The following is a 230,686-nucleotide window of genomic DNA, read 5'->3' as shown; positions in this document are numbered from 1 at the left end:
TGCTGGGGTGATTCGTCTGTTCTCAACACATCACCATTGTGCGCCCTCCGTCTTGCCATTCGGCAAACTGTCCCGCATCGCAGACCCGCGGGTCACTCTGCGACCCCTTCTCGCCGAGGCGGTGCGCCCTTCCCCGCCGACGTGTTGCGACCGTCCCCGCCGAGGCGGCCGACCCCTCGCCGGCCGGTCGGCTGCAACCCGCGCAGTCCCGCCGGGCACATGGGGACTTGGGCGGTTTCGGGTGCGCCCTCAGAGGTGAGACGGCAATATCATGATTGGATGGAAGATGCCCGTAATCCCTTCAAGGAGGCGACATGGCCATCAGCAGTGAGCTCGAGCAGCTCCTAGCCCGCTGGATTCCCCGGCAGTCGTGGTTCCCGAAGCTGGCTGCTGACTTCGGAGTCGACCCCGACATCACCCCGATGTCGGTGGCCCGCGCCTTCACCTTCACCGCCGAGGAGCTCGGCGGGTTCTCGGGACTCGTCACGGTCATCTCCGTCGGCGACGGGCCGAACCTGCGCCGCCTCAACATCCCCCTGTCCTTCCGCGGCGCCGAGGACCTCCACCTCCGCCACGCGCTCATCGGCACCGTCGATGACCTCGCGCTCGGCCGTGTCTTCGTCTACGACGGTGCCGCCGATCCCGTCTTCGTCAACCTCCTGGCCGACGCGATCACCAAGCGCAAGGTCTTCGACGGCGGCCAGCTGAGCACGGAGTCACTGCGCCACAGCCGTGACCGTTCCGAACTGCCGACCCGAGGTCGGACCCGGGAGACGGTCCCGGCCCCCGCCTCGGCGACGGTGGGGTCTGAACCTCAGGGATCCGGCGCCGAGGCGGTCCCACCGAAGCCGACGACCGCACCGTCGTCGTCGGAGGTCAAGGACGAGATCGACGTGCCGATCCGCCCGATCGAGGTCGCCGACTCCGGGGCGAACAAGTCGACGGTGATCATCCACGACGAGTACGAACCGGTGGAGCTGAGCTTCTTCCGAGTGCTCGAGAACGGGATGCCGTCGTCGCTGACGATCCCCGTCCTCCTCACCGAGGCGGGATCGCGCAGCGTTCCCGAGGTCATCGGGTGGAGCTCGGGCCGCTGGTACGACATGTTCGAGGTCACGGAGATGGAGGCGCCGATGGCGCTCCTCTCCCAGGCCGACGTCGAGGCCGAACCGGCCTGGCGGGAGGCCGTCGACATCGTCGTCGGCGTCGACTCCGGGTCGATCGGCGGATACAACGCGCATGCCGCGGAGATGGGGCGCCGGATCGGCGAACTCCACTCCGACATGGCTGCCGAGTTCGGCATCGTCGAGGGTGCCGGTGAGCCGACGAAGCAGTTCGTCGACAAGTGGATCGAGCGCATCGACTGGGCGCTCGGTCGGGCCCCGCTCGCCCTCGACTCCCTCGTTCCCGAGCTCAAGCAGCACCGGAACCGGCTGCGCTCGCTCGATTCGATCGGGCGGCTGCAGAAGATCCACGGCGAGCTCACCCTCGACCACGTCGTCAGCTCGCCGAGCGAGGGCTACCAGGTCGTCAAGTTCACCGACTCGTCGAACTCCGATCCGAAGCCGATCGCCCTCGACCTCGTGGCCCTGCTGCGCAGCGTCGACTACGCCGCCGGATTCGCGCGGCTCCAGCGCACCGAGGCACTCAATGCGGAGGACGGCGGGCTCGTCGTCAACGGCTTCGGCAACGACCCGGCCGCGCTGCGGGCCATCTACGATTCGCCCGAGTACCTCTGGGCCTCCCAGGTGCAGAACTCCCTGCTCAGCGGGTACTCGCGGGCACGCGGTGAGAGCATCGGGCTGAACGATCCCGTGTTGCGGGCAGCGCTCATCGACCGGCTCCTCGTCGAGGTCGTCACCGAGCTGCGCAACCGCCCGAACTGGCTGTCCGTGCCGCTCGCGACGCTCACCCTCATCCTCAAGGGCAGGCCGGCGCGCTCGACCGATGACCCCACCGAGGCGGAGCTCAGTGTGCCGGCGACCGATGCCGGTGCGGACGCTGGTTCGTCCTCAGACCCGAGTGCCGACGGTGACGCCGACGTGGCTTCCGACGAATCGCGCGAGGTCGATGCCACCGGCGGTTCCGCCGAGGAGCGAGAGGCCGCCGACGTCGACGAGCCGGCGCCGTCCGACAAAGCTGGTGGGTCTCCGTCAGCGTCGAGCACCGTCGAGTCGGATTCGTCGGGCTCGGGTGCCGCGACGACGGACTCGGAGGCTGCAAAGTCGGACGCGGGCACCGCGAAGTCTGGCTCTGACACTGTGAAGTCGGCGTCGACGGACGGCGCTGAGCCGGCGGACGTGGACTCGGTCGGCTTGGGTTCAGCGCCGGAGAGCGATGATGGTGCTCGCGGCGATGCCGCAGACGACCCGGCTGAGCCGACCGATGGTGTCGACGATTCGAGGACAGGCGGTGCGGCATTCGTCGCCGGCGCCGCCGGGGTCGTCGGTGCGGCCGGAGTCGCCGGTGCGGCAGTTGCGTCCTCGGCCGACGACGAGCGTCCGCGCGATGACGGTGCCGGTTCGTCCGCCGCCACTGCCACCGATGGATCGCGAACGAGAGACGCGAACTCCTCCGATGGAGCTGACTCTGCCGGTGCGGCACCCGCGCAGACGGAGAACCGCGCTGAGGACTCCGCCGCAGCCGACGCCGACGCCGTTGCGCAGCCCGGTGAAGGTTCCGAGACCACGGACCGTGGCGAGCCCGGAGACGTCACCGCCGACGGGGACCCGCAGGTCGTCATGGTCGATGCGGTGTCGACCGAATCGGTCGAACCGCGTCAGGCCGAGATCGCCGAGATGGTGCCCGACGCCGGCGGCTTCGTCGAACCGAGTGTCGAAGCACCGAACGACGTCACCGAGACCGCACCGAAGGCCACCGGACCGACCGCCGCAGACTCGGCCACGGACTCGGGGGAGTCCGGGCGGGACGGCACGACCACCTCGGCGAGGGGAACGACGGTCACGCGCACACTCTTCGTGGGCGAGGCGACGAGCACCGGCGGTGCCGACTCGCCGCGCGGTGACGTGAGGATCACGGGCGGCGCGGTCGTCGAGGACACCTACGTCGACGCGGTGACGACCGAGACGGTCGAGCCGATCAACGACGGGGTGCCCGAGGTCGATCTCGGCGTTCACGACCTCGCCGAAGTCGATGTCGAAGCCCGCGATGAGACGACGACCGGTGAGGACTCCGGGAACGGACTCTCCGATCGCGACACTTCCGACGGCCACGATCCTGATGATGCAACCGAGGCGGTGGACCCTGCACTCTCCCCGGAGAGGGACGCCGATCCTGCGGACCGCGGTGCTGAGCGCTCGGCGGAGTCGGTCACCGACGAGGCACCCCCGCTCCGTGCGGAGGATCCGGGGCCCGTCGCGCCGCCGATGCCCGACGCGCCGCCGATGCCGTCCGAGCCGCCCGAGGTCGCCGCGGCGCCGCTGCCGGACGCTCCGGCAGTCCCCGGCGACGACGCAGCGGACCCCGGTGGCAAGGAGCCCGGTGACGAAGTGCCCGCGGACTCGGCACCTCCGGCCCCGAAGGTCGCCGACGCGCGAGCCCCGGAGGTCGCCGACGCGCGAGCCCCGAAGGTCGCCGATCGGGGTGCCCGGGCAGTCGCTGACGACGAGGAATTCGAGGACGAGGAGGAAGCGGACTTCGTCCCCTCCCGCGTCCCGGCGACCTTCGCGGCACGGGGAGCCACCTCGGCGGATGCGGATTCGACCGGACGCAGTCCGCACGAGCAGCACAAGCACGACGGCGGGCCCGCACGCGAGGTTCCCGGTGAGAAGAGGGACAAGAAGGGCAGGAACAGGCACTGAGGTCAGCCCGCCCGAGCGATTGGCAGTTGCTCGCGGGACTGTGAGAAACTGTTCTGGCTCAGCTCGCGCTGGGCAGGCCGGGTTCGACGGGCGTCGAACCGAGGGAAGCGTGTCCGAGCGGCCGAAGGAGACGGTCTTGAAAACCGTTGTGCGGTAACCCCGTACCGTGGGTTCGAATCCCACCGCTTCCGCCGATGAAATGTGCTGCGACATCGACCGATGCCGCAGCACATTTCCGTTTCCTGACCCGGCGCACTGACCCGGTGCCCTGACCTGGCGCCCTGACCAGATGCCACTGCGCAGGCGATGAGAGGCGCCCTGACCTGGCGCCCTTCCGGAGACGATGAGAGGCAGCACACTCGATGTGCTGAGAAACCTCCCTGATCTCATACTTCCGTGTGAGGCGCTCCGAGGTGATGCGCTGATACCGTGCTGGGGTCACGTCGTTCTGTCCCCGCAGAGCGACTCGACAGCACCCCCCGCGCCGACCCGGCGCACAATCCCCACCCCGCGAGGCAGGGCAACGATGCCGTGCGCCTCCGCGACGCGTCCCACACCGTTCGTGCTAGGAAATTCCTGGTCACTCCACCGAGGCCGCGCCTTTTGCTGGTCGCTGCGCCGAGGCGCACGGGCCGAAATCGCACCGCCCGCCTCGGCGCAGCGACCAGAGAATCACGCGAGCCGCGACCTCAGTCCGCTGCCTTCTCCGCTGCCACAGCGGCCGACTCCGGATCCTCCGGCTCCGACATGTCGGCGTCGGCCTCCGGGTCGTCGAAGCTGCGCACCGTACGCGTGAACCCGCGGGTGAGCACGGCGAGGTAGATGACGCCGATCGCCAGCCAGACGAGACCGCCGATGAGCGCGGTCGCATGGAGGCTCACCCACAGCACTCCGGTGAGGATCGCACCGAGTCCGGGCATGACGACGTATTTGAACGCCGTCCGGACATCGACGACCTGCCGGGTGCGGAACGCATAGTGGGCGATGACCGTGAGGTTGACGAACGTGAACGCGATGAGCGCACCGAAGTTGATGAACGCCGAGATGAGCTCGAGGCTGAACGACATCGCGAAGAGGCACACGGCGCCGACGAGGACGATGTTGAACACCGGAGTGTGCGTGCGCGGATTGATGTAGCCGAAGGCCTTGCGCGGCAGGACGCCGTTGCGGCCCATGACGAGGAGCATGCGCGAGACCGAGGCATGCGAGGCCAGGCCCGAGGCGACGGTCGCGGCGAACGCGGCGGCGACGAAGAAGAGCTGGAAGAACGGGCCGCCCGTGAGCAGGCCGATCTCCGGCAGCGGATCGTCGACGATCGTGAACTGCGAGTTGTCCGGGTAGAGCAGCTGGGTGAAGTACGAGGCGATGAGGAAGATCATCCCGCCGGCGATGACGGTGATCATGATCGCCTTCGGCATGATGTTCACGTGCTTGGCCTCGTTCGTGTACATCGTCACCGCGTCGAAGCCGATGAAGGAGAAGCACACGACCGTGGCTCCGGTGAGCACCGCGCTGAACTCGACGCCGTCATGGACGAAGGGCTCCGGGCTGAACACTGTCCCCGCACCCTCACCGGCATTGAGTTGGGCGATCGCAAGCACGCAGTACGTGACCATGAGGACGAGGGAGAAGACGAGCAGGATCGCGTTGATGTTCGCCGTGCCCCGCATCGAGGACAGGACGATGCCGGTCATGATGACCGTGTACGCGACCACCCACACCCACGGCGGCGCGTCGGGGACCATCGACTCCATGTAGAGCCGGATGATGAGGCAGTTGACCATCGGCAGGAGCAGGTAGTCCATGAGCGAGGTCCAGCCGACGAGGAAGCCGAGCCCCGGCGTCATCGTCTCCCGGGTGTACGTGTACGCCGATCCGGCGGTGGGGAAGATCCGCACCATTTTCCCGTAGCTGATGGCCGTGAAGACCATGACGACGAGAGCGACGAGGTAGGCCGCGGGCACCGCTCCGTTCGTCCCCTCTGAGACGATGCCGAAGGTGTCGAAGACGACCGTCGGCGTCATGTACCCGAGCCCGAGCCCGACGACGGACCACAGCCCCAGGTTCCGTTTGAGCGATCCCGAACCAGCCATATCAATCCTCCCCAATGAGTCTTGCGTCGAAGCGTCGTCCGACAGGGCGCAGGAGTGACCTGCGCCATAGGTGATGGTAGAGCACGACAACTGAAAGCGAAACTTCTGACGCGGAATGAGACGGCAACATCGATGTCTAGATCGGAAATCAACGAAATCCGTTGTCAGAGGGCCGGCATGCGCAGAGTTCAATTTTCATTGTCGAACGATCTTTCAGTTTTCGTGCCAGGGGAGTAGGTTGGATGGAGAACCTCGCCGAGGCTCGATGAGGAGAGAGGGACACCGCCGTATGCCGATCGAAACGCTCAGCCCCCAGCAGTCGCGCGCGTGGAAGGACCGCGTCCTCCCCGCCGTCGAAGAGGTCGCCGAGGGGGTCTGGGCGATTCCGGTCCCCATCCCGAACAATCCGCTCGTCTTCACCTACTGCTACGCGATCGCCGACGGTGCCGGCGTCGCCCTCATCGATCCGGGCTGGGACGGGCGGGACCAGTTCGCAGCCCTCACCTCGGCGCTGGCGGGGATCGGCTTCGCCGTCAGCGACATCCACGGCATCGCCGTCACCCACTACCACCGGGACCACATCGGACTCGTCCCCGCCCTCCTCAAGGCCAACCCCGAGATGTGGCTCGCCATCCACAGCGAGGACCTCCGTGCGGTCAAGCGCTTCGCCTCCCGGGCGGTCGACCTCGGCACCGGCACGGATCCCAACCTCAACATCGCCCGCGCCTACGGGGTGCCCGAAGAGCGGTGGCACGAGGTCGAGAGCCTCCAGGTGAGCAGGCCGGCCAAGGACGGCGACCGCCCGGCCAAGGACGGCGACCGCCCGGCCGGCGACGGCGAGAAGCCCCGGCGGGACCCCTTCGCCCTGCAGATGGCGCACCTGCCCGACTCGATCCTCACCCTCGAGGACGGGGCGACCCTGCCGCTCGAGACCGGGCGGCTCACGGCGATGTGGACACCCGGGCACACCTTCGGTCACACGGCCTTCGTCCGCGAGGACGCGCTCCTCCTCTCCGGCGACCACGTCCTGCCGACGATCACCCCGAACATCGGCCTCGACTCCGCGGCGATCACCCACAGCCTCGGCGACTACCTCGGTTCGCTCGAGAAGCTCGGCGACCTGCCCGCGGACATCGCCGTCCTCCCCGCCCACGGATTCCGGTTCCAGGGCCTGCAGGAGCGCAGCCGCGAACTCGTCGACCACCACCGGCGGCGCCTCGCCGAGATCGAAGCCCGGATGACCGAGACTGACAACCACTCCGTCTACTCGATCGCCCAGGGCCTGCACTGGGCGCGCGGCTTCGACGAACTCCACCACTTCAACCTCTTCGCCGCCCTCGCCGAGACCGCAGCGCACATGCACTACCTCGACCTCGACGTCGGCGTGGACTCGCTCGTTCCGCAGGGGCGCCCATGAGCACCGAGGTCGTCCCCGCCGCGAACGTCCGCCCCGAACTCTTCGTCACCCGGGCCCGCGACCACGTCCAGCGCGGACTCCAGCGCGGCAGGGACCTGCGCACCGGCATCGGGTCGGCGATCGCCGGCTACCAGCGCTACTTCTCCTTCCTCGGCATCGCCGAGGCGGACGTCCGGGCCGCTGCCGGCGACAGTTTCGCCCGCCTCGGCGACTGGGCCCCCGACCAGGCGGCCGAGATCTCCGCCGTCGCCGAAGGGTCGGGGCGGACGACGAACGAGATCATGCAGGTCATCGCCCGCACCGAGATCATGACGCTCGCCAAGGCGGCGCCCACCGAATGCTCGACGCTGAGCCGGACCCGCCCGGGAGCGACGATCTCGGCTCAGACATGGGACTGGCTCGCCGACTTCTCGACCCTGTGGCACCTTGCTGATGTCGGCGCGGTGCCCGGCCAGCTGCGCCATATCGGCATGGCCGAGTACGGGATGCTCGGCAAGATCGGCCTCAGCGAGGTAGGCGTCGGCGTCCACCTCAACATCCTCAAGCACGCAGGCGACCGGCCCGGGGGAGTGCCCGTCCACGCCGTCCTCGCCCAGGTGCTGTCGACGGCGCATGATCTCGCCGAGGCGCTCGAGACGATCCGCTCGGCCCCGACCTCCTCGTCGTCGGTCATCACCGTCGTCACCGCCGAGGCGGCCGTCCAGGTCGAGATCGCAGGGGAGACCAAGCGCGAACTCCGACCCGGCGATCCCCTGCCGGCCGACGCCCCGGCCTCGGCGGGCGACATCGCGGACGAGGGCGTGCTCATGCACACGAACCACTTCCTCCACCCCGATCTCCAGACCGGAGCTCTCGAGCTGCGCGCGGATTCGAGCTCCCGGCCGCGGTATGACCACCTCGCCGCGAAGATCGAGGGCACCACCGCCCCGGAGACGACCGCCGACCTCGTCGCTCTGCTCACGACGGGACCGGGAGATCCTCCGGTCTCGTGCCTCCCGGAACCCGGCGCACTCTATGGCGACCGGTCAGCGACCCTGGCGACGGTGCAGATCGACCCGGGTGCGAAGACGATCGATCTCGCACCCGGGTCACCGGCCGATGGACTGCGCGGCAACCGCCGCTTTCAGCTCTAGCTCTCCGACGCCGTGTCCTTGTCGGCAGGCGCGTCCGTGCCGTCCGACGACGAGCTTGCCCCCGCGGCTTCCTCCTCGCGCATCTCGATGACCGTGTCGAGTCCCTTCGCGATCGCCTCGGAGTCCTCGAGGGCGGCCTGCGCGAGCTTCCACGGAACGAGGTCGAGGTTCTGGTCGCCGATGACGAAACGGATGTAGGGCTGCTTGCTGCGCGGATCGTCGGCTTCGAGGTCGGCGCCGTAGCGCCACTGGCCGAGCCCGATGCGCCGGATCGTCTCGCCGATGAAGCGCATCGCTCCGGCGACGAAGGCGACTTCGTCGTCGGCCATCATCTCGTCTCGGGTGTCGTAGCGGACGGCGAGCTGCTTGCCGAGGCGCACAAGGCTGTCGCGGTCGAGCGCCCACGACTCCGGGTCGGCCTGCTCCTTCGTCCACGCGGCGATGCCGGGCTCGATGGTCCCGATGAAGCGGGAGAGGAACTCGACCTCCTCCTCGGTGGAGTTCTGTCGCGTGAGCATTCCGATCGACAGGCCCGTGCTCGTGCGGCGCTCGGCGTCCCCGAGCTCCTGCTGGGCGCGGTCGAGGACGGCGGTGAAGATCCCGCCCGTGCGCTGGTCGACGGCGGTGAGGACGACGGCGACGAGGGGGATCGGCTCGCCCTCGAGCTGGCCCTGCGCGTTGTCGGGACGGATGAACGGCATCCCGTTGCCCGTCGTCTCATCGTGGTCCCAGGCCCCGCCCACGGAGCGCAGGTACGTCTCGCCGAGGTAGCGGATGAGTCCCTCGACGAACCGGTGGTTCTCGGGGGCGACCACCTCGTCGGGGGTGGCGAACCGGGAGAGCACGAAGTGCTCGATGAGCGGCAGGGACTCGGGGCTGAGATCCTTGCGGAACGGGGCCTGGGTGCCGTCCTCCTGCTCGACGGACTCGGGGAGGTCCGCGAGGACGAACGCGCCGAGGCGGACGTCCATGTTGTTGATGAAGGCCGTGTATTCACGCTGAAGTTCAGTCACGCCCTCCACCTTAGCCGCTGGGTCTCAGGCGCGGGGGCACTCCCGGCCGTCGAAGTCGAGGAAGCGGAGGAGCACCTCGACGATGAGGCTCGGGTCGATGTCGACGGTCTCGTGGAGGTCGAGACCGGCCGCCGACTCGAGGGAGAGGTGGGTGAAGAGCGAGATGAGGATGGTGAGCAGGCTGTCGAGCGGCACCGTCGGCACCGCGTGGACGTTGTCGATCGCGGTCTGGACGAGACGGGCCAGCCGTTCGAGTCGCCGGGCGTCGAGTTCCTGGTAGCGCACGTAGAGCTCGGGCACCCGCAGGCAGTAGAGGGTGATCTCCTGCTCGGCGATCGCATCGGCGGCGGTGAGGAGCTTCTCGGTGAAGATCTCCTCGATGAACTGGGTGAGCAGGGGCCTGATCTCTCCGGCGTCGGTGTCGTCGAGCTGCTCCTTCCACCGCTGGATCGTCGCATCGAGGCGGTCGAGGGTCTCGGCGGTGCGGATCTCGATCGTTGCGAGGACGAGGTCGTCGCGACTGGAGAAATTCGAGTAAAACGCACCGCGGGTGAGCCCGCCGGCCTCGCAGATCTCCTCGATCGATGCGCCCTCGATGCCCTTGACCGCGAACACGGAGACCCCCGCTTCGACGAGGGTGGAACGGGTGCGGCGCCTGCGGTCGCTGAGGTTCTCTGTGTTCATCGCCTGTCTGTCTTCGTCTCTCTGGGTGGGGATGCCTCCCGTCGGGGAGGCCGCATGAAACTGAGCATCCCATGGGAAATCACACGATTCTCTCACAGTGATTTGCGCTGAGCGGGAGGTGTCAACAAGAATACATGACTGTATCCAATACACTTTTGTATCGAGGTTTCCGTGTCGACATTCCTCTACGCTCTCGGCCGCAGAGCGTTCCGTCAGCCGCTGCGCTTCGTCGCACTCTGGCTCGTCATCCTCGGACTCGTCGCCGCGGGAGTCGCCGCCTTCGCCAAGGACTTCGACGACGACTTCACCCTGCCCGGCTCCGAAGCCCAGACCGCGCTCGACGCGATGCGCGCGACCTTCCCCGAAGCCGCCGGCACCTCGGCGTCGGTCATCGTCGTCGCCGCCGACGGGGACTCGGTCGAGGACCAGCCTTACCGCGACGCGATCGAGAAGGCCGTCGACGACCTCGGCGAGCTGCCCCACGTCGACGCTGTGACCTCACCGTTCGACGACATGGTCACGGGCGCGATCAGCGGGGACAAGTCGGCGGCGATGATCTCCGTCCAATACGACGGGACCCTCCAGGAGGTCGGCGGGGAGACCGCCTCGAACGCCCTGACGGCCGCCCTCGACCCCATCCGCGCGGACCTGCCCGGCGCCCAGGTCGAGGCCGGCGGTGAGCTCTTCCAGATCACCGGGGTGCACGTGTCCTGGGTCGAAGGCGTCGGCGTCGTCATCGCCTTCATCGTCCTCCTCCTCACCCTCGGCTCGTTCCGGGCCGCGGGCATGCCGCTCATCACCGCGCTCATCGGCGTCGGCATCTCCGTCCTCCTCGTCGTCGGCTCGACGGCGTTCGGACCGGTGAACTCCTCGTCGATCATGCTCGCCCTCATGCTCGGCCTCGCCGTCGGCATCGACTACGCGCTCTTCATCGTCTCCCGCGCCCGCTCGCTCCTCGCCGAAGGCCTCGAACCCCAGGAGGCTGCGGGACGGGCGACCGCGACCGCCGGATCCGCCGTCGTCTTCGCCGGGCTCACCGTGATGATCGCCCTCCTCGGCCTCTCCCTGGCCGGCATCCCGTTCCTCACCGTCATGGGCATCGGCGCCTCGGGCGCCGTGGCGATTGCCGTGATGATCTCCCTGACGATGGTCCCCGCACTGCTCGGCATCGCGAAGGGGAAGATCACCCCGAAGCCCTCCCGCCGGTACCGGAAGGCCATGGCCCGCGCCGAGGCGGCCGCCGCCTCCGGGGGACCCGATCCCCGCACCGATCCCGCCGTCCTCGCCGAGGCGGGCGAGCCCTATCCGGCCACCCGCACCGACCGGTTCTTCGCCGGCTGGCTGTCCCTGGTGACGAAGGCGCCGATCGTGACGATCGTCCTCATCGTCGGAGGCCTCAGCCTCTTCGCGATCCCCGCCTCCCAGCTCCAGCTCTCCCTGCCCACCGCCGGCAGCCAGGAGGAGGGCAGCCCGGCGCGGACGACGTACGACCTCATCGAGGAGCACTTCGGCCCCGGCTTCAACGGACCGCTGGTGATGACGAGCCAGATCGTCACCTCCGACGACCCGCTCGGCGACGTCGAGGACATCGAGGAGCGCATCGCCGCGGTCCCCGGCGTCGACGAGGTCGTGCTCGCCACACCGAACCGGGATGCGACCTCCGCGCTCTTCCAGATCATCCCGACGACCGCCTCGGACGACCCGGCGACCCTCGACACCGTCAACCGACTCCGGGACCTGAGCACCCAGATCGAGGACGACTACGGCTTCGAGACCGCCGTCACCGGGGCCACGGCCATCCAGATCGACGTCTCCGATCAGCTCGGCAAGGCGCTCGTGCCCTTCGGCATCTTCGTCGTCGGCCTCTCGATCATCCTCCTCACGATCGTCTTCCGCTCGATCGCCGTACCGCTCAAGGCCACAGGCGGGTTCCTCCTCTCGGTCTTCGCCTCCTTCGGTTCGGTCGTCCTCGTCTTCCACGAGGGGTTCCTCGCCGGCCCCCTCGGGATCGACCAGACCGGGCCGGTCATCAGCTTCCTGCCGATCATCCTCATGGGCATCCTCTTCGGCCTCGCGATGGACTACGAGGTCTTCCTCGTCTCCGGGATGCGCGAGGCCTACGTCCACGGGGCGAGTGCGACCGCGGCGATCCGGGCGGGCTTCATGTCCTCGGCCCGCGTCGTCTCCGCCGCCGCCGTCATCATGTTCTCCGTCTTCGCCGCCTTCGTCCCCGCCGGTGAGCCGATCATCAAATCGATCGCGCTGGCGCTCGCCGCAGGCATCTTCGTCGACGCTTTCCTCGTGCGGATGTCGCTCGTGCCCGCGATCATGCAGCTCCTCGGCGACAAGGCGTGGTGGCTGCCGACGTGGCTCGACCGGATCCTTCCCCGCCTCGACGTCGAAGGGGAGGGGCTCGCCCACGAGGTGGCGCTGCGCGACTGGCCCGAACCGAACTCGCCCTACCGGATCTACGGGCGCGGTCTCGGGGTGAGCGCCGGCGGCAGGGGCTTCTCCCACGTCGACCTCGCACTCCTGCCCGGGCAGACGCTCGTCGTCAGCGGCACCGACCGGACCGCGCTGCTCCTCGCGCTCACCGGGCGTGTGCCCCTGAGCGCAGGCGAACTGAAGATCGGATCCCTTGTCCTCCCCGAACACGCGGGCAAGGTCAGGCGCACGGTGCCGTTCTTCGACCTCGGCAGGGTGGGAACACCGGCACCGGGAGCCGGGGAGATCGCCCGACTGCGGGCGAATCCACCGGATCTCCTCGTCATCGACGGCGCTGAGGCGCTCGCCCACAGTCAGGGACGGTACCTCGCCGACGCCCTGCCCGAGCTCACCGCCGACGGCACGGCTCTCGTCCTCGCCCTCCCCGACGGGGACGTGCGGGGCATCCTCGCGCCGAACGCGGACTACCTCCACCTCGATCTCGACGACGCGGCCGTCGGTGCGACGGCCGACGGCGAAGCGACCGCGGTCGACGATCCGGACGACCGCCTCGGCGGGAGCCCCACGGCAGGCGAGGACCGCCTCGGCGAGAGAGGCGATGGACCCGGCGTGCGCGCCGATGACTTCAACAGGGAAGGCGTACAGTCATGAGACTTGAGCGAGCGAACTCGAAGAGGCCCGTGACGTGGGTGTCCTTCGCAGGCCTCGTGCTCATCCCCATCATCGTGGCCGCCGGATTCATCCTTGCCACGTGGAAGAGCAGCGACCGCCTCGAGACGATCGACGCGGCCATCGTCAACAACGACGACGGCGCGGAGGTCGACGGGAAGACCGTGCCCATCGGCCGTGAGCTGACCAGCGGACTCGTCGGCGAGACGGAGAACAACATCCACTGGGTCATCACCGACGAGGAGGACGCGGAGAAGGGACTCGCCGACGGCACGTACGCGGCCCGGCTGACGATCCCCGAAGGGTTCTCCCGGGCGGTCACCTCGGTCTCGGATGCGAAGTCCGCGACGCAGACCCAGCTCGACGTCGACGTCTCCGGGGTCGTCCCGGCCAGCGACCAGCTCATCTCCCGTTCGGTCGCCGAGGTGGCCCGGACGACGTTCAACACGTCGATGACCGAGAACTACCTCGACAACATCTACCTCGGCTTCAACGACATCGGCACGCAGATGCGCAAACTCGGAGATGCCGCGGGCGAACTCGACGACGGAGCCCAGCAGCTCTCATCGGGCACCCGGCAGTCCGCCGACGGAGCCGGTGAACTCGCCGACGGAATGGGCCAGCTCGACGAGTCGGGCGGTGAGCTGAACAAGGGTGCCGGGGACCTCGCGAAGGGCGCGGGCGATCTCGCCGAAGGCACCTCGGGGCTCGCGACCGGCCTCGACACCATGAAGACACAGACGAAGGACCTGCCGGAGAACACGCAGAAGCTCGCCGACGGTGCCGACGAGCTCTCGACCGGAGCCGACGACCTCTCGAAGGGGGCGGGGGACCTCTCCGACGGCGTCGACGAGTACACGACCTCGATCGACGAGATCATCAGGGGACTCTCCGGGTCGGGGGCCGGCGGCTCGGGCTCCGGTGAGGGCGGCCTCGACGACCTCATCGACGGGGCGAAGGACCTCGACAAGGGCGCCCAGGGTGTCGCGGAAGGAGCCGGCGGGCTCTCCGACGGCCTGGGGTCGTACCGAGACGAACTGCAGAAGCGCGCCGACGGTGCCGACCAGCTGGCGCAGTCGAACCCGGGCCTCGACGGTCTTGTCAGCGCGGGAATGATCTCGAGCGGCGAGTCCGACCAGATCCGGGCACAGCTGTGCCCGGCGGGCACCCCCGACGAGGTCTGCGCCGGGATGGAGAAGGCCTACGCACAGGGGCTGCTCAACGGCACCTCGGGTGGGCTGGGCTCAGCCGTCGACGGTCTCGGCTCGACCGACGACGAGCAGTCCCTCCTCGGCGGGGCGGCGTCCCTCAAGGACGGCAGCGCCGAACTCAGCTCGGGAATGAGCGAGTTCGCGAAGGGGCTCGAGAAGGGCCTCGGCGACCTCGCGAAGGGGATGAAGGACATCTCCGACAACGCGCCGAAGCTCCTCGAGGCCTCGAAGGGGCTGCGCGAGGGGGCGTCCGGGGTCGCCGACGGCAATGCCAAGCTCGCCGACGGAGCCTCCGACCTCAGTGACGGCACCCAGCGGCTCGCCGACGGGATGCCCAAGCTCACCGACGGCATCGCCGAGGCCGCTGACGGTGCCGGGAAGCTCGATGACGGTGCCGGGAAGCTCGCCGAGGGCGCCGACCAGTTCGCCGGCGGTGTCGGGAAGTACACGACGGGTGTGTCCCAGGCGGCGACGGGATCGCAGGATCTTGCGGGCGGACTCGACCAGCTCGCCGACGGATCGGAGAAGTACTCCGACGGCGTCGGGGAGTTCTCCGACGGCGTCCAGGACGGTGCCGACGAGGTGCCCTCGTACACGGCCCCGGAACGGGACACGCTCTCAACGGTCGCCGCGGCGAACATCGAGGCACCGGACACGGATTCGGTGACGAACCTGCTCACCGGATCGACGATCGCCCTGCTCATCATGCTCGCCCTCTGGGTCGGCGGACTCGTCACCTACACCGTGCTCAAGCCCATCCCGTCCTCGACGCTGCTGTCGACGCAGTCCTCGGTCCTCGTGTGGCTGCGCGGGCTGGTGCCGGGTGTCGCCGTCGGTCTCGTCCAGGCGCTCGTGCTCGCGATCCTCGCGGTCACCGTCATGGACATCGACGCCATCCAGGGCTTCGACATCGCGGTCCTCACGTTCGTCACCGCGATCGTGTTCATGATCCTCAACTTCGCGCTCGTCGCGTGGCTCGGGGGAGTGGGCAGGTTCCTCTCGGTGATCGCAGTCGTCCTCGCCGTCGCCGGTCGCACGATCGGTGCGGTGCCCGAGTTCTTCACGTTCATCGCCCCGTTGCTGCCGCTGACCCCCGCGATGAACGGGTTCGCAGCGATCGCGGCGGGCACCCCGGGGCTGGCCGCGGCGTATGGTGGGCTGCTTGCGTGGGCGGTCATCGGGCTCGTGGCCTCGCTGCTCGCGATCGTGCGGGCGCGCACGACGAAGCCGGAGGCCGCCCTCGCCATGGCGTAGGCCGGAGCCTGCCACCCGCCCGCTCGATCCAGCCTTCCGTCCGCTCGTTGCAACCACCCGTCCGCTCGATCCACAGTTGGCACGGATTCCGCGTCGCCCGCGACGCGGATTCCCGGCTGCGCGTGGATCGAGAGTGCCGGAGCGATCAGCTTGTTCCAGCAGCGACCGGGTTCGTCGGCCCGGGCCTCAGATGAGGTCGAGGATCGCCTCGGCGGCAGCGTGCGAGTCCGCGAGAGTCGTCGCATCGGAGTCGGGGTTGGCCGCGATCGCAAGACCCCACTGGACCGAGGAGAGCTGGATCGACAGTGCGAAGCGACGCGGATGGGCCGAACCCTCCTCGTCGATCGTGCGGTAGGGGCGCTCCGTGACCGCGAGACCGCTCAGCCGCTTCTCGCGACCGTCGTCCAAGGTCAGGCGGGCCGGGGTGAGCTGACCGCGGTCGACCATCCCGTGGATGAGGACATCGGCGGCGAGAGCGAGGGAGTTCGTCGGGGAGGCGGCATCGATGACGACGCTTCCCGTGATCGTTCCTACCACCCTCGCCGAGGTGACCGCGAAGATCTGCGGGAGAGGATCGTCGTCAGCACCGGAGTCCACCGATGCTGCGGATTCCACCGATGCTGCGGGATCCTGTGCGGTCGAACTCTGCGGGTCCGTCTCCACCGAGTACTCGGGGTTCTCGCCGATGTGCATATCGGGGCCGATGAAGCGGACGACGCCCGCCTCGGCGAGGGCGATGAGTTCGGCGATCCGCCTCGGCGGGGGACCGTCGCAGATTCCGGACACGAAGCCCTCGAACCAGCCGCGGATCTCCATGTCGACGCTCACCGGATCGATGTGGCCAGCGGCGATGAGCTCCTTGAGAAGGAGCCTCGACTGCCAGAGGACCATGAACAGCGCTTTGACCGGGCTGTCCTTGGGGCCGGCGAGCGAGTCGCGCAGGTCGGTGCGGAGGAAGTCGAGCATCCAGTCGTGGAGGGAGTCCGGTTCGCCGGGTTCGCGGCTTGAGAACTCGAGCCCGTCGAGCGGGTCGAGGAGATCGTGGAGCGACATCCGGTGAGCCGGATCGGGGACGAGCTCCTCTTCGATCTCCGCCCAGGCGAAGGCCTCACGCGTGACACGGCCCTGGCGGGAGGAGTCGCTCGCCGACTCGGCCTCCGGGTGGGTCTCCTGCCAGGTGCGGCGGGTCAGGTGGCGGGAGACCGCCTCGGCGATGGCTTCGCGCAGGCGCCCGGGATCGTCGGCGAACGCGTCGGGATCCGTGCGCGCGAGCGTGCGGTAGTAGGCGAAGCGGAGGTCGGCGAGGATGAGCGGCCACAGCTGGTCGTTGAAGCGGGCCCCGGCCCGGCGTTCGCCCTCGAGATCGTCGATGCCGGCGAGGAGGGCGACATTCTCCTTCGTGAAGTACCGCAGCGGCCAAGCCGAGCGCGGATGCTCGTGGCTGATCGGCTTGCTCCGGTAGGGGATGCCGCGCCGGGAGCCGAGGAAGAGGGCGGGTTCCTTCCCGCTCGGGAGGTAGCGGACGGTCCCGGAGGCGGTCGAGGTCGCGGAGTTATCGGACCATGCGTCGGACTCCGCGGCGGACTCCGCGGCGGATGCGCCGGCGTCCGACGTGCCGGCGCCATCTGACGTGCCGGCGTCGACGAAGCTGCCGCCGCGCTCGATCGTCAGCAGCGTCTGGACGTCGAAGTAGTTGAGCCCCATGCCCCGGACGAGGACGCGCGCGTGGGCGGGGATCTCGTCGAGCGGGGCTTCGGCCGGGAGGCTCTGGGGGATGTAGATCCCGCCTGAGCGCTGGGCGAAGGCGGCGAGACGGGCACGCTCCTCGGTCGGAGTGCTGGGGATGTGGCCGACGGCGAGGACGACGGCTGCGGCGATGATCGTCGTTCCGTCCTCGCACCGGATGAGCTGAGGGGGAACCGCCTCGGCGGGGTCACCGGGAAGGTCGACGGCGGGAAGGTCGATGACCGACTCGGCGCGGGTGCGGTGTTCGACGATCTGGATGAAATCGGGGGCGGAGTCGCGGATCCGGGCGTAGGCGTCGCTGAGGTACTCCCCGTAGAGGGTGCGGCTGGGGAACGTCGAATCGACGGGCTCGGTGCCGCCGGATGCGCGGTACCACTCGGCCATCGACGGACCGAACGGAGAGCGGCCGGCCGCATCGGGGGAGGGGACCGCCGCCCCGGTGGAGGAGGCGGACGCCACGGAGGAGCTGTCGGTGGACCCGGGGGTGCGGTCGTCGGGGCGGGCCGCGTCACCGGCATCGATCGCCTCGGCGAGGAAGGAGCAGCTGCCGTCGGGGAAGATCGTCTGTTCGCCGATCGTCGTGTTCATGAGCAGGCTCGTCGGCTGGTCGGTGCGCCAGACGATGCCCGCACCCGGTGGGTACGGGTCGACGAGGTGGATGACGATCGGTCCGCGCGCGGGATCCCAGCCGCGGGCACCGAGGGCGACGAGTCGCTCGAGGACGCTCAGCCCGCGTGGGCCGACCCCGATGATCGCGACGGAGTGGTCGGCGCTCACTCCTGGTCTCCGGCGCCCGGGCCGGGGTAGCCGGGCCAGGGGTCACCGGGCTGGTAGTCCTTGGGGTAGCACTTGCCCTCGGCGTTGGGTTCGCCGGGCACACCCGAGTCATCGGTCGAGGTTCCCGCACCGTCGCCGCTCGGGGCATCGGTGCCGGTCTCGACGTCCTGGCTGTGGTCCTGCTGGCCCTGGTCCTCCGAGGACTCCGAGGACTCTGAAGAGTCACCGGAGTCGGTGGCTCCGTCAGTCTTCGACGGGTCGTTCGTCGGGCGCGGCGATTCGGCGCCGTCGGAGGCACCCTTGATCTCGCCCTGGATCCACTTGTGGAGGACATCGAAGTCGGGGTTGTAGGTGGGGGTGACGTCGTTGTTGATCTGGACCGTCGTCACGTCGCCCTTCTGCATGGCCACGGCGAGTTCGATGAAGGCCGGGATCTCGTTCTGGGGGATCGAGGTCGCGATGTTCTTCGTCGCCGACCCGGCGAGCTTCGGGTAGGCCGCGGCGAGCTCCTGCGGGTCGATCTGCTCGAGCGTCGTCTTGAGCATCCGCTGCTGACGGCACATGCGGTCGTAGTTGTCGCTGCCCTCACGGGAGCGGACGTACCACAGGGCCTTCTTGCCCTTGAGGTTCTGCTGACCGGGGTCGATCCAGCCGAAGACCCGGTTCGGCACTCCGGACATCGACTTGCCGCCGCCCATCGGGATGGGGCGTTCGACGTCGATGTTCACTCCGCCGATGGCGTCGACGACGTCCTCGAACCCGGCCATGTCGACCGAAGCCCAGTAGTCGAGATTGAGGCCGAGTGATCCTTCGACCGCGGCCATCGTCGCCGTCATCCCCGGTTCGAGGCCGTTCGTTTCGCCAACGGCGTCGGGATTCTGCTCGCCCCACTGCCACACGGCGTTGATGAGGTCCTCCGAGGAGTCCCCGGTGGGACGGAACCCGTTGGGCCAGACCTCGGCCTCGGGGCTGCCTTCGGGGAAGATCGGGAACGCGAGGTTGCGCGGCACGGAGATGAGGGCGGCGTTGCCGGTCTTCGTGTCGATCGAGGCGACGAGCATAGTATCCGGGCGGGTGCCCTGACGGTCGTCGCCGTTGTCGCGGCCGATGAGGAAGACGTTGATGTAGGGCTTGTCCTTCCACAGCTCCTTGGCGTCGACCGTCTTTCCAGTGCTCTCGCCGAAGAGGCTCGCGATCGTGTCGCTCTGGACGCGGGCGTAGACGGAGCCGATGCCGAAGGGGATCCCGATGATGAGGACGAGGGAGACGATGAGCACACCGGAGAGGCGGTTCTGCCAGGGCAGGTAGCGATGCCCGCGCCGGAGTCCGAGGTAGGAGAGGACGACGACGATGATCCAGATGAGACCGACGGCGACGGCGGCGAACGCGATGAAGTTGAGCAGGGAGGGGCTCGCGATGATCGTGCCGATCGCGTGGACGGGTCCCTTGATGAGGAGGTAGCCGATGACGAAGAGGATCGTGAGGACGAACCCGCCGAAGACGATGAGGCCGAGCGGACGGAACCGCGTGCGCAGGAGTCCGATGCCCGGAAGCAGGGTGCTCAGCGACGTCCATCCGACAAGGCTGGGGAAGGCCTCGCCGAGGCGGGAGGAATGACGGCGGGTGCGCTCGGGACCGCCGGAGGCGGGCTTGTCACCGTCACCGTTGCCGTTGTTGCCGGAGCTGTAGCCGGAGCCGGAGCTGTTGCCCGGGGCGGGGGAGCCGGCGCTGACGGCGGTTGCCGGTGCTGCCGCTGCGGCTGTCGGAGCCGCCGCCGCGGCTGCGCGCTGCGAGCGGCGACGGCCGGAGTCGGAGTCCCGGGAGGAGCGCTGATCCTGATCTGCGCGGGAATCGTCGGCCCGCGCCGAGGCGGTTCGGGACTCAGGTGCGGAGGAGCGCCCGCGGTCAACGTTGCCGGCGGCTGCGGCGACGCCGGCAGCGCTCGCCCCGCCGGCGGCAGCCGCGCGGAGCATCCTCGCCTCACGGCGGGTGCGGGGTGCGACGGGACGCGGGGTCGGGGCTTTGGACCGGGGCGACTGCTCGTCGGACGAATCGGAGGTGGAGCCGCCTCGGCGAGAGCTGTTGAGGGAGTAGTCCCCGCGGGAATCGGAGCCGGACGGACGCGGAGGCTGGTGGGCGGCAGACGGTGGGGCTGGTTCGGAGGCCCGGCGGGTCGAGTCGGCGCCGCGCGGGGACTGCGGCGGTGCATCGGTGTGGTTCTCGGTCGAGCTGGCGGCGGCCTCGCCGCGGAAGCGGGGGCGGGATGACGCGCGGAGGCGGCGGCCTGCAGATGGAGAATCGGGGTCGCTCCCCTGAGGTCCTCTCTTGTCAGGGGGAAACTCTGGCAAGTTCTTAACTCCTCGTTGCTCATCTCGTGCGCCGCGTGTCGGGCCGTTGACGCCTCGTCTTCGGCGCAGATGTCTCCCGCAATGTCCGTCGTTGGGGGCGTATCGGAGCGCGAACCACGGGTCACATCAGGTCGATTTTACGCCCCTACATTGACGAATGCTGGAATTCGCGCGGATATGCGCCTGCGAAACCGCCCTAACATCAGCAAATGCGACGATCCTCGTACCAGCGACTATGATCAAGCCCACTCTGCCGCAGTGAACTTTGCTCTGGGAGGTTCCTTTCGCATAGGCTGGTCTTCGCAGTGTCAACTGTGGTTTCGGGGCATGCGTCGAGCGTGTCGCCCCGAGGCGAGAATCTGGAGTCGTGGCTGAGCGGCCGAAAGCATCACCCTGCTAAGGTGAAGTCCCTTGAACTGGGGACCGTGGGTTCAAATCCCACCGGCTCCGCGTTTGTGAGAAGCCCCTGCGATCCGTTTGTCTGAGCGGATCGCAGGGGCTTCTGCGTGCCCGGCTGCGGCCGGAGAGCCGACTGTGCACGAGGTCTGTTGGCCTCCCCGTTGTGGTCGAATAACTGAGGGAAAAACGCCCAAACGGCTCAGAATCCTCGGTTCTTCGACCACAAACAGCCGAGGAGTCGGCGGATCCCCTGAATGTCAGTGCCGGAGTCTAGTGTGGTGTGTGCCGGTCGGACCTTGCCGGCGATGACCGGGCGAACCGCCGAGTCCTCGGCGATCCGCACGAGAAGCAAAGGTGCGAAGGAGTGCCCACTATGAGAATTCTTGTCGTCGGAGCAGGCGGTCATGTCGGGCGGGTGGCCGTGGCCGAGTTCGAAGCGCGCGGACACGAGGTCATCTCCGCCTCACGGTCGACGGACCCAGGAGTCGACACGAGTGATCCCGCGTCGATCCAGGGGTTGCTCGACGCGGTCGGCGAGGTCGATGCCATCGTCGTCGCCGCCGGCTCCGTCCCATTCAAACCCGTCACCGACCTCACCCGCGACGACTATCTCTCGGCCCTGACCTCGAAGGTCCTCGGCCAGGTCGAGTTCGTCACCCAGGGCCTCGACCATGTTCGGGACGGCGGATCGATCACGCTGACCAGCGGAGTCCTCAGTCGCGAATCGGTGCCGACCGCGGCAGCGGCCGCGCTGGCCAACGGCGCACTCGAGTCCTTCGTCATGGCCGCTGCCCCGGAGCTGCCGAGGGGGATCCGGATCAATGCCGTCAGCCCCAATGTGCTCGCGAACTCGCCGCACTTCCACGACGCCTTCGCCGGGATGATCCCCGTGACCGATGAGGAGGTGGCCGCGGCCTTCGTGCGTGCCGTCGAGGGCAACGTCACCGGCCGCACCCTGACCGTCTGAGCCCTGTCAGTACGCCTCACCGATTCATCCGGTGCGGCTCCTCACCGATTCATCCGCCACCACAGGAGGGCGACGTGGAGCGCGGTCCTCGACTCGGCGTCGTCGAGGGAGACGCCGAGTCGGTCCTGGAGCTTCGCGAGCCGCGCGTAGAGGGCGGGTCGGGAGAGGAACCCGGCCCGTGCCACCGCTGACTTGTTCCCACCGTGGGCGAGGACGAGCTCGAGGAAGTCGAGCATCTCCTCGTCGTCGGTCTCGAGCAGCGGTCCGAGCTCCCCTTCGGCGAAGCCGCGCAGCCGAGGATCGTCGCCGAGGAGCGCGAGCAGTCCGCGCAGCCGCACGTCGCCGGCGCGGTAGAAGACCTGCTCGCGGACATCGAGGGTGGCGACCACCTCGGCGACCTGAGCGGCTGACTCGAGACGCGACACCGCCGTGAGCAGGGACGAGCTGCTCCGGCCCACCCCCACCGCCCACGTCGTCCCGAGATCGGCGATCTCCTCGAACACGCGGTGCAGAGCCTTCGACTCATCGCCGCGCCCAGGCAGAGCGAGGACGAGCCCGAACGACCCGGACTGCAGTCCCGTCGACAGCGTCGAGACACCGGCTCGGGCGGCAGCGGCAGTCGCCTCCTGGATGAGTGCGCGCTCCCATAGCTGCATCCGCGTCGGATCCGTGCTCGGATCCCGGTCGAGGCGGATGACGGCGGGCACAAGCCGCGACGCGCCAGGCGGTTCGAACCCGAGCGAACGCGCCCGGGCTCTGGCCTGCGCCTCGTCCTCGGCGCCGACATCCATGAGCTCGCGGACGAAACCCGCCTGGGCCTGGAGCAGCAGATCCCGTTCGTCGGTCTCTGCCATGCGGGTGAGCGTGAGCGCTTGTGCCGCCCGTTCGATGATCTGCTCGACATTGGCCGCGCCGGTCGGCAGGCCCGGCACGACGAGGCGGCCCCACCGCCGCGACTGCAGACCGACCGGGATCTGCGGCCAGTCACGTCGGACATACGCGTCGGCCCCGGAGACGAGTGCGACCCAGTTGGCGACGAGCGCCTCTGCTCCCGGACCGGCCTGGGCGAGCACCCGATGGGCGACATCCTCGAGGACGACCGGGGCTCCGAGCAGCTCGGCAGTGCGCGCGACGATCGCACTGACCTCGGCCCGCTCGAGGCTGAGCTGCGTGTAGGTCTCATGGATCTCCCGCGCCCGTTCGAGACGCCCGAGCTGCTCGGCCAGCAGCGAGCGGTGGGCGACCTCGGTGATGCGGACGAACTTGATCCGATGCGTGAGGACGACGACGGGAAGCTCGCGCCCGGACGCCGCATGGCGGACCACCTCGGCGGCCTGCTCATCCGGATCCGAGGCATCGTCGACGAGTTCGACGACGACACCCGCGGCACCAGCCGCCTCGAGCTGATCGAGGAAGACCGTCATTGCGGCAGGGGAGCGGCGGAAGGTCTGCGCGGTCGTAAGGACGAGTTCGCCGCCTTCGAGGAACTGCTCGACGTGTTCGGAATCGGCGATGTGCACCCACCGGATCGGGCGATCGAGGTCGGCCTCCCCGGCCACGACCTCGGGCGCACCGCTGCGGATCTCCTCGAGATCGAGCACCCCGGCGACGGTGAGGCTCGCTGCGGCCTCCGACCTCTCAACGTTCATTGACACAGTGTAATTCTCAAGACGGCAGAACTGACACTCTGACACTGTCGTGCGGCCGGGTGGGCGACGACGATGGGAGCAGAGCACCCCTGTCATCGACGCAGAAGGACACCCCCATGGCCGCCATCTCCCACTGGATCAACGGACGGACCGTTCCCGCCGGACCCGACACCCGCCTCGGCGAGGTGACGAACCCCGCCACCGGAGAGGTCACGGGGGAGGTCGCGCTCGCCGATGCCGCCACCACGGAAGGCGCGATCCGGGCCGCCACCGAGGCGTTCCCCGGCTGGCGCGACACGTCCCTGGCCAAGCGCACGGCGATCCTCTTCGCGTTCCGCGAACTGCTCAACGCCCGCAAGCAGGAGCTCGCCGAGATCATCACCGCCGAACACGGCAAGGTCCTCTCCGACGCCCTCGGCGAGATCGCCCGCGGGCAGGAGGTCGTCGAGTTCGCGTGCGGCATCGCCGGCCTGCTCAAGGGCGGCTTCTCCGAGAACGTCTCGACGACCGTCGACGTCCACTCGCTGCGCCAGCCGCTCGGTGTCTCAGCGATCATCTCGCCCTTCAACTTCCCCGCGATGGTCCCCATGTGGTTCTTCCCCGTCGCGATCGCCGCCGGCAACACCGTCGTCCTCAAGCCCAGCGAGAAGGACCCGAGCGCCGCGAACTGGCTCGCCGCCCTCTGGCAGGAGGCCGGACTGCCCGACGGTGTCTTCAACGTCGTCCACGGCGACAAGGCGGCCGTCGACACGATCCTCACCAGCCCGGACGTCGCCTCGGTGTCCTTCGTCGGCTCCACCCCGATCGCGAAGTACGTCTACGAGACCGGGACCGCCACCGGCAAACGGGTCCAAGCCCTCGGCGGGGCGAAGAACCACATGCTCGTCCTCCCCGACTCCGACCTCGACCTCGCCGCCGATGCCGCCGTCAACGCCGGATACGGCGCCGCGGGGGAGCGGTGCATGGCGATCTCCGTCGTCGTCGCCGTCGAGCAGATCGCCGATGAGCTCGTGGAGAAGATCGCCGAACGCACCCGCACCCTGCGCGTCGGCGACGGCGCGACCGAACCCGATATGGGGCCGCTCATCACCGCCGCCCACCGTGACAAGGTGGCAGGCTACATCGATGCCGGCGCCGAGGCGGGAGCCACCGTCGTCCTCGACGGCCGGGACGATGTCCCCGCCGACGGGTTCTTCCTCAATCCGACGCTCTTCGACCACGTCAGCCCGGACATGTCGATCTACACCGACGAGATCTTCGGACCCGTCCTCTCCGTCGTCCGCGTGCCCGGCTACGACGAAGGCCTCGACCTCATCAACGCCAACCCGTACGGCAACGGCACCGCGATCTTCACCAACGACGGCGGTGCCGCGCGCCGCTTCGAACGCGAGGTCGAGGTCGGCATGGTCGGCGTCAACGTGCCCATCCCCGTCCCCGTCGGCTGGTACTCGTTCGGCGGGTGGAAGAACTCGCTCTTCGGCGACACCCACGCGTACGGCGAGGAGGGCGTGCACTTCTTCACCCGCGGCAAGGTCGTCACCTCCCGCTGGCTCGACCCCAGCCACGGCGGCCTCAACCTCGGCTTCCCGACCCACGACTGACCCACGACTGACCGCCTCGGCGACAAGACAAGGACACGACGATGACGACGACGATCGATCCGACAGGGTCCGCAGCGGACACGGCGGCGCTGGCTGCGAACCAGGAGACTGCGACCACGAACGCCGCAGCCCGCACCGAGGCACCCGGCACCGAGGCGCCCCGCCTCGAGGGACCCACCGAGGAGCAGCTCGCTGCCGGGCGGCGCGCCCACGAGCTCGACCGGGCCCACGTCTTCCATTCGTGGCAGGCACAGGGACCGTTCGCCCCGATGACCGTCGTCGCGGCCGAGGGCTCGTACGTCTGGGACGGCGAGGGTCGGAAGCTCCTCGACTTCTCCTCGCAGCTGGTGAACACGAACATCGGCCACCAGCACCCCGCAGTGGTCGCCGCCATTCAGGAGCAGGCGGGCCGGCTGTGCACGATCGCACCCCAGCACGTCAACGACGCCCGCTCGGAGGCCGCCCGCCTCATCGCCGAGCTCGCCCCCGGCGATCTCGACCACGTGTTCTTCACCAACGGGGGAGCGGATGCGAACGAGCACGCGATCCGCATGGCGCGCCTGCACACGGGCCGGACGAAGGTCCTCTCCGCCTACCGCAGCTACCACGGCGGCACTCAGCTCGCCGTCAACGTCACCGGGGATCCGCGCCGCTTCCCCAACGACTACTCGGCTGAGGGCGTCGTCCACTTCATGCCCGCCTATCAGTACCGTTCGTACTTCGGCTCGACCACCGAGGCGGAGGAGACCGAGCGCGCGCTGCGCCACCTCGAGGACCTCATCGTCCTCGAGGGCCCGGCGAACATCGCGGCCCTCGTCCTCGAGACCGTGCCCGGAACCGCCGGCATCTACGGCCCGCCCGCCGGCTACCTCGCGGGCGTGCGGGAGCTGACCCGGCGCTACGGCATCGTCTACATCGCCGACGAGGTCATGGCCGGGTTCGGCCGGACGGGACGCTGGTTCGCCGTCGCTCGTTGGGACGTCACCCCCGACCTCCTCACCTTCGCCAAGGGTGTGAACTCCGGCTACGTCCCGCTCGGCGGGGTCGCGATCTCGGAGGCGATCTACGAGACCTTCCGCGACCGTGCCTACCCCGGCGGGCTGACGTACTCCGGGCACCCGCTCGCGTGCGCGGCGGCGGTGGCGACGATCGGGGCGATGCGTGAGGAGGGGATGGTCGAGAACGCCGACCGCCTCGGCACCGAGGTGATCGGTCCCGCCCTGCGCGAGCTCGCCGAGCGCCACCCTTCCGTCGGCGACGTCCGGGGGATGGGCTGCTTCTGGGCCGTCGAGCTTGTCCGGACCCGGGAGACGAAGGAGCCGCTCGCCGCCTACGGCGGATCGTCTGAGGAGATGAACGCGGTCATCGCCGCCCTCAAGGCGGGTGGTGTGCTCCCGTTCGCGAACTTCAACCGCATCCACATCGTGCCCCCGCTCAACACCCCCGACGCCGATGTCCGCCGCGGCCTCGAGGCCCTCGATCGGGCGCTGGCCGTCGCCGACGGATACGTGCACTGAATCGGACGCTGGGACCCGGCGGCCGCCTCGGCGGGGTCGTTCCGGCACCGAACGACCGGTGCGCTGGAACCCGGCGGCCGCCTCGGCGGGATGTGAGAGCTGATACATCGTCCCTGCGGCTGCAGGTATTGACCCAGTTCGCAGATGAACGGAAGATGAATGGGGTGACTGCAGGCTGAAGGCTGTGTGAAGCTTCGGCGTCTCACGTTGTAGACTCACACGTGTTTGAGGCCGCTGCCTGGCAGTGCGTTCAATCCCCGGTCCCCGTTGTGTCTACATCCAAGGTCGCTGAGTGGAAATCATCTTCGTCGTCGTGCTCGTCGTCGCACTGGCACTCTTCTTCGACTTCACCAACGGCTTTCACGATACGGCCAACGCGATGGCCACGCCGATCGCCACGGGCGCGATCAAGCCGAGGGCCGCCGTCACCCTCGCCGCGATCCTCAACCTCGTCGGCGCCTTCCTCTCCACCGAGGTGGCGAAGACGATCTCCGGGGGCATCATCCGCGAAGGCGAGGGCGGGGTCCAGATCACTCCGGACTTCATCCTCGCCGGCCTCATCGGCGCGATCATCTGGAACATGGCGACGTGGCGGTTCGGACTGCCGTCGTCGTCCTCGCACGCGCTCTTCGGCGGCCTCATCGGTGCGGCCATCGTCGGTGCGGGCCTGAACTCGGTCGACTTCGGGGTCTTCCTCTCCAAGGTCGTCATCCCGGCGATCGCCGCGCCGCTCATCGCCGGCATCAGCGCCTACCTGTGCACGCGTCTCGCGTACTACATCACCCGCCGCAACGGCGACGGACAGACCGCGCACCGGGCGCCGTTCAAGTACGGGCAGATCTTCAGCTCCTCGCTCGTTGCGCTCGCCCACGGCACGAACGATGCTCAGAAGACGATGGGCGTCATCACCCTCGTCCTCATCTCCGCGAACCTCCAGGCGCAGGGCACCGGCCCGCAGTTCTGGGTCATCGCCACGTGTGCCTTCGCGATCGCCTTCGGCACCTACGTCGGCGGATGGCGGATCATCGACACGCTCGGCACGAAGCTCACCACCGTCAAGCCCGCACAGGGGCTGTCCGCCGAGACCTCGACCGCCGCTGCGATCCTCGCCTCCTCGCACCTCGGCTTCGCCCTGTCGACGACGCAGGTCGCCTCCGGTTCGGTGCTCGGGTCGGGTCTCGGCCGCAAGGGTGCCGACGTCCGGTGGTCGACGGCCGGACGCATCGCCTCGGGCTGGCTGCTGACGATCCCGGCCGCGGGCATCGTCGGTGCGGCCGCGGCCGGTGTCGCCCACCTGGGGCTGTTCGGCGTTCTTATCGACACCGCCGTCGCCGTCGTAGCCGTTCTCTGGATCTACCTCAGCTCCCGCCAGGACAAGACTGCCGAGATCTCGAACTTCGACACCGTCGGCGAGGCCGTCAACATCCGCGGCCGCAAGCGCAAGCTGCGCCAGGATCGCAACCGCAAGCGCGCCGAGGCGCGTCGTGAGGCCCGCACCGAGGCGCAGACGAAGAAGGACGCGGAGAAGAAGAGCCGGAAGTCCCAGGCGCGTCGCACTGCGGCGGCCAACGGGAACGGCGCTGTGAACGGCGCTGTGACGACCGATGCCGTCTCGAAGGGGGCTGTCGCCGGCACGGCGAGGAGCACTGGCTCCGCAACGGACGTCCGGGCGACAGGCACGTCGGCTGCCGACGCATCGAGGCAAGACTCCGATGCTGACAAGGGAGGCGCCAAATGATCGAGTGGAGCTCGTTCGCCATCGTGGCGATTGCGACGTGGTTCTCGTCGCTCGTCGTCATCGGACTGTTCTCGACCGCGGTGCGCATGCGCGCGGTCCACATCGATCAGGTCGCCGAGGGCCACGGCAACCCGCTGCTCAAGGCCGGATACTGGGCCGTCTTCGCACTCTGCGGTGCGCTTGTCCTCTTCGGGGTCTACCTCATCGTCCCCGTCCTCCACGGCGCCTGAGCGCTCCCGCCGCGGACTTCGCCGGGTCGCCTGTCGTCGCTGACATGCGGGCGCTCAGCCTGAGCTCCTCCCGAGACACAGCTCGAACCCCCCGTACCCGCAGTCGCACGCCGCACCCTTAGCGTCACTCCGCACCCGTTGCGCGGCGTCGCACCCGTGGCGCTGCTTCGCACCGGCAGTCGCACGAACAACCTCGAGCACGACACCCCTGCGCCGCAGCGTTACGTCCTACGTTTGCAAGCGTAGGATTTGCAACTCCGAGGAGTGGTGCACGCATGGTGCAGTGTCGCCGTGCTGCCGCGCCGGCCACATCCCACCGTCGGCATCGATTCACACCCCAAGCGACGCTTCGCACCCGCAGCTGAACGAACAACCTCGAGCGCGCCACCCCCTCGCTGGAGCGCTGATTCCTCCCCTTGCACCGGGATGAATTGCCGCTTCGGGGAGGGGGCAACGGGAGGCGGCCCGGCACTGCGGAGGCCGCCCGGCCAAGGCTGCCACCCGACGCCGCCCGGAACCCCCGACCGACGTCGAACACGACGATCCCCCGACCACCTCGGCGGTGATCGGGGGATCGTCGGTGTCAGTGCGACGCCGTGAGGCTCAGCGGTTCACGTGAACCGCTGCCACACATCCGCACCGCTGAGCACTGCACGTGCTCAGCGACTCACGCAGATCAGCACTTCAGGCAAGGCCGAGGCGCTCGCGGAGGCTGTCGACCTCGGCGCGGAGTTCGGCCGGAACCGAATCACCGAGCTCGGCGTACCACTCTTCGATCGAGGCGAGCTCGGTCTCCCACTCCTCGGGCTTGATCGCGAGCGCCTTGCGCAGCTGCTCCGCGGTGAAGTCGAGGCCCTCGGTGTCGAGTGCGCCCTCAGCCGGGGTGAAGCCGAGCGGGGACTCGACAGCGTCGGCGGTGCCGGCGACGCGCTCGAAGACCCACTTGAGGACACGCGAGTTCTCGGAGAACCCGGGCCACAGGAACGAGTTGTCGTCATCGCGACGGAACCAGTTGACGTAGAAGATCTTCGGCAGCTTCGCACCCTCGGTCTGGCCGATGTTGAGCCAGTGCTGGAGGTAGTCGCCGACGTTGTAGCCGATGAACGGACGCATCGCCATGGGGTCACGACGGACGACGCCGACGGCACCGGTGGCTGCCGCGGTGGTCTCCGAGGAGAGCACCGAGCCCATGAACACACCGTGGTTCCAGTCGCGGGTCTCGGTGACCAGCGGCATCGTCGTCTTGCGGCGTCCGCCGAAGAGGATCGCCGAGATCGGTACGCCGTTGGGGTTCTGCCACTCGGGAGCGAGCGTGGGAACGTTGGCGATCGGGGTGCAGAAGCGCGAGTTCGGGTGCGCGGCCGGGGTCTCCGAGTCCGGAGTCCAGTCGTTGCCCCGCCAGTCGGTGAGGTGCGCGGGCTTCTCGTCGGTCTTGCCCTCCCACCACACGTCGCCGTCGTCGGTGAGCGCGACGTTCGTGAAGATGTTGCCGCCGGCCTCGATCGCGTGCATCGCGGTCGGGTTGGTCGAGTAGCCGGTACCCGGCGCGACGCCGAAGAGGCCGAACTCGGGGTTGACGGCGTAGAGTTGGCCGTCCTCGCCGAAGCGCATCCACGCGATGTCGTCACCGAGTGTCTCGGCCTTCCAGCCGGGGATCGTCGGCTCGATCATGGCGAGGTTGGTCTTGCCGCAGGCCGAGGGGAACGCGGCGGCGATGTACTTGACCTGGCCCTCCGGGTTCGTCAGCTTGAGGATGAGCATGTGCTCGGCCAGCCAGCCCTCGTCGTGGGCGATCGCCGAGGCGATGCGCAGTGCGTAGCACTTCTTGCCGAGCAGCGCGTTGCCGCCGTAGCCGGAGCCGAACGACCAGATCGAGCGCTCCTCGGGGAAGTGGGTGATGTACTTCGTCGAGTTGTTCGGCCAAGCGACATCGGCCTCGCCCTCAGCGAGCGGGGCGCCCACCGAGTGGACGCACTCGACGAAGTCCGCGTCCTGCGCATCGATCGCGTCGAGGGCGTACTTGCCCGAGCGAGCCATGATGAGCATCGAGAGCACGACGTAGGGCGAGTCGGTGACCTCGATGCCGAACATCGGCTGATCCGCCTCGGCGAGGCCCATGACGAAGGGGATGACGTACATCGTGCGTCCGCGCATCGAGCCGTCGAAGAGACCGTTGAGGGTCTCCTTCATCTCCGCGGGGGCGACCCAGTTGTTGAGCGCGCCGGCGTCCTTCTCGTCGACCGAGCAGATGTAGGTGCGGTCCTCGACGCGGGCGACGTCCTCGGGATCCGAGGCGGCGTAGTAGGAGTCCTTCGTGCCGGTGAGGCGCACGAGCGTGCCGGCATCGACGAGCTGCTGCGTGATGAGGTCCCGCTGACCCTCGGAGCCGTCGATCCACACGATCTCGTCGGGGGTGGTGAGGGTGGCGATCCGGCTGACGAACGAAAGCACCTTCTCGTTCTTCGTGGGGGCGTTCTTCAGCTGGTCAGCGACGACGTCATGGTCGAGGACTGTCATGAGTGGTCTCCTGGTGTATCGGGGGTTTCGCGACGGATGTCGGAGGGCGGTACATCTCCACGGTAGGGTGGGCGCAATGGTGAAGATCACCGAATATCGCCGCTCGAAGATGTGCATTGGAACACAACCAGGGCACTTGTGACTTATTCTCGTCAAGCACATGCCGTGTTTTTGCAGAAGTGTGACGTGAAGTTTCAGATCGATGATCTGCTTGAAAACTGGATCATCGATTTCCTCGCCGAGGCGGTCAACCGTCCCGTGCGTCCCCTTTGGCAGCCGTCCGGCGGAGCGGATTCCTGCGGTCAGCGCTGAACGTTGCGGCGGAAGTCGCCCGAAACTGTGGCGAAGGGCACTGGTCGGAGATTTGAGGTCGGATCGGCATCGTGTGTATAGTTGATCGAGTTGCAGGGCGGGAGCCCGGTGACGATGCGCCACTAGCTCAACGGATAGAGCATCTGACTACGGATCAGAAGGTTGGGGGTTCGAATCCCTCGTGGCGCACCACGAAAGGCCCCTCACCAGGAGAGATTCCGGTGAGGGGCCTTCGTCATGTCCGCGTCGTCCGCCCCTAGGACCCCACCACTGACTCCGACGCTGATGGGGCCGGCGCATCACTGGCAGAACGCCCGGGGTGATCAGGCTTTGACCGCGAGCACCGGCACCGGCGAGTCGAGGAGCAGCCGCTGACTCACCGAGCCCATGAGGGCCTTGCCGACCCGGGAACGGCGCTTCATGCCGATGACGAGGCGCGCGATGTCGTCGCGTTCCTCGAGTTCGTCGAGGACCGCCTCGGCGGGATCACGATCACCGCGCCCCTGCCGCCCGACGAGCTCGTACGGCACTTCGGAGGCGTCGAGCACGGTCGTGTCGAAATCGGACTGGATACCCAGCGGGACGACGACGAGGTTCGTGTCGAAATGCCGGGCTTCGCCGATCGCGGCCGTGACGGCTGCGTCGGCTGAGGCGTTGTCGGGGACTGCCACCATGATGGCCATGGTCACTCCTTGGATGCTCGGTGGGCTGGGATGTGTCATCGAGGATACTCGGGACCCTCAGCGACCGTACTTCGTGCGGAACTCCTCCTCGAGGTCCTCGAGGGTCTTGTTTCTGGTTTCGGGGACCATGAAGTAGATGAAGATGAGGGCGAGAACTCCGAGGCCGGCGAACATGAAGAACGTGTTCGCGATCCCCATGCCGGCGACGACGCTGGGGAAGAACTGGGCGACGGCGGCATTGGCCATCCACAGCGCGAAGACGCAGATGCCCATCGCGAACGAGCGGATCTTCAGCGGGAAGATCTCAGCGAGCATGAGCCACACGAGCGGCCCGAGCGTGCCCTGCATCGAGAAGACGAAGAGGACGACGAAGACGAGGATCGCGTACGCCTTGAACTGCCCGTCCGGGAGGAACACCGCGGAGAGGCCGATGAGGAGGTGGAAGGTGCTCGTGAGAGTGAACCCGCCGAGCAGCATGACCCGCCGAGGCAGCTTGTTGATGAGCATGATGCCGACGGTGACGCCGAGGACGGAGAAGAGTCCGTTGAAGGTGTTCGCAATGATTGCGGCGTCGGCGGAGAAACCGGCATCGGTGAGCAGCTGGGTGCCGTAGTACATCACCGAGTTGATGCCGGTGAGCTGCTGGGCGATGCCGAGGCCGACACCGATGATGACGAGGCGCAGCACCCACTTCGAGGCGAGGTCGGACAGTCCGCCCGTCTTCGACTTCTCCTCCTCCTCGGCGAGCAGCTCGACCTCCTTCATCTCCGCCTCGGCGCGTTCGGTCGAGCGGACCTGTTTGAGCACCTCGAACGCCTGGTCGTCACGGTGTTTCGAGATCAGCCAGCGCGGGCTCTCGGGGAGGAAGAGCATGCCGATGAGCAGAGCGATCGCTGGCAGCACGGCGACGGCGAGCATGTACCGCCACACGCCCTCGTGCTCTCCCCAGATGTTCAAGATGATCGCGTTGATGACGAAGGCCGCGAACTGACCGACGACGATCATCACCTCGTTGCGGGTCACCAGCGAACCTCGCCGTTCGAAAGGGGCGAGCTCGGCGAGGTAGACCGGTACTGTCGTCGACGCAGCGCCGACGGCGAGACCGAGGAAGAACCGGGCACCGGCGAGGAACTGCCAGTTCGGTGCGAGCGCGCACGCAAGCGTGCCGACGATGAAGAACGTCGCGAGCAGGAGGATGTTCGACCGCCTGCCGAAGGCATCGGAGAGCCGCCCACCGATGACGGCGCCGAAAGCGGCCCCGATCGTGAGGAAGCTGACGACGATCCCCTCGGTGCGCGGGGTGAGCCCGAAGTCCTGGGTGAGCGGCTCGAGGGCACCGTTGACGACGCCGGTGTCGTAGCCGAAGAGCAGACCGCCGAAGGTGGCGACGACGGCGATGATCCCCAACCGGGAGGTGTGCGGACCTTTGGTGTCAGGGGGCAGGTCCACGAGTGACTTCTGTTGACCGCTCATGGCGTTCACTCTCCTTTGAATGACTCAGTGAATGGTGCTGAATGACTCGGTGAATGGTGCGGTTCGGATGTGCGCGGGCGCACGTCGGGTAGGGCGATGTCCGCCAGCCTCAGGCGATGGGTGAGCCTGTGCTCGTTCGGATCGGCGGCCGATGTGTCAGGCGGCCCTGGGGGTTCTCGTCAGTCGGCATCACCTCGATGTCCGGCGACGAGCTCGTCGATCGCCTGCTTCTGGTACCGGCTGACGGTGTCGTTGTTCTCGTTCTCCCCGAAGACGTTGGAGACGATGAGCGCATCCTCCCGGTCGAGGAATCCTGCCGTCCCCAGGGTCGCGAAGAGGGCGTCGAAGTCGACGTCCCCGTCGCCCACCTTGAGGTGCTGGTGCACCCTCGCCGAGGTGGTCGGCGGGTTCGCGATGTACCGCAGCCCGTGTGAGGCCCGGTGGTCGTAGGCGTCGGAGATGTAGACCGCGCGGAGGCGGTCGCCGAGTTCGGGGACGAGCGTGTCAAGGCAGTCGCCGTAGTGGAAGGTGTGCGGGGCGACGTAGACGAAGCCGATGGCGCCCGAATCGAGCCCGCGCAGCACCCGCCACGCCTCGTGGCCGTCCTCGACGAAGTCGTCGGGGTGGGGGTCGAAGTTGAGCCTGAGGCCCTCGCGTTCGACGCGGGGCAGCAGCTCGTCCATCGACCGGTAGAACGATTCCTCGGAGTCCTCAAAGGATTCGGGGCGGCCGCTGAACTCGGTGTTGATCGTGCCCACGCCGAGGTCGACGGCGATGTCGATGACGCGGTCGAAGTTCTTCACCGCAGCCTGCCGTTTCGCCTCATCGGGCCACGCGATCCGCTGCACGGGCAGGAGCGCCGGTACGGTGATGCCGGCGGCGTCGACGCTGCGGGCGAAGCGCTTGATGAGGTCGCGGTCCATCTTCGGGTACCGGAAGTGCGTCGCGAAGTCCGGATGCGGGGTGAGCTGCATGTGCTCGAACCCGAGGTCGGCGGTGGCTGCGGCGAAGTCGAGCAGCCTGTGCGTGTGGTGGAGCGGGGTCGGGTCGTAGGCGATCTTCAACGTCTGCTCCTCACGCGTAGAACGCCGGGGTCGGCGGAACGTCGATCGTGCGCTGACCGCCGCTGCCCAGCGAGGCGACTCCCTCCTGGCAGGCGACGGCGACCCGGTATCCGTCCCACGCTGACGGACCGGTCGTCGTGCCCGCCCGGGAGGCGTCGACCCAGGCTTGGACCTGTGCATCGTAGGCGGTGGCGAACCGGGTGGTGAAGTCGGCGTGCTCGCCCATCGAGAAGCGGCCCGCGTGCCAGGTCTGGAGTCCGGTGGGCTCGCCGATGCGGGCGATGCCGGAGGAGAACACCGCCTCGGTGGACACCTGGTAGCCGAACTGGACGCTGACGTTCATTTCGAGGTCGACGAGGACCCCGTTCTCGAGTTCCATGAGCACGAGGATCGGTTCACGCAGGCACTCAGGCGTGAGCGGATTGCGGCGGGCGAACTTGACCTCGACGGATCTGATCGGCGATCCGGCGAGCCACGGGACGATGTCGAACTCGTGGACGACGGAGTCGGTGATGAGCGATTCCTGCTGGTAGGAGTCGGGGACGACCGCGTTGCGGTGGGCGCACCGGAGCATGAGCAGCTCCCCGGTCTCACCCGATTCGACGAGACCGCGCAGCTGCCGGTATTCGGGGTCGAAGCGGCGCATGAACCCGACCTGGATGAGCCTGCGCCCGCCTGCCTGTTCGGCCTCGAGGACGCGCAGCGAGGATTCGGGGTCGGGAGTGAGCGGCTTCTCGCACAGGGTCGGGATTCCGGCCTCGATCGCCGGCAGGAGCACCGGCTCATGGAGGAAGCCGGGGGTGGCGATGAGCAGACCGTCGACGGCACCCGCATCGAGGGCGTCCTCGACCCGGGTGAAGGCCTGCGCGGCCGGAGCATCGCCGAGCGCCGCCTGGGCCCGGCCCGTGTCGGGTTCAATGACGGCCGAGACGTTCGCTCCGCTGATCGAGCGGGTGATGCGCCGGATGTGGTCGGCGCCCATCATCCCGGCGCCGACGACGCCGATGCGGAAGTCCTGTGCGTTCATGCTCGCTCCTTGCGATTGTGCTCTCGCCGAGGTGGCTGTCGGTGTCGACATGATCGTGTCCTCAGTGGTCGGTGGCGGCGGACGGGGTCGAGGCGAGGATCGTCTGCAGCGTCCGCTCGGCGATGGGGTAGGGGGCGTCGACGCTGCAGCCGAACATGTCCTGTTCGACGATGGCGAAGGTGTTCGGGTCGAGGGCGGCGACGGCCTCGATGATCGGATCGAGCGGCGGGATCCCCTGGTTCGGTTCGACCATGATTCCCTCGGCGACCGCCTCGGCGAAGGGCTGATCTGACTTGAGGACGTCCCAGATCCTCACCGGGTCGACCTGCTTGAGGTGGAGGTAGCCGATCCGGGAGGGATGGTCCTCGATGAGCCGCAGGTTGTCCCCGCCGTAGTAGGAGAAGTGGCCGGTGTCGAGGCAGAGGTTGGTGAAGCGCTCGTCGGTGAGTTCGAGGAACCGTTCGACCTCGGAGTGGGTGCCGACGTGGGAGTCGGCGTGCGAATGGAACTGCTGGTGGAGGCCGTACTCCTCCTCGAGCGCCTTGCCGAGGGCGTCGTGGCCGGCGGCGAGACGCTGCCAGCCCTCCGCGTCGAGGGTGCGGGCTTCGAGGACTTCGCTGGTGGCGTCCGAGCGCCACAGGTCGGGGATGACGACGATGTGCTCGCCGCCGAGGGCCGCAGTGAGCTTCGCGACGCGTTCGACCTGCTCCCAGGCCCGGGCGAACTGGTCGCCCGACTTGTGGAAGCCGGTGAAGACCGTTCCGCCGGAGAGTTTGAGGCCGCGGCTGCCGAGCTCCTCGCCGAGCTGTGCGGGATCGGTGGGAAGGTAGCCGTAGGGTCCGAGTTCGATCCACGTGTACCCGGCCTCGGCGACCTCGTCGAGGAACCGCTGCCAGGGCACCTGGCCGGGATGGTCGGGGAACCACACGCCCCACGAGTCGGGGGCGGTGCCGATGCGCAGCGGTTGCGTTGCCGCCGTCGAGGTGGTCATGGTGGGTGTCCTTCGTGTGCGGTCGGGTGCGGTGGCCTGTGGGCTGGTGTCGAGTGCAGTGCTCACAACAGCGGCCTCTGCTTCTTGACGGCGATCTCGTACTCGTCGCGGGCAGCCTGGGTGTCGCCCATCGTCGAGACCTCGGCGACGGGGACATCCCACCAGCCTTCACCGTCGGGGGCGTAGACGAGAGGATCGGAATGGATGTGGATGAGCGTCGAGGTCTCCGCCTCCCTGGCTGCGGCGACCGCCTCGGCCAGCCGCGTGCTCGCATCCGGTCCCGGGTCGATCTCGACGACGTCGATGCCGTACGACCGGGCGTTGGCGGCGAGATCGACGGGGAGGACCTCGTCGGTGCGGAAGTCGCTCGCCTCGGCGTCGTACTTCCGGTACCACGTGCCGAACCGGGGTGCGCCCACGGTCTCGGAGAGGTGGCCGATCGAGGCGAAGCCGTGGTTCTGGATGAGGACGACGATGAGCTTGAGCCCTTCGGCGACCGCGGTGACGAGTTCCGTGTGGAGCATGAGGTACGACCCGTCGCCGACCATGACGATCGCCTCCCGGTCCTCACCGGCGGCGTCGATCGCGCGGCGGACGCCGAGCCCGCCGGCGATCTCGTAGCCCATGCACGAGAACGCGTACTCGACGTGGTAGCCGAGCGGATCGTTCGTGCGCCAGAGCTTCTGCAGGTCACCGGGTAGGGAACCGGCTGCCTGGATGACGACGTCGCGGGGACCGGCGGCGGTGTTGACCGCCCCGATGACCTCGGCCTGACCGGGCAGCGCGGCATCGGTGGGGGCCGTGGCCTCATCGACGACGGCGATCCAGTCCGTGCGCTCACGGTCGACCCGTGCGCTCAGGTCCTCACTCACCCGGAAATCGCCGAGGTGCTCGTGCAGTCCCCGGATCCCCTCCCTCGCGTCGGCGACGAGGGGGAGGCGACTGCCGTGCTTGAACGCATCGAAGGCGGCGACGTTGAGGTTGACGAAGCGGACCTCCGGGTTCTGGAATACGGTCCGGCTCGCGGTGGTGAAGTCGCTGTAGCGGGTGCCGATGCCGATGACGAGGTCGGCGTCGGCGGCGATCCGGTTCGCTGCGGTCGACCCCGTCGCTCCGATCCCGCCGAGATTGAGGGGGTGATCCCAGTCGAGGACCCCGCCCCCGGCCTGGGTCGTGGCCACGGGGATCCCGGTCGCCTCGGCGAAGGCCCGCAGCTCGTCCTCGGCGTGGGAGTAGAGGACACCGCCTCCGGCGACGATGAGCGGGGTCCGGGACTCGCGGATCGCTGCGACCGCCCGCTCGAGCGGACCGGTCTCCGGCAGGGGCCGGCGCAGGTGCCAGTCGCGTTCGGTGAGGAACTCGGCGGGGACCTCGATGGTCTCGGCCTGGACGTCCTCGGGCAGGGCGATCGTCACCGCCCCGGTCTCGGCGGGGTCGGTGAGCACGCGCATCGCCGTCAGAGCGATCGAGAAGAGCTGCTCGGGCCGGTCGACACGGTCGAAGAACCGGGACAGCGGCCGGAACGCGTCGGTGACCTGCAAGGATGTGTCGTGCGGGTGTTCGAGCTGCTGGAGGACGGGGTCGGCGACGCGAGTGGCGAACGTGTCGGAGGGCAGAAGCAGCGCGGGCATCCGGTTCGATGTCGCCAAGGCCGCCCCGGTGAGCATGTTCGCCGCTCCCGGACCGACCGAGGCCGCCGAGGCGAACGTCGAAAGTCTCCGGTTCATCCGGGCGTAGCCGACGGACTGGTGGACCATCGCCTGTTCGTTCCGCGCCTGGTGGTAAGGCATCGCCCCGGGCTCGTCATGGTGGAGCTGACGCAGCGCCTGACCGATGCCGGCGACATTGCCGTGGCCGAAGATCCCGAAGGTCCCTGCGATCGTGCGCACCCGGGTATCGCCGTCGACCGTGTACTGGCGGGTCAGGAACGTCATCAGCGCCTGCGCGACCGTCATCGTCGTCATCGCCGTTCTCCTCCATCCTCGGTGGTGAACCCGTCGCGTCCGGGTGCGGCGGCGTTTTGAGTGCCTGTGGTGTCCTCATCGCCGGTCGGCTCCGCCGTGTAGGGCAGCCGCGGGTCGAACTCCTCACCCTCCCATTGTTCGCGGACCCAGCCGTGGGCGGGATCGTCGGTGATGAGCCACGCACGGTCGGGGTCGGGGCCCGCCATGACGTTGAGGTAGTAGTTGTCGTAGCCGGGGGCCGCGGCGACGGGGCCGTGGTACCCGTAGGGGACGAGGGCGATGTCGCCGGTGCGCACGATCGCCGAGGTCTCGATCTCCCCGGCCGCCGAGGAGTACGTCGCGAAGAGCGCGAACGGATCGGCCGCAGCCGGGGCGGTCAGACCGCGGGAGACTGCGGATTCGAAGTAGTAGATCTCCTCGAGCCGGGTCTCGGTCCCGGCGATCGCTTCGTCGTGCTTGTGCGGGGGATAGGACGACCAGTTCTCGGCCGGGGTGATGACCTCGCACGCGATGATCTTCACGCAGTCGAGTCCCGCCGGGGTCGCGAAGTTGTGAACCTGTCGGCTCGAGCGCCCGGCCCCGCGCAGCTCGACGGGGACATCGGCCGCAGGCAGGTACTGGACGGGTCGGGTCTCCTCGGTCGGGGCTTCGCACACGGCGATGCGTCCCGAGCCCCTGACCGTCGCGGCGGTGCCGGTGGGCAGGTAGAGGCAGTCGGCAGGACCGTGGAAGACCGAGCGGCGACCGGCGAGGTTCTGCTCCCCGACGATGCCCTCGGGCGCGGAGTACTTCACGGTGAATGTCGGCCCGGACAGGGGCACGAGCACCCGTTCGACCGCCTCGGCGGGGAGGTCGACGGTCGCATCGGCGAGCTCGAGGATCCGCAGGCCGGTGTGCGCCCACCCGGGCAGGGAGGCATCGACGAGGGATTCGCAGGCGCCCGAGCTCAGGGTGTCGCGGCGGTGGAGCCAGTCGTTGATCATGCCGAGGTCCTCTCCGATCCGTGGACGAGTGCGGCCGCCCGGTCGACGGCGGCGCCGACGTCGCCGTCGGCGGGGTAGACGATGGAGCGGCCGATGACGAGGCCGCGGACCCCGGGCAGCGCGAGCGCGGCCTCCCAGCTGCGGAACGTTGCCTCGGGGTCGTCCGAGCGCTCGCCGCCGAGGAGGAGGGTGGGCAGGGTCGTCGCCGCGAGCACTCGGTCCATATCGTCGACGACGGGGATCTTCAGCCATGTGTGCGCCGAGGAGGTGCCGAGGCCCTGGGCGATCCCGATCGAGGTGATGACGGCTTCGGGGGTGAGGATGTTGCGCACCCGATCGTCGGCCCATTCGTTGAGGAAGGGTTCGATCATCACCGGGATGTCCTCGGCTGCACAGTCGTTGACGGCGCGGGCGTTGGCTTCGAGCGCCGATGCGGTCGCCGGGTCACCGAGGTTGATCCGCAGCAGGGTCTTCGCGAGGTCGATGCCGTCGCGGGCCATGCCGGCGGCGGTGTGACCGGTGAAGCGGTCGTCGATCTCGAAGGCCGAGCTGGCGAGGCCGCCGCGGTTCATCGACCCGACGGCGAGCTTGCCTTCGAGGCAGCCGAGGAACGCGAGGTCGTCGAGGACGTCGGGAGTGCCGAGGACGCCGTCGACGCCGGGACGGGAGAGTGCCGTGGCGAGCCGGTTGAGGAGGTCCTCGCGGTCGGCCATGGCCAACCGGTCGTCGCCGACGGCGTTCGCTCCGCGGGCGGGGTGGTCGGCGGCGACGATGAAGAGCTTCGAATCGGCACCGCCGATCGGGCGGCGGGCGCGGGCGGACCACGCGGCGGAGATCGCTGCCGGGTCGTCGAAGCGCGCGTCGCGGAGGCGGGCGAACGCCGCGGGGGAGAGGGTGGGAGTCGGCATCAGCGGTCCTTCGATGTCGAGGCGGCGGGGGTCGAGGGTGAGGTGTGAGCGAGGTCGGCTCCGGCGTTGTCGTTCGCCGAGGCGGTCTGCGTGGTACCGGGGCCACCGACGACGGCGGTCACCTCGGCGGTCGTCGGCATCGCCGTCGAGCACTCCCGACGGGTGGCGACGATGGCACCGGCGACGTTGGCGAAGCGCAGCAGGTACTCGAGATCCCAGCCTTCGAGCAGTCCGAAGCACAGGGCGCCGCCGAAGCCGTCGCCGGCGCCGAGACCGTTGACGACGTCGACGGGATACGGCGGGACCTCGACGCGTTCGTCGACGGTCTTCGCCAGCACGCCCTTGGGTCCCTGCTTGACGATGGCGAGTTCGATGCCGCGCTCGAGCAGGGCGTCGGCGGCGCGGTCGGGGTCGGTCTCGCCGACGGCGATCTCGCACTCCTCCCGGTTGCCGACGGCGACGGTGACGTGGTCGAGGGCTCGGGACACCTCGGCGGTGGCCGTCGCGGGATCGGACCAGAACATCGGGCGGTAGTCGAGGTCGAGGACCGTGTGCTCGGCGCGACCGCGGGCCGCCCAGGCCGCATGGTGGGTCGAACGGCTGGGTTCGACGCTCAGACCCGTGACCGTGGCCCAGAAGATCCGGGCGGTCCGGATCGCGTCGAGGTCGAGATCGGCCTCGGTGAGCGTGAGATCGGGGGCGATCGGGTCGCGGTAGAAGTAGAGGGGGAATTCATCGGGCGGGAAGATCTCGCAGAACGTCACCGGGGTGTTGTGCTCGGTGTCGGTGGCGACGAAACGGTTGTCGACGCCGAGGCGGGTGAGCTCATCGCGGAGGTACCGCCCGAACGGGTCGTCGCCGACGGCGGTGACGATCGCGGAGTTGAGTCCGTAGCGGGCAGCGGCGACGGCGACGTTTGAGGCCGAACCGCCGAGGTATTTGCCGAAGGTCTCGACGCTCTCGAGGCCGACACCGTCCTGGAGCGGGTAGATGTCGACGCCGATGCGCCCGATGCTCACAAGGTCGAACGGGGTGGTGCGCGGGGTCGGCGGAGCGGGAGTCCGGTCGGTCTGCGCGTCGGCCTGCTCGATTCGCGGGTGAGCCGTACCGGTCCGCGGGTGAACCGGCTGCGCGTCAGCCTGCTCGTTCCGCGGGTGATCCTGCGGTGACGGCGAAGGTGTCTGAGTCATGGACGTCGGTTCCCTCCGTGCGGCTGCAGTGCCGCGTGTCTATTTGTCAGGACAAACTATTTGTCATGACAATATCACTCATCGTGCTCTGCGTCACCCCCTTTTTTTGGGGGCGGTTCTGGGGAGTGCTCGCATCCCGGGAGCGGTCGTGAGGCAGCCGCTCGGTTTCGATCCCCCTGGTACGGATCGAACCACCGCGTGCGGATCCACACCGCGCGGTTGCTGCACTCCTCGACGACCACGAGAGTGCCAGCCCCCTCAGCGCCCCCGCCGCTCAGCGCGAGACGAGCGTCGTCTCGAACGAGTAGAGGTCGGGTCGGTAGCAGTGGTCGCCCCATTCGATGATCTGGCCCGAATGGTCGAGCGCGGTCCGGTGCATCGTCAGCAGCGGGGCGCCTGGGGTGATGTCGAGGAGGTCGGCCTCGTCGTCGGCGGCAGCGCGGGCGCCGATCGTCTGATGGGCGACGGAGAAGACGACCCCGCGCTCGCGCAGGGTTTCATAGAGACCGGCGGTGACGAGCTCGGCGGCGGTGATATCGGCGAACGGCTCGGGCAGGACGTTGTGGAGGATCGCGAGCGGCGTCGAGCCGATGAGCCGGAGTCGGCGCAGGTGGAGGGTCGGGGACCCCACCGCCACACCGAGGCGCTCGGCGAATTCCGCGTCCGCCGCCTCGACGCGGTGGCTGAGCACGGTCGTCGCCGGTGCGTTGCCCGACTTCTGCAGGTCCTCGTGGAGGCTCGTGAGATCGACGGCCCGGGCGACGGGGCGTTGGAGGACCTGCGTTCCGACCCCGCGCCGACGCACGAGCAGCCCCTTGTCGACGAGGTCCTGGATCGCCTGCCGGATCGTCGGTCGGGAGAGACCGAGCCGCTCGGCCATCGAGACCTCATTCTCCAGACGGGTGCCCGCGGCGATGTCTCCGGCGGTGATCGCGGCCTCGAGGCGGCGGGCGATCTGGACGTAGAGCGGCGCGGCCCCGGCGGAGCGGTCGAGGGTGCCGAAGAACTCCTCGCTCAGCTCGGTCTCGGGTGCGCGTGCCATGGGGTCCCTGCTTCGTTCCGGTCTCGGTCTGCCCTCGAGCTTACCCGGCGTGATCGCGGGCGGTGAGCAGCACCTCGGCGGCGGTTTCGAGTCCTTCGATCCGCCCCAGCGCCTCGTCCTCGTGTTCGATGTGGACGGCCATGTCGGGGTCGACGGCGGCGAGGGCCGCGACGAACCGATCCCAGAAGTCCTGGTCGTGTCCGCGTCCGAGCGCGACGAAGTCCCAGGCCGAGCCCTCCGGCCATCGGTTGATCGCCGCGCCCCCGCGGATCCGCGTGATCCGGTCCCCGGTGAAGCGCGTGTGCCGGTCGTCGAGGACGCCGTGGACGGCCGCCGCCGGATTGATCCGCACGTCCTTGGCTGCGGCGTGGACGACCCGATCGCCGAGGTGGTCGATCGCGGCGATCGGATCGATCCCTTGCCAGAAGAGGTGGGAGGGGTCCATCTCCGCGCCGATGTTCTCACCCCCGGTGGCGTCGATGAGGCGCTCGAGGGTGGCGGGGTTGAAGACGAGGTTGTGCGGGTGCATCTCGATCGCGATCATCACGCCGCGGTCGGCGGCCCGGCGGTCGAGTTCGCGCCACACGGGCACGGCCCGGGCCCACTGGTCCTCGAGCGTATCGAGGTGCGAGGACTCCCACGGGTTGACGATCCACGTCGGGGTCGCGGCCTCCGCGCGGGCGCCGGGCAGTCCCGACATCGTCACCACCCGGGTCTGACCGAGGCGAGCGGCGACGTCGATGGCGCGTTCGATGTCGGCGAGCGTGGGCGGGCCGATCTCCGGGTTCGGGTCGAGCGGATTGCCGTTGGCGTTGAGGCCCGCCAGGGCGACCCCCGCCTCGGCGAAGGTCGCGAGGTAGTCGTCGCGGGCGGCATCGGAGGTGAGGATGTCGTCGATCGTCGGCATGTGCACGGGAGGGAGGAAGCCGCCGACGTTGATCTCGGCCGCATCGAGGCCGAGATCGCGGATCGCGTTGAGCGCCTCGGGCAGCCCGCGGTCGTGGAGGATGGCCGTGTAGACGCCGAGCCTCATCGGGTGACCTCCTCGGCGACCCCGCCGTTCGCGGCCGAGGCGATGACGGCGTCGCGCACGGCCAGGGCGTGGAGGCCGTCGGCGAAGGTCGCGCACCGCGGGTAGGACTCGGATTCGGGTCGACCGACGACCTCGTCGAGGAAGGCACGGGCCTGGAAGGTGAAGCCGTCGTTCTGACCGATGCCCACGCCTGGGGCGGCCATCGGCACGCCGGTGGCGAAGTAGGGGTGGGCGGGTCCGAGCTGCACGGTCGTCAGTCCGTCGCGGGTGGGATCGCCGGTCGTGTGGCCGAGGGTGATCTCGCCGGGGCGGCGGAAGTCGAAGCCGGCGGATCCGTTCTCGCAGAAGACCTCGATGGCGAAGGTGTTCGGGTGCCCGGCGGCGATGCGCGAGACCTGGAGGGTGCCCGAGCCGGTGCCGAACTCGACGCCGAAGCCTGCGTAGTCGTCGTTGGTCACGGGCTCGTACTCGTCGCTGACTTCGACATGGTCATGACCGGTGACATGGCCGAGGGGAAGCGGGCGTTCGGTGATCGAGGTGTGGAACCGCCCTCCCGAAACCGCGGTGATCGGACCGGCGATGAACTCGACGGAGTCGGTGAGGTGGCTGCCGACGTCGGCGAGTGCCCCGGTGCCGGCACCTCCCTGGTACCGCCAGCTCATCGGCGCGGTCGGCGAGCACGCGTAGTCGGTCCAGTAGTGAGCGTCCACGTGCTGGACGGGCCCGAGAGTGCCGTTCGCGACGAGGTCGGCGATCGCCGCGAGACCCGGGGTGCGGCGGAAGGTGAAGCCGAGACGGGCGATCGTATCCGCGTTCTCGGCGGCGGCGATCATGGCGTCCGCCTCGGGGATCGTATCGGTGAGCGGCTTCTCGCACAGCACGTGCTTGCCGGCGGCGAGGAGCGCCTCGACGATCGGCCTGTGGAGCGAGTTGGCGACGACGACGCTGACGATGTCGATGTCATCGGCGGCGGCGATGTCCTGCCAATCGGTGTCGAAGCGGGAGTAGCCGAAGCGCTCGGCCGTGGTTCGAGCGGCGTCCGGCACGACATCGCAGATCGAGACGAGGTCGATGGTCGGCAGAGTTCCGGTGCCGACGGTCGGGGCGGCCCGCCAGGCGGCGGCATGGGCGCGACCGGCCATGCCGGCTCCGATGACGGCGACGCCGAGTCGTTCGGTCATGACTTCTCCTTCGAAGACTGTGTGGGCACACACCACCCTAGCGAGATATTTGTCATGTCAAAAGAGGATTCACGGAATAATTTGTCACGATATGAATCCCCTCGGCATTGAGACGCGATAGGTCACCCCGTTCACAGGGAATTCCCCGGTGGGAGGTGCAAGCGCCGTTGTATTCTCACGATGGGCACCCGCCCTGCACCCCCGTTGAACCAAGGAAGGTTCCGAAGGAAGCTTCCGTGAAACCGAGGAGTACCGATGTCAGATAAGCCGAGTGTTGTCCTGGTCCACGGATTCTGGGGAGGTGCAGCCCACTGGGCCGACGTCATCGTCGAGCTCAACAAGCGCGGTTACACCGACCTGCATGCGGTGGAGAATCCTCTCACCTCTCTCGCCGACGACGCCGAACGCACCCGCAAGATGGTCGCCCAGATCGATGGCCCGGTCGTCCTCGTGGGCCACTCGTACGGTGGAGCCGTCATCACGGAGATGGGCGATCAGCCCAATGTACTCGGCCTCGTCTACATCGCCGCCTTCGCGCCCGATGCCGGTGAGAGCCCGGGCGGGATCACGCAGGAGATGCCTCCCGAGGCGGCACCCAACCTCGAGCCCGACTCCGACGGCTACCTCTGGGTCAAGCAGGACAAGTTCCACGAGAGCTTCTGCCAGGACCTCGGTGACGAGCAGGCCCTCGTCATGGCCGTCACGCAGAAGGCCCCGCTCGGCTCCACCTTCGAAGACGCAGTCACTGACCCGGCGTGGAAGGCGAAGCCGACCTGGTATCAGGTCTCGACGCAGGACCGGATGATCGCGCCCGACAACGAGCGTCGGATGGCCGAGCGGATGCAGCCGCAGAAGACGATCGAGCTCGACGCGAGCCATGCCTCGCTCGCCTCGCAGCCGAAGGCCGTCGCCGACCTCATCGACGAGGCTGCGGCCGCCGTCACCGCCTGACGCGCTCGCCGCTCGGTGCGGCGGCCGGGCGGCCGTCCACGCGCGGCCGCCTGCCCGGCGCCCGTCTGCCCAGCGCCCGCTAACCCAGCGCCCCGGAGGCGGATCCGGTTCGATATCGCGTCGCGTTTCGAACCAGATCAGCCTCCGGGGCTGTGCTGTCGGGGCGATGTGTCGTCGAAGGTGCGGGGTGCTGCTAAGCGTGCGACGAGCGTCCACTCTGGTGTGCCGAGCGGATCGCGGTCTGCTGATCGGGCGACAGCGGTCTGAGCGCCTCCCGGACCGTCACACCTGAGGCGCGGTGCGCCCGCGGCAGCAGCCACTCGAAGATGAGGTCAGGCCGCTTCTTCGCGGTGTCGCGCAGGACCCAGCCGATCGCCTTGCGAATGAAGAACTCACGCTCCTCGAGCATCGCGTCGGCGAAGCGCGAGAAGCGCTCGAAGTCACCGGCCCCGACGCGCAGTGGCCGCAGGTGGGCCAACAGAGCCGCCCGCCGCACCCAGAAGTCCTCATCGACCGCCCATCTCTCGAGCACTTGATCGAACTGGCCGCTCGCATCGGCGAGAGGACCGGCGAGATCGCCGGCGAGAGGATCCACGAGGGCCCAGGTTCCGGCCTCCCGGATGAAGGCTTCAATGAGATCGGCATCCGCGCCGCTGAGGTGGCCCTTCCCCCGAATGAGCACCATGACCGCCGCCGATCGCCGTTCGTAGATCGGGACCGAGCGCAGTTGCCGCACAGCCGCCGACGGGCGTTCGCCGACCGGTCCGGACCACAGCTCCGTGGCCAGACCGACGACCGCATCGTGGTCGAACTCGGCCGACCGCATCGCGTCCGTGACCACGGCGCGGGTGTCGGGAACGCTCACCCCGTAGTGCGTGAGCGCGCTCTTGAGGTACGCCTTCTCCTTCTCGGCGCGAGTGGGATCCGCGCGGGCACGGAGTTCGGCGTCGATCACCTCGGCGAGGGTTCGGGAATCGGTCACACCTTCCGTGGTCATGGCTTCAGTCTGCATGAGGACAGCGTCCGCGAGGAGGATCGGGTTCGACAAACACGGAGATTTCGAACCCGATCCTCCTCGCGGGCGCGATCACGGAGCGGGCGAACGAATAGCCGGTGCCATCACGGGAGGGGAGCACACGCACCCGACCGATCAGCGCGGATAAGCGGACAAGCCGATCGGCGCAGATAAGCAGACAAGCGGAGGACCCGCCTCGAAATCCGATACCCATTCGAGGGGGTCCTCCGTGTGAGCGTCGTCCGGCAGCAACACCGGTGCCAGGCGACGCCGACGGTCCTCCCACCACAGGCGCAGTCCGTGCCCACGGTCGGCGGACCGCAGATTCTGTGCCGGCGCCCTCAGTCGGTGCCGGTGTCGAACGCGGCCGAGAGGCCCGACCGGTCGGTCGCGGCGTCGACGTCGACGTCGGTGCTCGCGATCTCCTCGGCGCCACCGGCCTCGAGCGATCCGACGAGCTCCGAGGTCGGGCCCGAGACGATGCCCATCGCCGCATACTGCTCGAGGCGGGCACGGGAGTCGGCGATGTCGAGGTTGCGCATCGTCATCTGGCCGATCCGATCCTCCGGGCCGAAGGCGGCGTCGCCGACGCGCTCCATCGACAGCTTCTCCGGGTGGTAGGAGAGGTTGGGGCCCTCGGTGTTGACGATCGTGTAGTCGTCACCGCGGCGCAGGCGCAGCGTCACCTCGCCCGTGATCGCCGAGGCGACCCACCGCTGCATGGATTCGCGGAGCATGAGCGACTGCGGGTCGAGCCACCGTCCCTCGTACATCCGCCGCCCCAGCCGGCGTCCCTCTTCGTGGTAGAGGGCGATCGTGTCCTCGTTGTGGATGGCGTTGAGGAGGCGCTCGTACGTGATGTGGAGCAGAGCCATGCCCGGGGCCTCGTAGATGCCGCGGGACTTCGCCTCGATGATCCGGTTCTCGATCTGGTCGGAGACGCCGAGCCCGTGCCGGCCGCCGATCTCGTTGGCCTTGTAGACGAGTGCCACCGGATCGTCGAAGACCTCGCCGTTGATCGCGATCGGGCGGCCGGCCTCGAAGCGGACGGTGACCTCCTCGGTCTCGACCTCGACGTCGTCGCGCCACGCGGGCACGCCCATGATCGGTTCGACGATGTCGAGACCGGCGTCGAGGAACTCGAGGCTCTTCGCCTCATGCGTCGCACCCCAGATGTTCGCATCCGTGGAATACGCCTTCTCCGCGGAATCGCGGTACGGGTAGCCGTGGGCGACAAGCCATTCGCTCATCTCCTGTCGACCGCCGAGCTCCTCGACGAACGCCGAGTCGAGCCACGGCTTGTAGATCCGCAGCTTCGGGTTGGCCATGAGCCCGTAGCGGTAGAAGCGCTCGATGTCGTTGCCCTTGTAGGTCGAACCGTCGCCCCAGATGTCGACGCCGTCCTCCTTCATCGCGCGCACTAACATCGTGCCCGTCACCGCCCGACCCAGCGGGGTCGTGTTGAAGTAGGTCTTCCCGCCCGAACGGACGTTGAACGCCCCGCACTGGAGGGCGACGAAGCCCTCTTCGACGAGGAGTCTCTTGGCATCGACGAAGCGCGCGATCTCGGCGCCGTACTCCTTGGCCCGAGCGGTCACGCCCTCGAGGTCGGGTTCGTCGTACTGGCCGATGTCCGCGGTGTACGTGCACGGAATCGCGCCCTTGTGACGCATCCACGCGACCGCGCAGGACGTGTCGAGGCCGCCGGAGAAGGCGATCCCGACGTGCTCACCGATGGGCAGGGAGGAGAGAACTTTCGACATGCCCCTCACTGTAGCCCTCCCGAGGGGCCTGTGTCGAATTGTTATGCAGAGGAATGAATTTTTATGTGGAGGCGCCGAGGTGGTCCGCCTGGGTGGTTCGCCGAGGTGGTCCGCCGTGCCGTGTCCGGCCGGCCCTGCGACGGCGGCACAACCGCTCGGTTTCGATCCGCACGGTACGGATCGATCCATGCCATGCGGATCGAAACCGAGCGGTTGCGGCGGTGCGCCCGCGCCGCGTCCCCGCCCCGCTGGGAGGTCAGTCGCGGCGGTGGGCGCGGATCGCCTCGGCGACGGCGATGGCATCACCCTCCGGCGCATCCGACTTCCGGTCGGGACGCGCGATGAAGAGGTAGAGGAACCCGACGGCGAGGACGACGACGAGACCGATGAGGACGACGTAGTCGGCGAAGAACGCCCCCGACTCGCCGGGCCGGGCGAGCAGGATCATCGCGAAGATCCCGTACGCGAGCGCGAGGACGTTGACGACGATTCCCCACGCTCCCAGCGACCACGGACCCGCCGGCTTCCACCCCTTGGCGCGCTGGCGCAGGGAGGCGAGGACGACCATCTGGAAGCTCAGGTAGATGCCGAGGATCGCGAACGAGGTGACCGCGACGAGGATGCCGTCGTTGAACCAGATGAGCACGCAGATGAGCGCGGGCGCGGTGCACGCGACGATGAGGGCGTTGCGGGGGACCTTCGTGCCCTCGGCGACTCGGGACAGCCACCGGTGGCCGGGCATCATCCCGTCGCGGGCGAAGCTGAAGATCAGGCGCGAGGCGGCGGCCTGGAGGCTGAGCACGCACGAGATGAACGCGAGGATCGCGATGAGGAGGAAGAGCTTCGCACCGACCGGTCCGAGGCTGCCTTCGAGGATCGAGGGGATCGGGTCGACGACCTCACCTGCAACGATCTCATCGAGGTTGGGGGCCGCGAGGACGTACCCGCCGAAGGAGAAGAGGGCGGAGACCGCACCGACGACGATCGTCATGATCATCGCTTTGGGAATGCCGCGGGCGGGGTTGGAGACCTCCTCGGCGACGTCGCCGCAGGCCTCGAACCCGTAGAAGAGGAAGAGCCCGGCCACGGCAGCACCCATGAACGCGGCGAGGTAGCTGCCGTCTCCGGCCACACCCATCGCATCGAAGAACACGGAGAACGGGTGCTTGCGCTCGAAGATGAGGAGGAAGAGGCCGAGCCCGATGACGCCGATGAGCTCGGCGAAGAGGCCGATGCGCGCGATCCTGGCCAGCCACTTCGTGCCGCTGAAGTTGATCGCCAGCGCGAGGACGAGGAGTGCGAGCGCGAGGACGAGGGTGACGTTGCGGGTGAGTTTGAAGTCGAAGAGGCTCGCGACGAAGCCCGCCCCGAACTCCGCCACCGAGGTGATGGTGACGATCATCGCGCAGATGTAGACCCATGCTGCCATCCACGCGTACCGCTTGCCCCACAGCCGCCGCGCCCACGGGTAGATCCCGCCGGCGATGGGGAACTGGGAGACGACCTCGCCGAAGACGAGGGCGACGAGCATCTGACCTGCGGCGACGATGACGATCCACCAGATCGACGGTGGGCCGCCGGCCGCGAGGGCGACCGCGAGCAGTGAGTAGACGCCGACGAGCGGGGAGAGGTAGGTGAACCCGAGCGCGAAGTTCGCCCACACGCTCATCGACCGCTCGAAGGAGTCGCTGTAGCCGAGGACGGAGAGATGATCTCCGTCGGAGAGGTGGGCTCCCGACCGTGGGGACTGTGGCGGGCGAGGGGTCTGCGGGGACTGTTCTGTCATTTCGGCACCTTTGCGCGAATCACTGTGGGACCCGCTCATCGTAGCCGACCGGGGAGCTGACCAGGGGCGCGGCTTCGCCTGCGCGTCGGAGGCCTCGGTCATCCGCGCGGGGGAGGACGTCGCCGACGCTCCGCCGTACATTGGAGGCAGAGGTCAGCGAGACGTCACGATGCGAGGAGGATCCGATGAGCGCCCCCGACCCTGCCGCTGAGCGTCCCGTCCCCACGGGGGAATCCACCCCCGCCGAGGCGGTGCCCGGCTCGCGCCTGTCCGCGGAGTCTGCGCCCCCGATCGTGCCCACCCGCGTCCCATGGGTCGAGGTCGGCGTGTTCCTCGTCGTCACCGTCGGTCTCGGCTGGCTCGTCTGCCTGCCGCTGTGGCTCTCGGGCAAGGGACTGAGCGACCTCACGTTCGTCCAGCTCACCGGCCAAGCGCTCATGTTCACTCCGCTGCTCGGCACCATCGCAGCGCTCATCGTCCAACGAAGGCGGGCCCGCGAACCGCTCGCGAGCATTCCCCGCCGCCTCGGCCTCTGGCCCCTCTATCCGGTCGGACGGGTGCTCGGAGGGACCGGCCTGGCGGTACTCGCCACCTACCTCCTCGTCCTTGCGACCTATCTCCTCGCCGGCGCGTTCGGCTGGATGCGACTCGACCTCGTCGGACTCTCCGGATTCTCCGCCCAGCAGCAGGCACTGCCCGGACTCGAGGAGCTCCCGCTGGGCGCAGCGGTGGCCGTCTTCCTCGTCATCGTCGTCGTCAACACCGGGGCGACCGCGCTCTTCGCCTTCGGAGAGGAGGTCGGCTGGCGCGGATGGCTGCTCACCTCGCTGCGGCCGCTCGGCACGTGGCCGGCGTTGCTCCTCATCGGTCTCGTGTGGGGGCTGTGGCACGCGCCGCTCATCCTCCTCGGCTACAACTTCGGCCGTCCCGACCTCACGGGCCTCGCCTTCATGGTCGGCGGCTGCATAGCCATGAGCGTCCTCTTCGGGTGGCTGCGCCTGCGCACCGGGTCCCTGTGGCCGGCCGTCTTCGCCCACGCCGCTCTCAACGCCTCGTCGGGGATGCTGCTCGCTCTCGTCCTCAGCGCCGACTCCCCGACTCCGGACATGGCTCTCGTCACCGTCCTCGGCGTCTCCGGGTGGCTCGTCTCCGCCGTCGTCGTCCTCGTCCTCGTCCTCACCGGGCAGTTCCGGCGGCAGCCGGAGGTCGACGTCAAGCCGCCTCGTCGGAACTCGGCACCCGCCGAGGAATGAATCCGCAGGTCGGCGCGCCTACGAGATTTCCCCGCCAGAGCATTGAGCTCAGTCATTCCTTCCTATAGGTTCAAGCCCCGAACGACCTCGTCGCCGAGGCGGTCGGCACCACCTCGGCGGACACCTCGAACCACCCGACGAAGGAGACGCTCATGGCACTGGGATCATCGCTGCTGCGCACCGTGGGACGCATGGCGACCGCACCGATCTTCATCATCGGCGGCTACGGCGCGCTGACCAAGCCCGGCGGGCGCGTGCAGATGGCCGCGCCGACGCTGGAGAAGATCCGGGAGTACGTGCCGGTGCTCCCCGACGATGACGAACTCCTCGTCCGGATCAATGGCGGCATCCAGCTCGCCGCGGGAACCACCCTGCTGCTCGGCATCAAGCCGCGACTCTCTGCGCTCGCCCTCGCCGGTTCGCTCATCCCGACGACCCTTGCCGGCCACGCGTTCTGGGAGGACGAGGAGCCGGAGGCCTCGGCGCAGAAGATGCAGTTCGCGAAGAACCTCGCCGCCCTCGGCGGACTCCTCGTCATAGTCGGCACCGAGGACACGCGCCACGCCATTGCGAAGGCCGCGGACAAGGCGGCCCGGAAGGCGGAGAAGCGCGGGTTCCGCGAAGGCAAGGACGCTGTCCGAGACGCCCAGCGCAGCTGATCGGGCCGGGGTCGTCCCGATACCGCCGCGATCGCGGGTCCTGCCCTCTCGCCGAGGCGTCCCCTCGCCGAGGCGGACGAACGTCCGTGATCAGTCCCCGAAGCCTCCCGCGGCACAGGGTGGGCGGAGTAGCCTTGTCTGTACCGGATCGAACCGAGCCGACAGGAGCTGACCATGGTCACCTGGCCGCGCGGCATCAGGCGCCTGAGGCACCGCACCGACCGCGAGGTCGTCGTCACTCGAGTCGAGGACTTCAGCGATCGCTACCGGCGCATCCACTTCACCGGTGACGACCTCCTGCACGATCTCACCGACGTCTATCCCACGGCGTGGGTGCGACTGTGGGTTCCCGAGTCTCCGGCCGGTGTCGACGACAGGGCCGGCGATGGGTCCGCGAAGGCAGGTAACGGCGATGCTGCGACCACCGACCACCCGGGTGCCGCACGCGGATCCGGCCGTGTCAGCCGCCGCGACTACACGTTCGTCGACGTCGACATCCGATCCGGGTCGTTCGCCCTCGACCTCGTACTCCCGCACCACCGCACTGCGGGCGAGGCCGTCTTCGGCCCGGCGACGCAGTGGGCACTGGCAGCGCAGCCGGGAACGGTGATCGACGCCTGCGTCACCCCGGACCGCCTCGATCTGCCGAGGGATACGAAGCGCCTCATCCTCCTCGGCGACCTCAGCACCGTGCCGGCGGTGAACTCATGGCTGTCATGGATTCCCGATGAGGTCGAGGCCACGGCGATCATCGAGGACGACGGTGACACGGACGGCATCCCGCAGCGGCAGCGGGCGAACGCGACCTGGACGTGGGTGCGCAGCACCGGATCCCGCGGTCAGGCGCTCGTCGACCATGTGCGCGGCCTCGGGCTCGGCCCCGCGGGTCTCTACGTCTGGGTCGCGGGGGAGCGGGGGCTCGTCTCTGCGGTCCGCCACGGCCTGCGTCGCGAGCTGCCGCTCGACCGGCGGCGGCACTTCTCCCAGGCCTACTGGTCAGACAGACGGTCAGCTCACGTCCCGGCCGGTGAGTCGACGGAATGACAGCCGCCGATCCGACCTTCGTCCATCCTGCTGACATCGTCGTCTTCAACGACATCGACGACCCCGACCTGTGGGTCAAGCCCAGCCCCCGGGCCGAGATCGCCGTCGTCGACCACGACCCGGCATGGGCCGCCCAGTACGAGGCGCTGGCCGTCGCGATCAGAGGTGCGCTCGGGAAGGGAGTCCTCGCGCTCCAGCACATCGGGTCGACCTCGGTGCCGGGTCTGGTCGCGAAACCCGTCATCGACATCGACCTCGTCGTCGCCGACCCCCGTGACGAGGACGCCTACCGGCCGGCGCTCGCCGAGGCGGGCTACGACCTCGTCATCCGCGAACCCGGCTGGTACGAGCACCGGGCCTTCCGCCACCAGGACCCCGACGGCACCCAGCAACTGCCCCTGAGCAACCTCCACGTCTTCGGCCCCCACTGCCCGGAGGTCGCCCGGCACCGCGTCTTCCGTGAGTGGCTGACGGCGAACCCGGAGGATCGGGAACGCTACGTCGAAGCCAAACGCCTCGCCGCAGCGGCGTCGAACGCGAACGCGGAATCGGTGATGGAATACAACGTCCGCAAACAGGCCGTCATCCACGAGATCTATCGGCGAGCCTTCGCCGCCGCCGGGTGGATCTGAGGCTGCCCCGTCCCGATCGGGGCGCCCGCGTCGCAGCGCGGAGCGCCGAGGAGTCGCCCGTCCCTGACCCGCCCCGCCGCAGCGCGGAGCGCCGAGGAGTTCCCCGACCCTGACCCGCCCCGCCGAGGCTGCAAACACTGACCGTTTCTGTCGAGGCTGCCGACCACGACCCCTGCCATCGTCGGTCCGGAGCGACTACGCTCGTTGGATGGCGAAGGCACTTCTCATCGTGGACGTCCAGAACGACTTCACCGAGGGCGGAGCGCTCGCGGTGACCGGCGGCGATGCCGTCGCGACCGGGATCTCCGACTACCTCGGCGAGCATGCCGGGGACTACGACGCGATCATCGCGTCCGCCGACTGGCATGACGGGGAGAACGACAATGGCGGGCACTTCGCGGCGGACCCCGACTTCGTCGACTCGTGGCCGGTCCACTGCGTCGCCGACACCGACGGTGCGGCCTTCGACCCGCTGCTGACGACGAGCCCGATCACCCACACGGTGCGCAAGGGTCAGGGGGTGCCCGCCTACTCCGCGTTCGAAGGGGCGACGGAGACGGGGGACCGCCTCGGCGATCTCCTGCAGAGGCTCGACGTCGCCGAGGTGGACGTCGTCGGCATCGCCACCGACCACTGCGTGCGCGCCACCGTCCTCGACGGTCTCAGCGAGGGCCTTCGCGTGCGCGTCCTCACCGACCTCATCGCCGGCGTCGGCGCCGATTCGAGTGCTCAGGCGCTCACCGAGATGAAGTCCGCCGGCGCCGTCATCGACTGACCTCGGCTCGGTCGGCGCCCCGCGGCCGGCATCGCCTCGGACGCTTCTCAGCAGGCTGAAGCACCTCGTATCCCCGGCGAATCCCCATCGAAAGTTGCAGACGAAGTCTCAACCGACAGGCGATGTGCCCGGTGCCCCTGCCCTGATGAGCTGGAGGCATGAAGAATCTGCTCACTCGCACCGGCACGGTCCTCGTGTCGAAACGCGGCGCCTGGCTCGTCCTCGCCGCCCTCGTCCTCCTCGTCACCGTCCTCTTCGGCCTCCTCTCCGGAGCCGGTGAGGACCGTCCCACGCAGTCCGCCCCGCCGGACTCCGAATCCGCGCGCGCCGAGGCGGTCCTCGATCAGTTCCCCGGCGCGAACGAGCAGTCGGTCATGGTCGTCGCCTCCCGCCCCGGCGGCGGGACGATGAGCGCCGCGGACCGGGACGCGCTCGGCGAGCTGGGGTCCCGCCTCGGCGAGGACGGTGAAGCGGTCGGCGGTCCGATCGTCAGCGACGACGGTGAGGCGGCCCTGCTCATGGTGCCGATCACCGTCGGGCAGACGAACACGGAGACGGCCGAGACGGTCGGCGAGCTGCGGAGGACGATCGCCGCGGATCCCGGTGCGCAGGCGCTCGAGGACACGGGACTGGAGCTGCTCGTCACCGGTGGGCCGGCGATCGGCGCGGACATCGCCTCAGCCTTCGACGGCGCGGACTTCACCCTGCTCATCGTCACGATCGCCATCGTCGCGCTCCTCCTCATCGTCACCTACCGCTCGCCCATCCTCTGGCTGCTGCCGCTCATCGTCATCGGCACCGCCGACGGGCTCGCCGGGCGCGTGACCGCGGCGATCGGCGACGGTCTCGATCTGCAGTTCGACGCCGGCATCATCAGCGTGCTCGTCTTCGGGGCCGGCGCGAACTACGCCCTCCTCCTCATCTCCCGCTACCGCGAGGAGCTCACCCGGCACCCGGATCATCGGTTCGCACTCGCCACGGCATGGCGGCACACGGTGACGACGATCCTCGCATCGAACCTCACCGTCGTCCTCGCACTGCTCAGCCTCGTCCTCGCCGTCATCCCCGGCACCCGCGGACTCGGCATCACCGCTGCCGCCGGCCTCGTCATCGCCGCCGGCGCGGTCCTCCTCGCCCTCCCGCCCGTCCTCGCGATCTGCGGCAGGCGCGTGTTCTGGCCCTTCGTCCCGCGTCCCGCCGACGATGCCGACCCCGCCGAGGCGGCTGACGGAGCCGCTGCCGACCGCGGTGCCGCTGCCTCCCGCGCCTCAGCCGAGGGTGCGACCACGCCGACGTTCTGGCGGGCCATCGCCACCCGGGTAGTCGCCCGCCCGGGGATCCACCTCGGTGTCGGCATCGCCCTCCTCGCGGTCATGGCTGCCGGCTTCATCGGCACGACCGTCGGTCTCGACCAGTCGGAGAAGTTCAGGGTGCAGTCGGAGTCCGCCCAGGGACTCGACGTCCTCGGCGAGCACTTCCCGCCCGGGGAATCCCAGCCGATCTGGATCGTCGCCGACGCGGGCGAGGCCGACGAGGTCGTCGACGCGGTCTCGGGCATCGACGGGGTCGTCCGTGCCGGGACCGTCGACGAGGCGACGGTCGAGGGATACCGGATCGCGAAGATCATGGTCACCGGCGAGTACGAACCCGACAGCCCGGAGGGACTCGCCCTCGTCGAGACGATCCGCTCTCAGGTCCACGCGGTCGACGGCGCGCACGCCGAGGTCGGAGGGGCCGCGGCGACCGAGCTCGACGCCCGTGACGGCAACGCCCGGGACTTCGCGACGATCGCTCCGCTCATCCTCGCCATCAGCTTCCTCGTCCTCCTCGCGATCCTCCGGGCACCGCTGGTCGCCCTCACCCTCCTCGTCGTCAACGTCGCCTCGACGGCGGCGGCGATCGGCCTCGGGTCGGCGCTGAGCAGGGTCCTCTTCGGGCAGGCGGCGATCGACGCGCAGGTGCCGATCCTCGCGTTCCTCTTCCTCGTCGCCCTCGGCATCGACTATTCGATCTTCCTCTCCCACCGGGCGAAGAAGGAGTCGGCGCTCCACGGGTCGAGGCAGGGCATCATCGAAGCCCTCGCCCACACCGGCGGGGTGATCACGAGTGCGGGCATCGTCCTCGCCGGGGTCTTCGCCGCCCTCGGTATGCTCCCGCTCATGGTGCTCGGCCAACTCGGGCTCATCGTCGGCGTCGGCGTCCTCGTCGACACGGTCCTCGTCCGCACCGTCATCGTGCCCGCGATCATCGCGCTCGCCGGTCCCCGGATCTGGTGGCCGGACCGGGCGATCACCGAGTTCGCGCCGGATGCGGGGACGGGAACCCGCGGCGAGGACAGCACCACCGCCCAGCCGGTATCGCGCGCGAACGTCGGCCTCGCGGTCGGTGCCGACGTCGCAGTCGAGGAAGGTTCCGCCCGCACCGGCGGTCCGATCGGGTATGCCCGGTGACAGTCGGGACCCAACCGGGGCGGTCCGCGGCCGCAGCAGAAGACGCGCGGACGCCTGCGGATGCAGGTTCGGCCGCCGCGGCGGTCCGCCCCGACGACTATCCTGACGGTGGGGGAGAAGGAGGAGCAGTGGGCCCACACAAGTGGACGGCGCGGACGATGGAGATCGGTCAGCACGCGATCGCTGTCGTCCTCACCGTGATCTCGAGCCTCCGGGCGATCACTGCGGGAGCCCCGGTTCTCGCAGTGGTTGCGGTCAGTCTCGTCCTCCTCGCCTGGTACGGGTTCGGCGCGGTGCGGGCCGCCCGCAGCGGCTCGGTCGACCTCGCCCGATGGTGGCTGCTCGTCCTCGCCGCGATCTGGCTGCTCATGCTCGTCGTCTCCGCCGAATTCATCTGGGTCGCGTTCCTCCTCTGGCTGCTCGCCGGTCACCTCTTCTCCCTGCCCATCGCCGTCGTCTTCACCGCCGTGACCTACCTCGCGACCGTCGCGGCACCGCTCATCCACCACGGAAGCGTGAGCACTCCCGCGGTCATCGGCTCCCTCATCGGCGCGGTCTTCGCCCTCGGGCTCTCCCGCGGATACATCGAACTCCTCCGGGAGGGACGCCGCCGCGAGGAGCTGCTCCAGTCGCTGGAGGCCGCCCACCGCAGCCTCCTCGACGTCCAGGACGAACTCGCCCTCACCCAGCGTCATGCGGGAGAGATCGAGGAGCGGACCCGGGTGTCTCGGGACATCCACGACACCGTCGCCCAGGAGATCTCCTCGATCCGCCTCATCGCCCACGCCGAGGCGGATCACACGACAGACGCCCATGCCGCGCAGGTGCTGCGACAGGTCGAGGATCTCGCCGCCCAGGGGTCGCGAGATGTCCGTCGGATCATCGCCGCACTCGCCCCGGCCGAACTCGAGGATGCCGCCCTGCCCGCGGCCATCGGCCGCCTGCTCAGCAGGCTCGAGTCCGATACGACGATCCTGGCGGACCTCACCGTCGATGAGTCGTGGCCGGCCCTGCCCGCCGAGGCGGAGGTCGCCCTCCTGCGGACCGCGCAGTCGGCGCTCGCCAACGTCCGTCAGCATGCGCAGGCCACACGCGTGCGTGTGAGCCTGAGCGATCTCGGCGATTCGATCAGAATGGACATCGTCGACGACGGCGTCGGCTTGGCCGACCCACAGACTCGGACGCGGAAGACCGACTCGGGGTTCGGTCTCGACTTCATCGCCTCGCGGATGCGTGAACTCGGGGGCGAGCTCGACATCGAGACCGCCCCGGGAGCGGGCTTCGCGATCTCGGCGACGCTTCCGCGAGGAGGGCGCAGATGACGATCAGGGTCATCCTCGTCGACGACCATCCTGTGGTCCGGGCCGGGCTTCGCGCGGTCATCGACGCTCCCGAGCACATCGAGGTCGTCGGAGAAGCCGGCAGCGGGGAAGAGGCGCTCACCCTCTCCGCGCGGCTGAGCCCTGACGTCGTCGTGTGCGACCTGCGTCTGGGTGAGGGCATGGACGGGATCGCGACGACCACGGCTCTGCGGAACATGCCGAAGCCACCCGCGGTGCTCATCCTCACGACCTTCGACCATGATGCGGAGATCGTCGCAGCCTTGAGCGCCGGCGCGGCGGGCTACCTCCTCAAGGACATCGAACCGGCGGAGATCTCCGTGGCGATCGAGCGCGCGGCCCGGGGCGAGACCTACCTTCCGCCGGAGATCAGCGCGAAGGCGATCGCGCAGATGCGCAATCCCGGTCCGCAGCTCACCCGCCGGGAACGTGAGGTCGTCGCCCTGCTCGCCACCGGGGCCTCGAATGCGCAGATCGCGCAGGAGCTCTTCGTCACCGAAGCGACCGTCAAGAGTCACCTTGTCAACGTCTTCGCCAAGCTCGGCGTCGATTCGCGAGCGCGGGCGATCCGGGTCGCGGAGGACCTCGGTCTCGTGTGACGCAGTCCGTGGGGGCAGGTTGCTCGGGCGTTCGGCCCGTGGCGGCATCCCGGCCGAAGCTGCGCCCGCAGGTGGCACGCACCTCGTCCCAACTACGGTCTGTCATGCCGCCGCGCCCCATGGTCTACCTCCCGAGCCCGTAGTGCTCGGCGAAGGGATCCCAGTCCGGATCGCTGTGGACCTCGAGTTCGACGGTGCGGGCAGCCGTGGTCGCCGCCTCCTCACCGACCAGGCGGGCGACGAGCGCGGCAGTCATGTCCATGCCCGCCGCCACGCCCGACGACGTCCACCGGTCCCGGTCCTCGACCCAGCGGGCGTGCGGCACCCATTCGACGTCCGTCCCCTGCGCCGATGCCCAAGCGAAGGCCCGCTTGTTCGACGTCGCCCGGTACCCCTCGAGCAGCCCGGCCGCTGCGAGCACCGCCGAACCGGTGCACACCGAGGTGACAACGGGGGCCCGCGACGCCCACGCGGCGATGAGGTCGAGGAAGTCGTGGTCGTCGACGAGTTCTCGCGTTCCGCCTCCGCCGGGCACGAGAACGATGTCGGGAACCGACCCCGATGCCAGGGAGTCGGACAGGGAGTCGGTGGCGACCACCTCGGCGCCCTGACTGCTCCGGACCGGTCCCGGGCTCGCCGCGAGGTAGGTGATGGCGAAGCCGTCGGGGACGACGCTGAGCAGTTCGACGGGACCGAAGACGTCGAGGAGTTCGAAGCCCTCGAAGAGGACGATGCCCACGGTGCGCGGTGACGGACTCATGGGCTCATCGTAGAGCCCGGTGGTGACACGAGATCGTCAACGTCGCGTGCCCTGGCCCGCAGGATCCGCCGACGAATGCCCTCGTCGCTCAGCGACCCGTGCGGTCGAGGAGCCGATCGAAGGTCTCGCACAGCGGCCAGAACTGCTCCCACGGCAGCGGCGTGCCCGCCAGCGACGCTTCGAAGAAGCTCAGGTGGGTGAGCCAGCCCGTCGCGTAGGAGTCGATGAGGTCGCCCAGGCCCAGGTGACGCAGAGTGAGCACGCTCGCAGGCTCTTCGTCGCCGCCGTCGGCTGACCGCCCGGAGGTGGACGTGCCGTCGGCTGACGGTCCGGAGGCGGACGTGCCGTCGGCCGACGGGCCCTCCACGCCCTCTCCGCTGAGATCGCCGGCGGCGACCGCCACGGAGATCCGGCTCGTCGGCTCGTCCGGGAACGACCACGTCAGCTCTGCGGAGTGGCCGTCGATCGCAAGGACCTCCGACCGGCACAGGTAGCTGTCGGCATGGTCGACGATGATCTCACCGCCGAGGCGGCTGTCGAAGGTCAGCGGTCGCCCGAGCCACTCGCTGAGAGCGTCGACGTCCTGCAGATGCGCCCACACGGCGTCGGCGCCGGCCGGCAGTCGCCAGCCGATCGTGAGGCAGTCGGCCGAGCGGTCGGGGTCGATCTGGATCACCGGCATCGTGTGTCACTCCTCGCATCGGGTGGAGGGGTCCCCGTGCCACGGGACCCTGTGCCCACGAGACTAGCCGACCTTCCGGCGCGGCCGGCAGAGCCTGAAGGGGCGGCCGGCAGAGCCTGACGGGGTGGACGGCGACCCGATCACATTCGCGTCACCGTTCCGCGGCGAACGGTCCGCAGCCCGATCCGGCTTGTACCCTGAGCGCTATGGACACCGCAGAAGAGTTCGCACCGCTGGTCCTCATGGTCGCCGTCGTCTGCGTCTCACCGCTGCTGGCCAGGCTCACACGCGGATGGGTGCCCGACACGGTGTGGCTCCTCCTCGGCGGTCTCCTCATCGGTCCCTCCGTGCTCGGACTCGCCCACCCGTCCGAGAGCCTCGGCCTCCTCTCGGAGATCGGACTCGGCCTCCTCTTCCTCCTCGCGGGCTTCGAGATCGACCCGCAGGCGATGAAGTCGCGACAGGGCAGGCTCTCGTGGCTGGTCTGGGCTGTGAGCTTCGCGCTCGCCGTCGGCTTCTCCGCACTCTTCGCCGGGGATCTCGGATTCTTCGGCTGGGCGGCCATCGGCCTGGCCCTCACCTCGACTGCCCTGGGCACGCTCCTGCCGATCCTCACCAGCGCGGGGGTCCTGCGCACCCCCGTGGGAGCGGGCACGATGGTCCACGGCGCCGTCGGCGAGCTCGGCCCCGTGCTCGCCATGGCCCTCCTCCTCTCGGGACGCAGCTTCTCCCTCAGCGCCCTCATCCTCGTCGCCTTCGTCGTCATCATGGCACTCACCGTCGTCATCCCCCTCCACCTCGGCAGCCGCATCCCCTCCCTGCAGCGGGCGATGATCGACGGCGCCAGCGGCACCTCCCAACTCGTGCTGCGCACGATCATGCTCGTCCTCATCGCCCTGATGTTCCTCTCGGCCCTCCTCGACCTCGACGTCGTCCTCGGTGCGTTCATGGCCGGCATGCTCGTCAAGCGGATCGCCCCCGCCGAGGCGGTCGAACGTCTCGAGGTCGGCCTCCAGACACTGGGGTTCTCCTTCTTCATCCCCGTCTTCTTCGTCTATTCGGGGATGGGCATCGCCCTGGCCGCCGTCGCCGAACAGCCCCTCACCCTCCTCTGGTTCTTCACAGCGATCCTGCTGCTCAGAGGTCTGCCGCTCATGCTCGGTGAGCGCTTCCTCCGCATCACCCCCGGCGTCAGCGGTCTCAGGGAGCAGGCGCAGGTGGGCCTCTACGGGGCCACGGGACTGCCGATCATCGTCGCCGTGACCTCCCTGGCTGAGAGCTCCGGTCTGCTGACCGCCGACATCGGGTCCCTCCTCGTCCTCGCCGGCGCGTGCACCGTCCTCGTCTTCCCGGCTCTCGCTGCGGTCCTCCGGTCCACCAGGGCGCCGTCGGAGACGAGCCTCGACGAGACGCGGTGAACGGGGAGACACGGGCGAGGGCGCGTGAGCGCTGCGGCGAACCGTCCGCGACGCGGGTCTGAACTTCTCGTGTCGGATGGTTGTAAGTTAAATAACTGATAGGTAACTGCCGCGCGTGTCCTTCCTGGTGACAGCGTTCCGTCTCAGTCGGTGAGGCCGTGGGATTCGCGATCTGAGGCTCCGGAGGCTGTTGCCGTCCATGTCCGGGAGGTAGGCTCGGCGGTGCATGAGACCACAGACGGAGGCAGAGATGGCGGATATGAAGAAGGTACTCCACAGCCTGACTCATAACCCCGCCACCCGACGCATCGGGGCGCTGTCGGGCAACACCAAGGGCATCGACGGCGACGAGAAGTCCGATGCCGAGCGCACGCAGGCCACCGACGCCTCGGCGGGCGAAGGCACGGACCGCGGAGGCAGCGGCGATCGCGGCGGCCAGGGCTCGGACGGCACGGACCGTTCGCACGGCACGGGCCGCCTCGGCGAGGATCCCACCGGCGATGACGCGGCAGGCTCCGGTTCCGGTGCGGCGGGACCCGGCGGACCCGGGAAGCGGCCGCTGCCGCACGTCGGCGAACTCACCTCGGCGAGCGAAGAGGCGATCGTCGACCCGTCCGAGGCGATCCTCGAGAGCATCGACCTCGACTCCTGGAAGTGGCCGGAGTACTTCGCCTTCGCGCTCACCCGGATGGAGGAGATCTTCCCCAGCGCCGGGATCCCGCGCGGCATCGGCTCCGTGTGCGAGTACATCTCGCAGGACAACGACTTCCGGTCGCTGACGATCGATGCGAAGAAGTGGACCGCGGCAGACGACGAAGGCTGGACGACCGTCGGCGACGTCCTCGCCAACACCTTCACCGACGCCTGGCTCGTCACCCGCGGCGGGGTCGCGATCGCCGAGGAGTACGCGTGGCCGATGAAGCCGGCCCGGCGCCACATGCTCTTCTCCGTGAGCAAGTCGATCGTCTCGATCGTCGTCGGCGCGCTCGCCGATGCTGGACTGCTCCGCGTCGACGACCTCGTCACCACCCACGTTCCCGCGCTCGGCAAGAGCGGCTATGCCGGGGCCACGATCCGCGACCTCCTCGATATGCGCTCGGGCGCGAAGTTCTCCGAGGAGTACCTCGAGGACGGCTCGGAGATCCGCAGGCTCTTCGAGGCCGTCGACTTCGCACCCCGGACGCCCACCTCGGCGCTCGGGATCAAGGACTTCCTCACCGGGCTGACGAGCGAACGCGAACACGGGTCCTCCTTCGTCTACCGCAGCTGTGAGACCGACGTGCTCGCCTGGGTGTGCGAGAACGTCGTCGGACGCCCGTTCGCTGTCGTCGCCAGCGAATTCGTGTGGTCGCGCATCGGCGCCGCCCACGCGGCGCAGGTCTGTCAGGACCGATGGGGCGGCTCGATCGCCGACGGCGCCATCAGCACGACCCTGCGCGACCTCGGTCGCTTCGGCGAGATGATCGCCCGCGGCGGGGTCAACGCCGACGGCACCCGCGTCGTCTCCGAGGCCTGGGTCGACGACATCTTCGCAGGCGGTCCTGACTCGGCGCAGGTCTTCGCCGATTCCGCCTCCGGCCAGTCGTATCCCGGCGGGATGTACCGGAGCCAGTTCTGGGTGCCCTCGGCCAGTCGGGACGTCGTCATCGGCATCGGCATCCACGGGCAGATGCTCTACATCGACCGTGCCACGCAGACCGTGGGCGTCAAGCTCTCCTCCGATCCGGAACCCGTGTCCCTGGCCGCCCAGCACGGCACCCTGGCGATGTTCGAAGCCATCACCGAGGCTGTCCCCGCCGAGGTGGTCCCCCCGACCCCATCGGCGCTGCCCGAGAAGGCGGTGACCCCCGGGCCGCTCACCGGCGCCGCCGAGGCGCGGACCGGGACCGTCGGCGCCCCCGGCGCTGCGGGAGCCGGTGTCGCCGGCGCACCGGCCGGTGGAGAGACGGGGAATCCTGCCGGAACCGCGGGGTCGAATCCCGCGATGGGTGCAGGAGCGACCCCTCCGGCAGGGGCAGGGTCGGGAGCCGCCGCACCCGTCGGACTCCACGCCGGGACCGTGGGCAGCGGTCTCGTCGCAGGCGGGGGAATCGGCGTGGCGACCCTGCCGGGAATCGTCCCCGGAAGCTACGCGTACTGACTGCGCGCACGGGCGGAGGCGACCGCAGCCAAACACGCAGCGACGACGGAGACCGAGTTCGCCCCGGCGCGAGCCGTGGCCTCCGGCCCGACCCCTGCCGGGGTTCCCGGCCCGACCCCTGCCGGGGTTCCCGGCCCGACGCCTGTCGGGGTTACGCCGCCAGGCGCAGGTGAGTGCCTAGACTGGAGGGCACGATGACTGCCGACGCACTGCTGCCCTCAGCACGGCGCACCCCGCGCCCGGAACCTCACCGCATCGCCGTGCTCGCGCTCGCGGGGGTCTCGGCGATCGACCTCGGCGTCCCGGTGCAGGTCTTCGGCGCCGAGTCGAACAGCGTCGGCCAGGTGCCCGGGACGGCGACGACCGCCGGAGGCTGGCCCTACTCGGTGACCGTATGCGGGGTCGAGCCCGGAACGGTCACCGGAGCCGACGGACTCTCCTTCGCCGTCGAATCCGGACTCGAGGCGCTCGCCGAGGCCGACACGATCCTCATCCCCGGGGCCTCCTCGGCGGTCGCGGGGGAGGCCCCAGCCGCGGTCATCGGCGGACTCCTCACCGCCTTCGAGCGGGGCGCACGGATCGCCGCATTGTCGACGGGCACCTTCGTCCTTGCGCGCACGGGACTCCTCGACGGCCGTCGGGCGACGACCCACTGGTCGACGGCGCAGGCGCTCGCCCGCCGCTATCCGACGATCGACGTCGACGAGAACGTCCTCTTCATCGACGAAGGTCAGCTGCTCACCTCGGCGGGGGCCGCCTCGGCGATCGACCTCTGTCTCCATCTCATCCGGCGCGACCACGGCGTGGGCCTGTCCAATCAGGTCGCCCGCCGCCTCGTCGCCGCCGCCTATAGAAGTGCCGGGCAGGCACAGTATGTGCCCCGCAGCGTTCCCGAGCCCCTCGGCGACGTCTTCGCCGACACCCGGCAGTGGGCGCTGCAGCACATCGGGGAGGAGCTCACCCTCGGGCAGCTCGCCGCGAACGCCGGAGTCTCGGTGCGCACATTCTCCCGGCGCTTCGTCGAGGACACCGGGTACACGCCGATGCAGTGGGTGCTCCGCGCCCGCGTCGACCTCGCTCGGGAGCTGCTGGAGAACACCGATCTGGGGATCGAACAGATCGCCGACCAGGTGGGGCTCGGCACCGGGGCGAACCTGCGGATGCACTTCCAGCGCATCCTCTCGATCTCCCCGAACGAGTACCGGCACACGTTCTCGGGATGAGACACAGCTTCTCCTGGTGAGAGCAGGTGTGGCCGGAAACTTTCGCTTTGTGGCAATAAGACTGGCGAGAACCTTTCACAGGTTGTCGTGCTGGCCACTGTTGTCGGGTCGTCGCGCTGGGGATCATGGTGATGTACCGGTTATCAGACCTCCCAAGGAGAGACATTGACCCGCATCGCCATCAACGGATTCGGTCGCATCGGTCGCGCCACCCTGCGCGCGCTCAACGAGCGCAACAGCGAGATCGACGTCGTCGCGATCAACGACCTCGGTGACGTCGAGGAGCTCGCGCGTCTCCTCAAGTACGACACCACCCTCGGACGCTTCCCCGGAACCGTCGAGGCCACCGGCGACAGCATCGTCGTCAACGGCCACTCGATCCGCGTCTTCGCCGAGAAGGACCCGGCACAGCTGCCGTGGGGCGACCTCGACATCGACGTCGTCCTCGAGTCCACCGGTCGCTTCACCAAGGCGGACAAAGCCCGGGCACACATCGACGCCGGAGCGAAGAAGGTCCTCGTCAGCGCCCCCTCGAAGGGTGCGGACGTCACCCTGGCCTACGGTGTCAACACCGATGCCTACACCCCCGAGGCGACGATCATCTCCAATGCCTCGTGCACGACGAACGCGCTCGCCCCGCTCGCGAAGGTCCTCGACGACCTCGCCGGAATCGAGCACGGCTTCATGACCACCGTCCACGCCTACACCGGCGACCAGAACCTCCAGGACGGCCCGCACAAGGATCCGCGTCGGGCGCGCGCTGCGGCGGCGAACATCATCCCGACCTCGACCGGCGCGGCGAAGGCCATCGGACTCGTGCTTCCGGGCCTCGACGGCAAGCTCAGCGGCGACGCGATGCGCGTGCCGGTTCCGGTCGGCTCGATCGTCGAGCTCAACACGACGGTCTCCCGCGACGTCACCCGCGACGAAGTGCTCGCCGCCTACCGCGAGGCCGCCGACGGACCGCTCAACGGCATCCTCGACTACGAGGAGGAGCCCGTGGTCTCGTCCGATATCGTCGGGCAGCCCGCCTCGTCGATCTTCGACGCCGAACTCACCCGCGTCGACGGCCGCAACGTCAAGGTCGTCGCCTGGTACGACAACGAGTGGGGCTTCTCCAACCGAGTCGTCGACAACCTCGAACTCATCGGCCGCAGCTGAGGCCGGCGGTTGAGTTCAGCGGCGCCTGAGCTCGAAGCGCACTGCGGGGCGTCCCTCATCGAGAGGGGCGCCCCGCAGTGCATTCACCGGTCGCAGGCGGCGTGCTCGGGGTGTGCCGAACACGCCGCCTGCATGGGCTCAGACGTCGTCGGCGCCGGTCGTCCCGCCTTCGTTCTCCCAGCGCTCGACGGCACGGACCTTGAGCCGATTGAATCGCAGGCGCACGCCGTATCCGCCGTCATCGCCGTCGGGGATGAAGTGGGCGCCGTAGTGCTCGAGAGCGTGGATGAGGCGCCGCTCCTGTTCCGAGGTGAGGTCGTCGCGGCACTTCTCGTAGTCCTTGAGGTCGGCCTTGTCGATCTCCGCCTGCGCGGCGACATCGGCCGCCGAGACCTGGCAGAGGATCCGTGCCGCGCGGGCCAGGGGGCCGTCGATGATCATCTCTTCGCTGTTCATGGCTCAACACTGCCAGACCGGTGTCGCACGTGCCAAAGCGGACTGTCCGTTCCCTCTCGGCGACGATTATTGCGGAACGCCATCGGCATCTCTCGATGATCGCCGTTCGAATCCACCCCGATCATCTCATGTCAGTACCGAGGATTACGCTCGTCGTCACCTCCCGGCCACAAGGGCCGGGGAACCCGCATCGCGAAGGCGATGCCCGACGAAAGGTCAGACCGATGGAGATCACGACCGACGGAGTCGACCGGCTGGTGCGCCGCTGCCGAGCCCTCGTCGCGGACGAGGAGCGCCCGCACCCGATCAGCCACCCCGAGAGTCTCGCGCTGTGCATCATCGATGCGATCTACGCGACCGGCTCCCACCCCACAGCCGTCGCCAATGTCCTCGACCGATACGTGTCGAGGCACGGGTACCGGGACGGGGCGAAAGCGCTGCGGTATTCGATCGCGGCCGCCGGAGGCGCGAAGGCGTGGGCGGAGACCGTCGCCTGCAACCGCAAACCCGCCAACACCCATCCCGGCGCCCCACTCAAGGCCGAGGTCGTCGACCGGGCGACCCGGCTCATGGCCGATCTCGACATCGACACCGTGCCCGATCTGCTCTCGGCGATCGGGGCCGACGTCAGTGAGAACCCGGTCGCCGAGGGATGGACGGCGCTGCCGAGTCAGCACTCGGCGGTGACCTACTTCCACCTCCTCTCCCTCGCCGGCTCCGATCATTTCGAGCCAGATCGGGTCGTTCTCCGGTATCTCGGTGAGACCGTCCGCGCCGGCGCCGACGGTGCCGATGGGTCGCGCACGGTGGAAGCCGTTGCCGACGCCGAGGAGGTGGCCGAGCCGATCGGTGACCATGGCGGCGGCGAGGCTGGAGGTGAGAGGGAGGGCAGAGGCGAGACGGAGACGCTGACCCCGGACGCCGCCCGGGGCCTCATCGACATGGCGGCACCCGTCCTCCGCCTCGATGCCGCGGATGTCGCCAGGCTCGTCTGGCAGGCCGCCCATCGCAGGATCATGCCGGGCGGGATCGGCCGTCAGGACGACGAGGAGCCGGTGCTCAGCGCACGAGCCGGCTGATGGCCGCCGCTGCTACCCCTGGGCCTTCGCCCTGCGGTTCTCCTTGACGAAGGCGAAGACGAAGATGCCGATGATGAAGGCGATCGTGATCCACAGGGCGTACTTGTCGATGACCGCGAGGACGTCGACGGCGGCCCTGCCCAGCTGATAGCCGAGCATCGCCCAGATGAGCGTGAAGATCATGCTGCCGATGAAGTCGGCGATGAGGAAGACCCGCAGTCGCATACCCGTCCACCCGGCGACGATGAAGACGAGGGTCTGCGGGATTCCGGGGCAGCGGGCGATGACGGTCATGAGGAACAGCGCCCAGCTGGGAATGGCCTTGAGCCGTTCGATGCGCTTGAGCTGCCGTTCGTCCTGGGCGAAGAGTCGGAGCACGCCGTCGGCCCAGCGCCTGCCGGCCAGCCAGAACGCCCAGTCGAGTTTGACCATGCCGACGAAGCCGGCCACGATGACGAGCCACAGCGGGAGCTCGCCGACCCGGGCATAGGCGCCCGCGGCGACGATCGCGGTCTTCGCGCCGTTGATGAACTCCTGGAGGACCGGGGCGTTGACGAGCATCCACGGACGCAGCGGAAGGAGGGCGAGGTAGAGGATCGGAACGCCGATGATGACGAAGAGGAGCAGCTTGTCGAGAGGAGCGGCCTTCCCCTTCCACGGCTTCAGCGCCGCCCAGGGGTTCTCCTTCGGCGCCGCGGACCCGTCCGCCGTTGCTTCTGAGCCCGTCGACCCGGCAGCGGGTGCCGTGTGGCCTGTCGAATCCGCGGCGACCGACTCGCCGTTCGCGGCGGGGGCATCGTCGTCGGGGAGGGAGTCGTCGCGGCGGTCGTGTTCGTCGTCGGGGCGGCGTTCCACGCTGATGGGATCTCCTGCGGCTGCGTCGGCGGTGGGCGTTCACAGTATCGCATGCCTGCGTGGACGCCGCTTAAGAAGACTCTCATCGCCGATCGCTCGACATCGACCGCGGCCTTGGGCAGGGTGGAAGGTGTGGGACGACAGTCGAAAGTGATCAGCGCGGTGGTGACCGGGCTGGTCGTCATTCTCGCGGTGCTGGCCTTCGTCCTCGTCCGCGGAACGTCCCACCCCGAACGCCCGGACCTCAGCCCGGTCAAGGTCACCCCCACTGCCACGGTCACGGACGGAACCGGCGATCCGAACGGAACGGGGTCCGCGCAGGGTTCCGGCGCCCCCGACGGCAGCGCTGGTGATTCCAGCGGTTCTCGGGACGGGGGGCAGACACCTGACGGCAGCGGATCGGGGGGTGACGCCTCGGCGAAGGGACGGGGCGAACTCCAGCACTCCTACGAACCGGCACCGAACCCGCCCCGGGAGGTGCCCTCCGACGGCGACGATGACGACGACGGCGCCGGCGACGACGGCGACGATGATGACGACGATGACGGCGGTGACGATGACGACGACTGATCGTCGCATCCGGCTCACCGTCGAGAACCGTCTGACGATCGCGGTCACCCTCCTCTCCGTGCTCGCTCTGACGATCGTCGGCCTCGTCCTCTACTCGGTGGAGTCGAACAACGTCTCCAACCGCCTGTCCGCGTCGATGTCACAGGAGATCGCCGAGATGCGCGCCTTCGCGCAGACCGGCGTCGACCCGGAGACCGGCCAGCCCTTCACCTCGGTCGACCAGATGCTCGGGCAGTTCCTCGCCCAGAACCAGCCTGACGCCCACGAAGCGCTCTTCGCGTTCCTCAGCGACGGGCGCGTCCTCTACCAGGGAGAACCGAACACCCTCATCCGCGGCTCGCGCTCGCTCGAAGACGCCGTCGAAGCCGAATCCGACCAGGGAGGTGAGTTCTCGCTGCGGATCGACGGCAACGAGTACATCGGCTACGTGCTTCCCGTCTCCGCCATCACCTCGGCGCCTGGGGATGCCACCTCAGCGTCGCCGACCCCGCTGGAGCAGCAGGCGGACCGGGGCAGTGACCGAGGCGGGGAGCCGGGAGAGGAGGACGCGCGCGGTGCCTTCGTCGTCGTCACCAACGCATCGGACAGCCGGGCCGACCTCACCCAGGTCATGCAGCTCTACGTCGTCGTCGCCCTGCTCGCTACCCTCATCATCTCCGGTATCTCCTCCGTGCTCGCCCGTCGTCTGCTCTCCCCGGTCACCGAACTGCGACAGACCGCCCAGTCGATCTCCGCCGGTGATCTCAGCAGCCGGATCGAGACCCGCGGCAGCGACGACATCGCCGAACTCGGCCGCACCTTCAACGCGATGCTCGACCGGCTCGAATCCTCGTTCGCGACGCAGCGGCAGTTCCTCGACGACGTCGGCCATGAGCTGCGCACGCCGCTGACCATCCTCAGCGGCCACCTCGAGACGATGAACGCCGCCGACATCGACGACGTCGACGAGACCCGGGCGCTCCTCCTCGACGAGACAGACCGGATGACCCGCCTCGTCGAAGAGCTCCTCGTCCTCGCCCGCTCCCGTCGCCCCGACTTCGTGTGCCCCGGCAGCGTCGACATCCCGGCCCTGCTCCACCATGTCCTCGCGAAGGCGACGGGGCTGGCGTCGCGGGACTGGCAGGTCGACGTCCCCGAGTCGTTCGTCCTCCGTGCCGACCGCCAACGCCTCACCCAGGCGCTGCTCCAGCTCGCCGCGAACGCCGTCAACCACACCGAGGAGGGCGGGACGATCACCTTCGGTGCCACCGAGGATGCGACCCACGTCCACCTGTGGGTACGCGACGACGGCCCAGGAGTCCCGCCGGAGATCGCGACCGACATCTTCGACCGCTTCACCCGCGGATCCACCGAGGGCAGCGGCTTCGGACTCGGACTCTCGATCGTCGGTGCCATCGCCGAAGCCCACGGCGGCACCATCGTCCTCGACCCGACCGAGGTCGGTGCCCAGTTCCGCATGATCCTGCCGAAAGGACACCAGTGAAGAGCATTCTCGTAGTCGAGGACGAGGACCGGATCTCGTCCTTCATCGCCAAGGGCCTCGGGGCCGCCGGGTTCACCACGGAGATCGCCGCTGACGGCATCACCGGCCGCGATCTCGCGATCACCGGTGACTTCGACCTCCTCGTCCTCGACATCGGCCTGCCCAGCCTCGACGGCTTCAGCGTCCTCGAACAGCTGCGCGAACAGCGGCCCTCCCTGCCCGTGCTCGTCCTCACCGCCCGCGACAACGCCGAGGACACGATCTACGCCCTCGAGTCCGGCGCCGTGGACTACATGATCAAGCCCTTCCGCTTCGGTGAGCTGCTCGCGCGGATCCGGCTGCGGCTCAAGGAGACCGTCCAGGAGTCTCCGACGACGGAGCTCACCCGCGGCGACGTGCGCATCGACCTGCTCGGACGTCAGGTCTGGGTCAATGAGCGCATCGTCGACCTCTCGGCGCGCGAGCTCTCCCTCGCCGAGATCCTGCTCAAGAACCGCGGCAGTGTGCTCTCCCGCGAACAGCTGCTCTCCCATGTCTGGGGTTTCGACTTCGACCCCGGATCCAACGTCGTCGACGTCTACGTCGGCTACCTCCGCCGCAAACTCGGCAGCGACTTCGTCACCACCGTCCGCGGATTCGGCTACCGCGTCGACTGAGCGCGACCTGGCGCGCCGACTGTGCGGGCCCCGACAGTCGACCGCCCGCCGCCGACGGCAACCCGCGCGCAGCCGGGGTCGAACACGAACAAGCGATCCTGTCGGATCGGGCGCACATGAGAGTTCTCTCATCCCCGTCTTACCTGGGGCTTAATCTTCGAGGCCAAGCTGAGTGGTATGACAGAGAATCTGAGTATCGCGCTCTTCTCCCACGACTCCCTGGGGCTGGGCCACATCCGCCGCAACCGGGCGCTCGCCTTCGCTCTCGCCGCGCAGCTGCCTGAACTCACCGGTCGACCGGTGAGCGGCCTGCTCATCGCCGGCAGCCCCGAAGCCGCCCGCTTCGACCTGCCGACCGGATGGGATTGGATGATCCTGCCGGGAGTCACCCCCGCGAACGGCGGATATGCTCCCCGCGCGCTCGCCTCGACGATGGAGGGACTGCGCAGCCTGCGATCCGCAGCGATCACCGCTGTCCTCGACCAGCAGCAGCCCGACCTCTTCATCGTCGACCGGCACCCCTTCGGCATCGACGGCGAACTCGCCGAGGCGCTCGACCGCTGCCGCGTCCACGGGACCCGCACGGTCCTCGGGCTCCGGGAGGTCCTCGACGACCCGTCGGTCATCGCCGCCGAGTGGGACCGTGTGGGCGGCCCCGACGCCGTGGCCCGAGCGTTCGACGAGGTGTGGGTCTACGGCGATCCCGAGGTCTACGACCCCCGCGCCACCGGCGAAGTGCCGGCCGAACTGGCTCGCCTCACCCGGATGACCGGATACCTCTCGCTGGCCCGCCGCGAACCCTCGACGCCCGTCCCTGCCGCCGATCCCGCACTCACGGATGCCGCGCCCTTCGTCCTCACCTGCCTCGGCGGGGGCTCCGACGGTGCCGCCCTCGCCGAGCGCGCGATCCTCGCCGCCCCACCCGCAGGCCACCGCCACCTCGTCGTCGTCGGCCCGCAGATGGCGACCGCCGAGGTCGACCGCCTCACCGCCCTCGCCCCCGCCGGCACCTCCGTGGTCCGGCACAGCTCGGACATGCCGGGCCTCATCGCCCGCGCCGAGGCTTTGGTGTGCATGGGCGGATACAACACGATGGCCGAGGTCATGGCGACCCGGACCCCTGTCCTCGTCATCCCGCGCGTCGGACACCGCCAGGAGCAGCCGCGGCGCGCCGCAGCCCTGACCGCCGCCGGTGCCCTTGACTCCGCACCCCTGACCGAGGCGACCCCGGAGTTCCTCCGCGACTGGTTCGGCTCCCGGGCCGGGTCCGAGGTCTCCCGCGATCACATCGACCGCGACGGCCTGCGCCGGGTCCCAGTCCTCGCCGCCGAGCTCCTCTCGGCCGCAGGCACCCTCCCGTTCGCTCCCGCCCGCCCGACCACCCTCACCGAGGAGGCCCGCTGTGCCGTCTGAGACCGTCCCCCGCCAGATCCCGCCTCGGCGGGCCTATGTCCTCAAGATGTATCCCCGGTTCTCCGAGACCTTCATCGTCTCCGAGATCCTCGCCCGCGAGGCGGCGGGGGAGGACATCGTCATCTTCTCCCTGCGCCCGTGCACCGACGCTCGGTTCCACCCGGAGCTCGCCCGGGTCCAGGCCCCGGTCATCCACGTCCCCCGCCCCCCGAGCGCCCACGGATTCTGGCAGCTGTGGCAGGAGGCGGCAGCGGACCCGGTGCTCGCTGACGGGACGGCCGAGAACCTCGGCGACCTCGTCGGACTCGACCACGACGACGCCGCGCAGTCGCTGGCCGTCGCCCGGCTCGCCCGCGAGCACGGTGTCACCCACCTCCACGCGCACTTCGCCTCGGTGGCGACGACCGTGGCCCGCGCCGCATCCCTGCTCGCGGGGATCCCGTACTCGTTCACCACGCACGCGAAGGACATCTTCCACGACAGCGTCGTCACCGCCGACCTCGCCCGCAAGACCGCCGACGCCGACCACGTCGTCGCGATCAGCGACTTCAACCGGGACTACCTGCGCCGGCGCCTCGGACCGGTCCTCGCCGAGCGGATCCACGTCGTGCGCAACGGACTCGAACTCGACCGCTTCCCCTACCGTCCGGGCCGACCTGCAGGCGGGGTCGCGCGACTGCTCGCCGTCGGGCGCCTCGTCGAGAAGAAGGGCTTCACCCACCTCCTCCCCGCCCTCGCACTCCTCCTGGAGTCCGGGCGGGACGTTCGACTCGACCTCGTCGGCACCGGCCCGCTCGAGGCGGAGCTGCACGAGCAGATCACCGAGCTCGGCCTCGCCGACACCGTGACGATGCACGGGGCACTGACCCAGCGGGAGGTCACAGCGATGGTCGATGACCACACCGCCCTCGTCGCGCCGTTCGTCCCCGGCTCCGACGGCAACGTCGACGGTCTGCCCACCGTCCTCCTCGAGGGCATGGCCGCGGGCATCCCCTGCGTGGCCGGCAGCGTCACCGCCGTGCCCGAGATCGTCATCGACGGGCGGACCGGCTGGCTCGTCGACGGCACCGACCCGGATGCCATCGCCTCCGCCGTCGCCGAGGTGATCGACCTGACCGCCCATGATCCGCAGTCCCTGCGCCGGATCACCGATGCCGCGCGCGACCGCGTCGCCGACCTCCACGACTCCCGGCGGCAGGCCCGGGCGCTCGCGGATCTCATCGACCGGCCTGCTGACGATGTCGACCAGCCGGTCGAGGAACTCGAGGTCGCCTCATGAGAATCGCCTACGTCCTCCTCGACCCCGGCATCGGGGTCTTCGGCACCAAGGGTGCCAGCGTCCACGCCCAAGAGGTCATCCGCAGCTTCCGCGCGCTCGGCCACGAGGTCACCGTGTTCTGCACCCGCACCGATGACGCGGTGCCCGCCGACCTCGCCGACCTCGACGTCGTCCGCCTCGAGCTGCCCGCAGGGCTCGAGCGCGGCAGCCGGGAGATCGCCCTCCTGCGGGTCTCCGACCTCCTCGCCGACCTCGTGGCCGGCGAGCACACAGGCATCGACGTCGTCTACGAGCGGTACTCCCTCTTCTCGACGGCCGGGGCGAGGATCAGCGAGCACCTCGGCGTGCCGCTGCTCCTCGAAGTCAACGCCCCGCTCATCGAGGAGCAGCGCACGCACCGCGGACTCATCCACGACGATCATGCGGTCAGGGCCACGGCCGTGAGCTTCGGGCAGGCGGCACGGCTCGTGTGCGTGAGCGAGGCCGTCGCCGAGTGGGTCCACCGCGACTACCCGGGGCTCGACGATGTCGCCGTCGTGCCCAACGGCGTCAACACCGACCGCATCGTCCCCGGCACGCGCGGCCCAGGCGACCAGGCACCCGATGCTCCCGTGCACATCGGCTTCGTCGGCACCCTCAAACCGTGGCACGGCACCGACCGGCTGCTGCGTGCGGCCGCCGGACTGCGCGGGGCCTTCCACCTCGACATCGTCGGCCACGGTCCCGAAGCCGAAACACTCGCACGCCTCGCCGACGACCTCGACCTGGGGGAGCGGGTGACCTTCCACGGGGCCGTCGCCCCCGCCGACGTCCCGGCCCACCTGCGCGGATTCGACATCGCATCCGCCCCCTACCCGGGCGGGCCGAACTACTTCTCCCCGCTCAAGGTCTATGAGTACATGGCCGCGGGCCTGCCCACCGTCGCCTCGGCGGTCGGGGCCCTGCCCGACCTCATCGCCGGCACCGGGACCGGGCTCCTCGTCCCGCCCGACGACCTCGCCGCCCTCACTGAGGCGCTCCAATCGCTCATCGACGACCCCGCCCTGCGCACCCGCATGGGTGAGGCCGCCCGCGCCGAGGCGCTGGCCCGGCACTCGTGGACGAGCCGGTGCCGCGACATCCTCGACCCCGTCCTCCTGGAGACCGCATGACGCCGAGCCCGACCCGCCCCACCCCGAGCGCCCTGCGACGGACGCTGCGGATCATCACCCCGCACCTCGGGCGCCACACGTGGCTGATCATCGCAGGCCTCCTCGCCCTGCTCGCCGACGTCGTCTTCCGCATCCTCGAACCGTGGCCGATCAAGATCGCCGTCGACGCCGTCACCGCAGCCCTCGGGGCGAACATCGACGCGAGCTTCGACCTCGGGACGGGGGTCGCGACGACGCTCGCAGCCGCGGCGATAGGCCTCGCCGTCATCGTCGCCGGACGGGCCGTGACCAACTACGCCTCGACGATCTGCTTCGCCCTCGTCGGCGCGCGGGTCGCCACCCAGCTGCGCACCCGGGTCTTCGACCACATCCAGGCGCTGTCGCTGAAGTACCATTCGCGCGCCTCGATCGGCGACACCTCGCAGCGGCTCGTCGGTGACATCGGCCGCCTCCAGGAGGTCGCCGTCACCGCGGGCCTGCCCCTGCTCGGCAACATCATCACGCTCGGCGTTCTCCTCGTCGTCATGGTCGTCCTCGACCCCGTGCTCAGCGCGATCGTCCTCGCCACCGCCGTCGTCTACGGTGTGCTCTCCCGGGTCTCGACGCCGAAGATCACGACCGCCTCCCGCTCGACCCGTAAGGGGGAGGGTCGCCTCGTTGGGTCCGCCGCCGAGGCGCTCGGAGCGATCCGCGTCGTCCAGGCCTACGGACTCGAACGCACCGTCGCCGCCGACTTCGCCGACGGCAACGAACGCGCCCTGCGGGCCGGGGTGCGTGCCCGCCGCCTCGCCGCCGGCCTCGAACGCTCGACCGATGTCCTCGTCGGCATCTCCCAGGCCCTCGTCCTCGCCTTCGGCAGCTACCAGGTGCTCCGCGGGGCGATGACCCCCGGCGACCTCGTCCTCTTCCTCCTCTACCTCAAGATCGCGATGAAGCCGCTGCGGGACATGGCGAAGTACACCGGACGCATCGCCCGCGCCACCGCGTCGGGGGAGCGGATCGCCGACCTCCTCGACGAACCGATCGAGATCGCCGACCGCCCCGGAGCGGTGGCGATGGGACCGGTGCGCGGCGACGTCGTCTTCGACGGCATCCGCTCCCGCGACGGGCACGGCCGGCCGCTCTTCGACGGCCTCGACCTCCTCATCCCCGCCGGTCAGAGGATCGGGATCCTCGGCGCCTCGGGGGCAGGCAAATCGACCCTGACGAGCTACCTGCTCCGCCTCGCCCAACCCGAGGAGGGACGCATCTACCTCGACGGCTACGACACCGGCAACGTCACCCGCGCCTCCCTGCGCGGCAGCGTCTCCGTCCTCCTCCAGGAGTCCGTCCTCTTCGCGGCGACCGTGCGGGAGAACATCCGGTACGGCCGCCTCGACGCCACCGACGCCGAGGTGGAGGCCGCCGCCCGCGCCGCCCGTGCCGACGAGTTCATCCGTGCCCTTTCCGAGGGCTACGACACCGTGCTCGGCAACCGCGGGGACACGCTCTCCGGCGGGCAGAGGCAGCGTCTGGCGATCGCCAGGGCCCTCGTCCGCTCCGCCCCGGTCGTCGTCTTCGACGAGGCGAGCACCGGGCTCGACCCGCGCACCCGAGCGCAGGTCACCGAGTCCCTGTGGGCGCTCACCGAAGGCCGCACCGGGATCGTCATCACCCACGACGTCGCCATGGTCAGAGGCCTTGACCGGGTCGTGTGGCTCGAGGACGGGCGGATCGTCGAAGACGGCTCTCCCCAGGATCTCGCAGCCGACCCGACGAGCCGCGTTGCCCAGTGGATGAGCGACCAGGCCGAGGACACCGTGAGCGCCGGGGTGTCGCAGGAGCCCGTCGCCGAGGCGGCCCCCGTCGCTGAGGCGGCCGCCGTCGACACTGCTGCCGACGACGCAGCCGCAGACGACGCGTCCCGCACCGCCGTGGGAATGGGAGCCGCCCGATGACGGCAGTCGAGTCGACCGTGACCATTGCGACAGCTCCGACGGCGAACGGTTCTGCCTCCGGAACGACCCCCGACTTCGGTGTGCCCTTCCTCGCCGACCTCCGCTCGCCCGGGGCCCTGAGCGCGCACCTCGGCTTCCCCTTGGAACCCGTGCGGATCCGGATCAAACCCGGCCGCAGCGCGATCGTCGCCTGGCGGCGGCCAGGGGTCGACCACCTCGGAGGGTGGGGGTGGACCGCGGTGATGGCCGATCCCGACAAACTCGCCAACCTCCGTCGGCGTGCGGCGCGGGTGGGGGAGACCGTGCTCGACCACGCGGTGAGCGACACCGGGTTCGTCCTGCTCAGCGGGGGAGTGCGCGCCGATCCGAAGCTCGCCCGGCCCCTCGTCGCGGCTGCGACGACCCTCGACCTCGACGCGTGCACCGTCGTCGGCTGCAACCCCGGCCGTCGGGTGCTGCTGCGCGCTCCCGACCGCGGTGCCGAGTTCGTTCGGATCGGCACCGGCTCGCTCTCTGCCATGGTCGCCGCATCCGAGCAGTGGCTGAGATGGGGCCTGCCGACCCTTCCCGTCCACCGCCTCGGCGAGCAGGAGAGCGCCGTGCGCACGCCATGGTGGGGCACCGGGGACCTCAACGGGAATCCGGATCCCACCCTCGCCGAGGCGGTCGGAGAGTCGATCGCCCACCTCCATGCGCACGGTGCCGGGGAGGTCTCCCCGGCCGAGCGCGGTGCCGAGCCGCTTGCGATGCTCGCCGACGCCGAGCGCGCATTGTCGCGTCTCCTCGGCGAGGACGGACGAGTCGCCGAGCTGACGCGTCGGATCGGCGAGCGGCTCGAATCCGCGGGAGTCCTCCGCGGCAATCGGGCGATCCACGGCGATCTCAGCCCTGACCAGGTGCTCGTCGGCGACGGCGACCCGCGGATCATCGATCTCGACCGGGCCGGGGTCGGACCGACCGGGATGGACCTCGGCCGGTGGACCGCCGCGTGCCGGCTCCGCGAGGACGGACACGGCCCGGGCCTCGAAGCGGGCTTCCTCCGCGGGTACGACCGCGCGGGCGGCTTCACGATGCGCGCCGAGTCAGCCGGGGTCGCGGGTCCGACCGCTGCAGGGGCACTCGAGGCATGGACGGCCTGGGCACTGCTCGTCACCGCGATCGAACCGTGGCGATCGTGCCGCCCGGACTGGCGGGAGCACACCGACCGGCACCTCGTGCTCGCAGAGAAGGCACTCGTTTCGGGAGCCGATCGCGGCAGTCACCGGCCCACCTACGCTGACGCCGACGGTGCCGCCGACGTCGGCACCGACTCCGGCTGCGGCGCGGACTCCGGCTCCGGCACGGACGCCGATTCCGGCACCAGCGCGGGCACCGACGCCGACGGTGCCGCCGACGCCGACTCCGGCCCCAGTGCGGGCGGCCCGATCCCGTCGACAGTGCGCATCGACGGTGCCGAGGCACGGGTGCGGCGGGCGTGGCCGGCGAATAAGCGGAGGATCGCCTTCGAGGCGAACGCTCACGGTGAGCTGCGTGCAGGCTACCTCGACGCAGGTTCGATTCCGCTCGTGCCCGAGGTGACCATGCTCCCTGCAGGGGTCGACCCCGAACTTCCGGGACTCGCCCGTGCTCTCGGGGAAGCGGGTGCGGCCCGGCTCGTCTCGCATCGGCCCGGCCGCCGCGCCGTCGTCGCCCTCGCCGACGGCACCTTCGCCAAGTGCGTGCGCGCCGGCAGGGCTGCGGCCATCCTCGCCGGTCAGGACCGCGCCGCCGCCTTCGCCGCAGGGTTCACCCTCCCCACGGTCCTCGACGCCGACGACTCGACCGTGCGCCTGTCTCGAGTCCCAGGAGTCGACCTCCATGATCCCGCCGGGATCGGGGAGGACTGGGCGCGCGCCTGGACGGCCTGCCTCGACGCGTGGGTTCGGGCCGGCAGTGCGCCCGACGGCGGCTCCTTCGCCCCGGATGCTCCAGAGCACACCGCGGCGGACGAAGCCCGCGTGCTCGAGGACTGGCGCGACCGGGCCGACGACCACCTCGGCGCGCTCACGGCCGGACTCGATCCGCTCCTCGCCGCGGTCATCGGCGAGCTGCGCGGGACCGTTTCCACCTCAGCGGGTGACCACGTCTCCTCTGTGTTCGGCGGTCGCGGGCCCGGGACCTGGGGTCCCCTCCACCGCGACCTCCACGACAAGCAGCTGATGTGGGACGCCGAGGCGGGGCCGGGACTGCTCGACGTCGACACGGCGTGCGCGGGGGAGCGGGAACTTGACCTCGGCAATCTCCGCGCGCACGCCCGCTGGCGGCGCGAGCAGGGGATCTGGACTCAGGACCAGACCGACGTCGTGCTCACGGCGATCGCGGACGCCGCCTCGGCGGGCGGGTGCGACCTGGCGCGGGTGCGGCTCTACGAACGGTCGGCGCTGCTCCGACTCGTCTGTGTCTACGCGTTCCGACCGCAGTGGTCGGGCCGGACGGGAGCGCTCCTCGACGCGGCGGACTGATCGGATGGGGACGGCCCAGGCTCAACTCTGCGTGCTCCGACGGGCGTCTCCCCAGATGTCGACACCCGAATCGACGGCGAAGTCGTCGATCGCGGAGAGCTCGTCGTCGGTGAACGGCGCGGAGTCGAGGGCGGCGACGTTGTTCTCGAGCTGGTCGACGCGGCTCGCGCCGATGACGAGCGAGGAGACCCTGGGATCGCGCAGCGCCCAGGCGAGCGCCATCTGGGCGAGTGACTGGCCGCGGGCGGCGGCGATCTCACCGAGTCCGCGGATCCGGGCGAGGTTGTCCTCGGAGAGGAACCCGTCCTTGAACGACGGAGTGTCCTTGCCGGCCCGCGAGTCCTCGGGCACTCCGCCGAGGTATCTGTCGGTGAGCAGGCCCTGGGCGAGCGGGGAGAACGCGATGACGCCGAGCCCATGCTCGGTGGTGGTGTCGAGGAGACCGTCGTCCTCGATCCAGCGGTTGAGCATCGAGTACGAGGGCTGGTGGATGAGCAGCGGGGTGCCGAGGTCGTCGGCGATCTGAGCGGCGCGGGCGGTGTCGGCGGCCGAATACGAGGAGATGCCTGCGTAGAGGGCGCGCCCCGAGCGCACGGCGGTGTCGAGCGCGCCGATGGTCTCCTCGAGCGGAGTCGAGGCGTCCGGGCGGTGGGAGTAGAAGATGTCGACGTAGTCGAGGCCGAGGCGGGCGAGCGACGCGTCGAGGCTCGAGAGCAGGTACTTCCGGCTGCCGCCGGGTCCGCCGTAGGGGCCGGGGTGCATGGCCCAGCCGGCCTTCGTCGAGATGATGAGCTCATCGCGATAGGGGCCGAGGTCCTCGCGCAGCTGCCGGCCGAAGTTGATCTCGGCCGATCCGGCTGGCGGGCCGTAGTTGTTCGCGAGGTCGAAGTGGGTGATGCCGAGGTCGAAGGCGCGGCGGACCAAGTCGCGCTGGGTCTGGAAGGCGACATCGTCGCCGAAGTTGTGCCACATGCCCAGCGACAGTGCCGGCAGGACGAGACCGGATCGGCCCACTCTGCGGTAGGTCATCGAGTCGTAGCGGTTCTCGGCAGCGGCGTACACGGAGTCTCCCCTCAGCAGGCGAACGGTGGCTTCGTTCAGCTTAGGTCACTGCGGCTGATCAGCCGTGATGCCTGCCTCCGCGGCGAAGTTGCTGATCCGTGCGGCGAGCTTGAGGTCGCGGTCGGTCACCGCACCGGTGTCGTGGCTCGTCAGGGTGATCTCGACGCTCGGGTAGGTGAGCGTGATGTCAGGGTGGTGGTTGGCCGCCTCGGCGGCGGCACCGACCCGGTTGACGAACTCGAGCCCGGTGGCGAAGTCTCCGGTGGCGTAGGTGGCGACGATGGACTCGTCGGCGCCGTGCCAGTCGCTCAGCCCCGCGGCCTCGAGGGCGTCGGTGAGTGTCTGTCCCGTGTATTCAGTCATGTCACCATGCTAGGAACTGGCGTCTCCCACGGGAACCCCTCGCGACGAATGCGTGCGCTCAGCCGCGCGGTTCGCATCCGCATCCAGGCCATCCGCGCGGTTGCGATCCACACGCTGCGGATCGATCCATGCCATGCGGATCGGAACCGAGCGGTTGCTGACCCGGCCGCAATCCCGCCCTCAGTCTGACGTACGGGTGCTTTTCGCGCGGTGGCGGCGCACGGCATCGCGGTTGGCGCACCGGACCGAGCAGTACCGTTGACGGCCGCCGCGCGTGACGTCGACGACGACGTTCGCACACGGGTCGCCCGGAGACAGCCCCGCCGCACACCTGCCGAGACGGTGCATGCCGCGCGTCGTGAGGTGGAGGGCTGTGCCGACGCAGATGACGGCCCGCAGCACGTGGGCCAGCGACTGATCGGCATCACGGTAGTGCAGGTGCCAGCCCTCGTCGTCATGGTCGACGAGCCGCGGGAATGCCGCCGCGCTCGCCATGATCGCGTTGAGCAGCTCCGCGCGGGCTTCCGGGCTCTCGGCATCGACGACGCTCAGCCATTCGTCGATGACGGCGCGAGTGTCGCCGAGGTCGGTCGGCGTCGGCGTGAACCCCATCGTCATCCCGAACTCCCGAGTCCGGGCCTCGATGCCGGCGCGGTCGCCTGGCCAGTCGTTGGTCAGCGAGGCTGCGAGGAGGACGGCGTACTCACCGTAAGGGTTGAGTTGAATAAGACCATTACATCAGGCTGAGGTCATGGACACCAGGACAGAGCAGACGACCACACGGAGCCCGTCCCCGAACGGAGACGCCGACGCTTGCGAACACGGCTGGATGACGGAGTCACGCCACCGGGTCTCGACGGGGACGGTCGCCTACGTCCGGTGTGCACGCTGCGGTCGCCGGCGGGTCGACCACCTCGGCGAGGATGCCCGCGTCCCGACCGCCCTCTCGCGCTCGGTCGGGTGACCGCGCGGTTCGCATCCGCATCCCGGCCATCCGCGCGGTTGCGATCCATATGCTGCGGATCGATCCATGCCATGCGGATCGGAACCGAGCGGTTGCCGACCCGACCGCAACCCCGCCTGCAAGAATTAGACCAGTGGTCTTGAAATCAGATGTGAGCTGTGCCTCAATGGGGAGGTGACGAAATTCCATTCGATCCGCGACCAGCTCCTCGATCGCCTCGAGGGCATGGCCGCCGGGGAGCAGTTCCCGCCCGAGCGCCAGCTCGCCGAGCAGCTCGGGATCTCCCGGATGACTCTGCGCCGCGCGATCGACGAACTCGTCGCCCAGGGCGTCGTGCGCCGGCGCCACGGCGCGGGGGTCTTCGCCCTCGGCCCGAAGTTCGACCAGCCGCTGGCCGCGAGCTCGTTCACCGAGGACATGCTCGCCCGCGGACTCACTCCCGGCTCGCACGTCCTCGGCTTCGACCGCGGCCCGGCCGGGGCGCACATCGCCCGGAAGCTCCACCTCGGCGAGGACGACGAGGTCGTGACGATCCTCCGCCTCCGCCTCGCCGATGCGGAGCCGATCGCCCTCGAGGAGCTCCACATCCCCGCCGCCCGCGTCCCCGGCCTCACCGCCGATGACCTCGAGGACAGCTCGTTCTACGAGCTGCTGGGCACCCGCTTCGGCATCGAGCTCGCCCACAGCGTGCAGACGATCGAACCGACCCTCCTCGACGCCGACGAGTCCGCCCACCTCGCGGCTCCACCGCAGGCTCCGGCGCTCCTCTTCGAGCGGATCTCGCGCAGCGCCGACGACGTTCCCTTCGAGTTCGTCCGTTCGGTCTACCGCGGTGACCGCTACAAGGTCCGCACCGAGCTCACGGTCCCCGTCCGACCGGCCAGCCCCGAAGGCAGCCCCGCAGCCCGCCCCGCAACGCCCGCCGAGGCCCGCCCCGCCGCCCGCCCTGCAACCCCCACCCCCGCAAGCGGTGACCGGGCATGATCATCGCCGGGCTGATGACGGGAACCTCGGCCGACGCCCTCGACGTCGCCCTCGCCGAGTTCGTCCACGACCCGTCCGCGGACGAGCTCGGGGTGCGCCTCCTCGCCGGCGAGGAGATGCCCTTCGACCCTGCCCTGCGCACCGACATCCTCCGCCTCCTCGAACCCGTCGAGCTGCCGCTCTCCCTCGTCAGCGACGTCGATGGTCGCCTCGGCCGGTTCAGCGCCGAGGCGCTCGCCCAGGTGTGCGCGAACGTCGGGGCCGTCCCCGACCTCGTCGTCTCCCACGGCCAGACCGTGCGCCACGACATCGCCGAGGCGCGGGTGACCTCGACCCTCCAACTCGGCCAGCCCGCGTGGATCGCCGAGACCCTCGGCGTCCCCGTCCTCTCCGACGTCCGCTCCCGCGACATCGCCGCCGGCGGGCAGGGAGCCCCGCTCGTCGGGATCCTCGACGCCATGCTGCTCACCGATGCGGATACTCCGACCGCGCTGCTCAACCTCGGCGGGATCGCCAACGTCACCGTCATCGCCCCGGACCAGGACCCGTTCGCCTTCGACACGGGTCCCGCGAACGCCCTCATCGACGTCCTCGCCCGCCGGATCGCCGACGGTGCGCAGTCCTGCGACGTCGACGGGGAGCTCGCCGCCCGCGGAAGGGTCGACGCGGCACTGCTGAGCGACCTCCTCGGCGAACCCTATTACCGGCTGCCCGCCCCGAAGTCGACGGGCAAGGAGCACTTCCATGCCGCTTACCTCGACCGATACCTCGTCGACCATCCTCGGCTGAGCGAAGTCGACGCGATCGCCACGGTCACCGCGCTCACCGCCCGCACCATCGCCGAGGCGGTCCGCCCCCACGGCGTCACCGCGGTCATCGCCTCCGGGGGTGGGACCCGGAACCCGACGCTCATGCGTGCCCTGCGCGCCGAGCTCGGAGAGACGGTCACCCTCGAGACGACGGACGCGGCCCTCGGCCTGCCCGAGGGGTCGAAGGAGGCCGTGCTCATGGCGCTCATCGGCTGGCTGAGCTGGCACGGCCTGCCGTCGACCGAGCCGAGCCTCACGGGCGCAACCCGCCGGACGATCGCCGGGCGGCTGAGTCCGGGGTGGAGGCCCCTGCGCCTGCCCGCGTCCCTGGAGCGCCGGCCCCGCCGGCTGCGAATCCTCGACGGGCCCCCGCACGACCCGCCCCCGGGGAAGCCGGAGAATCCGCCCGACGCGAACCCCACCTGAGCCGACCCCCACCGACGCGAATCCCACCGAAGGAGCACCGACCATGCAGATCATCGACCTCCTGGTGATCGTCGCCTACCTCGTCGCCACCGCCTGGCTCGGCCTCAAGCTGAGCGGGAAGCAGAGCGGACTGAGGGACTACTTCCTCGGCGGACGGGATCTGCCCTGGTGGGCGGTGTGCCTCTCCGTCGTCGCGACCGAGACGAGCGCACTCACCGTCATCGGCATCCCCGTGATGAGCTACCTCGGCGACATCTCCTACCTTCAGCTCGCGCTCGGCTACATCGTCGGGCGCATCATCGTCGCCTTCCTCATGCTTCCCCGCTACTACGACGGCGAGATGATCACCGCCTATGCCTACCTCGGCAAGCGCTTCGGCCAGTCGACGCAGACGACGGCGGGCATCACCTTCCTCTTCACCCGCCTGCTCGCCGACGGCATCCGCGTCCTCGCCGCAGCGATCCCGCTCAAGGTCATCCTCGACGGCCTCGGCGTCCACACGTCCTACTTCGTCATCATCGTCGTCCTCGCGCTCGTGACGATCGCCTACACGTTCATCGGCGGGATCAAGGCCGTCGTCTGGGTCGACGTCGCCCAGATGGTCCTCTACGTCCTCGGCGGGGTCCTCGCGATCGTCGTCATCACCGCGAGCGTCGGCGGAGGATGGCTCGCCGAGGCGGCCGCCGCCGGAAAGCTGCAGATGTTCGTCTTCGAGGGCAACCCGATCAACGCGGCCGGATCGTTCATCCCCTCGTTCGTCGGCGGCGCCGTGTTCGCGATGGCCTCCCACGGTTCCGACCAGATCATCGTCCAGCGGCTCCTGTCGTGCCGGACGAAGGCCGACGCGCAGAAGGCGCTCATCGTCTCCGGCTTCGTCGTCTTCGTCCAGTTCGCGATCTTCCTCGCCGTCGGACTCGCCCTGTGGGCCTACTACGACCAGGCCCTGCCCGCCGACCTCGGGCTCACCCGCGACGACGAGATCTTCCCCCTCTTCATCATCGAGGGCCTCCCGCCGGGGATCTCCGGCCTCCTCCTCGCAGGCATCCTCGCCGCCGCGATGTCGACCCTGTCGTCCTCGCTCTCGGCCCTGTCGTCCTCGACCGTCACCGACGTCTGGGCCCGGTTCAGGCGGACCCCGCTCACCGACGCAGAGGGCCTCAGGGTCGGCCGCTGGGCGACGATCGCATGGGGGATCGCGTTCATCCTCCCGGCCACGGTCTTCGAATCCGACTCCGGCAACATCGTCATCCTCGCCCTCGGCATCGCCGGCATCACCTACGGCGGCCTCCTCGGCGCGTTCGTCTTCGGAATGGTCAACAAGCGCGCGACCGCCGTCGATGCGAACATCGCCTTCGTCCTCGCCATCGCCGTCAACGCGTACTTCTTCATCATGGAGAAGTACGTCACCGGTGAGGTCTGGGTGGCCTGGCAGTGGTACCCGCTCCTCGGCGTCATCGTCATGGTCGTCGTCGGCGGGCTGCTCTCCCTGCGCCACCCGTCTCCCCCTGCCCGCACCCCCGCCGAGGTGGAAGGAAGCCTCCGTCCATGACCGATCAGTCCCAGCCCGCACCGTCAGCCGACGCCCGGCCGCGGCTGTCCCCGACAGAACAGCGCAACCCCCGCAGTGCGGGCCTCGACGACCTCGATGCCCTCGGCGTCCTCCGCCTCCTCAACACCGAGGACCGGGTCGTCATCGACGCCGTCGCAGCCGCCCTGCCGCAGCTCGCGGCCCTCGTCGACACGGCCGCCGAGCGGATGCGCGCGGGTGGGACCGTCCACTACTTCGGGGCGGGGACCTCGGGTCGGCTCGGGGTGCTCGACGCGAGCGAGCTCATGCCGACGTTCAACCTCGAACCCGGCCGCGTCGTCGGGCACATCGCCGGAGGAGAGCCCGCCCTCGTCAACGCCGTCGAGAACGCCGAGGACTCCCTGACCGACGGACGCACCGCGGGTGCCGCGCTGGGGGAGCGGGACGTCGCGATCGGCATCGCGGCAAGCGGGTCGACGCCCTACGTCCGCGGCGCCCTCGAGGCCGCCCGGGCGAACGGCGCGCACACCGTGCTCATCTCGAACAACCCGCACGCCCCTGTCGCCGAGGCGGCCGCCGCCCACATCGTCCTCGACACCGGCCCCGAGGTCGTCACCGGGTCGACCCGGCTCAAGGCCGGCACCGCGCAGAAGCTCGCTCTCAACGGCTTCTCCACCGCCCTCATGGTCGCCCTCGGCCGCACGTGGGAGAACCTCATGGTCTCCGTCGTCGCGACGAACGCGAAGCTGCGCGACCGCACCGTGCGCATCCTCACCGACGCCGCCGACCTCGACGAGGCAGCGGCCCGCGACCTCCTCGCCCGATGCGGCGATGACCTCAAGACGGCGTTGGTCGTCTCCTTCGCCGAGGTGACTCCCGCCGTGGCCGCCGAGCTGCTGAGCACCCATGACGGTTCGGTGCGGGCGGCGATCGCCGCGGCCGGAGGCAGCGACTGATGCGCGACTGTCAGGCCGCCGAACTCGTCCTCGGCATCGACGTCGGCGGCACCGGCTCCCGCGTCGCGCTGGCCGCGGCCGCAGACCGGGACGCGGACCCCGCCGCAGACCGGGACGCGGACCCCGCCGCAGACCGGGACGCGGACCCCGCCGCATACCCGGAGAGCGCCGACGATCCGGCGGCGCACCCGGCGGACGCTGACACGACACGCTCCGACCGCCTCGGCGAACACACCGTCCTGGGCACCCTCACCGGGCCCCGCGTCGAGATCGGACCCGAGGGCAGCGGCGCTCCCATCGTCATCCGGCGGCTCGTCTCCGCGGCACGGCAGGCGTGGCCGGAGCAGTTCCCACGCGTCGTCGGCATCGGGATCGGGGCGACCGGGATCGCCTCCCTCACCGATGATCCCGCGGTGCTCGCGCAGGTCATCGCCGCCGAAGCGGACGCCCCGACCGCGGTGACGATCGATGCCGTCACCGCCCACCTCGGCGCGCTGCGGGGACAGGGCGGGGCGATCGCGGTGCTCGGTACGGGCGCGATCGCCATCGCCCACCCCGGCGCCGACGACCACGGCGTGCTCACCGCCCAGTGGTCGCGGGTCGACGGCTGGGGGCACCTCTTCGGCGACCGCGGGGGCGGGGCGTGGCTGGGACGGCTCGCCCTCGAGGCGGCTCTGCGTGCCCACGACAAGGTTGACGTCCGCGGTGCCGCACTGCTCGCGGCGGCCACCGGTCGGTTCGGGCAGCCGAGCTCGTGGCCGGCGACGTTCTACACGCGCAGCGACCGTGCGGGCCTCCTCGCCGAGTTCGCCGCCGACGTCGCGACTCTGGCCCGCCTCGACGATCCCGTCGCGGTCGACCTCCTCGCCGAGGCGGGACGGGAGGCCGCCCGCAGCGCCGTCGCCGCGGCGACCGCGGCCGGGGCGCAGCGGGTCGCGGTGACCGGTGGGCTCACCCAGGCAGGGGAGGCGCTGCTTGAGGCCTTCCGCGCCGAAGCGCAGCATCGGCGCCCGGACGCCGCCGTCGTCGAGGCGGCGGGCAGTCCCCTCGACGGTGCGCTCGTCCTCGCCGACCATGTCGCCGCCGGCCGGGTGCGAGCCCAGGCCGAAGTGCTCTGGGTGTGAGGACCCCCGAGGTGGTTCCGGAATCAGCGGGGAGGAGCCGAGGTCGCATGCCCTGACAACCGGGCTTGCCGTCTCCAAGTGTTCACCTGGCCTGCACCTGCGGATCAACCCCAGGTCAGAATCCCCCCGCAGGATCAACACTGTGAGAATCAGTGGTGAACCGACCTCCGGGATCGACCGCCTCATGCGCGGCACCGATCTCCCCGTCAGGCCCAGTCTTCCCTCCGCTCTCGTCCGGACCCCTCGGACCCGGACCTCCGCCTCGGCGGACATCGAACTGCCGACCGGTGAGCGCACCCGGGCGTACCGCTTCTTCGAGGCGCTGCCGGCGCTCATCAGCTATACGGCGATCGCACTCGTCTTCGTCCTCCCGTTCCTCGACGCGATGCTCGGCGCGGTCTACGTCCTCACCATCGTCGGCCTCACCTTCGTCCGGGCGATGCGCGGAGCCGTCGACGTCGCCCGCGGGTTCGCCCGCTACCGGCGGGCCGCCCGCGTCGATTGGAGGGCCCGGCTCGTCGACCTCGAGCGGGCGATGGACGGGCGTGCGCCCCTGCCGGTCCCACTCGGCGGATTCCGTGCCGCCGAGCACCTCGCCGAGGTCGCTCGGGTGCGTGCGGATCCCGCTTCGGTGATACGCCCCTCCACGCTCATCCATGCCGTCGTCGTGGCCGCCTACAACGAACCCTTCGAGGTCATCGCCGGAACGATCCGGGCCCTCCTGCACACCTCGACCTCGCCAGGACAGATCGTCGTCTTCTTCGCCTACGAGGAGCGCGGGGGCCCGGCGATGGCGGAGACCGCCCGCCGCCTCGCCGCGGTCTACGGTGACCGGTTCCGGGCGTTCGAACTCGTCCCCCATCCCGCGGGCGTCCCCGGTGAGATCGCCGGCAAGGGCGCGAACATCACGCACGCGGGGCGGGCGCTCGCCGCCTGGGTGCGGGAGGAGGCCATCGACCCGGAGCGGGTCATCGTCACCACCCTCGACTGCGACAACATCCCGCACGAGTCGTACTTCGACTGCGTCGCTTACGAATATGCGATCGCGCCGGACCGGGCCAGGGTCTCGTTCCAGCCGATCAGCCTCTACATCACGAACATCTGGGATGCGCCCGCGCCGTCGCGGGTGGTCGCGAGCGCGAACTGCTTCTGGAACCTCACGACGACGGTGCGGCTCTTCGCGCTGCGCAACTTCGCCTCGCACTCCCAGCCGCTGCCGGCGCTCATCGACATGGGGTTCTGGTCGACGCGGACGATCGTCGAGGACGGCCACCAGTACTGGCGCAGCTGGTGCCACTTCGACGGCGACTATCGGGTCGTGCCCGTCCACGTCCCGATCTTCCAGGACGCCGTGCTCGCCGGCAGCTTCGCGCAGACGATGGTCGCGCAGTTCAAGCAGCTCAGCCGCTGGTCGTACGGCGCGAGCGACGTCCCCTACGTCGGGGTGAGGGTGTTCGCCGGGGACGCCAGATCCCCGTTCTGGCCCGGATTCCTCCGCTTCCTCTCCCTGCTCGAAGGCCACGTCAGCCTCGCGACGATCTCGGTGATCATCGCCGTCGGAGGGTGGATCCCCTTCGTCGTCGCCACGCAGACCGGTCAGGCGACCGAGTTCATCGAGCGGATGCCGATGACCGTCGGTCTCGTCCAACAGCTGGGAATGATCGGGCTCATCGTCTCCGTCGTCGTCTTCCGTGCCCTGCTGCCCCCGCGCCCGGTCCACGTGCCGCCGCTGCGGAGCGTGACGATGTGGCTGCAGTGGCTGCTCTACCCGCTCACCCTTCTCGTCTTCAACTCCGGCACCGCGCTCTATTCGCAGTGGTGCCTGCTCACCGGCCGGTACCGGGAGCGCTTCGACGTCACCGAGAAGGTCTCCGGAGCGGAGCTGCGCCGGACCGCGTAGTCCGGGTGCCGGGGATTCCTCGCCGAGGCGGGGGCCGGGTCCCGATGCCGACATCCCGGTGCCGGCATCCCGGTGCCGGCCCCCGCCGTCACCCTCCCGGTGCTTCGCAGATTATGGGTTTCCTCAGTCGAGTCTCAGGTCTTCACCCCTGTGGGGCGGCGTGAGCGCGGCGTAGTGTCGAAGACATGAACGCGATATTCGACTCCATCCGCAAGATCGGCTTCCGCCGCGGACCCGACCGGATCGTCGGCGGCATCGCCGGGGGACTGGCGAAGGTCACGGGGCTCAACGTCTGGCTCGTGAGGATCCTCGTCCTTCTCTCCTTCCTCCTTCCCGTCGTCGGACTCGGCGCCTACGCCGTCGTCTGGGCGATCACCCCGTGGCAGGACGGGAGCATCCCGCTCCAGCGTGCCCTCGGCGGCGGTCAGCTCGAACGGTAGGCCCGCCTCTGAGAAGCCCACGACTCGCGTGACTGCGACCGGCAGTTCCGGTCACGCGATGAGGCCCCGCGCTCCCTTGTCAGGGAGGGAACGCGGGGCCTCCTGACGTCCGCGCCCGAGCGGCGCACTTCGTCGGCATTGCCCCTGCTCAGCACATCTGCGTAACGCATTCCCAAAAACAGATGTTGGTTTTGCTGTGTTTATGCCCGAATGTGTGAGATTATGAATCCGTGTACGCCGCCGAACGCCAACAGACCATCCTCGCCGCCGCCCGGTCGGCCGGCCGAGTTGAGGTCACCGCCCTCGCTGATCAGCTCAATGTGACAGCAGAGACGATCCGGCGAGATCTCACGGTCCTCGAGCGGCGCGGACTGCTCAAGCGCATGCACGGGGGAGCGATCCCGGCCGAGGCCCTCTCGCTCGAACCGGCGCTCGAGGAGCGCATCGGCCACCGCGCCGCGGAGAAGCGGCGCCTCGCACTGCGCGCCCTCGAGGAGATCCCCGACGGCGGCAGCGTCCTCCTCGACGCGGGCACGAGCACTCTTGCGATCGCCCAGGCCCTTCCCGACGAACTGGCCCTCACCGTCGTCGCCAACAGCCCGATGATCTGCGCGGCCCTCGCCGCGAAACCGGGCATCACACTCCTCCAGCTCGGCGGTCGGGTGCGCGAGCTCACCGGCGCCGCAGTCGGACGGTGGACCACCGAGGCGCTGTCCGAGCTCACCATCGATGTCGGGTTCATCGGCACCAACGGGTTCGACGTCGACCGCGGTCTCACCACGCCTGACGAGTCCGAGGCCGCAACGAAGCGGGCCATGGTCGACGCATGCCGTTCGTCGATCCTCGTCGCGGACTCGAGCAAAGCCGCGCAGGTCCACCTCCATCGCTTCGCAGGCATCGACGCCGTCGACCTCATCATCACTGACACCGACCTCGGCGACCAGAGCGCTGAAGAGCTGCGCGCCGCGGGACCGGAGGTCGTGACCGTATGATCGTCACCCTCACGCCGAACCCCAGTGTCGACCGTGCCGTCACCGTCGACGCGCTGCGCCGCGGCCATGTCCTGCGGGCGCACGCCTCTCGTGTCGACCCGGGCGGCAAAGGCGTCAACGTCGGTCGGGCGCTGTCCGCGATGGGTGCTGACCCTCTCGTCATCGTGCCCTCGGGCGGTCCCGAAGGCGCACTGTTCGAGACGCTGCTCGCCGAGGACGGCACCCCCACGAGGGTCGTCCCCATCGCCGAGAGCATGCGGATGAACATCAGCGTCCTCGAGCCCGGCGGGACGACGACGAAGCTCAACGAAGCCGGCCCCGCACTCACCGCCGCCGACGTCGACAGTCTGCTCGAGACCACGCTCGAGCACGCCACCCCCGGGGTCTGGATCGCCGGCTGCGGCAGCCTCCCGCCCGGAGCGCCCGCCGACCTCTACGCCGCGCTCGTGCGCGAGGCCCAGGCTCGCGGGGCCAGGGTGGCCGTCGACACCTCGGGGGCGCCCTTCGCGGCCGCCGTCGCCGCCGCACCGACGCTCATCAAACCCAACCGCATCGAGCTCGCCGAACTCTGCGGCCGCAGTCTCGACACCCTCGGATCCGTCATCGACACGGCACGGGAGCTCGTGGCAGCGGGCGTCGAGAACGTCGCCGTCAGCCTCGGCCGCGACGGTGCGGTCCTCGTCACCGCCGAGGAGGCCCTCCACGCGACAGCGGTCATCACCGACCCCGTCTCCACCGTCGGAGCCGGCGACTGCATGCTCGCCGGCCTGCTGCTCGGACTCGACCAGGGTGCCGGCGCCGCGAGCGCTCTCAGCCAGGGAGTGGTGTGGGGTGCGGCCGCCGTGCGGCTCGAAGGCACCGCCGTGCCCACCCCTGCCCACCTCGTCGACATCCCGCTGTCGATCACCCGCGAGCCCGAGCTCGCCCTGCCACTGGACGACTGACTCGCCCACCGGGTCACGAAAGGAACCGCCATGCCACTGATCAATGACGAACAGGTGCTGCTCGACCTCGGCGACGCCGACCGGTCCGCGGCGACGCGGAGGCTCGCCGAGTGCCTCGTGGCCACCGGTCGCTGCACCGACCTCGACCTCTTCGTCGCCGACGTCGAGGAACGCGAGGCGAAGACCGCGACCGGCCTGCCGGGAGGCATCGCGATCCCGCACGCCCGCAGCGCCGCGATCACCGAGCCCTCGCTCGTCTTCGGCCGGACCACCGACGGCATCCCGTGGGGTGCCAAGGACGGTCCCGCCCGCCTCGTCTTCCTCATCGCGGCCCCCGCCGACGGCGGGGACGCCCACATGACGGTCCTCCCGCAGCTCGCCCGCGCCCTGATGAAGGAGGACTTCCGTCAGGCGCTGCTCAACGCCTCGACCCCGGCGGAGGTCGTCGCCATCGTCGAGGAGCAGGTCCACCTCGACGATGACGCGTCCGCGACGGCTGCCACGTCGCCGACAGCCCCGGCGTCGGCCGGACCTGCGACAGCTGCCGGACCTGCGACGGCTGCCGGATCCCCGACGACGGACGGTGCCGACACCCCCGCCGAGGCGACCGCCCCGGTTCCCGCCTCATCGCCGTCCACGTCGCCGTCGTCCACCGAGCCGCCGTCCGCGGAAGCGAGGTCCGCCGAGTCGGCCGACCGGACCTTCCGGTTCGTCGGTGTGACCTCGTGTCCGACCGGCATCGCCCACACGTACATGGCCGCGGAGTCCCTCGAGAACGCCGCCCGCGCTGCCGGTCACGAGATCATCGTCGAGACGCAGGGCTCAGCCGGATCGACCCCGCTCACCGCGGCGCAGATCGCCGAGGCGGACGCCGTCATCTTCGCTCACGACGTCGAGGTGAAGGAACGGGCCCGGTTCGCCGGGAAGCCGACCGTCGACGTCGGCGTGAAGAAGGCGATCTCGGAGGCACCCCAGCTCATCGAACGGGCGAGAGAACTCGCCGTGGCCGGACCGCAGGAATCCGACCGTACCGCCGCGGCGGCCGCGGAGTCCCGCACCGAGGACGAATCTGCCCAGAGCCTCGGCTTCGGCACCCGGCTGCGCCAGTGGCTGATGACCGGTGTGTCCTACATGATCCCGTTCGTCGCCGCCGGCGGCATCCTCATCGCCGTGTCCTTCATGCTCGCGCAGATCGCCCTCGGTGAGAGCGGAGCGATCGAGATCGTCAAGTACGGCCTCGTCGGCGACGACCAGTACAACATCGCGCAGAACTTCGACTTCACCAGCCTCACCTCGTGGGCGGCGCTCGCCTACGTCATCGGAGCCGCCTCCTTCGGCTTCCTCGTGCCGATCCTCTCCGGCTACATCGCCTTCGCCATCGCCGACCGGCCCGGCCTCGTCCCGGGCATCGTCGCCGGCTCCGTCGCCGTGACCATGGACGCCGGGTTCCTCGGCGGCATCGTCACCGGTCTGCTCGCCGGGTTCGTCGCCAAATGGATCTCGAGCTGGAAGGTTCACAAGGGGGTCCGCGGCGTCATGCCCGTCGTCGTCATCCCGCTCCTCTCGACGCTCGTCACCGCGGGCCTCTTCATCACCGTGCTCGGCCGCCCGATCGTCGCGCTCATGGACGGCCTCAACGCGGGACTCGGCAGCCTCACCGGCGGCGGTGTGCTCATCCTCGGGCTCATCCTCGGCGCCATGATGGGCTTCGACCTCGGCGGCCCCGTCAACAAGGTCGCCTACGGCTTCGCCACCGCCGGACTCTCGGCGGCAGGCACCGCCATGGATGCCCCGCAGCTGAAGATCATGGCCGCGGTCATGGCGGCCGGCATGGTCGCACCGCTCGCGCTCGCCCTGGCGACGACGGTCGCTCCGAAGCTCTTCTCGGTGCCGGAGAGGGAGAACGGCAAAGCGGCCTGGCTGCTCGGAGCCTCGTTCATCTCCGAAGGCGCCATTCCATTCGCCGCCGCCGACCCGATCCGGATCATCATCGCCTCGACCATCGGGTCGTCGGTGACCGGCGGACTCGTCATGCTCTTCGGCTCGACGCTGCTCGCCCCGCACGGCGGCATCTGGGTGCTCCCGCTCATCGGCCAGCCGCTGCTCTTCGTCCTCGCGCTCGCCGTCGGCGTCGCCATCACGGCCGCACTCGTCGTCCTCCTCAAAGGCCTGGCAGTGCGCAGGCGGACGGCGAAGACCGAGGACACCACCCCGGCACCGGCCCCGGTCGCCGCATAACAGGACATCGCACCACACCCATCCACCGGTCCGCTGCGAAGCGCGCCGACCCCATCCACAAGGAGAGATCATGGCAACCCGATCCGTCACCATCGCCTCAACCGTCGGCCTCCACGCCCGTCCGGCCTCCCTCTTCGTCGAAGCCGTCTCCGAATCCGGTGTCGACGTCGAGATCAGCCGTCCGGGCGACGAGCCCGTCGACGCCGGAAGCATCCTCGGCGTCATGGCGCTCGGTGCCAAACACGGCGAAGAGGTCGTCCTCACTGCCGAGGGCGCCGACGCCGAGGTCGTGCTCGACCGTCTCGTCGAACTCCTGTCCACGGACATGGACGCGCAATGAGCACCGGCAGCCACCTCGGCGAGGCTCGTGCCGAACATCCGGATGCTGTGGTCCTCCACGGACTCGGGGTGAGCCCCGGATCGGCGTACGGCCCGATCGTCCAGGCGGCCGCTCCCGTCGAACCGCCCGCCGACGAACCGGCGGCGGAGGATCCCGCAGCCGCCTCGGAGACGGCGATCGCGAGCTTCATGCACGTCGCCGACACGCTCGATGCGAAGGCGCTGAGCGCGGAGACCACGGCCCGCGACATCCTCAAGGCGACGGCGATGATCGCCCGGGACCGGTCGCTCCACCGTGAGGTGACGAAGCGCCTCAACGCGGGAAGCGGGCCGACCCGGGCCATCGCCGAGGCGATCGAGGAGTTCGCCGCCCGGTTCGAGGCCCTCGGCGGGTACTTCGCCGAACGCGTCACCGATCTGCGCGACGTCGGTGCCCGAGCCATCGCCGAGGTGCTCGGTGAGCCGGCACCCGGACTGCCCACCCTCAACGAACCGAGCGTCGTCGCCGCCGACGACCTCGCGCCGGCCGAGACGGCGACGCTCGATCGCTCGCTCGTGCTCGGGATCGTCACCCGGCACGGTGGGCTGACCAGCCACACCGCGATCCTCGCGGCGCAGATGGGCATCCCTGCCGTCGTGCAGGTCCATGATGCGACGACGATCCCTACGGGCACCCCGGTCTCGATCGACGGTGGCAGCGGGGAGGTTGTCGTCCGACCGGCCCCGGCGGCCGTCGAGGCTCAGCGGGAGCGTCGGGAACGACTCGCGGCAGCCCTCGCCGAGGTGACCGGACCGGGGGAGACCGCCGACGGTCACCGTGTCGCCCTGCTCGCCAACATCGGGGGAGTCGAGGACGCGGAGCTCGCCGGTGCCGAGGACGTTGAGGGCGTTGGCCTCTTCCGCACCGAGTTCGTCTTCCTCTCCGCCGCGGCGGCCCCGACCGTCGAGGAGCAGACGGAGATCTACCGGAAGGTCTTCGCTCCGTTCTCCGGTCGCCGCGTCGTCGTGCGCACTCTCGACGCGGGGGCGGACAAGCCTCTCGCCTTCGCGGATCTCGGGCCCGAGGAGAATCCGGCGCTCGGTCGCCGCGGACTGCGGCTCTCCCAGGCCAGGCCGGATGTGCTCGATGCGCAGCTGCAGGCACTCGCCGCGGCTTCGGCGGAGACGGGAGCCGATGTGCGCGTGATGGCGCCGATGGTCTCCACGGCTGCCGAGGCGCGCTGGTTCGCCGAGCAGGTCCGAGCCGCGGGGCTCGCGACGGCCGGCGTGATGATCGAGGTCCCCGCCGCAGCGCTGCGGGCACGTCAGGTGCTTGAGGCCGTCGACTTCGGCAGCCTCGGCACCAACGACCTTGCCCAGTACACGATGGCGGCGGACCGGATGGAGGGTGAGCTCTCCGAGCTGCTCGACCCATGGCAGCCGGCGGTCCTCGACGTGATCGCAGCGGCGGCGAACGGTGCCAGCCAGGCCGGCAGGCCGCTCGGCGTCTGCGGCGAATCGGCCGGTGACCCGCTGCTCGCGCTCGTCCTCGTCGGGCTCGGGGTCACGAGCCTCTCGATGGCGCCGAGCAAGGTCGGTGCGGTGCGACTGGCTCTGCGCACCCATTCTCAGGCCGATTGCCGTGCTCTTGCCGACGCAGCTCTTGAGGCCGAGTCGCCCGAGGCCGCCCGCGAGGCTGTGCGAGCAGCGGTCGCGCCCGCGCTTGCCGATCTCCTCTGACCGGCAGGGGCCTCAGGAATAGTCCGCGAACACGGTGCGATTTTTCCCATCGAGTGTCACCGTGCCTCCGTGAGGGACGATCCACTGGGGTCGGGTGTGCCCGAAGGGCACTCCGACGCAGACGACTGCCTCCGGATTGTAGCGAGAGATCTGTTCGATCACCGTGTCGCGCTGCTCCTCGCGCAGGCGGGCCCGCTCGTCCTCCGGGGGTACGGGCTGGCCGCCCCGGCTCACCGGTGGGCGGGCGACCAGCACCCCGGCGACTGCAGCGAGCACACCGCGCTCACCGAGTCCGCGAATCAATCGACTCACCGCCAGTGCGGAGGGCAGTTCTTCGCTCGTCTCGAGGAGGAGGATTCCGCCTTCGAGGTCGGCGGTGTCGGGCATCCGCCCGGCCATGGCGATCTGGTCGATGGCCTCGATGCATCCGCCCCAGGTCGTGCCTTCGACGATTCGGCTCGGGCCCGCCCACGTCCACGATTCTGTCGCCTCGCGATCGCCGAATGCCTCGAGAGCACGAGGCTCGTCCCAGGACACACCGTAATCCTCTGACTCGCCTGGGTCTGTCAGTTCGATCCTGCCGCTCTCTAGGAGAGCTGCTCGCAGAGACTGCAGGTGGATGTCGTCGATGCGCGGACCTGGCCCGAGGTGCACCTGTGTCGAACCGCCGTAGAAGCTCGGTACCCCGAGTCCCCAGAGGAAGTTGTGCAGGTTCGTGTTGTCGCTGTAGCCCAGGAACGGCTTGGGATTGCCGGCGATGATTGCGGCGTCGAGATGCGGGATGACCGTCACCTGATCGTCGCCGCCGATGGTCGCCAGCACGCCGCGGATGCTCGGATCGGCGAAAGCCGCATTGACGTCGCGAGCACGCGCTTCGGCACTCGCTCCGAGCTGTCGGGTGGTCGGATACTCGACGGGGACGAGCCCGGTCGCGTCCGCCAGGCGTCGCATCGCCTGCTCGTGCACTGCTTCGAAGACCGCAGGCGCAGCGAATGCGGGTGAGAGGACCGCGACGCGGTCTCCCGGACGGGGTTTGGGCGGCGGTGAGAAGGTGCGCATGCACTGATTAGATCAACGACCGCGGCCCGGCGGCAATTGCGCTTTCGTGGCCCGGAGGCGAAAAGGACCGCCCTACACGCCGACTCCGGCGCGCACTGGTCGGCGGTTCGCCTCGACATCGACCCCGCGCATGCCGAGGAGCACGACGGCGGCGAGGAGGATGATCGCCCCGACGAGGACGTAGATCGCCTGCGGACTCCACCCATTGTCGAGGAGCGCACCGGTGGCGGTCGGCGCGATGATTGCCCCGAACCGCCCGATGCCGATGCCCCAGCCCGATCCGGTCGAGCGCAGCGTCGAGGAGTACGACTGCGGAGTGAGCACATAGAGGCCCGCGATGCAGCCGTTGATGAACATGCCGACGAGCACACCGACGACGAGCACGAGCGCGATCCACTGAGCGGTGAAGATGAAGATCGCCATGAGGATCGCGGCGACCACGGAGAACGCGGTGAGCACTTCCCGAGTCGACCAGCGGCCGGTGAAGAGCCCGAAGGTCACCGACCCGATCGCCCCACCGAGGGTGAGCGCGACGGTGACGATGAGCGACATCGTGTCGTCGAGGCCGGTTTCGTTCATCAGCCTCGGTGTCCACGAGTTCACGAAGTAGAAGCCGAACATGATGATGAAGAATGTCGCCCACACGACGACCGTCACCCGTCGGTTGCGCCTGCTGAACAGCGCGGGGATCCCGGTGTCGGCCTTCGCGGACGCGGGCACCGGCGCAATGACGACTGGCCCCGGGTGCCCGAGACGCCGGGCGATGGCGTCGAGGCGACGCTGCGCATTCGCCGGCTGTCGATTGTAGAGATACGCCGCCGATTCGGGGACGAGCGCGAGGACGAGGATGATGGCGACGATCGTCAGCGCACCGCCGAAGACGAAGACCGAGCGCCAGCCGAAGCTGCTGATGAGCGACACCATGATCATTCCGCCGAAGGCCGCACCCACCCCGTAGCCTGCGGTATAGATGCTGATGACGAGGCCACGCCGCTTGAGCGAGGCGTATTCGGCGCAGATGACGTTGGTCCCCACGAGGATCCCGCCGATGCCGAGCCCCGTGACGACTCTCCAGATGCCGAGCTCCGTCGCCGAGTTGGCAGTGGCTGAGAGGAAGAGCCCTGCGCAGTTGACGACGAGGGCGATGAGCGTCATGTTCCGTCGCCCGATGCGGTCGGCCACCGGACCGAGAATGAGCGCGCCGATGGCCATACCGAGCAGAGCCGCACTCATGACCAGCCCCAGCGCCGTGCCGGAGAGCCCGAATTCCTCACTCACCTGGTTCGAGGAGAAGGCGATCGCGAGGACGTCATAGCCGTCGAGGGCGTTGAGGAACGTGCAGATGGCGACGATCAGCCACTGGTAGGGCGACATGCGGGACGTGTCGATGCGTTCACGTAGATCCACGGTGGTCTCCGAATTCTGCGAGCAAGTGCTCTCGCGTCGTTGCGAAATAGCTATATAGATAGGCAAATTGCAGTGGGGTGAACACTACCAAGCGCGTCATTCTTGGGCAATAGATCTGCAAAGATCGCACAATCTCAAATACCTATGGACATAGGCAAAAATCTCTGCTTTCGTTGGAGGTGAGCCCACAGCAGTGTTCATGGAAGGAACCGCAGATGGTCGAGTCAACGGCAGTCCGCCTCCTCGAGGACTTCTCTCTCGAGATGACGGGCAAGGACGTCGCGAATCTTCAGGAGGCAGCCTCGGCGATCGCTCCGGGCACGCGGATCAACGTCACCTACCTCGGCAACGAGGACCTGCCGATGCGGGTGGCCGCGGCGAAGGCCGTCGGCGAGCTCGGCTTCACCCCGGTTCCCCACATCTCCGCCCGCCGTGTCACCTCGGAACAGGCGCTGCGCGACTTCCTCGCCGCCCTCGCCGAGGTGAATGCCACCGAACGCGTCTTCGTCGTCGGCGGCGATCCCGCGACACCCGAAGGGCCCTACCCGGACTCGCTCTCGATCATCCGCACCGGCATCCTCCAGGAGTACGGGGTCCGCGAGGTCAGCGTCGCCGGCTACCCCGAAGGCCACCCCGACATCGACACCGCGACCCTGTGGGAGCATCTGCGAGCGAAGACCGCCTCGCTGACCGAGCAGGGCCTCGGGCAGGTCGTCATCAGTCAGTTCGCCTTCGATGCCGAACGCGTCAGCGAATGGGTCGCCGAGGTCCGCGATGCCGGTGTCACCGGCGACATCCGTGTGGGCACCCCGGGACCGGCCGGCGTCAAGCGGCTCATCGGCTACGCGAAGCGCTTCGGCGTCGGCACGAGCGCCGGCATCATCAAGAAGTACGGCTTCTCCTTGGCCAACCTCGTCGGCACCGCCGGACCCGACCGCTTCATCACCGAACTCGCCGCGGACACGCAGGTCGGAAGAGACGGCAGGGGCGTGAAGACCCACTTCTACACCTTCGGCGGGCTGAGCGCGACCGCCGAGTGGATCCGCGACTTCTCCCGGGGAGCGTGAGGATGAACGCTCTGGCCGAGAGCCGCCGCGACTTCGCGACGCTCATCGTCACCTGCCCCGATCAGCCGGGACTCGTCTCGCTCATCACCGCGCTCATCGCCCGCAACGGCGGCAACATCGTCTCCCTCGATCAGTACACGACCGACCCTGAGGGCGGCGACTTCTTCCAGCGCGTCGTCTTCCACAGGGAGGGACTCTCCGCCGCTCGCCCGGCGATCGAGGAGGACCTCGCTGCCACCCTCGGCCCGCACGGTGTCAGCTGGCGCCTCGTCGAGGGCTCCGAGCTCAAACGCATGGCGATCCTCGCTTCGAAGTCCGATCACTGCCTTCTCGACCTCCTGTGGCGGCACCAGCGCGGGGAGCTGCCGGTGACGATCCCGCTCGTCATCTCCAACCACACCGACCTCGCCGAGGATGTCTGCCGGTTCGGGATCCCCTACTTCCACGTTCCCTCGCAGGGACCGGACAAGTCCGCCGCCGAGGCGCGGATCCGCGAGCTCCTCGACGGCAACGTCGACCTCGTCGTCCTCGCCCGGTACATGCAGATTCTCTCCGAGGACTTCATCGAGGACGTCGGGGTGCCGATCATCAACATCCACCATTCGTTCCTGCCGGCGTTCATCGGCGCCGGTCCCTACCGCAAGGCCAAGGAGAGGGGAGTCAAACTCATCGGCGCGACCGCTCACTACGTGACGAAGGACCTCGACGAAGGACCGATCATCGAACAGGACGTCACCCGCGTCACCCACACGATGACCGCCGCCGACATGCAGGCCAAAGGCGCCTACGTCGAACGCGAGGTCCTCTCCCGGGCCGTGCGCCTCCACACCGAGGACCGCGTCATCCGCCACGGCAATCAGACGATCGTCTTCACCTGATCATCCCTCGCAGAACCCGACCATCCCCAGCCTGACCCCGCATCCGGTTCCCGCCGGAGACAGCGAAACCACCCACCGGAAGAGAACAGAGAGGTTTGACCACCATGACCGAGAACCTGCAGCAGATCATCGACCGGACCAATCCCGTCGAGCTCCTGCGCAACTCCCAGATCGGCTCCTACATCTACCCTGTCGTCCCCGCCGACTTCACGAACTGGATCAAGGAGCAGCAGGCATGGCGGGACACCGCCGTGCTTTACGACCAGTCGCACCACATGGACAACGTGTTCTTGAGCGGGTCCGACGCCATCAGGCTGATCTCGGACACGGCGATCAACTCGGTCGCGAACTTCGCGGTGAACAAGGCGAAGCAGTACGTGCCGACGACCGCCTCGGGGCACGTCATCGGCGACGGCATCCTCTTCCGCGAAGCCGACGAGGAGTACGTCTACGTCGGTCGCGCCCCGGCGTCGAACTGGCTGCTCTACCACGCCGAGTCCGGCGACTACCCCAACCTCGACATCGAGGTCGATCGCCGTTCCCCGTCGCGGCCCTACGGCCACGCGGTCTCCCGCCGCTACTACCGGTTCCAGATCCAGGGCCCGAACGCGTGGTCGATCATCGAGAAGCTGGGCGGCGGACCGCTCGAGAAGCTTGGGTTCTTCAACATGTCGACGATGACGATCGCCGGCAAGCAGGTGCGCACCCTCCGCCACGGTATGGCCGGGGCACCGGGCCTGGAGATCTGGGGCCCGTATGAGGACCACGACCAGATCCGCGACGCCATCGTCGAGGCGGGCGCCGAGTTCGGACTCCTGCCCGTCGGGTCTCGGGCCTACCCCTCGAACACCCTCGAATCCGGATGGATCCCCTCCCCGCTGCCGGCGATCTACACCGGCGAGGCCGAGCGGGGCTTCCGCGAATGGCTCGGAGCCGACTCCTACGAAGCGACCGGAACCCTCGCCGGATCGTTCGTCTCGGAGAACATCGAGGACTACTACCTCACCCCGTGGGAGCTCGGCTACGGCAGCTTCGTGAAGTTCGACCACGACTTCATCGGCCGAGACGCCCTGGAGAAGATGGACCCGGCCGCTCAGAGGCGCAAGGTCACCCTCGCCTGGAACGCGGAGGACCTCGGCAAGGTGTGGACCTCGCTGCTCAACGTCGATGGGCCGCACTACAAGTTCTTCGACCTGCCGCTGGCGAATTACGGTTCGGCGAACTACGACTCCGTCGTCGACGCCGACGGCAACGTCGTCGGATTCTCGATGTTCACCGGGTACTCGGCGAACGAGAGTCGCGGCCTCTCCCTGGCCACCGTCAACCCCGATGTGCCCGAAGGTGCCGAGCTCACCGTCGTCTGGGGCGAACCCGACGGAGGCACGAAGAAGGCCTCGGTCGAACCGCACGAGCAGACCGAGGTCCGGGCCGTCGTCAGCCCCGTGCCGTACTCGACCGTCGCCCGCGAGACCTACCGCGGCGGATGGCGCACCGGACAGAAGAGCTGAGACCCCGGCGCACCGGCACCCTCGTAGCCGGTCGCAGCTATAGTCTGGAAGGGCTCGGGCACACCGCCCGGGCCCTTCCGTCATGCTCGCCCGGTCATCGGCAGTCGGCGGAAGCCGAACCACAGAACAGGAACCACCCATGAGCCTGCGAAGCGCGATCCTCGCCGTGCTGCGCATCGGTCCGACCTCGGGCTACGAACTGCAGAAGCTCTTCTCCCAGTCCGTCGGCTACGTCTGGCACGCCCCCGACTCCCAGATCTACCCTGAGCTGCGGAAGATGGCCGACCGGGGGCTCATCGTCGCCGAGGAGCAGACCCGCGGGACTGCGGGCACCCGCAAGGTCTACCACGTCACCGACTCCGGTGATGAGGAATTCGTCGACTGGATGAACAGCCCGCTGAAGTACCAGCGGATCCGGGATGCGGCCCACCTGCGGGCCGCATACCTGGAGTCCGCCGACGCCGAGGCGGTCGAGGAGTTCCTCACCAGCCACATCGAGCACTGGCAGAAGGAGCTCGACACCTGGGAGGGCGAGATCGCGAAGATCGACTCCCTCACCTCCCCGATGCTCAACCGTCGTCTCGAGGTCACGGCCGACGAGAAGCGGGAGGCGACGATCGCCTTCAAACGCTACTCGTACGAGGGGCTCGCCGCGCGCGCCCGCGGGGAGATCCGCTGGGCCAGGGAAGGCCTCGCTCTGGCCAAACGGCTGGGAATCACCGACACCGACGACGAGGCGCAGACCCCGTCTACCTGAGGCCGAGCACCCTGATCGCGTTGTCCTTGAGGATGAGCGGAACGGCGTCGGGCTTGACGTCGAGGGCTGCGAAGTCGCTCATCCACCGCTCGGGGGTGATGAGCGGGAAGTCGGAGCCGAAGAGGGTCTTGTCCTTGAGGATCGACCCGATCGCGCGGACCAGCTGCGGCGGGAAGTACTTCGGCGACCACCCGGAGAGGTCGATGAAGACGTTCGCCTTGTGCGTGGCGATCGAGATCGACGCGTCGACCCACGGCACCGAGGGGTGGGCGAGGATCATCGTCAGCTCGGGGAAGTCGGCGGCGACGTCGTCGAGGAGCATCGGGTCCGAGTACCGCAGCCTGATGCCCCGCCCCCCGGGCAGGCCCGCTCCGATCCCGGTCTGTCCGGTGTGGAAGAGCGTGACGAGTCCGTGTTCGGCGCAGGCCTCCCACAGCGGGTAGTGCTCGCGGTCGCTCGGGTCGAAGCCCTGCAGGCTCGGGTGGAACTTCATCCCGCGGACCCCGTAGTCGACGGCGAGCTCGCGGATGCGGGCGAGCGCCTCGGCGGGGCGGAGGGGATCGACCGATCCGAAGGGGATGAGGACATCGTTGTTCCTGGCAGCCTCCTCGGCGATCATCTGACTCGAGACCGGGGGATGCCCGCCGAGCGCCGTCGTCGCGTCGATGGTGAAGACCACCGCAGCCATGTTCCGCTCCCGGTAGTAGGCGGCGAGATCGGCGACGGTGGGGGTGCGGGGGACCGGCGCCCGGAAGTACTCCGCCGAGGCGTCGAGGAGTTCGGCATCGAGCGTCGTGTGCTCGTGGTCGTCGGCTTCGACGTGGGTGTGCACGTCGAGGGCGGTGAGCGCGGCCGTGTCGATCGCGGGTTCGTATCTCATCGCTGTCCTTGTCTCTCGGCTGTCGTATGAGGTCTCTCGGGAGATGTGGGGGCTGCTGTCGTCATGGCTGCCGGGGCGGGGGCGGTCACGGCAGCGATTCGTAGCGCTGGCGGAGAGCAAGGATCTCCCCGATCATCGCATCGCGGTCTCGGGCCATCGCCTCGGTGTCGCGCCCGGCCAGTTCCTCATCGACTCCGGCGATGAGCTTGTCCTTGAGCTCCTCGCCGAGGTGGACCTGCCGCAGATCGTGCATCCACACCTCCTGCGGCGGCCCGAGATGGTCGAGCAGGTGGCGCATCCCGCCGGGCCCGCCCGAGAGGTGCTGGATCGCAAGCGGGCCGAGGATCGCCCAGCGCAGTCCGGGGCCGTACGAGATCGCCGTGTCGATGTCGGACACGGACACGACGCCGCGTTCGACGAGCGAGTACGCCTCCTGCCACAGGGCTGCCTGGAGGCGGTTGACGACGTGACCGGGCAGTTCGGCGCGCACGAGGATCGGCTTCTTCCCGATCGACCGGTAGACCTCGAGTGCTCGCTGCCCTATCTCTGCAGGGGCTTCCGGGTGTGCGACGACCTCGACCAAGGGGATGAGGTGGGCCGGGTTGAACGGGTGACCGACGACGATCCGCTCGGGTGCGGTCGTCGCCTGTGCTGCGATCTCCGTGGGGGCGAACCCGGAGGTCGAGGAGGCGATGAGCGCCGAGGCGGGAGTCGCGGCATCGATCTGGGCGAGCAGGTCCTGTTTGATCTCGAGGCGCTCGGGTCCGTTCTCCTGGACGAAGTCGGCTCCGGCCACCGCCTCGGCGAGCGAAGGGGCGTACCGCAGCCGCTCGAGTGCCTCAGCGAGAGTGTCTCCGTCCGGTGGAGCTGCGGTGTCGTCGGGGACTGAGCCGTCGGCAGGCGGCCCACCGGCGGTCGCCGCCCCAGCGGACAGGGCCGCTGTCACCCGGTCCCGCAGCCGCGCCTCGGCGTCGGGGGCCGGATCGAACGCGGTGACCTCGTGTCCGGCGGCGAGGAACCCTGCCGCCCATGCCGCTCCGATGACTCCGGTGCCGATGATCGCGACTCTCATGCCGAGACTCCTTCCGAACGGGCCTGTGCCCGGGTGCGGGCGTACTCGACGTACTCCTCGAGGGAGCGCGGGTCCTGGAGGGAGCCTGCGCTCGCCACGGACTCCGCTGCCGCGCCCTGGACGATGCGCTTGACCGGGACCTCGAGCTTCTTGCCCGTCCGACCGAGCGGGATGCGGCTGACCGCGACGATCTCGTCGGGGATGTGCCGCGGAGAGAGCCGGGACTTCAGCTCCGTGCGGATCCGGGCGGCCGCCTCGGCGGTGAGGACGATACCGTCCTCTGTCTGGATGAAGAGGACGAGCTCGCCCATCCCGCCGTCGGGGTCCTCGAGGTGGATGACAAGGGAGTCGCGGACACCAGGGGTGGTGTCGAGGACGGAGTAGAAGTCCGCGGTGCCCAACCGCACCCCGCCCCGGTTGAGGGTCGCGTCCGAACGCCCGGTGACGACGACGCCCCCGCCGGAGGAGAACAGCACCCAGTCGCCGTGGCGCCACACTCCGGGGAACGTGTCGAAGTACGCCTGACGGCAGCGTTCGTCGCCGCCTTCGCCCCAGAAGGTCACGGGCATCGACGGCACCGGCTCGGTGATGACGAGTTCCCCGAGCTCATCGCGGACGTCGTTGCCGTCGGCGTCGAAGGCGGTGGCGGCGAAGCCGAGCGAGGTGTCCGACATCATTCCGGCGTAGACGGGGGTGAGTGGGGAGGCCTGGAGGATGCCGGTGCACACATCGGTGCCGCCGGACCCGACGTTGAGGAGGACGCCCGGCCCGAACTGCTCCTGGATCCATTCGTAGCCCTCGGCCGGCAGCGGGGCACCGGCGACCCCGAACTGCTCGACAGCGGAGAGGTCGAACTCCTTGGTCGGGGAGAAGCCCTCCCTCCGGGCGGCCATGATCGCCCCGGGTGCCATCCCCATGAGCGTGGCCTTCGTCCGTGCCGCGATCCGCCACAGCTCCTTCGAATCCGGGAAGTTCGGGTTGCCGTCGATCATGACGATCGCAGACCCGACGACGAGCCCGCCCACGAGCGCATTCCACATCATCCACGCCGTCGTCGAGAACCAGCAGAACGTGCTCCCGGGGCCGAGGTCGAAGTGAAGGCCGTGGTTCTTGAGGGTCTCGAGGAGGATCCCGCCGTGGGAATGGACGATCGCCTTCGGCTTGCCCGTCGTGCCGGAGGAGAAGAGGATGACGAGCGGATGGTCGAAGGGAACCGGGTCGAACTCGAGCTCCGCCGAGGCGGAACCGAGCCCACGGTAGTCGACGACGTCGACCGGCCGGTCGGGGGCCGCGGCGACACGATCGGCGGCGATGAGCTCGCGGGCCGCATCGTCGACGGCGAAGTCGCCGTAGTCGACCGTGACGACGTGGGTGAGAGTGGGCAGTGCCGCGGCGATCTCGGCCACTTCGGCCCTCCGGTCGATCGGCTTCGCCCCGAACCGGTACCCGGGGATCGCGAGGAGCACGGTGGGTTCGATCTGGGCGAAGCGGTCGATGACGGACTGGGTGCCGAACTCCGGGGCGCAGCTCGCCCAGATCGCCCCGATGCTCGCGGTCGCGAGGAAGGCGACGAGGGCTTCGGGCTGGTTCGGCAGGTACCCGACGACCCGGTCGCCGGGACCCACGCCCATCTCAAGGAGGCCGGAACGGACTCGGGCCACTTCGGCGCGCAGCTGTGCGAAGGTGAACGTGACCTCCTCCCGGGTCTGGGACACCGCGGTGACGGCGATGTCGCCTGCCTGCTCAGGGGTGCCGAGGGAGTGCTCGGCGTAGTTGAGGGTGGCGCCGGGGAACCACTGCGCGTGCGGCATGATCCGCTCGCGAAGCACCGTGTCGTACGGGCTGTGGGAGATCACCCCGAAGTAGTCCCAGACGGTCTCCCAGAAGTCCTCGATGTCGGTGACCGACCACGCATGGAGATCGTCCCAGCCGGTGAACGCGCTGCCGCGCCGTTGCCCGGCGAAGCGGAGGAAGTCGCCGATCCGGCTGGTCTCGGTCGCGTCGGCGGGGGTCTCGCGGATGATTCGCGTCATCGTCTGCCCTCTCACTTTCTCACTTTGGGGCCGGTGCCATCGAGGAAGTCGCGCATGAGGGCCTTCGCCTCGGTGCTCGACTGGGCGACGGCGGCCATGAGGGACTCCATCATGTAGCCCTCGTCGCGGCCGGATTCGACGATGCGCGGCAGGGCCTGGGTGATCGCGTAGTTCGTCACCTTGGAGTTCGAGGCGATCGCGGCGGCGAGCTCACGGGCCTTCGCCGCCCCCGCGCCTGCGGGGACCCGGTAGTTGACGAGGCCGATCGTCTCGGCTTCGACGGCGTCGAAGGACCGACCGGTGAGCATCATGTCCTGGACCCGGGTGAGCCCGATGAGGCGGGGGACCCGCACCGAGGCGCCTCCGCCGACGAAGAGGCCTCGCTTGCCTTCGGGCAGGGCGAAGTACGCGGAGTCCTCGGCAACGCGCAGGTGCGCGGCGCTCGCGAGTTCGAGGCCGCCGCCGATGACCGCGCCCTGGACGACGGCGACGACGGGGATCGCGGATTCGGCGATCGCGTTCATCGTCGCATGCCAGCGGCGGGAGTGGTGGAGGCCGGAGACCGCGTCGCGGTCGGTCATCTCAGACAGGTCGAGGCCTGCGCAGAAGTGCTCGCCGGCGGCAGTGAGGACGACCGCGCGGATGCCCTCGGGAGGATCGGTGAAGAACTCGCCGAGGCGGGCGATCGTCGCATCGTCAAGGGCATTGCGTTTCGCGGCGCGATCGAGGGTGAGGATGCCGATCGCGCCGTCGCACTCGAAGGTCAGCGTCTCGCCGAGGTCGAGGGGCGAGGTGGGAGTGGGGAGGGCGGTCTCAGAGGTCATGGTGCGTCCTTGGTCGGTGCAGGGGTGGTTCGGCCTGTGGTGGTTTCGGTGGTGGCCGAGTGGGCGCCGAGCGGGCCGGTGCGGCGCAGGGTCCCCTTGTGGACCTTGCCCGAACCGGTGCGCGGGAGGGAGTCGACGATGTCGAAGTACTTCGGGACCTTGTACTTCGCGAGGCGGGCGAGCAGGAATTCGCGCAGCTCCTCCGGATCCGGGGTCTGCGCCTCGGCGGCGACGATGAAGGCGTGACCGACTTCGCCCCAGCGGTCGTCGTCGGCGGCGACGATCGCCGTCTCGGCGACGGCGGGGTGTTCGAAGAGGACGGACTCCACCTCGGCGGGGTAGACGTTCTCACCGCCGGAGATGAACATGTCCTTGAGCCGGTCGACGATGAAGAGGAACCCGTCCGAATCGAGGTAGCCGATGTCGCCGGTGTGGAACCAGCCGCCGGGGGAGAACGCGGCCTTGGTGGCGGCGGGGTTGTCCCAGTAGCCGGTCATGACGTTGGGACCTCGGACGACGATCTCCCCGGTCTGCCCGGCCTCGCAAGGATTGCCCGACAGGTCGCGGACGGCCACCTCCGTGAAGGGGACCGCACGCCCGGCCGACCCGGGTTTGGCCAGGGCGAAGGAGCCCGGGAGGAAGGTCGCCCCTGGTGAGGTCTCGGTGAGTCCGTACCCCTGGCAGAAGAGGATGTCCCTGTCCTGGAAGGCGTGGATGAGGGCGACGGGGATGGGGGCGCCGCCGGAGTTGACGAACCGCAGCGATGTCAGGTCGGTCGTCTCCCACCTCGGCGAGTGGAGCAGGTCGGCGAACATCGTCGTCACCCCTGCCATCCACGTCAGGCCCTCATCGTCGATCGCGTCGAAGGCCCGGTCAGGATCCCACTTCGCCTCGAGGAGGATCCGAGCCCCGCGCAGGTAGCTTGTGAGCACCTGCTGGTTGAGGCCGATGACGTGGAAGAGCGGTGCGGCGACGAGTGTGGCGTCTGAGGCGGTGAGGTCGGTGTTGAGGAGGAGGTTGAAGGAGTTCCACAGCAGATTCGCATGCGTGAGGACCGCGCCCTTCGGCCGCCCGGTCGTCCCGGAGGTGAAGAGGAGGAGGGCGGGGTCGCTGCCGTCGACCTCGGCGGCGGGGATGATCGGTCCCCTCGCCGAGGCGGGGGCCGGGTCCCAGCGCACCGCCTCGGTGGGGACGTCGACCGTGAGCGCTGTCGCGGTGTCGGTGAGCTCGGGGGCGACGAGCAGGAGGGAGACGTCGGCGTTCGTCAGCTGAAAGTCGAGCTCGGCCGGGGCCAGGCGCCAGTTGAGCGGGATGAAGATCGCGCCGAGGCGCAGGCACGCGAGCAGTGTGACGACCAAGGCTGGGTGGTTGGGTCCGAGGTAGGCGACCCGGTCGCCTCGGCGGATGCCTGCTGCATGGAGTTCGGTGGCGGCAATGAGCGCGCGCTCATGCATGTCCGCGTAGGAGTGGTCGATGCCGGCGAAGCGAATCGCGGTCGTCTCGCCGTAGTCGGTGGCCTGGCGTTCGGAGAGTTTCGCGAGGCTGGGGTGGACGACGGTCACGGCTTCTGTCCTTCCGGGGTGCGCGCGGACGGGTCGGCGGGCGTCGACTGAGGTGGGACTGTCGGGGCTGCCGGGGCGGTCGGTGCAGCCTGCGCGGTGGACGCCGTCGGATCAGCGGGATTCGCCGGGGCGGTGTCTGCGACGACGGCGTCGGCGGCGACCTGCTCGGAGAGGACCCGGGACTTCGTCTCGCCGAGGCGGAGGATGCAGAGGATGCTGACGACGGCCACGGCGGCGATGACGAGGGAGAGCGGCAGGGTCGTCGAGCCGCCGTTGGCGTTCATGATGGCGGCGAAGAGGACGGGGGAGATGCCCGCGCCGAGGCCGGCGAACTGGTAGCCGAGCGAGGCACCGGTGTAGCGGTGCTCGGTGTCGAAGAGCTCGGTGTAGAAGCCGGCCAGGGGACCGTAGATCATCGGGTGGATGACGCCTTGGCCGATGATCATGCCGATGGTGATGAGGACGCCGTTCTTCGTGTCGATGAGCGGGAAGAGCGCGAAGCTCCAGGCGGCGATGAGGATGGCGCCGGAGATGACGAGCGGGCGGCGGCCCACGGCGTCGGAGAGCCTCGACCAGAGGATGATGCCGAAGATCGCGAAGAAGGAGGAGAAGGTCAGGGCGTTGAGGATGGTCTGCTGGTCGACGCCGATCTGGACGCCGTAGGCCACGGAGTACGTGGTGAGCAGGCCCTGGAACATGAACGCGGAGAGGCCCACCCCGATCGAGAGGAGGAGGGTGACCGGCTGCTTGCGCAGGGTCGCGAGGATCGGGATCGATGTGGGGCGTGTGCGTTCCTTGGCACGGAGGAATTCGGGGGATTCGTCGACGGCGGCGCGGACGACGACGCCGACGACGAGGAGGATGATCGAGGCGAGGAACGGCAGGCGCCAGCCCCAGGCGACGAACTGATCGACGCCCATGACCGAGAGGGTGCCGGCGACGACGGCGGCCGAGACGAGTTGTCCGCTGGGGGCACCGGCGCTGGTGAAGCTCGCCCAGAAGCCGCGGTTGGTCGTCGAGTGCTCGGCGGACATGAGGGTCGCCCCGCCCCATTCGCCGCCGATGGCGATGCCCTGGACGACGCGGATGAGGATGAGCAGGAGCGGGGCGACGATGCCGGCCTGGTCGTAGGTGGGCAGGACGCCGATCAGGGTCGAGGCGATGCCGATGGTGAACATGCTGATGACGAGCATGCGTTTGCGGCCGAGCTTGTCGCCGAAGTGGCCGAAGACGATGCCGCCGAGCGGGCGCGCCAGGTAGCCGGTGGCGAACGTCGCGAGGCTCGCGAGCGTGCCGACGAGCGGCGGGAGGTTGGAGAAGAAGACGTCTTTGAAGACGAGGGCGGCGCAGACGGAGTAGAGGAAGAAGTCGTAGTACTCGATGACGCTGCCGAGGTACGCGGACGCTGCGGCCCTCTTGAGCATAGTGGGCGATTTTCTCGAAGCCATGGGATCCTCGCTGATTCTGTGGCTGAAAAGGCGGCAATCCTATGACGTCGCCGGCCTCTTGTGAATACTATGCATTCGGTTGGCGACACTGCAATAGTTTGCAGAATATAGTTTCGTGTCAAGGGAGGAAGGGGTCCGTCGAGGCGATAGTGTGGCGGCATGTCCGTTCATCCGCAGTCGCTCTTCCTCGCGCTCGCCGGTCTGCACATGACCGATGATCCAACGCCCCTGAGCGGGACGTCGATCGTCTTCGTCATGGGGGAGTTGGGCGTCGGCGAAGCGGCCGCACGGTCGGTTCTCCAGCGCAATGCGGCGAAGGGGTTCATCGTTCGGCGCAAGGACGGGCGGAAGACGTTCTACACCGTGAGTGAGCCGGCTCGGGAGATCCTCCTCGGCGGAGGGCGGAAGATGTTCGTCGGTGAGCGGCCGCGGGACTGGGACGGGCGGTGGACGCTCGTGCGCATTCAGGTGCCTGAGTCGAAGCGGGCCCTGCGGCACAGGCTCTCCTCCCGGCTGTCGTGGGCGGGGTTCGGTCGCATCGACGGCGGCACCTGGGTGGCTCCGGCCAAGGTCGATGTCGAGGACATCCTCGGCGAGGAGGCGTGTGAGGTCGCGCCGGTCGTCGTCTATGGGGAGCTGCAGCCGCCGACGACAGATGCGATGCTCGTCGACGCGTTCGACCTCGACGAGCTGGCGGTGGCCTATGAGGCGTTCGGGAAGAAGTGGCGGGCGTGCGCGGTCTCAGGGCTGTCACCGACCGAGGCGCTCGTGCGCAGGGTGGAGCTCCACTTCGACTGGCTGACGCTCACCCGCACTGATCCGCAGCTGCCCCCGGAGCTCTTGCCCGACGATTGGCCGGGTTTCGCCCAGTGGCAGCTCTTCCGAGAGCTCAACGAACGCTTGGGTGAGATCGAGGAGCCGGCGCTCGACCGGTTCTTCGCCGGCGGGCTGGGGTAGCGGCCCGGACCCGGGCGACGTGGTCGTCGTGAGGGTCGGATAGCATTCCTGAGGCGGTGCGGCTCTACACCTGCAGTGGAGCGGGGGCGCCGATCAAGTCGTCCACGGGCCATGGACGACGTAACACTCTTCGAATGGAATCAAGCATGCCCGAAAAGCTCTCCACCGGCGCGAAGGTCGGTCTCGGCTGCGGCGGAGGCGGCTGCCTCACGATCGCCGTCATCGTCATCGCCGCGTTCATCTCAGTCATTGTCGGAGGTGCGCCGGACGAGACTGCAGCAGAGACCGTCTCTGGAGGGCAGGCGACGACGGCACCTGCGAGCCCGGAGTCAACGCCGACGACCGCGGTGCCGACGCCGACGAAGACGGCTGACCCAGGCACGGCCCTGGCCATGCTGGCCGACCTTGAGACGAAAGGCCGGGCACCGAAGACCGGGTACGACGCGGATCTGTTCCGGTGGAGAGCGGACGTCGACCGCAACGGATGCGACACGAGGAATGATGTGCTCAGGCGCGACCTCACGGACATCACACTCAAGCTCGGGTCGAACGGGTGCGCAGTGATCGCGGGGCGGCTCGCTGACCCGTATCTCGGTGAGACCTATGCCTTCGATCGGGACCCGAACAACATCGACATCGATCACGTGGTGGCTCGTTCGAATGCGTGGCAGACGGGAGCGCAGGGCCTCGATGAGACTGAGCTTGAGGAGTTCGGCAACGATCCGCTCAATCTCCTTGCGGTGAGCTCGACGCTCAATCGTCAGAAGGGGGACGGAGATGCGGCGACGTGGCTGCCTCCGCAGAAGAGCTTTCGCTGTGAGTACGTCTCACGACAGATTGCGGTCAAGCACAAGTACGGTCTGTGGGTGGTCAGAGCTGAACGGGACGCGATGACGAGCGTGCTCGAGTCATGCGAGGACGAGCCGGCGTTCACCGAGGATGTGTCGTGGCCCGCTGCAGGCGACGGTGACAACGTCAAGGTCGAATCGACCCCGACGAAGACGAAGAAGCCTGTCGAGAAGCCGGCACCCGCACCGGAGAAGCCAGCAGACGAACCGGAACCGAAACGCGATTCGTTCAGTGGATCTGTGTACTACAAGAACTGCACGGCGGCGCGAGCTGCCGGCGCTGCGCCGGTCCGAGTCGGGGATCCCGGCTATGGTCGCCACCTCGACCGTGACGGCGAAGGCGTCGGGTGTGAATGATTGTTCGCGACTCTCGTAAGAAGGTGACCATTTTATGGAGAACCGGAAGTTCAACCTTCACTCATCATACTTCTGCGACGGCCTTCTTGATTGAAAATATGCATGACCAGCCTTTTGCCGTACATGAAAGCGCTTGATTCACGAGAGTGAAATGGCAAAGCCTGATTGAATTACAGTTCGGTTAACCGCCTGATGTTTCGATCGGGTTCGGGTCCGCCTTCGACCGTGAAACCGCGACTGCGGAGCACTTCAGCGGCCACGTGTAAATTGTCCGTGACTGCCGTGCGCAACTGACGTTCACGCCATCGGGTTCTACCGTTGTTTAGAACCTGCTCCCATCCCACCTTGGTGTCAACGCCCAGCTCGTAGATCATGAACTGTATAACGTCCTCTAGGCATGGTCTAAATCTCGGACCTCCAAGTGGATAGTGGAGTTCTGAGTCGCTCAGAGTTTTTCCCTTGGTCAGTTGCTTATGTCTTGCCTTGGCCTTGTGATACTTTCCACCTTTGAGTAGGGGGCGATGTCAAGGCGTCGAAGCAACATGGGGCTCGCCGGCGAGCAGTCGAGCGAATGCCTCGGTGGGCGTGAGATAGCCCAGTCGGCGGCGGGGTCGATTGTTGATCTCCTCGGCGATGGTGGTGAGGTAGGGCTGGTGATCGGGGATCACCGTGCCCTTGGGCAGATACTCCCGGTAGAGCCGGTTCGTGTTCTCGTTGCTGGGCCTCTGCCAGGGCGAGTGGGGATCGGCGAAGTAGACCGGCATCGCCGTGGCCAGGGAGACCTTCGCGTGCTGGGCCATCTCGCTGCCCTGGTCCCACGCCAACGATGCCTTCATCATCTCGGGCAGGTCGTTGAAAAACTCGATGACCGCGTCAGCGGTTGGCTCGGCGTGTTTCGAGGGCAGGGCCAGCAGCCCGGTGAACCCGCTCATCCGCTCCACCAGCGTCGCCGCGCACGAGGTGCCGTTCTTCCCGATGATCAGGTCACCCTCCCAGTGCCCCGGCACCCGACGCTGGGCGGCGTCCTCACCTCGCTCCGCGATCGGGACCATACCTACGATTGGGCCACCGCGCGTCCGCCCGGTCGTACGTGGTCGGCGCTTGGTCCGCTTGGACTGCAGGAAGATGCCCTTGCGGGCGAGCTCACCCTTCGGGATTGCGTAGATGTACTGGTAGATAGCCTCACCGGAGACGGTTCGGCCGCGTGCGTCAGGAGAGTTCGCCATGCGTTCAACGGTCGGGTCTGTCGCCTCCAGACGCAACCGGCCCGCTATCTCGTTCGGCGTCCAGGACGCGGCCAGGTCGGCGTCCACCCTCGCCTGCAGCACCGGATCCCCCGCGACCTTCCGCTGCTGCGGGCGAGCTCGCCGACGCTGCGCTCTGACGTCTGCGGTCACGGCCTGGTAGCCGCGGGTCTTCGTCGAGTTCCGGTGAAGCTCCCGCGAGATCACCGACGGGCAACGCCCCAGGTGACGGGCGATCCTCCGCACCGACCAGCCCGCTTTCGAGGCCGCCGAGATCTCCGACCTGTCGCTGAACGACAACCCCACCCGCGCCATCTGCACACTCCACCGATCAGACCCCCGCCGACCGGGAGTGTTGCTTCGACGCTATGACACCACCGGGCGGCTCGCAGGTCTTCGCGATTGTGATGGATATTTAAATGCGCGCCCGCGTTCTTGCCTCTAGGCTCCCGGTAATAGTCGTAGTGGAATAATGGTTCATTTGACCCCTCAATGAACACGCCAAACGTCGAAGTGCTTACGGCGATGAACTCTCGCGTGCCGTTCCAGATTAGAAGATAGGTGGCTTCAAGTCTGTAGGTTGGTATGCCATCCACCCTCAAGGAAACTGCAAGCTGATGGCCTGTTCGGAACCCACTGCTTGATTCTGCGGCGTTTCTTTTCGATGGAGATACATACGAATCGTTTACCACAAGATCGCAATTGAGAGATTTCTTAATTGTCGAAACTATCTCATCGAGGAAGACGTTTACCGCTTGATCTAGAGTCCGAAATTCGTCGTCGGGAGGGTCAAAGTCAGTCGCCACTCAGACTCGCTAAAATGTGATACTCCCGGTAGAGAACTCGCTGGCCGGCATCGAGCTTGTAGTTTCCAGCGTTTTCCTCGAGCTCTTCAGGCGTCATGTGTAGCTCTTCCAGGATCGCAGCCTTCCGGGACGCGAGCTCCCCCTCGTTTTCATACATGACAGTCATGACTGTGTCTCCCTCCTTGCGAAGCATTATTTTATCAACCTACTCCTGAACTTACTTGAAGAAGTTTGCCGTACGGCACTGACATCACGAAGCACTTGAGGTTCGCGGACCGCTCGGCATCGCCCTGCGGATTGCAGACCTGAGGACAGTAATGCTTCGGGTGGGTGAGAAGGGTGGTGAGCGTTTCCTCGGGTTTGTCCCGGGCGTCGCTTATGCTGTCATGATCTATCGCGCCAGCGGTCGCCAGAGAGAGAATGGGACGACTTGCGCCCCACCAGAGTTTTCCCTGGTGAGGCGCTTGTTTCAATGGTGGGCCCCGTGGGGATCGAACCCACGACCCGCGGATTAAAAGTCCGCTGCTCTACCAACTGAGCTAGAGGCCCGGTCCCGACAGATCGGCATGGGCAAGCGCCCAGAAGAGGCTGTCGGAGACTCCCCAATACTAGGTCCAGAACGGGGCTTCACTCAAACCCGAGAGGGTGCCCTGCGACCAAATCCGAGAGGGCGCCCCGCGACATCCGCGGGGCGCCCTCTCGACGCGTCATCGGCGACGATGTGTCGCCGTCGTCATCTCAGCGGCCGATCTCCCGCGACCGCTTCGACGAGTCCGTCACGGCCGAGTCCGCGTCGTACTTCGTGGCGTCCTTCTCGACTCCCCCGTCGACGACTTCGCTGTCGACGGAGTCCTTGCCCTTCTTGCCAAGCCCGGTGAGGCTCTTGAGCGTTCCGAGCAGCTTGTTGTCGCTCTTCTCAGCGACGAACTGAGGATCGGTCTCGAGCGGGAACACCGTCGGCGCGGCGCCGAAGGCGGTCTTCGACTCGTCGGCGACCTTCTTCGCCATCTTCGCGTTGACGACACCGCCGATGACCGCGCCGATGCCGAACGGCAGCAGACGACCGAAGAGGGAACCGCCGGCGCGCGCGGCGAACTTGCGGATGAAGGTCTTCCGCAGCTTCCGCAGAAGCATGTCGACGACCGGTGCCGGCAGCTGCTTCGTCAGCGTCGCACCCCAATCGCCGAGGAGGGCGTCGGCTCCCACCTGCTGCTTGCCGAAGCGCTGGACGAGGTTCTTCCCGTCCTTGCCGAGCATGAGCCCGAGGACCAGCGCATTCGCGCGAGCCGGATCGTTGACCGGCAGACCGTGGATCTCCGAGATCGACTGGGCGAAGAGCGCCGTCACCTCGAGGAATCCCGCGGTCTCCGCCGTTGCGAAGCCGAGCGCTGCCATGGTGCCGAGCCCGGGCACTGCCGCGGTCGCACCGACGGCCGCGCCGCCGGTCGTGGTGAGGGCACGGTAGTGCTTGCGGATGATTTCCACGAGCTCCTCGGGCGTCGCATCCGGATTCCGCCTGCGCAGCGAGCGCACGTACGCGAGAGCCACCGGCCGCTGCACCGACAGCAGCTTCGAGAGCACGGACTCGGTACGCGGATTGAGGGTTCCGTCCTCATTGACGGCGAGCTTCGCCGCTCTGTCGAGACCCTTCTGCACCATGGTTTGCTTCGCCACGGGAATTCCTCCTCGTTCACTGTCTTCACAGGGCCGATCGTCGGCCCAGATCCGGGTTCATTTTAGTAGGGCGCGCTGTGATTTTCGTAGGAGCAGCCGAGCATTCGCTGACCGATTCTCGAGACCTGCGAGTTGTGCAGGTCACATTCAACCTATACGATTTCTCCAAAAGCTATACATTCATGCACCTGGGTGCTCCACCCATCAGCTTGTCACACCGTCGTGACGTCCCACATCGAGGTGGGACGGCTTGAGGAGAGTCCATGAAGAAGCGCTTGATCACGATGATCACCGCCGGGGCATCCGCGCTCGTGCTCACCGGCTGCGCGATGTTCCAGCCCGTCGACGTCGATCGCGCCGCCGTCGAGGAGGTCGATCCCGACGCGACGACGATCCGCATCGGCAACGTCTACGAAGCCAGCCACCCCGTCAACTCGTGCGGCCTCGAACCGATGAAGGAGGAGCTCGCCGGCAAGGGCTTCAACGTCCTCGTCTACCCGGCAGCGCAGATCGGCAGCGAAGCCGAGATGGTCGAACAGGTCGCCACCGGCGCCCTCGACTTCGTCAACAGCGGCCCGTCCTTCCTCGGGGCCTGGCATCCCGAGGCCGCCGTCCTCGACGGAGCCTACCTCGCCGAGGACGCCGCCGAACTCCAAGCCGCGACGACCGGCGAGATCATGTCCGGAGTCTTCGACGACATGGCCGCCGAGACCGACCTCCGGGTCGTGAGCAACTTCTACTACGGTGCCCGCCAGGTCACCGCGAACAAGCCGGTCCGCACCCCGGATGACCTCAGGGGCCTGAAGATCCGCACCCCCGACGCACCCCTCTACCTCACGACGCTTTCCATCATGGGGGCCACGGCCACCCCGATGGCTCTGAGCGAGGTCTACTTGGGCCTCCAGCAGAACACGATCGACGCCCAGGAGAACCCGATCCCGACGATCGCCTCGGCGAAGTTCTACGAGGTCCAGGACTATATCAGCATCACCGAGCACATCGTCCAGGGCGTCTACCTCGTCGGCAACGAACGGCTCCTCGAATCGATGGACTCGAGCAAGCGCGACACCCTCCTCGCCGCGATCGACGACGCCCGCGTTCGCGTCGAGGAGTGCACCCTCAAGCAGGAGAAGGAGATTCTCGCCGACTGGAAGGAGACCGGGGAGATCAACGTCGTCGAGGACGTCGACATCCAGGCCTTCCGCGACCTCGTCGCCGAGGAGCTGCCCAAGCGCGTCACCTGGGGTGACACGTACCTGGCGGTGAAGAAGTCCCTCGAAGACGCTCGCTCGGACGCGGGGGAGGAGAACTGATGAACCCCGACACTCCCGGCAGCGACACCATCGCCGACGCCGAGGCGACGCTCGCCTTCGACAAGGACTCCTTCGAACGGCGAAGCGCCCTCTATCGTTGGGCGATCAGCCTCGAGCGCGCGATCGGCATCCTCCTCATGGTCGGCGTCTTCGCCCTCGTCCTCCTCCAAGTCATCACCCGCTACGTCTTCGACAGCCCCCTGTCGTGGACCGAGGAGGTCGCCCGCCTCACCCTCGTGTGGCTGACGTTCCTCGCCGCCGCCTACGTCACCTCCCGCCGCTCCCACATCACAGTCGACCTCATCGCCACGGTCGTCCCCCGGAGAGTCGCCCGGGCCATCGGCACCTTCGCCCGCCTCGTCGTCCTCGCGGTCTCGGCGTTCATGGCCGTCGCCGGAATCATGATGGTCGACATCGTCGCAGCGATCGCCATGCCGGCCTCCGGACTGCCGACCGCCCTGCTCTACCTCGCCGCGACGATCGGCTTCATCCTCATCTTCATCCACACGATCATCGAGTTCGTCATGGTCGCCAAGCACCCCGACGAGAACCCCGACACCGTTGACACCGCAGCTCATATGGAAGGCCTCTGACATGACCCTCATCCTCATGCTGGCCGCCCTCCTCGTCCTCCTCGCCCTGCGCGTGCCCGTCGGCATCGCCCTCCTCGTCCCCTCGATCATCTACATCGCCATCGACCCGTCCTCAAGTCCCGCGCTCGCCGTCCAACAGGCGACCTCCGGCGTCTTCGACTTCGCGATCCTCGCCGTGCCGATGTTCATCCTGCTCGGCAACCTCGCGAACATCTCCGGCGCCACCGACCGCCTCTACGACGCCGCCGTCGCAGCGATCGGCCACGTCCGCGGTTCGCTCGGCTACGTCAACATCCTCACGAGCTTCGGCTTCTCCTGGGTCTCCGGCGCCGCGATCTCCGATGCCGCGGCGATGGGGCGCATCCAGGTGCCCGCGATGATCCGCCGCGGCTACCCTGTCGGCTTCTCCCTCGGCATCACCGGTGCCGCCTCCCTCATCGCGCCGATGATGCCGCCGTCGATCCCCGCGATCATCTACGCCGTGACCGCGGGGGTCTCCGTCGGCGCGCTCTTCGTCGCCGGCGTCGTCCCCGCCGTCCTCCTCGTCGTCCTCCTCAGCATCATGTGCTGGTTCCTCACCCGGAATCGTGAGGATCTCCGCCTGCCCAAGGCATCCCGCGCCACCCGCCTCAAGTCCGGTCTGCGCGCCCTGCCCCCGGTCGGGGCCGCCGTCGTCATCCTCGGCGGCATCCTCTCGGGCATCTTCACCCCCACCGAGGCGAGTGCCGTGGGCGTGGCCTACATCGGCATCCTCGCGATCGTCTACGGCAACTTCACGTGGCCGAAGGTCAAACACGCCCTCGTCACCGCCGTCGAGACGACCGGCGGGATCCTCATCATCGTCGCCGGCGCCGCCCTCTTCGGCTGGGTCCTCGCCCGCGAACAGGCACCCCAGCTCGCCGCCGAGGTGCTCCTGTCCATCACCGACCGCCCCATCGTCTTCCTCATCCTCGTCAACCTCCTCCTGCTCATCATCGGCTGCGTCCTCGAGCCCACCTCGGCGATCCTCATCCTCGTCCCCGTTCTCCTCCCCGTCGCCGAGGTGTTCGGACTCAGCCCCGTCCACTTCGGCATCATGATCATCTTCAACCTCCTCATCGGCTTGCTCACCCCACCCGTGGGCCTCGTCCTCTTCGTCCTCTCCTCGGTGACGAAGTATCCGGTGACGACGGTGATCAAGGGAACCCTGCCGTTCTTCGTCCCGATGCTCGCCACCCTCCTCCTCATCTCCGTCGTCCCCTTCCTCAGCCTGTGGCTGCCCTCCCTCCTCGGCTACGCGGTCTGAGTCCCCGATCCACCCACCGGAAAGGCAGAAGCTCGTGCCCCTCATCACCGACATCACCGTCACCGACGTCCGCTTCCCCACCTCCCTCGAACTCGACGGCTCCGACGCCGTCAACGTCGACCCCGACTACTCGGCCGCGTACGTGGCCGTCCATGCCGGGGACGGTGATGCCGCCGAGGTGGGGCATGGTCTCGTCTTCACCGCCGGACGCGGCAATGAACTCATCGTCGCCGCGATGGAGTCGTACGCTCCTCTGCTCATCGGCCGAGAGCTCGACGATCTCCTCGCCGACCTCGGCGCCGCCTCGGCGCTGCTCGTCCACGACTCCCAGCTGCGCTGGCTCGGCCCCGAGAAGGGGGTGACGCAGATGGCCGCGGGCGGCCTCCTCGGCGCCCTGTGGGATCTCGCCGCCCGGCGCGCGGGCAAGCCGCTGTGGAGGCACCTCGCGGAACTGCCCGCCGAGGATCTCGTCTCCGCCATCGACTTCACCCACCTGCGCAACGCCCTCACCGAGGAGGAAGCACTCGAGATGCTCCGCGCGGGAGAGGACGGCCTCGCCGAGCGCATCGCCGAGATCGAGGCGAGCGGCGTCCCCGCGTACACGACCTCACCGGGGTGGCTCGGCTACAGCGACGAGAAGCTCGTGCGCCTGGCGAAGGAAGCCGTCGCCGAAGGGTTCACGCACATCAAGCTCAAGGTCGGCGGCAGCCTCGAGGACGACCGGCGGCGCCTCGCGCTCGCCCGCGAGGCCGTCGGCCCCGACATCCGCATCGCCATCGACGCCAACCAGAAGTGGGAGACCGGCGAGGCCATCGACTGGGTGAACGCACTCGCCGAATTCGACCCGTACTGGATCGAGGAGCCGACGAGCACCGACGAGATCCTCGGCCACGCGGAGATCCGCCGCGGCGTCGCTCCGATCAAGGTCGCCACCGGCGAGGCCGTCCACAACCGGATCATGGTCAAACAGCTCCTCCAGGCCGAGGCCATCGACATCCTCCAACTCGATTCGACCCGCGTCGCCGGTGTCAACGAGAACCTCGCGATCCTCCTGCTCGCGAAGAAGTTCGGCATCCCCGTCTGCCCGCACGCCGGCGGGGTGGGCCTGTGCGAACTCGTCCAGCACCTCGCGCTCTTCGACGCCGCCCGCGTCGCCGGGCAGACGGACGACCGCGTCGTCGAGTACGTCGACCACCTCCACGAGCACTTCGTCGACCCCGCCGTCGTCGTCGACGGCCGCTACCGCGCGCCCTCGGCACCCGGCACGAGCGCCCGCATGGTCGAGGGGTCCGTGACCGAATGGACCTATCCCGACGGACCCGGATGGCAGCGCGCCGGAGAGCGTGCCGCCGTCGATGCTGCGGGAGCGGAGGACCGACAGCCTGCCGGCTCGACGGAAGGAGCATCGGCATGAGCATCCGCGCAATCCTCCCCGCCGAGGCGACCGGCACCTTCCTCGGTCGCCTCTCCGTCCCGGGCAGGCCCGCCCCGGTCCCCGTCCTCATCACCGGTGACGAGGTCCGCGACGTCTCCGCCGTCGACCCCACGCTCTCAGGCATCCTCGAGACCCCGGACCTGCCTCGGCGCCTCGCCGAATCCGCCGCCCGTCCCGCCGAGTGGAGTGTCGAGGACATCCGTCTGCCCGAGGACGATGCGGGGGAGGACACCCCGGTGCTGCTGGCCCCGATCGACCTCCAGGTCATCAAGGCGTGCGGGGTGACGTTCGCCGGCTCGATGGTCGAACGCCTCATCGAGGAGCGCTGCGACGGCGACCCGGGACGGGCCCAGGCCGTGCGCGACGAACTCGCCTCCGCGGTCACCGCCGATCTCGCCGCCATCGTCCCCGGTTCCGAGCAGGCAGCCCGGCTCAAGGAGGCGCTGCTGGCCAAGGGCTGGTGGTCGCAGTACCTCGAGGTCGGCATCGGCCCCGACCCCGAGGTCTTCACTAAGGGACCCGTGCTCTCGGCCGTGGGCACCGGCGACGCCGTCGGGATCCCCGCGTTCTCCGAATGGAGCAACCCCGAACCCGAACTCGTCCTCGTCGTCGACTCCCACGGTGAGATCCGCGGGGTGACGATGGGCAACGACGTCAACCTCCGCGACGTCGAGGGCCGCAGCGCCCTGCTGCTCGGCATGGCCAAGGACAACAACCGCTCGACGGCGATCGGCCCGCTCATCCGGCTCTTCGACGACACCTTCGACCTCGACGCCGCCCGGGCCCTCGACCTCACGCTCACGGTCACGGGGGATTCGGGCTATGAGCTGCGCGGGGTCAACTCGGTGCGGGCGCTCAGCCGACCCTTCGAGGACCTCGTCGCCGCCGCCCACGGACGCCACCACCAGTATCCGGACGGGTTCGTCCTCTTCACGGGCACCCTCTTCGCCCCGACCGAGGACCGGGGGACGGCCGGCCTCGGGTTCACCCACCACCTCGGCGACCGGGTGACGATCGCCAGCGACCGCCTCGGCGTGCTGGCGAACACGGTCGGAGGGGCGGAGGACCTGCCCACCTGGGACTACGGCATCCGCGCGCTCTTCCGCGACCTCGCGGCAGGACAGCGGTAGTCTCAAGGGCACAGTGGAGAGCATCGACGGGGGCTGCACCCGTTCTGCGGCCGACCGGCGGAGAGGAGACGGAATGCCCGGACGCGACACCGACGCGGACTCGAGCGTCTACGCGCGGATCAAGGCGATGATCCTCGACGGCACAGTGCCGCCGGGGGAGAGGATCACCATCGACCGGATGGCCCGGGAGCTCGGGGTGTCCCAGACCCCGGTGCGGGAGGCGATGCAGCGTCTCGAGGGTGACAAGCTCGTCCGGACCAGGCAGCCGCGTGGCTATGCGACGACCCCGCTGCTCACCCGACGCGACCTCGAGATGATGATCGAGGTCCGCCTCCTCATCGAACCGTGGGCGGCGCGGATGGTCGCCGTCGACCGGGCGTCCAACCCGGGGCGGGAGCTGCTCACCGAAGTCGAGTCGTTCGCCGCCGACCCGGACGGGAGCGACTGGAAGCAGAAGCTGTTCCAGCACGACTCGCGCTTCCACCTCCGCATCCTCGAGGCGACCGGCAACACGTTCCTCCTCGACGCGTATCGGCAGATGCGACCGCACCTCCATCTCTTCCGCCTCTACCCCGGCGATCCGCACGGCATCGACACCTCGCACGAGCACGGCGAGATCGCCCGGGCGATCGCGGAGTGCGATCCCGATGCCGCCGAGGCCGCGATGCGCGAGCACATCCTCCACGCACTCACCCGGTTCTCCGCGAGCACGGAGGGCGGTGCGGGGTCCGACAAGGAGGCGGGGTCCGACGGGGAGGCGGGGTCCGACGGAGGGCCGAGCGACGCCGGCCGGGGTTTCACCGACGCCTTCGCATCGGTGCTCGGGCGCTCGCGGGACACGGACTCCGAGGAGGCGAGCTGATCATGCGCCTCTCCGTCGACTCGCTCCGCACCTTCGCCGCAGACGCCCTGGCCTCGTGCGGTGTCCCGGACACCGATGCCTCGCTCACGGCCCGCTCCCTCGTCCAAGCCGACCAGCGCGGCATCGCCTCGCACGGCCTGCTGCGCCTGCCGCTCTACGTCCGTGCCCTCGAATCCGGCGGCATCGCCCCGAGACCGGAGCTCGCCTTCGTCCGGGACACCGGGGCGACCGCGGTGCTCGACGGCGGCAGCGGACTCGGGCAGGTCGTCATGCAGACCGCCGTCGACTGGTCACTCGACCGCACACGGATGCACGGCGTGAGTGCGATCGCGGTGGAGAACTCGAGTCATTACGGGGCGGGTGCGTTCTGGACCGATCAGCTCGCCGCCGCCGGACTCTTCGCCGTCCTCACCTCGACGACGGGTCCGACCGTCGCCGTCCACGGCGGCAGCGCGAAGGTCATCGGCACGAACCCGCTGACGATGACCGCCCCGAGCGCCGGTGAGGACCCGATGACCCTCGACATGGCGACCTCGGCGGGGGCATTCGGCAAGGTGATCGCCGCCCGCAATGCCGGCAGGCCGATCCCTGCGGGCTGGGCCGTCGACGCCGAGGGCAGGGAGACGACCGACGCGGACGCCGCGGCCGCCGGGTCCCTGCTCGCCTTCGGCGGGCACAAGGGCTCCGGGCTCGCGGTCCTCCTCGAAGCCTTCGCCGGGGGCCTGAGCTCGGCGACCTTCGCGTACGAGACCCAGGACATCTGGGACAACCCCGCCTCGGAGATGAACAACGGGCACCTGCTCATCGCCCTCGACTCCGCCGCCTTCAACGGCCGCACCACCGCCGAGGCGAAGGTGAGCGCCCTGGGAACCGCGATCGGTGCCTCCGGGGACGGGGTGCGGCTGCCCGGGGAGATCGAGTACGCGAACGAGGAGCGCAGCGCCGACGCGCTCGACCTCGAGGATTCGACCGCCGAGGCACTGCTGAGGGTGGCTGACGACCTCGGGCTTCCTCGGCCGCAGTGAGCCTCCGGGCGTGAACCTCGGTGAGAGGAGTGCGCACCCCTTGACCGGCGTTCAGACACGAGGACTACACTGCACACACGATGAATGAGCGCCCGTTCCACCGCCCCGTCCCGCTCGCCGACCTCGAATCGGTGAGCAGCCTGACCGACCCCGTCACCCGGTCGGAGACCTCGCACGCCACGGCGGCCCTCCTCCTCGGCGACGCCCGCGGCAACCGTGACGAAGCCGCGACCAGGCGCTTCGTCGAACTCGCCGACGACATCGGCCTCGAGGTCATCGCCGAGATGTGGTCGGCTGCCCCTGCCGTCTCCGCGCCCGGCGCGCTCTGGCGCCTCTACGCCCTGCGCGAGTGGATCGTCACCTCGCCCCGTGAGGTCGCTGACCTCTTCGACCTCGGACGACGGCGCACGACCGAGGGCATCGGCGTGACCGAGATCCTGGCCGGGGTCGAGAATCCGGTCGGACCCGACGAGGTGGCCCGTGCGATCGACGAGATCCTCGCCGGCGCCTTCCGCGGCGACGTCATCATCGCCCTGCTCCGGGCCGCCGCCTTCGTCGGCATCTGCGCTGCCGGGGCCGACAGCGAGGACACGCGCACCCGCCTGCAGCAGCTCTCGAAGGACCTCGGCGACGCCGCGATGGTCCATCGCAACGAAGGTCTGAGCTGACCCGCGCGACCGTTGCCGAGCACGGGACCTGACCCCCGCCTCGGCGAGGGAGGACAAGGAACCGCACGCCCGCCTCGGCGCGGGCGGACAAGAGCCCTCCCTCCTGTTTCGGCGTAGGCACCGGCCCCGGTCCTGGCTGGGTGGACGCACGGGGCGGACGACCGTCGGCTGTGAGATTTTTCAAGCCGGAGTTCGCCGTACCGGGGTAGACGCACAGTGTGGAAGCGGTATCGTGGAAGACGGCCCTCGTGGCCACCGGACGTTGGATCGCTGAAGCCCCGGGCTCCAACCTCAGCCGCTTCGAGCGGCCTATCGCCGAGAGGCGCTCTCGGTTCAGCGTCCGGTTCACACACTCGACAGAGGAATATCGGCGCGAATTGCACATGCGTCCGGCGGTGTCCGGGCCCCGGGCAGGAGGAAACGCATGCGGCTCAGACGGGTACCGCAGGACACCGTGTTCTACGAGCGGATGTCCGATCTCGTCGGACAGATGCGGCAGTGCAATCTCGTGCTCGCTGAACTCTCGGGCATCGAACTCACCGAACGCCGGCAGGTCGCCGACCGGCTGCGTGAGATCGGCGACCACGCCGATGCGGACATGGGAGCCGTGCTGCGGGCCCTGCGGGAGAACTACATCACCCCCTTCGACCGCTACGACCTCTACCTCCTCTGCCATCACATGCGCGACATCTGCCATCGCCTCCACGGCGTCGGCTACGTCCTCGCTTCCGAAGCCTTCGACCCCCTGCCCTCCGGCGTCCTCGAGACGCTCGCCGTCCTGTCCAACCAGACCGATCACACGGCGCGGATGGTCTCGAAGCTGCCGGGCAAGGTCGACCAGTGGGACTACGTCGACACGATCAACCGGCTCACCCACCAGGTCGAGACCCTCCAGTGGCGGATGTCCGACGCGGTGCCCAACTCGAAGCGCGGACTGACGTACATGGCCGCGGTCTCCCAGCTCGGGCAGGCCTTCGTCCGTGCCGCCCACAGCTTCACCGAACTCGGCAAGGTCGTCGCCTCGATCGCGATCAAGGAATCCTGATCCGTGGAGCTGCTCATGGCGGGAGTCATCGTCGCCGCGGTGCTCTTCGCCGGATCGAACGGGTTCCATGACGCGGCGCTGACCATCGGCAACGCCGTGGTCGGGCGCGCGCTCAGCCCGAAGTGGGCGCTCGGACTCGCCGTCGTCTTCAACTTCATCGGCGCCCTGCTCGGCGAGGGCATCGCGATCGTCGTGGCCAACCAGATCATCAGGTTCGCAGGCATGCCGACGGACGTCATCCTCACCTGCATCATCATCGCCTTCGTCTCCGCGACGGCCTGGAGCCTGTTCACGTACTGGCTCGCGCTGCCGGTGTCGTCGACGCACTGCCTCATCGGCGGCCTCCTCGGGGCGGGCCTCACCCTCGGGTTCACCCTCGACAGCGCCGAGTTCTTCGACTCCGTCATCCTGCCGCTGCTCATCTCGCCGGTGCTCGGATTCCTCCTGGCCTGGTGTCTGACGCTTCTCTTCTCGAAGCTCTTCGCTTCGACCCCGCCGAAGCCGCTCTTCCGCGGGGCGCGGATGGTCGACGCGGTCCTCACCGCCTCGCTCTCCCTCGTCCACGGCATCCAGGATGCGCAGAAGACCGCGGCGCTCGTCATGGTCGCCATCCTCGCCGTCGATACGGTCAAGCACAGCGAACTCGCCGTCGTCGAGATCTCCTGGCCGGTGCGCATCCTCATCGCCCTCGCGCTGGCCGCCGGGACCGGGCTGAGCGGATGGCGGGTCGTGCGCACGCTGTCGGTGCGGATGGCACGCCTCGACCCGGTCAAGACCGCGATCGCCGACGCCACCGCCTCGGTGCTCATGTACGCAGCCGCCCTCGTCATGCGGGTGCCCGTCTCGCTCACCTTCGTCCTCGGGTCGGCGATCCTCGGCACGCAGTACGCGGGCCGGAAGGGCCACCCGCGGGCCCGGTACATCGTCCCGATGGTCGCCGGCTGGCTGCTGACGATCCCCGCCGCGGCGCTGCTCGCCGTGGGCATCGGCCTCGTCGTCCGCGCCGTCGCGGCCTGAGGCAGCTGCGAGCCCCCCTCAACCTCGAGGGGACCACTGCGCGGCGAGGGGACGATTTCTAGCTGGTCCGCTCGCCCCGGAGGAGTCCCCTCGGCGCAGCGGCGCTCTCTGCGAGCACCACCTCGCCGAGGCGGAACCCGGCGTTCTGTGGGGAACCGGGGGCCGCCTCGGCGAGGCTGGGGATGCCGGGGAAGGGGACTGTCAGTCGACCTTGGCCCTGCGGCCGAGGACGACGCCGGCACCGATCATGGTCACGGACAGGACGAAGTGGAGCCAGTTGTCCGCGGTGTTGAGGGGGACGAAGTTGCCCATCGAGTCCATGGGGACGACGAGCCCGTAGATCCACAGCACGGCGTAGACGATGCCGCCGACGATGAGGTACCCCTTCGCGAGGGCACGGGAGCGCAGGGCGAGGAGTCCGACGATGCCGAAGAGCAGGTGGACGATGTTGTGGAGCACCGAGACCTGGAAGATGCCGAGCAGAGCGGCCTCGGAGTGGTGTCCGGCGAACATCAGCGTGTCGTAGTTCTGCGTGATTCCCGGAACGAACCCGAGGATCCCGACGAGGAGGAAGACGGCCCCGAAGATCCCGGCGACGATCTGGACGGCGCTGCGGGTCGAGCGTGCAGTCGCGTGTGCGTGGGAGGCGGTCATGACGATCCCTTTCTGCTTCGGCGTGGTTCGTCTGTCAGAGGGGATTCGGAGCCGGGCGCCGTTCGGATGGGTCGGACTTCCGATGAAGTGTGCACGCCGGTGGTGCCGGTCGCCTCTCCGAGGAGGATCGAGTGCGATCCTGGGCCGGATTTCGGACCGGATCCTCCTCGGGGACCCGAGGCGCACGGAGTTCGAGGCGCGGGTGCGCGCACGGGAAGCGCCGGGAGCGTGGTGCGCGCTCGCAGGAACGCAGGCAAACGCAACGCCGGACCGGGCACGAAGCCCGATCCGGCGTTGCGCGAGACGTGGAGCCGCAGCTCGGGACGGCGGACCGCCCCTACGCTGTGTGCCCGGTGATCACCCGAAGCGGCCGGAGATGTAGTTCTCGGTCTCTTCCTTCGTCGGGTTGGAGAAGATCGTCGAGGTGTCGTCGAACTCGATGAGCTTGCCCGGCTTGCCGGTGCCGGCGATGTTGAAGAACGCGGTCTTGTCGGACACGCGGGCGGCCTGCTGCATGTTGTGCGTGACGATGACGACCGTGTACTTGTCCTTGAGGTCGTTGATGAGGTCCTCGATCGCCAGCGTCGAGATCGGGTCGAGAGCCGAGCACGGCTCGTCCATGAGGATGACCTCGGGCTCGACGGCGATCGCGCGGGCGATGCACAGACGCTGCTGCTGACCGCCGGAGAGCCCCGAACCGGGCAGGTTGAGACGGTCCTTGACCTCGTTCCAGAGGTTCGCGCCCTTGAGGGCACGCTCGGCGAGGTCGTCGGCCTCGGACTTCGGGAGGCGGCGGTTGTTCAGACGCACGCCGGCGAGCACGTTCTCCTTGATGCTCATGGTCGGGAACGGGTTCGCCCGCTGGAAGACCATGCCCACGTCGCGGCGGACGTTGACCGGGTCGACGCCCGCGCCGTAGATGTTGTCTCCGTCCATGAGGACCTCACCCTGGACGCTCGCGCCCGGGATGACCTCGTGCATGCGGTTGAGCGTGCGCAGCACGGTCGACTTGCCGCAGCCGGAGGGACCGATGAACGCGGTGACCGACCGCGGCTTGATGTGCATGTTGACGCCGTCGACGGCCTGGAAGTCGCCGTAGAAGATGTCGAGATCCTTGATGTCGATCTGCTTTGACATGGTGTGTCCTTGTCCTTCGGAGTCAGAGGTGCGGTAGCTGGGAGGGGGCTGCGATCCCCGCCGAGGCGGTGGAGGCGGGGATCATCGTCCGGCCTTGGGTGCGAGGACCTTCGCGATGATGCGGGCCAGGAGGTTGAGCAGCATGACGAGGATGACGAGGACGAGGGCCGCGGCCCACGCACGGTCGGAGCTCGCCAGCGCTGCCTCACCGGGAGAGACCGGCCGCAGCTGCGAATCGTAGATGTAGGTCGGCAGGGTCGACATCCAGCCGGAGAAGAGGTTCCAGTTGAGCGTCTTCGCGAAGCCGGCGGTGACCATGATCGGCGCCGTCTCGCCGATGACGCGGGCGATCGCGATCGTCACACCCGAGAGGATGCCGGAGATCGCGGTCGGGAGGACGATCTTGACGATCGTCTTCCACTTCGGCACGCCGAGGGCGTAGGAGGCTTCGCGCAGATCCATCGGGACGAGGCGGAGGATCTCCTCGGTGTTGCGCACGACGATGGGGATCATGAGCACCGAGAGCGCGACCGCCGCGGTGAAGCCGGTCTTCGCGCTGCCGACCGCGTCGGGCATGACGAGCCCGAGGATCGTCGAGAACAGGGCGAAGGCGAAGAGACCGGCGACGATCGACGGGATGCCCGTCATGACGTCGACGAGGAAGGTGATCGCCTTGCCGAGCTTGTTGTTGCCGGCGTACTCGACGAGGTAGATCGCTGCGAGCACGCCGATCGGGATCGAGATGGCACACGCGGCGAACGTGATGAGCACGGTGCCGACGATCGCGTGATAGAAGCCGCCGGCCAGGGAGGCCTCACCCGCGACGTACTGCTGGTCGAGGACGCCCTTCATGCCGAGCATCGTGCGGGTGAGGAGATCGATGTTGATCGCCGCACCGCCCTTGGACACGGTCAGCCACAGCAGCGAGATGAGAGGGACGCAGGCGAGGACGAAGGTCGAGGTGACGATCGTCGTCGCGATCCGGTCGACGGCCTTGCGTCGGCCCTCGTAGGCGCCGGAGATGACGAGCACCGCGACGAGGTTGATGATGCCCGCGAGGATCGCGGTGATCGCCAGCGAGAAGCCGCCGGTGAAGGCGAAGGTGAGGCCGAACGCGACGAGGATCGAGGCCACGGCGATGATCCACGGAGTCGCCTTGGGCAACTGCTTCGAGGTCAGCGTACGGGTCTTGGTGGTCGCATTGTCAGAGGTCGTCAACATCATCAACTGCCCTTCACCGAGGTCTTGGCAACAATTGCGCGCGCCGCCATGTTCACCAGCAGGGTGATGACGAAGAGGACGAGGCCGATCGAGATGAGCTCGGAGAGCCGGAGTCCGGCCGCCTCTGGGAAGTTCTGCGCGATCTCAGAGGCGATGGTCTGGTTGCCGCTGACGACGAGGGACGCGGTGAGCAGACCGGGGGAGAGGATCATGGCCACCGCCATCGTCTCACCGAGGGCGCGGCCGAGGCCGAGCATGGTCGCCGAGGCGATGCCCGACCTGCCGAAGGGAAGGACGGCGGTGCGGATCATCTCCCAGCGGGTCGCGCCGAGCGCGAGCGCCGCTTCTTCCTGCAGACGCGGGGTCTGGAGGAAGACCTCGCGGGTGAGCGAGGTGATGATCGGCAGGATCATGATCGACAGGACGAGGGAGGCGGTGAGCAGCGTGCGGCCGGTGTTCGAGACACCGCCGTCGGGGTCCGGGGCGAAGATGGGGATCCACCCGAACCACTTCGAGAGCCACAGGTAGAAGCCGGTGAGGTTGCCGGCCAGCGTCAGGCCCCAGAGGCCGTAGACGACGGAGGGGATCGCGGCGAGGAGGTCGATGACGTACCCGAGCGCCGGGGCGAGCCTGCGCGGCGCCATGTGCGTCGTGAACAGGGCGATGCCGAGGGCGAACGGGGTGGCGACGACGAGGGCGATCGCCGAGGAGACGAGCGTGCCGATGATGAGCGGCCAGACGTAGGCGAAGAAGCCGCGGCCGCCGGTGATCGAGCTCGGATCGGAGATCTGCGCCTCGATGGTGTCGCTCGACTGGGCGAGGAGGAAGAGGGCGACACCGGCCAGCGTGAGCAGGATGAGGATCCCTGCGAGAAGGGTCGCGGTGGAGAAGATCCGGTCGCCGGGCCGGACGACCGCCTTCGGCGCCCGACTCGGGCCGGCCTCAGCGCTCGGCTGAGGTGTGCCGGCGGGGCCGGTCTCAGTGGTTTGCGTGCTGGTCGGCACTGGTGCTCCTCAAGTGACGAGTGGGGATCGTGGTGCGGGGATCCTGGGCACCGAAGAGCGGCGTAGCGCGAGCTACGCCGCTCTTCGACTGTACAGTGTTCCAGATCAAAGCGTCAGCTTCAGCCGGAGACCTTGATGGAATCGATGACGGTGTTGATCTGCGAGCGCAGGTCCTCGGAGATCGGGGCGGAACCGGCCGATTCGGCAGCCGAGGCCTGGCCCTCCTCCGAGACGACGTACTTCTCCCAGGCCTTGACCATGTCGACCGTGTTCTGGTCGGCGTACGACGAGCACACGATGTGGTAGGAGACGAGGACGATCGGGTAGGCGCCCGACTCGGTGGTGTCGCGGGCGAGGTCGAAGGCGAGGTCGCCTTCGCCGCGTCCCTCGACCGTGGTCGAGGCGTCGAGGACCTTCGTCGCGGCCTCAGGCGAGAGCTCGACGAACTCGTCGCCGACCTTGACCTTGGCGGTGCCGAGCGAGCCGACGGCCGAGGCGTCGGCGTAGCCGATCGCACCGTTGGTGTCGGTCACGGTCTGGACGACGCCGTCGGTGCCCTGTGCGGCCTCGCCGCCGTAGTTCTTCGGGAAGTTGCCGTCCGGCTCCTCGTCCCAGACGTCGCCCGCGGTCGCCTTGAGGTACTCGGTGAAGTTCTCGGTCGTGCCCGAGTCGTCGGCGCGGTGGACGGCGGTGATCTTGAGATCGGGAAGCTTGGCGTCGGGGTTGTCGGCCGCGATCTTCTCGTCGTTCCAGTTCGTGATCTCGCCCTTGAAGATCCCGGCGATCGTCTGCGGGGAGAGGTTGAGCGAGTCGACGCCTTCGACGTTGAACGCGACGGCGATCGGGGAGATGTAGACGGGGAACTCGTAGGCGCCGTCGGGTCCGCAGACCTCCTTGGCCTTCGCAGCCTCTTCGTCGTCGAGGTAGGCGTCCGAGCCGGCGAACTGCGCGTTGCCGGCGAGGAACTGCTCGCGTCCCGCACCCGAACCGTCAGGCGAGTAGTTGACGGTCACGCCGGAGTTCGCCGAGGTGAAGTCCGCGGTCCAGGCGTCCATGGCGGCCTTCTGCGAGGAGGCGCCGATGCCGGTGAGGGTGCCCTGCAGGTCGCTTTCACCGCCGCCGCTGACGTCCTCGCCGGTGGCGGAGGCTCCGCCGCAGGCCGACAGGGTGAGCGCGCCGACTGCGAGGAGAGCAGCGGAGGGGGCAAGATGCTTCAGCTTCACGAAGTTGCCTTTCTGATTGAGCACACGTTTTCGAGCGATCTCGATCGTTCGCCCTCCACGCTAAGGAGGATGTGTAAAGGCTGGGGTCTCGTTCAGTGAATGGAAGGTGAATGGATGCTGAAGGATTGGGAGACCGCTGAGTGCTCCATCACAGGGGGTGGGGGTTCCGTGAGACGATCGACGCCGAGGCGGGTGTGCCTACGCGTCGATGGGGCGGAACCGTTCGACCTCGACGATGCGGGCGATCGTTCCCGGACGCACGTAGGCGACGAGGATCTCCCCGGGTTTGAGGTAGGGGTCCTCGGTCGGCAGCTTCTCGGCGATGCGCTTCGGGGCGTGGGCGGCGAAGACCTTGAGCACGGTGGGCACCACCGGTCGGTGCGTGCAGAACGCTGTGGGCTTGCCCTTGTCGAGGAGCTTCTCGATGCAGCGGGCGGTCTTGTCGGGGTTCGCCGCCGTCGCCTTCTCACTCAGTGCCGCGACCTTCTTGATCGACTTGCCCGTGGCCGCGGAGAACGGGGCCAGCGTCGCCACGCATCGCTTCCACGGACTCGAGACGAGCTTCTTGACCTCCCACGCCGCGAGCAGACCGGTGAGTGCCATCGCCTGCCGTGTGCCCAGCGCCAGCAGCGGGCGCACATGCTCCGTCTCGTACCACTTCGCCCGCGGGAACGCCTTGCCGTGGCGGACGAGGATGAGCGGCCACGCCCGCAGGGCATCGGTCTCGTCGTACTTCTCGAGCGCGTCGAGCTGGTCCCGGTCGGCGTAGGAGGTCAGCTTCGTCCGCGCCTCGGCGATCGGCAGCCACACGGCCTCGTCGACCTCCCGCGGGTTGTGCGGGGCGAACGTCGCCTCGCCCCTGACCTCGGCGGACCAGTAGAAGACCTTCTTGAGGTTCTTCCCCCCGACCATGTACTCGGCCGTCGGCAGGGGCACGCCGAGGTGGACGTCGAACCCCGTCTCCTCCCTCACCTCGCGGATCGCCGCCTCCGGCAGCGTCTCCCCGGGTTCGACCTTGCCCTTGGGCCACGACCAGTCGTTGTAACGGGGACGGTGGATGAGGGCGACTTCGATGCCCTCGGCCCCGTTGCGCCAGCACACGGCGCCGGCGGCGAGGATGTCGGCGGTGACCCGCGATGACGCCTGTGCGGATGCGACCGTCGAGGGACTCACGCGTCCTCTCCGATCAGACGCCGCTTCCGATGCCGGCGGATGAGCTCGGACTGGTAGTCGGTGAGATCCTCGCCGTCGGGTCCGTGGAGCATCCGCGTCCACGTTCCGTCCCCGGAGAGCTCGAATGCCGAGGTGGTGTCGGCGAACGCGAGGTCGAAGAGTTCGATGATCTCGGCCTTGTGGTTGGGCGCTGAGAGCTCGATGAGGGTCTCGACGCGGCGGTCGAGGTTGCGGTGCATCATATCGGCCGAGCCGATGTAGACGATCGGGTCGCCGTCATTGCCGAAGACGAACGCGCGCGAGTGCTCGAGGAAGCGCCCGAGCACCGAGCGGACCTTGATGTTCTCGCTCAGCCCGGGGATGCCCGGCCGCAGGGCGCAGATGCCGCGGACGAAGACCTCGACCTTCACCCCGGCGCGCGAGGCCCGGTAGAGGGCGTCGATGATGCCCTCGTCGACGATCGAGTTGACCTTGATTCGCACGCAGCCCTCACCGCCCGCCTCGGCGATCGCGATCTCCTTGTCGATGAGTTCGATGAGGCCCGCGCGCACCCGGGTGGGGGCGACGAGAAGGCGCGAGTACTCGGCGCGCGGGGCATAGCCGGAGAGCTGGTTGAACAGCTTCGTGAGGTCGTCGGCGACGGCCTTGTCCTTCGTCAGCAGTCCGAAGTCCTCGTAGAGGCGAGCGGTCTTCGGGTGGTAGTTGCCGGTGCCGACGTGGCAGTAGCGGGCGAGCCCCTCGGCCTCCTGGCGGACGACGAGGGAGAGTTTGGCATGGGTTTTCAGCCCGACGATGCCGTAGACGACGTGGACGCCGGCGCGTTCGAGCTTGCGCGCCCACGTGATGTTGGCCTCCTCGTCGAAGCGGGCCTTGATCTCGACGACGGCGAGGACCTGGATGCCCGACTGCGCGGCGTCGACGAGGGCGTCGATGATCGGGGAGTCCCCGGACGTGCGGTAGAGCGTCTGCTTGATCGCGAGCACGTTCTTGTCGTTTGCCGCCTGCTCGAGGAAGGCCTGGACGCTGGTGGAGAACGAGTCGTAGGGGTGGTGGAGGAGGATGTCGCGGTTCGAGACGGCGGCGAACACGTCGACCTGGTCGCTCGACTCGCGCAGCGAGAGGTCCTTGTTCATCTGCGGGACCATCTTCGGGAAATGGAGGTCGTCGCGGGGGACGTCGGCGATGTCGGCCATGCCCGAGAGGTCGAGCGGCGTCGGCAGCTGGTAGATCTCGGACTCGTCGATCCCGAGTTCGTCCTTGAGCATCTCGCGGACCCGGGGGTGGATGTCCTCAGTGATCTCGACGCGCACGGCCGGGCCGAAGCGCCGGCGCAGCAGCTCCTTCTCGAGCGCTTTGAGGAGGTTCTCCGCGTCGTCCTCCTCGACTTCGAGGTCTTCGTTGCGGGTGACGCGGAACGTCGAGTGGTGGATGACCTCCATGCCGTCGAAGAGGGCGTCGAGGTGGGCGGCGATGATGTCCTCGAGCGCGACGAAGCGGGCGGGGACGTCGCGTCCGGCGGGACGGTCGGTCGCCTCGGCGACGTTGAAGAACCGGGGCAGGCGCGGGGGCACCTTGACCCGGGCGAAGAGCTCCTTGCCCGAGTCGGGATAGCGCAGGAGCACGCCGAGGTTGAGCGAGAGCCCGGAGATGTAGGGGAACGGATGGGCCGGGTCGACGGCGAGCGGGGTGAGGACAGGGAAGACGTGGTCGGTGAAGAACTCGTCGACGCGGGCGCGCTCCCCGCTCGTGAGGTCGTCCATCGAGACCTTCGTGATCGCCTCGGCGTCGAGCTGGGGGCCGATGACGGTCTTGAGCAGCTCCGCGTGGCGGGACATGAGCTCGTGCGCGCGGACGCTGATGGCGTGCACGACCTGCAGCGGCATCCGGCCGGTCACGGTCGGCACGGCGAGACCGGTGTTGATGCGGCGCTTGAGGCCGGCGACGCGAACCATGAAGAACTCGTCGAGGTTGGAGGCGAAGATCGAGAGGAAGCGGACCCGCTCGAGCAGCGGCATCTCCGGGTCGGAGGCGAGGTCGAGGACGCGCTCGTTGAACGCGAGCCAGCTGAGCTCGCGGTCGAGGAATCGGTCGGCGGGATCGGGCAGGTCGAGCTCACGCCCGACTGCGATGACGTCGTACATCGATCACTCCTGAGTGCTGTGGGTCGGGGAAGCCGGCGCGTAGGACACGTGCGCCACCGCGACGTGGAAGCCCAGCCGCTCGTACAAGCCTAGCGCCGCGGCGTTGTCCGACTCGACGTAGAGTTCGATCGCCGTCGCGCCCGCCGCGACCATCCGCCGCATCCCCTCGACGGTCAGTGCCCTGCCCACGCCCCCTGCGTGGGCGCTGGGATCGACTCCGACGACGTAGACCTCGCCGAGGCGGCCGCCGGCACCGTGGTCCGTGAGCTTCGTCTCGTGGAAGCCGATGATCTCGCCGTCACCGTTCGGCTGTAGGCTCTCGCCGTCACTGTTCGGCTGCTGGGTCTCGCCGTCGCGGACGGCGAGGATGACGCTGTCCGGGTCGAAGTCGTCGGCGCCGACGATGGCGTCGATGTCGTCCAGGGTCTGGCTGCCCTGCTCGGGGTGCCAGTCGAAGGCGGCGTTGTTCACCCGCAGCCACCCCGCTTCGTCACCGGGGGCGAACGAGCGCAGGGACACGCCCTCGGGCGCGGTCGCCTCGGGGAGGTCGGCGAGGGTGAGGCCTGAGTCGGTGCGCATCTGATAGAGGACGCGGTCGCGGCCCAGGCCGTGCTTCTGCGCGAGACGGCGGGCGGCGGGGGAGTCGCCGTGCGACCAGCACCATGCCTCGGGCTGCTCGGTGAGGATCGTCTTCAGCAGCGTCTCCCCGAAGCCGTGTCCGCGGTGGTCGGGGTCGATGAGGAACTCGGCGGCGTGCCTCTCGCCCTGGAGGGCGCGGATGCCGAAGCCAATGAGGGTCGGGCTGTCAGTCGAGTCGTCGTCGGCGTAGACGCGCCACACGCTCGAAGCCGTCTGGGCGTCGTGGCTCTCATCCTCACCGCGGGCGATCGCGAGCAGTCCTCCCGAGATCTCGGGCGCCCCGTCGACATCGGCCACTCGGTCGAGGAAGTCCAGCTCCGCCTCGGTGAGGGTGTCGATCGGGGTGCCGGTCACGGCACCGGACGCGGCGATTCTCATGCGCTGATCTCCTCGCTGTCGGGATGGCGGGATGGGGTGCCTGTGGTCGGGGCGGCATCGCTCGAGCCGGCGGTTGGGGAGCCAGCATCGCTCGAGCCGGCGGTGGGCAAGCCGGCATCGCTCGAGTTCGCGGCGGAGGAGCCGGGGTCGCTCTCCTCGTCGTCGTCCTCACCGGCGGTGTCGGGGCTGAACCGGTAGCCGACGTTGCGGACCGTGTGGATCGCGTTCTCGAGGTCCTTGCCGAGCTTCGCCCGCAGGCGCCTGACGTGGACGTCGACGGTGCGGGTACCTCCGTAGTAGTCATCGCCCCACACACCGAGGAGGATCTCGTCGCGGGTGAAGACCCGCTCCGGGTGCATAGCGAAGAACTTGAGCAGCGAGAACTCGCGGTAGGTGAGGTCGAGGGGACGCCCGCCGAGGTCGGCGGTGAACGAGGTCTCGTCGATGCGCAGGGCGCCGGTGACGACGACCATCGGCTCGCCGTGCTCGTTCCGCCCGCTGGGGAGGAGCCCGGGGGCTGAGGCCGCGCCTCGACTGCGCGCAGCACCGGCGGGGTCGCCGGCGGCGCGGAAGCGGTCACGGGCGACGCGGAGCCTCGCCTCCACCTCGGCGGGGCCGGCTGAGCTGAGGATGATGTCGGTGACGTCCCACTTCGCCGAGGCGGTCGCCAGTCCGCCTTCGCTGAGCACGACGATGATCGGCAGGCTGAGGTCGGCGGCGGCGATGACGGTGCCGATCCGCGGGGCGAGCGAGAGGTCGAGGCACGCGTCGACGACGGCGACGTCGGCGGACCCGTCGGCTCCGGGAATCTCCTCGGCGGTGATGCGTTCGACCTGGTGGCCGAGGTATTCGAGGGACTGCGGGGCGAGCGGGGCGGTCCGAGCGGCGGCGGGGCAGATGTGCAGGATCCTCATGCTCTGCATGCCCCCTCATCGACGTGTGTGCGGCCTGAGGGAAAGTATATCGAGGCCGGGGACTCAGGCTCGGCGGTGTTCGGCGAATCGTCGGCCGGGCGCATCGCGGATGTCCGGGCGGCGTTTCGCGAATCGTCGCCGGCAGGGGCGATGAGGCACGATAGATGGGTGATCAGATGGATACGAGTAGCAGTCGCGCTGGCCCTCGCCGTCGCCCTGAGCGGGTCGGTGTACTGGGGCTACACGCTCTTCGTGATCGCGACCGGACTCATCGTCCTGGGCGTCTCATACGGGTGGCCGCGCCTCACCGACTCCCCGCAGCCGCGGGCGACCTCGATCATGCTCGCCCTCTTCGGCCTGGCCGGCCTCTTCGCCGCATGGCGTGACGATTCGGCACCCTACCTCGACTGGCTGCCCGTGCTCGCGGGACTCGGCCTGCTGTGGACCTTCGTCCAGAACCTCACCCGCGGCATCGGTGCCTCGGACGCCGTGGCCAACGTCTCCGCGCAGGTCGCCGGTGTCGTCATCGTGCTCTCGGCGAGCACGTGGGTGGCGGCGGCGACGGTGCCCGGGGACAAGGAGGCGATCGTCGTCGGCCTCGCCGCGATCATCGCCGCTCAGTGCATGACGGCGCTGCCGTGGCCGGCGATCTACACGTCTCCGCTGGCAGTGGCGATGGCGACGGCGGTCGCCGGCATCATGTCCGTGCTCATCCTCGACTCGAGCTTCACGTGGCCGATCGCGCTCATCCTCGGCGCGGTCATGGGTCTCCTCGTCGCCGGCGTCGATCGGATGCTCGGCCTCATCGCCTACGCCCAGTACCAGGCGGCGAACCTCGAGCTGTCCCAGAACATCGAACTCAAGCGCAACGTCGAGAAGGCCCGCAGCTTCGCGGTCCAGCTCGCCCTCGGCGCAACCCCCATCGCCCTCGGCGGCGTCGTCGTCTACGCCCTCGAGCGCATCGCGCTCTAGCAGCCTGGCGGGCGCGCGGTAGCCTCGCGGGCGCGCACCCGCGGCAACGGCAACCGCGAGGCTCGGCACCCGCGGCGGACTCCGGCCGCGCGGTTGCCGCAGGTCCGGGCGCGGACTGTAGACTGAACGGCATGGAAGAAAACCTCGTTCTGCTCGAAATCGTCTTCTCCGGCCTCGTCGGCGTGGCCGCACTCGGTGCCCTGGGTGTGGCGTACAAGGTCGTCAAGTCCCTCATCGTGGTCAATCGCTGATTCCCATGATCGAGATCGACGCATCGGTCAATCCCGAACTCGTCCCCCTCTCCTGGCTCATCGGGTCATGGGAGGGTGTGGGCGTCGTCGGGTACGCCGACACCCCGGAGAAGCAGTTCGGCCAGCGCATCGACTTCGTCGCGCATCCCGGGACCCCGTACCTCCAGTACACCGCGCACGCGTGGCTGCTCACCGAGGACGGCGAACTCGACGAGACGCTCACCCTCGAGACCGGCATCTGGCAGCTCGTGCGCCAGCGAGACGACGGTGACGTCGGCCCCGGCATGCTCATCCCCACCGAGGAGCCCAGCTTCCGGTCGGCCGCCGCGGTCGAGACCCTGCGGACGAACGACGACGCCTTCGAGATCGAAGCCGAGATCGTCCACCCCCACGGCGTCATGGAGCTCTACGCCGGCTACGTCAAGGGACCGCGCATCGACCTCTCGACCGACGTCGTCGCCCGCACGAAGACCGCCAAGGAGTACACGGCGTCGACCCGCATGTACGGGCTCGTCGGCGGCGAGCTGATGTGGGCTTGGGACATGGCCGCCCTCGGCCACGAACTCGCCACCCACTCCTCGGCGAGGCTGAAGAAGCTCAGCTGAGATGACCGGGACCACCGCACCGGACCCCGATGCCCCGACCGGCGCCGAGGCGACCCCGGGCTCTCCCGCGGGTGCGCCGGGGACCCCTGGATCCTCGCCCGCCGAGGCGGCCCCGCCGCGACCGTCGTCCCTGTCCCGACCGCTGAGTTCGTCCGCGGTCTTCGGGACGGGTGACCTCGCGCAGACCCCGATGCACTATGGCGAACCGCTGCGCGAGCAGCGCGCGCTCGCTGAACGCGGGGCGATCGTCGACCTGCCCCACGTCCGCGTGCTCCGCCTCACCGGGGCGGACCGGCTGACGTGGCTGAACTCGATCACGACGCAGAAGATCGACACCCTGGCCCCCGGCGTCTCGACGGAGACGCTCGTCCTCGACCCCAACGGACGCATCGAGGGCTGGCTGCGCCTCATCGACGACGGTGAGGCGCTCTGGGCGCTCAGCGACCTCCGCACCGACGAGACCCTCGATTTCCTCCGCCGTATGGTCTTCATGATGCGCGTCGAGATCGCCGACGTCAGCGAGGACTTCCAGGCCATCGGTGCGATCCGCGTCCTGCCCGAATCCCTGCCCGTCACCCAGCTCTGGTCCGATCCGTGGCCGCACATCGGCTCAGGCTCCGCCTCGTACGCCGAGGTCGACCTCGGTCAGGGCGTCGCCGGCACCGACCACCCCGGCCTCGAGACCCCGTTCGTCATCGGCATCGTCTCCCGCGAGGACCTGAGGGCAGCCTCGGCGAACGACTTCCGGATGGCCGGCTTCGACGCGTGGGAGGCCCTGCGGGTCGCGGCGTGGAGGCCGGGGCGCAATGAGATCGACCACAAGTCCCTCGTCGGCGAGCTCGACCTGCTGCGCACTTCGGTCCACCTCGCGAAGGGCTGCTACCGCGGTCAGGAGGCGGTCGCCCGCGTCCACAACCTCGGTCAGCCGCCTCGGCGCCTCGTCTTCGTCCACCTCGACGGGTCCGGGCACATCCATCCCGATCCCGGCGCCGAGGTGCTCTCCACGGTCCGCGGATCCGACCGTCCCGTCGGCGTCCTCACCTCGGTCGCTCAGCACTTCGAACTCGGCCCGATCGGGCTCGCCGTCATCAAGCGCACCGTCGCCGCCGACGCTCCGCTGAGCGTCGACCTCGGCGAGGGCGGAACCGTGGCGGGGGCGCAGGAGATCATCGTCGCCCCCGAGCGCGGACACGACCGGACCCTGCCCGGACGGAACCGGGACGTCGACATGCGGAATCAGCACCGCTGAGACCCGCCTGACCGGGCGTCCGCGGCGGGAAACGTCCCGATCGGACGGTCGGCCACCTCGGCGAAGGGAGTCCTGCGTGCTCAGGGGACCTGGCGGGACTCCCGGATGACGCTGAGAATGACGTCGTAGTGACGACGGAATCAGTACTTCTGGGCGGCCCTGAATGCGCGTTCTGCCCACCTTACGGACTGAGAATGACAAGAACCGTCGTCACACTCTATTCTTCCCGTTATGACAGCTTTGGAGATTGGCGGCGAAGCTCTGCCGCAGGAACGCAAGATCGTCACCGAGATCCCGGGACCGAAGTCCCGTGAGATCGAGGCGCGACGCTCAAGTGCCGTCGCGACCGGCGTCGGATCGAGCCTGCCGGCCTACATCGTGGCCGCAGGCGGGGGCATCGTCAAGGATGTCGATGGCAACCAGCTCGTCGACCTCGGCTCCGGCATCGCCGTGACCACCGCAGGCAACTCGAACCCCCGCGTCGTCAAGGCCGCGACCGAGCAGCTCGAGGCCTTCACCCACACGTGCTTCATGGTCAATCCGTACGAGAGCTACGTCGAGGTCGCCGAGGCGCTCAACCGGCTCACCCCCGGTGACCACGAGAAGCGGACCGTCCTGCTCAACTCGGGCGCCGAGGCGGTCGAGAACGCCGTGAAGATCGCCCGTGCCCACACCGGCCGGGACGCCGTCGTCGTCTTCGACCACGCGTACCACGGCCGGACGAACCTGACGATGGCGATGACGGCGAAGGCCCACCCGTACAAGGCGGGCTTCGGCCCCTTCGCCGGCGAGGTCTACCGTGCACCGATGTCCTACCCCTTCCGCGACAACGACGCGGCGGGCACGAAGGTCAGCGGTGAGGACGCTGCCAAGCGCGTCATCACGATGATCGAGAAGCAGATCGGGGCCGAGAACGTCGCCGCGATCGTCATCGAGCCGATCCAGGGTGAGGGCGGCTTCATCGTCCCCGCCGAGGGCTTCCTGCCCACGCTTGTCGACTTCGCCCGCGAGAACGGCATCGTCTTCGTCGCCGACGAGGTCCAGGCCGGCTTCGCCCGCACCGGCAAGATGTTCGCCTCGGAGTGGGAGGAGATCGTCCCCGATCTCATCACCACCGCGAAGGGCATCGCCGGCGGTCTGCCCCTCTCGGCTGTCACCGGTCGCGCGGAGATCATGGATTCGGTCGGCCCGGGTCGCCTCGGCGGCACCTACGGCGGCAACCCGACCGCGTGTGCGGCGGCCCTCGGCGCGATCGAAGCGTACGAGAACGACGGACTGCTCGAGCGGGCGACCGAGATCGGCGAGCTCATCACCGATCGCCTCGTCAAGCTCCAGAGCACCTACCCGGAGATCGGGGACATCCGCGGCCGCGGTGCCATGGTGGCCGCTGAATTCGTCAAGCGCGACTCGATCGAGCCCAACCCCGAGCTCGTCAAGGAGCTCGCGGCGTACTGCGCGAAGAACGGCGTCCTCGTCCTCACGACGGGCACCTTCGGCAATGTGCTCCGCTTCCTCCCGCCGCTGACGATCTCCGATGAGCTGCTGGGCGACGCCTTCGACGTCATCGAGGCGGGACTCGCCGAGATCCTCGGCTGAGGTCTCCGGCACAGCCGTACCCCGCACCACCGACGACCCTGTTCGCCACCGCACCCGGATTCCGGGTCGGGGCGGGCAGGGTCGTTCGCGTTCGCATGTGGGGTCATCTGCCTCGGCGGGAGTTGCCCGCGGAGGCCGCGGAGGCGGCGATCGGGCGGGTCCGACGCGGCGACGAACGGGCGCTGCCCGCGAAGGTGGCGGTCGGGCGGATGCGACGCGGCGACGAACGGGCGCTGCCCGCGAAGGCGGCGATCGGGCGGGTCCGACGCGGCGACGGGAGTCCTCCTCACTGCATTCCGGAAGGTCAGGGACGTCGGATCCGGACGGCCGTCGGCGGGACCAGGGGCCCGGAATCGCTGAACCCTGCGCGAAATCGGCGCGGATGGAGGACAATGGTAGTCATGCGTGCGACCACCGTGGACAGACCCGAGGGCCGAGGCTCCGCCGTGTGGCGGTTCCTCCGCGGTCCGCGCTTCGTCGACCTGCCGCTGCGCGCATTCGCTCTCGTCATGGGGCTGACGGCCTTCGTGCCGGGCGCCTTCGAGCTCGACGAACCGCTCTACGTCGCTCTCACCGCGGCCGCCTACGTGCTCATCGTCGTCACGCCGTTCCTTCCCTTGAGCGTCGTCGTCGCCTCGGCGGCCCTCAGCGGGGTCTTCCTCTGGCAGTACCCTGACTTCGAGAACATGTCCACCGAGGCGCTCATCCTCGCCACGGCCGTGCTCTTCAGCTATATGCGCTGGTGGGCGGCCGGTGCAGGGACGCTCGCGCTCCTCGCGTACCAGGTCGCGGCGACGGCGCAGAACGGTCTCGACGGTGGTGTGCCCGGCCTCATCGACCTCGGCTACGGATGGCTGACGACCTGCCTCGTCGGCGTCGCCGCAGGGTTCGTCGAGCGCCGGATCCAGCGCGAGATCACCCGCCGCGAGCAGGCGGCCCGCGAGAACGCGCGGGCGCTCGAGACGATGCGGATGCGCTTCACGAGCGACACCCACGACACGATCTCCCACTCCCTGTGCACCGAGGCGGCGATCATCAGGACCCTCGGCCGGGCGCCCCACGCGCCGGGCGCGGATCGGATGATCACCGAACTCGCTCTTGTCAACGCCGAGGCGACGAAGCGCCTGCGGCAGCTCGTCGCACGCCTGCGCGCGGACGCTCCCGAGAGCGCGCACGTCGAACTCCGCGCCGAGGCACGACTGCTCGTCTCCGCGATCGAGGACGGCACGGCCGCCGGGGGAGTGCAGCTGTCGACGACCGTCGGTGCCCTGCCCGAACATGCCTCTCCCGCGGTCGGCACGCACTTCACCGGCTTCATCCTCGAACTCGCCACCAATGTCATCCGCTACGCGACCCCGGGAACAGCCTCGACGATCGCCGTCGCCGCCGAACAGGCGACGCCGACACGGGTCGTGGTCCGCTACACGAGCGTCAACTCCGCCGACGCCCCGCTCACCGAGGTGCCGCGGTCCCTGAGCACCCGCGCCGAGGCGGTCGGTGGATCCTGCACCGTGAGCGCGGACCCGCAGGGCCGGGTCGTCGTCACCGTCACCCACCCGCTCGAACTCGTCGCCACGGAGATCGACTCCGAGATCGCGACCGAGGCGGTGCCGGTCAGGGACGACTTCGCCGCGGCGTCGCAGGCGACCCCCGGCGAGCTGAGTCCGACCGCGCAGGGCGACAGCGCCTCTGTGGCCGGTGCGGCGCTTCCCGGGACTGTCGGCCATGCCGGGCCGGTCGGTGACGCGGGGCCGGTCGGTGACGCCGGGCCGGCAGGAACCACGGTGCACGCCGGGCACTCCCACCGTCGCCTCGAAGGCCGCAGGGCGTGAACGCTTCCGCCGGGAACGGAGCCGCAGAGACTGGAGCCGCACAGACTGCGGCGTCCACGGAACGACCGGCCGCCTCGGTGCTCATCGTCGATGACGACAAATGGACGACGCGGGCGGTTGCGGCTGCGCTCCGGGACTCCGGGTCGTTCGACGTCCTCGACCCGCAGCATTCCGGTGAGGCGGCGGTCGCGGCCTACGCTGCGCACCGGCCCGACCTCGTGCTCATGGACGTCAACATGCCCCCGGGGATGAGCGGGGTGGATGCGACGCAGGAGATCATCGGGCTCGACCCCTCGGCGACGATCGTCCTCCTCACCACGGTGGCGCCCGGGCCCGGCCTCGCCCGAGCGCTCGAGGCCGGTGCGCTCGCGGCCGTGAGCAAGTCCGCCTCCGATGCGGAGCTCATCCGCGTCGCCGAGGCGGCCCTCGAGGGGGACTCGCCCGAGCTGCTCCGAACGCTCGCTGAGGACATCCTCGTCAGCGGCGACAGCGTTCCCGACGTCCCGGCCAACGCTCCGGCACTCACCGAGGCGGAGCTCACCCTCCTGCGCCAGATCTGCGAAGGACTCGACTACTCGGAGATCGCGGCGCGACAGTTCGTCACCGTCCACACGGTCAAGAGCCATGCCCGGAACCTGCGGATCAAACTCGGGGCGAAGAACCTCGCGCAGGTCGTCATCCGCGCTGTGCAGTTCAAGTTCCACTCCCCGGAATGAGCCGGAGTCTCTGCTTCCTGGCCTGAGCCGGGGCGAGCGGAAACGGTCGCACAACCTCGGCGATCTCATCCTTTCGTGCGATGACACGGACCCCATGTGCACGGCAGAGTGGATGCTCGGGCCGCGATCCGAGCGTGCCCGGAAGCGAGCGGCGGCACGGCCGCCCGAGGCGAGGAGTCGCGAGAATGAACCTGGATGTGTCGATGGGAATTGTGGGTCTGCTCATCTCCCTGGTCTATGTCGCTGTCACGGTGCTCGGGCTGGGGATCCTCGTGGTCGGACTCATCGTCCTCGTCAAGGTCAATCGTCTGCTCACCGTCCGGCTGAGGGAGACGACAGCTGTGCCGGTCGCCGGCGAACCGCCGGTCACGGACCCTGCTGCTTCGCCAGACACTGACAGCGGCATGTCCGCGGAACGACCGATGAAGGCGGGCGACCATCACGCGTAGGACCGTGTTGAGGCGGATCGGCATCGTCGTCGCCGGTGCGGCTGCCACGGTCGTCATCGGCACGTTCGCGTGCGGTCGGGTGCTGTCGTCGTTCGAGTTCCAGGACGTCGTCTACGACAATGTCCCCTCGAAGGTCCGCTGCGCCGACGTGCCGTCTGTCCGGACGGTCGAGCAGGTCCGATCCGAGTTCCCTGCGATCGATGACGCCGAGGTCCTCGTCGTCGAACGCTGTCAGGGCGCCGTCCTCGAGATCCAGTACCCGAGTCACGCCGTGCGGACCGAGGTCGAGGGCTTCCTGCAGAAGACCGGCACCTGGCATCGCGGATCGGGCTGGTGGTGGAAGTCCGTGCCCGTCCAACTGCGCAATGTGTGAGGGAACTGCCATGATGGGAGGGGACGGCACCCTGTCGGGACCAGGCTCCTCGAACGACGACCGTACGAGCGCGAAGGACGGAATGCACGAGAGACGAGGCAGAGGCACGAAGCTCACCGCGAGTCGGGAACGAGCCGTCGCCGCCATCGCAGCCGCACACGAGTCCGCCGCCGTACCCGCACTCACGGACAGTGAGCCGGTGCTCGGACTCATCGACCTCGACCACGTCGCCGAGGCGTTCGCTGAGCTCAGGGCCGCGTTCGACACCGACACGGAGGTCCTCCACGCGGTGGCGTGCAAAGCGGTCCCCCTGCTCCCACTGCTCCGGTACTACGCCGAGAGCGGTGCCGGCTGTGAGGTGGCGAGCCCGGGAGAACTCGAATCGGCGCTCACCGCCGGGTTCGCGCCGAACCGGATCGTCTTCGATTCGCCGGCGAAGACGGAGAGCGAGCTGCGACGCGCACTCAGCTTGGGCGTGTCCATCAACGTCGACAGCTGGGAGGAGCTCGAGCGCCTCGACCGTCTCGTCGACGCGGGCACCGAGTCGGTCATCGGCATCCGCATCAATCCGCAGTCGGGGATCGGTGAGATCGGCGCGATGAGCACGGCGACATCGACGTCGAAGTTCGGCATCGGTCTCGCCGATCCCGGCGCACGTCAGGCGATCGTCGACGCCTACCGTGCCCGTCCATGGCTGACGCAGATCCATGTCCACTCGGGATCGCAGGGCATCGGTCTCGACCAGGCCGCTGAGGGGATCGCCGCGGTCGTCGACCTCGCCCGCGAGATCAACGCGGGCACGGCGGATGCCCGCGCGGCGGATGCCGGCGAGAGCGTCGGGGAGGGCGACCGCCACGGAGACACCGACCCCCGACAGGTCACGCGCATCGACATCGGCGGCGGTCTGCCGGTGAATTTCTTCGGCGACGAGGTGACCCCGACCTTCGCGGACTACCGTGCGGTGATCGAGGCGAGAGTGCCCGAGCTCTTCGACTTCGACATCGTCACCGAGTTCGGTCGCTCGCTGCTGGCGAAGGCCGGCAGCATCCTCACCCGCGTCGAGTACGCGAAGACGACCGGTGGTCGGCGCATCGCCATCACGCATGCGGGCGTCCAGGTGGCCACCCGCACCGCGTATGCCCCCGCCGACTGGCCCGTGCGCATCCTCCCGTTCGCGCCCGACGGAACGCCGAAGCCCACGTCCGTCGGTCACGCCGAAGGGCCCGAACTCGTCCACACCGATGTCGCCGGACCGGCGTGCTTCGCCGGCGACCTCCTCGCCGAGGATCGCCTGCTGCCGCGTCTCGACGCCGGTGACCTCATCGTCGTCCCCGACACCGGGGCGTACTACTTCTCGAATCCGTTCTCCTACAACCTCCTTCCGCGGGTGCCCGTCTACGGGTATCGGACGTCGTCCGAGACCGATGCGAGCGGCTTCGGGTCGGACAACCTCGGCGAGAGGGTCGACTTCTTCCTCATCCGGCGCGGACAGACGATTGCGGAGATCCTCGCCGAGGCAGGAGAACCGAAGATCGAGCCGCTCTGATCCGCTCGGCACCCCTTCACCGCGCGATCCCAGCCGGGCGGAGGTCGACATCGGCGGGCGCCCGGCCGTCCATCGTCTCGCGACCGGTTACTCTGAGGTGATGGTGACGACGGAGAGAGGGCAGGCGCTCGGACATCGGTTCGCCGCGGCGGAAGAAGGGCCGCGGCACACCGTGCGCGAGTGGAACGAACGCCTCGTGCTCGACCGAATCTGGGCCGGCGACCCGCTCGAAGGGCTGTCGACGAACGAGCTCATCTCCCAGACCGGACTCACGCGAGCCACGGTGCTCGCCCAGTGCGACGACCTGAAGCGGCGCGGCCTCATCGTTCAGGGACCGCCCGACAGGCAAAGCGGTGCCGGCCGTCCCGGCAAGCGATTCTTCCCGCGGTCGCGCGACGCCCTCTGCGTCGGGGTCGACGCGGGTCTGAATTCGGCAACTGTGGCCGTGGCCGATGTGACCGGCCGCCGCCTGGGCGGAGCCCGCATCCGCTTCGCCGACGACTTGTCCCGGAGTCGCGCGGTGCAGGTGCGCGCCGCTATCGATGAGGCGCTTGCCGCGGCGGAGGCGGACCACGAGCAGGTGCGGACTGTCTGCTTCGGATTCGCCGCGCCGATCGCCGCCGAGGGGTCGATGGCGATGGAGGACCCGTTCTGGCGTGAAGTCGAAGTCGACCTCAAGGAAGTGCTGCGCGACCTCGATTGGGCGGTCGCGGTCCACAACGACGCCAACCTCGCCGCGATCGCCGAACGCGACGCCGGCACCGTCGATCCCGCCGGCGACTTCGTCGTGCTCCTGGCCGGAGAGCGGTTCGGCGCAGGCATCGTCGACGGAGGGCACCTGCTCACCGGCGCCCGCGGCGGAGCCGGCGAGATGGTCTACCTCGAGCACGTCGAGGGCGTGCGCTCGACCGAAGGGCTGGGTCGGCTCGCTCGGACATGGGCCGAGCAGGCGAATGTCGAACTGTCCGACGACGCACCGCTGCCCCTGGACCCCCACGAACTCATCGCGCAGGCCGCGGAAGGGCGACCGGCGGCGCTGCGCCTCGTCGATGATCTGTCCGACCGACTGGCACGGGTCGTCGCGACACTGTCGAGCCTGCTCAACCCGCAGGTGGTGGTCATCAGTGGGGCCACGGCGCTCGAAGACGAGGTCCTGCTGCAGCGGGCAGAGGAGCGGGTGGGGGACTACGCGCCGATGCCGGTGCGGATCATCCCCTCAGCGCTGGGCACCGACGCCGTGGTGGAGGGAGCCATCGTCGTCGCGCTCGAAGCCGTCCGCGAGACCCTGCGCGCACGACTCGCCGACTGAGTGCCGGACTGCGTTTTCCTCGACGACCTCCTGCTTTCATGGTCCGCTTGCGTGTTCAGAGTTCTCCTGATTGTTCAGTGAGACCCCTTGATTTAATTAATTGAGGAGGTATATTTAAGCGCTATAGAAACAGCACTAAGCATCCGACCATCAGGAGACAACGACGTGTCCCGATCACCGGCCGATCCTCAGCGTGTGAGCGCAACGCGACGCGGCTTCCTCGCCACCGCCGCAGCAGGCACCCTGCTGTCGCTGAGTGGATGCTCCGACGGTTCGACCAGCCGGTCGGACGTCACGCTCTACCAGTCGAAGCCCGAGGCCATCCCCTATTTCCGCGAACTCGTCCGCGTCTTCAACGCCGATGGCACCGGTCCCCGTGCCGTCCACGACACCGCGTCCAACCTCTCTGGGGGCTTCGCCCGCGGGGCGCCGCCCGACCTCGGATGTCTCAACTACAACTTCGAGATGGCGCGCTTCCAGGAGCGCGGAGCGCTCTCGGACCTCTCCGACCTTCCCGAGGCGGCAGCCGTGGCGCCGAGAGTTCAGGACCTCGTCGATCAGTACCCCGTCTACCCCGGGCGAACCAGCGTCATCCCCTATTCCCTCATGGCGGCCTCAGTCCTCTACAACCGTGAACTGTTCGACCGGCATGACGTCGAGGTCCCCGGCACGTGGAGCGAGCTGCTCGACGCGTGCGGGACGTTCCAGGACGCCGGCGTAACGCCGCTCATCAGCACCTACGCCGATGCGTGGACCGTGTCGCAGGGACTCGCCGACTACAGCCTCGGCGGCGGACTCAACGTCGCCGAGTTCTTCGCACTGCTGCGGGAACAGGGCGACGACCTCGGCCCGACCGCCCCGGTGTCCTTCAGCAAGGACTTCTACGATCCGCTGTCGAAGATGCTCGAGCTCGCTTCCTACTCGAATCCGAACGCGGCGAGTCTGGGATACGGCGACGGCAACCTCGCCTTCGCCCGAGGGGAGGGTGCCATGTATCTGCACGGTCCGTGGGCGCTCGGCGAGATCGCCAAGACCGATCCCGACCTCGACATCGGGACCTTCCCGCTGCCGATGACCGAAGACAGGGACGACCTCAGGGTGCGCGTCAACATCGACCTCGCGCTCTGGATACCCGAAGCCGCACAGAACCCGGTCGGGGCACGGGAGCTCGCCTCCTACCTGCTCGACCCCGCGATTCAGGACGCGTACAACGCCGAGAACCTCGGCTTCGGCGTGCGCGACGATGCACCGCCGGTCACCGATGAGCGGCTAGTGGAGATGCAGCCGTTCGTCGACCGCGGTGACTTCTACCAGGGGGTGTCCACAGCCATTCCCCGCACGATCCCGTTCGAGAACTACATGCAGGGCCTCGTGCTCGGCGCTGATCTCGAAGGAGTTCTCACGACCCTCGACAACGACTGGGCCAGACTGGCCCGCCGGTCATGAACCGATCCCAACGATGAGGACCACGATGACCACAGACACCCGGACCGAAGACCGACGCCCAGCGCGCCGTCGCAGACGCGGCCCCGATGCCGTCCACCTCCTCTTCCTGCTGCCCGCGGTGGTCGCCTTCAGCCTGGCGCTCACCGTTCCCGCGGTGATGGGCATCTTCTTCAGCTTCACCGACTCGATCGGCTTCGGGGAGTGGAACTTCGTCGGCTTCACCAACTACGCCGTGCTCTTCAGCGATCCCGCCATCCTCGGTGCGTACGGCTTCACGATCGGCATCGCAGTGGTCACCGTGATCCTCGTCAACGTCATCGCCCTGCTCCTGGCGATCGGCCTGACCTCGCGGATCCGTGCCAAGAATGCGCTGCGGGCGGTGTTCGTCCTGCCGATGGTGCTGTCGGGGATCATCATCGCATTCGTCTTCAACTTCCTCTTCTCCCGCACCGTTCCGGCCGCAGCGTCGGCCTGGGGGATCGGGTTCCTCGAGGAGAGCATCCTCACCGACCCGGACCTCGCATGGGTCTCGATCGTCATCGTCACGGCCTGGCAGGCGGTGCCCTCAGCCATGCTCATCTACATCGCCGGGCTCGTCTCCATCCCCGCGGAGATCTACGAGGCGGCGGCGCTGGACGGCGCGACATCGTGGTCGCGACTGCGCTCGATCACGCTGCCGCTGATGGCCGGATACATCGCCATCAACGTGGTCATCGGGTTCAAGAACTTCCTCAACTCCTACGACGTCATCGTCGGCCTCACCGATGGTGGGCCGGGCACCTCCACCCGGTCTGTGGCGATGATGATCTTCCGCGGCTTCGACAACGGCGACTACGCCTACCAGATGGCGAACTCGGTGGTCTTCTTCCTCATCGCCGTCGGCATCGCCCTCATCCAACTGCGGCTCACCCGCGGAAAGGCCGGCTCCTGATGTCCGCAACCCCGACTGTGATCCCCGGGTCCAGCGCTCCGACCCGACCGCTCAGCCTCGACGCGAACCGCACCAAGGCGGGAACGCGACGCCGGCGTCGTCGGGGGTTCGGTCTCACCCTGCTGCTCGCTGCGTGCTCGCTGACGGTGCTGGTGCCTCTCTATGTCACCGTCTCCATGGCGCTGAAGTCGGGATCCCAAGCGGTCGACGGAGAGGCCTTCGCGCTGCCGGCTCCGCCGAGTCTTGAAGGCATCATCGAGGCCTGGTCGCTGACGAACTTCCCGCGGGCCTTCGCCATCTCCGTGTTCGTCACGACAGTCACCGTCGTGGGAACCATCCTTCTGAGTTCCATGGCGGCGTATGCGATCTCGCGGAACTGGCACCGCCGAGTCTTCCGCTGGTCGTTCTTCTACCTGCTGGCCGCGATGTTCCTGCCCTTCCCGGTCCTCGCGCTGTCCCAGGTGAAGCTGAGCGGCATGGTCGGCCTCGCGAACCCCTTCGGAGTGGCCATCCTCCACATCCTGTTCCAGCTGTCGTTCTCCGTCATGCTCTACACGGCGTTCCTGCGCGGTCTGCCGGAGGAGCTCGAGGAGAGTGCCCGCCTCGACGGGGCGTCGACGGCTCAGGTCTTCTGGCGGATCGTCTTCCCGCTCCTGGCGCCGATGAGCGCGACCGTCGGCATCTTCTCGTTCCTCGCATCGTGGAACGACTTCATGATGCCCTCCCTCATCATCGCCGACCCGAGTCTGCAGACCCTTCCGGTCGTGCAGTCGATCTTCCAGACCCAGTTCAGCAACAACTACCACGTCGCCTTCTCCTCCTACCTCATGGCGATGGCACCGGCGGTCATCGTCTACCTCTTCACTCAGCGCTGGGTGATGTCCGGGGTGACGCAGGGAGCTGTGAAGTGATCAGAACTCGTCGCCCCCGGCCGCCGCCTGCCGAGCGCGGCCCGTCCGGATGCTCCAGCGAGGAGCCCTCCACGATCGCAGCCTGACCCCAGACCCCGTCTCCGGTACGAAAAGGACACGAATCCCACCATGCTCCAGACATCAGAATCGCACGCGCGACCGACCGCGCTCCTCGCCGATAACGACTGGTGGCGGCAGGCCGCCGTCTACCAGATCTACCCGCGCAGCTTCGCCGACTCCGACGCGAACGGCATCGGCGATCTCGTCGGGATCATCGAGAAGGTGCCCTACCTCAGCGCCCTGGGCATCGATGCGGTCTGGCTCAGCCCTTTCTACCCCTCTGCGCTCGCAGACGGCGGATACGACGTCGATGACTATCGCGATGTCGACCCGCGACTCGGCACGCTCGCCGACTTCGATGCCCTCACCGCGGCCCTGCATGAGGCAGGAATCCGCATCATCGTCGACATCGTGCCCAACCACACCTCCGACAGGCACGAATGGTTCAGGGCGGCGCTCGCCGCAGGCAAAGGCTCCCCGGAGCGCGACCGCTACCTATTCAGGGACGGGCGCGGAGAGAACGGTGAGCTGCCCCCGTCCGACTGGACGTCGATCTTCGGGGGATCCGCGTGGGAGCCTGTGGGCGACGGCCAGTGGTATCTTCACAACTTCGCCCCCGAGCAGCCCGACCTCGACTGGAACAGTCCGGACGTGCGCGCGGACTTCCTCGACACCCTGCGATTCTGGGCGGACCGCGGAGTCGACGGCTTCCGCGTGGACGTCGCCCATGGTCTGGCCAAGGACCTCCCGCCGGAAGGGACGCCTCTGCCGACTCAGGCCGAACTCGACGCCCTGCCCCACGACGGACAGCATCCGCTCTGGGACCGAGACGACGTCCACGACATCTATGCGGAATGGCGGCACCTCTTCCGCAGCTACGATCCGCCTCTGATCGGAGTCGCCGAGGCGTGGGTGGACCCCGGCAGGAGGGCTCGCTATGCCGGTGAGGACGGCCTGGGTCAGGCCTTCAGCTTCGATCTGCTGCGCGCGGATTTCGACCCGCAGGTGTTCCGGAGCGTGATCACGTCGAACCTCGAACTGGCGGCCGCTTCGGGATCGTCGACCACCTGGGTGTTCTCCAACCACGACGTCGTCCGCCATGCCACTCGCTACGGTCTGCCGGTCTCCGGGGACAGCGAGCGCATGGGGAAGGAGTGGTTGCTCTCCGGAGGAACCGCCCCCGAGCTCGACGCCGTTCTGGGTCTGCGCAGGGCACGTGCGGCTACGCTGCTGCAGCTCGCCCTTCCGGGTTCGGCATACCTCTATCAGGGCGAGGAGCTGGGACTGCACGAGGTGCCCGATATCGCCGACGACGCACGACAGGACCCGACCTTCTTCCGCAGCCGCGGAGTCGAGCTCGGTCGCGACGGGTGCAGAGTGCCGCTGCCGTGGACGTCCGAGGGCCCCGCCTTCGGCTTTGGATCCGTCTCGCCGCATCTGCCCCAGCCGGGGTGGTTCGCCGATCATTCCGTCGAACGCGAGGAGAGCGATCCGTCCTCGACTCTGTGGCTCTACCGCCATGCGCTGCGACTGCGCAGGGAGCTGACGGGCAGCGAGCAGCTCGACTGGCTCGAACTCGGTGACCAGGTCGTCGGATTCCGTCGGCCGGGCGGCTGGGTCAGCGTGACGAACTTCGGAGCGCAGCCGGTGCCGCTCCCGGACGGCGAGGTTCTGCTCTCGAGCGAAGCGCTGCCCGGCGACGGCACGCTCCCCGGAGCTGTCACCGTGTGGCTGCGGACACCGGAAACCGGCGAGGAGCTGCGGACCTCGGACACCGGCAAGAACACGAGAGCTTGAAGGGCGATCACCATGGCGACAGTGACCTATGACAGTGCGAGCCGGGTCTATCAGCCCGGCAGGAAGCCGGCGGTCGACGGACTCGACCTCCACGTCGAGGACGGCGAGTTCGTCGTCCTGGTCGGTCCCTCCGGCTGTGGGAAGTCGACGAGTCTGCGGATGCTCGCGGGCCTCGAAGAGGTCAGCGACGGGCGGATCCTCATCGGCGACCGGGACATCACCGACGTCCCGCCCAACGAGAGGGACATCGCCATGGTGTTCCAGAACTACGCGCTCTATCCCCACATGAGCGTCGGCGACAACATGGGCTTCGCGCTGAAGATCGCCGGTGTCCCCGCGGCCCAGCGCCGAGCCCGCGTCCGCGATGCCGCGGAGCTGCTCGACCTCGGCGAGTACCTCGACCGGAAGCCCAAGGCGCTCTCGGGCGGACAGCGGCAGAGGGTGGCGATGGGACGGGCTATCGTGCGAGAGCCGAGGGTGTTCCTCATGGATGAGCCGCTGTCGAACCTCGATGCGAAACTGCGCGTGCAGATGCGCTCGCAGATCGCGTCGCTGCAGTCGCGCCTCGGCGTCACCACTGTCTACGTCACCCATGACCAGACGGAGGCGCTGACGATGGGCGACAGGATCGCGGTCCTCAAGGACGGTCACCTGCAGCAGGTCGACTCGCCGTCCGTGATGTACTCGCGACCGGCGAATGTCTTCGTCGCAGGGTTCATCGGCTCACCTGCGATGAATCTCGTGGAAGCGGAGAAGATGGAGTCCGGGGCCGTCTTCGGTGATGCGATCATCCCGGTTCCCAGGACAGCGCTCAGAGCGTCTTCCGGGAACACGATCACGGTGGGGATCCGGCCGGAGGACCTTCGGCTGGGCGAGCACGGCGTGCGGCTGCGGGTGGAACTCGTGGAGGTGCTCGGTGCGGACACGTTCGTCCACGGTCGGCTCGTCGATGCGCCGGAGGCGGAGTTGGTCGTCGTCCGCGTGCCCACGCAGAGTGCTCCCGGTAAAGGCGAGACCGTCCGTGCCCATCCGGACCCCGAGAGGATCCACCTCTTCGATGCGGAAACGGGGATCAGACTCTAGGAGCGCATCCTCCTCTAGGAGCGTGTCTTCGCTGGATGCCCGTCTTCGCTGGGGTGCCACTCCGCTGTCTGCCGCTCGATAGGAAGCTCCGGTTGAGCGTGCATTCTCGCCCACGACGCGGGGCTGGCTAGGAGCATCGCTGATACGGTGGCGGTGATGGAGCAGGGAGAGAACGTCGAACGCGGACCCGTCGATTTGGTCCGCTCCGGCCCTCAGCGTGCGTCCGAGCGAAAACTCGTCGTCTTTGCGCGAGAGCTCCCCGCCTCCGCGGACGGAGTCCTCGTCCACGCCCGTGAAGTCCCCGCCTGGATGTGCGAGCTCCTCGCCGCGCCGGAGGTCGCCGCGCCGCACGTCGCAGTACAGAGAGTCGCCGCTCCTGAGGTCGCTAAGCAGCGCCCTTCCGATCATGCGGGAGCCGAGGCCGCATGAGGAGTCCGTACCTCGACACTGCGCCGCTGGTCCCGGGCGACACCGTGCGTCTCATCGCACCGTCGGGTCCTGCGGATGAGGACTCGCTGCAGCGCGCGATCTCCCGACTCGAAGCCTGGGGTCTCAACGTCGCCCCCGGTGAGCATGTCCGAGCCCGCCACCCGCGGGTGAGCTACCTCGCCGGAACCGACGCTCAGCGCCGCGCCGACCTCGTCGACGCGTGGTGCGACCCGAACACGGATGCGGTCATCGCCCTGCGCGGCGGGTACGGAGCGATGCGGCTCATCGACGGGCTCGACTTCGATCATCTGAGCAGGCACGGGCTTCGCGCAGACGGGCGCCCGAAGCTGCTTGCCGGGTCCTCCGACGTCACCGCCCTCCATCAGGCGTGGGATCACCACCTCGGCGTCGCGTCACTCTTCTGCCCCATGCCCGGGAACAGTCCGTTCCGCGACTCCGCCGTCGTCGCCGACGAGGTGGCCTCGTGGCTCTTCGAGCCCTGGGGCGGTCGCGAACTCGGGTTCCCGGACGGTGATCGCTCCGGCGACGACTCACGTTGGAGATCCAGGACGCTGAGTGTCGATTCGGAGCCCAGAGATCGACACTCCGCGTCCTCAAAGCGCCGACGCCACACGAAGGAACGCCGCTCGGAGCCCCGGGACCCTGCGCCCCCGGTGAGCCGGGCGCGAACGCTCGTGCCGGGCACCGCGATCGGGCGACTCGTCGGCGGCAACCTCAGCCTCGTCGCAGCGGGCCTCGGCAGTCCCGAGCTCTCAGGGGTCCGGGAGCGGCGCGCAGAGCGCGGGCCGCAGATCGCGATGCTCGAGGACGTCGACGAGGAGCTCTACCGGCTCGACAACCTCTTCCTCCAACTCGTGCGCGCAGGCTGGTTCGCCGCGGCGGATGCCGTCGTCCTCGGATCGTGGATCGACTGTGCCCCGGTCGCCGAGGTGGAGGACCTCGTGCTCGACTTCCTCCGAGGAGCCGGGATCCCGATCGTCTCGGAGCTGGGATTCGGGCACGATCCCGATGCCCCGAGCACGCCGCTCGGCGTCGATGTGCGCCTCGAGGCTCCTGCCGGAGAGCGCCCGCGGCTGTGGGTGTGCCCGTGAGTGCCCGACTCGCCTGCCCGTGACTTTCGCCGACCTTCCCCTGTCCCCGACCCTGAAAGCACCACATGATCACTGACGGCTTCCTCTTCATCAGCGTCCTGCTCGCTATCTCGGCGGGCCTCGTCATCGCCGCGCGCAGCGGCCGCTTCCGCATCTTCGCCTACGTCCCCGGCTTCGTCTTCCTCTACATCATCGCGGCCCTTCTCAACACCTTCGGCGTATTCGAGCACACAGAGTCGGTCACCGCGGTCGGGGACGGACTGCGTTCGGCGCTGCTGCCGGCGATGATCCTGCTCCTCCTGTTCAGATGCGACATCCGACAGATCATCCGCCTCGGGCCGAAGCTGCTTCTCACCTTCGTCGTCACCGCGGCGAGCATCATCGCCGGCTTCGTCATCGCCTACCTCATCCTCCGCTCGGCTCTCGACCCCGAGGCGTGGAAGGCGCTCGGTGCGCTCAACGCCTCATGGACGGGCGGATCGGCGAACATGGTTGCCGTCCAGGAGATCCTCCGTGCGCCCGAGGACGTCTTCGGCTACGTCCTCATCGTCGACACCGTCGTCTACTCGTTCTGGCTGCTCCTCATATTCTCATCGGTGAGCATCTCCGACCGCTTCAACCGGTGGACGAAGGCCGATATGTCGAAGCTCTCCGTCGCCGAGGCGGATGCTGAGGAGGAAGGATCGCTGACCCTGCCTGCCCTCTTCGGGCTGCTCGCGTTCTCTCTCCTCGTCTCCGCGCTCGCCGCCCAAGTGGGCGATCTCCTGCCCGAGGTCGGCGCGGTCATCAATGCCTCGACATGGACGATCCTCATCGTCAGCGTCCTCGGGCTCATCATCGGTTCGACGCGGTTCGGCCAGATCCGAGGCTCGAGCGAACTCGCTACGATGATGCTCTACCTCATCATCGGCATCATCGCCGCCGGCTCCGACTTCACCTCGCTCACCCAGGCGCCGCTCTACCTCGTCGCCGGCGTCATCGTCGTCATCGTCCACGCCGCAGTTATGCTCGTATACGCGAAGCTGACGAAGACCGAACTCTTCAGCATCGCCGTCGCGAGCACCGCGAACATCGGCGGAATCGCCTCGGCACCGGTGGTGGCCGGGGCGTTCAACCGGCAGCTCGTGCCCGTCGGCGTGCTCTTCGCACTCATGGGCACGTTCCTCGGAACGTTCCTCGGCCTCGCCTCGGCGCAGATCATGTCGGGTCTCGGATGACGCCGACTCTTAATGAACACCGCGGTTCAGCGTCCTCGCAGTGCCGATCCACGCGGAGCCGGATTTCCGCGTCCGGGGCGACGCGGAAATCCGGCTCCGCGTGGATCGAGCGCCGATTCGACCGTTGACCGCCCCGACACACTTCCACACACCCCTACCCCACGAAAGGACTCCCATGACCGACACAACCTCCCCCGACACAACCCCACCAGCCATCGACGTCTTCGACGGCCACAACGACCTCGCGTGGTGGCTGCGCGAGGAGCGCGACTACAGCGTCGAGGGGCTCAACGACCCGCAGGTCTCGCCGTTCACGACGATGGACCAGCTCCGCGACGGACATGTCGCCGCTCAGTTCTGGTCGGTGTACGTCCACTCGTCCATCACCGGTGCCGAGGCGGTCGTCGCGACCTGGGAGCAGATCGACGCGGTCCGCCGCTTCGTCGCCGTCTACCCGGAACGCCTGATGTTCACCCGCACCGCCGCCGAGGTGGTCGCGGCCCGGGACGCCGGACGCGTCGCCTCGCTCATGGGAGTCGAGGGCGGCCAGCAGATCGACGAGTCCCTCGCCATGCTGCGCTCGTACGCCCGCGCCGGAGCCCGGTATATGACGCTGACCTGGTCGACGACGCATTCGTGGGCGGACTCGGCGACCGACGCGCCCCAGCACGACGGACTGAGTGCGTTCGGGCGTGAGGTCGTGGCCGAGATGAACCGGATCGGCATGATCGTCGACCTCTCCCACGTCGCGCCGAGCGTCATGCACCAGTCCCTCGAGCTGACCACCCTGCCCGTGATCTTCAGCCATTCGTGCGCCCATGCCCTCAACCCGCACCCGCGCAACATCCCCGACGACGTCCTCGACCGGCTGCCCGCGAACGGCGGAGTGGCGATGATGACGTTCGTGCCCTCGTTCCTCTCCCGCGACCGCTGGGACTGGTCGGAGGCGGGGGAGAAGGGCACCGCCCCCGAGGTGACCGTGACTGACGTCGCCGACCACTGCGACTACGTGCGCGAGCGGATCGGCATCGACCACGTCGGCCTCGGCGGTGACATCTGCGGCGTCGACGAGCTGCCGATCGGGCTCGGCGACGCCGGCCAGTACCCGAACCTCTTCGCCGAGCTCTCCCGCCGAGGCTGGTCGGAGTCCGATCTGCGCAAGCTCGGCTTCGACAACGTCATGCGGGTGCTCGAGGCGCACGAGGACGCGTACGTGGACTTCCTCGGCGAGGACTGACCACAGAGACTACCGACGACTCACAGCTGACCCCCTGGGGCCTGCTCATGGCAGTCCTGATGCGACCCCGCCCTCGCCGAGGCGGTGGCACCCCCCCAGCAGAACCCCGCCCTCCCCGAGGCGGCGGAGAATATATCGCCCTCGAACGCCGACAACCTCGCTGATCTGGGGTTGAATGGGTGCATACGCCTGCGTCAGGCGCACGCGTCGGGGGAGGACAACCTCGGCGGGAGGTGCCGACCGAAGACCCGACGAAGCGTCGAACGGTGGGATATGATGCTGGCCGCGCGATCGATCGCGCAGCCGTTCGCCGAGCGGACGGGTGCGGTCGGGACAACGTCGTCGAATCGAGTACGGAGGAATCGTGAGTCAGAGTGAGAACACGACCGTGGAGGGATCCACGGGACAGGGACAGCCGGAGACCCTCAAACGGGTCATGGGGCCGAAGCTGCTCCTGCTCTTCATCGTCGGCGACATCCTCGGCACCGGCGTCTATGCGCTCACCGGCAAGGTCGCCGGTCAGGTCGGCGGCGCCGGGTGGGCACCGGTCATCCTCGCATTCGCGGTCGCGATGATCACCGCGTGCTCGTACATGGAGCTCGTGACGAAGTACCCGCGTGCTGCCGGTGCCGCCCTCTACGCGCACAAGGCGTTCGGGATCCACTTCATCACCTTCCTCGTCGCGTTCGCCGTGCTCAGCTCGGGCATCACCTCGGCGTCGACGGCGTCGAACGTCTTCGCCGCGAACATGGTCGCCGGCTTCGGCTGGGATCTTCCCGGCAGCGGGGTCATGTGGATCGCGCTGGGCTTCCTCGCCATCGTCGCGGCGATCAACCTCCGCGGGGTCGCCGAGAGCGTGTGGTTCAACGTCGTCCTCACCCTCGTCGAGCTCACCGGTCTGCTCCTCGTCATCCTCGTCGGGTTCTTCGCCCTCGGCTCGGGCAGTGCGGACTTCTCCCGCGTCGTCATCTTCGAGACCGCCGATGACAAGAGCGTGTTCCTCGCGATCACGGGTGCCACGGCGCTCGCCTTCTTCTCGATGGTCGGCTTCGAGGACTCGGTGAACATGGTCGAGGAGACCAAGGATCCGCAGATCTTCCCGAAGATCATGCTCACGGGTCTCTCGATCACCGGCATCATCTATGTGCTCGTCTCGATCGTTGCGGTCGCCGCGGTGCCGATCGGCCAGCTCGCCGAGAGTGAGACGCCCCTGCTCGACGTCGTCCGCGCCGGTGCGCCGGGGGTCCCGATCGATGCGATCTTCCCCTTCATGACGATGTTCGCCGTCGCGAACTCCGCGCTCATCAACATGCTCATGGCCAGCCGCCTCCTCTACGGCATGGCGAAGCAGAACGTGCTGCCGCCGGTCTTCGCGAAGGTGCTGAGGAACCGGCGTTCCCCCTGGGTCTCGATCATCTTCACCACGCTCATCGCGTTCGCGCTCATCATCGCGGTGACGACGATCCTGCCTGAATCCGTCACGGCCTCACTGGGCGGAACCACCTCGCTGCTGCTGCTCGCGGTCTTCGCCGTCGTCAACGTCGCGGTGCTCATCCTCCGCCGGCAGACGGTCGACCACAAGCACTTCCGCACGCCGACCGTGCTGCCGTGGATCGGCGTGTTCACGTGTGCGTTCCTCGTCGGTCCGTGGGCCCGCCTCGACGACCTCATCCAGTACCAGATCGCGATCGCGCTCATCGGCATCGGCGTGGTGCTCTGGGCCGTGACGTGGCTATGGAACCGGTCGGTGCGCGGGTCGAGCACCCGCTTCCGCCACCCCGAGGAACTCTCGTGACCGCAAGGGCGGCCGGTGACACCGCGTGGCCGGCCGGTGACGAACGCACCCGCATGAGCCGGGTGCCGAGAGTGAGTCAGTCCCGCCCATACGAAACGGGCGACCGAGATGAGAATGCGAAGGTGAACAGATGACCATCATCGTGGGCTACGTCAACACCCCGGCCGGCCACGCGGCCCTCGACACCGGGATCAGGGAGGCGCAGAAGAGCGACAGCGACATCGTCGTCGTCAACGCCTCGCATCCGCGGAGGGATTCCCACCGCCTCGCCGAGGCTGAGGTCCGTTCCGTGCGCGAACAGCTGTCCCGTGCGGGGGTCAAGGGGGAGGTGCTCACTCCCGGGAGTGAGCTCGATCCCGCTGAGCAGATCCTCGACACCGCCGCCGAGGTGGGGGCCGACCTCATCGTGCTCGGCACCCGGAAGCGGACCCCGGTGGGCAAGTTCCTCCTCGGGTCGACGATCCAGAAGGTCATCCTCGACGCGGAGAGCCCGGTGCTCTGCGTCAAAGCCGCACACTGACATCGGTTGAGGCGGCGCTGACCGGGCGCCGGTTGAGGCAGTGTGGACCGGCGGCGGATCTGGCGGGACGGACCAGCGCCGGATCTGGTGGGGCAGACCGGGGTCGGTTCGGGCGGCGCGTCTGCGCGGTAACGCTGACCGGGCGCCGGTTCCGTCGGCGGCGGCGCGTCGGCGGCGGCGTGAGGTCCGGTCGGTCTCGGCAATTCGTCGTCGAGGCGGGCGCGCCGCGCCGACGGTGAGCGGTTGGGGCGATCGGCCATTGCCACTGGCCTGAACGAGTTCGAGGTCCGGGTTCGACCGGGCGGTGCTGTCGCGTTGGCAGGATGGTCCGGGGCGTCGCGGCTGCCGTGGTGGGTCGTTTCGGGACGTAGCGGAGGTCTCGGTGGGACGGTCGGCGGCGTCGCGGTCGCCGTGGTGGGCTGTCCGGGACGGTCCGGGGCCTCGGCGGGGATCGTGACCGGCCAAGCGCGCCGTCATGGTTCATGAAATCGTCATTGGTCGCAACTCCGTGCGAGTCCGCTCTCGCGCTACCCATCGAGCGGATCGCTGTCCTCGTAACCGCATACATTGCAAGCCCATAGAGGTCGAAGGCCCTCGGCTCGCCGGTGTCTGCGTCCCGGTGGAGCTTGCGGGCCATCCCTGCCGGCAACACAATGAGTCGCCACAGCTGCGATGAGTGCGCAGAGGGGACGTGAGGCGATGTCCGAATGTCCAGGCCACCACCGGCCGGGGTCCGCTCGGCCCGGCGCACAGGTGTGTGCACAGTTGGCAGTATCGCCGCCGTCGAGCGACAACCCCACTTCCGGTCTGTGGAACCGGAGATCTCCTGCCGCGTCGACCTTCGTTGATCGCTCATGTAATGAATTCAAACGGGAGAAAGATTTCTAAAAAAGTCGAACAAATATCTGTACAGATTTGCTGTGTGGGTGTAATATCGATCACACAAGGACGTACTCGGGGATCGGACACGGAGGTCATGACTCTCACCCCAGATCGCAGACGCGACAAGCGGAAGGACCGGCGCACACGGCCCGCTTCTCCGCGCGTGTCCCAGGCTGCGGGTGGCGAGTCCGAGGCGCCCGCGGGATCAGCTCTCGGCCCGACTGCGCTCGAGAACTCGGGTCTCGATCCGTCGGAGCATCCGGTTGTCGGCGCGGGAGACGGTCAGGGGGAGATCGCCTCGGCGAAGGATCCCGCGATGTCGAGCGACCCCATGCCCGACGGTTCCGCCTCCGACGACTCAGCGCCTGCGCCGACACCCAAGCTCAACTGGAAGGCTGCGCCCGACGATGAGGAGGCGCAGGAGGCGTTGAGGCGACGCGCGGCCGAGATCGACGCCGAACAGGAAGCATGGATGCGGCAGAAGCGCGAGGAACGAGAACGCGCAGAGCAGGCCAAACGGGCCGCGGCGGCAGCCGCCGACCCGGAATGGGCGGGCCTGGTTGAGACGCCGTCCGCTCCTGCGGACCCGGACGACAGCTCCTCGCGAGGCATCGGCAAGTGCACCACACGAGACGATGACGAGTGCTCCGCGCGTGACGTCGCAGACGATGGTGATCCGGCCTCCGAACCCGACTACAGGATCACCGACGAGGATCGCGCGTGGTTTGCCGAGGAGAACCGGAAGTCGAGCGAGTTCATCGCTCACAAGCAGAACGATCTCATCGAACGGCAGCGCGGTGTCCTCGGAGGTCTGGGCTCCGGCCCGTCGGATGGTGAGGTGGGCATGGGGTTCGCCAGCGAGCCACCGTGGTTCACTCCGCGCGAGCAGGCGAGCAGAGGATACGGGACGCAGGAGTGGGGTGGCGTCGACCCGGTCGAGGCGGGGTGGCCCGGTGAAGCCAACGTATTCGGACATGATCGCTCGACGGATGACGAAGCCTCCGATGCCGCTGCGGGACTTGAGGGGACCTCGGATGTCGAGGGGGCCTCGGGGCCCGGGAGGGCATCGGGGCCAGCTTCGCTCGGGGAGGGTGGAGACGCTGGGAGCCCCGAGCCCGTGACCGCCGAGGCGAGCGGCATTCCCGTCGATTCCGACTGCGATGCCGCAGACGCCTCTCCGCTTCTCCCAGCGACGGCGTGGGCAGACCTGACGGCAATGGCTCCGGAGATGACGGGAAGCATCGAGAGTCTCCGAACCCTGGTCAATGATCTCGAATCCTTCGAACGGCCGATGGGCCCGGACGAGGCTGTCACCATGCTCGACGGAATCGAAACGCTCAACCGCCTCACCGAGGCGCTCTCCGTCGTCACGCTCTCAGTCTTCGAACGCGTCGGCACCCCGCGCGACTACGGTGCGAAGTCGACCCGTGATCTCGTGAAGAATCGCCTCGGCGTCTCCGCCCGAGAAGCGTCTCGACGGGTCGATCTCGCCGAGCAGCTCGGCAGGAGAGTCACGGTCGCCGGCGAGTCACTCGAACCCGTGCATCCGATCGTTGCCGACGCGCTGCGCACGGGGACTCTCTCGTCCGTGCAGGCAGAGGTCATCATCCGCTTCCTCGGTGAACTCAAGCGAAAGGCCACCGATGACCAGCAGCTCGAAGCGGAACGGATCCTCGTGGAGAAGGCTCCGTTGGTCCACGTCAGGGATATCCGAATCCTCTTCAACGAGATCCTCAAATGGCTTGACCCCGATGGTGAGCTCCCCGACGAGTCGACGCCGAGAGAGGACTTCTGTGTCAACCTCCGCGCGCGCAAGGATGGGACTTGGGACCTCAGGGGACGCCTGGATTCGGTGACCGGTGGCATCATGCACGGCCTGCTCACCTCCCGCATGCAGACCGATGAGGCGATGCAGACCGATGAGGCGATGCAGGCCGGCGATGGATCGCGAACTGGATACGACGCATCAGAGGCAGGAGACTCGCCGGCGAGCGATGACGCGTCACAGAGCGATGACGCATCGGCATGTGATCACGCGAAGAATGCTGACGATGCCCTGGCGCACGGCGCAGCGGGGCAGACTGATGATGTCCTGACGGTAGGTGCGGGGCAGCAGGACGATGCTGTCGTGGACGAAGCCGTCCGTCTCTTCGAAGACGTGCTCCGCGGTGACCGCTACGATGCGATCGACCCGACGCCCGAACTTGCGCCGGTCGGTTCCGCGCCGACCGACGCCGACGGCAACGAGATTCCTGCCGGATACGGCGTCCGCGAGGACGGTACGCCGGTACCCATGGCCTCTGAGCAGCCCAGCGTGCGCAACCGGATCTATGAGAGGTTCTCGACGATCATCGGACGCATCGAAATGGGCCGTGTCGGTGCGGGCGCTCCGTTCGCTCTCGTCGTCACGGCCAAGGCCGAGGACGTCGCCACCGGATGCGGGCAGGCGACGACCGGAGCGGCTGAGAGCTTCCCCATTTCAGCGGCGGTTCGCGACGGCCTCAACGGCGCAGTGTTCTTCCACCTCATGAGCGAGAAGGGTCGGACGGTGAGCGTCCAGACAGAGAACCGGTACGCCAATCGGAACCAACTGACGATCCTCGCCGCGAGAGACCAAGGGTGCACCTTCCCCGGATGCGAGACACCGCCCGGCTGGTGCGACGCCCACCACATCGTGCCCTGGTCCGAGAAGGGCAGAACCGATATCAACAACCTCACTCTGGCCTGCAGTGCGCACCACCATCTCATCGACAAATCCGACTGGCACACGATCATGCTCAGAGACGGGCGACCGGCCTGGGTGCCTCCTGCAACCATCGATCCCGAACGCAGACCGATCCTCCATTCGAGGTTCATCGCCGGCGAGATCGCCGACACGCTCTTCCGTTGAGACCGATCCGGACGTCGAGGGGACAGGTGCGTCCCGAGGCCGAATCCGCCCGGCAGTGACGCAGCTCATGGAATGAACCCTCCCGGAACCCTGTTGCCTTGAGCATGGAGCTTTCTCTTCTCGACCTGGTCCCCGTGCGCGTCGGCCAGACCACGTCCGATGCCTTCGCGGCGTCTCACGAACTTGTCCGCCGGGCCGACGAACTCGGCTACACCCGCTACTGGGTCGCGGAACATCACAACATGCCGTCGATCGCCTCGACGATGCCCGGTGCCGAACTCATGTACCTCGGCCAGGGCACCGAAAACATCCGCCTCGGCTCGGGCGGAGTGATGCTGCCCAACCATGCGCCTCTCGCCGTCGCCGAGCTCTTCGCCCTCCTCTCCGCGATCTACGGTGATCGGATCGATCTGGGAATCGGACGCGCGCCGGGCACGGATCCGATCACATCGGCGGCCATGCGGGGTCACCTCGGCGAGGGGCGGATGGTCGACCGTCAGGGGCAGACCATCGACCCGGTCGAACAGTTCCCTCAGCACGTCATCGACACCCTCTCCCTGATGACGCCGGAAGGCGTCCGCATTCCTCTTCAGGGTGGACGCGAGCATACGCTGCGGGCCACTCCGGCCCCGACCGAAGGGACCCAGCCGCTGCCATGGCTGCTCGGTTCGTCGGGGTATTCGGCTCGGCTGGCAGCTGAGCTCGGCATGCCTTACGTGTTCGCCAATCACTTCGCCGCCGGTGCGACGACGGGGATGAAGATCTACCGCGACAACTTCACGCCCGGCGCCTACGGGGACGAACCGCGCACCTTCGTCACCGCCAATGCCGTCGTCTCTCCCACCGAGGACGAGGCGCGACTGCGCTCCGAGCCCTTCATGCTGCAGATGGCACGGTTGCGCACGGGCGGACAGATGGGACCGCTGCGCTTGGCCGGTGACGACGTCCGCTCGATCATGACCGACCAGGAGCGCATGGTCGCCGAAGAGCTCTCGAAGAACTGGATCATCGGGGACACTCAGCAGGCCAAGGGCCAGCTCGAGGAACTCGCCGACCGATTCGGAGTCGACGAGGTGATGATCCAACCGGTCGCCGGTGCGATGGAAGGCGAAGAGCTGCGTCACGATGCCGCGCGGATCCAGACCATCGACCTGCTGGCCGACGAGTTCCTCCGCTGACGTCCGAGGCGATCACCCGCTGACCCGAGACAATGTCCGGAACAGACAGTAGGATTGTTCGCGTACATCGTTTCGATGCTCACGCGATCGATCGCCATCGGTCGGTTCCGTGGGTCGCGAAACTCATTCGGCGGCTTCCCCCGCGCGGGTGCGACCATTGGTCTCGCTCGCAGACCGAAAGAGAATCTATGCGTACGAGAATTGCTGTTTCGGCGGCGCTCGGGCTCGGACTTGTGTTCGGAGCCGGCGCTCCTGCCATGTCGAGCAACCAGTCTGCTCCTGCCAACGCGTCGACCAACCTGGCTGCGGCGGTCGTTCCGGGCCAGGAACTCGAGCCGATCAGAGACGGAAAGATCGAGAAGGGCGAGACGGCCTACGTCGACGTCACCGTCGCCACGCTGTGGAAGGACTCGAAGGCGCCCCGCAAGGTCGACAAGCCCGCTCTGGGCAAGCCCGTCGACCTCGACAAGTGGAACGAGAACCTCAAGAGCACCGAGGTGCGTCGTGGCCTCACCGGCAAGGCCGAGACCCAGGCCGTCTACGGTTCCGAGGTCACCGTCCTCGAGACCAAGGGCAACTGGGCCAAGGTCGCCGTCACCGACCAGTCCACACCGAAGAACAAGAAGGGCTACCCGGGCTGGCTGCCGACCAAGCAGCTCGTCGAGAACGACCGGTTCGGCAAGCTGAAGAAGGACCAGCCGCGCGCGGTCGTCACCGCTGAGAAGGCCAAGTTCGAGGGCATCGAGTTCACCAAGGACGTCGGCGCGGATCCGAGCTTCAACGTCGAACTGCCCCTCATCGCCCAAGACGTCGAGGACGTCCGTGTCGCACTGCCCGGCGGCGGAGCCGCGTGGATCGACGTCGACGACGTCAACGTCTTCGACATCGGTGAGAAGCCGAAGAAGCCCTCCGGCGACGACCTCGTCAAGACCGCCAAGCAGTTCGACGGCCTCCGCTACCTGTGGGCCGGCGTCTCCGCCTACGGCTTCGACTGCTCCGGCTTCACCTACTCCGTCTACCGGGCGCACGGCATCGACATCCCGCGCGACTCCGGCGACCAGGCCAAGGTCGGCAAGAAGGTCTCGTCGAAGGACCTCAAGCCGGGCGACCTGCTCTTCTTCTCAACGAGCTCGGGCACCGTCCACCACGTGGGCATGTACATCGGCGGAGGGAAGATGATCCACTCGCCGAACGCCTCGAAGACGGTCTACGTGGTCGACTGGAAGGACTGGGACAAGGGCAACGAGTTCTCCGGAGCGCGCCGCATCCTGTGATGCTTATCCGTTCGTTCCCACGCTGAAGCCGGTCGCAGTCGTCCTGCGGCCGGCTTCCGGCATTCGATGGGGGTGATTGTCCGCCGCCGAGGTGGTCCACCGTGAACGTTCTCCGCTGACCGAAATCGCCACGGTGGGTTCACCGCGGAGAGGTGCTACGGCAGTGAGAAAGGACCTGGCCTTCGCCCCGCGCGAAGGCCTGGCTCACTGACATTCCCGGTAGAGGACCGGTCACTTCCACAGACGCACGACCGCACGGCCCGTCGCATCCTTAGTGGTCGGTTTCGGCGACCCTCAGTCGTCCGACGTGCGGCGGGGTACGAGGGTGCTCGTGCTGTTCAGCTCGCGCAGTTCAAAGAGTGCGGAGCCCGAGGATAGCGTGTAATTCATCGTCGACTCGCTCGTGATCGAAGTGTGGGAGGTCGAGCGACGACGCGGTGCGTTCGGCGAGGGTGCGGTACAGCTCGGTGGACGCAAGAAGTGCGCGTGTCGCGTCGTCACCGTCAAGACTGCCCCAGCAGCGTTCGAGCGCGTGCTGGACATCGGTGTCCATCCACTGCCGCATCCGTGTGCCCAGGTATCGGGTGTCGAGTCCCGGACCGTGCCGGGCGAGGTGATCCCATTCGATCATCCGCAGCAGTTCGCCTTTCAGGTCCTGGTCACGAAGTTTCGCTGACCACGGCTCGTCGCGCACGATGGCTTTGGCCTGCATCAGAGCCGCCGCCCACGCCCAGTTCATCGACTCCTCGAACTCCGCGGGCGAGGGTGGCGCAGTGGAGGTCGCATCCAGTGAGGCGGTTGCAGCGCTGTCGTCCTTGTCGAGGAGTACACAGAACGGTCGAGTGTAGCTTCGACCTGCTAGGCGATCTGCGGGAAGCACGGTGAAGTCGATCTTGCCGCCCGCGTAGTAGATCAGGCGTGTGGGGTTGCCGTCACCGTCGTAGAGCCTTTCGACGACGAGCACATCGCCGAGGTCGCTCCACCATGACTCGTCTGTCAAGAGCGCATCAATGTCTGTCGTGAACACCTCGATATCCCGGTCGGAGAGAGGGTGGGCGTCTTGAGCGGCGGCTGATCCCGTCAGCACGAGTGCCCGAACGTCGGTGCGACCCTGCGCCCACCGGACCAAGGATTCACGTGCACGAGAGTAATCCATCCCCCGATTCGCTCATTCCCGTTTAAGGGGCAGTCCCCTTCATCGTGGGGAACCATCGATGGCGGAGTCGCGGCCCTCGTCGGCCGTCGCGGAGCAGGAGAGGTGCGCATCACCGCATCGGGTCGGTCTGGCCGCCCGACTGCGAACTCAGTGCCGCGAGGTCTGGCGGGCCTTGAGGTAGATCGCCCGAGCGAGATCGTCACGACGCTCGATGAGCAGGCGCCGCAGCGCCGCAGGGGCATCAGGATGTTCGGCGAGCCACGCATCGGTCTTCTCGACGACGCGCTCCTCGTCGACCGACCACCGCGGATAGAGGCCGAGCACCAGACGGCGGGCGATCTCGATCGAGTTGTCCGCCCAGAACCCGGCAAGCCGCTCGAAGTACTCATCGACGTACATCTCCGTGATCGGCAGCGCCGAAGGAGCGACGAAGCCGGAGATGATCGCCGAGAGCACATCGTTGCTCAGCGACCCGGTGACGACGGTCTCCCATGCGCGCATCTTGACGATCGGCAGCGGCAGGGCGGCATTGGCGGTCTCGGCGCGCAGGCGTCCCGAGGAGCTCTGATCGAGGTGGGTCTCGCGCGCGATGTCCGTCTGATCCGCCCACCCGAGGCACACGAGCGCAGTCATCGCGTTCCATCGCAGGGCATGGTCATTGATGAGACCACGGAACGGCAGGGAAGCCGCTGCATGCTCGGCGACACCGTCCCGATCAGGATGGGACGCAGTCCCGCCCGATCCGGACCCGCTCGACCCGTCTCCCGAGGCGATCCGGTCTCCTGCGGCTGATCCGTCGTCCTGACCGCTGCGACCACCTGTGCCCGCAGTCGCCTCGTCGACGATCTCGGGGCTCATGCTCTCGATCTCCTCGCCGATCGGCACGGCGAGGACCTGAGTCGCAAACGCCCGACCCATCGCGATCGACGGACTGTCATCGATGCATCGCGCCGTCCGCGACGTCAGCGAGAGCACGAGATTGGCCAGATGCAGCTGCGCATCCGACCCTGACTTCGCCGTCGCCAGCGCATCAAGCGCGGCACCGAGCAGGCCCGAGATCGCGGTCTCGAAGTTCCGCTCCGCCACCCACTGATCGAGACAGAGCAGCGCCGTCTGGCTCAGGCCGGCCATGATCCCCGCATGGCTCTCCTTGCCGAGGCTGCGGGCATAAGCAGTAAGGTACCGTTGCACGGGCAGCAGCCCGTCGCGCACCGCATTGTCGAGCGCCGACCATACGAGGGCCCGTGAGAGCGGGTCGGCGATCCTCGAGACCGAGGTGATCGCCGCCTCCGTCGAAGCCTCATCGAGACGCACCCGCGCATAGTCGTGATCGGCGTAGTTGAGCAGCGCGATCTCACCACGCGTGCGCCCGACGAGCTGCTCCACCTCGGCGGACTCCCCGTCGAAGTCGAACTTCACGCTGTCAATGGGGACGATGTCGCGCCCCGACCGCCCGAGCGTGGCGATCTCCAGAGTGTGCGGGCGCAGCAGACGCGTGCCCTCAGCCGAATCCGACTGTGTGATCGTCGCGCCCGTGATGCTCGCCCGGGGGTCGTGCTGCGGGCCCGACCCGGCCCGACCGGCAGTGTTCGCAGTCGACTCGTTCCGGGACCCGGCCCCCGCCGAGGTGGTGTCGTCCTCGGCGCTCGTCGTCAGAGCGAGCGAGAGCTCGGAGACGCCCGAGGTCCCCAGCCACGCGTCCGCCCAGCCGGCGATATCACGGTCGGGGGCCGCCTCAGCGAGGCAGTCGAGGAAATCGGCGAGTTCCGTGTTGCCGAAGGCGAAGCGCTTGAAGTAGAGCCGGGATCCGGCGAAGAACGCCTCCCGACCGACGTACGCGACGAGCTGCTTGAGCACCGAGGCGCCCTTCGCGTACGTGATGCCGTCAAAGTTGAGCTTCGCGGCCTCGACGTCGGGGATGTCGGCGACGATCGGGTGCGTGGTCGGGTAGAGGTCCTGCATGTACGCCCACGCCTTGCGGCGCAGCGCGAACGTCACCCATCCGTCGGTGAACCGCGTCGCCTCGGCGAGCGCGAGGCCGCCCATGTAGTCGGCGAAGGACTCCTTGAGCCAGAGATCGTCCCACCACTTCATCGTCACGAGATCGCCGAACCACATGTGAGCCATCTCGTGGAGGATGACGTTGGCCCGCGACTCGTACATCGCGTCGGTGACCTTGTCCCGGAAGATGAGGGAATCGGTGAAGGTGACGAGTCCAGGATTCTCCATCGCGCCGAGGTTGTACTCGGGAACGAAGATCTGATCGTACTTGCCCCAGGGGTAGGGGTAGTCGAACTCGGCGCTGAAGAAGTCGAGGCCCGCCTTCGTGATCCCGAGGATGTCGGCCGAGTCGAGATGATCGACGAGACTCGCCCGCGTCCACACGCCGAGGTCGACCGTCTCGCCTGTGACCGGATCCGTCCACGTGTCCGTCGCCCCCTCGTAGGGGCCTGCGGTGATGCACGTGATGTAGCTCGACTGCTTGAGCGTCGGTGCGAAGAAGTGGGTGACGGCCGCGCTGCCGTCCCCGCTCACCGTCTCCCGGCTCGTCTCGACCTGGTTCGACAGCACCTGGAACGACTGTGGGGCGGTGACGCTGAAGACGAACTTCGCCTTGAGGTCGGGCTGGTCGAAGTTCGCGAAGACCCGCCGGGCATCGGTGGGTTCGAACTGCGAGTAGAGGTAGACCTTGCCATCGGCGGGATCGGTGAATCGGTGGAGTCCCTCACCCGAGGTGGAGTACCGGGTCTGCGCCTCGATCGTCAGGGTGTTCTTCCCCTCACGAACGGGGAACGTGACACGGGCACCGTCGAACACCTCGGCGGGGGAGAGGTCCTCCCCGTTGATCTGCACAAGTGAGACAGAGTCGGCGATGATGTCGATGAAGGTCTGGGAGTCGGAGCGAGCCTTGAACTCGACGACGGTGCGGGAGGTGAAGGTGTCGGCATCGGACTCGGCGTTGCTCACATCGATATGGACGGTGTAAGTCTTGACCTTGAGCAGATGCGATCGGCTCTGCGCTTCGTCTCGGGTCAGGTTCGTCGTCATTCTTCAGCCTCCTCGGCGCACAGACTTTAGCATGTCACAATTCCGGTAATCTGAGTACAACGAGCGCGAGAGGGGGCCGGATCGGATGGCGAAGACCCAGGTCAGCGGGTTGATCAAGCGAGGGTTCAACATCGTCGCCCACCGCCTCCGCCTCGGCTTCAGGCGCGTGTGGGCGAACTCCGGACAGCTCATCCAGATCCCCATCGCGGCCACCGCCGCCTACGCGTTCTGCGTCTACATCCTCGGCCACCCCTACCCGTTCCTTGCTGCCGTCGCCGCCGCCGTCGGCATCGGCCCCGTCGCCGATCGCCGCCTGCGCCGCTCGCTTGAGATCGGCATCGGTGCGACCTTCGGGGTGCTCGTCGGCGAGGTGCTCGTCAACATCTACGGCAGCGGCATCTGGCAGCTCGCGCTCACCCTCATCATCGGCCTCGTCATCGGCACGGTGCTCAACTCCGGCGGCATCTTCATCACCCAGATCGCCGTCCAGTCCGTCTACGTCGTCGTCGTGCCCGCCACCGCGACGACCCTGCCGTTCCCGCGCACGCTCGACGCCCTCGTCGGCTCGCTCTTCGCGATCGTCCTCGCCCTCATCATCCCCCGCGATGCCCGCAAGGTCCCGCGCGCACTCGCCGCGAACCTTCTCGACGAGGTCAGCGCCGTGCTCACGATGATGTCGAAGGCCCTGCGCGACGCCGATACCGAACTCGCGATGCGCGCCCTCACCCGAGCCCGCGAGACCCAGGACATCATCGACTCGTGGGGCTCGTCGCTGCAGGTGTCGAAGGAGGCGGCGAAGATCAATGCGCGCGGCCGCCGTCATGCCGCCGAGGTGACCCGGCTCTCCCGTGCCCACACCTACTCCGATCGGGCGATGCGCACGATCCGCGTCATCGCCCGCCGCGTCGTCGGCATCACCGAACTCGGCGTCGAGAAGCCGATCATCGCCGACTACGTCGAATCCCTCGCCGACGGAGCGAAGAAGCTCGAGATCGCGCTGCGTCGGGGAACCGACAGATCGCTCGCCGAGGTGGCCCTGTCCGAAGCCGCGGGCGAACTCGATCCCAGGGCGGAGAAGAGCTGGGACATCCACGACGAATCCCTCGTCCTCCTCCTCCGGCCCGTCGCCGCCGACCTGCTCCAGGCGGCCGGCCTGACGAACGACGCCGCGCACGAACGCCTGCCCTCGCTCGCCGAGGACAAGGCCGACGGTCCGCCGGTCGAATAGGGCTGCGGCTGGGCTGCGGCTGCCGAGCGGCAAAGGGTGGGGCTGGGCTGAGGCTGCCAAGCGGCGAGCGGCGGGGCCGGTCAGCGGCAGGCGGCGGGCCTGGTCAACGGCAAGGGGCGGGGCTGGTCAGCGGCTCTCGACGACGAAGATGCAGTTCGTACCGGGTTCGAGGGCTGTGAAAGAATGCGGCTGATCACCCGGGTGGACGAGGTAGTCACCGGCGGCCAGCTCGAACGACTGGCCGAGCGCTTCGATCCGTGCCGCCCCGCGACCGACGATGACGTGCTCGATCGTGCCCGCCGGATGCGGATGGGAATTGCGTGATTCGCCGGGTTCGGCCTGGATGAAGTAGATGTCGCGGCGTGCCGTGGGCGGGGAAGCCGAGAGCAGGGTGGCGACATAGTTCGCCGTCGTCGACGGCAGGCTCGGCATGTCACGAACGTGGTGGAGGGCGATCTCCTGCTGTGGGGGATCGAGCAGCCGTGAGAGCGGAATGTCGAGAGCCGCGGCGAGGGCCCACATCGTCTCGAGGCTCGGGTTAGCCGTTCCCGCCTCGAGTCCGGACATCGTCGACTTGCCGATGCCGGCTCGGCGCGCGACCTCGGAGAGGGAGAGTCCCGCCCGCTGCCGTTCGCGCTTGACCGCGGCCGCGACCTGGGCCCGCGGGGTCGACGAGTCGGTCGCGGTGCTGTTGTCGTGGACGCGGTTCCCGTGATCTCCGTTGACCTGGTCGACGCTGCTGTCCTCGACGTTGCCCTTGACGGATGGGTCTCTCGTCTCGGGACTGGGGGAGTCGTCTGCCGCCGCGCTCATGCCGTTGCTCCGCTCATACGATCATCTTAGCTGTCGTTCATTATTCCGCACTGCCGTTCCGGTTGACGAACCTCTTACGCGGTGTGCACTATGGTGAACATGAGTTCACCATTCCGCACGATCGGGCGCGTTCTGCCGTCCTCGACCTACCGGGCAGTCGCCATCATCACGGTGACGATCGTCGCCGTCGCGCTCTCGTACGGTGCGATCTCGCAGGTGTCAGGCTTCGCGTGGTGGCAGACGCTCATGCTCGCGGCCTTCGCCCTCGGCGGTGCCGCCGAGTTCACCTTCGTCGGAGTGATCGCCGCCGGGGGAGCGCCGATCCTCGCGGTCCTCGCCGGACTGCTCGTCAATTCGCGCAACTTCGCGTTCGGTGTGGCCGTCGGTCCGTTCTTCCCGCAGGACTGGCGAGCTCTCATCGCTTCGCACTGGATCAACGACGAATCGACGGCAGTGGCACGCACAGGTGGGAACGACCGCCAGCGGTGGCGGGCGTTCCTCCTCATGGGAGTCGCGATCGCGATCATGTGGCCCTCGGGTGCGGTCGTTGGGCAGTGGCTCGGCAGCGTCATCGACGCCGACATGCTCGGCCTCGACGCGGCGTTCCCGATCATCCTCTTCTGCCTCATCCGCGGCGATCTGCGGAACCGCTCGACGCTCTGCCTCACGCTCGCCGGCATCCTCGTCGCAGTCTGCCTCACGCCGATCCTCCCGCTCGGCCTCGGGGCCGTGACCTCGCTGTCCGTCTTCGCCTTCGTCGCCCTCGGCTGGTTCGTCCGCCGAGCGGTGAGGGAGAGGAGGACGCGCAGAACTGTGCCCGGCCACGAGGGGCGCAGAACTGTGCCCGGTTACGAGGGGTGTGGAGCGCCGCCTGACCACGAGATGGCCGTGCCCGCCGAGGTGCGACGGCCGAGAAAGTCCGCCGAGTCGCTGCCACCGACAATGTCTCAGCCACCGACATTTTCGCAGCCGCCGACGATGCCCAAGCCGCCGACAATTTCGCAGCCCCCGACCATGCAGCCCCGTAGCTCGGGTCCGACTGATAGCGAGGCCGCGAAGTGAATCCGACGACCTTTCTCATCGCGCTCGCCGCGCTGAGCATCGGCACCTACGTCATGCGTTTCGCGGGAGTGAAGGTGGGCGCTGCGCTCGCCGTGCGCGGACGGCGTCGGACGCTCGCGACTACCGGAACGACCTCGGGCATGGAAGCCGACATAGCCACCGAAGCGGGCCCGGCGGCCGGAACTACCACGGGCATGGCGGCCGGCGTGGCCACCGAAGCCGGTGCGACCACCGGAACGACCGCGGGCACAGCGGCCGACGTAGCCACCGGAGCCGACGTGGCCACCGAAGCGGGTGCGACGACCGGACCAGCAACGGCAATGCCGACCGAGTCGGAAACGTCAGTCGGAACCGGAGGCCCGACCGCCTCGGCGAGCGATCCCGACGAACCGACCTCGCGGGTCACGGCCTGGATGGACAGGGCCACCGTCGTGCTCATCGGGGCGGTCTTCGCGACGACGGCGGTCTTCGACGGTCAGGCGCTCGCCGACCCGGCGCGCCTCATCGGCGTCGGAGTGGGCGTTCTCGCCGCGGTGGTGCGTGTGCCGATGCTCGTCTGCGTCATCCTCGCGATGGCGGTGTGCGCCGGGATCCGGTGGACGGGCATCCTGTGAGTTGCCCCGGTGCCGGTGTCAGGCCCGATTGCTAGGCTTAAGGGCATGGAACTCATTGCTGACTTTCAGCGCCTGGTCTTTCTCGCCCTCACGGTTGCGGCGTTCATCGTCCAACTCTGGGCGTTCATCGACTCGCTGCGGTACAAGGATGAGAACTACCGTGCGGTGGACAAGCAGTCGAAGAAGTTCTGGGTCATCCTGCTCGCCGTCGGTCTCGCGCTCGCTCTCATCGCGCTCCCGCCGCTGGGCATGAGCATGATCTTCCTCAACCTCCTCGCCCTCGTCGGCGCGATCGTCTACCTCACCGACGTGCGCCCGAAGATCAAGGCCATCGACCCCAGGAATCGGAACCGCTGACCCGGGGATGAGCGAGGATTTCAACTTCCCCGGTGCCGACACCGGGTATATCGCGACGTTCGGCTCCGGCGACCCGCACACCCTCTTCAGTCACGGCTTCGCCGGCGCGATCCGCGACACCCGGCCCTTCGGCACCGGCATCTCCGGCACCAAGCACTTCCTCCACCTCTTCGGCCACGGCGGTCGCCCCTCGCCGGGCCCTGGCTGGGACTATGCCCTCATCGCCGAAGCGCTCGCCGAGGCCCTCACCGCCACCTCGGCGACCAGGGCGCTCGTGGTCTCGATGTCCGCCGGCGGACTCCTGCGCCTGCTCAGCGACGGTCATCCCGTGACCGAGGGCCTCGAGAAGGTCGCCCTCGTCCTCCCCGCCTCGTTCGCCGGTTTCCCCGCCGAGGTGGTTCGCTCCCACACCGCCTACCTCGAGTCCCTGCGCGGCCTCGTCGCCGATGGTGACGTCGAGGGCATCACCGACCTCATGCTCTCCCGTGAGCCTGCCGAGGTGGCCGACCTCCTCCCGGCGCGAGCGTGGACCCGGACGAAGGCCGAGAACCTCGTCACCACGGACATGTCCGACGGGCTCGGACTCGCGCTCGAGATCGCCGTCGACGGGCAGTACCTCGGCGGCGGCCTCGACGCCGCGGCGGAGCGGCTGCGCGACTTCGCCGGCGAGGTCCTCGTCCTCACCCACGAGGACGACCCCGCCCACCCCGCCTTCATCGCCGAGGAGATCGCCGCCGCGATCCCCGGTTCGCGCCTCGAAGTGCTGCCGGCCGGATCGATCCTGTGGCGGGGTCGCCATGAGGTCCGCCGGATCCTCGGCGACTTCTTTGGCTAGACTGACTCCGTGCGCATCTCCGTCCTCTCACTTCACACCTCGCCTGCGGCTCAGCCCGGGCAGGGCGATGCGGGCGGGATGAATGTCTACGTCGACCATACGGTCAGGGCCCTTGCCGCATCAGGACACGAGGTCGACGTCTTCACCGCCGACCCGCACGGCCTCGGCGTCGCCGGCGACGAGCAGGCGCGTTCGGTCACCCTCGCACCCAACCTCCGCCTCCACCGTCTCGACGTCGACGCCGACAGCAAGGACGCGCTCGCGGGCAGGCTCGACGACCTCGCCCGCCTGCTCACAGCCCACCCCGTCTTCACCGCCGCAGACCTCGTGTGGGCCCACTACTGGATCTCCGCCGAGGCGGCCCTGCGTGCCGTGCGCACCCGGGGCGGGCCGCGGCCGACGATCATCGCGAGCATGCACACGATCGGTGCCGTGAAGAACCGGGACTCCGATACCGCCGAGGAATCCCCGCGCCGACTCCGCACCGAGGAGCGCATCGCCGCCGGCGTCGACCTCCTCGTTGCGAACACCCCGGCTGAGCGCCGTGACCTCATCGGCGAGCTCGGTGCTGATCCTGCCTCCGTCGTCGTCGCCCGGCCCGGCGTCGACCATGCCCTCTTCTCACCCGGATCGCGGCGGGCCGCCCGCGCCGAACTGGGACTCGCGGCCGATGAGAACCTCGTCCTCTACGTCGGACGGATGCAGTTCATCAAGGGCACCGACGTCGTCGTCGATGCCCTGGCCTGCCTTCACGAGAACAACCCCGAGCTCTCCGCGCGGACACGGGGCGTCCTCCTCGGCGCGGCCTCCGGATGGGTCGAACCCTCTGCGCGACCGGGCACCCGCGGCGCTGGTCGTGCCGGTGCGGACGGACGCGGGCGGACCGCTCCGGATCGCGAGTGGAACACGCCCTCCGACTTCCACGCCACGCTGTCGGCGGCGATCGCCGCGGAACCGAATGTCGAGGTCAGGCCGCCCGTGCCTGCGGCCGAACTCGTCACCTACTACCGTGCCGCGGACGTCCTCCTCGTGCCCTCGCGCAGCGAGTCCTTCGGGCTCGTCGCCGCCGAGGCGGCCGCTTCCGGTCTGCCGTCGATCGCCGCGGCCGTCGGCGGACTGCCGGAGATCGTCGAGAACGGATATTCGGGACTGCTCATCGCCGACCACAACCCGCGGCACTGGGCGCTCACCCTGGAGAGGCTCCTCGGCGACGCGGAGCTGCGGGCCGAACTCGCCGACCATGCGGCGGCCCGGTCGCAGCGCTTCGACTGGAACCGGACCGTCGCCGCCGTCCTCGACGCCGTCGCCGGGGAACGCGAGGACTCTGCCCGGATCCGCTCGGGAATCGGAGCCGCTTCCCGGGGCATGGCCGGAGACCGCGGCACCCGCGACGCGAGCGACCTCACGGCCCCGGGCGTGTGCGGAGGATGGCGCTGATGAGCGTCGAGCCGGCCGTGCTCATGCAGGGCATCACGGGCTGGGCCGAGGCCAACGACGTCGCCGTCGACAGCCTCGACGACACGTCGATCGCCGTCGTCCTGCCGGGAGAGCGGAAGCTCAAGACGACCGTGTCGATCGTCGTCTCCGCGCGGACGGCGGAGCTCGCGGCCTTCGTCATCCGGCACCCGGACGAGAACGCCGAGGCCTTCAACCGGTGGCTGCTGCGAAAGAACATGAAGCTCGGAGCGGCGTCTTTCGGGATCGACCACCTCGGCGACGTCTATCTGAGGGCCACGGTTCCGGTCGACCGTCTCCTCGACGACCTCGACGCTCTCCTCGGTGAGATCCTCACCGTCGCCGACGAGTCGTTCAACGAACTCCTCCTGCTCGGATTCCTCACGGGCATGAAGAAGGAGTGGGCATGGCGGGTGAGCCGCGGTGAGTCGACCCGGAATCTCGCGGCGTTCGAACATGTCCTCGACAGCCCGGACAATGAGTTCCTCGGCACGATTGGGCCCGAGCGGCCTGAGCCGAGTCCCAACGACCCCGGGGGAGAGGCTGCGCCGACCGGGCACCCGACGACCGACGGCGACCGACGATGATCAAGCGAGTGGATCTGAGCAGGCCGGGCAATGTCGACGAATACATCGCGACCTTCGACTCGGTCGAGCAGCAGGACTTCCTCCGTCACCTGCGCGACCTCAGCCGGGAACACGCCCCGACCGCGGGCGAGGGCCTCAAGTGGGGCAATCCGGCGTACTTCCTCGACACCATCCTCTTCGCGTTCGCCGGGTACCAGCGGCACGCGAACGTCGTCTTCACGCCGAGCACGAAGGACGCCTTCGCCGACAGGCTCACCGACTTCGACACCGGCAAAGGGTCGATCAGACTGCCGTACGACGAGGAGATCCCCGACGCCCTCCTCGCAGATATGATCGCCTACCGTATACGCGAATTCGAGGTCGACGGCGTCAAGTGGATGTGAGTCCGAGGTCGAGTTTGAGTCCCTCGTGACTCGCGGTGTATCCGAGGCGTTCGTAGAAGCGGTGCGCATCGGCCCGGGACCTGTCCGTCGTCAGCTGAGCCAACCGAGCACCGGACTCTCGTCCCCGCTCGTGTGCCTGACCGTGAAGCGCCGATCGGCGATATCGATCGTGTGCGGGGCGATTTCGCCGAATCCCGACCGGGGTGCTTCGTCGCGCTTGGAGTCCGCGCGTCGACGTGGACGGCGGCTCACGCCGACTGCGGCGTGCGGGACTGCTCGGTCGCCTCGGCGGGCGGCTTGCCGTAGGGCAGGCGGGCGAAGATCGAGGCGAGGACGGCACCGGAGACGTTGTGCCACACGCTGAAGACCGCGCCGGGCAGCGCCGCCAGCGGGGAGAAGTAGGTCGTCGCCAGCGTCGAGGCCAGGCCCGAGTTCTGCAGTCCGACCTCGAACGCGAGCGCTCGGCGGGTCGGGGTGTCGAGGCGGCAGGCCGTGGCCACACCGTAGCCGACGCCGAGCCCGAGGAGGTTGTGCGTGATCACGGCGAGGAGGACGAGGATGCCCGCCGAGGCGATCGATCCGGCCGACCCGGCGACGACGATCGCGACGATGTAGGCGATCGCGATCGAGGCGAGCCACGGCAGCACGGGCGCGATCCGATCGACGAGACGTGAGGCGACGAGACGGACGAGGACGCCGACGATGACCGGCACGAGCACCGTCTGACAGATCGAGACGAACATCGACCAGAACGGCACGTCCATGTACGACCCGGCCAGCCACAGCGTGAGCAGGGGAGTGAGGACAGGAGCGAGCAGCGTCGAGAGCGTCGTGATCGACACCGACAGTGCGGTGTCGCCCTTCGCGAGGTACGTGACGACGTTCGACGCGGTGCCGCCGGGGGCGCAGCCGACAAGGATGACGCCGACGGCGATCTCAGGCGGCAGACTGTAGACGGTGACGACGAGGAGGCCGAGCAGCGGCATCGCCACGTATTGGGTGACGACGCCGAGGACGACGACCCACGGGCGCTTCGCGATCCTCGCGAAGTCCGGGAGGGTGAGGGTGAGTCCCATGAAGAACATCACCACGCCGAGGCTCCACGTGATCGTCGGGGCCAGCGGAGTGAACGTGTCCGGGGAGAGGAATCCCGCGATGCCGGCGAGGATGACGAGGACGGGCAGCGCGGTCACCGCGATGATCGAACTGCGCTCGGCCGTCGACTGCGGCTTCGCGGACGGACGGGGGTCGGGGGCTGGCGTGCGATCGGACATATGCGAAGACTACTCCCAGCGTTCCGTCATGCAAGACCCATGTCCGTACTCTGAGCGCCCTTAGGTCGGGCCGTCGCGAGTCCCATCGGTGGCGGGGAGTCGAGGGCGCGGAGCCGGCCGCGGACCGGCGGGCACCCGCGCGGGGTCTCGTGCGAAGATAGGGGCCATGACGCATAACCTCATCCTGCTGCGCCACGGCGAAAGCGAATGGAACCAGAAGAACCTCTTCACGGGCTGGGTCGATGTCACCCTCACCGAGAAGGGCCGTGCCGAGGGCAAGCGCGCCGGCGAGCTGCTGCGCGAAGCCGACCTCATCCCCGACGTCGTCCACACCTCGCGCCTCAAGCGCGCGATCCTCACCGCGAACCTCGCACTCGATGCCGCCGACCTCTCCTGGCTCGACACCCACCGCAGCTGGCGCCTCAACGAACGCCACTACGGAGCGCTGCAGGGCAAGGACAAGAAGGAGATCCGCGACGAGTTCGGCGAAGAGCAGTTCATGACGTGGCGTCGGTCCTTCGACACCCCGCCCCCTGCGCTCTCCGATGCCTCCGAATTCTCCCAGGCCCACGATCCGCGGTACGCCAACCTCGGCGACTCGGTGCCGCGCACCGAATGCCTCGCCGACGTCATCGACCGTCTCCTGCCGTACTGGTACGACGTCCTCGTTCCCGAGCTCGCCGACGGCCGCACCGTCCTCGTCGTCGCCCACGGCAACTCCCTGCGGGCGCTCGTCAAGCACCTCGACGGGATCTCCGACGCCGACATCACCGGGCTGAACATCCCCACCGGCATCCCGCTCCACTACGAGCTCACCGAGGACTTCACGCCTGTCACCCCCGGCGGCACCTACCTCGACCCCGAGGCCGCGAAGGAAGCGATCGGCAAGGTCGCCAACCAGGGCCGCTGAGGCCAGGCAGCTTCAGCCGCACGCCGTCTCGAACTCCCCGGCGATCGCCTGGAGCTCCTCCCGGAGCAGGGCGATCGCCGGGGAGTTCGTCATCGAGCGGCGCCACACGACGTGGATCGACCGGGCGATCGTCGGATCGTCGAGCGGCACCGCGGTGACGTCGGCCGGCAGGTGCGGCCTCCCGAGTCGGGGGACGAGCGCCAGCGCCCGCATCGACCGGCAGAACTCGACCTGGGTGTCGTACTCGACGGCCCAGTACTCGACGCGCGGCTCCGAGCTGAGATCCTCGAAGAGCGCAACGAGCCACCGATGGCACACCGCCCCGCGCGGGGCGGAGACGAAGACCTCGCCGACGAGGTCGGTGCGGGTCACCTCGGCGCGCGAGGCGAGATGGTGGTCGCGGTGCATGACGATGTCGGCCCGGTCGACGGCGATGACCTCCGAGGTCAGGGTCGAGGGCAGGCGGAGGACCGAGCTGTTCCAGTCGAAGATGAGCGCGGCGTCGATCCGCCCCGCCGAGACCATCTCGACGAGCTCATCGGGATCGGACTCGACGTTCGTCACCGTGAGTTCTGGCGCCGCCTCCCGCAGTCTCGGCAGCGCCGGCACGAGGAGACCGCGGATGCCGGTGGAGAACCCGCCGACCGTGATGCGCCCGCGCGGTTCGCCCGAACGCGCCCGCGCCTCGGCCTCGATGCCCTCGAGGTCGTGGAGGATCTGCGCGCCCCGGCTGCTGAGCTCACGGCCCATGGGGGTGAGCGAGATGCCGCGTCCGGAGCGCTCGGTGACCGGGGCGCCGAGGTAGCGCGAGAGCTTCTGGAGCTGATGGCTCACCGCGGCCGGGGTGTAGCCGAGGGAGTCGGCCGTGGCCGTGACGGAGCCGAGCGCGTCGAGGGCGACGAGGGTGCGCAGGGCGACGATGTCGATCATCAAATTACTGTAATGAGTCCGCGTAAGGACTTTCAATGGAAATTTGATCAGCGCGCTGGGATCCTGAGGTCATGCGACCCGTCCACCAGCTCCTCGCGCTTCTCGTCGTCGTCCTCTGGGGCGTCAACTTCGTCTTCATCGACTTCGGACTCCGCGATTGGCCGCCCCTGCTCCTCGTCGCCGCGCGGTTCACCATGGTCGTCATCCCGGCGATCCTCTTCGTGCGCTTCCCCCGCGGCAGCCTCGGGCGCATCCTCCTCATCGGCGTTTTCATGTCCGCCGGACAGTTCGGCCTCCTCTACACCTCGCTCTTCCTCGGCCTGCCGGTGGGCCTGTCCTCGATCATCCTCCAGATCCAAGCCGCCTTCACCGTCGTCGTCGCCGCCCTCGCGCTGCGCGAGACCCCGACCCGCCGACAGGTCATCGGCATCCTCATCGGCCTCACCGGGCTCGCGGTCATCGGGCTCAGCCTCGAGGCCTCGACACCCGTCGCCGCCTTCGTCGTCTGCCTCGCCGCCGCCCTGTCGTGGGCGATCGGCAATGTCATCGCCCGCGGGGTCAAGCCGGGGATCAGCGGACTGCAGATGACCGTGTGGTCGGGTCTCGTCGTCCCCGTGCCGATGCTCGGGCTCTCCCTCCTCATCGACGGGCCCGCCGAGGTGGCCCGCGCCGTCCTGCACCCGACCTGGGGTGTGCTCGCATCCGTCGTCTACACCGCTGGCGTCGCCTCGCTCATCGGGTATGTCATCTGGAACTCCCTGCTCGCGTGCTTCCCCGCCTCGCAGGTCGCCCCGTTCACACTCCTCGTCCCGCCCGTGGGAGTCGGTGCAGCGTGGCTCGTCCTCGGGGATCGGCCCACGGTGCCCGAGCTCATCGGCGGCGGCCTCCTCATCCTCGGAGTCGCCGTGACCACGGGGGCGCTGCGGACGGTCGCGCGGGGCATCGGGCGTGTGGTCCTGCGCCGAGGCGGGAGACCCCGCCGAGGCGAGCGGCCGCGGCGTCGCACGGTCGTGGCCCGCGAGCACCCTGAGACCGCAGGTGCCGGCGCCGAGAGTGAACTCGGAGCAGCGGCCTCAGGACGGAACGGGCAGGAGATCGCGCGGTGAATCTGACCAGAGTGACCTCGACTCGGGCGGACCTGGACGGCCGCACCCGGGAATGGGTCACTCCGGTCGGGGTCGTCCGGGAGGTGAATGACGATCGCCGAGGTGGAGGAACCACCTCGGCGATCGTCGTTGTCAGCGGTGCGAGCCTGCGCTCACGCCCCTGACCGGGACGGTGTGCACGACTGCGAGCCTGCGCTCACTTGCGGGAGAGGTAGGGCTCCCAGTTGCCGGTGAGCAGGTACTCGACCTTCTGCGAGACGGAGACGGCGTGGTCGCCGAAGCGCTCGTAGTAGCGGGAGAGGAGCGTGACGTCGGCGATGTGGCGCGGCGCGAGGTCCTCCGCGGGAGCGTCGGCGAGCTTCGCGAAGACGGAGAGGTGGAGCTCGTCGAGCTCCTCGTCGATCGCGTTGATCGTCGGCACCATCGACAGTCCCGGATTCGACAGGAGGTTGACGGTCGCCTCGGCGATCTTCTCCGCCGCATCGCCCATGCGTGCGAAGGTGCCGGAGAAGTGCTGCGGGATCGCGGACTCGGGGTAGCGGATGCGGACCTGCTGGGCGATGTGGCGGGCGAGGTCGCCCATCCGCTCGAGTGAGGCGCTCATCCGCAGGGCACCGATGACGGCGCGCAGATCGGCGGCGACGGGGGCCTGCAGGGCGAGGATCTCCGCGGCCTGCTGATCGAGAGTGTGCTGCATGGCGTCGATGTCCGCGTCGGCCTCGATGACCCGTTCGGCGAGATCGAGATCGTTGTTCTGCACGGCCTGGTTGGCCAGGCGGATGGAGTCGAGGACCTTGGTGGACATGTCGACGAGCTGGGTGGCCAGTTCGTCGAGCTCATTCCTGAAGACTTCGCGCATTGAGTGCGTTTCCTTAATCTCGTGCGAGGTGAGAGTGCGTGGCGCAGTTCTCGTCGATCGGCCGTGCCCGCGGCCCGGGCGGAATCGCCGCGTGCTCGGGGATCCGGGCAGGCACACTGACCCCAGCTTTCCAGCGCCGTGTGAACGAGACTTGTCGGTTCGGTGAATTCCTCGCCAAAAGGCCTGTCAGCGAGTGAATCCGGTGCGACCGCCGAGCAGACTGCGCCTAAGCTTGGTCACGTGGATCTCTTGATTGTAGCGGTCCTGACCGGCATCGTCGGCCTGGGACTCGGCATAGCGGGCATACTCGCGTTCCGTTTCAGCGAACGCTCCCGCGATGCTGCCGATCTGCATTCCGAAGACGATCTGCCCGAGGGCATCGCCGAGGTGCTCGCCGTCCTCCCGTCCGCTGCGATCGTCCTCGACGCCGGTGACGACGTCGTCAAAGCCTCACCCGCCGCCTACACGTTCGGCCTGGTCAGAGGTCATTCCCTGTCGTCGCCGGAGATGCTCGAGGTCGTCGAACGGGTGCGCGCACGCGGGCTCATCGAGGAGATCGACCTCGAGCAGAAGCGCGAGCTCTCCGACTCGGTCCTCCGCTACCTCCACGCGCGCATCGCTCCGCTGGGCACCGCGTTCATCCTCGTCCTCTGCGACGACCAGACCGAGTCCAAACGCGTCGACGCCGTGCGCCGGGACTTCGTCGCCAACGTCTCCCATGAGCTCAAGACCCCGATCGGGGCGATGGCCCTCCTCGCCGAGGCGGTCACCGACTTCTCCGACGACCCGGCCGCCGTCGAGCGCTTCGGCGGACGCATGCAGCGGGAGTCGAAGCGCCTGACCCAGCTCGTCCAGGAGATCATCGACCTCTCCCGGGTCCAGGACCATGCGGCTCCGTCGACGACGGAGAAGATCTCCGCCGCCGAGGTGGTCGAGGATGCCGCCGACCGTGCCCACACCCGAGCCGAGGCGAAGCGGATCCACATCGAGGTCGCCCCACCGTCGTCCCTCCTCGTCGAGGGCAACTACGAACTCCTCGTCAACGCGGTGCGCAACCTCATCGACAACGCGATCAACTACTCTCCCGACGGCACGCGCGTGGGCGTCGGGGTCGAGCTCGTCGACGAGCGCGTCGAGATCTCGGTGACCGATCAGGGCATCGGCCTTTCCCGGCAGGACACGGAGCGGGTCTTCGAGCGCTTCTACCGCGTCGACCCCGCCCGCTCCCGGATCACCGGCGGCACCGGCCTGGGCCTGAGCATCGTCAAGCACATCGTCGCCACCCACGGCGGTGAGGTGCGCGTGTGGAGCCGACTCGGGAAGGGCTCGACGTTCACGATCGTCCTCCCGCTCGCCGGGACGCAGACCGTCGCCGAGGCGACCTCGTCCGCGCCGGCGGGAGTCCTCCTCGAACACTCCGCGCAGGCCGGGGACGACTCCGGGACTGCGGACGACCGGGTCGACGCTGACCCGGCGGCAGCCTCGGCGCATGACAACGCCGAGGGCGCGGAGGAGAATGGGACTGCCCAGGTTTTGCCCACTGGAAGCGAACAAAGGAAGCTCACGACGTGACTCGAATTCTGCTTGTTGAGGACGAGGATTCGTTCTCGGATCCGCTGTCGTACCTGCTCGGCAAGGAGGGGTACGAGGTGACTGTTGCCGATGACGGACTCAAGGCTCTCGCGGAGTTCGATCGCAATGGTGCCGACCTGGTGCTCCTCGACCTCATGCTCCCCGGTGCCTCGGGCACCGAGGTGTGCCGTGAGCTGCGCGCGAAGTCGAATGTGCCGATCATCATGCTCACCGCCAAGGATTCGGAGATCGACAAGGTTGTGGGGCTTGAGCTCGGCGCCGACGACTATGTGACGAAGCCGTACTCCTCGCGCGAGCTCCTTGCCCGGGTCCGGGCGGTGCTGCGCCGCAACGTCGAGGCCGAGAGCTTCGACGAGTCGATCCTCGAAGCCGGCGGGGTCCGGATCGACGTTGAACGCCACGTCGTGTCCGTGCGCGGCGAAGAGCTGTCGATGCCGCTCAAGGAGTTCGAGCTCCTCGAGATCCTCGTCCGCAACTCCGGGCGCGTGATGACCCGCGGTCAGCTCATCGACCGGATCTGGGGCGAGGACTACGTCGGGGACACGAAGACCCTCGACGTCCACGTCAAGCGCCTGCGCGCGAAGGTCGAGGAGAACCCCTCGGAGCCGCAGCTGCTCACGACCGTCCGCGGACTCGGGTACAAGTTCGAGGCCTGAGGGCAGACAGCGAAGGGGCCGCTCACCATGTGGTGAGCGGCCCCTTCGCTGTGCGCGCGTCAGCCGTCGGCGGACGCGGTGCCCTCTGCAGGAGCGGTGCTCTCGGTGGTCGCGCCCTCGGTGCTCGTGCTTCCCGTGGAAGTCTCCTCGCCGGCGCTGCTGCCGGTGGGCTCGTCGGTCGGCATGTCCGACGGCGACGGCGTCGGGACGTACTCCTCGTAGTAGGGGAGCACATCGGAGAGGACCTGGGTCTGGATCGTCTTCTCCTGGCCGCCGGTGGCCACGGTGATGTCGACGAGGTCGCCGGGCTTGGCCTGGAGGCTGTCGACGATGACCGGTTCGTCCGTCGACGACGCCGGGCTCTCCGGATCCTGGACGAAGGTCTCGCCGGCCGGGACGGTCTCGGTGATGGTCTGCCCGGAGACCTCGACGGAGACCTCGGCAGGAGCATCGCCCTTGTTGACGAGCGTGAAGAACAGCTGGGCCGGGCCCTTGCCGCTCTCATCCATGATGAGCAGGAGACCGCGCACCTCGATGTCGCCGACCGTTCCCCAGGCTCCGTCGCCGCCGTTGTACTGGTACTCGGCGGTCTGGTGAGGCGACAGCAGGCTGGCGCACCCGCTGACCGGGAGGACGAGCGCGATTGCGGCAACTGCGAGAGCCGCGCGGTTGTGCCGTTTCATTGTGCTCCTTGAAGTGGCAATACAAGATCCGTCTGTATACTACCCGGTTTTTGACCTTCCGTAGAACCGGCTGGGAGATCCCGGAGAGGAGGATCACTTGTCCGACGAGCACGCTGCGGACAGTGGGCAAAAAGGCTGAGCCTAGCACGGAGAATCGGCTGCCTGGGCGATTTCTGTGGCGCGCCTCATGGTAAACTGGGATTCCGCGAAAGGGGTTTGAAGAGAATATGAGTTTCCAGGTCGGCGACACTGTTGTCTATCCACATCACGGTGCAGCGACAATCCAAGAAATCAGGCAACGAACCATCAAGGGTGAGGAGAAACTGTATCTCAAGCTCCAGGTCGCGCACGGCGATCTCGTGATCGAGGTTCCCGCTGAGAACTGCGACCTCGTGGGTGTCCGCGACGTCGTCGGAGAAGAGGGTGTCGAGAAGGTCTTCACCGTCCTCCGCGCGGAATTCGTCGAAGAGCCGACCAACTGGTCCCGCCGGTACAAGGCGAACCTCGAGAAGCTCCAGTCCGGTGACGTCATCAAGGTCGCCGAGGTCGTCCGTGACCTCTGGCGCCGTGAGCAGGATCGCGGACTCTCCACCGGTGAGAAGCGCATGCTGTCCAAGGCGCGGCAGATCCTCGTCTCCGAGCTCGCCCTCGCCGAGAAGAAAGAGGAGTCCGAAGCCGAAGCCCTCCTCGACGAAGTGCTCGCGTCCTGAGCACCTGCGTCATCGTCCCGGCCGCAGGGTCGGGAACGCGCTTGGGTCATCCCGAGCCGAAGGCTTTCGTCTCCGTGGACGGGCGCACGCTGCTCGCCCACAGTCTTGAGGCCATCATCTCCTCGGGAGTCGCCACCACCATCGTGGTCGCGGCTCCCGAGGAGTTTCTGCTTCTCGCCCGCGCCGAGATCGACGAGGTCCGCGGGCGGCTTGATGCGGATGACGCGGCGGACAGCGCAGCCGACGTCGAGATCGTCGCCGTCGTCGGCGGTGCCGACCGCGTCGAGTCCGTCGACGCCGGACTGCGTGCCGCCGGTGAGCACGACGTCGTCCTCGTCCACGACGCCGCCCGGGCGCTCACCCCGCCTGATGTCTTCCGTCGGGTCGTCGATGCGGTGTCCTCCGGCGCCGCGGCGGTCGTCCCCGTCCTGCCCATGATCGACACCGTCCGGCGGGCGGAGGCGGTCCACGGTGCCCCCGCAGACGCCGACTTCGAGATCCTGCGCGGTGACCTCGACCGGGGGAGTCTGCGGCGGGTCCAGACGCCGCAGGGGTTCGCCGCCGAGATCCTCCGCAGGGCCCACGATGCCTACCGTGAGGAGGTGCGCACTCAGGGTGCGAACGCTCGTGAGGCCACCGACGATGCGGGGCTCGTCGAGCGCCTCGGCGTCGATGTCGTCGCCGTCGCCGGTGATGAGGAGTCCCTGAAGATCACCTACCCCCTCGACCTCGTCCTCGCCGAGCACATCGCCCGCACACGCGGCCGCTGAACCACTACCCTGGCAGTAGACGACTGCTGTCCGGACAGGGCTCCGTCGTCGAATCAGACCAAGCGAAGACGAAGGGTGAGGCGATGACCATTCCGCGCACGGGGATCGGCGTCGATGTCCACGCGTTCTCCGACGACCCGTCACGCGAGCTCTGGGTGGCTGGACTGCTCTGGCCCGGCGAACGAGGCCTCGAGGGGCACTCGGATTCCGACGTCGCCGCGCACGCGTGCTGCGATGCGCTCTTCTCGGCGGCGGGGATCGGGGATCTCGGGGAGCATTTCGGCGTCGACCGTCCGGAGTTCGCCGGGGCGTCCGGGGTCAGACTCCTCACCGAGGCGGGCCGACTCGTCCGCGAAGCCGGATTCGCGATCGGCAACATCTCCGTCCAGGTCATCGGAAACCGGCCGAAGATCGGCACCCGCCGGGCTGAGGCGCAGGAGGCGCTGTCGCGCGCCGTCGGCGCGGAGGTGTCCGTGTCGGGGACGACGACCGACGGGCTCGGGCTGACCGGTCGCGGCGACGGGGTCGCGGCGATCGCGAATGCGCTGGTTCACCGGCCATGAGGATCCTCTTCCAGGGCGCCGGGGCGATCGGCATCGCCGGTGCCGCGCTGTTCGGCGACCGGCATGAGACCGTCGTCGTCACGCGCACGCCGCTGGAACGACCGCAGGCGGTGTACCCGCTGCGCGTCGGATGGTTCGACGAACTCGCCCAAGATGACGCGTCGGGAGTCGACGCTGCCCGAGACGCCGCATCGACGCGACGGGTGACGATCACCGATTGGGCCGGCATCGAGGAGGCCGGAGGGTTCCGGCTCAAGCCCGGGAGCGACGAAGGCAGTGAGACTGCGGCAGCCGACGGCACAGGGGTCTCCATCACAGAGGCGCGACGGCACTGGCAGCGCGGCAGGAGCCGCAACGCCCGTGACCGGCGCGTCCAGGACTCGTGGGATCTCGTCGTGCTCACGACGCGGCCGGGCGACCTCGATGAGGATGTCGCCGCGGCGGTGCGAGCGGTCGCTCCTCGGTGGGTGGCGATCACGAGCCAGGTCGACGGCGACCTCGAAGTTGCCCGGTCACTCTTCCCCGGCGCCGAGGTCGTCGTCTTCGGTCCCGCATTCCTCTCCGAACGCACGACCTCGCACACCGTGCGGTTCTGGACGCCGCTGGGCGCAACGGCCTTCTTCGTCGCCGGCCCGGCCGAGCCCGTGCGTCGTCTCACCCGTGCGCTCGGGTCACTCGTCCTCCCGGTGCCGCTCGAGGCGCTGCTCGTGCCGCCCGCGGTCTTCACGCCCTTCTTCGCCGAACTGAGCATCGACGGCGGGGAATGGGATGAGCTCCTCACTCATCTCCGTCGTCCGAGCGACGCCGCCGCCGAGGCGGTCCGCGCGGTCACCGGTGTGCCGGTGCCGATTCTGCCCGCCGTGGCGCGGGCCGTCCTCGAGCTCGCCGAGCGGGTGTCGCCGATTCCGATGCGCGAGTACGCCGGACGGCACTTCGCCCGGCACGAGAGGCAGACGCTTGCGATGCTCGACGGCTGGATCGCACGGGCCCCGGAGCATGCGGCGCTGACTGAGATCGCGGACGGTCTGCGAGCGAAACTCGCCTACTGAGCGTACGCGTCGGCCCCCGCCCCGCGCGGATTGCGCGGGACAGGGGCCGGCAGGGACCACCTCGGCGGGTCACACCTCGGCGACGATCCCCTTCGCCTTCTGACGGCGGGTGACGGCCATGCCGATGAAGTAGAGCGCGACGGAGAAGATCAGGGTGCCGATGATCTGGAAGCGCACGGATTCGACGGTGAGGCCGAGGATGATGATGGCGGCGATGCCGGCGAGCGTGAGGTAGGTCAGGCCGGGGAACAGCCACATCTTCAGCGGCAGGGGAGTGCCGGCGGCCTCGGCGCGGCGGCGGAGGATGAGCTGGGAGACCAGGGTGACAACCCAGGTGACGATGAGCGTCGAGCCGACGATGTTGAGGAGGACTCCGAGCACCTCGGCGGCCCAGAAGTAGTTGAGTGCCACGGCGATGAAGCCGAAGACCGAGGTCGCGAGGACGGCGGCCACGGGCACGCCGCGTCGGTTCGTCGTGCCGAGGCCGGCAGGGAGCATCGAGCGGCGCGACATCGAGAACGCCATGCGGGAGGCGCCGTAGATGTTCGCGTTCATCGACGAGAGCAGGGCGATGACGATGACGCCGGCGAGCAGGGAGGCGATGAACGGCAGGCCGGCGGTCTCGAGGACGGCGACGAACGGCGATTCGGCCAGGCGCGGGTCGGTCCAGTCGAGGACGAGGACGATGATCGCCACCGAGCCGATGTAGAGGAAGAGGATGCGCCAGACGATCGTCTTGATCGCCTTGCTTACCGAGCGGCTGGGGTCGGAGGTCTCGGCGGCGGCGACGGCGACGATCTCGATGCCGCCGAAGGCGAAGGCGACGACGAGGAGGCCGGCGGCGACGCCGGGGATGTCGGTGGGCATGAAGCCGTCGGTGAAGATCTCCGCCGGCGGGGTCGCCGGGGTCCAGCCTGCGAGGTAGGCGACGCCGAGGATGACGAAGAGGGCGACGAAGGCGACCTTGATGAGGGAGAACCAGAACTCGAATTCACCGAAGCTGCCCGAGGTCGTGAGGTTGATCGCGGTGAAGACGATCATGATGATGAGCGCGAGCACCCACTGCGGGACCGACGGGATGTAGCTCGCGGCGATCTGCGCGGCTGCGGTCGCCTCGGCGGCGACGACGAGGCACAGCTGCACCCACCACAGGGCACCGACCGCGAAGGCCGCGGCCGGGCCCATCGCCTTGCCGGCGTAGTGGGAGAACGCGCCTGGGTTGGGGTCGGCGGCGACGAGTTCGCCGAGCGCCCGCATGACGAAGATGACGATGAGACCGGCGACGACATAGGAGATGAGCACGGCCGGCCCGGCGGCCTGCACTCCGGCACCCGATCCGACGAAGAGTCCGGCGCCGATCGCTGAACCGAGGCTCATCATCACGAGGTGGCGCGGCTTCATCCCGGCCTTGAGGCCGGGGCCGTCGGGAGTGGGCTGGGGGCTGGCGTTCGCGGAGTCGGCGGTCACTGGCGACTGCGATGTTCGTGGTTCAGGCACCAGAGCAGTCTAACGCCCATGGGGTGACCTCGATCTCAGGAGGTGGTCGGTTCAACATGAGGATGGGATGGTTGTCCCGTCGGTCCCCGTCGAGGAGGATATTCGTCCGTTTGACCCCCGCCGAGGCGGCAGTTCGTCCACGGTCAGGTGGCGGGATGGCCCGGTCGACGGTGGGGTCAGGTCGGCTTGGTTCAACCGGCGGGGCTCAGTCGTCCTGGAGGTAGACGAGCCCGTTGCCGTCGGGGTCGGTGAACGAGAACATCGGCGGCACCCCGGGCCACCGCAGCACCTCGTCGTTGTGGATCGTCACGCCGGCGGCCGAGATCCGTTCGTGAGCCTCCTCGGCGTCCGAGGTCTCGAGGCGGACGGCAACGGGGATCTCACTGCCCTTGGGGATGAGGACGATCGCGACGTCCGATCCCGGCGGGGCCACCTCGACGATGCGGTTGCCGGGCATCGGCTCGCCGTCGTAGCTGACCGAGCACCCGAGGACCTCGGTGTAGAAGCGGGTTGCCTCGTCGAGGTCGCTGACGGGGACGGAGACGCTGATGATTCTGTTCGTCTTGGCCATAGGTTCAGTGTGCGCGTATCGGTGTCGGGTGTACAGGGGTCGACCAGACTCAGATAATCAGTCCGCGAACCGCACCCGATGCCTCACATACTTTTGCCCGCGAAATGGTGGACCCTCGAACACCATGGGGAGTGAACTGTCGATGACGACACGAGCCGAGATCACCACGAAATACGCCAAGACGTACACGAAGGCACCGAAGAAGACCAAGAGCGCCATCCTCAACGAGGTCATTGCTGTGACCGGATGGTCTCGCGATAACGCCCGCCGGCGCCTGACCCAAGCCGCGCACCACCCGCCGGGTCCCGGTCGGCAAGTCGCGAAAGCACCGCGGAAGCCCCGTGCCAGGAAATACTCCTACGACGCGACGAAGACCCTCCAACGCGTGTGGGCAATCTCTGGCGGCCAGTGCGGCAAATACCTTGCGACGGTGATGCGGATCCTCCTCGACCTCCTCGAGGCCCATGGCGAGCTCGTGATCGGCCAAGGACGCTACACCCGCAAGGTCCGTAAGGAACTGTTGACGATGAGCCCCGCAACGATCGACCGATACCTCAAACCTATCCGAGCCAAAGACGCGATAAACGGACACTCCACGACGCAACCGGGAAGTCTGCTGCGCTCAGCGATCACGATCCGTCGGGCAGGTGACGAGGTCGAAGACGAACCCGGCTTCTTCGAAGGTGATACCGTCGCTCACTGCGGGCCCGTCGAGTCCGGAGAATTCGCGCGCACACTCAACCTCACTGACTTCCATACCGGGTGGACATTCACCCGCACCGTGCGCAACAACGCCCACACGAACATCCTGGTAGGCCTCAAGACCGCCGCTCGTGAGATCCCATTCCAGATCACCGGTCTGGATTTCGACAACGGGTCGGAGTTCCTCAACCAGCACGTTATCGAATGGGCCGGATCCAGGGACATCTATTTCACAAGATCGCGGCCGTATAAGAAGAACGATCAAGCCACGATCGATTCGAAGAACAATGTCATGCCCCGGGGAGAATAGAGGCAGGGAGATTGGAAGAAGGAGTTTCTCTCTTGCCAGTGAAATACACCGACGAACTCAGGGCTCGCGCTGTTGAGCTCGTCATCCATGCCCAGGCCGATCCCGACACTGCGAACGGAGCCATCACCCGCGTCGCGAAGGAACTCGGCCTGAGCAAAGAGCCCCTGTGGGTTTGGGTGCGCAAGCACAAGGACTCCGGCAAATCCACGCCGACTGAGTCAGTCGACCTGGAAGCGGAAAACCGCCGGCTGCGGGCTGAGCTGGCCGAAGCGAAACGAGCCAACGAGATCCTGCGCCGGGCCTCGGTTTTCTTCGCGGCGGAGCCAGGCCGCCCATCCAAGTAGTCGTCGCCTTCATCGACGACAATCGTCACGAGTTCGGAGTCGAGCCGATCGTGCGCGCCCTGAAAGGGACTGCTGCACGGATTGCTGTGAGCTCGTATTACGCGAACAAGAAGCGCCCACCCTCGGCCAGAGCCCGTCGGGACCAGGCTCTGGTGGTGGTCATCCGCGATGTCTATGAGGCCAACTATTCCTGCTACGGGGTACGGAAGATGTGGAAGGCGATCAACCGCGGCTACGCCGACCGTTTCGGTGCGGTGGCCCGCTGTACGGTGGAGCGGTTGATGCGCCGGCTGGGCATCGACGGGGTCCGGAGGAAGCGCAAGCGTCCGAAGACGGTCTCGGCCCGGGCTGAGGAGTGTCCGGACGATCTCGTTGAGCGTGAGTTCACAGCACCGGGCCCGAACCGCGTCTGGGTCGCCGACATCACGTACGTCCCGACTCAGGCTGGGTGGGTGTACACGACGTTCATTCTTGATGTGTTCCATCGGGAGATCGTGCGCTGGCAGGTGACGAACCATATGCGGGAGTCTCTGGCCAGAGACGCTTTGACGATGGCGTTGGCGGCGAAGTATCGGGTTGGTGAAGACGTGTCCGGGCTGGTGCATCACAGCGACCGCGGGGTTCAATTCCGGTCGATTCGCTATGGTGAGGCCCTCGCGGAGTCAGAGATCGTCGCGTCTGTGGGATCGCGTGGGGATTCGTACGATGACGCGATGGCTGAGGCACTGAACTCGGTGTAGAAGGCTGAGTTGATCGACCGTAAGGTGTGGTCGGGGTTGATCGAGGTGTTGGCGGAGAAGTCGGCGTGAGTGGCCTGGTACAACGAGTCCAGGTTGCACTCGGCGATCGGTTACCGACCGCCGCTCGAGGTCCATTCTGACTGGGTCAACCAGCCCATGACAGAGGTTGCGGCTGCATAGGAAACCAAGAAAGGGAGCCTCTACGAAACCCGGGGCTTGACAGTGCGCTTCATTAGTACGGAGCTGTCAGAGGTCGAGTCAGGAAACGCTACCGTGTCCTCTACGGCGAAGTCATACAGGGGCGCGTAATACGCGACGTCCGGCAAGACCGCTCACGCCCCGTACTTATGCGGCAGTTCCAGCCACAGGTCGTGGGGCTCTAAGGTCTCACGCATGTGGCGGCGCAGGCCCAGCCAGTCAAGGAAGGTCAGATCGTCGAGTTTCATACCCTCACCGTGCCGGGGTGTAGACGCTGTCTACAGGGGTCTTCCACGTTTGTCGTGCCAATGGTGGGCGATGTCCCTCGTGCGCGCCGGGATCGTGTCAGCAACGATGGAAGCTGAACCCGACAGCAAATATGAGAAAACGCTGAGAATTAAATGATTGATATTTCATTTAGATAAATTAACCCGCGCTGAACCACTGTTGAATTATAGCGAAACGGTTCACCGTCAGGCGCGCTTGTGAACGACACCAGCTGGAATGTTCGATCTAATCCGAAGGCACGATTCGAACACCAGGCAAACTAAGTTGATCACTAAACTAAAATCCAAGACGTCGTTGCTTGTGCAACTATTGAATTGGAGTTGGAAACGTGCCTAGATTTTACTTGTGCGAAATGCACCCCTACACGGAAGCGCCGTGTGGGTAATCAGGAAGAAGGAGAAGCACATGTCTAACCTAATCAGCAAGCTGCCTCCGGCAGTCTCGACTGACTCTTCGAAGATCGTCTCAGAGGTCCAGGCATTCGAGCCCACGGCTGCTCGGTGCTCTTGCACGACCCTCCCGTGCTGCTGCTGCTGCGGCGGCTAACTTCCTAGGTGAACACTAGGCACTTGGCTCTGTGGTAGGCCAAGTGCCTAGTGTTTACCTTGACCCTTGCAAGCGCTAAACTCTCGACACCAGGAGGCGCAAAGCTTGCTTCTTATATCAATAGCGGCCGCTGAGATCCTGTTCTGGGTACTGCTTCTCGCAGGGCTTCTCACACGTTACGCACTTCACTCCCCACGTATTGGGGCAGCACTGTTAGTATTGACGCCAGTAGTCGATCTAGCATTGCTAGCTCTAACCTATGTTGATCTCAGTTCCGGCAGATCGGCGAACTTCATCCATGGCTTGTCGGCTATTTATATTGGCTATTCAGTTGCCTTGGGGCCGACAATCATAAAATCTTTAGACGCTCGCTTGGCCAAACGCTATGGGCAGCAACCTGTAAAGCCCCACAATGAGTCGAAATATCAGGAATCCCTGTCCACGTGGAAACGCGCATTCGTCGCGTCTTCAATTAGTGTACTTCTACTCGGCGTCGGTGTGCTGATTACCGGCGTCGAAGGTTCGTTCTGGCTGATCTACTGGGTGATCGTCGCAGCCTTCATCGTTCCCATGTGGTGGTTCATCGGCCCTCGGCGTGAAAAGAAAAAGCACCCGACTCGTGAGACCTCAGAGGAATTGGCAGAGGAATCGTGACAAATTCGTCAAACCTGGGATGCCTGCAATCGAACACAGAGCGTGCTCGCCAAAACGCGCGGCGGTGGTACAGCGACCCAGCCCTGGTCCCGACCGCCCGGAAACATGATGCAGAAGTCGAGCCTCGCTACTCTAAATTCATCGCCTCTGAAATTTCCGGCTTTGGAACCAGAGCCCCCACGATTATCGACATAGGTTGCGGTGAGGGTCTGCTGGCAAAGACTTTCACCTCTTTTCGGAAGTACATCGGCGTAGACCCCGACTGCGCCGAACTACACACCGAAGCAACTCCCTCGTCAGACAGCGTGGAATTTGTCCGCGCGGGCATAGAGAATCTGCCCTCCACAGTTCCTAGCGCAGACATCGTCGTCTCTTCTCTAAATATTGCACTATGGGACGACCCCTCAGAGCGCTGCGCACAGTTACGAAGGCTGCTCAACCCAGAGGGGCACATCCTTATCGTGGATCTGCTGCGAACTGGGCCTTGCATACAGCACACAGCGGCGGACGAGCTCAACCAGTTCCTCATCGACCAGTACAACGCTTCATTCACGGACGAGGAAGTCGCATCCCTATGCCAGTCCTCGCTTCCCGGCGCTGAAGTCACAACGTACACAGATGAGCGAGACGGGATCGTTCCATTTGCCAGCGACAGCTCGAACTTCGGAAAACTGTTCCTCATCCACTTTCAGGAGGCGTAATTCGTGGCAGTCACCTACCTAGGATCACGACCGCACATCGCGGACATACTGTCCGATCTCAATAGCTCTACTTCCCTCGTGGTAGTAGACGCAGTAACGCTCAATCGCGAAGAGCTAAGCGCTGAATTAAATACAACGGCGAGCGCTGAAGTACGTCTAATGATTCGTCCGGAAGTGGTAACAGAAGTCATTTCAGACGGAGCTGCGGAGTACCTCTCTTGGCTCGATTCGATTGAATCGCAGTTACGTGGATTTGGCGCCGTAAAAGTGCTCCGCCTTCCCCGCGCAGCAGAGGACTGGGAAGAGGATGTGCAACAGGCTCTGGAATTTAATGCATTCTGCTTGGTTGAGCCCGCGCAGGGGATGAGCCTGATCACCAGGGACCGACGTTGCGCGCTGGTACGAGGAGCGGTAGAAACAGCTTCGTCCGACTGTGACGTCCAGGTAGGCGGTAAGCCATCAACTGTGTCTGCAAAATCCGTTGCCCAAGCCTTGAGCGTTGAAGTTGGACAGACCATTCGAGCTGAGAAAGGCAAGCCTGCCGACCTCCTTGACGCCATGGTCACCGCAGGGATGGACCCAGGCTTGAGCGGCCGGATCGTTGCCGCCCAGCAGCTCGTCGTGACCGAATCTTCGGGTGATGAAACCGACGGAGGGGATGCTCTGCAGGATTTTCAAAAGTATGTCGGTGCCCTGAAAAAGCGAGGTAGAAATGGCTGATAAGACGATTTACCAAATCAACCCGGACATTCGAGTTTCCTACGACGGAGACCGCGTAGTCATCGAAGCCGCATCCCATACTTACAGTCTGTCGGATGATGCCCTCTGGCCCTTCATTTCAGAGGTCCTTACAACATCAGAGACGATTACGACACCTGAAGAAGGCAGCGAGTACTCAACAGACGATATTCAACGGCTGGAGTCAGCGTTTGAGGTTCTTACGGAAACGGAAATCCTCGTCCCGTCTGAGCAGACGCCCTGGCCTGATTCAGTCGTATCATTGGCAAACCGGAGCGGAGGCCTTGTCGCTTTCGAAGACATCGCCCAAAGGTTAAAAGCCGCCACCGTCGTCATCGTTAACCCGAATGGTTCGAAGGTAGTCGCCTCCCTGCAGGCGCTGCTGAAGGAATATCCCATCGCTGAATCAACGGTAGTGGCCGATCTGCCGGACAATAGCTCAGCAGATGTCATGCTCGTAGTCGCAGCAGATGAGCATGACCCGCTTCTAGATGAAGCAAATAAAATGGCTCTCACTTCCGACATCCGGGTCTGGGCGCCGGTGACCCCGGCCCGCAGTGGCCGCTTCCGCGTAGGTCCCTGGTTCTACCCGAATCAGTCAGCCTGCTACGAATGTTTGCGCCTCCGCGCCGGCAGTGTTGAGCGGGAGCCCGTCCTAGCGGCTGCGCAAAGAAACGGCCAATCTGCCACACCACGACATGATCGCTTCAGTAGTCAACCGGCTCTGACTTCAATGATGGTGTCCATGTTGGCAGATGCAGTGCTCACTCACGTGGCCCTAGGGACTGCTGACGGTTTAGTTGACTCCGGGGTTTATGCCGCCAGAGCGACGGCCTTGTGGTGAACAAGCTCGTATTCAACCGGAGTCAGTTTACCCAAACGCCGTTGCCGACGCTTCCGGTGGTAGGTCCGCTCGACCCAGTGGACGATCGATGTCCGCAACCTCGCTCGCGTGTCCCAACGGCCCCGGTCGAGGACGTTCTTCTGCAACACAGCGAAGAACGATTCCATCGCCGCATTATCACCAGCAGCGCCGACCCGACCCATCGATCCGACTAGCCCGTAACGCCGTAGAACCTGCTGGAACTTACGAGAGCGAAATTGCGACCCGCGATCCGAGTGAACGACACACCCTGCCACGGCTCGCGGTCCGCCACGACGAGCCACAGCGTCATCAATCGCCGCCACAGCCAGACGAGATTTCATCCTCGAATCGATGGCATAACCGACGATTCTGTTGCTGAACACATCCTTGACCGCGCACATATACAGCTTGCCCTCACTGGTGTGATGCTCGGTGATATCGGTCAGCCACAACTCGTTGACTGCCTTTGCTGTGAAGTCGCGTTCGACGAGGTCATCACACACTGGCGGGCCGGGCTTCTTACCGTGCTTCCGGGCTCGTTTGATCGTGTGGGAGAACAGCTCCTGCTGCGAGCACAGCCGCCACACACGACGTTCAGAGGCGCTGTATCCGCACGCCTGGAGCTCATCAGCGATGAACCGGTGCCCGAACTCAGGATCGTCCGTATGAACGTCGTAGGCGGCATTGATCAAGTGCGCCTCCTCGAGTTCCCGGTCAGAGACAGGTTTCGCGCACCACTTGTAGAAACCCTGCTTGGTAAAGCCGAGTACCCGGCAGGCCACTGCCACCGGCACCCCGGCGGCAGCAAGGTCGAGGACCAGCGGGTACATCATTTTGGGTGATGACCACCGAGCTTCAAGTTCGCTTGCGAGAGATACGCTGCAGCCTCGCGGAGGATCTTGTTCTCCCGCTCGAGTTCCCTGATCCGCTTCAGTGCTGCTGCCTGGGCGCGTGACTCCTCGGGATCACGGGAGGGCTCGAGGCCGTGCTCGCGCAGGCGGGAGTCACGGACCCAGGCCTGGAGAGCTGACTTCGAGATGCCGAGGTCGGCGCAGACCTGCTTCTGGGTCATCCCCTCGCCCAGGAGCTCGAGAGCTGATTGCTTGAACTCATCGGTGTAGATCTTTGGCATGACTTCCATCCTTCCTGGAACTTATCCAGTCGTGAAGTCAACTAAACCCTCAGCAGTCCCGGCGGTACGGGTTCTACTACCGGTACGACACCTACCTGGAGAGACGGGCACTGAACCGGCTATGGCGCCTGGTCTATGATCGGGTGAACTACCTGATGCCCACGATCAAACCCATCGGGTATTCGTCGACGAGGAATTGACGTCGTAAACGTCTCTACGATGCCCCACGGACTCCCTTCGACAGGCTCCTGGCCGCGAATGTGCTGTCCCCGAAGCAGGTGGTGGAGATGAACGCACATCGAGACAGCCTTAACCCAGCGAAGATCGCTGCTGAAATCGCCAGGGTCCAGGACAGGTTGTTGGTGCTCTCAAGGGAGAAGACGGAGCAGCTGTATCTGGCATCGTTCCCGTCGGCATTGCCGGATGTGCGCAAGGGAGTACGGGTCAAGGCCGGGTGATTTTCGCGGGCGTATTGACATGAGGAACTACGGGGGTGAATAAATTCGTAGGCAAATGATGGATATGCGAGTTCGGCAGATTTTACTTAGGATCTATTTCGGTGATTTGATCGTTGACGCGGTCAATTGCGCGTTTCAAATCAGCTCTTCTTTCTAAGAGAAAGTTATTGTTGCTAAGGTGTAATCGTTGTCTTCCAACCTTGGAGCGTTTAACAAGGACCGGCACAAGCGCTAAGGTGAGAATTTGAACCGGGAGGGCAATGAGGTAAGCGTAGCTCGAGCCCCAGGAGCTCGCCGACAAGGCGCCGCAGGCCAACGCTAGTATAATATACAGCGCATTTGCTGAATAGGTTGCGATCCGTCTACCGCCTACCTGTGGAGATTTCATTCTGGTCAGCGTGAAGTAGACGTAAGCCGTGGCGTAAGAGGCAATTAACGCGGCAACCATGTGACGCGCCGTGAATATTAGCCCGGATTCGCGGATCGGTGGGGCTACCGTGAGAATCAATGCTGAGTCAGAAACGAGTACTATGAGCACGCTGAGGAATGCGGCAAGATTGATTATGTTAAATAGAGGAAGTGGCCGATACTCAAGACGCCGATCAATGCCTCTGTTCAAGTTGCCGAGTTCGCGATATAGGCTGTCCCGCCTCGTTTTCAGTACACTGACATCTACGATGGAAATGCTGGCCAGTAAAACGGTGACTGGCGATGTCAAGGCGTCGAAGCAACATGGGGCTCGCCGGCGAGCAGTCGAGCGAATGCCTCGGTGGGCGTGAGATAGCCCAGTCGGCGGCGGGGTCGATTGTTGATCTCCTCGGCGATGGTGGTGAGGTAGGGCTGGTGATCGGGGATCACCGTGCCCTTGGGCAGATACTCCCGGTAGAGCCGGTTCGTGTTCTCGTTGCTGGGCCTCTGCCAGGGCGAGTGGGGATCGGCGAAGTAGACCGGCATCGCCGTGGCCAGGGAGACCTTCGCGTGCTGGGCCATCTCGCTGCCCTGGTCCCACGCCAACGATGCCTTCATCATCTCGGGCAGGTCGTTGAAAAACTCGATGACCGCGTCAGCGGTTGGCTCGGCGTGTTTCGAGGGCAGGGCCAGCAGCCCGGTGAACCCGCTCATCCGCTCCACCAGCGTCGCCGCGCACGAGGTGCCGTTCTTCCCGATGATCAGGTCACCCTCCCAGTGCCCCGGCACCCGACGCTGGGCGGCGTCCTCACCTCGCTCCGCGATCGGGACCATACCTACGATTGGGCCACCGCGCGTCCGCCCGGTCGTACGTGGTCGGCGCTTGGTCCGCTTGGACTGCAGGAAGATGCCCTTGCGGGCGAGCTCACCCTTCGGGATTGCGTAGATGTACTGGTAGATAGCCTCACCGGAGACGGTTCGGCCGCGTGCGTCAGGAGAGTTCGCCATGCGTTCAACGGTCGGGTCTGTCGCCTCCAGACGCAACCGGCCCGCTATCTCGTTCGGCGTCCAGGACGCGGCCAGGTCGGCGTCCACCCTCGCCTGCAGCACCGGATCCCCCGCGACCTTCCGCTGCTGCGGGCGAGCTCGCCGACGCTGCGCTCTGACGTCTGCGGTCACGGCCTGGTAGCCGCGGGTCTTCGTCGAGTTCCGGTGAAGCTCCCGCGAGATCACCGACGGGCAACGCCCCAGGTGACGGGCGATCCTCCGCACCGACCAGCCCGCTTTCGAGGCCGCCGAGATCTCCGACCTGTCGCTGAACGACAACCCCACCCGCGCCATCTGCACACTCCACCGATCAGACCCCCGCCGACCGGGAGTGTTGCTTCGACGCTATGACACCACCACTATCCAGCCGATTGCTGAAACTTCTGGGGCGAATATGGAGATGTTTCCGCCGTCTTCTTCGCGCCAGAAGAACCATCCAAGGCAGAGGAGGAGGTGCGCTGAGAAAAAGGTAGAAATCGTGAGGTTGAAGAACTGAGAAAATTTCCCGATGTATGTTTTGTTTTCTAGGTCAGCGTTGTATCTTGAGCGGTCCATTGCAGCGACGGTCACCGTTGCGGTGAGGCCTGCTGTCATGAGAGCTAGAGATAGACTAATGTAACTCGAGATGTCATCAAAGATCCATCTTGATGCAAATAAATAGATCTGTTCGAGTAGCTGGACGGTCGAGGACGGGCCTGCGGGAAAATTTGTGATTGCTATCAACGTTGATAGCGGGCGATGTCAAGGCGTCGAAGCAACATGGGGCTCGCCGGCGAGCAGTCGAGCGAATGCCTCGGTGGGCGTGAGATAGCCCAGTCGGCGGCGGGGTCGATTGTTGATCTCCTCGGCGATGGTGGTGAGGTAGGGCTGGTGATCGGGGATCACCGTGCCCTTGGGCAGATACTCCCGGTAGAGCCGGTTCGTGTTCTCGTTGCTGGGCCTCTGCCAGGGCGAGTGGGGATCGGCGAAGTAGACCGGCATCGCCGTGGCCAGGGAGACCTTCGCGTGCTGGGCCATCTCGCTGCCCTGGTCCCACGCCAACGATGCCTTCATCATCTCGGGCAGGTCGTTGAAAAACTCGATGACCGCGTCAGCGGTTGGCTCGGCGTGTTTCGAGGGCAGGGCCAGCAGCCCGGTGAACCCGCTCATCCGCTCCACCAGCGTCGCCGCGCACGAGGTGCCGTTCTTCCCGATGATCAGGTCACCCTCCCAGTGCCCCGGCACCCGACGCTGGGCGGCGTCCTCACCTCGCTCCGCGATCGGGACCATACCTACGATTGGGCCACCGCGCGTCCGCCCGGTCGTACGTGGTCGGCGCTTGGTCCGCTTGGACTGCAGGAAGATGCCCTTGCGGGCGAGCTCACCCTTCGGGATTGCGTAGATGTACTGGTAGATAGCCTCACCGGAGACGGTTCGGCCGCGTGCGTCAGGAGAGTTCGCCATGCGTTCAACGGTCGGGTCTGTCGCCTCCAGACGCAACCGGCCCGCTATCTCGTTCGGCGTCCAGGACGCGGCCAGGTCGGCGTCCACCCTCGCCTGCAGCACCGGATCCCCCGCGACCTTCCGCTGCTGCGGGCGAGCTCGCCGACGCTGCGCTCTGACGTCTGCGGTCACGGCCTGGTAGCCGCGGGTCTTCGTCGAGTTCCGGTGAAGCTCCCGCGAGATCACCGACGGGCAACGCCCCAGGTGACGGGCGATCCTCCGCACCGACCAGCCCGCTTTCGAGGCCGCCGAGATCTCCGACCTGTCGCTGAACGACAACCCCACCCGCGCCATCTGCACACTCCACCGATCAGACCCCCGCCGACCGGGAGTGTTGCTTCGACGCTATGACACCACCGCGGTACAAGGCAGCCAAATATGATCGTAATAAATAGTGCGGAGACTGCGCGGTCAAGGATAGAGCCTCTGAATAGTGAAACTCGTGTGTCTACAATACTGCGAGCTGAAGATACTCGACTCTCAGTTCGAAAAAGCTTGCACAAGAATTCCTCTGTTGGGCTCAAATCGAGGATGGCGTCTGGTCGCCGCAATTCACTCATCATTTGCAGATAATATCAAGCGAGATCGTGTAAAAGTGAGATTTCGTCATCAAGAATTTTTCGAGATGTACTCGGCGAATGGTGGGGGATTGACAATTTGGCAACGCTCCCACTTCTTCAATTGGTGCCCGCGCTTGATCCATTCCTCGAGCGACGGCTTCTCGGCCTCGATCGACGTCGAGTCGCCGTGGCCGGTGAGGACGACGGTGGGATCGGGCAGGGTGAAGAGTCGGTCCCTGATCGACTCGATGATCGTCTCGAAGCTCGAGTGCGAACGACCCGTGGCGCCGGGGCCGCCGTTGAAGAGCGTGTCCCCGGAGAAGAGCACGGGACCGACCGCATGGCCGGCACCAGCCGAGGCGGGGATGGGCAGCCCGGTCTCGATGAAGAAGCTCGTCGACCCGGGGGAGTGGACCGGGGTGTGCAGCGCCCGCAGGGTCACGCCGCCGACGGTCCACTCCCGTCCGTCACACCGACTTCGGCGGACGTCTTCTTCCACTGGGCTGCCTGTTCTTCCAACTCCGTGACATACCAGCCCATGCTCTGGGGATCAGCGGGCCTCACTCCGGAGAGGAGCTCGGCAGCCTCAGTACCAGTGACCGGTTGGTAGACGGCTTCATGATCGAAGTCGAAGTCGATCTCACGACCACCGTTGCGGTGCCACAGTCCGGTGTTGGCGGAGTACACGTAGCAGTAGCCTTCGGCGTCGCGGGCCATGAGCCCGTAGCCTGTGCTCTCGGGGCTTGCCTTGATCTTGTAGAGCTGCATCGTTGCCACCGCCTTTCGCTTTCATCGTCTCATCGGGGGCGCCGAGTGTGTGGGTTGCCAACACTTGTTTTCACGAAGTGCGCGTATCGGTGTCGGGTGTACAGGGGTGTGCGCCCATCGGTCGACGGCAAAGACGACGAAGCGCCGCGACGCCGGATCTCGGGCATCGCGGCGCTCGTCGGGCTGAGGCGCTCGATCGCTGCGTCTCAGTGCCCGCGCTTGATCCATTCCTCGAGCGACGGCTTCTCGGCCTCGATCGACGTCGAGTCGCCGTGGCCGGTGAGGACGACGGTGGGATCGGGCAGGGTGAAGAGTCGGTCCCTGATCGACTCGATGATCGTCTCGAAGCTCGAGTGCGAACGACCCGTGGCGCCGGGGCCGCCGTTGAAGAGCGTGTCCCCGGAGAAGAGCACGGGACCGACCGCATGGCCCGCGCCCGCCGAGGCGGGGATGGGCAGCCCGGTCTCGATGAAGAAGCTCGTCGACCCGGGGGAGTGGCCCGGGGTGTGCAGCGCCCGCAGGGTCACCCCTCCGACGGTCCACGTGTCACCGTCGGCGATCTGCCCCTCGGGACGGTAGTCCTCGTACGTCATGTCCCAGAGGACGTAGTCCTCGGGATTGAGGTAGACGGGCGGATTGCCAACCCGTTGCGCGAACTCGCGCACGACGCCGACGTGGTCGTCATGACCATGGGTGAGGAGAACGGCCTTGACCTCTCTCGATCCGACCGCCTCGGCGATGGCATCGACATCATGGGCGGGGTCGATGACGATGACCTCGGTGCCGTCCCCGACGATCCACACGTTGTTGTCGACGTCCCACGTCCCGCCGTCGAGGGAGAACGTTCCTGACGTGACGACATGCTCGATCGCAGCCATCAGAGCACCACCACCGATCGCAGGACCTTGCCTTCGCCCATCTTCTCAAACGCCTCCTCGACGTCGCCGATGCCGATGCGCTCGGTGACGAACTTCTCCAGCGGCAGGCGACCCTGCTCGTAGAGGTCGACGAGCATCGGGAAGTCGCGCTCGGGCAGACAGTCGCCGTACCACGACGACTTGAGCTTCCCACCGCGACCGAAGACGTCGAGCAGCGGCACGCTCAGCTCCATCTCCGGAGTCGGCACGCCGACGAGGACGACGGTGCCGGCGAGGTCGCGGCCGTAGAAGGCCTGCCGCCACGTCTCCGGGCGGCCGACCGCGTCGATGACGACGTCGGCGCCGAAGCCGTTCGTTCGCTCCTGGATCGCGGCGACGACCTCGTCCTCGCTCATGCCGCGGGTGTTGATCGTGTCGGTGGCGCCGAGGTCCTTCGCCCACTCGAGCTTCGCATCGTCGATGTCGAGGGCGATGATCGTCCCGGCCCCGGCCAGGCGCGACCCGGCGATGGCCGCACAGCCCACACCGCCGCAGCCGATGACGGCCACGGACTTCCCGCGCGTGACCTCACCGGTGTTGATGGCCGAGCCGATGCCGGCCATGATCCCGCAGCCGAGGAGTCCGACGACAGCCGGATCCGACTCGTCGACCTTCGTGCACTGTCCCGCGGCGACGAGCGTCTTCTCCGCGAACGATCCGATGCCGAGCGCCGGTGTGAGCTCGGTGCCGTCGGTGAGCGTCATCTTCTGCTCGGCGTTGTGCGTGTTGAAGCAGTACCACGGCTCGCCGCGCTTGCATGCCCGGCATTCGCCGCAGACCGCGCGCCAGTTGAGGATGACGAAATCGCCGACCTCGACGTTCGTCACGCCCTCGCCCACCTCGGCGACGACGCCGGCCGACTCGTGGCCGAGGAGGAACGGGAAGTCATCGGAGATCCCGCCCTCGCGGTAGTGGAAGTCCGTGTGGCAGACGCCGCAGGACTTGACGTCGACGACGACCTCGCCCGGTCCCGGGTCGGGGATGACGATGTCGGTGAGCTCGACCGGCGCACCCTTGCTCCGGGCGATGACGCCCTTGACGGTCTGTGGCATTGCGCCTCCTAGGGATGATCGGCGCAGGTCAGCTGGGTCGCTCCGCTGCGCCGACAGAGAGTTCGGACACGTCCACCCTAACCAGGCGACGAGTCCTCAGCCAGCGTGTCCGGCATCTGTCACGGATCGTCCCGCCGAGGCGGGGGCGCGGTTCCGGTATGTCCTCGCCGAGGCGGGGATGGGGTTCCTGGATGCCCTCGCCGAGGTTGGGGTGGGGTTCCGGACGCACCACCACCTCGGCGGGGTTGGCACCGGGAACAGCGAAGCGGGGCGCCTCCCGAAGGAGACGCCCCGCTCGACTCGTGTGACCGCGAGGGTCAGTCGACGTCCGTGTCCGGGTGCTTGCGCAGATGCACGATCGCAGCTGCCAGCCCGCCCCACACGGTGACCATGGCGATGATCATCATGACGATGGCTGAAGTGCCCATCAGTTCCCTCCTCGGATGGTGTCGTCGGCCGAGTGGCGTCCGGCGGGACGCTTGATCTCCTCGGCCACGGAATCGGCGATCGCCTCATCGGCTTCCTCGATCGTGCGCCTCGGCCACTTGATGAGCGAGAGCACGATCGCCGCGACGATGAGCAGTCCGATCATGCCCCAGCCGAAGACGCCGATGAGCAGCGCCGGGTACTCGCCGTAGCCTTCGGTCGCATAGGTGATGATCTGCGTGATGAGCATGTAGAGAAGCACCAGGGTGGTGACTCCGCCGAGGATGATCATCCAGAACCAGCCCACCTTGAAGCTCGAGATCGCGTTGAGGTGATCCCGGAGCGCGGGCAGCTTGCGCGCGAACCAGCCGACGACGATGAGGCCGACGACGGCCGCACCGACGATTCCGATGTTGTTGGCGAAGGCGTCCATCGTGTCGAGCACGTAGAGCGCGGTGACCGTCGACATGAGCAGGATCGAGATGATCGCCATGCCGCCGCCGACGAGGAGGATCGAGGCCTTGTTGCCGACCCCGAACTTCTCGCGAAGCGCCTGGATCGGCACTTGGACGATCGAGATGAGCGAGGTCAGGCCCGCGAAGACGAGGCACGCGAAGAACGCGAAGCCGAAGAGATTGCCTCCCGGCATCTCGGAGATGAGCGTCGGGAAGGCGACGAACGCCAGGCCGATGCCGCTGGTCGCGACATCGGAGACCGCTGCTCCCGACGCCGAGGCCATGAAGCCGAGAGCGGCGAAGACGCCGATGCCGGCGAGGATCTCGAAACCGGAGTTCGAGAAGGCGACGACGAGGCCCGAACCGGTGAGGTTCGTCTTCCGCTTGAGGTACGACGCGTAGGTGATCATGATGCCGAACGCGATCGAGAGCGAGAAGAAGATCTGACCGTAGGCCGCGATCCACACCTTCGGATCCGCCAGGGCCGCGAAGTCCGGGGTGAAGAGCGCATCGAGACCCGCGGCCGCACCGGGCAGGAACAGCGCGCGGATGACGAGGATGAGGAAGAGGATGATGAGCAGCGGGATGAAGATCTTCGAGAAGCGGGCGATGCCGGCCTGGACGCCGCCGAGGAGCACTCCGAGCGTGATCACCCAGACGATGATGACGAGGATGAGGATGCTCGGCACGAACTCCATGGAGACCCCGGGGTCGCCCATCTTGAGGAAGCTGCCGAAGAAGTAGGTCTCCGCATCGTCGCCCCACGCCTGGTTGAGCGAGAAGATCATGTAGGCGCCCGCCCAGCCGATGATCGCGGCGTAGTAGATGCCGATGACGATGGCGACACCGGTCTGGAACCAGCCGATCGGTTCGGCCACCTTCGTCGCCATGCGGAAGGAGAGCGGAGCGGATCCGCGCGCACGATGGCCCATCGCGTAGTCGAAGAAGAGCAGCGGGATGCCCGCCGTCAGCAGCGCGACGAGGTAGGGGATGATGAAGGCGCCGCCGCCGTTCTCATACGTGACATACGGGAAGCGCCAGATGTTGCCGAGGCCGACTGCCGAACCGATGGCTGCGAAGATGAACGCGCCGCGGGTGGCGAAGACCTCCCTCTGGGATGTGGTGGTTGACATGATGACCTTTCGTTTTCACGCCGCCTCATGGGCATCGGTGCCGCATGCACGCGGATGATTGCCCACCAGCTTACTGGGAGTTGCTTGAGAACAGTGCCCCACATCACGTGTCGTGGGTCACAATTCGGCACCGATCCGAACTCCGTCGTCGAGACAAGGACGATGTCTCTCGGACGCGGGGGTGACGACCCCGGTGACGACGGCGGGAGACGGCGGCACCACCTCGGCGGAATCCGGCGTCTGACCAGGATCACCTCGGCGGAGATGGCCGGTAGACTTGGGCGGGTGACTATCGCTCTGTACAACACCGCCACCCGCCGGACCTCCGAACTGCGGCCCGTCATCGACGGCCACGTGGGGATCTACGTCTGTGGGGCGACCGTGCAGGGCGAACCGCACATCGGGCACCTGCGTTCGGCGTCGGTCTTCGACGTGCTCCGCCGCTGGCTGCTCTACCGCGGCTACAGTGTCACGCTCATCCGCAACGTCACCGACATCGACGACAAGATCCTCTCGAAGTCCGTTGAGGAGGGCAGGCCGTGGTTCGCCCACGCCTTCCTCTATGAACGGGCCTTCACCGCCGCCTACGATGCACTCGACATCATGCCGCCGAGCTACGAGCCGCGCGCGACCGGCCACATCACGGAGATGCACGAGCTCATCGCGCGCCTCATCGACGCCGGCCACGCATACCCTGCGCTCGACGACAGCGGTGACGTCTACTTCTCGACGACCTCATGGCCGGACTACGGGGAGCTGACGAACCAGCGTCTCGAGGACATGGAGCCGGCCGAGGACTCGGACATGCGAGGGAAGAAGGATCCCCGGGACTTCGCGCTGTGGAAGGCCCACAAGCCCGGCGAACCCGAGACGGCCTCGTGGCCGTCCCCGTGGGGTCGCGGCCGACCCGGCTGGCACATCGAGTGCTCGGCGATGTCGACGAAATACTTGGGCCCCCACTTCGACATCCACGGCGGCGGACTCGACCTGCGCTTCCCGCATCACGAGAACGAACTCGCCCAGTCCCGTGCGGCCGGCGATGCGTTCACGAACGTGTGGATGCACTCCGGGCTGCTCAATGTGGGCGGCGACAAGATGTCGAAGTCACTAGGCAACTCGATCTTCGCCTCCGACCTCTTCGCCCAGTTCAGCCCCATCGCCGTCCGGTACTTCCTCACGAGCGCAAGCTACCGCTCCGTCCTCGAGTACTCACCCGAGGCGATGGAGCGCCAGACCGCCTCGCTCGAGCGGCTCTCGAACTTCCTCGACCGGGCCCGGCAGGCCCTCGGCGACGAGGCTCCCGCGCTGCCGAACGTCGAGGCCGCCTACGCCGACCGGAGCGTCGACGTGCCTGAGGATTTCGCGCTCGCCCTCGACGACGACCTCGGCGTGCCCCGTGCGCTCTCCGTCGTCTTCGCCCGGGTCACAGAAGGGGCAAAGCTCCTCGACTCCGGTGCGGACAAGCCGGGTCTGGCCCGGATCGTCGCCGAGGTGGAGCTCATGCTCGACATCCTCGGCGTCAACCCCAGCGCCGAGGTGTGGGGCGGTGCGAACGCGAACGCCCCGGCCGCGGCCGCCCTCGATTCCCTCGTGGCCGAACTCGCGCAGAAGAGGATCGAGGCGAAGGCCGAGAAGGACTTCGCGACCGCCGATGCGATCCGCGACGAACTCTCCGCTGCGGGCATCGCGATCGAGGACACCGCCGACGGCTACCGCTACCATCTCAAGAACAGCTGATCACGCTCGTCCCGGTCGGACCGGGACGGGCAGGACGGCACCGACGAACCAAGAGGACTGACATGGCATCGAACCCACGCTCCGGCGGGTCGAAGAAGAAGGGGCCGCCGAAGGGATCCGGCGGCAAGAACCGACGCGGACTCCAGGGCAAGGGCCCGACCCCCAAGGCCGAGGACCGGGTCTACCACAAGGCGCACAAGGCCGCGCAGGCCAAGCGGGCTGCGAACGCCTCGGCGCAGGCGAAGCGGAAGAAGAAGGAGCTCGGGCCGAACATGGTCGCCGGGCGCAACTCCGTGCTCGAGGCCCTGCGCGAGGACGTGCCGGCAACCGCGCTCTACGTCGCCAGCCGCATCGACTCCGACGACCGGGTCAAGGAGGCGATCTCGCTCGCTGCCGGGCGGGGCATCTCGATGCTCGAGGCCAGTCGCGCCGATCTCGACCGGCTCACCGATGATGCGATCCACCAGGGCATCGCTCTGCAGATCCCGCCGTACGAGTACGCCGACCCCCGCGACCTCCTCGAGTTCGCCGCCGAACGGGCCGAGACCCCGCTCATCGTCGCCCTCGACGGGGTGACTGACCCGCGTAACCTCGGCGCGATCGTCCGCTCCGTCGCGGCCTTCGGCGGTCACGGGGTCATCATCCCCGAACGTCGTGCCGCCTCGATGACGGCTGCCGCATGGAAGACCTCGGCCGGTGCCGCCTCGCGGATCAAGGTCGCCCAGGTCGTCAACCTCGCCCGCGCGATCGACGAGCTCAAGAAGCAGGGCGTCTTCGTCGTCGGACTCGACATGGACGGCGAGGTCGACCTGCCCGAGCTCACATTCAGCCGGGATCCGCTGTGCATCGTCGTCGGCTCCGAGGGCAAGGGGCTCTCCCGCCTCATCGCCGACAAGTGCGACCAGATCGTCTCGATCCCGATCGCCGCGACCACCGAGTCGCTCAACGCCGGCATCGCCGCCGCCGTCAGCCTCTACGAGGTCGCCCGCGCCCGCCGCGACTGAGCGGTCTCAGCCACCGTCCGGGCGCTGGACGCTCGCTCACAGCAACCCCGCCGTCGAGGGGCTGTGCTCCCAGCTGCCTTCCGGACGTTGGGCAACCCGTGTGCTGAGCAACCCGGCGCGGGGTTGCCCAGCGCCCGGAGGGTTGCTGGGATGGTGGCTCTGAGGAGGGGAGCCCGCGCGCTCAGGCGTCGAGGCTCTCCCGGTAGGCGGCGTCACTCATCGTGCCCACGCGTGAGTGGCGGCGGCTGTAGCCGAAGTAGATGAGGAACCCGACGAGCATCCAGATCCCGAAGACCGCCCAGGTGACCCCGCCGAGGTTGAGCATGAGGAATGCGCATGCGAGCGCCCCGAGGACGGGGATCGTGTACCCGAGCGGCGCCTTGAAGGAGCGTTCGAGTTCCGGCTTCGTCACCCGCAGGTAGATGACGGCGACGTTGACGAGGCAGAACGCGAAGAGCGTGCCGATGCTCGTCGCGTTCGCGAGCTCGCCGAGGGGGATGAGGGCCGCAGTGATCGCCACGAGCGTGCCGGTCACGAGCGTGCCGATGAGCGGCGTTCCCGTGCGCGGGGAGACGATGCCGAAGAAGCGCGGGACCATGCCGTCACGCGACATCGTCAGCAGGATGCGCGACTGGCCGTAGAGGACGGTGATGACGACGGAGAAGATCGCGAGCACCGAGGACGCTGCGAAGAGGAAGACCGCGAAGTTCGACTGCGTGATCTCATGGACGATCTGCACGAGCGGGGCTGTCGTCGTCTCGAGGCCGAACCACTCCCACTCCCGAGCGCCGATCGCAGTGACGGCGACGAGGACGTACATCGAGGTGACGATGACCATTGAGAGGATGATCGCCCGCGGCAGATCGCGCTTGGGGTTCTTCGCCTCCTCGCCGGCGGTCGAGGCGGCATCGAAGCCGATGTAGGAGAAGAAGACGATCGAGGCGGCCGCGGTGACTCCGGCGGCACCCATCGGCAGGAGCGGTTCGAAGTTGCCGGCCTTGAACGCGGTGAACGCGACGATCGAGAAGAAGACGAGGATGCCGATCTTGACGAAGACGATGATCGTGTTGACGACGCCGGACTCCTTCGCCCCGCGCATGAGGAGGATCGTCGCGAGAGCGACGACGATGAGAGCCGAGAGGTTGATGACCCCGCCCGGCTGCTCGGGACCCGATGCGAGCGCCGGCGGCAGTTCGACGCCGAAGATCCGCAGCGTCTCGTTGACGTAGTCCGCGGCACCGACGGCGACAGCGGCGACCGAGACCGCGTACTCGAGGACAAGGCACCAGCCGCAGACCCAGGCCACACCCTCACCGAGGGTCGCATACGTGTACGAGTAGCTCGACCCGGACACCGGCACCATGCCCGCCATCTCCGCATAGCTCACCGCCGAGAGCAGTGCCGTGATGCCGGCGAGGATGAACGCGATCCACACTCCGGGACCGGCGATCGGCACCGCCTCGCCGAGGATGACGAGGATGCCCGTTCCCAGGGTCGCACCGACGCTGATCATGGTGAGCTGGAAGACTCCGAACGTGCGCCGCAGTTCCTGCGAATTCGCGTCCTCGGTGTCCTTGATCATGCTGGTGATCGACTTGCGGCGTCCGAGCTGACGGACGATTCCTGGGCGCTGCCCCGACGGTGGTGCAGGCGTGCTCTGCGGAGAACTCATTGAGCCATTGTCACATGTGCCCGGGAGACCCCCGTCACGGAGGTCCCGGCACTGGCTCACACCCGCGGAGTGAACCGTCCGTCGTGGGCCATCCACCCGCCGTCGACGAGCTGCGACGTGCCCGTCACGTACGTCGAAGCGTCGGAGGCGAGGAAGAGCACCGGTCCGGCGATCTCGTGGAGCCGGCCCCACCGGCCGAGCGCGGTCTTGTCCGCGTACGCGTCCCACCACTGCTCGTCGGCCTTGATCTGCTGGGTGAGCGGGGTGTCGAAGGGGCCGGGGAGGATCGCGTTGACGCGCACTCCGTCTGGACCGAGTTCGCTCGCGAGCGTCTTCGTCAGCTGGACGACCCCGGCCTTGGCCGCGGCGTAGATGCCCTGTCCGGGTTCGACGGTGATCGCCCGGAACGAGGCGAAGGTGACGATCGATCCGCGTCCGCGCTCGGCCATCTCGGCGCCGAAGCCGCGCATCAGCCGGTACGTGCCCTTGAGGTTGATGTCGATGACGCGGTCGAACTCGTCGTCGGTCGTCGCGGTCAGGCGCTTGCGGACGTTGGCCCCGGGCGTGACGACGAGGATCTCCGCGTCGGGGTGGACGGCGACGAGGGCGGTGACGGAGTCCGAGTCGGTGATGTCGACGACCGCGGCCGTCGCCGGGCCCGGGCTCGAGACGACGTCCGAGTCCGGCCCCTGTCCCGAGCGCGACCCGGCCCCCGTTTCCGGTTCCGCATGCGACCCCGTCCCGCCCTGCGCGCGCTCGGTGATGATGCGCACGGTCTCCTCGGCACCGGCGGCATTGAGGTCCGCGGCGATGACGTGGGCACCGGCATCGGCGAGCCCGATCGCCGAGGCCTGCCCGAGCCCCGACCCGGCCCCGACGACGATGGCGGTGCGCCCCGTGAGGTCGAAGAGAGAGGGGATCGAGGGATTGCCCTCGTTCGTCGGCACCGCGGCGGCAGAGGGGGCCGATGGCGCGGTCGTCGCAGCGGATGCGGGAGGTGGGGGCGGCGCAGGGGCAGCCGTCGGAGTGGGCTCAGTCGGGTCCTGCGTCATCGGAGGTCCTTCCTCCCGGCTTACGCGGCCGGGCAGAACGGGGTGCGCGCTGCATCGTTGCAGATCCGAGCACCGGAAGTGGGGCGTTGAGCCCAAGCTATGCCCGCCGAGGCGGCCCCGGCCACCGATGTCCACGTCGTGGACGCTGCGACCCGGCTGTCACCCGCGCCGACCCTCGCCTCGGCGGGGGACGGACGCCGGTCCAGCCCAACCGCACAGGACTCCGGCGACCCGGCCGTCACCTCGGCGGGGGCTGGACGCCAGTCCACGCCAACCCGGCGGGACCGCTGCGACCCGGCCGTCACCTCGGCGGGGGTTGGACGTACCGGGATTCGTCGGGCAGCTTCGCGAGGTCGTCCATGATGAAGTAGGCGATCGCCTCGCGCAGGGGGATGTCGCGCTGCCGCGCCTGGGCCATGACCCGGCGGTGCTCGACGAACTCGTAGAAGATCTGCCCGGGTTCGAGCTTGTTCATCAGGCTCTCAGGGATCCCGCCGATGAGCGGCTTGTAGACCTCGTCGAGCCAGATCCTCGCTGCCTCCTCCTCGCTCAGTTCGACCGGCATCTCACCGGATCCGTGCGCGCCGCCGGTGAACCCGGGCGCCGTCCGGTAGGAGTCGAGGTCGTTGAGCATCGCGCGCGCCTGGTTCTCGTTCGCCCCGATTCCCGTCAGGCGCAGCAGACGCCTCGAATGGTGGTTGGGTTCGACGACCTTCGGCTCGACGAGGAGGCTGACCCCGTCGAGGTCGGTCGTGACCGTGAGCTCGCCGAGGTCGAAGCCGAGATCGTTGAGCCGGCGGATGCGCTCGTCGATGCGCCAGCGTTCGTTGACGGAGAACTCCTCGACCCGGGTGAGCTCGGCCCACAGCCCGTTGTAGGCCTCGAAGAGGCGGTCCCCGGCGGCGAGCGGGTCGACGTCGGGTTCGACGAGGCCGGCGGCCTGAAGGTCGAGGAAGTCCCCGGCGATGTTCGTCCGTGCGATCCGCAGGTCCATCTCTCGCTGCCCGTCCGACAGGGAGTCGTGGAGCTCCCCGGTCTCCGCGTCGACGACGTAGGCGGCATAGGCGTCGGCGTCACGGCGGAAGAGCGTGTTCGACAGGGACACGTCCCCCCAGTAGAAGCCGACGAGGTGGAGGCGGGCGAGCAGGACGGCGAGGGCGTCGACGAGGCGGCCGGCCGTGTCCTCGGCGAGCGCACGCGAGAAGAGCGCTCGGTAGGGCAGGGAGAAGTCGAGGTGCGTGGTCACGAGCGCTCCCGGCAGCTCCTGCCCGTCGGCGGTGCGCCGTCCCGTGATGTAGGCCCGGGGTTCGACGGAGGGGACGTCGAGGTTCTCGAGCACGCCGAGGATGTCGAACTCCCGCAGCGCCTGCCGGTCCTCGGTCTCCTTGATCGCGAGCAGCTCGTCGCCGTTCTCGATGAACCGCACGATGTGGCGGGAGATGCCGCGGGGGAGTCCGCCCATGAGGTCTGTCGGCCAGTCGGCGAGCGGAAGATCCCATGGCAGCTGCGCCAACATCGCCCGGTCGGCGGGGTCGACGGTGTGGATCGTGGGGCCCGAGGTCGTGGTCTCGGCCCCTGCGGAGCCGGGCACTGGTCAGCTGTCCGTGTCGGCGATCGAGGCGACGAGCGCCTCGGCGACCTCCGGCTCCTCGACTCCGATGAGCCGGCCGTGGTCGAGGAAGGCGATGCGGTCGGCGAGGATCTTCGCATCCTCGAGGTTCGACGTCGCATAGAGGGTGGTGAGCCCGAAGTCCTGCTGGAGGTCCTTGATGAGGCGGACGGTGTCGGCCTGGTGCTCGGGCACGAGGTTGACGACGGGTTCGTCCATGATGAGGACCTTGGGCTCGCGCACGATCGCCCGGGCCAGGGCGATCGTCTGTCGCTGCAGGGGAGAGAGGTCCCCGGGCACGGAGTCGAGGATCGAGCTCAGTCCGATCTTCTCGGCCACGGACTCGACTCGGGAAGCGATCTCCTCGGCGGGCAGACCGTCGATGCGCAGTGCGAAGCCGAGGTTGTCGCGCACGCTCATGTGCGGGTAGAGGGCGTAGGACTCGAGCGCGAGCGTGACATCGCGGTCGTTGACGGCGGCGTGGGTGACGTCGACGCCGTCGATGAGGATCGTCCCCGACCTCGGAGCCTCAAGTCCGTGGAGCATGCGCAGGATCGTCGACTTGCCCGATCCTGAGGGGCCGTAGAGGACGAGGAACTCGCCGTCGTCGATGAAGAGATTGAACGGATGGACCGAAGGGGACACCGTGTTCTCGTACGCGTGGCTGAGGCCATTCAACGACACTGTTGACATGTCAGCTCCTTCTCCGTCGGCCGTGAGCAGCAGGTCGTCGGTGACCTGCAGGGATGCTCAGTCCCCTTCATCCTATGCGGTCGCCGCCGCCCGGAGATAGGGACTTCGACACAGCGTAGAGTGATTCTCAGCACTGTGACAGCGCATGTGCACGGGCCTGAACGCGGGCTGAGTCGAACCTCGCCGAGGCGGCCGACGGGATCCGTCGACCGTGGCCGACCAGTGAGGCCGAACCGCAGAGCCGACCAGCAGAGCCGATCGACAAAGCCGACCAGCAGAGCCGATCAGTAGACTCGGGACCATGAGGGTCACGCTCGAGGAGGTCGCCGCACGCGCAGGTGTGTCCCTGGCGACCGTGTCCCGGGTGATCGGACGCCGCGGAGCCGTCGCCGAGACGACGCGGGCCGCCGTGCTCACCGCGATGGACGAACTCGGCTACACCCGCTCGACCCTGCTGCCCGAGTCTCCGCGCCGCCTCGTCGCCGTCGGAGCCCCCGGCAACCCCGAGTACTGGCAGACGCAGGTGTGCACCCGGGTCGCCACCGCCCTCCAGGACCAGGGGCTGCTCATCACCCGCCCGCCCGTCGAGACCGACTCCGCGCCGCTCGACATCGCGATCGCCGCGGGTGCCGTCGCCCTCGTCACCCCTACTCTGACCTCCCTGCACACCTCCATCCCGTGCATCCGCGTCGACGAGCAGTCGGCGAGCCTGGCCGAGGGCGGGACCGGCGACATCATCGCCGCCCGCCTCGACCTCGGCGGGGGGATGACGACGGCGTTCGAGCATCTGCGCGCGATCGGACACCGTCGCATCGGTCTCATCTGCAACGACACCGGGGAGCTCGCGACCCAGCTGATCCAGCGCTTCCTCGCCGAGCATCCCGCACGGTCCTACGGACTGCCGCTTGAGGACTGGATCGCCCCGGTCCCGAAGTCCTTCTCGGGCGGCTCCCGGGCGATCCTCGAACTCAAGGACGCCACGTGCACGGCAGTCATCGTCCAGTCCGCGCTCCAGCTCCACGGGGCGCTGCACGGACTGCGGAACCGTCGCCTCCAGGTGCCGCGGGACATGTCGCTCGTCGGCTTCGGGGACTCGCCGACGATGCGCTTCACCGGGCCGCCGGCGACCGTGCTCGGCATCGACGTCGACGGTCTCTCCCAGGCGCTCATCGAGGCCACGCTGAGCACCCTGCGGATCACCCCCGGGGGTCCCGCCACGGTCCCGCCGGTCTTCCGCCCGCGCCTCTTCGCGAGGGGCTCGACCGCAGCGGCGAGGCAGTGATGGGCGCCTCCTCGAAGCAGGTGCGCCTGGCCGAGATCGCCGACCTCGCCGGGGTCTCGACGGCCACGGTCTCCCGTGCGCTGCGGGACCCGGGAGCGGTCTCGGCCGCCTCGGCGGAGAAGGTGCGCCAAGCGCTCTCCGTCCTCGGCATCGAGACCCCGGCGGTGAACCCGTCCGGCATCCCCCTCATCGCCCTCGTCCGCCCGTCCGCCCCCGCCGGCAACGTCGACCCGTACACGAACCTCTTCGAGATCCTCACCAACCGGATGTTCGCCCAGGGCATCGCCGTCGTCCACGTCGAAGCCGAACTCGAGCGCACCGAGGCGATCGCCGATTCCCTGCTCGGCCCGGTCGCCGAGCACGGAGGCGAATCCTCGGGTCCGCGGATCGCCGGAGCGATCGTCCTCGGCGGGGGAGCGGCCGGGGCGCTCGCGGCCAGACTCTCCGAGCGCGGGCTGCCGCTCATCCGCGTCTCGAACGCCCGCCACGACGACGGGATCTCCCGCATCGTCCTCGACGCCTCCGACGGCATCGCCACCGCCGTCCAGCACCTCGTCCACCTCGGTCATCGCCGCATCGGGCTCGCCGTGCTCCGCGACACTGCGGCCGCGACCCGCATCGCCGGGTTCCGTCGGTCGATGGCGAGCGTCCTCCACATCCCCGCGACCCGGGATCAGGCGCCCGTCGTCGAGGCCGCGGGCGGTCCGATGGCCGGGGTCGCCGCCGCCGAGGAGCTCCTCAGCCTCGGGTGCACCGCCCTCATCGCGTGTGCGCCCTCGCTCTCCTTCGGCATCCTCGAGGCCGCCGCGCGCGCCCGTCTCGACGTCCCCCGGGACCTCTCGCTGCTCACGGTCGGCGACATGCCCGATGCCGACGTCATCGCCCCGCCGCTGTCGCAGGTCAGCTACGACTGGGAGACGATCGCGGCCTCGGCCCTCGACGAGGTGGAGGCGATGATCGCCGCCCCGACGCGAGCGAGACGGGTCGACTACTCGGTCACTCCCGACCTCGTCCTCCGCGCCAGCGCCGTGCCCCCGCAGCGAAGGTAGGACGCGGGGCCTGGACCTCGATGCCCTGCAGAGTTGCCCGCACATGATGTCGTCGTTCGTGCCCGATGTCGTCGCCCGTGCGCCTGCGATTTGCTGGTCACTGCGCCGAGGCTGGCGGGCCGGATCGGGCTGATCGACCTCGGCGGATCGACCAGCAAATACTCGCAGCCTCGGCGGAGTGACCAGCAAATCCTGCAGGCCTCGGCGGAGTGACCAGCGAATCCTACCCAGGCGGCGTCCGCGTCAGGAGGCAGTGAACTCCGCGCGCTCGTCGGCGAGGCGGGTGAGGAGCGTCGCGACGGCGTCGGGGTCGGCGATGCGCAGCTCGGCCTGCGTCGGTGCCGATCCGACCTTGATGCCGACCCCGGTGACCTCGGGCCGCATCTCCGCGAGTTCGGCGAAGGCGTCCTCGTCGGTGATGTCGTCGCCGAGGTAGAGGGCCGCTGTCGGGTGCACCTCGGCGACCAGCGCCCGGATGCCGGTGCCCTTCGTCGCCTGGCTCACGGCGAGTTCGGTGATGTCGTGTCCCTCGATGACGCGGATGCCGCCGTGCTCGGCCTGGACCGAGACGACGTGCTCGCGCAGGGACGCGGCGAGCCCGGGTGCCATTCCGCGCGTGTGCACGGTGCGCGAATAGGGTTTGTGTTCGATCCGCAGGTCGAAGCCCTCGCGGTCGCTCAACGTCGTCAGCTCGGCGAGGTGGTCATCGATCGCCGCGAGCAGCTCCTCCTCGTCGTTCGTCACGGCGTTCGCCTCGGTCGGGTCCGGCGCCGAGGCGGTCGCTGCGGACTCCGTCCCCGAGGCGTCCTGCCCCGGGCCGAGGTCGATCTCCGCCCCGTGGGAGCCGACGATCATCGCCGAGGCCGGAGGATCGGCGAGCTCGCGCAGGGTCGCAACGTCCCGGCCGGAGACGAGCGCGAGCTGCGTGTTCGGCAGGGACGCGATCCTCGCGATCGCCTCCGCCGAGGCGGGCAGGACCCGACTGAGGGAGGGGTCGTCCTGCAAGGGGGCGAGCACGCCGTCGAAGTCGAGGGCGACGAGGAGGTCGTCCGCCTCGGCGAGGGGGCGCAGATCCACGTCAGCGGGGTCGCTGAGCGGAGGAGTGAGGGAATCGGAAACGGCAGGCGGCATCGAGGTCGAGTCCGAGGTCACGGCGGCTCCTAGGTCGCTGAACGGGTGTCGGGTGTGGACTGCGCGCCGTCGGTCGACGCAGGCGTGGAGGACGAGGGTGCGGCCGCGGGTGTCGCAGACGGCACCGGGGCGACCGGCGAGCGCTCGGGCACCGGAGCCGATTCGGGCGCTGGAGCCGTCTCCTGGGCTGGAGTCGACGGTGCCTGTTCGGGGGCGGCCGGCTGGGCAGCGGGACGACCCTGCGGGGCGGGACGGTCGGGGACGACGGCCTCGGGGGTGTCGCGGATCGCATCGAGCTCGGCGAGGAACTTCTTCGACCACGCGCTCACGGTGTCGGTCCTCACCTTCTTCCGCATCTGCCGCATCCGCCGGCTGCGCGTCTTCGGGTCCATGTTCACGGCCTCGAGGATGCCGGCCTTGAGGTTGCCGATGTCGTGCGGGTTGACGAGCACCGCCCCGGCCAGCTGCTCGGCGGCGCCGGCGAACTCCGAGAGGACGAGCGCACCGTCGTCGTGGAGGCGGCAGGCGACGTACTCCTTGGCGACGAGGTTCATTCCGTCGCGCAGGGCGGTGACGAGCATGACGTCGGCGGCGATGAAGAACGCCGTCATCTCATCGCGCGGATAGGAGTGGTGGAGGTAGTGGACGGCGATCGAGCCGATGTCGGCCTGCTCGCCGTTGATCCGCCCGACCGCGAGCTCGACGTCGTGGCGGATGAGCTTGTACTGCTCGAGCCGCTCCCTGGACGGGGTGGCGATCTGGATGAGGACGATGTCCTCGACGTCGAGTCTGCCTTCGGCGAGCAGCTCGCCGAAAGCCTTGAGCCGGTGCCGGATGCCCTTCGTGTAGTCCATCCGGTCGACGCCGAGCATGATCACCTTCGGGTTGCCGACCTCCTCGCGGATCTGTGCGGCCCGTTCGATGATCTTCGGGTCGGCGGCGAGCTCTTCGAGGTAGGGGGTGTCGATGGAGATGGGGAACGCCTCGGCGCGCACGAGGTGACCGGGAAGGTCGCCGTCGGCGGGGACGGTGACCGTCGAGCCCTTCGTCGTGAAGCCGAGCCGACCGCGCACGGCCCGACGGAAGTTCGCGGCGTCCGCGGGGCGCTGGAAGCCGATGAGGTCGGCGCCGAGGAGGCCGCGGAGGATCTCGTCGCGCCACGGCAGCTGCGCGAAGAGTTCGAACGGCGGGAAGGGGATGTGGTTGAAGAAGCCGATCCGCAGATCCGGGCGCATCCGGCGGACGAGCTGCGGGACGAGCTGGAGCTGGTAGTCGTGGACCCACACGGTCGCGGACTCGGCGGCCACCTCGGCGACCTTCTGCGCGAAGCGCTCATTCACCCGTACATACGCGTCCCACCACGTCCGGTGGTACTCGGGCGGGGCGATGACGTCGTGGTAGAGCGGCCACAGGGTGGCGTTGGAGAACCCTTCGTAGTACCTGAGGACATCCTCATTTGTCAGGGTCACCGGGATGAGATGCATCCCATCGATGGTGAAGGGGTCGAAGTCGACGTCGGCGACACCCGTCCAGCCGATCCACGCCCCCTCCTGCGCTTTCATGACCGGGGCGACTGCGGTGACCAAACCCCCAGGTGAGGTACGCCATTCGCGATCGGGATCGGATGCGTCGCGATCGACGGGGAGTCGGTTCGCGACGACGACGAAATCACTCTCGCCGAACGGTTCCGCAGTCTCGGATCCAGCGGCGTCGACGGTGCTCATCTGCGCCTCCTCAAGTCTCGTTGCTTGGAACGAACTCTACTCGCTCGACTACCCTTGTGACCGTGATGGTTCAGGATCTGGGAGGCTACCGCCTCATCGAGGAGCTCGGCTCGGGCGGCATGGGTGTCGTCTACCTCGGTGTCGACGGCGGCAACAATCCTGTCGCCGTCAAGGTCCTCCACCCGCACATCGCCAGCGACGAGACCGCGCGCAAGCGTCTGGCCAGGGAGGTGAGGACGCTGCGGCGGATCCGCCATCCCCGCATCGCCGAGGTGCTCGACGCCGAGCTCGACTCCGCGCAGCCCTTCATCATCACCGAGTTCGTCGACGGTCAGACGCTCTCCGACGACGTCCGGGACAACGGTCCCTTCGCCGAGGACGAGCTCGTCCATTTCGGTCATGCCCTCCTCGACGCTCTCGGTGCCGTCCATGACTCCGGTGTCATCCACCGCGACCTTAAACCGGCGAACGTCATGATCATGGACGGGGAGCCGATGGTCATCGACTTCGGCATCGCCCAGGTCGCCGACGAGGTGCGGGTGACCGCGACGGGGCTGGTCATGGGCACGCCCGGCTACCTCTCCCCGGAGATCGCCGACGGCAAGTCGTCGTCGGAGAAGACCGACTGGTGGGGCTGGGCTGCGACGATGGCGTTCGCGGCGACCGGCCGCAACCCCTACGGCGCGGGACCGCTCGAAGCGGTGCTCGGCCGAGTGGCGCTCGGCAAGTTCGACCTCGCTGATACCCCACGCAACTTCGTCCCCCTGCTCAAGGCCTGCCTCGACCCGAAGCCGGAGAGGCGCCCGAGCGGGCAGATGATCCTCGATGCGCTCGTCGACATCGAATCGGGGCGCATGCCGCAGCTCGGCTCCGGATCGGGCCCCGGGGTCCAGCGCACCGCCGTCATGCCGGCCGTCGACGAATCGCGGTCCGGGGCGCCCGGCGGCGGAGACTCGGCCGATGGCCGGGGAGTGCTGCGCGGGGGATACCCGGGACAGGATCCGCACGGGGGCGCCGTGGTCGGGGGAGCTGCCATGGGCGGGGCTGCCGTCGGCGGTGCGATGGCTGCGGGGATGTCCGGCGGCGGGAATGCCGCTGCGGGTCAGGCCGCTGCTGGCCATGCCGCTGCGGGTCCGCGAGGCGGTCAGGACATGATGCCGGGCCGCGGGTACGCTCCGGCGCAGTCTCCCGGGACGACGAACTTCGCAGGTCAGCCGGGTTCCTCGGCGCCGGGACAGCAGCATCCGGGGCAGCGTCCGTTCCCGGGGGAGTCGTCCCAGGGCCAGCGCTTCGCCCAGGGCCCGTCCGCCGGGCAGGCGCCGATGCGCCCGACCTCCCTCCATCCGGGGGCCGGCCAGTCGGGCTTCGACCCCCGCGGCGGGACGATGCGCCAGGCCACGGCGGGTCCCGTGCGCAATCCCAACGGCGCCATCCAGGCCGCGCCGGGCTCGGCGCTCGCCGGTGCCGACCTCGGCAGCCGCGGCTACGGGCCAGGCGATGTCACGGCAGGCGGGTGGTCGGGCCAGGGCGGACATGCCGGTCGTGGTCCCGTCGGCATCGGCCCCGTCGGGCATGAGGGCGGCGGTCCAGGAATCCAGCCCGGCGAGCAGTGGGCGCCGCTGACCTACCGCTCCATCCGCACGGGCGGATGGGTCGTCTTCGCCCTCGTCGTCTTCGCGGCGGTGATCATGCCGCTCAGTCCGCTCGTCATCACCGCGTTCTCCTTCGCCTGGTCGGTGCTCGCGCGCACGGCCACCCGTCTCGACCGCAAGGTCCAGCGCTACCGCTATGAGCGTGGCGAGGACGGCGGCGGAACGCTGCGGTCGGTCGCCTCGGCGCCGGGAGCGCTGCTGGCATCCGTGCTCACCTCGGTGGCGACGTTCCTCCTTCCCGCGATCGCGGGGGTAGCGATGCTCGTGCTCACCAGGCTCGACGTCGCAGGCATCGTCCCCGGCGAGCTCTCCGAGCAGTGGTCGGTATGGGCGGCAGCGGCTGCCGGCGGCCTCGTCCTCTGGGTCGGTCCGGGGGCTGCGAGCCTGCGCTACGGTTCGCGGCTCATCGTCTCCGGGGCGACCCGCAATGGCCTGGGCAGGCTCATCGCCCTCGGCGTCATCGCCGTACTCATTGTGCTCGCGATCATGGTCATCACCTCCGGTGCCGCGATGAACTGGTGGCCTCTGCCCGAAAGCCCGTTTGCGTGGCTGCCGGGACCTGTCTGAGAGTCTCCCCGGCGTTTGCGGGACGGAGGGCATGGGCCGTACGGAACGAGGGGTGGCCTCGGCGGGGATGATCGCACCGGAGGACCCGGCCGTGGAAGGCGGTTGAGCACTGCGCACGGGAGGGGGTCGAGCCCCGCGCAGGGGAAGGGGTCGAGCCCCCGCGCATGGGCGACGATTGCGATGATTGAACCTTGAATTTCACTGGGAGTCGCGTGACAGGCGATTTCGGTACAGTGGGAGCGTCGGGGCGGAGCACCGCCCGACGGGTCTGATGTCGGTTCGCGCCGACCGGGACCGACCCCCAGTCGGACGATCGACAACGTGAGGAACCATGGCGAAAGACAACTCCGCGGCGGAGAAGCGGAATCGGGCACGCGAGAATGCCCGTCAGATCGCAGCAGCTCAGGCGAAGAAGGAGAAGACCGCCAAGATCATCCTCTACTCGGGGATCGGCGTGGTCGTCGTCGCGGTGGCCGTCATCGTCACCCTCCTCGTCGTCCAGTCGGCCAGGCCCGCGAACCCGCCGGCGAACTACGTCGCCGGGGGCGTCAGCCTCGCCAAGGGCGGAACCGTGGTCCAGCCGATGAACATGCCCGAGGGCGAGGAGTCGTCGCTGCCGACGCCGGCCGAGGCCGGTGTCAAGGAGAATGCCGCCACCGTCACCGTCTTCATCGACTTCCAGTGCCCCGCGTGCCGGGCGTTCGAGGAGACCAACGCGTCGACGCTGAATAAGCTCGTCGAAGAGGGCACGATCGTCCTCGAATACAAGCCGATTGCCATCCTTGACCGCTTCTCCAACGGCAACGAGTACTCGACGCGCGCCGCCAACCTCGCCGCATGCGTCGTCGACTCCCAGCCGGAGAAGGCCGGAGCGCTCTTCGAGGCGCTCTTCGCTCAGCAGCCCGAGGAGGGCACCAGCGGACGCACCGACGAGGAGCTGCTCAAGGTCGCCTCGGACGCCGGCGTCGACACGTCGAAGGCGCTCAACTCCGATCCGGAGCAGACCGTCGAGAGCTGCGTGACCGACCAGTCCTTCAAGAAGTACGTCACGAACTCCACCCAGGAGGCTCTCGATTCGGGTGTCGACGCCACCCCGTGGGTCCTCATCAACGGCAAGCAGACCGAGCAGACCGGTGACCCGCAGTCGCTGGCCATCGAGATCCTCAAGGCCACCGGCGAGGTTCAGAACTGAGGTTCTGAGCCCTCCCACCGTTTGCGGTCGAAAAACCGAGGGAAATTGGCCGATCTGGCTGATTCCCCTCGGTTTTTCGACCGCAACGGGCGATTTGGTGGTCACTGGGGCGTGGTCGGCGGGTGAATCCCGGCCCGGTCGCCTCGGCGGAGTGACCAGTCAATCCTCCGGACCTCGGGGCAGTGACCGGAGAATCCGCAGGATCACCCCGAATGAGCCCTGGCCATCATCCGCCGAAGCGGCCGAGTTGCCCGACGCTCTCAGAGCTCCGGCTTTTGTCGCCCGAGTGCCCGATGGACTACTATCGTGTAGGCATTGAGCGCGGGAGAACCGCGCCCGCGCCTCCTTAGCTCAGTTGGTAGAGCACCGCTCTTGTAAAGCGAAGGTCGTCAGTTCGAGTCTGACAGGGGGCTCCACCGAATCGGGTCCGGCAGTCTGCTGCCGGGCCCGATCGTCATCTCCGGCTCGGGTGGTCGGCCGATGACCACTCGGAGGGGGACTGTCCGGTCTGATCCTCGTCGGTGGGTCGGCTCCCTGCCTCGTTCGACCGGCCGGCGCGCCCGGCGGCCTGAGGCTCCGCCCCGGCTGGCGGGCGCTCCTGTCCCGCGTTCCGCCCCGGGAGGCCGATCCTCTTCGCCCACACGAGCACCCAGACGGCACCGGCGATCGCGAAGAGGCCGGTGAAGAGGACGCCGAACTGCAGCGAGGCGATCGCGATGACGAGGGCGATGACCGAGGGGCCCGCGAGCTTGCCGCCGTTGTTGAAGATCGCCCAGATTCCGAGGAACCGGGCCCGCCCGATGGCAGGCGAGAGGTCCGCGCCGATCGTCATGTTGACCCCCGCGCCGAGGCCGTTGCCCACGGCCATGATCCCGACCGCGACGATCATGCCCACGAGGGTGGGCATCGTCACCATCGCGATGAACCCGGCCCCGAAGATCGTCAGGCAGGCGACGAGCGTGGCGACCCGGCCCAGATGGTCCTTGATGTAGGCACCGAGGAACATGAAGACGAGTTCGAGCCCCGCCCCGAAGGCGATGAGCAGCGAGATCTGCGACTCGTGCAGTCCGATCGAGACACCCCACAGCTGGATGACGACCGGCTGTGCCGACCGCGCCACGGTGAGCGTGATGATCGAGATCCCGACGAGGATGACGGCGTTCCAGCGCACATCGAGGCGGGCTCGCCGAGGTGGTGCGGCAGTTGCAGACGCCCCCTGAGCGTGAGTGTCACCTGAGATCGGATGCTGCGCTGAGTCGGAGGCGGCTTGGGAATCGCGTGGGACCGTCGTCACGGTGGTGGCGTCGGCCGCGTCGGCTCGACCTCGGGCAGTCTCACGGTGGTCCGAATGCGCCGACGCCGTTCCCGTCGCCGCGTCTCCCGAGGTCTGACCGTAGTCGGGGATCCGTGCGATCGGCAGGGCGAGGACGAGGATCGCGAGCAGCCCGGCGACACCGGCGAAGACGAAGACCGACCATATCGGGAAGACGAGCATGAGTCCGGCACCGATGATCGGCCCGACGAGGTTGCCCACCCGCATGCTCCCGCCGAGCGCCGTCATCGCCTTGGCCAGATGGGCAGAGGGCATCACCTCGGCGACGACGGCCTGCCGGGCGAGGTTCCACACATCGGACACCGGCGCGAAGAGCATGAGTGCGATCGTGTAGACGACGATCGATCCCGCCGAGTCCCAGAGGAACGCGACCACGATCGCTGCGAGGACGACGATCGCGGTGACCGTCGCGACGACCATGGCGCGAAGATCGCCGAGGCGGTCGATGAGGATCCCCGCCGGCACCGTCGCGAGCAGTGAGACCGCGCCCATGATGCCGACGGTCGCGGCCGCGAACGCCGAACTCGCCCCGAGCGAGAGCGCACCGAGGACGAGGACGGGCAGGATCGCTCCCAGTCCCGCCGCGAAGAGCAGCGAGGGGATGAGCACCGGCCACAGGATGGGTTTGAGCACATCACCAGTCTATGGAGGGTGCCCATGGGCCGACCGAGGCGTCCGCAGGGCGGTGTGCGGGCGTCTTCTCCGACCGCTGTGACGCCGCTCCCATCGAACACTCGGGCGAAGATGAGAGCGTGGTCACATGAGAACAGCGAACACAGTGGTCCCGCCGTACCTGCTCAGCAACCTCGCCGACAACGGCGGCGAGAGGTTCCCCCGCGCCGCCGACGCCGCCCGCACGGGCCTGAGAGCCGACGCCCGAGTGCGTCAGCTGCGCGCCGAAGGCCTGCGCGCAGCACCCGACGACTCCTCGGCGACTGCCCGGACCCGCAGCGCCCAGGCCGGTGAGGCGACGGGTCCGAACCGCCAGATCCACGACGCGCAGAACAAGGAGGACCTGCCCGGCGTCCTCGTCCGCAGCGAGGGCGAGGGACCCGTCGCCGACGACGCGGTCAACGAAGCCTACGACGGCCTCGGCGCCTCGTATGCCCTCTTCGCCGAGGCCTTCGACCGGAACTCCCTCGACGGTCAGGGCGGACCCCTGCTCGCGAGCGTCCACTACGGTCAGGACTACGACAACGCCTTCTGGGACGGTCGCCTCCTCGTCTTCGGCGACGGCGACGGTGAGGTGTTCACAGGCTTCACCGGCTCCCTGTCGATCATCGGCCACGAACTCAGCCACGGCGTCATCACCCACACCGCCGACCTCGAGTACTTCGACCAGTCCGGCGCCCTCAACGAGCACTGCGCCGACGTCTTCGGGGCGCTGACCGAACAGCATTCCGCCGGGCAGAACGCCGAGGACGCGACCTGGCTCATCGGCGCCGGAATCTTCACCGAGGCGGTCACCGGCAAGGCCCTGCGCTCGATGATCGCCCCGGGCACCGCGTACGACGACGACGTCCTCGGCAAGGACCCGCAGCCGGACCACATGGACGGCTTCGTCCGCACCGAATCCGACAACGGCGGCGTCCACCTCAACTCCGGCATCCCCAACCGCGCGTTCGCGGTCGCGGCGACGACCGTCGGCGGTCCCGCGTGGGAGACCGTCGGGCAGGTCTGGTACGGCGTCCTCACCGGATCCGAGATCACGACGACGACCGACTTCGCGCAGTTCGCAGATCTCACCATCGCCGAGGCGGCCGACCAGTTCGGAGAGGGATCTGACGTCCACGACGCGGTCGTCGAAGGATGGACGACCGTCGGCGTCGTCACCGGGCCCGCAGCCCGGGGAAACCGAGGGAGCAGCTGGTGAGCACCGCAGGATCCGGTGACCGGGAGTTCGGTCACCTCCTCGTCGAGCGCAGCGGAGGGATCGGCGGATTCCTCCTCGTGTGGGATCTCGACATCGACACGAGCAAACACCGTGAGGAGCTCGGCGAACGCGTCGCCGACCTCCCGTGGCCGAGCCGAGGCGACGGGCACGCTGGAGCATCGGGTGCCGGTGGGCAGGCGGCGGCAACCGGCGCCGCTCCGGGCGGGTCGGTGTCTTCGGCCGATCGCTACGTCTACCTCATCGAGAGCCGCTTCGGGCACGCCCGGTTCGGGGAGAAGGAGCTCACGGGGGAGTGGAAGGAGCTCGTCGACCACGTCCGCGACGTCGCCGAACCCGAACGCCGCCGCCCCGGCGCCGACTGAGCCGACCGTACCGGCTGGGGTGGAGGCTCAGACCGAGCGCCCGCCTCGGCGGCGATCGACCGCCTCGGCGAGGGGGTGGGCACCGGCCATGACATCCTTGTCCCATGACTCATGACACGTCGACAGCCGAGAAGAACGAGCGCGCCCTCGAGGACGAGATCCACACCGACCTGCGGGAGCAGATGACCTACGGGTCGTACCTCGACCTTGATCGGCTCCTCACCTCGCAGCATCCGGTGAGCGATCCCGAGCACCATGACGAGCTGCTCTTCATCATCCAGCACCAGACGACCGAGCTGTGGTTCAAACTCGTCATCCACGAACTCCTCGACGCCCGCCGCCTCATCGCCGCCGATCAGCTGCAGCTCGCGCTCAAGCGCATCGCCCGCGTCAAGCACATCCAGAAGACCCTCACCGAACAGTGGTCGGTTCTCGCGACGCTCACCCCGAGCGAGTACGTCGGCTTCCGCGACGAACTCGGTCAGTCCTCCGGCTTCCAGTCCTGGCAGTACCGGGCCGTCGAGTTCCTTCTCGGCAACAAGAACAAGGGCATGCTCGCCGTCTTCGACGCCGAACCCGAAGCACAGGCGCAGCTGCGGCGCTACCTCGAGGAGCCGAGCGTCTACGACGAGTTCCTCCGGTTCCTCTCCCGCCGCGGTCTGCCCGTCCCGCAGCGCATCCTCGACCGCGACGTCTCCGTCTCGCACACCTTCGACGAGGAGCTGCTCGAGACCTTCCGCATCATCTACGAGAACCCCGAGGAGTACTGGCTCGAGTACGAGAGCTGTGAGGAGCTCGTCGACCTCGAGGAGAACTTCCAGTTCTGGCGCTACCGCCACATGCGCACGGTCCTGCGGATCATCGGCATGAAGCGCGGCACCGGCGGCTCGAGCGGCGTCGGATTCCTCCAGAAGGCCCTCGACCTCACGTTCTTCCCTGAGCTCTTCGACATCCGCACCGGCATCGAGAACGGCCCCGGGACGCGGACGGCCCCGAAGCACTGAGCACCCGTCCGGGCGCTCGGCAACCCGGTGCAGGGTGGCTCAGCGCCCGGAGGGTTGCTGGGATCGTCCGGCGGCGTGTGCTCAGCGGTCCCCGAAGAGGAGCTCGACGACCTGCGGGAAGTACGGCGAGGACGGCTCGACGAGGTCCATGTGATCGGCGCCGGGCAGAACAGTCAGCTGTGCCGGGAAGTTCTGCGAGAACGACACGTCGACGATCCCGTCGGCGTCGCCGTGGATGATGTGGGCATCGGCGCGCTCGGGGATGAGCACCGCCCGCGACCGCGGGTCCTCCCACAGGTACGCGGCGAGGTCCTCCTGCGGAGGCGCGCCCATGTAGTCGAGCACGGCACCGTCGGCGAGTCCGTCATTGACCTCCCGGAGCAGATCCGAGATCGGAGCGAGCGGACGCAGCCGGAAGTCAGGACCGTCCGCATCGAGGTGGCTCGCCCATGCGAGCACGAGGCACCCTCCCGCGGAATGCCCCGCGACGACGGGCCGGTCCCGCGCCTCGGCGGCCACACCCCACGCCTCGAGCGAATCGAGGGCGAAGCTGATCGCCGCGGTGACGTCGTCGAGGCAGCGCGGCTGCCCGCCGATGCGTCCGTACTCGACGAGGACGCAGAGCACCCCGGTCTCGGCGAGCGCCTGGGCGAGCGGCCTGGCGTGGACGAAGTCGATGCTCGGGCGGAAGTATCCGCCGTGGACGAAGACCACCACCGCCGAGGCGGTCGCCGGGTCCCCGTGGACCTCGACGAACTGGTCGGGATCGTCCCCGTAGGGGTGGCGGACGATGTTCGGCTCAGCACCGAGCCGCTGCCCGAGCGCGTCGAGTGCCTCGCTGCGCGCATCTTCGGTCGATCCGTGTGTCTCACTCATCTTCGTCCTCCTTGACGATTCGCCTGCCGTCGACTGCCAACCGGCCGTCGTCGCTGATCAGCTGTGCGGTCTCGACGTCGACCCCTGTCCGTTCGCCGGCGGCCTCGGCGGACCCGGAGCCCTCGCCGTCAGAGGGGTCCCCGCCGGAGAACCCGGGCTCGTGAGCGGCGGCGGTGACGTCGACCTCGTCGTCGACCGCGATCTTCCGCACCGGGGAGAGGTCGGGGACCTTGGGGCTGAGCAGGTCGCCGGAGGACTGGCCGCGCAGCCGCCTGCCCACCCACGGCGCGAGATGCTCGCGCGCCCACTTCGACTCCTCGACGACGACGTCGCGGATCGCCCGGGTCGTGCGCGGCGGCATCCCGAAGCCCGTCGTCGGCAGCGAATGACCGGATTCGAGGGTCGCGAGCGCCTGCCGGGCGA

At 68.1% G+C, this 230,686-nt stretch carries 195 protein-coding genes, 5 tRNA genes and 1 pseudogene (2 of these 201 cut by a window edge); 122 read left to right on the top strand and 79 right to left on the bottom strand.

The genetic code is table 11. From position 1 onward, the window contains the following. Positions 1-29, bottom strand: the 5' portion of a protein-coding gene (gene ilvA, locus AC0VYB_RS15860; protein ID WP_223289898.1) for a threonine ammonia-lyase IlvA. Its footprint begins 1,258 nt before the window's first position; the window shows 29 of its 1,287 coding nt (coding positions 1-29); its start codon is at positions 27-29; its stop codon lies off the left edge, out of view. A gap of 285 nt (positions 30-314) precedes the next feature. Here ilvA and AC0VYB_RS15855 point away from each other — a divergent pair, with 285 nt between their 5' ends. Further along, positions 315-3,821, top strand: coding sequence for a maltokinase N-terminal cap-like domain-containing protein (locus AC0VYB_RS15855; RefSeq protein WP_475384836.1), 3,507 nt, complete (start codon positions 315-317; stop codon positions 3,819-3,821). 103 nt (positions 3,822-3,924) lie between these two features. Continuing rightward, positions 3,925-4,012, top strand: a tRNA-Ser gene (locus tag AC0VYB_RS15850). Between the two features lie 498 nt (positions 4,013-4,510). Here the strand turns inward: AC0VYB_RS15850 and AC0VYB_RS15845 are convergent. Further along, on the bottom strand, positions 4,511-5,914 hold the full coding sequence (locus AC0VYB_RS15845) for an APC family permease (RefSeq protein WP_095376379.1): 1,404 nt from the start codon (positions 5,912-5,914) through the stop codon (positions 4,511-4,513). Positions 5,915-6,203: 289 nt separating this feature from the next. Here AC0VYB_RS15845 and AC0VYB_RS15840 point away from each other — a divergent pair, with 289 nt between their 5' ends. Next, positions 6,204-7,331, top strand: a complete 1,128-nt coding sequence (locus AC0VYB_RS15840; RefSeq protein WP_095376378.1) for an MBL fold metallo-hydrolase — start codon at positions 6,204-6,206, stop codon at positions 7,329-7,331. Next, positions 7,328-8,464: a C45 family autoproteolytic acyltransferase/hydolase gene (locus AC0VYB_RS15835; RefSeq protein ID WP_475384835.1), complete on the top strand. Its 1,137-nt coding sequence runs from the start codon at positions 7,328-7,330 to the stop codon at positions 8,462-8,464. The genes AC0VYB_RS15840 and AC0VYB_RS15835 overlap by 4 nt, the downstream gene beginning before the upstream one ends. On the opposite strand, the gene AC0VYB_RS15830 is transcribed toward AC0VYB_RS15835, so the two are convergent. Both AC0VYB_RS15830 and AC0VYB_RS15825 read right to left on the bottom strand, forming a co-directional pair. Then, complete coding sequence (locus AC0VYB_RS15830; RefSeq protein WP_144588921.1) at positions 8,461-9,477, bottom strand: hypothetical protein; 1,017 nt, start codon at positions 9,475-9,477, stop codon at positions 8,461-8,463. The two genes, AC0VYB_RS15835 and AC0VYB_RS15830, sit on opposite strands and share 4 nt — an antisense overlap. Positions 9,478-9,501: 24 nt before the next feature. After that, positions 9,502-10,161 (bottom strand): TetR/AcrR family transcriptional regulator, encoded by a 660-nt coding sequence (locus AC0VYB_RS15825; protein ID WP_063250611.1) that lies wholly within the window; start codon positions 10,159-10,161, stop codon positions 9,502-9,504. Between the two features lie 171 nt (positions 10,162-10,332). On the opposite strand from AC0VYB_RS15825, the gene AC0VYB_RS15820 reads away from it, so the two are divergent. Both AC0VYB_RS15820 and AC0VYB_RS15815 read left to right on the top strand, forming a co-directional pair. Further along, on the top strand, positions 10,333-13,257 hold the full coding sequence (locus AC0VYB_RS15820) for an MMPL family transporter (protein WP_063250610.1): 2,925 nt from the start codon (positions 10,333-10,335) through the stop codon (positions 13,255-13,257). Further along, entirely contained in the window at positions 13,254-15,740 is a 2,487-nt protein-coding gene (locus AC0VYB_RS15815; protein ID WP_144588923.1) for a YhgE/Pip family protein, read from the top strand. Before AC0VYB_RS15820 ends, AC0VYB_RS15815 begins: the two co-directional genes overlap by 4 nt. A 186-nt stretch (positions 15,741-15,926) precedes the next feature. Here AC0VYB_RS15815 and AC0VYB_RS15810 read toward each other — a convergent pair whose 3' ends face one another. Together AC0VYB_RS15810 and AC0VYB_RS15805 are read right to left on the bottom strand one after the other, a co-directional pair. Continuing rightward, complete coding sequence (locus AC0VYB_RS15810; RefSeq protein WP_475384834.1) at positions 15,927-18,263, bottom strand: FAD/NAD(P)-binding protein; 2,337 nt, start codon at positions 18,261-18,263, stop codon at positions 15,927-15,929. Next, entirely contained in the window at positions 18,260-20,236 is a 1,977-nt protein-coding gene (locus tag AC0VYB_RS15805) for an LCP family glycopolymer transferase (RefSeq protein WP_144588927.1), read from the bottom strand. Before AC0VYB_RS15805 ends, AC0VYB_RS15810 begins: the two co-directional genes overlap by 4 nt. A gap of 736 nt (positions 20,237-20,972) precedes the next feature. Between AC0VYB_RS15805 and AC0VYB_RS15800 the strand changes: the two genes are divergently transcribed. Together AC0VYB_RS15800 and AC0VYB_RS15795 are read left to right on the top strand one after the other, a co-directional pair. Further along, positions 20,973-21,061, top strand: a tRNA-Ser gene (locus AC0VYB_RS15800). A gap of 322 nt (positions 21,062-21,383) precedes the next feature. Next, on the top strand, positions 21,384-21,977 hold the full coding sequence (locus AC0VYB_RS15795) for a short chain dehydrogenase (RefSeq protein ID WP_009381077.1): 594 nt from the start codon (positions 21,384-21,386) through the stop codon (positions 21,975-21,977). A 41-nt stretch (positions 21,978-22,018) separates the two neighbouring features. Here the strand turns inward: AC0VYB_RS15795 and AC0VYB_RS15790 are convergent, their stop codons facing one another. Next, positions 22,019-23,626, bottom strand: coding sequence for a PucR family transcriptional regulator (locus tag AC0VYB_RS15790; protein ID WP_009381076.1), 1,608 nt, complete (start codon positions 23,624-23,626; stop codon positions 22,019-22,021). A gap of 116 nt (positions 23,627-23,742) precedes the next feature. On the opposite strand from AC0VYB_RS15790, the gene AC0VYB_RS15785 reads away from it, so the two are divergent. The 4 genes from AC0VYB_RS15785 (at position 23,743) to AC0VYB_RS15770 (ending at position 28,712) form a co-directional block, all read left to right on the top strand. Then, entirely contained in the window at positions 23,743-25,227 is a 1,485-nt protein-coding gene (locus AC0VYB_RS15785; RefSeq protein ID WP_475384833.1) for a CoA-acylating methylmalonate-semialdehyde dehydrogenase, read from the top strand. A 41-nt stretch (positions 25,228-25,268) separates the two neighbouring features. Further along, on the top strand, positions 25,269-26,744 hold the full coding sequence (locus tag AC0VYB_RS15780) for an aspartate aminotransferase family protein (RefSeq protein ID WP_009381074.1): 1,476 nt from the start codon (positions 25,269-25,271) through the stop codon (positions 26,742-26,744). 292 nt (positions 26,745-27,036) lie between these two features. Continuing rightward, a complete protein-coding gene (locus AC0VYB_RS15775) occupies positions 27,037-28,482 on the top strand; it encodes an inorganic phosphate transporter (RefSeq protein ID WP_009381073.1) in 1,446 nt (481 codons plus the stop codon). Continuing rightward, a complete protein-coding gene (locus AC0VYB_RS15770) occupies positions 28,479-28,712 on the top strand; it encodes a hypothetical protein (RefSeq protein WP_009381072.1) in 234 nt (77 codons plus the stop codon). The genes AC0VYB_RS15775 and AC0VYB_RS15770 overlap by 4 nt, the downstream gene beginning before the upstream one ends. 684 nt (positions 28,713-29,396) lie before the next feature. Here AC0VYB_RS15770 and AC0VYB_RS15765 read toward each other — a convergent pair. Further along, complete coding sequence (locus AC0VYB_RS15765) at positions 29,397-31,229, bottom strand: phosphoenolpyruvate carboxykinase (GTP) (protein ID WP_063250606.1); 1,833 nt, start codon at positions 31,227-31,229, stop codon at positions 29,397-29,399. A gap of 186 nt (positions 31,230-31,415) precedes the next feature. Between AC0VYB_RS15765 and AC0VYB_RS15760 the strand changes: the two genes are divergently transcribed. Together AC0VYB_RS15760 and AC0VYB_RS15755 are read left to right on the top strand one after the other, a co-directional pair. Continuing rightward, positions 31,416-31,541: a hypothetical protein gene (locus tag AC0VYB_RS15760; protein ID WP_258403367.1), complete on the top strand. Its 126-nt coding sequence runs from the start codon at positions 31,416-31,418 to the stop codon at positions 31,539-31,541. Between the two features lie 116 nt (positions 31,542-31,657). Beyond that, positions 31,658-31,733, top strand: a tRNA-Arg gene (locus AC0VYB_RS15755). 131 nt (positions 31,734-31,864) lie between these two features. Here AC0VYB_RS15755 and AC0VYB_RS15750 read toward each other — a convergent pair. From AC0VYB_RS15750 to AC0VYB_RS15695, 12 genes are all read right to left on the bottom strand, one after another. Further along, positions 31,865-32,224 (bottom strand): universal stress protein, encoded by a 360-nt coding sequence (locus AC0VYB_RS15750; RefSeq protein ID WP_095376368.1) that lies wholly within the window; start codon positions 32,222-32,224, stop codon positions 31,865-31,867. Positions 32,225-32,281: 57 nt separating this feature from the next. Continuing rightward, entirely contained in the window at positions 32,282-33,697 is a 1,416-nt protein-coding gene (locus AC0VYB_RS15745; RefSeq protein ID WP_475384832.1) for a sugar porter family MFS transporter, read from the bottom strand. 179 nt (positions 33,698-33,876) lie between these two features. Then, entirely contained in the window at positions 33,877-34,761 is an 885-nt protein-coding gene (locus tag AC0VYB_RS15740; protein WP_259862216.1) for a sugar phosphate isomerase/epimerase family protein, read from the bottom strand. A 10-nt stretch (positions 34,762-34,771) separates the two neighbouring features. Beyond that, positions 34,772-35,788 (bottom strand): Gfo/Idh/MocA family protein, encoded by a 1,017-nt coding sequence (locus AC0VYB_RS15735; RefSeq protein ID WP_475384831.1) that lies wholly within the window; start codon positions 35,786-35,788, stop codon positions 34,772-34,774. A gap of 61 nt (positions 35,789-35,849) precedes the next feature. After that, entirely contained in the window at positions 35,850-36,779 is a 930-nt protein-coding gene (locus AC0VYB_RS15730; RefSeq protein ID WP_009381064.1) for a sugar phosphate isomerase/epimerase family protein, read from the bottom strand. Between the two features lie 62 nt (positions 36,780-36,841). Then, positions 36,842-38,743 carry a 3D-(3,5/4)-trihydroxycyclohexane-1,2-dione acylhydrolase (decyclizing) gene (iolD, locus tag AC0VYB_RS15725; RefSeq protein ID WP_009381062.1) on the bottom strand — a complete coding sequence of 634 codons (1,902 nt, stop codon included), beginning with the start codon at positions 38,741-38,743 and terminating at the stop codon, positions 36,842-36,844. Further along, positions 38,740-39,726 carry a 5-deoxy-glucuronate isomerase gene (iolB, locus tag AC0VYB_RS15720; protein ID WP_009381060.1) on the bottom strand — a complete coding sequence of 329 codons (987 nt, stop codon included), beginning with the start codon at positions 39,724-39,726 and terminating at the stop codon, positions 38,740-38,742. The genes iolD and iolB overlap by 4 nt, the downstream gene beginning before the upstream one ends. Continuing rightward, positions 39,723-40,634: a Cgl0159 family (beta/alpha)8-fold protein gene (locus AC0VYB_RS15715; RefSeq protein ID WP_009381058.1), complete on the bottom strand. Its 912-nt coding sequence runs from the start codon at positions 40,632-40,634 to the stop codon at positions 39,723-39,725. Before AC0VYB_RS15715 ends, iolB begins: the two co-directional genes overlap by 4 nt. Then, positions 40,634-41,824 carry a 5-dehydro-2-deoxygluconokinase gene (gene iolC / locus AC0VYB_RS15710; protein WP_475384830.1) on the bottom strand — a complete coding sequence of 397 codons (1,191 nt, stop codon included), beginning with the start codon at positions 41,822-41,824 and terminating at the stop codon, positions 40,634-40,636. The genes AC0VYB_RS15715 and iolC overlap by 1 nt, the downstream gene beginning before the upstream one ends. A 274-nt stretch (positions 41,825-42,098) precedes the next feature. Then, positions 42,099-42,866 (bottom strand): GntR family transcriptional regulator, encoded by a 768-nt coding sequence (locus AC0VYB_RS15705; RefSeq protein WP_009381048.1) that lies wholly within the window; start codon positions 42,864-42,866, stop codon positions 42,099-42,101. Positions 42,867-42,906: 40 nt separating this feature from the next. After that, positions 42,907-43,899, bottom strand: coding sequence for a sugar phosphate isomerase/epimerase family protein (locus tag AC0VYB_RS15700; protein ID WP_009381045.1), 993 nt, complete (start codon positions 43,897-43,899; stop codon positions 42,907-42,909). Further along, positions 43,896-45,080 (bottom strand): Gfo/Idh/MocA family protein, encoded by a 1,185-nt coding sequence (locus AC0VYB_RS15695; RefSeq protein WP_009381044.1) that lies wholly within the window; start codon positions 45,078-45,080, stop codon positions 43,896-43,898. Before AC0VYB_RS15695 ends, AC0VYB_RS15700 begins: the two co-directional genes overlap by 4 nt. Positions 45,081-45,335: 255 nt before the next feature. Between AC0VYB_RS15695 and AC0VYB_RS15690 the strand changes: the two genes are divergently transcribed. Then, a complete protein-coding gene (locus tag AC0VYB_RS15690; protein ID WP_009381043.1) occupies positions 45,336-46,031 on the top strand; it encodes an alpha/beta hydrolase in 696 nt (231 codons plus the stop codon). A gap of 193 nt (positions 46,032-46,224) precedes the next feature. Here AC0VYB_RS15690 and AC0VYB_RS15685 read toward each other — a convergent pair whose 3' ends face one another. The 3 genes from AC0VYB_RS15685 to AC0VYB_RS15675 form a co-directional block, all read right to left on the bottom strand. Next, positions 46,225-47,028, bottom strand: a complete 804-nt coding sequence (locus AC0VYB_RS15685; RefSeq protein WP_475384829.1) for a DNA alkylation repair protein — start codon at positions 47,026-47,028, stop codon at positions 46,225-46,227. Positions 47,029-47,387: 359 nt separating this feature from the next. Further along, positions 47,388-48,809 (bottom strand): argininosuccinate synthase, encoded by a 1,422-nt coding sequence (gene argG / locus AC0VYB_RS15680; RefSeq protein WP_475384828.1) that lies wholly within the window; start codon positions 48,807-48,809, stop codon positions 47,388-47,390. A gap of 256 nt (positions 48,810-49,065) precedes the next feature. Next, complete coding sequence (locus AC0VYB_RS15675) at positions 49,066-50,595, bottom strand: APC family permease (protein WP_475384827.1); 1,530 nt, start codon at positions 50,593-50,595, stop codon at positions 49,066-49,068. 185 nt (positions 50,596-50,780) lie between these two features. Between AC0VYB_RS15675 and AC0VYB_RS15670 the strand changes: the two genes are divergently transcribed. The 8 genes from AC0VYB_RS15670 (at position 50,781) to AC0VYB_RS15635 (ending at position 59,347) form a co-directional block, all read left to right on the top strand. Continuing rightward, positions 50,781-51,848: a lysostaphin resistance A-like protein gene (locus AC0VYB_RS15670; RefSeq protein WP_475384826.1), complete on the top strand. Its 1,068-nt coding sequence runs from the start codon at positions 50,781-50,783 to the stop codon at positions 51,846-51,848. A gap of 152 nt (positions 51,849-52,000) precedes the next feature. Further along, a complete protein-coding gene (locus tag AC0VYB_RS15665) occupies positions 52,001-52,507 on the top strand; it encodes a DoxX family protein (RefSeq protein WP_475384825.1) in 507 nt (168 codons plus the stop codon). 174 nt (positions 52,508-52,681) lie between these two features. Continuing rightward, the gene (locus AC0VYB_RS15660; RefSeq protein ID WP_475384824.1) at positions 52,682-53,551 is read left to right on the top strand and encodes a siderophore-interacting protein; all 870 of its coding nucleotides are present in this window, start codon (positions 52,682-52,684) and stop codon (positions 53,549-53,551) included. After that, on the top strand, positions 53,548-54,183 hold the full coding sequence (locus AC0VYB_RS15655) for a GrpB family protein (protein WP_475384823.1): 636 nt from the start codon (positions 53,548-53,550) through the stop codon (positions 54,181-54,183). Before AC0VYB_RS15660 ends, AC0VYB_RS15655 begins: the two co-directional genes overlap by 4 nt. 208 nt (positions 54,184-54,391) lie before the next feature. Further along, entirely contained in the window at positions 54,392-54,958 is a 567-nt protein-coding gene (locus tag AC0VYB_RS15650; RefSeq protein ID WP_095376353.1) for an isochorismatase family protein, read from the top strand. Between the two features lie 158 nt (positions 54,959-55,116). Further along, positions 55,117-57,408, top strand: coding sequence for an MMPL family transporter (locus AC0VYB_RS15645; protein WP_259820203.1), 2,292 nt, complete (start codon positions 55,117-55,119; stop codon positions 57,406-57,408). A gap of 128 nt (positions 57,409-57,536) precedes the next feature. Beyond that, positions 57,537-58,730, top strand: coding sequence for a sensor histidine kinase (locus tag AC0VYB_RS15640; RefSeq protein WP_259820204.1), 1,194 nt, complete (start codon positions 57,537-57,539; stop codon positions 58,728-58,730). Then, entirely contained in the window at positions 58,727-59,347 is a 621-nt protein-coding gene (locus AC0VYB_RS15635; protein ID WP_095376350.1) for a response regulator, read from the top strand. The genes AC0VYB_RS15640 and AC0VYB_RS15635 overlap by 4 nt, the downstream gene beginning before the upstream one ends. 124 nt (positions 59,348-59,471) lie before the next feature. Here the strand turns inward: AC0VYB_RS15635 and AC0VYB_RS15630 are convergent, their stop codons facing one another. Both AC0VYB_RS15630 and AC0VYB_RS15625 read right to left on the bottom strand, forming a co-directional pair. Then, positions 59,472-60,107 (bottom strand): DJ-1/PfpI family protein, encoded by a 636-nt coding sequence (locus AC0VYB_RS15630; RefSeq protein WP_259820205.1) that lies wholly within the window; start codon positions 60,105-60,107, stop codon positions 59,472-59,474. Positions 60,108-60,195: 88 nt separating this feature from the next. Continuing rightward, the gene (locus tag AC0VYB_RS15625; RefSeq protein ID WP_119296895.1) at positions 60,196-60,789 is read right to left on the bottom strand and encodes an SRPBCC family protein; all 594 of its coding nucleotides are present in this window, start codon (positions 60,787-60,789) and stop codon (positions 60,196-60,198) included. Between the two features lie 206 nt (positions 60,790-60,995). Between AC0VYB_RS15625 and AC0VYB_RS15620 the strand changes: the two genes are divergently transcribed. From AC0VYB_RS15620 to gap, 4 genes are all read left to right on the top strand, one after another. Then, positions 60,996-62,207, top strand: coding sequence for a cation:proton antiporter (locus AC0VYB_RS15620; protein WP_119296894.1), 1,212 nt, complete (start codon positions 60,996-60,998; stop codon positions 62,205-62,207). A 226-nt stretch (positions 62,208-62,433) separates the two neighbouring features. Beyond that, positions 62,434-64,347 (top strand): serine hydrolase domain-containing protein, encoded by a 1,914-nt coding sequence (locus tag AC0VYB_RS15615; protein WP_475384822.1) that lies wholly within the window; start codon positions 62,434-62,436, stop codon positions 64,345-64,347. A 194-nt stretch (positions 64,348-64,541) separates the two neighbouring features. Beyond that, positions 64,542-65,570, top strand: coding sequence for a GlxA family transcriptional regulator (locus AC0VYB_RS15610; protein WP_259820209.1), 1,029 nt, complete (start codon positions 64,542-64,544; stop codon positions 65,568-65,570). Between the two features lie 165 nt (positions 65,571-65,735). After that, positions 65,736-66,731: a type I glyceraldehyde-3-phosphate dehydrogenase gene (gene gap / locus AC0VYB_RS15605; RefSeq protein WP_259820215.1), complete on the top strand. Its 996-nt coding sequence runs from the start codon at positions 65,736-65,738 to the stop codon at positions 66,729-66,731. 138 nt (positions 66,732-66,869) lie between these two features. Here the strand turns inward: gap and AC0VYB_RS15600 are convergent, their stop codons facing one another. After that, positions 66,870-67,187, bottom strand: coding sequence for an XRE family transcriptional regulator (locus tag AC0VYB_RS15600; protein ID WP_119296892.1), 318 nt, complete (start codon positions 67,185-67,187; stop codon positions 66,870-66,872). A 224-nt stretch (positions 67,188-67,411) separates the two neighbouring features. Between AC0VYB_RS15600 and AC0VYB_RS15595 the strand changes: the two genes are divergently transcribed. Then, positions 67,412-68,266 (top strand): hypothetical protein, encoded by an 855-nt coding sequence (locus AC0VYB_RS15595; protein WP_119296891.1) that lies wholly within the window; start codon positions 67,412-67,414, stop codon positions 68,264-68,266. 12 nt (positions 68,267-68,278) lie between these two features. Here AC0VYB_RS15595 and AC0VYB_RS15590 read toward each other — a convergent pair whose 3' ends face one another. Next, positions 68,279-69,121 carry a DedA family protein gene (locus tag AC0VYB_RS15590; RefSeq protein ID WP_475384821.1) on the bottom strand — a complete coding sequence of 281 codons (843 nt, stop codon included), beginning with the start codon at positions 69,119-69,121 and terminating at the stop codon, positions 68,279-68,281. Between the two features lie 132 nt (positions 69,122-69,253). Here AC0VYB_RS15590 and AC0VYB_RS15585 point away from each other — a divergent pair, with 132 nt between their 5' ends. The 8 genes from AC0VYB_RS15585 (at position 69,254) to AC0VYB_RS15550 (ending at position 80,111) form a co-directional block, all read left to right on the top strand. After that, complete coding sequence (locus AC0VYB_RS15585) at positions 69,254-69,691, top strand: hypothetical protein (protein WP_146001383.1); 438 nt, start codon at positions 69,254-69,256, stop codon at positions 69,689-69,691. Beyond that, the gene (locus AC0VYB_RS15580) at positions 69,618-71,174 is read left to right on the top strand and encodes a sensor histidine kinase (protein WP_231882289.1); all 1,557 of its coding nucleotides are present in this window, start codon (positions 69,618-69,620) and stop codon (positions 71,172-71,174) included. The genes AC0VYB_RS15585 and AC0VYB_RS15580 overlap by 74 nt, the downstream gene beginning before the upstream one ends. Next, the gene (locus AC0VYB_RS15575) at positions 71,171-71,830 is read left to right on the top strand and encodes a response regulator transcription factor (RefSeq protein WP_475384820.1); all 660 of its coding nucleotides are present in this window, start codon (positions 71,171-71,173) and stop codon (positions 71,828-71,830) included. Before AC0VYB_RS15580 ends, AC0VYB_RS15575 begins: the two co-directional genes overlap by 4 nt. Positions 71,831-72,007: 177 nt before the next feature. After that, entirely contained in the window at positions 72,008-73,243 is a 1,236-nt protein-coding gene (locus tag AC0VYB_RS15570) for a glycosyltransferase family protein (RefSeq protein WP_259820248.1), read from the top strand. Then, positions 73,233-74,522, top strand: a complete 1,290-nt coding sequence (locus AC0VYB_RS15565) for a glycosyltransferase (protein WP_259862233.1) — start codon at positions 73,233-73,235, stop codon at positions 74,520-74,522. The genes AC0VYB_RS15570 and AC0VYB_RS15565 overlap by 11 nt, the downstream gene beginning before the upstream one ends. Beyond that, positions 74,519-75,673: a glycosyltransferase family 4 protein gene (locus AC0VYB_RS15560; RefSeq protein ID WP_259820253.1), complete on the top strand. Its 1,155-nt coding sequence runs from the start codon at positions 74,519-74,521 to the stop codon at positions 75,671-75,673. Before AC0VYB_RS15565 ends, AC0VYB_RS15560 begins: the two co-directional genes overlap by 4 nt. Next, a complete protein-coding gene (locus tag AC0VYB_RS15555) occupies positions 75,670-77,610 on the top strand; it encodes an ABC transporter ATP-binding protein (protein ID WP_475384819.1) in 1,941 nt (646 codons plus the stop codon). The genes AC0VYB_RS15560 and AC0VYB_RS15555 overlap by 4 nt, the downstream gene beginning before the upstream one ends. Beyond that, positions 77,607-80,111: a hypothetical protein gene (locus tag AC0VYB_RS15550; RefSeq protein ID WP_475384818.1), complete on the top strand. Its 2,505-nt coding sequence runs from the start codon at positions 77,607-77,609 to the stop codon at positions 80,109-80,111. The genes AC0VYB_RS15555 and AC0VYB_RS15550 overlap by 4 nt, the downstream gene beginning before the upstream one ends. Positions 80,112-80,132: 21 nt before the next feature. Here AC0VYB_RS15550 and mgrA read toward each other — a convergent pair whose 3' ends face one another. The 3 genes from mgrA to AC0VYB_RS15535 all read right to left on the bottom strand — a co-directional run bounded on the left by mgrA (position 80,133) and on the right by AC0VYB_RS15535 (position 82,262). Further along, complete coding sequence (mgrA, locus tag AC0VYB_RS15545) at positions 80,133-81,173, bottom strand: L-glyceraldehyde 3-phosphate reductase (protein ID WP_131247899.1); 1,041 nt, start codon at positions 81,171-81,173, stop codon at positions 80,133-80,135. Positions 81,174-81,218: 45 nt separating this feature from the next. Further along, a complete protein-coding gene (locus AC0VYB_RS15540) occupies positions 81,219-81,536 on the bottom strand; it encodes a 4a-hydroxytetrahydrobiopterin dehydratase (protein ID WP_063251030.1) in 318 nt (105 codons plus the stop codon). A 180-nt stretch (positions 81,537-81,716) separates the two neighbouring features. Further along, entirely contained in the window at positions 81,717-82,262 is a 546-nt protein-coding gene (locus AC0VYB_RS15535) for a CGNR zinc finger domain-containing protein (protein WP_063251013.1), read from the bottom strand. Positions 82,263-82,287: 25 nt separating this feature from the next. On the opposite strand from AC0VYB_RS15535, the gene AC0VYB_RS15530 reads away from it, so the two are divergent. From AC0VYB_RS15530 to ptsP, 13 genes are all read left to right on the top strand, one after another. Then, the gene (locus AC0VYB_RS15530; RefSeq protein WP_063251014.1) at positions 82,288-82,500 is read left to right on the top strand and encodes a hypothetical protein; all 213 of its coding nucleotides are present in this window, start codon (positions 82,288-82,290) and stop codon (positions 82,498-82,500) included. Positions 82,501-82,674: 174 nt separating this feature from the next. Then, positions 82,675-83,484, top strand: coding sequence for a GntR family transcriptional regulator (locus AC0VYB_RS15525; RefSeq protein ID WP_131247906.1), 810 nt, complete (start codon positions 82,675-82,677; stop codon positions 83,482-83,484). Between the two features lie 14 nt (positions 83,485-83,498). After that, positions 83,499-84,719, top strand: coding sequence for an anhydro-N-acetylmuramic acid kinase (locus AC0VYB_RS15520; RefSeq protein ID WP_475384817.1), 1,221 nt, complete (start codon positions 83,499-83,501; stop codon positions 84,717-84,719). A gap of 43 nt (positions 84,720-84,762) precedes the next feature. Continuing rightward, positions 84,763-86,268, top strand: a complete 1,506-nt coding sequence (locus tag AC0VYB_RS15515; RefSeq protein WP_475384816.1) for a sodium:solute symporter — start codon at positions 84,763-84,765, stop codon at positions 86,266-86,268. After that, positions 86,265-87,203: an N-acetylmuramic acid 6-phosphate etherase gene (gene murQ / locus AC0VYB_RS15510; RefSeq protein WP_475384815.1), complete on the top strand. Its 939-nt coding sequence runs from the start codon at positions 86,265-86,267 to the stop codon at positions 87,201-87,203. The genes AC0VYB_RS15515 and murQ overlap by 4 nt, the downstream gene beginning before the upstream one ends. Then, positions 87,203-88,327 (top strand): N-acetylglucosamine kinase, encoded by a 1,125-nt coding sequence (locus AC0VYB_RS15505; RefSeq protein ID WP_475384814.1) that lies wholly within the window; start codon positions 87,203-87,205, stop codon positions 88,325-88,327. Before murQ ends, AC0VYB_RS15505 begins: the two co-directional genes overlap by 1 nt. A 142-nt stretch (positions 88,328-88,469) precedes the next feature. Further along, the gene (locus tag AC0VYB_RS15500) at positions 88,470-90,227 is read left to right on the top strand and encodes a glycosyltransferase family protein (RefSeq protein ID WP_475384813.1); all 1,758 of its coding nucleotides are present in this window, start codon (positions 88,470-88,472) and stop codon (positions 90,225-90,227) included. A gap of 185 nt (positions 90,228-90,412) precedes the next feature. Continuing rightward, the gene (locus tag AC0VYB_RS15495) at positions 90,413-90,667 is read left to right on the top strand and encodes a PspC domain-containing protein (protein WP_095376332.1); all 255 of its coding nucleotides are present in this window, start codon (positions 90,413-90,415) and stop codon (positions 90,665-90,667) included. A 230-nt stretch (positions 90,668-90,897) separates the two neighbouring features. Beyond that, positions 90,898-91,659 carry a DeoR/GlpR family DNA-binding transcription regulator gene (locus tag AC0VYB_RS15490; protein ID WP_009380978.1) on the top strand — a complete coding sequence of 254 codons (762 nt, stop codon included), beginning with the start codon at positions 90,898-90,900 and terminating at the stop codon, positions 91,657-91,659. After that, positions 91,656-92,603: a 1-phosphofructokinase gene (gene pfkB / locus AC0VYB_RS15485; protein WP_475384812.1), complete on the top strand. Its 948-nt coding sequence runs from the start codon at positions 91,656-91,658 to the stop codon at positions 92,601-92,603. Before AC0VYB_RS15490 ends, pfkB begins: the two co-directional genes overlap by 4 nt. Positions 92,604-92,633: 30 nt before the next feature. Next, positions 92,634-94,841, top strand: a complete 2,208-nt coding sequence (locus tag AC0VYB_RS15480) for a PTS fructose transporter subunit IIABC (protein ID WP_475384811.1) — start codon at positions 92,634-92,636, stop codon at positions 94,839-94,841. Positions 94,842-94,911: 70 nt separating this feature from the next. Next, positions 94,912-95,181, top strand: a complete 270-nt coding sequence (locus tag AC0VYB_RS15475) for an HPr family phosphocarrier protein (RefSeq protein ID WP_095376328.1) — start codon at positions 94,912-94,914, stop codon at positions 95,179-95,181. Next, entirely contained in the window at positions 95,178-96,899 is a 1,722-nt protein-coding gene (ptsP, locus tag AC0VYB_RS15470; protein WP_475384810.1) for a phosphoenolpyruvate--protein phosphotransferase, read from the top strand. The genes AC0VYB_RS15475 and ptsP overlap by 4 nt, the downstream gene beginning before the upstream one ends. Before the next feature lie 12 nt (positions 96,900-96,911). Here ptsP and AC0VYB_RS15465 read toward each other — a convergent pair whose 3' ends face one another. Beyond that, a complete protein-coding gene (locus AC0VYB_RS15465) occupies positions 96,912-97,958 on the bottom strand; it encodes a S66 family peptidase (RefSeq protein ID WP_475384809.1) in 1,047 nt (348 codons plus the stop codon). Between the two features lie 72 nt (positions 97,959-98,030). Continuing rightward, positions 98,031-99,332, bottom strand: coding sequence for an MFS transporter (locus AC0VYB_RS15460; protein ID WP_259824144.1), 1,302 nt, complete (start codon positions 99,330-99,332; stop codon positions 98,031-98,033). A gap of 248 nt (positions 99,333-99,580) precedes the next feature. Between AC0VYB_RS15460 and AC0VYB_RS15455 the strand changes: the two genes are divergently transcribed. The 4 genes from AC0VYB_RS15455 (at position 99,581) to AC0VYB_RS15440 (ending at position 103,575) form a co-directional block, all read left to right on the top strand. After that, the gene (locus AC0VYB_RS15455) at positions 99,581-100,432 is read left to right on the top strand and encodes a methylenetetrahydrofolate reductase (RefSeq protein ID WP_475384808.1); all 852 of its coding nucleotides are present in this window, start codon (positions 99,581-99,583) and stop codon (positions 100,430-100,432) included. A gap of 2 nt (positions 100,433-100,434) precedes the next feature. Further along, on the top strand, positions 100,435-101,310 hold the full coding sequence (gene purU, locus AC0VYB_RS15450) for a formyltetrahydrofolate deformylase (protein ID WP_475384807.1): 876 nt from the start codon (positions 100,435-100,437) through the stop codon (positions 101,308-101,310). 104 nt (positions 101,311-101,414) lie between these two features. Further along, positions 101,415-102,818, top strand: a complete 1,404-nt coding sequence (gene ligM, locus AC0VYB_RS15445) for a vanillate/3-O-methylgallate O-demethylase (RefSeq protein WP_095376323.1) — start codon at positions 101,415-101,417, stop codon at positions 102,816-102,818. Positions 102,819-102,957: 139 nt separating this feature from the next. Continuing rightward, entirely contained in the window at positions 102,958-103,575 is a 618-nt protein-coding gene (locus AC0VYB_RS15440) for a PadR family transcriptional regulator (RefSeq protein ID WP_144588985.1), read from the top strand. Here AC0VYB_RS15440 and AC0VYB_RS15435 read toward each other — a convergent pair. The 6 genes from AC0VYB_RS15435 to AC0VYB_RS15410 form a co-directional block, all read right to left on the bottom strand. Continuing rightward, on the bottom strand, positions 103,568-104,455 hold the full coding sequence (locus AC0VYB_RS15435; RefSeq protein WP_144588987.1) for an amidohydrolase family protein: 888 nt from the start codon (positions 104,453-104,455) through the stop codon (positions 103,568-103,570). The two genes, AC0VYB_RS15440 and AC0VYB_RS15435, sit on opposite strands and share 8 nt — an antisense overlap. Before the next feature lie 85 nt (positions 104,456-104,540). Next, positions 104,541-105,527 carry a 3-hydroxyacyl-CoA dehydrogenase NAD-binding domain-containing protein gene (locus AC0VYB_RS15430; RefSeq protein WP_475384806.1) on the bottom strand — a complete coding sequence of 329 codons (987 nt, stop codon included), beginning with the start codon at positions 105,525-105,527 and terminating at the stop codon, positions 104,541-104,543. Beyond that, positions 105,524-107,560, bottom strand: coding sequence for an acetoacetate--CoA ligase (locus AC0VYB_RS15425; protein WP_475384805.1), 2,037 nt, complete (start codon positions 107,558-107,560; stop codon positions 105,524-105,526). The genes AC0VYB_RS15430 and AC0VYB_RS15425 overlap by 4 nt, the downstream gene beginning before the upstream one ends. Positions 107,561-107,571: 11 nt before the next feature. Further along, positions 107,572-108,384 carry a crotonase/enoyl-CoA hydratase family protein gene (locus AC0VYB_RS15420; protein WP_391533915.1) on the bottom strand — a complete coding sequence of 271 codons (813 nt, stop codon included), beginning with the start codon at positions 108,382-108,384 and terminating at the stop codon, positions 107,572-107,574. Then, complete coding sequence (locus tag AC0VYB_RS15415) at positions 108,381-109,946, bottom strand: acyl-CoA synthetase (RefSeq protein ID WP_475384804.1); 1,566 nt, start codon at positions 109,944-109,946, stop codon at positions 108,381-108,383. The genes AC0VYB_RS15420 and AC0VYB_RS15415 overlap by 4 nt, the downstream gene beginning before the upstream one ends. Further along, positions 109,943-111,370: an MFS transporter gene (locus AC0VYB_RS15410; protein WP_475384803.1), complete on the bottom strand. Its 1,428-nt coding sequence runs from the start codon at positions 111,368-111,370 to the stop codon at positions 109,943-109,945. The genes AC0VYB_RS15415 and AC0VYB_RS15410 overlap by 4 nt, the downstream gene beginning before the upstream one ends. 183 nt (positions 111,371-111,553) lie before the next feature. Between AC0VYB_RS15410 and AC0VYB_RS15405 the strand changes: the two genes are divergently transcribed. Both AC0VYB_RS15405 and AC0VYB_RS15400 read left to right on the top strand, forming a co-directional pair. Continuing rightward, positions 111,554-112,351 (top strand): PaaX family transcriptional regulator, encoded by a 798-nt coding sequence (locus AC0VYB_RS15405; RefSeq protein ID WP_144588992.1) that lies wholly within the window; start codon positions 111,554-111,556, stop codon positions 112,349-112,351. 146 nt (positions 112,352-112,497) lie between these two features. Further along, positions 112,498-113,556, top strand: a complete 1,059-nt coding sequence (locus tag AC0VYB_RS15400; RefSeq protein WP_095376315.1) for a GmrSD restriction endonuclease domain-containing protein — start codon at positions 112,498-112,500, stop codon at positions 113,554-113,556. Positions 113,557-114,080: 524 nt separating this feature from the next. Here the strand turns inward: AC0VYB_RS15400 and AC0VYB_RS15395 are convergent. The 4 genes from AC0VYB_RS15395 to AC0VYB_RS15380 form a co-directional block, all read right to left on the bottom strand. Beyond that, positions 114,081-115,115 carry an IS30 family transposase gene (locus AC0VYB_RS15395; protein WP_009381402.1) on the bottom strand — a complete coding sequence of 345 codons (1,035 nt, stop codon included), beginning with the start codon at positions 115,113-115,115 and terminating at the stop codon, positions 114,081-114,083. 480 nt (positions 115,116-115,595) lie between these two features. After that, the gene (locus AC0VYB_RS15390; protein ID WP_176472479.1) at positions 115,596-115,772 is read right to left on the bottom strand and encodes a hypothetical protein; all 177 of its coding nucleotides are present in this window, start codon (positions 115,770-115,772) and stop codon (positions 115,596-115,598) included. A gap of 307 nt (positions 115,773-116,079) precedes the next feature. Next, positions 116,080-116,155 (bottom strand) — tRNA-Lys (locus tag AC0VYB_RS15385). A 189-nt stretch (positions 116,156-116,344) separates the two neighbouring features. Beyond that, the gene (locus AC0VYB_RS15380; protein ID WP_223289909.1) at positions 116,345-117,280 is read right to left on the bottom strand and encodes a hypothetical protein; all 936 of its coding nucleotides are present in this window, start codon (positions 117,278-117,280) and stop codon (positions 116,345-116,347) included. 263 nt (positions 117,281-117,543) lie between these two features. Between AC0VYB_RS15380 and AC0VYB_RS15375 the strand changes: the two genes are divergently transcribed. From AC0VYB_RS15375 to AC0VYB_RS15330, 10 genes are all read left to right on the top strand, one after another. Then, positions 117,544-118,593, top strand: a complete 1,050-nt coding sequence (locus AC0VYB_RS15375; RefSeq protein ID WP_095376199.1) for a DctP family TRAP transporter solute-binding subunit — start codon at positions 117,544-117,546, stop codon at positions 118,591-118,593. Beyond that, the gene (locus AC0VYB_RS15370; RefSeq protein WP_095376200.1) at positions 118,593-119,186 is read left to right on the top strand and encodes a TRAP transporter small permease; all 594 of its coding nucleotides are present in this window, start codon (positions 118,593-118,595) and stop codon (positions 119,184-119,186) included. Before AC0VYB_RS15375 ends, AC0VYB_RS15370 begins: the two co-directional genes overlap by 1 nt. Position 119,187: 1 nt before the next feature. After that, positions 119,188-120,471 carry a TRAP transporter large permease gene (locus tag AC0VYB_RS15365; RefSeq protein ID WP_095376201.1) on the top strand — a complete coding sequence of 428 codons (1,284 nt, stop codon included), beginning with the start codon at positions 119,188-119,190 and terminating at the stop codon, positions 120,469-120,471. Between the two features lie 34 nt (positions 120,472-120,505). Beyond that, on the top strand, positions 120,506-121,885 hold the full coding sequence (locus tag AC0VYB_RS15360; protein WP_095376202.1) for an enolase C-terminal domain-like protein: 1,380 nt from the start codon (positions 120,506-120,508) through the stop codon (positions 121,883-121,885). Then, positions 121,882-123,036 (top strand): fumarylacetoacetate hydrolase family protein, encoded by a 1,155-nt coding sequence (locus tag AC0VYB_RS15355; RefSeq protein WP_095376203.1) that lies wholly within the window; start codon positions 121,882-121,884, stop codon positions 123,034-123,036. The genes AC0VYB_RS15360 and AC0VYB_RS15355 overlap by 4 nt, the downstream gene beginning before the upstream one ends. 73 nt (positions 123,037-123,109) lie before the next feature. Then, positions 123,110-123,898 (top strand): GntR family transcriptional regulator, encoded by a 789-nt coding sequence (locus AC0VYB_RS15350; RefSeq protein ID WP_475384802.1) that lies wholly within the window; start codon positions 123,110-123,112, stop codon positions 123,896-123,898. 2 nt (positions 123,899-123,900) lie between these two features. Next, on the top strand, positions 123,901-124,923 hold the full coding sequence (locus AC0VYB_RS15345) for an Ldh family oxidoreductase (protein WP_180960560.1): 1,023 nt from the start codon (positions 123,901-123,903) through the stop codon (positions 124,921-124,923). An 80-nt stretch (positions 124,924-125,003) separates the two neighbouring features. Next, the gene (locus tag AC0VYB_RS15340) at positions 125,004-125,591 is read left to right on the top strand and encodes a hypothetical protein (RefSeq protein ID WP_095376205.1); all 588 of its coding nucleotides are present in this window, start codon (positions 125,004-125,006) and stop codon (positions 125,589-125,591) included. Positions 125,592-126,015: 424 nt separating this feature from the next. After that, entirely contained in the window at positions 126,016-126,636 is a 621-nt protein-coding gene (locus AC0VYB_RS15335; RefSeq protein WP_095376206.1) for a DUF47 family protein, read from the top strand. A gap of 3 nt (positions 126,637-126,639) precedes the next feature. Further along, the gene (locus AC0VYB_RS15330; protein ID WP_197932076.1) at positions 126,640-127,653 is read left to right on the top strand and encodes an inorganic phosphate transporter; all 1,014 of its coding nucleotides are present in this window, start codon (positions 126,640-126,642) and stop codon (positions 127,651-127,653) included. A gap of 201 nt (positions 127,654-127,854) precedes the next feature. Here the strand turns inward: AC0VYB_RS15330 and AC0VYB_RS15325 are convergent, their stop codons facing one another. The 9 genes from AC0VYB_RS15325 to AC0VYB_RS15285 form a co-directional block, all read right to left on the bottom strand. Beyond that, positions 127,855-128,307, bottom strand: coding sequence for a DUF4383 domain-containing protein (locus AC0VYB_RS15325; RefSeq protein WP_063250740.1), 453 nt, complete (start codon positions 128,305-128,307; stop codon positions 127,855-127,857). 357 nt (positions 128,308-128,664) lie between these two features. After that, a complete protein-coding gene (gene pstB, locus AC0VYB_RS15320; protein ID WP_063250724.1) occupies positions 128,665-129,444 on the bottom strand; it encodes a phosphate ABC transporter ATP-binding protein PstB in 780 nt (259 codons plus the stop codon). A gap of 81 nt (positions 129,445-129,525) precedes the next feature. Further along, on the bottom strand, positions 129,526-130,665 hold the full coding sequence (gene pstA, locus AC0VYB_RS15315) for a phosphate ABC transporter permease PstA (protein WP_475385271.1): 1,140 nt from the start codon (positions 130,663-130,665) through the stop codon (positions 129,526-129,528). Between the two features lie 2 nt (positions 130,666-130,667). Beyond that, the gene (gene pstC / locus AC0VYB_RS15310) at positions 130,668-131,558 is read right to left on the bottom strand and encodes a phosphate ABC transporter permease subunit PstC (protein WP_475385270.1); all 891 of its coding nucleotides are present in this window, start codon (positions 131,556-131,558) and stop codon (positions 130,668-130,670) included. Positions 131,559-131,788: 230 nt separating this feature from the next. Further along, positions 131,789-132,892 (bottom strand): phosphate ABC transporter substrate-binding protein PstS, encoded by a 1,104-nt coding sequence (pstS, locus tag AC0VYB_RS15305; protein ID WP_063250736.1) that lies wholly within the window; start codon positions 132,890-132,892, stop codon positions 131,789-131,791. A gap of 198 nt (positions 132,893-133,090) precedes the next feature. Further along, positions 133,091-134,065 (bottom strand): NUDIX hydrolase, encoded by a 975-nt coding sequence (locus AC0VYB_RS15300; RefSeq protein WP_063250721.1) that lies wholly within the window; start codon positions 134,063-134,065, stop codon positions 133,091-133,093. Next, complete coding sequence (locus AC0VYB_RS15295; RefSeq protein ID WP_144589106.1) at positions 134,062-136,206, bottom strand: RNA degradosome polyphosphate kinase; 2,145 nt, start codon at positions 136,204-136,206, stop codon at positions 134,062-134,064. Before AC0VYB_RS15295 ends, AC0VYB_RS15300 begins: the two co-directional genes overlap by 4 nt. A gap of 3 nt (positions 136,207-136,209) precedes the next feature. After that, a complete protein-coding gene (gene mshD / locus AC0VYB_RS15290) occupies positions 136,210-137,223 on the bottom strand; it encodes a mycothiol synthase (protein ID WP_475384801.1) in 1,014 nt (337 codons plus the stop codon). After that, on the bottom strand, positions 137,220-138,146 hold the full coding sequence (locus tag AC0VYB_RS15285) for a winged helix-turn-helix domain-containing protein (RefSeq protein ID WP_308443554.1): 927 nt from the start codon (positions 138,144-138,146) through the stop codon (positions 137,220-137,222). Before AC0VYB_RS15285 ends, mshD begins: the two co-directional genes overlap by 4 nt. A gap of 159 nt (positions 138,147-138,305) precedes the next feature. On the opposite strand from AC0VYB_RS15285, the gene AC0VYB_RS15280 reads away from it, so the two are divergent. The 23 genes from AC0VYB_RS15280 (at position 138,306) to AC0VYB_RS15170 (ending at position 167,797) form a co-directional block, all read left to right on the top strand. Then, positions 138,306-139,109 (top strand): ammonia permease, encoded by an 804-nt coding sequence (locus AC0VYB_RS15280; protein ID WP_223289910.1) that lies wholly within the window; start codon positions 138,306-138,308, stop codon positions 139,107-139,109. A 256-nt stretch (positions 139,110-139,365) separates the two neighbouring features. After that, entirely contained in the window at positions 139,366-139,965 is a 600-nt protein-coding gene (locus AC0VYB_RS15275) for a nitrobindin family protein (protein ID WP_063250714.1), read from the top strand. Between the two features lies 1 nt (position 139,966). Continuing rightward, positions 139,967-141,214 (top strand): CAF17-like 4Fe-4S cluster assembly/insertion protein YgfZ, encoded by a 1,248-nt coding sequence (gene ygfZ, locus AC0VYB_RS15270; protein ID WP_101623511.1) that lies wholly within the window; start codon positions 139,967-139,969, stop codon positions 141,212-141,214. Positions 141,215-141,445: 231 nt separating this feature from the next. Further along, positions 141,446-142,810, top strand: coding sequence for a 4-aminobutyrate--2-oxoglutarate transaminase (gene gabT / locus AC0VYB_RS15265; protein WP_040342350.1), 1,365 nt, complete (start codon positions 141,446-141,448; stop codon positions 142,808-142,810). A gap of 401 nt (positions 142,811-143,211) precedes the next feature. Next, positions 143,212-144,642 (top strand): sensor histidine kinase, encoded by a 1,431-nt coding sequence (locus AC0VYB_RS15260; protein WP_475384800.1) that lies wholly within the window; start codon positions 143,212-143,214, stop codon positions 144,640-144,642. Beyond that, positions 144,639-145,358 (top strand): response regulator transcription factor, encoded by a 720-nt coding sequence (locus AC0VYB_RS15255; protein WP_095376215.1) that lies wholly within the window; start codon positions 144,639-144,641, stop codon positions 145,356-145,358. The genes AC0VYB_RS15260 and AC0VYB_RS15255 overlap by 4 nt, the downstream gene beginning before the upstream one ends. A 185-nt stretch (positions 145,359-145,543) precedes the next feature. Further along, positions 145,544-145,807 carry a hypothetical protein gene (locus AC0VYB_RS15250; RefSeq protein ID WP_095376216.1) on the top strand — a complete coding sequence of 88 codons (264 nt, stop codon included), beginning with the start codon at positions 145,544-145,546 and terminating at the stop codon, positions 145,805-145,807. Between the two features lie 7 nt (positions 145,808-145,814). Further along, on the top strand, positions 145,815-146,180 hold the full coding sequence (locus tag AC0VYB_RS15245; RefSeq protein WP_095376217.1) for a hypothetical protein: 366 nt from the start codon (positions 145,815-145,817) through the stop codon (positions 146,178-146,180). Positions 146,181-146,262: 82 nt separating this feature from the next. Continuing rightward, the gene (locus tag AC0VYB_RS15240; RefSeq protein ID WP_475384799.1) at positions 146,263-147,726 is read left to right on the top strand and encodes a type III PLP-dependent enzyme domain-containing protein; all 1,464 of its coding nucleotides are present in this window, start codon (positions 146,263-146,265) and stop codon (positions 147,724-147,726) included. Between the two features lie 103 nt (positions 147,727-147,829). Next, a complete protein-coding gene (locus AC0VYB_RS15235; RefSeq protein WP_186372618.1) occupies positions 147,830-149,035 on the top strand; it encodes an ROK family protein in 1,206 nt (401 codons plus the stop codon). Between the two features lie 195 nt (positions 149,036-149,230). Beyond that, positions 149,231-150,481 carry an ABC transporter substrate-binding protein gene (locus tag AC0VYB_RS15230; protein ID WP_255248985.1) on the top strand — a complete coding sequence of 417 codons (1,251 nt, stop codon included), beginning with the start codon at positions 149,231-149,233 and terminating at the stop codon, positions 150,479-150,481. Between the two features lie 25 nt (positions 150,482-150,506). Then, the gene (locus AC0VYB_RS15225) at positions 150,507-151,412 is read left to right on the top strand and encodes a carbohydrate ABC transporter permease (protein WP_095376220.1); all 906 of its coding nucleotides are present in this window, start codon (positions 150,507-150,509) and stop codon (positions 151,410-151,412) included. Further along, a complete protein-coding gene (locus AC0VYB_RS15220) occupies positions 151,412-152,323 on the top strand; it encodes a carbohydrate ABC transporter permease (RefSeq protein WP_009380464.1) in 912 nt (303 codons plus the stop codon). Before AC0VYB_RS15225 ends, AC0VYB_RS15220 begins: the two co-directional genes overlap by 1 nt. Positions 152,324-152,452: 129 nt before the next feature. Then, on the top strand, positions 152,453-154,180 hold the full coding sequence (locus AC0VYB_RS15215) for a glycoside hydrolase family 13 protein (protein WP_095376221.1): 1,728 nt from the start codon (positions 152,453-152,455) through the stop codon (positions 154,178-154,180). Between the two features lie 12 nt (positions 154,181-154,192). Beyond that, on the top strand, positions 154,193-155,263 hold the full coding sequence (locus AC0VYB_RS15210) for an ABC transporter ATP-binding protein (protein WP_131247945.1): 1,071 nt from the start codon (positions 154,193-154,195) through the stop codon (positions 155,261-155,263). 425 nt (positions 155,264-155,688) lie between these two features. Then, complete coding sequence (locus AC0VYB_RS15205; RefSeq protein ID WP_475384798.1) at positions 155,689-156,804, top strand: S66 peptidase family protein; 1,116 nt, start codon at positions 155,689-155,691, stop codon at positions 156,802-156,804. 65 nt (positions 156,805-156,869) lie between these two features. Beyond that, the gene (locus AC0VYB_RS15200; RefSeq protein WP_009380469.1) at positions 156,870-158,021 is read left to right on the top strand and encodes a DUF819 family protein; all 1,152 of its coding nucleotides are present in this window, start codon (positions 156,870-156,872) and stop codon (positions 158,019-158,021) included. Between the two features lie 175 nt (positions 158,022-158,196). Next, complete coding sequence (locus tag AC0VYB_RS15195; RefSeq protein ID WP_475384797.1) at positions 158,197-159,258, top strand: dipeptidase; 1,062 nt, start codon at positions 158,197-158,199, stop codon at positions 159,256-159,258. Between the two features lie 364 nt (positions 159,259-159,622). Continuing rightward, entirely contained in the window at positions 159,623-161,053 is a 1,431-nt protein-coding gene (locus AC0VYB_RS15190; RefSeq protein ID WP_095376223.1) for an APC family permease, read from the top strand. Between the two features lie 130 nt (positions 161,054-161,183). Further along, positions 161,184-161,573: a universal stress protein gene (locus AC0VYB_RS15185; protein WP_063250040.1), complete on the top strand. Its 390-nt coding sequence runs from the start codon at positions 161,184-161,186 to the stop codon at positions 161,571-161,573. A gap of 859 nt (positions 161,574-162,432) precedes the next feature. After that, the gene (locus AC0VYB_RS15180) at positions 162,433-165,345 is read left to right on the top strand and encodes an HNH endonuclease signature motif containing protein (protein ID WP_475384796.1); all 2,913 of its coding nucleotides are present in this window, start codon (positions 162,433-162,435) and stop codon (positions 165,343-165,345) included. Between the two features lie 104 nt (positions 165,346-165,449). Further along, complete coding sequence (locus tag AC0VYB_RS15175; protein WP_162909113.1) at positions 165,450-166,523, top strand: LLM class flavin-dependent oxidoreductase; 1,074 nt, start codon at positions 165,450-165,452, stop codon at positions 166,521-166,523. 257 nt (positions 166,524-166,780) lie between these two features. Continuing rightward, positions 166,781-167,797, top strand: coding sequence for a C40 family peptidase (locus tag AC0VYB_RS15170; RefSeq protein ID WP_475384795.1), 1,017 nt, complete (start codon positions 166,781-166,783; stop codon positions 167,795-167,797). 352 nt (positions 167,798-168,149) lie between these two features. Here the strand turns inward: AC0VYB_RS15170 and AC0VYB_RS15165 are convergent, their stop codons facing one another. Together AC0VYB_RS15165 and pepN are read right to left on the bottom strand one after the other, a co-directional pair. Next, positions 168,150-168,953 carry an aminoglycoside 6-adenylyltransferase gene (locus AC0VYB_RS15165; protein WP_475384794.1) on the bottom strand — a complete coding sequence of 268 codons (804 nt, stop codon included), beginning with the start codon at positions 168,951-168,953 and terminating at the stop codon, positions 168,150-168,152. A 147-nt stretch (positions 168,954-169,100) separates the two neighbouring features. Beyond that, positions 169,101-172,001, bottom strand: coding sequence for an aminopeptidase N (pepN, locus tag AC0VYB_RS15160; RefSeq protein WP_475384793.1), 2,901 nt, complete (start codon positions 171,999-172,001; stop codon positions 169,101-169,103). A gap of 85 nt (positions 172,002-172,086) precedes the next feature. On the opposite strand from pepN, the gene AC0VYB_RS15155 reads away from it, so the two are divergent. Continuing rightward, positions 172,087-173,229, top strand: a complete 1,143-nt coding sequence (locus AC0VYB_RS15155; protein ID WP_009380477.1) for an FUSC family protein — start codon at positions 172,087-172,089, stop codon at positions 173,227-173,229. A 126-nt stretch (positions 173,230-173,355) separates the two neighbouring features. Here the strand turns inward: AC0VYB_RS15155 and AC0VYB_RS15150 are convergent, their stop codons facing one another. Then, positions 173,356-174,042 (bottom strand): helix-turn-helix domain-containing protein, encoded by a 687-nt coding sequence (locus tag AC0VYB_RS15150; RefSeq protein ID WP_063250046.1) that lies wholly within the window; start codon positions 174,040-174,042, stop codon positions 173,356-173,358. 99 nt (positions 174,043-174,141) lie between these two features. Here AC0VYB_RS15150 and AC0VYB_RS15145 point away from each other — a divergent pair, with 99 nt between their 5' ends. From AC0VYB_RS15145 to AC0VYB_RS15115, 7 genes are read left to right on the top strand one after another with little or no spacing between them, the layout of a single operon-like run. Continuing rightward, positions 174,142-175,104, top strand: coding sequence for an AzlC family ABC transporter permease (locus AC0VYB_RS15145; RefSeq protein ID WP_176472481.1), 963 nt, complete (start codon positions 174,142-174,144; stop codon positions 175,102-175,104). Further along, positions 175,101-175,718, top strand: a complete 618-nt coding sequence (locus tag AC0VYB_RS15140) for an AzlD domain-containing protein (RefSeq protein WP_366232156.1) — start codon at positions 175,101-175,103, stop codon at positions 175,716-175,718. The genes AC0VYB_RS15145 and AC0VYB_RS15140 overlap by 4 nt, the downstream gene beginning before the upstream one ends. Positions 175,719-175,763: 45 nt before the next feature. Beyond that, positions 175,764-176,075 carry a DUF2516 family protein gene (locus tag AC0VYB_RS15135; RefSeq protein WP_009380482.1) on the top strand — a complete coding sequence of 104 codons (312 nt, stop codon included), beginning with the start codon at positions 175,764-175,766 and terminating at the stop codon, positions 176,073-176,075. A gap of 7 nt (positions 176,076-176,082) precedes the next feature. After that, entirely contained in the window at positions 176,083-176,910 is an 828-nt protein-coding gene (locus AC0VYB_RS15130; protein WP_259788278.1) for an alpha/beta hydrolase, read from the top strand. Between the two features lie 9 nt (positions 176,911-176,919). Then, entirely contained in the window at positions 176,920-178,347 is a 1,428-nt protein-coding gene (locus tag AC0VYB_RS15125; RefSeq protein ID WP_100227529.1) for a glycosyltransferase, read from the top strand. Next, positions 178,347-178,952 (top strand): YbjN domain-containing protein, encoded by a 606-nt coding sequence (locus AC0VYB_RS15120; protein ID WP_009380485.1) that lies wholly within the window; start codon positions 178,347-178,349, stop codon positions 178,950-178,952. Before AC0VYB_RS15125 ends, AC0VYB_RS15120 begins: the two co-directional genes overlap by 1 nt. Further along, complete coding sequence (locus tag AC0VYB_RS15115; protein ID WP_040342358.1) at positions 178,949-179,335, top strand: iron chaperone; 387 nt, start codon at positions 178,949-178,951, stop codon at positions 179,333-179,335. The genes AC0VYB_RS15120 and AC0VYB_RS15115 overlap by 4 nt, the downstream gene beginning before the upstream one ends. 248 nt (positions 179,336-179,583) lie before the next feature. Here AC0VYB_RS15115 and AC0VYB_RS15110 read toward each other — a convergent pair whose 3' ends face one another. Then, a complete protein-coding gene (locus AC0VYB_RS15110; protein ID WP_063250052.1) occupies positions 179,584-180,609 on the bottom strand; it encodes a bile acid:sodium symporter family protein in 1,026 nt (341 codons plus the stop codon). 166 nt (positions 180,610-180,775) lie between these two features. Between AC0VYB_RS15110 and AC0VYB_RS15105 the strand changes: the two genes are divergently transcribed. Beyond that, the gene (locus tag AC0VYB_RS15105; RefSeq protein ID WP_475384792.1) at positions 180,776-181,519 is read left to right on the top strand and encodes a phosphoglyceromutase; all 744 of its coding nucleotides are present in this window, start codon (positions 180,776-180,778) and stop codon (positions 181,517-181,519) included. A gap of 12 nt (positions 181,520-181,531) precedes the next feature. Here AC0VYB_RS15105 and AC0VYB_RS15100 read toward each other — a convergent pair whose 3' ends face one another. Further along, the gene (locus tag AC0VYB_RS15100) at positions 181,532-182,449 is read right to left on the bottom strand and encodes a LysR family transcriptional regulator (protein WP_009380490.1); all 918 of its coding nucleotides are present in this window, start codon (positions 182,447-182,449) and stop codon (positions 181,532-181,534) included. 71 nt (positions 182,450-182,520) lie between these two features. Between AC0VYB_RS15100 and AC0VYB_RS15095 the strand changes: the two genes are divergently transcribed. Further along, entirely contained in the window at positions 182,521-183,555 is a 1,035-nt protein-coding gene (locus AC0VYB_RS15095; RefSeq protein WP_475384791.1) for an EamA family transporter, read from the top strand. A gap of 196 nt (positions 183,556-183,751) precedes the next feature. Here the strand turns inward: AC0VYB_RS15095 and phoU are convergent, their stop codons facing one another. Beyond that, the gene (gene phoU, locus AC0VYB_RS15090; RefSeq protein WP_009380492.1) at positions 183,752-184,414 is read right to left on the bottom strand and encodes a phosphate signaling complex protein PhoU; all 663 of its coding nucleotides are present in this window, start codon (positions 184,412-184,414) and stop codon (positions 183,752-183,754) included. A gap of 240 nt (positions 184,415-184,654) precedes the next feature. On the opposite strand from phoU, the gene AC0VYB_RS15085 reads away from it, so the two are divergent. Together AC0VYB_RS15085 and AC0VYB_RS15080 are read left to right on the top strand one after the other, a co-directional pair. Beyond that, on the top strand, positions 184,655-185,986 hold the full coding sequence (locus AC0VYB_RS15085) for a sensor histidine kinase (RefSeq protein ID WP_051995626.1): 1,332 nt from the start codon (positions 184,655-184,657) through the stop codon (positions 185,984-185,986). Continuing rightward, on the top strand, positions 185,983-186,663 hold the full coding sequence (locus tag AC0VYB_RS15080; RefSeq protein ID WP_009380494.1) for a response regulator transcription factor: 681 nt from the start codon (positions 185,983-185,985) through the stop codon (positions 186,661-186,663). Before AC0VYB_RS15085 ends, AC0VYB_RS15080 begins: the two co-directional genes overlap by 4 nt. A gap of 59 nt (positions 186,664-186,722) precedes the next feature. Here AC0VYB_RS15080 and AC0VYB_RS15075 read toward each other — a convergent pair whose 3' ends face one another. After that, the gene (locus AC0VYB_RS15075) at positions 186,723-187,346 is read right to left on the bottom strand and encodes a hypothetical protein (protein WP_119296955.1); all 624 of its coding nucleotides are present in this window, start codon (positions 187,344-187,346) and stop codon (positions 186,723-186,725) included. Between the two features lie 227 nt (positions 187,347-187,573). On the opposite strand from AC0VYB_RS15075, the gene AC0VYB_RS15070 reads away from it, so the two are divergent. From AC0VYB_RS15070 to AC0VYB_RS15055, 4 genes are all read left to right on the top strand, one after another. Then, positions 187,574-188,056 (top strand): CarD family transcriptional regulator, encoded by a 483-nt coding sequence (locus AC0VYB_RS15070; protein ID WP_009380496.1) that lies wholly within the window; start codon positions 187,574-187,576, stop codon positions 188,054-188,056. 41 nt (positions 188,057-188,097) lie between these two features. Then, positions 188,098-188,826 carry an IspD/TarI family cytidylyltransferase gene (locus AC0VYB_RS15065; RefSeq protein ID WP_238614749.1) on the top strand — a complete coding sequence of 243 codons (729 nt, stop codon included), beginning with the start codon at positions 188,098-188,100 and terminating at the stop codon, positions 188,824-188,826. A gap of 83 nt (positions 188,827-188,909) precedes the next feature. Beyond that, positions 188,910-189,389, top strand: a complete 480-nt coding sequence (ispF, locus tag AC0VYB_RS15060; RefSeq protein WP_101623538.1) for a 2-C-methyl-D-erythritol 2,4-cyclodiphosphate synthase — start codon at positions 188,910-188,912, stop codon at positions 189,387-189,389. Then, entirely contained in the window at positions 189,386-190,438 is a 1,053-nt protein-coding gene (locus tag AC0VYB_RS15055; protein ID WP_119296953.1) for a hypothetical protein, read from the top strand. The genes ispF and AC0VYB_RS15055 overlap by 4 nt, the downstream gene beginning before the upstream one ends. A 69-nt stretch (positions 190,439-190,507) precedes the next feature. On the opposite strand, the gene AC0VYB_RS15050 is transcribed toward AC0VYB_RS15055, so the two are convergent. Next, positions 190,508-191,905 (bottom strand): amino acid permease, encoded by a 1,398-nt coding sequence (locus tag AC0VYB_RS15050; protein ID WP_193338840.1) that lies wholly within the window; start codon positions 191,903-191,905, stop codon positions 190,508-190,510. Between the two features lie 235 nt (positions 191,906-192,140). After that, positions 192,141-192,506 carry a VOC family protein gene (locus tag AC0VYB_RS15045; RefSeq protein ID WP_009380501.1) on the bottom strand — a complete coding sequence of 122 codons (366 nt, stop codon included), beginning with the start codon at positions 192,504-192,506 and terminating at the stop codon, positions 192,141-192,143. 142 nt (positions 192,507-192,648) lie between these two features. On the opposite strand from AC0VYB_RS15045, the gene AC0VYB_RS15040 reads away from it, so the two are divergent. The 8 genes from AC0VYB_RS15040 to AC0VYB_RS15005 all read left to right on the top strand — a co-directional run bounded on the left by AC0VYB_RS15040 (position 192,649) and on the right by AC0VYB_RS15005 (position 198,571). Next, entirely contained in the window at positions 192,649-193,518 is an 870-nt protein-coding gene (locus tag AC0VYB_RS15040) for an integrase catalytic domain-containing protein (protein WP_119296952.1), read from the top strand. Positions 193,519-193,556: 38 nt separating this feature from the next. Further along, on the top strand, positions 193,557-193,862 hold the full coding sequence (locus AC0VYB_RS15035) for a transposase (protein ID WP_111416941.1): 306 nt from the start codon (positions 193,557-193,559) through the stop codon (positions 193,860-193,862). Between the two features lie 50 nt (positions 193,863-193,912). Beyond that, on the top strand, positions 193,913-194,602 hold the full coding sequence (locus AC0VYB_RS15030) for an IS3 family transposase (RefSeq protein ID WP_259821657.1): 690 nt from the start codon (positions 193,913-193,915) through the stop codon (positions 194,600-194,602). An 891-nt stretch (positions 194,603-195,493) separates the two neighbouring features. Then, positions 195,494-195,634: a plantazolicin family TOMM peptide gene (locus AC0VYB_RS15025; protein ID WP_146603784.1), complete on the top strand. Its 141-nt coding sequence runs from the start codon at positions 195,494-195,496 to the stop codon at positions 195,632-195,634. Between the two features lie 105 nt (positions 195,635-195,739). Beyond that, positions 195,740-196,288 (top strand): hypothetical protein, encoded by a 549-nt coding sequence (locus AC0VYB_RS15020; protein ID WP_119297223.1) that lies wholly within the window; start codon positions 195,740-195,742, stop codon positions 196,286-196,288. Further along, positions 196,285-196,989: a class I SAM-dependent methyltransferase gene (locus tag AC0VYB_RS15015; protein ID WP_119297222.1), complete on the top strand. Its 705-nt coding sequence runs from the start codon at positions 196,285-196,287 to the stop codon at positions 196,987-196,989. The genes AC0VYB_RS15020 and AC0VYB_RS15015 overlap by 4 nt, the downstream gene beginning before the upstream one ends. Positions 196,990-196,992: 3 nt before the next feature. Continuing rightward, the gene (locus AC0VYB_RS15010) at positions 196,993-197,709 is read left to right on the top strand and encodes a hypothetical protein (RefSeq protein WP_475384790.1); all 717 of its coding nucleotides are present in this window, start codon (positions 196,993-196,995) and stop codon (positions 197,707-197,709) included. Next, entirely contained in the window at positions 197,702-198,571 is an 870-nt protein-coding gene (locus AC0VYB_RS15005) for a TOMM precursor leader peptide-binding protein (RefSeq protein WP_475384789.1), read from the top strand. Before AC0VYB_RS15010 ends, AC0VYB_RS15005 begins: the two co-directional genes overlap by 8 nt. Here AC0VYB_RS15005 and AC0VYB_RS15000 read toward each other — a convergent pair. The 10 genes and pseudogenes from AC0VYB_RS15000 to AC0VYB_RS14955 form a co-directional block, all read right to left on the bottom strand. Beyond that, positions 198,541-199,724, bottom strand: a protein-coding gene (locus AC0VYB_RS15000; protein WP_414017399.1) for an IS3 family transposase whose coding sequence is annotated in 2 segments (ribosomal slippage) — positions 198,541-199,464 and positions 199,467-199,724 — 1,182 coding nt in all. Because the reading frame shifts where the segments join, the coding sequence is not laid out codon by codon here. The genes AC0VYB_RS15005 and AC0VYB_RS15000 overlap by 31 nt on opposite strands. Positions 199,725-200,896: 1,172 nt before the next feature. Then, entirely contained in the window at positions 200,897-201,931 is a 1,035-nt protein-coding gene (locus AC0VYB_RS14995) for an IS30 family transposase (protein ID WP_009381402.1), read from the bottom strand. Positions 201,932-201,982: 51 nt separating this feature from the next. Next, entirely contained in the window at positions 201,983-202,231 is a 249-nt protein-coding gene (locus tag AC0VYB_RS14990) for a hypothetical protein (protein WP_475384788.1), read from the bottom strand. Between the two features lie 147 nt (positions 202,232-202,378). Further along, positions 202,379-203,413 (bottom strand): IS30 family transposase, encoded by a 1,035-nt coding sequence (locus AC0VYB_RS14985; protein ID WP_009381402.1) that lies wholly within the window; start codon positions 203,411-203,413, stop codon positions 202,379-202,381. A 390-nt stretch (positions 203,414-203,803) separates the two neighbouring features. Then, a pseudogene (locus AC0VYB_RS14980) lies at positions 203,804-204,148 on the bottom strand (MBL fold metallo-hydrolase); the annotation flags it as partial. Then, entirely contained in the window at positions 204,118-204,447 is a 330-nt protein-coding gene (locus tag AC0VYB_RS14975) for a hypothetical protein (protein ID WP_063248827.1), read from the bottom strand. The pseudogene AC0VYB_RS14980 and the gene AC0VYB_RS14975, both read right to left, overlap by 31 nt. 206 nt (positions 204,448-204,653) lie before the next feature. Next, a complete protein-coding gene (locus AC0VYB_RS14970) occupies positions 204,654-205,325 on the bottom strand; it encodes an MBL fold metallo-hydrolase (protein ID WP_063248828.1) in 672 nt (223 codons plus the stop codon). Beyond that, positions 205,325-206,416 carry an S-(hydroxymethyl)mycothiol dehydrogenase gene (locus tag AC0VYB_RS14965; protein WP_063248829.1) on the bottom strand — a complete coding sequence of 364 codons (1,092 nt, stop codon included), beginning with the start codon at positions 206,414-206,416 and terminating at the stop codon, positions 205,325-205,327. Before AC0VYB_RS14965 ends, AC0VYB_RS14970 begins: the two co-directional genes overlap by 1 nt. Positions 206,417-206,733: 317 nt before the next feature. Continuing rightward, the gene (locus AC0VYB_RS14960; protein WP_009376483.1) at positions 206,734-206,844 is read right to left on the bottom strand and encodes a methionine/alanine import family NSS transporter small subunit; all 111 of its coding nucleotides are present in this window, start codon (positions 206,842-206,844) and stop codon (positions 206,734-206,736) included. Then, positions 206,844-208,430, bottom strand: a complete 1,587-nt coding sequence (locus AC0VYB_RS14955; RefSeq protein WP_063248830.1) for a sodium-dependent transporter — start codon at positions 208,428-208,430, stop codon at positions 206,844-206,846. Before AC0VYB_RS14955 ends, AC0VYB_RS14960 begins: the two co-directional genes overlap by 1 nt. A 285-nt stretch (positions 208,431-208,715) precedes the next feature. Here AC0VYB_RS14955 and cysS point away from each other — a divergent pair, with 285 nt between their 5' ends. Continuing rightward, positions 208,716-210,167, top strand: a complete 1,452-nt coding sequence (cysS, locus tag AC0VYB_RS14950; RefSeq protein ID WP_101623542.1) for a cysteine--tRNA ligase — start codon at positions 208,716-208,718, stop codon at positions 210,165-210,167. 62 nt (positions 210,168-210,229) lie between these two features. Then, positions 210,230-211,171 carry a 23S rRNA (guanosine(2251)-2'-O)-methyltransferase RlmB gene (gene rlmB, locus AC0VYB_RS14945; protein ID WP_009376476.1) on the top strand — a complete coding sequence of 314 codons (942 nt, stop codon included), beginning with the start codon at positions 210,230-210,232 and terminating at the stop codon, positions 211,169-211,171. Between the two features lie 181 nt (positions 211,172-211,352). On the opposite strand, the gene AC0VYB_RS14940 is transcribed toward rlmB, so the two are convergent. The 4 genes from AC0VYB_RS14940 to AC0VYB_RS14925 form a co-directional block, all read right to left on the bottom strand. Continuing rightward, a complete protein-coding gene (locus tag AC0VYB_RS14940; protein ID WP_063248832.1) occupies positions 211,353-212,843 on the bottom strand; it encodes an amino acid permease in 1,491 nt (496 codons plus the stop codon). Between the two features lie 56 nt (positions 212,844-212,899). Continuing rightward, positions 212,900-213,895 carry an SDR family NAD(P)-dependent oxidoreductase gene (locus AC0VYB_RS14935; RefSeq protein ID WP_227007164.1) on the bottom strand — a complete coding sequence of 332 codons (996 nt, stop codon included), beginning with the start codon at positions 213,893-213,895 and terminating at the stop codon, positions 212,900-212,902. Between the two features lie 301 nt (positions 213,896-214,196). Beyond that, on the bottom strand, positions 214,197-215,486 hold the full coding sequence (locus AC0VYB_RS14930; RefSeq protein WP_009376470.1) for a DUF4032 domain-containing protein: 1,290 nt from the start codon (positions 215,484-215,486) through the stop codon (positions 214,197-214,199). A gap of 3 nt (positions 215,487-215,489) precedes the next feature. Beyond that, entirely contained in the window at positions 215,490-216,197 is a 708-nt protein-coding gene (locus AC0VYB_RS14925) for an ABC transporter ATP-binding protein (protein WP_223289914.1), read from the bottom strand. A 301-nt stretch (positions 216,198-216,498) separates the two neighbouring features. Here AC0VYB_RS14925 and AC0VYB_RS14920 point away from each other — a divergent pair, with 301 nt between their 5' ends. Then, entirely contained in the window at positions 216,499-217,479 is a 981-nt protein-coding gene (locus tag AC0VYB_RS14920; protein WP_063248834.1) for a LacI family DNA-binding transcriptional regulator, read from the top strand. Then, entirely contained in the window at positions 217,479-218,528 is a 1,050-nt protein-coding gene (locus tag AC0VYB_RS14915) for a LacI family DNA-binding transcriptional regulator (protein WP_366231678.1), read from the top strand. Before AC0VYB_RS14920 ends, AC0VYB_RS14915 begins: the two co-directional genes overlap by 1 nt. 243 nt (positions 218,529-218,771) lie before the next feature. Here AC0VYB_RS14915 and otsB read toward each other — a convergent pair whose 3' ends face one another. Together otsB and AC0VYB_RS14905 are read right to left on the bottom strand one after the other, a co-directional pair. Further along, entirely contained in the window at positions 218,772-219,680 is a 909-nt protein-coding gene (otsB, locus tag AC0VYB_RS14910; protein ID WP_063248836.1) for a trehalose-phosphatase, read from the bottom strand. An 8-nt stretch (positions 219,681-219,688) separates the two neighbouring features. Continuing rightward, positions 219,689-221,383, bottom strand: coding sequence for an alpha,alpha-trehalose-phosphate synthase (UDP-forming) (locus AC0VYB_RS14905; RefSeq protein ID WP_063248837.1), 1,695 nt, complete (start codon positions 221,381-221,383; stop codon positions 219,689-219,691). Positions 221,384-221,448: 65 nt separating this feature from the next. Between AC0VYB_RS14905 and AC0VYB_RS14900 the strand changes: the two genes are divergently transcribed. From AC0VYB_RS14900 to AC0VYB_RS14890, 3 genes are all read left to right on the top strand, one after another. Then, a complete protein-coding gene (locus AC0VYB_RS14900; RefSeq protein WP_063248838.1) occupies positions 221,449-223,602 on the top strand; it encodes a serine/threonine-protein kinase in 2,154 nt (717 codons plus the stop codon). A gap of 331 nt (positions 223,603-223,933) precedes the next feature. Further along, entirely contained in the window at positions 223,934-224,794 is an 861-nt protein-coding gene (locus AC0VYB_RS14895) for a DsbA family protein (protein ID WP_063248839.1), read from the top strand. A gap of 340 nt (positions 224,795-225,134) precedes the next feature. Further along, a tRNA-Thr gene (locus AC0VYB_RS14890) sits at positions 225,135-225,210 on the top strand. A 38-nt stretch (positions 225,211-225,248) separates the two neighbouring features. Here AC0VYB_RS14890 and AC0VYB_RS14885 read toward each other — a convergent pair. After that, the gene (locus AC0VYB_RS14885) at positions 225,249-226,760 is read right to left on the bottom strand and encodes an MFS transporter (RefSeq protein WP_063248840.1); all 1,512 of its coding nucleotides are present in this window, start codon (positions 226,758-226,760) and stop codon (positions 225,249-225,251) included. Between the two features lie 127 nt (positions 226,761-226,887). On the opposite strand from AC0VYB_RS14885, the gene AC0VYB_RS14880 reads away from it, so the two are divergent. The 3 genes from AC0VYB_RS14880 (at position 226,888) to AC0VYB_RS14870 (ending at position 229,387) form a co-directional block, all read left to right on the top strand. Then, positions 226,888-228,000, top strand: a complete 1,113-nt coding sequence (locus tag AC0VYB_RS14880; protein ID WP_063248841.1) for a M4 family metallopeptidase — start codon at positions 226,888-226,890, stop codon at positions 227,998-228,000. Beyond that, positions 227,997-228,383: a hypothetical protein gene (locus AC0VYB_RS14875; protein WP_063248842.1), complete on the top strand. Its 387-nt coding sequence runs from the start codon at positions 227,997-227,999 to the stop codon at positions 228,381-228,383. Before AC0VYB_RS14880 ends, AC0VYB_RS14875 begins: the two co-directional genes overlap by 4 nt. 104 nt (positions 228,384-228,487) lie before the next feature. Continuing rightward, on the top strand, positions 228,488-229,387 hold the full coding sequence (locus AC0VYB_RS14870) for a tryptophan 2,3-dioxygenase (RefSeq protein WP_063248843.1): 900 nt from the start codon (positions 228,488-228,490) through the stop codon (positions 229,385-229,387). Positions 229,388-229,468: 81 nt separating this feature from the next. Here AC0VYB_RS14870 and AC0VYB_RS14865 read toward each other — a convergent pair whose 3' ends face one another. Both AC0VYB_RS14865 and AC0VYB_RS14860 read right to left on the bottom strand, forming a co-directional pair. Beyond that, positions 229,469-230,263 (bottom strand): alpha/beta hydrolase, encoded by a 795-nt coding sequence (locus AC0VYB_RS14865; protein ID WP_193338523.1) that lies wholly within the window; start codon positions 230,261-230,263, stop codon positions 229,469-229,471. Further along, positions 230,256-230,686 carry the final stretch of an SGNH/GDSL hydrolase family protein gene (locus AC0VYB_RS14860; RefSeq protein ID WP_063248845.1) on the bottom strand. Its footprint extends 568 nt past the window's final position, so only the last 431 of its 999 coding nucleotides appear in the window; the start codon falls outside the window, past its right edge; its stop codon occupies positions 230,256-230,258. Before AC0VYB_RS14860 ends, AC0VYB_RS14865 begins: the two co-directional genes overlap by 8 nt.

This window comes from Brevibacterium sp. Z349TD_9, assembly GCF_056173565.1.
The sequence above is the reverse complement of the archived record's forward strand: the minus strand, read 5'-3'. Positions and strand labels throughout refer to the sequence as shown.

What these genes read in the sequence shown, in the direction of transcription:
- AC0VYB_RS15730 (WP_009381064.1), bottom strand. Translation starts at nt 36,779, where the DNA reads ATGACCACCTCGACGGCGGCAACGCAACCGCTGCGCATCGGCACCGCC.
- AC0VYB_RS15620 (WP_119296894.1), top strand. Translation starts at nt 60,996, where the DNA reads ATGGACACCGCAGAAGAGTTCGCACCGCTGGTCCTCATGGTCGCCGTC.
- AC0VYB_RS15855 (WP_475384836.1), top strand. Translation starts at nt 315, where the DNA reads ATGGCCATCAGCAGTGAGCTCGAGCAGCTCCTAGCCCGCTGGATTCCC.
- AC0VYB_RS15550 (WP_475384818.1), top strand. Translation starts at nt 77,607, where the DNA reads ATGACGGCAGTCGAGTCGACCGTGACCATTGCGACAGCTCCGACGGCG.
- AC0VYB_RS15765 (WP_063250606.1), bottom strand. Translation starts at nt 31,229, where the DNA reads ATGACAGTCCTCGACCATGACGTCGTCGCTGACCAGCTGAAGAACGCC.
- AC0VYB_RS15150 (WP_063250046.1), bottom strand. Translation starts at nt 174,042, where the DNA reads ATGAGCGCGGCGGCAGACGACTCCCCCAGTCCCGAGACGAGAGACCCA.
- AC0VYB_RS15665 (WP_475384825.1), top strand. Translation starts at nt 52,001, where the DNA reads ATGGCACTGGGATCATCGCTGCTGCGCACCGTGGGACGCATGGCGACC.
- AC0VYB_RS15435 (WP_144588987.1), bottom strand. Translation starts at nt 104,455, where the DNA reads ATGAGATACGAACCCGCGATCGACACGGCCGCGCTCACCGCCCTCGAC.
- AC0VYB_RS15200 (WP_009380469.1), top strand. Translation starts at nt 156,870, where the DNA reads ATGATCACTGACGGCTTCCTCTTCATCAGCGTCCTGCTCGCTATCTCG.
- ispF (WP_101623538.1), top strand. Translation starts at nt 188,910, where the DNA reads ATGACCATTCCGCGCACGGGGATCGGCGTCGATGTCCACGCGTTCTCC.
- AC0VYB_RS15145 (WP_176472481.1), top strand. Translation starts at nt 174,142, where the DNA reads ATGAGTTCACCATTCCGCACGATCGGGCGCGTTCTGCCGTCCTCGACC.
- AC0VYB_RS15705 (WP_009381048.1), bottom strand. Translation starts at nt 42,866, where the DNA reads ATGGCACGCGCACCCGAGACCGAGCTGAGCGAGGAGTTCTTCGGCACC.
- AC0VYB_RS15410 (WP_475384803.1), bottom strand. Translation starts at nt 111,370, where the DNA reads ATGCTCAAGAGGGCCGCAGCGTCCGCGTACCTCGGCAGCGTCATCGAG.
- ygfZ (WP_101623511.1), top strand. Translation starts at nt 139,967, where the DNA reads ATGACCGGGACCACCGCACCGGACCCCGATGCCCCGACCGGCGCCGAG.
- pstB (WP_063250724.1), bottom strand. Translation starts at nt 129,444, where the DNA reads ATGTCAAAGCAGATCGACATCAAGGATCTCGACATCTTCTACGGCGAC.
- AC0VYB_RS14960 (WP_009376483.1), bottom strand. Translation starts at nt 206,844, where the DNA reads ATGGGCACTTCAGCCATCGTCATGATGATCATCGCCATGGTCACCGTG.
- AC0VYB_RS15600 (WP_119296892.1), bottom strand. Translation starts at nt 67,187, where the DNA reads ATGAACAGCGAAGAGATGATCATCGACGGCCCCCTGGCCCGCGCGGCA.
- AC0VYB_RS15570 (WP_259820248.1), top strand. Translation starts at nt 72,008, where the DNA reads ATGACAGAGAATCTGAGTATCGCGCTCTTCTCCCACGACTCCCTGGGG.
- AC0VYB_RS15440 (WP_144588985.1), top strand. Translation starts at nt 102,958, where the DNA reads ATGAGCCTGCGAAGCGCGATCCTCGCCGTGCTGCGCATCGGTCCGACC.
- AC0VYB_RS15175 (WP_162909113.1), top strand. Translation starts at nt 165,450, where the DNA reads ATGGAGCTTTCTCTTCTCGACCTGGTCCCCGTGCGCGTCGGCCAGACC.
- AC0VYB_RS15430 (WP_475384806.1), bottom strand. Translation starts at nt 105,527, where the DNA reads ATGAGAGTCGCGATCATCGGCACCGGAGTCATCGGAGCGGCATGGGCG.
- AC0VYB_RS15785 (WP_475384833.1), top strand. Translation starts at nt 23,743, where the DNA reads ATGGCCGCCATCTCCCACTGGATCAACGGACGGACCGTTCCCGCCGGA.
- AC0VYB_RS14975 (WP_063248827.1), bottom strand. Translation starts at nt 204,447, where the DNA reads ATGCAGCTCTACAAGATCAAGGCAAGCCCCGAGAGCACAGGCTACGGG.
- AC0VYB_RS15475 (WP_095376328.1), top strand. Translation starts at nt 94,912, where the DNA reads ATGGCAACCCGATCCGTCACCATCGCCTCAACCGTCGGCCTCCACGCC.
- ptsP (WP_475384810.1), top strand. Translation starts at nt 95,178, where the DNA reads ATGAGCACCGGCAGCCACCTCGGCGAGGCTCGTGCCGAACATCCGGAT.
- AC0VYB_RS15135 (WP_009380482.1), top strand. Translation starts at nt 175,764, where the DNA reads ATGGAACTCATTGCTGACTTTCAGCGCCTGGTCTTTCTCGCCCTCACG.
- AC0VYB_RS14995 (WP_009381402.1), bottom strand. Translation starts at nt 201,931, where the DNA reads ATGGCGCGGGTGGGGTTGTCGTTCAGCGACAGGTCGGAGATCTCGGCG.
- AC0VYB_RS14900 (WP_063248838.1), top strand. Translation starts at nt 221,449, where the DNA reads ATGGTTCAGGATCTGGGAGGCTACCGCCTCATCGAGGAGCTCGGCTCG.
- AC0VYB_RS15400 (WP_095376315.1), top strand. Translation starts at nt 112,498, where the DNA reads ATGCCCGAAAAGCTCTCCACCGGCGCGAAGGTCGGTCTCGGCTGCGGC.
- AC0VYB_RS15790 (WP_009381076.1), bottom strand. Translation starts at nt 23,626, where the DNA reads ATGAACGTTGAGAGGTCGGAGGCCGCAGCGAGCCTCACCGTCGCCGGG.
- AC0VYB_RS15220 (WP_009380464.1), top strand. Translation starts at nt 151,412, where the DNA reads ATGTCCGCAACCCCGACTGTGATCCCCGGGTCCAGCGCTCCGACCCGA.
- AC0VYB_RS15225 (WP_095376220.1), top strand. Translation starts at nt 150,507, where the DNA reads ATGACCACAGACACCCGGACCGAAGACCGACGCCCAGCGCGCCGTCGC.
- AC0VYB_RS15715 (WP_009381058.1), bottom strand. Translation starts at nt 40,634, where the DNA reads ATGCCGACTCCCACCCTCTCCCCCGCGGCGTTCGCCCGCCTCCGCGAC.
- AC0VYB_RS14870 (WP_063248843.1), top strand. Translation starts at nt 228,488, where the DNA reads ATGACTCATGACACGTCGACAGCCGAGAAGAACGAGCGCGCCCTCGAG.
- AC0VYB_RS15685 (WP_475384829.1), bottom strand. Translation starts at nt 47,028, where the DNA reads ATGACCACGGAAGGTGTGACCGATTCCCGAACCCTCGCCGAGGTGATC.
- AC0VYB_RS14865 (WP_193338523.1), bottom strand. Translation starts at nt 230,263, where the DNA reads ATGAGTGAGACACACGGATCGACCGAAGATGCGCGCAGCGAGGCACTC.
- AC0VYB_RS15185 (WP_063250040.1), top strand. Translation starts at nt 161,184, where the DNA reads ATGACCATCATCGTGGGCTACGTCAACACCCCGGCCGGCCACGCGGCC.
- AC0VYB_RS14955 (WP_063248830.1), bottom strand. Translation starts at nt 208,430, where the DNA reads ATGTCAACCACCACATCCCAGAGGGAGGTCTTCGCCACCCGCGGCGCG.
- AC0VYB_RS15075 (WP_119296955.1), bottom strand. Translation starts at nt 187,346, where the DNA reads ATGAAACGGCACAACCGCGCGGCTCTCGCAGTTGCCGCAATCGCGCTC.
- AC0VYB_RS14915 (WP_366231678.1), top strand. Translation starts at nt 217,479, where the DNA reads ATGGGCGCCTCCTCGAAGCAGGTGCGCCTGGCCGAGATCGCCGACCTC.
- AC0VYB_RS15735 (WP_475384831.1), bottom strand. Translation starts at nt 35,788, where the DNA reads ATGAACGCACAGGACTTCCGCATCGGCGTCGTCGGCGCCGGGATGATG.
- AC0VYB_RS15250 (WP_095376216.1), top strand. Translation starts at nt 145,544, where the DNA reads ATGAACCTGGATGTGTCGATGGGAATTGTGGGTCTGCTCATCTCCCTG.
- AC0VYB_RS15520 (WP_475384817.1), top strand. Translation starts at nt 83,499, where the DNA reads ATGACGGGAACCTCGGCCGACGCCCTCGACGTCGCCCTCGCCGAGTTC.
- AC0VYB_RS15770 (WP_009381072.1), top strand. Translation starts at nt 28,479, where the DNA reads ATGATCGAGTGGAGCTCGTTCGCCATCGTGGCGATTGCGACGTGGTTC.
- AC0VYB_RS15675 (WP_475384827.1), bottom strand. Translation starts at nt 50,595, where the DNA reads ATGACAGAACAGTCCCCGCAGACCCCTCGCCCGCCACAGTCCCCACGG.
- AC0VYB_RS15195 (WP_475384797.1), top strand. Translation starts at nt 158,197, where the DNA reads ATGACCGACACAACCTCCCCCGACACAACCCCACCAGCCATCGACGTC.
- AC0VYB_RS15215 (WP_095376221.1), top strand. Translation starts at nt 152,453, where the DNA reads ATGCTCCAGACATCAGAATCGCACGCGCGACCGACCGCGCTCCTCGCC.
- phoU (WP_009380492.1), bottom strand. Translation starts at nt 184,414, where the DNA reads ATGCGCGAAGTCTTCAGGAATGAGCTCGACGAACTGGCCACCCAGCTC.
- AC0VYB_RS15515 (WP_475384816.1), top strand. Translation starts at nt 84,763, where the DNA reads ATGCAGATCATCGACCTCCTGGTGATCGTCGCCTACCTCGTCGCCACC.
- AC0VYB_RS15355 (WP_095376203.1), top strand. Translation starts at nt 121,882, where the DNA reads ATGAGCATCCGCGCAATCCTCCCCGCCGAGGCGACCGGCACCTTCCTC.
- AC0VYB_RS15365 (WP_095376201.1), top strand. Translation starts at nt 119,188, where the DNA reads ATGACCCTCATCCTCATGCTGGCCGCCCTCCTCGTCCTCCTCGCCCTG.
- pfkB (WP_475384812.1), top strand. Translation starts at nt 91,656, where the DNA reads ATGATCGTCACCCTCACGCCGAACCCCAGTGTCGACCGTGCCGTCACC.
- AC0VYB_RS15695 (WP_009381044.1), bottom strand. Translation starts at nt 45,080, where the DNA reads ATGACCGAACGACTCGGCGTCGCCGTCATCGGAGCCGGCATGGCCGGT.
- AC0VYB_RS15610 (WP_259820209.1), top strand. Translation starts at nt 64,542, where the DNA reads ATGACTGCCGACGCACTGCTGCCCTCAGCACGGCGCACCCCGCGCCCG.
- purU (WP_475384807.1), top strand. Translation starts at nt 100,435, where the DNA reads ATGAACGCTCTGGCCGAGAGCCGCCGCGACTTCGCGACGCTCATCGTC.
- AC0VYB_RS15095 (WP_475384791.1), top strand. Translation starts at nt 182,521, where the DNA reads ATGCGACCCGTCCACCAGCTCCTCGCGCTTCTCGTCGTCGTCCTCTGG.
- AC0VYB_RS15370 (WP_095376200.1), top strand. Translation starts at nt 118,593, where the DNA reads ATGAACCCCGACACTCCCGGCAGCGACACCATCGCCGACGCCGAGGCG.
- AC0VYB_RS15100 (WP_009380490.1), bottom strand. Translation starts at nt 182,449, where the DNA reads ATGATCGACATCGTCGCCCTGCGCACCCTCGTCGCCCTCGACGCGCTC.
- AC0VYB_RS15560 (WP_259820253.1), top strand. Translation starts at nt 74,519, where the DNA reads ATGAGAATCGCCTACGTCCTCCTCGACCCCGGCATCGGGGTCTTCGGC.
- AC0VYB_RS15655 (WP_475384823.1), top strand. Translation starts at nt 53,548, where the DNA reads ATGACAGCCGCCGATCCGACCTTCGTCCATCCTGCTGACATCGTCGTC.
- AC0VYB_RS15055 (WP_119296953.1), top strand. Translation starts at nt 189,386, where the DNA reads ATGAGGATCCTCTTCCAGGGCGCCGGGGCGATCGGCATCGCCGGTGCC.
- AC0VYB_RS14970 (WP_063248828.1), bottom strand. Translation starts at nt 205,325, where the DNA reads ATGGCTGCGATCGAGCATGTCGTCACGTCAGGAACGTTCTCCCTCGAC.
- AC0VYB_RS15405 (WP_144588992.1), top strand. Translation starts at nt 111,554, where the DNA reads ATGTCCGTTCATCCGCAGTCGCTCTTCCTCGCGCTCGCCGGTCTGCAC.
- AC0VYB_RS15805 (WP_144588927.1), bottom strand. Translation starts at nt 20,236, where the DNA reads ATGCTCCGCGCGGCTGCCGCCGGCGGGGCGAGCGCTGCCGGCGTCGCC.
- AC0VYB_RS15540 (WP_063251030.1), bottom strand. Translation starts at nt 81,536, where the DNA reads ATGACTGAATACACGGGACAGACACTCACCGACGCCCTCGAGGCCGCG.
- AC0VYB_RS14965 (WP_063248829.1), bottom strand. Translation starts at nt 206,416, where the DNA reads ATGCCACAGACCGTCAAGGGCGTCATCGCCCGGAGCAAGGGTGCGCCG.
- AC0VYB_RS15025 (WP_146603784.1), top strand. Translation starts at nt 195,494, where the DNA reads ATGTCTAACCTAATCAGCAAGCTGCCTCCGGCAGTCTCGACTGACTCT.
- AC0VYB_RS15045 (WP_009380501.1), bottom strand. Translation starts at nt 192,506, where the DNA reads ATGGCCAAGACGAACAGAATCATCAGCGTCTCCGTCCCCGTCAGCGAC.
- AC0VYB_RS15505 (WP_475384814.1), top strand. Translation starts at nt 87,203, where the DNA reads ATGCGCGACTGTCAGGCCGCCGAACTCGTCCTCGGCATCGACGTCGGC.
- AC0VYB_RS15105 (WP_475384792.1), top strand. Translation starts at nt 180,776, where the DNA reads ATGACGCATAACCTCATCCTGCTGCGCCACGGCGAAAGCGAATGGAAC.
- AC0VYB_RS15465 (WP_475384809.1), bottom strand. Translation starts at nt 97,958, where the DNA reads ATGCGCACCTTCTCACCGCCGCCCAAACCCCGTCCGGGAGACCGCGTC.
- AC0VYB_RS15835 (WP_475384835.1), top strand. Translation starts at nt 7,328, where the DNA reads ATGAGCACCGAGGTCGTCCCCGCCGCGAACGTCCGCCCCGAACTCTTC.
- AC0VYB_RS15390 (WP_176472479.1), bottom strand. Translation starts at nt 115,772, where the DNA reads ATGACTGTCATGTATGAAAACGAGGGGGAGCTCGCGTCCCGGAAGGCT.
- AC0VYB_RS15420 (WP_391533915.1), bottom strand. Translation starts at nt 108,384, where the DNA reads ATGACCTCTGAGACCGCCCTCCCCACTCCCACCTCGCCCCTCGACCTC.
- AC0VYB_RS15005 (WP_475384789.1), top strand. Translation starts at nt 197,702, where the DNA reads ATGGCTGATAAGACGATTTACCAAATCAACCCGGACATTCGAGTTTCC.
- AC0VYB_RS15425 (WP_475384805.1), bottom strand. Translation starts at nt 107,560, where the DNA reads ATGACGCGAATCATCCGCGAGACCCCCGCCGACGCGACCGAGACCAGC.
- AC0VYB_RS15480 (WP_475384811.1), top strand. Translation starts at nt 92,634, where the DNA reads ATGCCACTGATCAATGACGAACAGGTGCTGCTCGACCTCGGCGACGCC.
- AC0VYB_RS15375 (WP_095376199.1), top strand. Translation starts at nt 117,544, where the DNA reads ATGAAGAAGCGCTTGATCACGATGATCACCGCCGGGGCATCCGCGCTC.
- AC0VYB_RS15395 (WP_009381402.1), bottom strand. Translation starts at nt 115,115, where the DNA reads ATGGCGCGGGTGGGGTTGTCGTTCAGCGACAGGTCGGAGATCTCGGCG.
- iolD (WP_009381062.1), bottom strand. Translation starts at nt 38,743, where the DNA reads ATGACGACGATGACGGTCGCGCAGGCGCTGATGACGTTCCTGACCCGC.
- AC0VYB_RS15040 (WP_119296952.1), top strand. Translation starts at nt 192,649, where the DNA reads ATGACGACACGAGCCGAGATCACCACGAAATACGCCAAGACGTACACG.
- rlmB (WP_009376476.1), top strand. Translation starts at nt 210,230, where the DNA reads ATGGCATCGAACCCACGCTCCGGCGGGTCGAAGAAGAAGGGGCCGCCG.
- AC0VYB_RS15455 (WP_475384808.1), top strand. Translation starts at nt 99,581, where the DNA reads ATGGTCGAGTCAACGGCAGTCCGCCTCCTCGAGGACTTCTCTCTCGAG.
- AC0VYB_RS15845 (WP_095376379.1), bottom strand. Translation starts at nt 5,914, where the DNA reads ATGGCTGGTTCGGGATCGCTCAAACGGAACCTGGGGCTGTGGTCCGTC.
- pepN (WP_475384793.1), bottom strand. Translation starts at nt 172,001, where the DNA reads ATGACGACGAACCTGACCCGAGACGAAGCGCAGAGCCGATCGCATCTG.
- AC0VYB_RS15595 (WP_119296891.1), top strand. Translation starts at nt 67,412, where the DNA reads ATGGAGATCACGACCGACGGAGTCGACCGGCTGGTGCGCCGCTGCCGA.
- AC0VYB_RS15165 (WP_475384794.1), bottom strand. Translation starts at nt 168,953, where the DNA reads ATGGATTACTCTCGTGCACGTGAATCCTTGGTCCGGTGGGCGCAGGGT.
- AC0VYB_RS15530 (WP_063251014.1), top strand. Translation starts at nt 82,288, where the DNA reads ATGGACACCAGGACAGAGCAGACGACCACACGGAGCCCGTCCCCGAAC.
- AC0VYB_RS15240 (WP_475384799.1), top strand. Translation starts at nt 146,263, where the DNA reads ATGCACGAGAGACGAGGCAGAGGCACGAAGCTCACCGCGAGTCGGGAA.
- AC0VYB_RS15615 (WP_475384822.1), top strand. Translation starts at nt 62,434, where the DNA reads ATGAGACCACAGACGGAGGCAGAGATGGCGGATATGAAGAAGGTACTC.
- AC0VYB_RS15335 (WP_095376206.1), top strand. Translation starts at nt 126,016, where the DNA reads ATGCGGCTCAGACGGGTACCGCAGGACACCGTGTTCTACGAGCGGATG.
- AC0VYB_RS15625 (WP_119296895.1), bottom strand. Translation starts at nt 60,789, where the DNA reads ATGCCGGTGATCCAGATCGACCCCGACCGCTCGGCCGACTGCCTCACG.
- AC0VYB_RS14920 (WP_063248834.1), top strand. Translation starts at nt 216,499, where the DNA reads ATGAGGGTCACGCTCGAGGAGGTCGCCGCACGCGCAGGTGTGTCCCTG.
- AC0VYB_RS15115 (WP_040342358.1), top strand. Translation starts at nt 178,949, where the DNA reads ATGATCAAGCGAGTGGATCTGAGCAGGCCGGGCAATGTCGACGAATAC.
- AC0VYB_RS15345 (WP_180960560.1), top strand. Translation starts at nt 123,901, where the DNA reads ATGCGCCTCTCCGTCGACTCGCTCCGCACCTTCGCCGCAGACGCCCTG.
- AC0VYB_RS15780 (WP_009381074.1), top strand. Translation starts at nt 25,269, where the DNA reads ATGACGACGACGATCGATCCGACAGGGTCCGCAGCGGACACGGCGGCG.
- AC0VYB_RS15275 (WP_063250714.1), top strand. Translation starts at nt 139,366, where the DNA reads ATGATCGAGATCGACGCATCGGTCAATCCCGAACTCGTCCCCCTCTCC.
- AC0VYB_RS15690 (WP_009381043.1), top strand. Translation starts at nt 45,336, where the DNA reads ATGTCAGATAAGCCGAGTGTTGTCCTGGTCCACGGATTCTGGGGAGGT.
- AC0VYB_RS15110 (WP_063250052.1), bottom strand. Translation starts at nt 180,609, where the DNA reads ATGTCCGATCGCACGCCAGCCCCCGACCCCCGTCCGTCCGCGAAGCCG.
- iolB (WP_009381060.1), bottom strand. Translation starts at nt 39,726, where the DNA reads ATGATCAACGACTGGCTCCACCGCCGCGACACCCTGAGCTCGGGCGCC.
- argG (WP_475384828.1), bottom strand. Translation starts at nt 48,809, where the DNA reads ATGTCGAAAGTTCTCTCCTCCCTGCCCATCGGTGAGCACGTCGGGATC.
- AC0VYB_RS14985 (WP_009381402.1), bottom strand. Translation starts at nt 203,413, where the DNA reads ATGGCGCGGGTGGGGTTGTCGTTCAGCGACAGGTCGGAGATCTCGGCG.
- AC0VYB_RS15660 (WP_475384824.1), top strand. Translation starts at nt 52,682, where the DNA reads ATGGTCACCTGGCCGCGCGGCATCAGGCGCCTGAGGCACCGCACCGAC.
- AC0VYB_RS15580 (WP_231882289.1), top strand. Translation starts at nt 69,618, where the DNA reads ATGACGACGACGGCGCCGGCGACGACGGCGACGATGATGACGACGATG.
- AC0VYB_RS15180 (WP_475384796.1), top strand. Translation starts at nt 162,433, where the DNA reads ATGAATTCAAACGGGAGAAAGATTTCTAAAAAAGTCGAACAAATATCT.
- AC0VYB_RS15795 (WP_009381077.1), top strand. Translation starts at nt 21,384, where the DNA reads ATGAGAATTCTTGTCGTCGGAGCAGGCGGTCATGTCGGGCGGGTGGCC.
- AC0VYB_RS15170 (WP_475384795.1), top strand. Translation starts at nt 166,781, where the DNA reads ATGTCGAGCAACCAGTCTGCTCCTGCCAACGCGTCGACCAACCTGGCT.
- AC0VYB_RS15210 (WP_131247945.1), top strand. Translation starts at nt 154,193, where the DNA reads ATGGCGACAGTGACCTATGACAGTGCGAGCCGGGTCTATCAGCCCGGC.
- AC0VYB_RS15750 (WP_095376368.1), bottom strand. Translation starts at nt 32,224, where the DNA reads ATGGCCATCATGGTGGCAGTCCCCGACAACGCCTCAGCCGACGCAGCC.
- AC0VYB_RS15635 (WP_095376350.1), top strand. Translation starts at nt 58,727, where the DNA reads ATGACGATCAGGGTCATCCTCGTCGACGACCATCCTGTGGTCCGGGCC.
- AC0VYB_RS14880 (WP_063248841.1), top strand. Translation starts at nt 226,888, where the DNA reads ATGAGAACAGCGAACACAGTGGTCCCGCCGTACCTGCTCAGCAACCTC.
- AC0VYB_RS15260 (WP_475384800.1), top strand. Translation starts at nt 143,212, where the DNA reads ATGCGTGCGACCACCGTGGACAGACCCGAGGGCCGAGGCTCCGCCGTG.
- AC0VYB_RS15745 (WP_475384832.1), bottom strand. Translation starts at nt 33,697, where the DNA reads ATGAGCGGTCAACAGAAGTCACTCGTGGACCTGCCCCCTGACACCAAA.
- AC0VYB_RS14925 (WP_223289914.1), bottom strand. Translation starts at nt 216,197, where the DNA reads ATGTCAACAGTGTCGTTGAATGGCCTCAGCCACGCGTACGAGAACACG.
- AC0VYB_RS15630 (WP_259820205.1), bottom strand. Translation starts at nt 60,107, where the DNA reads ATGAGTCCGTCACCGCGCACCGTGGGCATCGTCCTCTTCGAGGGCTTC.
- AC0VYB_RS14895 (WP_063248839.1), top strand. Translation starts at nt 223,934, where the DNA reads ATGGCGAAAGACAACTCCGCGGCGGAGAAGCGGAATCGGGCACGCGAG.
- AC0VYB_RS15295 (WP_144589106.1), bottom strand. Translation starts at nt 136,206, where the DNA reads ATGTACGACGTCATCGCAGTCGGGCGTGAGCTCGACCTGCCCGATCCC.
- AC0VYB_RS15285 (WP_308443554.1), bottom strand. Translation starts at nt 138,146, where the DNA reads ATGCAGAGCATGAGGATCCTGCACATCTGCCCCGCCGCCGCTCGGACC.
- murQ (WP_475384815.1), top strand. Translation starts at nt 86,265, where the DNA reads ATGACCGATCAGTCCCAGCCCGCACCGTCAGCCGACGCCCGGCCGCGG.
- gabT (WP_040342350.1), top strand. Translation starts at nt 141,446, where the DNA reads ATGACAGCTTTGGAGATTGGCGGCGAAGCTCTGCCGCAGGAACGCAAG.
- AC0VYB_RS15155 (WP_009380477.1), top strand. Translation starts at nt 172,087, where the DNA reads ATGGCGAAGACCCAGGTCAGCGGGTTGATCAAGCGAGGGTTCAACATC.
- AC0VYB_RS14905 (WP_063248837.1), bottom strand. Translation starts at nt 221,383, where the DNA reads ATGAGCACCGTCGACGCCGCTGGATCCGAGACTGCGGAACCGTTCGGC.
- AC0VYB_RS15495 (WP_095376332.1), top strand. Translation starts at nt 90,413, where the DNA reads ATGAACGCGATATTCGACTCCATCCGCAAGATCGGCTTCCGCCGCGGA.
- AC0VYB_RS15070 (WP_009380496.1), top strand. Translation starts at nt 187,574, where the DNA reads ATGAGTTTCCAGGTCGGCGACACTGTTGTCTATCCACATCACGGTGCA.
- AC0VYB_RS15555 (WP_475384819.1), top strand. Translation starts at nt 75,670, where the DNA reads ATGACGCCGAGCCCGACCCGCCCCACCCCGAGCGCCCTGCGACGGACG.
- AC0VYB_RS14940 (WP_063248832.1), bottom strand. Translation starts at nt 212,843, where the DNA reads ATGAGTTCTCCGCAGAGCACGCCTGCACCACCGTCGGGGCAGCGCCCA.
- AC0VYB_RS15350 (WP_475384802.1), top strand. Translation starts at nt 123,110, where the DNA reads ATGCCCGGACGCGACACCGACGCGGACTCGAGCGTCTACGCGCGGATC.
- AC0VYB_RS15825 (WP_063250611.1), bottom strand. Translation starts at nt 10,161, where the DNA reads ATGAACACAGAGAACCTCAGCGACCGCAGGCGCCGCACCCGTTCCACC.
- AC0VYB_RS15325 (WP_063250740.1), bottom strand. Translation starts at nt 128,307, where the DNA reads ATGACCGCCTCCCACGCACACGCGACTGCACGCTCGACCCGCAGCGCC.
- AC0VYB_RS15815 (WP_144588923.1), top strand. Translation starts at nt 13,254, where the DNA reads ATGAGACTTGAGCGAGCGAACTCGAAGAGGCCCGTGACGTGGGTGTCC.
- AC0VYB_RS15120 (WP_009380485.1), top strand. Translation starts at nt 178,347, where the DNA reads ATGAGCGTCGAGCCGGCCGTGCTCATGCAGGGCATCACGGGCTGGGCC.
- AC0VYB_RS15670 (WP_475384826.1), top strand. Translation starts at nt 50,781, where the DNA reads ATGAGCGCCCCCGACCCTGCCGCTGAGCGTCCCGTCCCCACGGGGGAA.
- AC0VYB_RS15840 (WP_095376378.1), top strand. Translation starts at nt 6,204, where the DNA reads ATGCCGATCGAAACGCTCAGCCCCCAGCAGTCGCGCGCGTGGAAGGAC.
- AC0VYB_RS15645 (WP_259820203.1), top strand. Translation starts at nt 55,117, where the DNA reads ATGAAGAATCTGCTCACTCGCACCGGCACGGTCCTCGTGTCGAAACGC.
- AC0VYB_RS14990 (WP_475384788.1), bottom strand. Translation starts at nt 202,231, where the DNA reads ATGACAGCAGGCCTCACCGCAACGGTGACCGTCGCTGCAATGGACCGC.
- AC0VYB_RS14935 (WP_227007164.1), bottom strand. Translation starts at nt 213,895, where the DNA reads ATGACGCAGGACCCGACTGAGCCCACTCCGACGGCTGCCCCTGCGCCG.
- AC0VYB_RS15340 (WP_095376205.1), top strand. Translation starts at nt 125,004, where the DNA reads ATGAATGAGCGCCCGTTCCACCGCCCCGTCCCGCTCGCCGACCTCGAA.
- AC0VYB_RS15650 (WP_095376353.1), top strand. Translation starts at nt 54,392, where the DNA reads ATGGCGAAGGCACTTCTCATCGTGGACGTCCAGAACGACTTCACCGAG.
- mshD (WP_475384801.1), bottom strand. Translation starts at nt 137,223, where the DNA reads ATGAGAATCGCCGCGTCCGGTGCCGTGACCGGCACCCCGATCGACACC.
- AC0VYB_RS15700 (WP_009381045.1), bottom strand. Translation starts at nt 43,899, where the DNA reads ATGAGGCTCGGCGTCTACACGGCCATCCTCCACGACCGCGGGCTGCCC.
- AC0VYB_RS15205 (WP_475384798.1), top strand. Translation starts at nt 155,689, where the DNA reads ATGAGGAGTCCGTACCTCGACACTGCGCCGCTGGTCCCGGGCGACACC.
- AC0VYB_RS15130 (WP_259788278.1), top strand. Translation starts at nt 176,083, where the DNA reads ATGAGCGAGGATTTCAACTTCCCCGGTGCCGACACCGGGTATATCGCG.
- pstA (WP_475385271.1), bottom strand. Translation starts at nt 130,665, where the DNA reads ATGTTGACGACCTCTGACAATGCGACCACCAAGACCCGTACGCTGACC.
- AC0VYB_RS15460 (WP_259824144.1), bottom strand. Translation starts at nt 99,332, where the DNA reads ATGTCGCCCTACCAGTGGCTGATCGTCGCCATCTGCACGTTCCTCAAC.
- iolC (WP_475384830.1), bottom strand. Translation starts at nt 41,824, where the DNA reads ATGACTCAGACACCTTCGCCGTCACCGCAGGATCACCCGCGGAACGAG.
- ligM (WP_095376323.1), top strand. Translation starts at nt 101,415, where the DNA reads ATGACCGAGAACCTGCAGCAGATCATCGACCGGACCAATCCCGTCGAG.